Source organism: Lysobacter panacisoli (genome assembly GCF_009765165.1).
Lineage (GTDB): Bacteria > Pseudomonadota > Gammaproteobacteria > Xanthomonadales > Xanthomonadaceae > Lysobacter_J > Lysobacter_J panacisoli.
Window position 1 is genome coordinate 3174251 of the sequence record NZ_VLNU01000001.1, and the last position, 228243, is coordinate 3402493.

Annotated in this window: 209 protein-coding genes, 1 pseudogene and 1 riboswitch (2 of these 211 only partly in view); of the genes and pseudogenes, 131 read left to right on the forward strand and 79 right to left on the reverse strand. The window is 66.1% G+C overall.

What is annotated here, in order from left to right; translation table 11 throughout:
* Both FOF45_RS14890 and trxB read right to left on the reverse strand, forming a co-directional pair.
* A protein-coding gene (locus tag FOF45_RS14890) for a GNAT family N-acetyltransferase (RefSeq protein ID WP_425481961.1) crosses the window boundary here: on the reverse strand, positions 1–172 show its beginning. 266 nt of this gene lie to the left of the window's left edge; 172 of the gene's 438 nt are visible here — the first part of the coding sequence; it begins with the start codon at positions 170–172; its stop codon lies off the left edge, out of view.
* A gap of 23 nt (positions 173–195) precedes the next feature.
* Entirely contained in the window at positions 196–1149 is a 954-nt protein-coding gene (gene trxB / locus FOF45_RS14895) for a thioredoxin-disulfide reductase (protein WP_158986206.1), read from the reverse strand.
* 300 nt (positions 1150–1449) lie between these two features.
* Between trxB and FOF45_RS14900 the strand changes: the two genes are divergently transcribed.
* The 11 genes from FOF45_RS14900 to FOF45_RS14950 all read left to right on the forward strand — a co-directional run bounded on the left by FOF45_RS14900 (position 1450) and on the right by FOF45_RS14950 (position 13844).
* Complete coding sequence (locus FOF45_RS14900) at positions 1450–2520, forward strand: alanine dehydrogenase (RefSeq protein WP_158986208.1); 1071 nt, start codon at positions 1450–1452, stop codon at positions 2518–2520.
* 223 nt (positions 2521–2743) lie between these two features.
* On the forward strand, positions 2744–5101 hold the full coding sequence (locus FOF45_RS14905; RefSeq protein ID WP_233264153.1) for a DNA translocase FtsK: 2358 nt from the start codon (positions 2744–2746) through the stop codon (positions 5099–5101).
* A gap of 78 nt (positions 5102–5179) precedes the next feature.
* A complete protein-coding gene (gene lolA, locus FOF45_RS14910) occupies positions 5180–5806 on the forward strand; it encodes an outer membrane lipoprotein periplasmic chaperone LolA (RefSeq protein ID WP_158986210.1) in 627 nt (208 codons plus the stop codon).
* Positions 5807–5901: 95 nt separating this feature from the next.
* Positions 5902–6597 carry a hypothetical protein gene (locus tag FOF45_RS14915; protein ID WP_158986212.1) on the forward strand — a complete coding sequence of 232 codons (696 nt, stop codon included), beginning with the start codon at positions 5902–5904 and terminating at the stop codon, positions 6595–6597.
* A gap of 141 nt (positions 6598–6738) precedes the next feature.
* Positions 6739–8058: a replication-associated recombination protein A gene (locus FOF45_RS14920; protein WP_158987551.1), complete on the forward strand. Its 1320-nt coding sequence runs from the start codon at positions 6739–6741 to the stop codon at positions 8056–8058.
* A 431-nt stretch (positions 8059–8489) separates the two neighbouring features.
* Positions 8490–9788, forward strand: a complete 1299-nt coding sequence (locus FOF45_RS14925) for a hypothetical protein (protein WP_199244494.1) — start codon at positions 8490–8492, stop codon at positions 9786–9788.
* 143 nt (positions 9789–9931) lie between these two features.
* Positions 9932–10354, forward strand: coding sequence for a hypothetical protein (locus FOF45_RS18380; protein ID WP_158986214.1), 423 nt, complete (start codon positions 9932–9934; stop codon positions 10352–10354).
* A gap of 86 nt (positions 10355–10440) precedes the next feature.
* Positions 10441–11052, forward strand: a complete 612-nt coding sequence (locus FOF45_RS14935) for a C39 family peptidase (protein ID WP_233264154.1) — start codon at positions 10441–10443, stop codon at positions 11050–11052.
* 11 nt (positions 11053–11063) lie between these two features.
* The gene (locus tag FOF45_RS14940; RefSeq protein ID WP_158986218.1) at positions 11064–11552 is read left to right on the forward strand and encodes a hypothetical protein; all 489 of its coding nucleotides are present in this window, start codon (positions 11064–11066) and stop codon (positions 11550–11552) included.
* Between the two features lie 288 nt (positions 11553–11840).
* Positions 11841–13133 carry an acetate kinase gene (locus tag FOF45_RS14945; RefSeq protein ID WP_158986220.1) on the forward strand — a complete coding sequence of 431 codons (1293 nt, stop codon included), beginning with the start codon at positions 11841–11843 and terminating at the stop codon, positions 13131–13133.
* A gap of 159 nt (positions 13134–13292) precedes the next feature.
* Complete coding sequence (locus tag FOF45_RS14950) at positions 13293–13844, forward strand: DUF4136 domain-containing protein (protein WP_158986222.1); 552 nt, start codon at positions 13293–13295, stop codon at positions 13842–13844.
* Positions 13845–13887: 43 nt separating this feature from the next.
* Here FOF45_RS14950 and FOF45_RS14955 read toward each other — a convergent pair whose 3' ends face one another.
* Both FOF45_RS14955 and FOF45_RS14960 read right to left on the reverse strand, forming a co-directional pair.
* Positions 13888–14700: a methyltransferase, TIGR04325 family gene (locus tag FOF45_RS14955; protein WP_158986224.1), complete on the reverse strand. Its 813-nt coding sequence runs from the start codon at positions 14698–14700 to the stop codon at positions 13888–13890.
* A gap of 85 nt (positions 14701–14785) precedes the next feature.
* The gene (locus tag FOF45_RS14960) at positions 14786–15850 is read right to left on the reverse strand and encodes a tetratricopeptide repeat protein (RefSeq protein WP_158986226.1); all 1065 of its coding nucleotides are present in this window, start codon (positions 15848–15850) and stop codon (positions 14786–14788) included.
* A gap of 168 nt (positions 15851–16018) precedes the next feature.
* On the opposite strand from FOF45_RS14960, the gene FOF45_RS14965 reads away from it, so the two are divergent.
* Complete coding sequence (locus tag FOF45_RS14965) at positions 16019–16285, forward strand: DksA/TraR family C4-type zinc finger protein (protein ID WP_158986228.1); 267 nt, start codon at positions 16019–16021, stop codon at positions 16283–16285.
* A gap of 30 nt (positions 16286–16315) precedes the next feature.
* Here FOF45_RS14965 and FOF45_RS14970 read toward each other — a convergent pair whose 3' ends face one another.
* The 4 genes from FOF45_RS14970 to FOF45_RS14985 all read right to left on the reverse strand — a co-directional run bounded on the left by FOF45_RS14970 (position 16316) and on the right by FOF45_RS14985 (position 20832).
* The gene (locus FOF45_RS14970; RefSeq protein WP_158986230.1) at positions 16316–16705 is read right to left on the reverse strand and encodes a VOC family protein; all 390 of its coding nucleotides are present in this window, start codon (positions 16703–16705) and stop codon (positions 16316–16318) included.
* Positions 16702–18369: a GMC oxidoreductase gene (locus tag FOF45_RS14975; RefSeq protein ID WP_158986232.1), complete on the reverse strand. Its 1668-nt coding sequence runs from the start codon at positions 18367–18369 to the stop codon at positions 16702–16704. Before FOF45_RS14975 ends, FOF45_RS14970 begins: the two co-directional genes overlap by 4 nt.
* 173 nt (positions 18370–18542) lie before the next feature.
* Positions 18543–20450, reverse strand: coding sequence for a M56 family metallopeptidase (locus FOF45_RS14980; protein ID WP_158986234.1), 1908 nt, complete (start codon positions 20448–20450; stop codon positions 18543–18545).
* Positions 20443–20832 carry a BlaI/MecI/CopY family transcriptional regulator gene (locus FOF45_RS14985; RefSeq protein ID WP_158986236.1) on the reverse strand — a complete coding sequence of 130 codons (390 nt, stop codon included), beginning with the start codon at positions 20830–20832 and terminating at the stop codon, positions 20443–20445. Before FOF45_RS14985 ends, FOF45_RS14980 begins: the two co-directional genes overlap by 8 nt.
* A 153-nt stretch (positions 20833–20985) precedes the next feature.
* Here FOF45_RS14985 and FOF45_RS14990 point away from each other — a divergent pair, with 153 nt between their 5' ends.
* Positions 20986–21456 (forward strand): hypothetical protein, encoded by a 471-nt coding sequence (locus FOF45_RS14990; RefSeq protein ID WP_158986238.1) that lies wholly within the window; start codon positions 20986–20988, stop codon positions 21454–21456.
* Positions 21457–21465: 9 nt separating this feature from the next.
* Here FOF45_RS14990 and FOF45_RS14995 read toward each other — a convergent pair whose 3' ends face one another.
* Positions 21466–21963, reverse strand: coding sequence for a VOC family protein (locus tag FOF45_RS14995; protein ID WP_158986240.1), 498 nt, complete (start codon positions 21961–21963; stop codon positions 21466–21468).
* A 246-nt stretch (positions 21964–22209) separates the two neighbouring features.
* Here FOF45_RS14995 and FOF45_RS15000 point away from each other — a divergent pair, with 246 nt between their 5' ends.
* The 11 genes from FOF45_RS15000 (at position 22210) to FOF45_RS15050 (ending at position 30275) form a co-directional block, all read left to right on the forward strand.
* Positions 22210–22581, forward strand: a complete 372-nt coding sequence (locus tag FOF45_RS15000; protein WP_158986242.1) for a VOC family protein — start codon at positions 22210–22212, stop codon at positions 22579–22581.
* 17 nt (positions 22582–22598) lie between these two features.
* Positions 22599–23363, forward strand: coding sequence for a DNA alkylation repair protein (locus FOF45_RS15005; protein WP_158986244.1), 765 nt, complete (start codon positions 22599–22601; stop codon positions 23361–23363).
* A 317-nt stretch (positions 23364–23680) separates the two neighbouring features.
* Complete coding sequence (locus FOF45_RS15010) at positions 23681–24025, forward strand: hypothetical protein (protein ID WP_233264155.1); 345 nt, start codon at positions 23681–23683, stop codon at positions 24023–24025.
* 17 nt (positions 24026–24042) lie between these two features.
* Positions 24043–24696 carry a YidH family protein gene (locus FOF45_RS18385; RefSeq protein WP_158986246.1) on the forward strand — a complete coding sequence of 218 codons (654 nt, stop codon included), beginning with the start codon at positions 24043–24045 and terminating at the stop codon, positions 24694–24696.
* A gap of 52 nt (positions 24697–24748) precedes the next feature.
* A complete protein-coding gene (locus FOF45_RS15020) occupies positions 24749–26377 on the forward strand; it encodes an arylsulfatase (protein WP_158986248.1) in 1629 nt (542 codons plus the stop codon).
* Between the two features lie 19 nt (positions 26378–26396).
* Positions 26397–27329 (forward strand): HAD family hydrolase, encoded by a 933-nt coding sequence (locus FOF45_RS15025; RefSeq protein ID WP_158986250.1) that lies wholly within the window; start codon positions 26397–26399, stop codon positions 27327–27329.
* Positions 27316–28272: a formylglycine-generating enzyme family protein gene (locus FOF45_RS15030; RefSeq protein ID WP_158986252.1), complete on the forward strand. Its 957-nt coding sequence runs from the start codon at positions 27316–27318 to the stop codon at positions 28270–28272. Before FOF45_RS15025 ends, FOF45_RS15030 begins: the two co-directional genes overlap by 14 nt.
* A 27-nt stretch (positions 28273–28299) precedes the next feature.
* Entirely contained in the window at positions 28300–28647 is a 348-nt protein-coding gene (locus tag FOF45_RS15035) for a DUF1622 domain-containing protein (protein ID WP_158986254.1), read from the forward strand.
* Between the two features lie 61 nt (positions 28648–28708).
* A complete protein-coding gene (locus FOF45_RS15040; protein WP_158986256.1) occupies positions 28709–29050 on the forward strand; it encodes a zinc ribbon domain-containing protein YjdM in 342 nt (113 codons plus the stop codon).
* A gap of 69 nt (positions 29051–29119) precedes the next feature.
* Positions 29120–29731, forward strand: coding sequence for an HD domain-containing protein (locus FOF45_RS15045; RefSeq protein WP_158987557.1), 612 nt, complete (start codon positions 29120–29122; stop codon positions 29729–29731).
* A 64-nt stretch (positions 29732–29795) separates the two neighbouring features.
* Entirely contained in the window at positions 29796–30275 is a 480-nt protein-coding gene (locus FOF45_RS15050) for a YbhB/YbcL family Raf kinase inhibitor-like protein (RefSeq protein WP_158986258.1), read from the forward strand.
* 7 nt (positions 30276–30282) lie between these two features.
* On the opposite strand, the gene FOF45_RS15055 is transcribed toward FOF45_RS15050, so the two are convergent.
* The 3 genes from FOF45_RS15055 to FOF45_RS15065 form a co-directional block, all read right to left on the reverse strand.
* Entirely contained in the window at positions 30283–31146 is an 864-nt protein-coding gene (locus FOF45_RS15055; RefSeq protein ID WP_199244497.1) for an AraC family transcriptional regulator, read from the reverse strand.
* Positions 31147–31307: 161 nt separating this feature from the next.
* A complete protein-coding gene (locus FOF45_RS15060; RefSeq protein WP_158986260.1) occupies positions 31308–32066 on the reverse strand; it encodes an SDR family oxidoreductase in 759 nt (252 codons plus the stop codon).
* 115 nt (positions 32067–32181) lie between these two features.
* Positions 32182–33180 (reverse strand): aldo/keto reductase, encoded by a 999-nt coding sequence (locus tag FOF45_RS15065; protein ID WP_158986262.1) that lies wholly within the window; start codon positions 33178–33180, stop codon positions 32182–32184.
* Between the two features lie 172 nt (positions 33181–33352).
* Between FOF45_RS15065 and FOF45_RS15070 the strand changes: the two genes are divergently transcribed.
* Positions 33353–34282 (forward strand): AraC family transcriptional regulator, encoded by a 930-nt coding sequence (locus tag FOF45_RS15070; protein WP_158986264.1) that lies wholly within the window; start codon positions 33353–33355, stop codon positions 34280–34282.
* Between the two features lie 4 nt (positions 34283–34286).
* Here the strand turns inward: FOF45_RS15070 and FOF45_RS15075 are convergent, their stop codons facing one another.
* The gene (locus tag FOF45_RS15075; protein ID WP_158987561.1) at positions 34287–35672 is read right to left on the reverse strand and encodes an MFS transporter; all 1386 of its coding nucleotides are present in this window, start codon (positions 35670–35672) and stop codon (positions 34287–34289) included.
* Positions 35673–35719: 47 nt separating this feature from the next.
* On the reverse strand, positions 35720–36712 hold the full coding sequence (locus tag FOF45_RS15080) for an NADP-dependent oxidoreductase (RefSeq protein ID WP_199244498.1): 993 nt from the start codon (positions 36710–36712) through the stop codon (positions 35720–35722).
* A 71-nt stretch (positions 36713–36783) separates the two neighbouring features.
* Here FOF45_RS15080 and soxR point away from each other — a divergent pair, with 71 nt between their 5' ends.
* From soxR to FOF45_RS15110, 6 genes are all read left to right on the forward strand, one after another.
* Complete coding sequence (gene soxR / locus FOF45_RS15085) at positions 36784–37239, forward strand: redox-sensitive transcriptional activator SoxR (RefSeq protein WP_158986266.1); 456 nt, start codon at positions 36784–36786, stop codon at positions 37237–37239.
* A 70-nt stretch (positions 37240–37309) separates the two neighbouring features.
* On the forward strand, positions 37310–38497 hold the full coding sequence (locus FOF45_RS15090) for a glycosyltransferase (RefSeq protein ID WP_158986268.1): 1188 nt from the start codon (positions 37310–37312) through the stop codon (positions 38495–38497).
* 70 nt (positions 38498–38567) lie between these two features.
* A complete protein-coding gene (locus FOF45_RS15095) occupies positions 38568–39077 on the forward strand; it encodes a DUF1993 domain-containing protein (RefSeq protein WP_158986270.1) in 510 nt (169 codons plus the stop codon).
* Complete coding sequence (locus tag FOF45_RS15100; RefSeq protein WP_233264157.1) at positions 39077–39739, forward strand: DUF998 domain-containing protein; 663 nt, start codon at positions 39077–39079, stop codon at positions 39737–39739. The genes FOF45_RS15095 and FOF45_RS15100 overlap by 1 nt, the downstream gene beginning before the upstream one ends.
* Before the next feature lie 44 nt (positions 39740–39783).
* Positions 39784–40527 carry a sulfurtransferase gene (locus FOF45_RS15105; RefSeq protein ID WP_158986272.1) on the forward strand — a complete coding sequence of 248 codons (744 nt, stop codon included), beginning with the start codon at positions 39784–39786 and terminating at the stop codon, positions 40525–40527.
* 85 nt (positions 40528–40612) lie between these two features.
* Positions 40613–41263 carry a hypothetical protein gene (locus FOF45_RS15110; protein WP_158986274.1) on the forward strand — a complete coding sequence of 217 codons (651 nt, stop codon included), beginning with the start codon at positions 40613–40615 and terminating at the stop codon, positions 41261–41263.
* Positions 41264–41269: 6 nt separating this feature from the next.
* Here the strand turns inward: FOF45_RS15110 and FOF45_RS15115 are convergent, their stop codons facing one another.
* On the reverse strand, positions 41270–42526 hold the full coding sequence (locus tag FOF45_RS15115; RefSeq protein ID WP_158986276.1) for a TIGR03862 family flavoprotein: 1257 nt from the start codon (positions 42524–42526) through the stop codon (positions 41270–41272).
* A gap of 116 nt (positions 42527–42642) precedes the next feature.
* Between FOF45_RS15115 and FOF45_RS15120 the strand changes: the two genes are divergently transcribed.
* Positions 42643–44295, forward strand: coding sequence for a serine hydrolase (locus tag FOF45_RS15120; RefSeq protein WP_158986278.1), 1653 nt, complete (start codon positions 42643–42645; stop codon positions 44293–44295).
* A gap of 1 nt (position 44296) precedes the next feature.
* Here the strand turns inward: FOF45_RS15120 and chrA are convergent, their stop codons facing one another.
* Positions 44297–45490: a chromate efflux transporter gene (chrA, locus tag FOF45_RS15125; protein WP_158986280.1), complete on the reverse strand. Its 1194-nt coding sequence runs from the start codon at positions 45488–45490 to the stop codon at positions 44297–44299.
* A gap of 83 nt (positions 45491–45573) precedes the next feature.
* Here chrA and FOF45_RS15130 point away from each other — a divergent pair, with 83 nt between their 5' ends.
* A complete protein-coding gene (locus FOF45_RS15130; protein WP_158986282.1) occupies positions 45574–46020 on the forward strand; it encodes a hypothetical protein in 447 nt (148 codons plus the stop codon).
* Between the two features lie 125 nt (positions 46021–46145).
* Complete coding sequence (locus FOF45_RS15135) at positions 46146–47135, forward strand: LLM class flavin-dependent oxidoreductase (RefSeq protein ID WP_158986284.1); 990 nt, start codon at positions 46146–46148, stop codon at positions 47133–47135.
* 7 nt (positions 47136–47142) lie between these two features.
* Here the strand turns inward: FOF45_RS15135 and FOF45_RS15140 are convergent, their stop codons facing one another.
* From FOF45_RS15140 to FOF45_RS15150, 3 genes are all read right to left on the reverse strand, one after another.
* Positions 47143–47598: an FKBP-type peptidyl-prolyl cis-trans isomerase gene (locus FOF45_RS15140; RefSeq protein ID WP_158986286.1), complete on the reverse strand. Its 456-nt coding sequence runs from the start codon at positions 47596–47598 to the stop codon at positions 47143–47145.
* Between the two features lie 135 nt (positions 47599–47733).
* Positions 47734–48270 carry an SRPBCC family protein gene (locus FOF45_RS15145; protein ID WP_158986288.1) on the reverse strand — a complete coding sequence of 179 codons (537 nt, stop codon included), beginning with the start codon at positions 48268–48270 and terminating at the stop codon, positions 47734–47736.
* Between the two features lie 33 nt (positions 48271–48303).
* The gene (locus FOF45_RS15150) at positions 48304–48702 is read right to left on the reverse strand and encodes an ArsR/SmtB family transcription factor (protein WP_158986290.1); all 399 of its coding nucleotides are present in this window, start codon (positions 48700–48702) and stop codon (positions 48304–48306) included.
* Positions 48703–48839: 137 nt separating this feature from the next.
* On the opposite strand from FOF45_RS15150, the gene FOF45_RS15155 reads away from it, so the two are divergent.
* From FOF45_RS15155 to FOF45_RS15165, 3 genes are all read left to right on the forward strand, one after another.
* A complete protein-coding gene (locus tag FOF45_RS15155) occupies positions 48840–49367 on the forward strand; it encodes a phage baseplate assembly protein V (RefSeq protein ID WP_158986292.1) in 528 nt (175 codons plus the stop codon).
* Between the two features lie 2 nt (positions 49368–49369).
* Positions 49370–49690: a hypothetical protein gene (locus FOF45_RS15160; protein WP_158986294.1), complete on the forward strand. Its 321-nt coding sequence runs from the start codon at positions 49370–49372 to the stop codon at positions 49688–49690.
* Between the two features lie 135 nt (positions 49691–49825).
* A complete protein-coding gene (locus FOF45_RS15165; RefSeq protein ID WP_158986296.1) occupies positions 49826–50230 on the forward strand; it encodes a DUF4124 domain-containing protein in 405 nt (134 codons plus the stop codon).
* 1 nt (position 50231) lies between these two features.
* On the opposite strand, the gene FOF45_RS15170 is transcribed toward FOF45_RS15165, so the two are convergent.
* The 6 genes from FOF45_RS15170 to FOF45_RS15195 form a co-directional block, all read right to left on the reverse strand.
* Complete coding sequence (locus FOF45_RS15170; RefSeq protein ID WP_158986298.1) at positions 50232–51308, reverse strand: OprO/OprP family phosphate-selective porin; 1077 nt, start codon at positions 51306–51308, stop codon at positions 50232–50234.
* 105 nt (positions 51309–51413) lie between these two features.
* Positions 51414–53666, reverse strand: coding sequence for a methyl-accepting chemotaxis protein (locus FOF45_RS18490; protein ID WP_158986300.1), 2253 nt, complete (start codon positions 53664–53666; stop codon positions 51414–51416).
* Between the two features lie 163 nt (positions 53667–53829).
* Positions 53830–57264, reverse strand: coding sequence for an SbcC/MukB-like Walker B domain-containing protein (locus tag FOF45_RS15180; protein WP_158986302.1), 3435 nt, complete (start codon positions 57262–57264; stop codon positions 53830–53832).
* On the reverse strand, positions 57251–57877 hold the full coding sequence (locus FOF45_RS15185) for a DUF4194 domain-containing protein (protein WP_158986304.1): 627 nt from the start codon (positions 57875–57877) through the stop codon (positions 57251–57253). The genes FOF45_RS15180 and FOF45_RS15185 overlap by 14 nt, the downstream gene beginning before the upstream one ends.
* Complete coding sequence (locus tag FOF45_RS15190) at positions 57874–59310, reverse strand: Wadjet anti-phage system protein JetA family protein (protein WP_158986306.1); 1437 nt, start codon at positions 59308–59310, stop codon at positions 57874–57876. The genes FOF45_RS15185 and FOF45_RS15190 overlap by 4 nt, the downstream gene beginning before the upstream one ends.
* A gap of 127 nt (positions 59311–59437) precedes the next feature.
* A complete protein-coding gene (locus FOF45_RS15195; RefSeq protein ID WP_158987567.1) occupies positions 59438–59728 on the reverse strand; it encodes an autotransporter outer membrane beta-barrel domain-containing protein in 291 nt (96 codons plus the stop codon).
* Between the two features lie 333 nt (positions 59729–60061).
* On the opposite strand from FOF45_RS15195, the gene FOF45_RS15200 reads away from it, so the two are divergent.
* The 15 genes from FOF45_RS15200 to azu all read left to right on the forward strand — a co-directional run bounded on the left by FOF45_RS15200 (position 60062) and on the right by azu (position 75372).
* The gene (locus FOF45_RS15200) at positions 60062–60502 is read left to right on the forward strand and encodes a pre-peptidase C-terminal domain-containing protein (protein WP_199244499.1); all 441 of its coding nucleotides are present in this window, start codon (positions 60062–60064) and stop codon (positions 60500–60502) included.
* Positions 60503–60594: 92 nt separating this feature from the next.
* Positions 60595–63066, forward strand: a complete 2472-nt coding sequence (locus tag FOF45_RS15205) for a mechanosensitive ion channel domain-containing protein (protein ID WP_158986308.1) — start codon at positions 60595–60597, stop codon at positions 63064–63066.
* A gap of 99 nt (positions 63067–63165) precedes the next feature.
* Positions 63166–63397: riboswitch (cobalamin riboswitch) on the forward strand.
* 116 nt (positions 63398–63513) lie between these two features.
* Positions 63514–65376 (forward strand): TonB-dependent vitamin B12 receptor, encoded by a 1863-nt coding sequence (gene btuB, locus FOF45_RS15210; RefSeq protein WP_158986310.1) that lies wholly within the window; start codon positions 63514–63516, stop codon positions 65374–65376.
* A 31-nt stretch (positions 65377–65407) separates the two neighbouring features.
* Positions 65408–65989, forward strand: a complete 582-nt coding sequence (locus FOF45_RS15215) for a hypothetical protein (protein ID WP_158986312.1) — start codon at positions 65408–65410, stop codon at positions 65987–65989.
* A gap of 12 nt (positions 65990–66001) precedes the next feature.
* Positions 66002–66610 (forward strand): hypothetical protein, encoded by a 609-nt coding sequence (locus FOF45_RS15220; protein WP_425481939.1) that lies wholly within the window; start codon positions 66002–66004, stop codon positions 66608–66610.
* On the forward strand, positions 66607–67233 hold the full coding sequence (gene cobO / locus FOF45_RS15225; protein ID WP_158986313.1) for a cob(I)yrinic acid a,c-diamide adenosyltransferase: 627 nt from the start codon (positions 66607–66609) through the stop codon (positions 67231–67233). Before FOF45_RS15220 ends, cobO begins: the two co-directional genes overlap by 4 nt.
* A 2-nt stretch (positions 67234–67235) precedes the next feature.
* The gene (locus FOF45_RS15230) at positions 67236–68531 is read left to right on the forward strand and encodes a cobyrinic acid a,c-diamide synthase CobB (protein WP_158986315.1); all 1296 of its coding nucleotides are present in this window, start codon (positions 67236–67238) and stop codon (positions 68529–68531) included.
* Positions 68531–69451: an adenosylcobinamide-phosphate synthase CbiB gene (gene cbiB, locus FOF45_RS15235; RefSeq protein ID WP_425481962.1), complete on the forward strand. Its 921-nt coding sequence runs from the start codon at positions 68531–68533 to the stop codon at positions 69449–69451. The genes FOF45_RS15230 and cbiB overlap by 1 nt, the downstream gene beginning before the upstream one ends.
* Positions 69444–70427, forward strand: coding sequence for a threonine-phosphate decarboxylase CobD (gene cobD / locus FOF45_RS15240; protein ID WP_158986319.1), 984 nt, complete (start codon positions 69444–69446; stop codon positions 70425–70427). Before cbiB ends, cobD begins: the two co-directional genes overlap by 8 nt.
* Entirely contained in the window at positions 70424–71902 is a 1479-nt protein-coding gene (locus FOF45_RS15245) for a cobyric acid synthase (protein WP_158986321.1), read from the forward strand. The genes cobD and FOF45_RS15245 overlap by 4 nt, the downstream gene beginning before the upstream one ends.
* Positions 71890–72408, forward strand: coding sequence for a bifunctional adenosylcobinamide kinase/adenosylcobinamide-phosphate guanylyltransferase (gene cobU, locus FOF45_RS15250; protein WP_158986323.1), 519 nt, complete (start codon positions 71890–71892; stop codon positions 72406–72408). The genes FOF45_RS15245 and cobU overlap by 13 nt, the downstream gene beginning before the upstream one ends.
* Positions 72405–73451: a nicotinate-nucleotide--dimethylbenzimidazole phosphoribosyltransferase gene (gene cobT / locus FOF45_RS15255; RefSeq protein ID WP_158986325.1), complete on the forward strand. Its 1047-nt coding sequence runs from the start codon at positions 72405–72407 to the stop codon at positions 73449–73451. Before cobU ends, cobT begins: the two co-directional genes overlap by 4 nt.
* Positions 73448–74023, forward strand: a complete 576-nt coding sequence (locus FOF45_RS15260) for a histidine phosphatase family protein (RefSeq protein WP_158986327.1) — start codon at positions 73448–73450, stop codon at positions 74021–74023. The genes cobT and FOF45_RS15260 overlap by 4 nt, the downstream gene beginning before the upstream one ends.
* A complete protein-coding gene (locus FOF45_RS15265) occupies positions 74020–74739 on the forward strand; it encodes an adenosylcobinamide-GDP ribazoletransferase (protein WP_158986329.1) in 720 nt (239 codons plus the stop codon). Before FOF45_RS15260 ends, FOF45_RS15265 begins: the two co-directional genes overlap by 4 nt.
* 156 nt (positions 74740–74895) lie before the next feature.
* Positions 74896–75372, forward strand: a complete 477-nt coding sequence (gene azu, locus FOF45_RS15270; RefSeq protein ID WP_158987573.1) for an azurin — start codon at positions 74896–74898, stop codon at positions 75370–75372.
* A 5-nt stretch (positions 75373–75377) separates the two neighbouring features.
* On the opposite strand, the gene FOF45_RS15275 is transcribed toward azu, so the two are convergent.
* Entirely contained in the window at positions 75378–76211 is an 834-nt protein-coding gene (locus FOF45_RS15275) for an adenine nucleotide alpha hydrolase family protein (protein ID WP_158986331.1), read from the reverse strand.
* A gap of 325 nt (positions 76212–76536) precedes the next feature.
* Here FOF45_RS15275 and FOF45_RS15280 point away from each other — a divergent pair, with 325 nt between their 5' ends.
* The 3 genes from FOF45_RS15280 to FOF45_RS15290 are packed head-to-tail and all read left to right on the forward strand — an operon-like array spanning position 76537 to position 79136.
* Positions 76537–77319 carry an iron-containing redox enzyme family protein gene (locus FOF45_RS15280; protein ID WP_158986333.1) on the forward strand — a complete coding sequence of 261 codons (783 nt, stop codon included), beginning with the start codon at positions 76537–76539 and terminating at the stop codon, positions 77317–77319.
* Positions 77316–77735, forward strand: a complete 420-nt coding sequence (locus FOF45_RS15285) for a VOC family protein (RefSeq protein ID WP_158986335.1) — start codon at positions 77316–77318, stop codon at positions 77733–77735. The genes FOF45_RS15280 and FOF45_RS15285 overlap by 4 nt, the downstream gene beginning before the upstream one ends.
* A 12-nt stretch (positions 77736–77747) precedes the next feature.
* Positions 77748–79136 (forward strand): aspartate aminotransferase family protein, encoded by a 1389-nt coding sequence (locus FOF45_RS15290; protein WP_158986337.1) that lies wholly within the window; start codon positions 77748–77750, stop codon positions 79134–79136.
* A 55-nt stretch (positions 79137–79191) separates the two neighbouring features.
* Here the strand turns inward: FOF45_RS15290 and FOF45_RS15295 are convergent, their stop codons facing one another.
* From FOF45_RS15295 to FOF45_RS15315, 5 genes are all read right to left on the reverse strand, one after another.
* Positions 79192–79425 carry a tautomerase family protein gene (locus tag FOF45_RS15295; RefSeq protein WP_158986339.1) on the reverse strand — a complete coding sequence of 78 codons (234 nt, stop codon included), beginning with the start codon at positions 79423–79425 and terminating at the stop codon, positions 79192–79194.
* Between the two features lie 32 nt (positions 79426–79457).
* Positions 79458–80168, reverse strand: coding sequence for an SDR family NAD(P)-dependent oxidoreductase (locus tag FOF45_RS15300; protein WP_158986341.1), 711 nt, complete (start codon positions 80166–80168; stop codon positions 79458–79460).
* A 144-nt stretch (positions 80169–80312) separates the two neighbouring features.
* Positions 80313–81230, reverse strand: a complete 918-nt coding sequence (locus FOF45_RS15305; protein ID WP_158986343.1) for a LysR family transcriptional regulator — start codon at positions 81228–81230, stop codon at positions 80313–80315.
* Between the two features lie 81 nt (positions 81231–81311).
* On the reverse strand, positions 81312–82235 hold the full coding sequence (locus FOF45_RS15310; RefSeq protein ID WP_158986345.1) for an NmrA family NAD(P)-binding protein: 924 nt from the start codon (positions 82233–82235) through the stop codon (positions 81312–81314).
* Between the two features lie 44 nt (positions 82236–82279).
* Positions 82280–83470: a Bcr/CflA family efflux MFS transporter gene (locus tag FOF45_RS15315; protein ID WP_158986347.1), complete on the reverse strand. Its 1191-nt coding sequence runs from the start codon at positions 83468–83470 to the stop codon at positions 82280–82282.
* A 111-nt stretch (positions 83471–83581) separates the two neighbouring features.
* Between FOF45_RS15315 and FOF45_RS15320 the strand changes: the two genes are divergently transcribed.
* Positions 83582–84484: a LysR family transcriptional regulator gene (locus FOF45_RS15320; protein WP_158986349.1), complete on the forward strand. Its 903-nt coding sequence runs from the start codon at positions 83582–83584 to the stop codon at positions 84482–84484.
* 16 nt (positions 84485–84500) lie between these two features.
* On the opposite strand, the gene FOF45_RS15325 is transcribed toward FOF45_RS15320, so the two are convergent.
* From FOF45_RS15325 to FOF45_RS15360, 8 genes are all read right to left on the reverse strand, one after another.
* A complete protein-coding gene (locus FOF45_RS15325) occupies positions 84501–86162 on the reverse strand; it encodes a mechanosensitive ion channel family protein (protein ID WP_158986351.1) in 1662 nt (553 codons plus the stop codon).
* Positions 86162–86980, reverse strand: a complete 819-nt coding sequence (locus FOF45_RS15330) for a hypothetical protein (protein ID WP_158986353.1) — start codon at positions 86978–86980, stop codon at positions 86162–86164. Before FOF45_RS15330 ends, FOF45_RS15325 begins: the two co-directional genes overlap by 1 nt.
* Before the next feature lie 72 nt (positions 86981–87052).
* The gene (locus FOF45_RS15335) at positions 87053–87724 is read right to left on the reverse strand and encodes a potassium channel family protein (RefSeq protein ID WP_158986355.1); all 672 of its coding nucleotides are present in this window, start codon (positions 87722–87724) and stop codon (positions 87053–87055) included.
* Between the two features lie 3 nt (positions 87725–87727).
* Positions 87728–88795 carry a calcium/proton exchanger gene (gene cax / locus FOF45_RS15340; RefSeq protein WP_158986357.1) on the reverse strand — a complete coding sequence of 356 codons (1068 nt, stop codon included), beginning with the start codon at positions 88793–88795 and terminating at the stop codon, positions 87728–87730.
* A gap of 13 nt (positions 88796–88808) precedes the next feature.
* A complete protein-coding gene (locus FOF45_RS15345) occupies positions 88809–90275 on the reverse strand; it encodes an efflux transporter outer membrane subunit (protein WP_158986359.1) in 1467 nt (488 codons plus the stop codon).
* A gap of 7 nt (positions 90276–90282) precedes the next feature.
* The gene (locus tag FOF45_RS15350) at positions 90283–91464 is read right to left on the reverse strand and encodes an HlyD family secretion protein (RefSeq protein WP_158986361.1); all 1182 of its coding nucleotides are present in this window, start codon (positions 91462–91464) and stop codon (positions 90283–90285) included.
* A gap of 3 nt (positions 91465–91467) precedes the next feature.
* Positions 91468–92007: a DUF3302 domain-containing protein gene (locus FOF45_RS15355; RefSeq protein WP_199244500.1), complete on the reverse strand. Its 540-nt coding sequence runs from the start codon at positions 92005–92007 to the stop codon at positions 91468–91470.
* An 86-nt stretch (positions 92008–92093) separates the two neighbouring features.
* Positions 92094–92507 (reverse strand): response regulator transcription factor, encoded by a 414-nt coding sequence (locus FOF45_RS15360; protein ID WP_158986363.1) that lies wholly within the window; start codon positions 92505–92507, stop codon positions 92094–92096.
* A gap of 106 nt (positions 92508–92613) precedes the next feature.
* On the opposite strand from FOF45_RS15360, the gene FOF45_RS15365 reads away from it, so the two are divergent.
* Positions 92614–94803, forward strand: a complete 2190-nt coding sequence (locus FOF45_RS15365) for a two-component system sensor histidine kinase NtrB (protein ID WP_158986365.1) — start codon at positions 92614–92616, stop codon at positions 94801–94803.
* 5 nt (positions 94804–94808) lie between these two features.
* Complete coding sequence (locus tag FOF45_RS15370) at positions 94809–95450, forward strand: response regulator transcription factor (RefSeq protein WP_199244501.1); 642 nt, start codon at positions 94809–94811, stop codon at positions 95448–95450.
* 6 nt (positions 95451–95456) lie between these two features.
* Here FOF45_RS15370 and FOF45_RS15375 read toward each other — a convergent pair whose 3' ends face one another.
* The 4 genes from FOF45_RS15375 to FOF45_RS15390 form a co-directional block, all read right to left on the reverse strand.
* Positions 95457–96164 carry an MOSC domain-containing protein gene (locus tag FOF45_RS15375; protein ID WP_158986369.1) on the reverse strand — a complete coding sequence of 236 codons (708 nt, stop codon included), beginning with the start codon at positions 96162–96164 and terminating at the stop codon, positions 95457–95459.
* A gap of 13 nt (positions 96165–96177) precedes the next feature.
* Positions 96178–96720 carry a redoxin domain-containing protein gene (locus tag FOF45_RS15380; protein ID WP_158986371.1) on the reverse strand — a complete coding sequence of 181 codons (543 nt, stop codon included), beginning with the start codon at positions 96718–96720 and terminating at the stop codon, positions 96178–96180.
* A gap of 53 nt (positions 96721–96773) precedes the next feature.
* A complete protein-coding gene (locus FOF45_RS15385) occupies positions 96774–97010 on the reverse strand; it encodes a thioredoxin domain-containing protein (protein ID WP_158986373.1) in 237 nt (78 codons plus the stop codon).
* A 90-nt stretch (positions 97011–97100) separates the two neighbouring features.
* Positions 97101–97745, reverse strand: a complete 645-nt coding sequence (locus FOF45_RS15390) for a MarR family winged helix-turn-helix transcriptional regulator (RefSeq protein ID WP_158986375.1) — start codon at positions 97743–97745, stop codon at positions 97101–97103.
* 100 nt (positions 97746–97845) lie between these two features.
* Here FOF45_RS15390 and FOF45_RS15395 point away from each other — a divergent pair, with 100 nt between their 5' ends.
* A complete protein-coding gene (locus FOF45_RS15395) occupies positions 97846–98187 on the forward strand; it encodes a hypothetical protein (protein WP_158986377.1) in 342 nt (113 codons plus the stop codon).
* 96 nt (positions 98188–98283) lie between these two features.
* Here FOF45_RS15395 and pdxR read toward each other — a convergent pair whose 3' ends face one another.
* Together pdxR and FOF45_RS15405 are read right to left on the reverse strand one after the other, a co-directional pair.
* Positions 98284–99720, reverse strand: coding sequence for a MocR-like pyridoxine biosynthesis transcription factor PdxR (gene pdxR, locus FOF45_RS15400; RefSeq protein WP_158986379.1), 1437 nt, complete (start codon positions 99718–99720; stop codon positions 98284–98286).
* 86 nt (positions 99721–99806) lie between these two features.
* Positions 99807–100280, reverse strand: coding sequence for an HvfA family oxazolone/thioamide-modified RiPP metallophore (locus tag FOF45_RS15405; protein ID WP_158986381.1), 474 nt, complete (start codon positions 100278–100280; stop codon positions 99807–99809).
* A gap of 114 nt (positions 100281–100394) precedes the next feature.
* Here FOF45_RS15405 and FOF45_RS15410 point away from each other — a divergent pair, with 114 nt between their 5' ends.
* The 7 genes from FOF45_RS15410 to FOF45_RS15440 all read left to right on the forward strand — a co-directional run bounded on the left by FOF45_RS15410 (position 100395) and on the right by FOF45_RS15440 (position 106516).
* Complete coding sequence (locus FOF45_RS15410) at positions 100395–101012, forward strand: carboxymuconolactone decarboxylase family protein (RefSeq protein WP_325063861.1); 618 nt, start codon at positions 100395–100397, stop codon at positions 101010–101012.
* An 8-nt stretch (positions 101013–101020) separates the two neighbouring features.
* Entirely contained in the window at positions 101021–101464 is a 444-nt protein-coding gene (locus FOF45_RS15415; protein ID WP_158986383.1) for a cupin domain-containing protein, read from the forward strand.
* Positions 101465–101570: 106 nt separating this feature from the next.
* Positions 101571–102020, forward strand: coding sequence for a peptide-methionine (R)-S-oxide reductase MsrB (gene msrB, locus FOF45_RS15420; protein WP_158986385.1), 450 nt, complete (start codon positions 101571–101573; stop codon positions 102018–102020).
* A 229-nt stretch (positions 102021–102249) separates the two neighbouring features.
* Positions 102250–103104, forward strand: a complete 855-nt coding sequence (locus FOF45_RS15425) for a VOC family protein (protein ID WP_158986387.1) — start codon at positions 102250–102252, stop codon at positions 103102–103104.
* Between the two features lie 94 nt (positions 103105–103198).
* Positions 103199–103678 carry a (2Fe-2S)-binding protein gene (locus tag FOF45_RS15430; RefSeq protein WP_158986389.1) on the forward strand — a complete coding sequence of 160 codons (480 nt, stop codon included), beginning with the start codon at positions 103199–103201 and terminating at the stop codon, positions 103676–103678.
* Entirely contained in the window at positions 103675–105876 is a 2202-nt protein-coding gene (locus tag FOF45_RS15435; protein WP_199244502.1) for a xanthine dehydrogenase family protein molybdopterin-binding subunit, read from the forward strand. Before FOF45_RS15430 ends, FOF45_RS15435 begins: the two co-directional genes overlap by 4 nt.
* Positions 105866–106516, forward strand: a complete 651-nt coding sequence (locus FOF45_RS15440; RefSeq protein ID WP_158986391.1) for an Isoquinoline 1-oxidoreductase subunit — start codon at positions 105866–105868, stop codon at positions 106514–106516. Before FOF45_RS15435 ends, FOF45_RS15440 begins: the two co-directional genes overlap by 11 nt.
* A 12-nt stretch (positions 106517–106528) precedes the next feature.
* Here FOF45_RS15440 and FOF45_RS15445 read toward each other — a convergent pair whose 3' ends face one another.
* On the reverse strand, positions 106529–108520 hold the full coding sequence (locus FOF45_RS15445) for a ferritin-like domain-containing protein (protein WP_158986393.1): 1992 nt from the start codon (positions 108518–108520) through the stop codon (positions 106529–106531).
* A 230-nt stretch (positions 108521–108750) separates the two neighbouring features.
* On the opposite strand from FOF45_RS15445, the gene FOF45_RS15450 reads away from it, so the two are divergent.
* Positions 108751–108987, forward strand: a complete 237-nt coding sequence (locus FOF45_RS15450; protein ID WP_158986395.1) for a hypothetical protein — start codon at positions 108751–108753, stop codon at positions 108985–108987.
* 7 nt (positions 108988–108994) lie between these two features.
* Here the strand turns inward: FOF45_RS15450 and FOF45_RS15455 are convergent, their stop codons facing one another.
* Complete coding sequence (locus FOF45_RS15455; protein ID WP_158986397.1) at positions 108995–109639, reverse strand: TetR/AcrR family transcriptional regulator; 645 nt, start codon at positions 109637–109639, stop codon at positions 108995–108997.
* A 104-nt stretch (positions 109640–109743) separates the two neighbouring features.
* On the opposite strand from FOF45_RS15455, the gene FOF45_RS15460 reads away from it, so the two are divergent.
* Together FOF45_RS15460 and FOF45_RS15465 are read left to right on the forward strand one after the other, a co-directional pair.
* Positions 109744–110832 carry an HlyD family secretion protein gene (locus FOF45_RS15460; protein WP_158986399.1) on the forward strand — a complete coding sequence of 363 codons (1089 nt, stop codon included), beginning with the start codon at positions 109744–109746 and terminating at the stop codon, positions 110830–110832.
* 11 nt (positions 110833–110843) lie between these two features.
* Positions 110844–112400 (forward strand): MFS transporter, encoded by a 1557-nt coding sequence (locus FOF45_RS15465; protein WP_158986401.1) that lies wholly within the window; start codon positions 110844–110846, stop codon positions 112398–112400.
* Positions 112401–112404: 4 nt separating this feature from the next.
* On the opposite strand, the gene FOF45_RS15470 is transcribed toward FOF45_RS15465, so the two are convergent.
* From FOF45_RS15470 to FOF45_RS15480, 3 genes are all read right to left on the reverse strand, one after another.
* On the reverse strand, positions 112405–113361 hold the full coding sequence (locus FOF45_RS15470; RefSeq protein WP_158986403.1) for a LysR family transcriptional regulator: 957 nt from the start codon (positions 113359–113361) through the stop codon (positions 112405–112407).
* 151 nt (positions 113362–113512) lie between these two features.
* On the reverse strand, positions 113513–114604 hold the full coding sequence (locus tag FOF45_RS15475; protein WP_158986405.1) for a DUF2955 domain-containing protein: 1092 nt from the start codon (positions 114602–114604) through the stop codon (positions 113513–113515).
* The gene (locus FOF45_RS15480; protein WP_158986407.1) at positions 114594–115655 is read right to left on the reverse strand and encodes an HlyD family secretion protein; all 1062 of its coding nucleotides are present in this window, start codon (positions 115653–115655) and stop codon (positions 114594–114596) included. Before FOF45_RS15480 ends, FOF45_RS15475 begins: the two co-directional genes overlap by 11 nt.
* A 265-nt stretch (positions 115656–115920) precedes the next feature.
* Between FOF45_RS15480 and FOF45_RS15485 the strand changes: the two genes are divergently transcribed.
* Entirely contained in the window at positions 115921–116544 is a 624-nt protein-coding gene (locus tag FOF45_RS15485; protein ID WP_158986409.1) for a TetR/AcrR family transcriptional regulator C-terminal domain-containing protein, read from the forward strand.
* Between the two features lie 100 nt (positions 116545–116644).
* Complete coding sequence (locus FOF45_RS15490; protein WP_158986411.1) at positions 116645–117757, forward strand: TetR/AcrR family transcriptional regulator C-terminal domain-containing protein; 1113 nt, start codon at positions 116645–116647, stop codon at positions 117755–117757.
* Positions 117758–117790: 33 nt separating this feature from the next.
* On the opposite strand, the gene FOF45_RS15495 is transcribed toward FOF45_RS15490, so the two are convergent.
* Positions 117791–118417 carry an alternative oxidase gene (locus FOF45_RS15495; RefSeq protein ID WP_158986412.1) on the reverse strand — a complete coding sequence of 209 codons (627 nt, stop codon included), beginning with the start codon at positions 118415–118417 and terminating at the stop codon, positions 117791–117793.
* 354 nt (positions 118418–118771) lie between these two features.
* Here FOF45_RS15495 and FOF45_RS15500 point away from each other — a divergent pair, with 354 nt between their 5' ends.
* From FOF45_RS15500 to FOF45_RS15520, 5 genes are all read left to right on the forward strand, one after another.
* On the forward strand, positions 118772–119986 hold the full coding sequence (locus tag FOF45_RS15500) for an acyl-CoA dehydrogenase family protein (protein WP_158986414.1): 1215 nt from the start codon (positions 118772–118774) through the stop codon (positions 119984–119986).
* A 58-nt stretch (positions 119987–120044) separates the two neighbouring features.
* Entirely contained in the window at positions 120045–121592 is a 1548-nt protein-coding gene (locus FOF45_RS15505; protein WP_233264159.1) for a phospholipase D family protein, read from the forward strand.
* 114 nt (positions 121593–121706) lie between these two features.
* Complete coding sequence (locus FOF45_RS15510; RefSeq protein WP_158986418.1) at positions 121707–123248, forward strand: alpha/beta fold hydrolase; 1542 nt, start codon at positions 121707–121709, stop codon at positions 123246–123248.
* A 417-nt stretch (positions 123249–123665) separates the two neighbouring features.
* On the forward strand, positions 123666–126770 hold the full coding sequence (locus FOF45_RS15515) for a trypsin-like peptidase domain-containing protein (RefSeq protein ID WP_158986420.1): 3105 nt from the start codon (positions 123666–123668) through the stop codon (positions 126768–126770).
* A gap of 121 nt (positions 126771–126891) precedes the next feature.
* Positions 126892–127323 (forward strand): nuclear transport factor 2 family protein, encoded by a 432-nt coding sequence (locus FOF45_RS15520; RefSeq protein ID WP_199244581.1) that lies wholly within the window; start codon positions 126892–126894, stop codon positions 127321–127323.
* Positions 127324–127334: 11 nt separating this feature from the next.
* Here the strand turns inward: FOF45_RS15520 and FOF45_RS15525 are convergent, their stop codons facing one another.
* Both FOF45_RS15525 and FOF45_RS15530 read right to left on the reverse strand, forming a co-directional pair.
* Positions 127335–128519, reverse strand: a complete 1185-nt coding sequence (locus FOF45_RS15525; protein ID WP_158986424.1) for a low temperature requirement protein A — start codon at positions 128517–128519, stop codon at positions 127335–127337.
* Between the two features lie 86 nt (positions 128520–128605).
* Positions 128606–130192 carry an FMN-binding glutamate synthase family protein gene (locus FOF45_RS15530; RefSeq protein WP_158986426.1) on the reverse strand — a complete coding sequence of 529 codons (1587 nt, stop codon included), beginning with the start codon at positions 130190–130192 and terminating at the stop codon, positions 128606–128608.
* Positions 130193–131218: 1026 nt separating this feature from the next.
* Between FOF45_RS15530 and FOF45_RS18535 the strand changes: the two genes are divergently transcribed.
* Positions 131219–131500 carry an HNH endonuclease gene (locus tag FOF45_RS18535; RefSeq protein ID WP_425481963.1) on the forward strand — a complete coding sequence of 94 codons (282 nt, stop codon included), beginning with the start codon at positions 131219–131221 and terminating at the stop codon, positions 131498–131500.
* Here the strand turns inward: FOF45_RS18535 and FOF45_RS15540 are convergent.
* Positions 131497–131676 (reverse strand): DUF3653 domain-containing protein, encoded by a 180-nt coding sequence (locus tag FOF45_RS15540; RefSeq protein ID WP_158986429.1) that lies wholly within the window; start codon positions 131674–131676, stop codon positions 131497–131499. The two genes, FOF45_RS18535 and FOF45_RS15540, sit on opposite strands and share 4 nt — an antisense overlap.
* A gap of 1160 nt (positions 131677–132836) precedes the next feature.
* Between FOF45_RS15540 and FOF45_RS15545 the strand changes: the two genes are divergently transcribed.
* Positions 132837–133190: a helix-turn-helix domain-containing protein gene (locus tag FOF45_RS15545; RefSeq protein ID WP_158986431.1), complete on the forward strand. Its 354-nt coding sequence runs from the start codon at positions 132837–132839 to the stop codon at positions 133188–133190.
* On the opposite strand, the gene FOF45_RS15550 is transcribed toward FOF45_RS15545, so the two are convergent.
* A complete protein-coding gene (locus FOF45_RS15550) occupies positions 133187–133708 on the reverse strand; it encodes a 3'-5' exoribonuclease (RefSeq protein ID WP_158986433.1) in 522 nt (173 codons plus the stop codon). The genes FOF45_RS15545 and FOF45_RS15550 overlap by 4 nt on opposite strands.
* Before the next feature lie 108 nt (positions 133709–133816).
* On the opposite strand from FOF45_RS15550, the gene FOF45_RS15555 reads away from it, so the two are divergent.
* The 4 genes from FOF45_RS15555 to FOF45_RS15570 all read left to right on the forward strand — a co-directional run bounded on the left by FOF45_RS15555 (position 133817) and on the right by FOF45_RS15570 (position 138198).
* Complete coding sequence (locus FOF45_RS15555; protein WP_158986435.1) at positions 133817–134074, forward strand: hypothetical protein; 258 nt, start codon at positions 133817–133819, stop codon at positions 134072–134074.
* A gap of 571 nt (positions 134075–134645) precedes the next feature.
* Positions 134646–136454 (forward strand): Mu transposase C-terminal domain-containing protein, encoded by a 1809-nt coding sequence (locus FOF45_RS15560; protein WP_158986437.1) that lies wholly within the window; start codon positions 134646–134648, stop codon positions 136452–136454.
* Entirely contained in the window at positions 136451–137308 is an 858-nt protein-coding gene (locus FOF45_RS15565) for a TniB family NTP-binding protein (RefSeq protein ID WP_158986440.1), read from the forward strand. Before FOF45_RS15560 ends, FOF45_RS15565 begins: the two co-directional genes overlap by 4 nt.
* Positions 137305–138198, forward strand: a complete 894-nt coding sequence (locus FOF45_RS15570) for a hypothetical protein (RefSeq protein WP_158986442.1) — start codon at positions 137305–137307, stop codon at positions 138196–138198. The genes FOF45_RS15565 and FOF45_RS15570 overlap by 4 nt, the downstream gene beginning before the upstream one ends.
* A gap of 191 nt (positions 138199–138389) precedes the next feature.
* On the opposite strand, the gene FOF45_RS15575 is transcribed toward FOF45_RS15570, so the two are convergent.
* Complete coding sequence (locus FOF45_RS15575; RefSeq protein ID WP_158986444.1) at positions 138390–142049, reverse strand: PAS domain-containing protein; 3660 nt, start codon at positions 142047–142049, stop codon at positions 138390–138392.
* A gap of 450 nt (positions 142050–142499) precedes the next feature.
* Between FOF45_RS15575 and FOF45_RS15580 the strand changes: the two genes are divergently transcribed.
* Together FOF45_RS15580 and FOF45_RS15585 are read left to right on the forward strand one after the other, a co-directional pair.
* The gene (locus FOF45_RS15580; protein WP_233264160.1) at positions 142500–143342 is read left to right on the forward strand and encodes an oxidoreductase; all 843 of its coding nucleotides are present in this window, start codon (positions 142500–142502) and stop codon (positions 143340–143342) included.
* Positions 143343–143369: 27 nt separating this feature from the next.
* Positions 143370–144146: an alpha/beta fold hydrolase gene (locus FOF45_RS15585; RefSeq protein WP_158986446.1), complete on the forward strand. Its 777-nt coding sequence runs from the start codon at positions 143370–143372 to the stop codon at positions 144144–144146.
* A 159-nt stretch (positions 144147–144305) separates the two neighbouring features.
* Here the strand turns inward: FOF45_RS15585 and FOF45_RS15590 are convergent, their stop codons facing one another.
* On the reverse strand, positions 144306–145142 hold the full coding sequence (locus FOF45_RS15590) for an enoyl-CoA hydratase/isomerase family protein (RefSeq protein ID WP_158986448.1): 837 nt from the start codon (positions 145140–145142) through the stop codon (positions 144306–144308).
* 207 nt (positions 145143–145349) lie between these two features.
* Between FOF45_RS15590 and FOF45_RS15595 the strand changes: the two genes are divergently transcribed.
* Genes FOF45_RS15595 through FOF45_RS15605 form a run of 3 tightly spaced genes read left to right on the forward strand, consistent with a single transcriptional unit; the run spans position 145350 to position 147435 of the window.
* A complete protein-coding gene (locus FOF45_RS15595) occupies positions 145350–145775 on the forward strand; it encodes a DUF6130 family protein (RefSeq protein ID WP_158986450.1) in 426 nt (141 codons plus the stop codon).
* A 53-nt stretch (positions 145776–145828) separates the two neighbouring features.
* The gene (locus FOF45_RS15600) at positions 145829–146332 is read left to right on the forward strand and encodes a cytochrome P460 family protein (RefSeq protein ID WP_199244503.1); all 504 of its coding nucleotides are present in this window, start codon (positions 145829–145831) and stop codon (positions 146330–146332) included.
* 11 nt (positions 146333–146343) lie between these two features.
* Entirely contained in the window at positions 146344–147435 is a 1092-nt protein-coding gene (locus tag FOF45_RS15605) for an MBL fold metallo-hydrolase (RefSeq protein WP_199244504.1), read from the forward strand.
* A 96-nt stretch (positions 147436–147531) separates the two neighbouring features.
* Here FOF45_RS15605 and FOF45_RS15610 read toward each other — a convergent pair whose 3' ends face one another.
* Together FOF45_RS15610 and FOF45_RS15615 are read right to left on the reverse strand one after the other, a co-directional pair.
* Positions 147532–148248, reverse strand: coding sequence for a response regulator transcription factor (locus FOF45_RS15610; protein ID WP_158986454.1), 717 nt, complete (start codon positions 148246–148248; stop codon positions 147532–147534).
* Positions 148245–148589 carry a response regulator transcription factor gene (locus FOF45_RS15615; RefSeq protein WP_199244505.1) on the reverse strand — a complete coding sequence of 115 codons (345 nt, stop codon included), beginning with the start codon at positions 148587–148589 and terminating at the stop codon, positions 148245–148247. Before FOF45_RS15615 ends, FOF45_RS15610 begins: the two co-directional genes overlap by 4 nt.
* Positions 148590–148855: 266 nt before the next feature.
* Here FOF45_RS15615 and FOF45_RS15620 point away from each other — a divergent pair, with 266 nt between their 5' ends.
* Positions 148856–149287, forward strand: a complete 432-nt coding sequence (locus tag FOF45_RS15620; RefSeq protein ID WP_325063862.1) for an organic hydroperoxide resistance protein — start codon at positions 148856–148858, stop codon at positions 149285–149287.
* Positions 149288–149464: 177 nt separating this feature from the next.
* A complete protein-coding gene (locus tag FOF45_RS15625) occupies positions 149465–155014 on the forward strand; it encodes a trifunctional serine/threonine-protein kinase/ATP-binding protein/sensor histidine kinase (RefSeq protein ID WP_158986458.1) in 5550 nt (1849 codons plus the stop codon).
* A gap of 3 nt (positions 155015–155017) precedes the next feature.
* On the opposite strand, the gene FOF45_RS15630 is transcribed toward FOF45_RS15625, so the two are convergent.
* The 4 genes from FOF45_RS15630 to FOF45_RS15645 form a co-directional block, all read right to left on the reverse strand.
* Positions 155018–155641, reverse strand: a complete 624-nt coding sequence (locus tag FOF45_RS15630; RefSeq protein WP_158986460.1) for a cysteine hydrolase family protein — start codon at positions 155639–155641, stop codon at positions 155018–155020.
* A gap of 28 nt (positions 155642–155669) precedes the next feature.
* Positions 155670–156206, reverse strand: a complete 537-nt coding sequence (locus tag FOF45_RS15635) for a hypothetical protein (protein WP_158986462.1) — start codon at positions 156204–156206, stop codon at positions 155670–155672.
* 105 nt (positions 156207–156311) lie between these two features.
* Positions 156312–157316 carry a DUF2955 domain-containing protein gene (locus FOF45_RS15640; RefSeq protein ID WP_158986464.1) on the reverse strand — a complete coding sequence of 335 codons (1005 nt, stop codon included), beginning with the start codon at positions 157314–157316 and terminating at the stop codon, positions 156312–156314.
* A 40-nt stretch (positions 157317–157356) separates the two neighbouring features.
* On the reverse strand, positions 157357–158418 hold the full coding sequence (locus FOF45_RS15645) for an HlyD family secretion protein (RefSeq protein WP_158986466.1): 1062 nt from the start codon (positions 158416–158418) through the stop codon (positions 157357–157359).
* A gap of 175 nt (positions 158419–158593) precedes the next feature.
* Here FOF45_RS15645 and FOF45_RS15650 point away from each other — a divergent pair, with 175 nt between their 5' ends.
* The 18 genes from FOF45_RS15650 (at position 158594) to FOF45_RS15735 (ending at position 178679) form a co-directional block, all read left to right on the forward strand.
* Positions 158594–160879 (forward strand): FdhF/YdeP family oxidoreductase, encoded by a 2286-nt coding sequence (locus FOF45_RS15650; protein WP_158987587.1) that lies wholly within the window; start codon positions 158594–158596, stop codon positions 160877–160879.
* A 402-nt stretch (positions 160880–161281) separates the two neighbouring features.
* The gene (locus tag FOF45_RS15655; protein ID WP_199244506.1) at positions 161282–162517 is read left to right on the forward strand and encodes an epoxide hydrolase family protein; all 1236 of its coding nucleotides are present in this window, start codon (positions 161282–161284) and stop codon (positions 162515–162517) included.
* A 30-nt stretch (positions 162518–162547) separates the two neighbouring features.
* Positions 162548–163495 (forward strand): enoyl-CoA hydratase/isomerase family protein, encoded by a 948-nt coding sequence (locus FOF45_RS15660; protein ID WP_158986468.1) that lies wholly within the window; start codon positions 162548–162550, stop codon positions 163493–163495.
* Positions 163496–163677: 182 nt separating this feature from the next.
* A complete protein-coding gene (locus FOF45_RS15665; protein WP_158986470.1) occupies positions 163678–164814 on the forward strand; it encodes a carbohydrate porin in 1137 nt (378 codons plus the stop codon).
* 53 nt (positions 164815–164867) lie between these two features.
* Complete coding sequence (locus FOF45_RS15670; protein ID WP_199244507.1) at positions 164868–165950, forward strand: alpha/beta fold hydrolase; 1083 nt, start codon at positions 164868–164870, stop codon at positions 165948–165950.
* A 276-nt stretch (positions 165951–166226) separates the two neighbouring features.
* Positions 166227–166931 (forward strand): cytochrome c biogenesis CcdA family protein, encoded by a 705-nt coding sequence (locus tag FOF45_RS15675; RefSeq protein ID WP_158986472.1) that lies wholly within the window; start codon positions 166227–166229, stop codon positions 166929–166931.
* A gap of 3 nt (positions 166932–166934) precedes the next feature.
* Complete coding sequence (locus FOF45_RS15680) at positions 166935–167492, forward strand: thioredoxin family protein (RefSeq protein WP_158986474.1); 558 nt, start codon at positions 166935–166937, stop codon at positions 167490–167492.
* A 19-nt stretch (positions 167493–167511) separates the two neighbouring features.
* A complete protein-coding gene (locus tag FOF45_RS15685) occupies positions 167512–168315 on the forward strand; it encodes an SDR family NAD(P)-dependent oxidoreductase (RefSeq protein ID WP_158986476.1) in 804 nt (267 codons plus the stop codon).
* A gap of 60 nt (positions 168316–168375) precedes the next feature.
* Entirely contained in the window at positions 168376–169293 is a 918-nt protein-coding gene (locus FOF45_RS15690) for a LysR family transcriptional regulator (RefSeq protein ID WP_158986478.1), read from the forward strand.
* A gap of 143 nt (positions 169294–169436) precedes the next feature.
* Positions 169437–170147: an SDR family NAD(P)-dependent oxidoreductase gene (locus FOF45_RS15695; protein ID WP_158986480.1), complete on the forward strand. Its 711-nt coding sequence runs from the start codon at positions 169437–169439 to the stop codon at positions 170145–170147.
* A 51-nt stretch (positions 170148–170198) separates the two neighbouring features.
* Positions 170199–170432, forward strand: coding sequence for a tautomerase family protein (locus FOF45_RS15700; protein ID WP_158986482.1), 234 nt, complete (start codon positions 170199–170201; stop codon positions 170430–170432).
* A 75-nt stretch (positions 170433–170507) separates the two neighbouring features.
* Complete coding sequence (gene msrA, locus FOF45_RS15705; protein ID WP_233264161.1) at positions 170508–171098, forward strand: peptide-methionine (S)-S-oxide reductase MsrA; 591 nt, start codon at positions 170508–170510, stop codon at positions 171096–171098.
* A 324-nt stretch (positions 171099–171422) separates the two neighbouring features.
* Positions 171423–172097 carry a type 1 glutamine amidotransferase domain-containing protein gene (locus FOF45_RS15710; RefSeq protein ID WP_158986484.1) on the forward strand — a complete coding sequence of 225 codons (675 nt, stop codon included), beginning with the start codon at positions 171423–171425 and terminating at the stop codon, positions 172095–172097.
* Between the two features lie 64 nt (positions 172098–172161).
* Positions 172162–172554: a GlcG/HbpS family heme-binding protein gene (locus FOF45_RS15715; protein WP_199244508.1), complete on the forward strand. Its 393-nt coding sequence runs from the start codon at positions 172162–172164 to the stop codon at positions 172552–172554.
* Between the two features lie 30 nt (positions 172555–172584).
* Positions 172585–173067 (forward strand): cupin domain-containing protein, encoded by a 483-nt coding sequence (locus tag FOF45_RS15720; RefSeq protein ID WP_199244509.1) that lies wholly within the window; start codon positions 172585–172587, stop codon positions 173065–173067.
* A 90-nt stretch (positions 173068–173157) separates the two neighbouring features.
* A complete protein-coding gene (locus tag FOF45_RS15725) occupies positions 173158–174036 on the forward strand; it encodes an alpha/beta fold hydrolase (protein ID WP_199244510.1) in 879 nt (292 codons plus the stop codon).
* A 379-nt stretch (positions 174037–174415) separates the two neighbouring features.
* Complete coding sequence (locus FOF45_RS15730) at positions 174416–177955, forward strand: sensor histidine kinase (protein ID WP_158986490.1); 3540 nt, start codon at positions 174416–174418, stop codon at positions 177953–177955.
* Between the two features lie 142 nt (positions 177956–178097).
* Positions 178098–178679 (forward strand): NADPH-dependent FMN reductase, encoded by a 582-nt coding sequence (locus FOF45_RS15735; protein WP_267902670.1) that lies wholly within the window; start codon positions 178098–178100, stop codon positions 178677–178679.
* Positions 178680–178704: 25 nt separating this feature from the next.
* Here the strand turns inward: FOF45_RS15735 and FOF45_RS15740 are convergent, their stop codons facing one another.
* On the reverse strand, positions 178705–179424 hold the full coding sequence (locus tag FOF45_RS15740; RefSeq protein ID WP_158986494.1) for a hypothetical protein: 720 nt from the start codon (positions 179422–179424) through the stop codon (positions 178705–178707).
* Between the two features lie 425 nt (positions 179425–179849).
* Here FOF45_RS15740 and FOF45_RS15745 point away from each other — a divergent pair, with 425 nt between their 5' ends.
* Together FOF45_RS15745 and FOF45_RS15750 are read left to right on the forward strand one after the other, a co-directional pair.
* On the forward strand, positions 179850–180911 hold the full coding sequence (locus FOF45_RS15745) for an NAD(P)H-dependent flavin oxidoreductase (RefSeq protein WP_158986496.1): 1062 nt from the start codon (positions 179850–179852) through the stop codon (positions 180909–180911).
* Positions 180908–181375: a DUF3237 domain-containing protein gene (locus tag FOF45_RS15750; protein WP_199244512.1), complete on the forward strand. Its 468-nt coding sequence runs from the start codon at positions 180908–180910 to the stop codon at positions 181373–181375. Before FOF45_RS15745 ends, FOF45_RS15750 begins: the two co-directional genes overlap by 4 nt.
* On the opposite strand, the gene FOF45_RS15755 is transcribed toward FOF45_RS15750, so the two are convergent.
* Positions 181372–182286, reverse strand: coding sequence for a LysR family transcriptional regulator (locus FOF45_RS15755; RefSeq protein WP_158986498.1), 915 nt, complete (start codon positions 182284–182286; stop codon positions 181372–181374). The two genes, FOF45_RS15750 and FOF45_RS15755, sit on opposite strands and share 4 nt — an antisense overlap.
* Before the next feature lie 118 nt (positions 182287–182404).
* Here FOF45_RS15755 and FOF45_RS15760 point away from each other — a divergent pair, with 118 nt between their 5' ends.
* Complete coding sequence (locus FOF45_RS15760; RefSeq protein ID WP_158986500.1) at positions 182405–183268, forward strand: pirin family protein; 864 nt, start codon at positions 182405–182407, stop codon at positions 183266–183268.
* A gap of 347 nt (positions 183269–183615) precedes the next feature.
* Positions 183616–184275, forward strand: coding sequence for a DsbA family oxidoreductase (locus FOF45_RS15765; RefSeq protein ID WP_158986502.1), 660 nt, complete (start codon positions 183616–183618; stop codon positions 184273–184275).
* 225 nt (positions 184276–184500) lie between these two features.
* Here FOF45_RS15765 and FOF45_RS15770 read toward each other — a convergent pair whose 3' ends face one another.
* Positions 184501–185388 (reverse strand): MerR family transcriptional regulator, encoded by an 888-nt coding sequence (locus FOF45_RS15770; RefSeq protein WP_158986504.1) that lies wholly within the window; start codon positions 185386–185388, stop codon positions 184501–184503.
* A 138-nt stretch (positions 185389–185526) separates the two neighbouring features.
* Here FOF45_RS15770 and FOF45_RS15775 point away from each other — a divergent pair, with 138 nt between their 5' ends.
* The 4 genes from FOF45_RS15775 (at position 185527) to FOF45_RS15790 (ending at position 192111) form a co-directional block, all read left to right on the forward strand.
* Entirely contained in the window at positions 185527–186054 is a 528-nt protein-coding gene (locus FOF45_RS15775) for a fasciclin domain-containing protein (RefSeq protein WP_425481964.1), read from the forward strand.
* A 32-nt stretch (positions 186055–186086) separates the two neighbouring features.
* Entirely contained in the window at positions 186087–186308 is a 222-nt protein-coding gene (locus tag FOF45_RS15780; protein ID WP_158986508.1) for a DUF378 domain-containing protein, read from the forward strand.
* A 494-nt stretch (positions 186309–186802) separates the two neighbouring features.
* Positions 186803–189157 carry a hybrid sensor histidine kinase/response regulator gene (locus FOF45_RS15785; protein WP_158986510.1) on the forward strand — a complete coding sequence of 785 codons (2355 nt, stop codon included), beginning with the start codon at positions 186803–186805 and terminating at the stop codon, positions 189155–189157.
* A 188-nt stretch (positions 189158–189345) separates the two neighbouring features.
* Complete coding sequence (locus FOF45_RS15790; protein ID WP_158986511.1) at positions 189346–192111, forward strand: PAS domain-containing protein; 2766 nt, start codon at positions 189346–189348, stop codon at positions 192109–192111.
* Between the two features lie 168 nt (positions 192112–192279).
* On the opposite strand, the gene FOF45_RS15795 is transcribed toward FOF45_RS15790, so the two are convergent.
* Together FOF45_RS15795 and FOF45_RS15800 are read right to left on the reverse strand one after the other, a co-directional pair.
* Positions 192280–194064 (reverse strand): hypothetical protein, encoded by a 1785-nt coding sequence (locus FOF45_RS15795; protein ID WP_233264162.1) that lies wholly within the window; start codon positions 194062–194064, stop codon positions 192280–192282.
* Complete coding sequence (locus FOF45_RS15800) at positions 194061–194660, reverse strand: hypothetical protein (RefSeq protein WP_158986515.1); 600 nt, start codon at positions 194658–194660, stop codon at positions 194061–194063. Before FOF45_RS15800 ends, FOF45_RS15795 begins: the two co-directional genes overlap by 4 nt.
* Before the next feature lie 432 nt (positions 194661–195092).
* Between FOF45_RS15800 and qatA the strand changes: the two genes are divergently transcribed.
* From qatA to qatD, 4 genes are all read left to right on the forward strand, one after another.
* Positions 195093–197033 (forward strand): Qat anti-phage system ATPase QatA, encoded by a 1941-nt coding sequence (gene qatA, locus FOF45_RS15805; RefSeq protein WP_158986517.1) that lies wholly within the window; start codon positions 195093–195095, stop codon positions 197031–197033.
* Positions 197034–197320: 287 nt separating this feature from the next.
* Positions 197321–197908 (forward strand): Qat anti-phage system associated protein QatB, encoded by a 588-nt coding sequence (gene qatB / locus FOF45_RS15810; protein WP_158986519.1) that lies wholly within the window; start codon positions 197321–197323, stop codon positions 197906–197908.
* The gene (qatC, locus tag FOF45_RS15815) at positions 197905–199284 is read left to right on the forward strand and encodes a Qat anti-phage system QueC-like protein QatC (RefSeq protein ID WP_158986521.1); all 1380 of its coding nucleotides are present in this window, start codon (positions 197905–197907) and stop codon (positions 199282–199284) included. Before qatB ends, qatC begins: the two co-directional genes overlap by 4 nt.
* Positions 199277–200092 carry a Qat anti-phage system TatD family nuclease QatD gene (gene qatD / locus FOF45_RS15820; RefSeq protein ID WP_233264164.1) on the forward strand — a complete coding sequence of 272 codons (816 nt, stop codon included), beginning with the start codon at positions 199277–199279 and terminating at the stop codon, positions 200090–200092. Before qatC ends, qatD begins: the two co-directional genes overlap by 8 nt.
* 72 nt (positions 200093–200164) lie before the next feature.
* On the opposite strand, the gene FOF45_RS15825 is transcribed toward qatD, so the two are convergent.
* Positions 200165–201241 carry a site-specific integrase gene (locus FOF45_RS15825; protein WP_158986525.1) on the reverse strand — a complete coding sequence of 359 codons (1077 nt, stop codon included), beginning with the start codon at positions 201239–201241 and terminating at the stop codon, positions 200165–200167.
* Between the two features lie 101 nt (positions 201242–201342).
* Here FOF45_RS15825 and FOF45_RS15830 point away from each other — a divergent pair, with 101 nt between their 5' ends.
* The gene (locus FOF45_RS15830; protein WP_158986527.1) at positions 201343–202269 is read left to right on the forward strand and encodes a DNA-binding protein; all 927 of its coding nucleotides are present in this window, start codon (positions 201343–201345) and stop codon (positions 202267–202269) included.
* Positions 202270–203122: 853 nt separating this feature from the next.
* Here the strand turns inward: FOF45_RS15830 and FOF45_RS15835 are convergent.
* Positions 203123–203488: a ribonuclease E inhibitor RraB gene (locus FOF45_RS15835; RefSeq protein ID WP_158986529.1), complete on the reverse strand. Its 366-nt coding sequence runs from the start codon at positions 203486–203488 to the stop codon at positions 203123–203125.
* Between the two features lie 374 nt (positions 203489–203862).
* Between FOF45_RS15835 and FOF45_RS15840 the strand changes: the two genes are divergently transcribed.
* The 3 genes from FOF45_RS15840 to FOF45_RS15850 all read left to right on the forward strand — a co-directional run bounded on the left by FOF45_RS15840 (position 203863) and on the right by FOF45_RS15850 (position 205352).
* Positions 203863–204513 carry an RNA polymerase sigma factor gene (locus FOF45_RS15840; protein ID WP_233264239.1) on the forward strand — a complete coding sequence of 217 codons (651 nt, stop codon included), beginning with the start codon at positions 203863–203865 and terminating at the stop codon, positions 204511–204513.
* 69 nt (positions 204514–204582) lie between these two features.
* Positions 204583–204927, forward strand: a complete 345-nt coding sequence (locus FOF45_RS15845) for a hypothetical protein (protein ID WP_158986533.1) — start codon at positions 204583–204585, stop codon at positions 204925–204927.
* A complete protein-coding gene (locus tag FOF45_RS15850) occupies positions 204924–205352 on the forward strand; it encodes a DUF2231 domain-containing protein (protein WP_158986535.1) in 429 nt (142 codons plus the stop codon). The genes FOF45_RS15845 and FOF45_RS15850 overlap by 4 nt, the downstream gene beginning before the upstream one ends.
* 22 nt (positions 205353–205374) lie before the next feature.
* Here FOF45_RS15850 and FOF45_RS15855 read toward each other — a convergent pair whose 3' ends face one another.
* The 4 genes from FOF45_RS15855 to FOF45_RS15870 form a co-directional block, all read right to left on the reverse strand.
* Complete coding sequence (locus FOF45_RS15855; protein WP_158986537.1) at positions 205375–205872, reverse strand: Ohr family peroxiredoxin; 498 nt, start codon at positions 205870–205872, stop codon at positions 205375–205377.
* A 503-nt stretch (positions 205873–206375) separates the two neighbouring features.
* On the reverse strand, positions 206376–208523 hold the full coding sequence (locus tag FOF45_RS15860; RefSeq protein ID WP_158986539.1) for a DNA/RNA non-specific endonuclease: 2148 nt from the start codon (positions 208521–208523) through the stop codon (positions 206376–206378).
* A 96-nt stretch (positions 208524–208619) separates the two neighbouring features.
* Entirely contained in the window at positions 208620–210344 is a 1725-nt protein-coding gene (locus tag FOF45_RS15865) for a gluzincin family metallopeptidase (protein WP_158986541.1), read from the reverse strand.
* A gap of 89 nt (positions 210345–210433) precedes the next feature.
* Positions 210434–213313 (reverse strand): caspase family protein, encoded by a 2880-nt coding sequence (locus FOF45_RS15870; protein WP_158986543.1) that lies wholly within the window; start codon positions 213311–213313, stop codon positions 210434–210436.
* Positions 213314–213890: 577 nt separating this feature from the next.
* Here FOF45_RS15870 and FOF45_RS15875 point away from each other — a divergent pair.
* Entirely contained in the window at positions 213891–214499 is a 609-nt protein-coding gene (locus tag FOF45_RS15875) for an outer membrane beta-barrel protein (RefSeq protein ID WP_158986545.1), read from the forward strand.
* A gap of 66 nt (positions 214500–214565) precedes the next feature.
* Here the strand turns inward: FOF45_RS15875 and FOF45_RS15880 are convergent, their stop codons facing one another.
* Positions 214566–218693: a response regulator gene (locus FOF45_RS15880; protein WP_158986547.1), complete on the reverse strand. Its 4128-nt coding sequence runs from the start codon at positions 218691–218693 to the stop codon at positions 214566–214568.
* Positions 218694–218722: 29 nt separating this feature from the next.
* A complete protein-coding gene (locus FOF45_RS15885; protein WP_158986549.1) occupies positions 218723–219847 on the reverse strand; it encodes an HD domain-containing phosphohydrolase in 1125 nt (374 codons plus the stop codon).
* A gap of 382 nt (positions 219848–220229) precedes the next feature.
* Between FOF45_RS15885 and FOF45_RS15890 the strand changes: the two are divergent.
* Positions 220230–221332 (forward strand): annotated as a pseudogene (locus FOF45_RS15890) (alkene reductase).
* Between the two features lie 52 nt (positions 221333–221384).
* Here FOF45_RS15890 and FOF45_RS15895 read toward each other — a convergent pair.
* From FOF45_RS15895 to FOF45_RS15905, 3 genes are all read right to left on the reverse strand, one after another.
* Positions 221385–222293 (reverse strand): LysR family transcriptional regulator, encoded by a 909-nt coding sequence (locus FOF45_RS15895; protein WP_158986551.1) that lies wholly within the window; start codon positions 222291–222293, stop codon positions 221385–221387.
* Between the two features lie 88 nt (positions 222294–222381).
* Positions 222382–222888 carry a peptide-methionine (S)-S-oxide reductase MsrA gene (gene msrA, locus FOF45_RS15900; protein ID WP_158986553.1) on the reverse strand — a complete coding sequence of 169 codons (507 nt, stop codon included), beginning with the start codon at positions 222886–222888 and terminating at the stop codon, positions 222382–222384.
* Between the two features lie 51 nt (positions 222889–222939).
* Positions 222940–223893, reverse strand: coding sequence for a GlxA family transcriptional regulator (locus tag FOF45_RS15905; protein WP_158986556.1), 954 nt, complete (start codon positions 223891–223893; stop codon positions 222940–222942).
* Between the two features lie 132 nt (positions 223894–224025).
* Here FOF45_RS15905 and FOF45_RS15910 point away from each other — a divergent pair, with 132 nt between their 5' ends.
* The 6 genes from FOF45_RS15910 to FOF45_RS15935 all read left to right on the forward strand — a co-directional run.
* Positions 224026–224835 (forward strand): SDR family NAD(P)-dependent oxidoreductase, encoded by an 810-nt coding sequence (locus tag FOF45_RS15910; protein WP_158986558.1) that lies wholly within the window; start codon positions 224026–224028, stop codon positions 224833–224835.
* A 136-nt stretch (positions 224836–224971) separates the two neighbouring features.
* Positions 224972–225649 carry a type 1 glutamine amidotransferase domain-containing protein gene (locus FOF45_RS15915; RefSeq protein WP_158986560.1) on the forward strand — a complete coding sequence of 226 codons (678 nt, stop codon included), beginning with the start codon at positions 224972–224974 and terminating at the stop codon, positions 225647–225649.
* A 201-nt stretch (positions 225650–225850) separates the two neighbouring features.
* On the forward strand, positions 225851–226474 hold the full coding sequence (locus FOF45_RS15920) for an HvfX family Cu-binding RiPP maturation protein (protein WP_158986562.1): 624 nt from the start codon (positions 225851–225853) through the stop codon (positions 226472–226474).
* Between the two features lie 89 nt (positions 226475–226563).
* Complete coding sequence (locus tag FOF45_RS15925; protein WP_158986564.1) at positions 226564–227022, forward strand: HvfA family oxazolone/thioamide-modified RiPP metallophore; 459 nt, start codon at positions 226564–226566, stop codon at positions 227020–227022.
* 77 nt (positions 227023–227099) lie between these two features.
* Positions 227100–227957, forward strand: a complete 858-nt coding sequence (locus FOF45_RS15930; protein WP_158986566.1) for an HvfB family MNIO-type RiPP peptide maturase — start codon at positions 227100–227102, stop codon at positions 227955–227957.
* Positions 227950–228243: the 5' portion of an HvfC family RiPP maturation protein gene (locus tag FOF45_RS15935; protein WP_158986568.1), read on the forward strand. It continues 462 nt past the right edge of the window; 294 of the gene's 756 nt are visible here — the first part of the coding sequence; the start codon lies at positions 227950–227952; its stop codon lies off the right edge, out of view. The genes FOF45_RS15930 and FOF45_RS15935 overlap by 8 nt, the downstream gene beginning before the upstream one ends.

Genomic DNA, 228243 nt, shown 5'->3' on the forward strand with positions numbered 1-228243 from the left:
AGGCGATGAGCTCGCCGTCGACGTATCCGCCGTAGCAGATCGAATGGGCGAGGGCGCGTTCCTGCGTTTCGCGCGGAATGCCCTGCGCCCAGTACGTCTGCGAAAGGAAGCCGTGGATCCGCGCGACGTCGTCCGGATCGAGCCGTTCCTGCAGGTTCGGCCGGATCTCCAGTGCGTTCGCCATCGCTTCTCCCATCAGCCTTCTTTATCCAGGAACTTCTCGGCGTCCAGCGCGGCCATGCAGCCGAAGCCCGCCGACGTTATCGCCTGGCGATACACCTGGTCGGCAACGTCACCCGCGGCGAACACGCCCGGCACCGAAGTCTGCGTGGCATTGCCATCCAGACCGGTGCGGATCGTCAGGTAGCCGTTCTTCATCGCCAGCTGGCCTTCGAACAGCGAGGTGTTCGGCGTGTGGCCGATCGCGACGAACAGGCCGTGGATGGCGACCTCGCGGGTGGATTCGTCCTGCACCGACTTCACGCGCAGGCCGGTCACTCCGGCATCGTTGCCGAGCACTTCATCGACCTGGTGGTGCCAGATCGGCTCGATCTTGCCGGACTGGATCTTGGCGAACAGCTTGTCCTGCATGATCTTCTCCGCGCGCAGCGTGTCGCGGCGATGCACGAGATAGACCTTGCGCGCGATGTTCGACAGATACAGCGCTTCCTCGACCGCGGTATTGCCGCCGCCGATCACCGCCACGTCCTGGTCCTTGTAGAAGAAACCATCGCAGGTCGCGCACGCGGACACGCCACGGCCCTTGAACAGTTCTTCCGACGGCAGGCCGAGGTACTTCGCGGTCGCGCCGGTGGCGATGATCAGCGCGTCGGCGGTGTATTCGCCGCTGTCGCCGACGAGGCGGAACGGACGCGACGATAGATCGGCGGTATGGATGTGATCGAACACGACTTCGGTGTCGAAGCGTTCGGCATGCGCCTGCATGCGCGCCATCAGATCGGGGCCGAGCAGGCCGTGCGCATCGCCGGGCCAGTTGTCGACTTCGGTCGTCGTCATCAGCTGGCCGCCCATCTGCAGGCCCGTGATCACCAGCGGCTTCAGGTTCGCGCGCGCCGCGTAGACGGCGGCGGTCCAGCCTGCGGGGCCGGAGCCGAGGATGATGACTTTGGAGTGCTTCGATGGGGTCATGGGTATAATCGCGGGCTTTGGGATGCGCACAGGCGCGAAGTGTTCCGCCATACGCAGGCGTGCTGAGGATGAATCCGTACGCAGGCGTGTCGATGGAACGTCGGAGCCATAGCTTGGAGGCGTCACCCCGGCAAAACAAGGCACGTCCCGCGACGCAATGTTGCACTGCGCCGTGAGGCCGCCGGACCACTGGACGACAATGGCAGGACGCGCCGCCGATGCGGCGTTTTTTTCGTCACCACTTCCCCCCCATGAGCCGCGCGCATCCGCGTCGGCTTTCCAACGATCGAAGGTAGAGACATGCGGATCGGCGTTCCCAAGGAAACCAAGACCCTCGAAGGGCGCGTCGCGCTCGTTCCGGCCGCCGCCGGCGACCTGGTCAAGCGCGGCCATGAGGTCTGGATCGAAAAGGATGCCGGCATCAAGTCGGGCTTCAAGGACGAGCAGTACACCCAGCTCGGCGTGAAGATCGCGCCCGACGCGGCCGCGCTGTACGAGAAGGGCGAGCTGATCGTGAAGGTGAAGGAGCCGATCGCCGGCGACCTGGCGCACCTGCGCAAGGACCACCTGCTGTTCTGCTACCTGCACCTGGCCGCCGAGCCGGAGCTGACCAGGAAGCTGCTCGGCATCGGCCTGACCGGCGTCGCGTTCGAGACCGTCGAGCTGCCCAACGGCGACCTGCCGCTGCTGGCGCCGATGTCGGTCATCGCCGGCAAGATCGCGGTGCAGGTCGGTACGCACCTGCTGCACCAGCCGCAGGGCGGCAAGGGCAAGCTGCTGGGCGGCCTGCCGTCCACCGAGCGCGGCAAGGTCGTCGTGTTCGGCGCCGGCAAGGCCGGCAGCGCGTCGGCGCAGCTCGCCGCGGCGGGCGGCTCGAACGTGGTCGTGTTCGAAATGCGCCAGGACCGCATGGACGAGATGATGCGCCTGGGCAACAACGTCACCGCGCTGTACCCGTACGCCGATGTCGTCGCGCGCGAAGTGGCCTCGGCCGACCTCGTCGTCGGCGCGGTGCTGGTCACCGGCGCCAAGGCGCCGCACGTGATGAACCGCGAGATGCTCAAGGGCATGGAAGCGGGCAGCGTGCTGGTCGACATCTCCATCGACCAGGGCGGCTGCTTCGAGACCTCGCGTCCGACCACCTGGAAGGAGCCGACCTACGTGGAAGAGGGCGTGACCCACTTCTGCGTGACCAACATGCCGGGTGCCGTGCCGCAGACCAGCTCGCAGGCGATCTGCGCGGCGATCCTGCCGTGGGTCAACAAGCTCGCCTCGGGCGATTCGTGGCGCCAGAACCAGGCGCTGGTGCGCGGCATCAACGTCGAGGGCGGCAAGATCGTCCACCCGGCGTTGCAGGACATGAAGCTGTAAGGTCGGCATTCCGGCGGGCTCCGGCCTCGCCCCGACTACAATCCGGTAGCCCGGGTCGACCGACCCGGGCTACTGTCGTTTTACAACCCGGGATCCCGGGGGGCGGGCGGTCGATCACGGTACGGACCGCTTTTTCGACGAAAGCCCGCCTTACAGGACCGAACTTGCCGCATCTGTCGTATATTCAACGACTAACGGTACCTAGCTGAGGCAGAACATCACGGTGGCGCAGGCGTCCGCGGCAAGCCGCAAGAAACTCAAGGCCGAAAAGCAGCCGCCGTCGCCGCGTCGACAGCGCCTGATGCGCGACATCGCGCTGATCCTGATCGCGCCGCTGCTGCTGTACCTGCTGGCCAGCCTGGTGACCTTCTCGCCGCAGGACCCGGGCTGGTCGCAGTCCGGCAGCGTCACCGCGCCGCTGCACAACGTCGGCGGGCGCGTCGGTGCGTGGACCGCGGATGTGTTGCTGCTGCTCACCGGTTACGTCGCGTTCCTGTTGCCGATCATGCTCGGTGCGATCGCATGGATCGCGCTGTTCGGCATGGACAGCGACGGCGATGGCGACGCCGACCTCGGTCCGGCACTGCGCCTGGTCGGCATCGTCGGATTCCTGGTTTCCGCCACCGGCCTGCTGTACTTGCGCGTCGGCTCCGCGCCGGATTTCGCCGCCGGTGCGGGCGGCATCCTCGGACGACTCGTCGGCAAATCGCTGTACGCCGGCTTTGGTCCGGTCGGCGGCAATCTCTTCCTGCTCGCGCTGTTGCTGGTGTCGGTGACGCTGGCGACCGGGCTGTCGTGGTTCTCGGTGATGGACAAGCTCGGGCAGTGGGTGCTCGCGCTCGGCCCGACGCTGTCCAAGCTGTTCCGCCAAGGCGAAAAGCAGGCGACCGAATGGCAGCAGACGCGCGCTTTCCGCGAGGAACGCGAGGAAGCGCGCAAGGTCGATACCGAACTGCGCGCCAAGCGCGCGCCGGTGAAGATCGAACCGCCTCCGCCGGCCGCGGTGGTGGAGAAGAGCGATCGCGCCAAGCGTGAGCAGCAGATCCCGCTGTTCCACGTAGGCGATGGCACCGGCATTCCGCCGCTGGCGCTGCTCGACGATCCCAAGCCGCAGCCCAAGGGCTACAGCGAGGAAACGCTGGAGACCCTCTCGCGCCAGATCGAATTCAAGCTCAAGGACTTCCGCATCGATGCGCAGGTGGTCGGCGCCTATCCGGGCCCGGTCATCACGCGCTTCGAACTGGAGCCCGCACCGGGCGTGAAGGTCAGCCAGATCAGCTCGCTCGACAAGGACATCGCGCGCGGCCTGTCGGTGAAGTCGGTGCGCGTGGTCGACGTGATCCCCGGCAAGTCGGTGGTCGGCCTGGAAACGCCGAACACCTCGCGCGAGATGATCTTCCTGTCCGAGCTGCTGCGCTCGAAGGAATACGACAAGTCGACCAGTCCGCTGACGCTGGCGCTGGGCAAGGACATCGCCGGCCGCCCGACCGTGGCCGACCTGGCGCGCATGCCGCACCTGCTGGTCGCGGGTACCACCGGTTCGGGCAAGTCCGTCGCGGTCAACGCGATGGTGCTGTCGCTGCTGTACAAGGCGTCCGCCAAGGATCTGCGGATGCTGATGATCGATCCGAAGATGCTCGAGCTCTCGGTCTACCAGGGCATCCCGCACCTGCTGGCGCCGGTCGTCACCGACATGAAGGAAGCCGCCAACGGCCTGCGCTGGTGCGTGGCCGAGATGGAGCGGCGCTACAAGCTGATGTCGGCCGTGGGCGTGCGCAACCTGGCCGGCTTCAACAAGAAGGTGAAGGATGCGGAGGAAGCGGGCCAGCCGATGATGGACCCGCTGTTCAAGCCGAACCCGGAACTGGGCGAGGCGCCGCGTCCGCTGGAGACGCTGCCGTTCATCGTCATCTTCATCGACGAATTCGCCGACATGATGATGATCGTCGGCAAGAAGGTCGAAGAGCTGATCGCGCGACTGGCGCAGAAGGCGCGCGCCGCCGGCATCCACCTGATCCTGGCCACGCAGCGTCCGTCGGTGGACGTCATCACCGGCCTGATCAAGGCCAACATCCCCACGCGCATCGCGTTCCAGGTATCGAGCAAGATCGACTCACGCACCATCCTCGACCAGTCAGGCGCGGAGACGCTGCTTGGCCACGGCGACATGCTGTACCTGCCGCCGGGCACGGCGATGCCCGAGCGCGTGCACGGCGCGTTCGTGTCGGACGAGGAAGTGCATCGCGTCGTCGAGCACCTCAAGCAGGTCGGCGGTGGCCCGGACTACATCGAGGGCGTGCTCGACGAAGTGCAGACGATGGGCGACGGCATCGTGGTCGGTGCGACCGGCCTGCCGGAGAGCGGCGGCGGTGGCGGCGACGAGTCCGACCCGCTCTACGACGAGGCGGTGCGCATCGTCACCGAAACGCGTCGCGCGTCGATCTCCGGCGTGCAGCGTCGCCTGAAGATCGGCTACAACCGGGCCGCACGCCTGATCGAAGCGATGGAAGCCGCCGGCGTCGTCACTCCGCCGGAACACAACGGCGACCGCAGCGTGCTGGCTCCGCCACCGCCGAAGTAAACGCCTCCCTCGAGGCGTTCATCCCCATTCAGAAATTCCCCGGCACACTCGCCGGCAATCGTTCTCCGGAGCTTCCAGATGCGTGCAGTCCGTTTCCTCGGCGCGATCACCGCGTTGCTGCTGGCGTCCGCGCCAGCGTTCGCGGGCGCGCGCGACGACCTCAATGCGTTCACCAAGGGACTGAAGGGCCTCAGCGGCCAATTCACCCAGCGCGTGTTCGATCCGCAGGGCAAGCTCAAGGAAACCTCGAGCGGGCAGATGGCCCTTTCGGCGCCGCGCCTGTTCCGCTGGGAATACATCAAGCCGTACCCGCAGCTGATCGTCGCCGACGGCAAGAAGGTCTGGGTGCACGATCCCGACCTGCAGCAGGTGACGGTGCGCCCGCAGGGCGCGGAAGAACAGAACAGCCCGCTGTCGGCGCTGATCGATCCGTCCCGTCTGGATGCACAGTTCAGCGTGCAGGAACTCGGCCAGAAGGACGGCCTGGAGTGGCTGTCGCTGACGCCGAAGAACGAATCGGAAGCCAGCTTCCGCAGCGCCCGCCTTGGGTTCGCCCCGGGCGGACTGGTGAAGATGCAGGTGGTCGACACGCTCGGCCAGCGCACCGAGATCGACTTCACCGGCTGGAAGAAGAACCCGTCGTTCCCGCGCGACACCTTCCGCTACACGCCGCCCAAGGGCGTGGATGTGATCGGCGGCGGCTGACCGGTCGCCATCGATCGACGAACGAAGGCCTGCTCCGGCAGGCCTTTTCGTTTTCAGGGAAGTAGGCCCGGATGCACCGGGCCGGAGTCGCGCGCGTGCGCCCCTGCCTGCGTTGGATTTTGCCCGGCCTGCTGCTGCCGTTCGTGGCGATCGCCGCGCCGCCGGATCGTCCGTCGGTGCAGCCGCGCGCGACGGTTGCGGCGCCGGGACCGCAATCGGCCGAGAAGCTCATCGCCGGCGCTGTGGTCGGCGCACTGGCCGAGCGCTTCGGCGGGCGCGGCGTGGAAGTGCGCTTCGGTCCGATCGAGCAGCGGCCCATCGACGAGCGCAGGCAGTCGATCGAAGGCGAGGGCAGCCTGCGCTTCGTCGGCGATCCGGGCTGGATCGGCTTCCGCTTTCGCAGCGTCTACGACACCTTCTTCGACCAGCCAGGTCCGCCCGTGCTGGACGTCGGCGTGGGCGGTGATGCGCGGCCGATCCCCAACGACAGCCTCGCGCTGCGCCAGCTCGAAGACCACGTGGCGAGCACGCTGCAGGCCGAAACCGGCCTGCATGACGTGCGCATGCAGCTCGATCGAGTGGAGACGGTCGAGACCGGGCAGCATTACCTGGGCATCGAAGCGCGCGGGCTCGCCGATTTCGGCCGCGACGGCAGTCGCGACCTGCGCATCAGCGCGCTGTACGACCGCCGTAGCGCGCAATGGCTGGAACTGGACTACGAATTGGCCGCCGATGCGCCCATGCCGGAACCGCCGTCCACGACCGCGCAGTCGGTCGTCGCCGGCCGCTGAAGCACTTCCGCCACGTCCTGCGCACCCCGTCGCGCGGCGGGTTGGTATCGTGTGCGTCGTTGTCGATGAGACCGGCCCGTGGCCCGCCGCCCTTCCTCCCCCCAATCGTCCGAAGACCTGCTGCACGTGGATCGTTCCGCGATGCAGCCGCTCGCCGAGCGCATGCGGCCGCGCACGCTGGACGAAATGGTCGGACAGAAGCGCCTGCTCGCGCCGCGCTCAGCGCTGCGCCGCGCGATCGAATCCGGGCGCGTGCATTCGATGATCCTGTGGGGGCCGCCGGGTTGCGGCAAGACCACGCTCGCATTGCTCCTCGCGCGCTACGCCGACGCCGAGTTCCGCGCGATCTCCGCCGTGCTGTCGGGCCTGCCCGAAGTGCGGCAGGTGCTGGCCGAAGCCGCGCAGCGTTTCGCCGAAGGCCATCGCACGGTGTTGTTCGTCGACGAGGTGCATCGCTTCAACAAGGCCCAGCAGGACGCATTCCTGCCGCACATCGAACGCGGCACGATCCTGTTCGTCGGCGCGACCACCGAGAACCCTTCGTTCGAACTCAACTCCGCATTGCTCTCGCGTTGCCGTGTGCACGTGATGGAAGCGGTGTCGGTCGACGATATCGCGCTGGCCTTGCGGCAGGCGCTGGACGACGACGAACGGGGCCTCGGCGGTCGTGGCCTGCGCGTGAGCGAAGAGGCGTTGCGCGAAATCGCGCGTGCCGCGGACGGCGACGTGCGTCGTGCGCTCACGCTGCTTGAAATCGCCGCCGAACTGGCCGAAGGCGAGGACGGCGAGATCACGCCGACCACACTCGCGCAGGTGCTGGCCGATCGCACGCGCCGCTTCGACAAGGGCGGCGAACAGTTCTACGACCAGATATCCGCGCTGCACAAGTCGGTGCGAAGTTCCAATCCCGATGCTGCGTTGTACTGGTTCGCGCGCATGCTCGACGGCGGTTGCGATCGCGCCTACCTCGCGCGCCGGCTCACGCGCATGGCGGTCGAGGATGTCGGCCTAGCCGATCCGCGCGCGATGCCGATGGCGCTGGAAGCGTGGGACACGTTCGAACGTCTGGGCAGCCCGGAAGGCGAACTCGCGCTCGCGCAGGTCGTCGTCTACCTGGCGACGACGGCGAAATCGAACGCGGTGTACGCCGCGTACAACGCCGCGCGCAGCGATGTGCAGGAATACGGCACGCAGGACGTACCGCTGCACCTGCGCAATGCACCGACCCGCCTGATGAAGCAGCTCGGCTATTCGCAGGGCTACCGCTACGACCACGACGTCGAAGGCGGCATCGCGCTGGAGCAGACCGGCTTCCCCGACGCGATGGGCGAGCGGGTGTATTACGAGCCGGTCGAGCGCGGTCTAGAGATCCGGCTGAAGGAGAAACTCGATCGCCTGCGCGCGGAACGCGAAACCGCCCGTCGTGAGCGTGGCGTGAGCAAATCGCGGGACGGAACCTGAGCAATTCCGGGCGTTGCCACGCCGCAACGTCAGTTCGTCCTGACGTTTCCTTCGCAAGCGATTGATAAGGCGGGCGAAGAGTACGGCTGAAAGATGGCGGTAATGCCCGGCGTTTCACGGCTGCAATGCTTTGCTGAATCGCCGGCCGTTCACGCGCGCATCGATGCATCAAGGGCTTGGCGTGAACATCGCGGCTGGGTGGCATCAATGTGCGGACAGTGCCCTTTCAGTTTTGCAACGCGCAGGCGCCATTGCGCCGTCCATCGCCCGCGTTGCGCCGTCCATGCGCCGGTGTTCAGTCCTTTTTACCTTCCGGATCAGTGCCTTCGGTTGCCTGAACGACAGTTGGCACCGGTCATGCGTGTAGTTCTTTGCGTCGTTTACCGGTGCCTCCCCCGGGTGCCAGCCGACGTACCGAAAGGAGAACAACAATGCGCATTCGTACCAGCTTGATGGCAACGGCAGTGCTCGTTGGCCTTGGTCTGGCAGGCCAAGCCGCGGCACAACAGACGATCGGTGACGGCAATGGCGGGGACGACATCCTCGCCAACATCAGCGTCCCGATCGATGCTTCCAACAGCAGTACTGGCGACAACCGCAACAACGACGGCTCCGCAGGTGCGGACGATGGTGCCGCAGCGGCGAACAACGGCGGTACCGCCACCAGCAGCTATACCGACTCCAGCTCCTTCAGCAAGACCTCCAGCACGATCGTCGCTTCGACCAAGCTCGAAGGCGCGGTCTACGACGTCTACACCTATGACATCGGCAACGTCGCAAAGAACAACGGCGACGCCAACGGCGGTCACGGTGGCAAGGGCGGCGCAGGCTACGGCGGCGCAGGCTATGGCGGTGAAGGCGCCGGTGGCGACGGCGGCAATGGCGGCAACGGCGGCAACGGCGGCAGCGGCGGCAGCGGTGGCAGCGCGGTGAATGGCAGCGCGACCTCCGGCGACGCCAGCATCGGCGATGCGACGGCCGGTCGCGGCGGTCGCGGCGGCGACGTCTATGACGTCTACAGCGGCCGTGGCGGCGATGCCGACAACGACAGCGGCAATGCCGGTGGCGCAAGCCTGGCTGGTGCCGGCTCCGGTTCCGGCTCCCTGGCCGGTGGCGGCGCGGGCGGCGGCGGCGGTGGCGGCGGCGGCAACGACGGCGGCAACGGCGGCGGTGCGGGCGGTGATGGCGACGACAACGGCGGCGCGGGCGGTGCTGGCGGTACGGGCACTGGCGGCGCAGGCGGTGCCGGCGGCTCGCCGAGCTCGACCTCCAGCTCGACTGCTTCCGCAACGTCCGGCGCAGGCACTGGCACGTCCGGTGCGACCGCTGGCGACGGCGGCGCGAGCGGCGCGGTCACCGCGAATGCGGGCGGCGGCGGTGCGGGCGGCGCAGCGACCAACGGCGATGCCGATGCCAGTGCGAGCAATGGCTCGGCCACGGCCGGCAACGGCGCGTCTGGCGCAGTCGGCGCAGCCGGCGGTGCGGGCGGCGCAGGCGGCACCGGCAACGGTGGCGTCGGCAACGGCGGCGTGGGCAACGGCGCGACCGGCGGTGCCGGTGGAGCCGGTGGCACCAACACCGTCGATGCAGGCACGTTCAACATGTCCAGCAACATGAGCAGCGTTGGACAGTCGGCGGCCGGCATCATGGTGGCGGCGCAGAACAGCGGCTTCGCCTCGCTGATCCAGCAGGGTGTGACCGTCCAGGCCAACCTGACCGTAGGCCCGTAAGCGCTCCCCCGACGTACCGGAGACTCTCGGGCCTCCGGTACGTCTTCGCGCGTGTGGCGACGTCCTGCCGGTGAACCCGGCAGGCGTCTCCGATCCGGCGATGGCCGGCGCGCAGGGAGGAACGCGTGGCAAGGAGCATGACGATGCAACTCAAACGCTTCATTGCATGCCGCGGTCCAATCATCCTGGGGGCGTTGCTGGTGGCCGGCGCGGTGAACGCGCAGGACGCCGTGGCGCCAGAGGACGTACTGATAGATGCCAAGGTCGAAGCGCAGGCGACGACGGATCCGCAACCGCAATCGCAGGGTGCGATGGGCTCGGCGATCGGGCTGCAGACGCTCGGCGACATGCGCGGCGGCACCGAAGTCGTCGACAACGACATCTGGGTCAACGGCCGCGTCGAGGACGCGATCGCCGAAGACGTGCTGACGGGCAACAACTCGCTCAGTTCCGGATCGTTCGCCAACGCCAGCGGCATCTCCACGGTCATCCAGAACACCGGAGCGAACGTCCTGATCCAGAACGCGATGATCGTGAACGTGAAGTTCGCGGACCCCAGCCCATGAGGCTGAGGCAATTCCGACGCCGTGCTTGGCTGGCGGCATCGGCGTGGATCCTCTTCTCCGGCCCTTTGCTGGCTGGACCGGTCGACGTGCGCGCGCCGCCGGGCGGCGCCTATACGCTGCGCGTCACCAGCCTCAAGGAAGCGCGCTTCAAGACCACCGTGCGGCAGCAGTACGACTTCAGCTGCGGCTCGGCGGCGACGGCGACGCTGCTGACCTATCAGTACGGCGTACCCGTCACCGAGGCCGAAGTGTTCATGCGCATGTACGAGACCGGCGATCAGGCGAAGATCCGCCAGCGCGGTTTCTCGATGTTGGACATGCGCCGTTATCTCGCTTCACGTGGCTTCGAGGCCGACGGCTTCGAACAGCCGTTGGACAAGCTGGCCGCTGAAGGACTGCCCGCGATCGTGCTGCTGAACGATCGCGGTTACCGGCATTTCGTGGTCGTGAAAGGACTCAAGAACGGGCGCGTTCTGCTCGGCGATCCCGCGCGCGGAACGCGCGCGATGCCGCGCTCGCGCTTCGAACAACTGTGGGACAACCGGATCCTGTTCGTCGTTCACAACCGCCGCGACATCGCGCAGTTCAACGTCGCACGCGACTGGAGTACGGCACCCCCGGCGCCGCTGGATGCGGGCATCGCCCGCGACAGCCTCTACAACATCGTGACGCCACGACGGCGTCCCGGCGACATCTGAGGAGGTACCTCATGCGCTCGCCCGGTCTGACGATACTGCTGGCGGCCCAGTTGGCCGTCGTCCCGGCCGTCGTGTGTGCGGCCGAACCGCTGGGAACGGAGTGGGTCGCGGTCGATCTGGCGCTGCTGGACGAGCTGCGTGGCGGCTTCACCACCTCCGACGGAATGGCGCTGTCGTTCGGCATCGAGCGTGCGGTGTTCGTCAATGGCGCTCTGCTGGCGACCACGCGCGTGCAGATTCCCGACGTCGCCCGCATGACCGCCGAACAGGCGCAGGAGCTGGCGCGCTTCAACGAAGGCGTCGTGGTCCAGGTCGGGCCTGGCAACACCTTCGAGCGCAACGGCAACCTCAACGGAGTGCTGATCCAGAACACCCTGGACGGGCAGGACATCCGGGCGCTGACCACGGTGAACGTCGGCGTGGACACGCTGGGCGCGTTCCAGGACCTGAACACCCAGCAGGCATTGAGCAACGCCCTGGTGACGGCCGCCACGCCCTGATCCGCCGTCGCAATGCGTTGTATCCCCAGGACAGCTTCGACAGGACGACGAATGAGTATGACGCCGCAGATGCCCCGCCGCCTGTTGCTCGCTCCGTGCCTGTGGCTTGCGGCAACCTCGGCCGCACAGGCGCAGGACCAGTGGCAGGGACTGGAGCCGGCCCGTCCGGCTGCGCCGCCGCAGACGAGCGGGGCATCTGTTTCTCCGTCATCCAGCGTTCCTGCGCCCGCACCGGTTGTCGTGGCGCCCGCGACACCGGCTCCGCCGGCACCGGCTCCGGTCACGCACGTGCGCACGTCGTCGACCGATCCGGAGGAAATCGCGCGTCTGGACAACCTGCAGCGCGAGATCAACACGCAGACGCAACGGCTGGAGGAACTGCGCAACTCGCTGGTGCAGCAGCAACGCGCGGTCGCCGATCTGCAGCAGGCGCTGGACGAGGAACGCCTCTCGGCCGAACGCGGCGCCGGCGCGGCGCCCGGCACTGTGCTGCCTTCGCTCGCACAACAGGCGCAGGCGCCCGTCGCGCAGCAGGTGCAACCGCAACAGGCGCAGGCGCAACAGCCGCAACAGAACGCGCAACAGAAGCAGCAGCCCGTGGGGCAGGCGCCGGAATCCTCGACGCGTCCGCCCGAAGTGGCGCAGATCTTCGACCAGCCCGGCGTGCTCACGCCGGCGGGCCAGTTCGTGCTCGAACCTTCGCTGCAATACGGCTATTCCGCCACCGACCGTGTCGCGCTGGTCGGCTTCACCATCATCCCGGCGATCCTGATCGGCCTGATCGACGTCCGCCAGGTGAAGACGACTTCCGGCGTGGGCACGATCACCGGCCGCATGGGCATCGGCGGGCGCTTCGAGCTGGAGGCGAAGGTGCCGTACGTGTATCTCAACGCCGACACCGTGAGTCGCGAGATCTTCACCGGCAGCGCGCAGGACCGAGTGTTCAACGCCAACGGCGACGGCATGGGCGACGTGGAAATGACCGCGCGTTACCAGCTCAATCGCGGCGGTCCCGACAAGGCCTTCTACATCGGCTGGCTGCGCTACAAGAGCCGTACCGGCAAGGATCTGTTCGAAGTCGTCACCGACTGCGTGACGCGTTGCGTGCAGAACACCACCGGTACCGGCCTGCCGCTGGAGCTGCCGACCGGTACCGGCTTCGAGGCGATCCAACCCGGCGTGACCTGGCTGTACCCGTCCGATCCGGTCGTGTTCTTCGGCACCTTCAGCTACCTCTACAACTTCGAGCGCAAGAACGTCTCGCGCACCGTGCTCGGCGGCCTGACGGAAGAGCTTGGCGACGTGAAGCTGGGCGACATCTGGGGCTTCAACCTCGGCATGGGCCTGGCGCTCAACGAGAAGGCGTCCATCAGCCTGGGCTACGACACCAGCTTCATCGGCAAGACCGAGCAGAACGGCGAGACAGCGCCGGGCTCGGTGCGGATCACGCTGGGTACGATGCTGCTGGGCGGCACCTACCGCTTCAACGAGCGCGTGTCGCTCAACGTCGCGCTGGGCGTGGGCGTGACCCGCGACACGCCGGACATGACGCTCACCGCGCGCGTGCCGATCAACTTCTGAGGCACGCACCTTCGACGACATTCCGGCGCGAGCGCGTCGCCGATCCTTCACGGCCGTTTCACGCGCGCGGGGGCTATGTCGCGGCATCCGCGGCGGCGTGTGGGGCCCACTGGCCGGCGACGCGGTGGCATCGGATTCCCCACCTGACGGAGAACGCACATGAGAACTCTCGCACTGGGCGCGGTATTGCTCACCGCGCTGGCAGGGTGTGCCAGCACGCCGACCGTGCACACGGACTTCGATCCGTCCGCGCAGTTCGCCAGCTACCGCACCTACACCTGGCTGAAGAAGCCGGAAGGACGCTCGCCGCTGGTCGACCAGCGCGTCGTCGGCGCGATCGACGCGCAGCTGGCCGCCAAGGGCTGGCGCCAGGCCGCTTCGAACGAAGCCGATATCGGACTCGCCGGCAACGTCGCGACACAGCAGCGGCAGACGGCGGACACGTTCTACAGCGGTCCGGCGTGGGGCGGCTACGGCTGGGGCCGCTGGGGCGGCGGCATGGGCATGGGTACGGCGACGACGACCGTGCGCACCTACGACGTCGGTACGCTCGTGCTCGACATGTTCGACATGAAGACCAAACAGGCGGTGTGGCGCGGCACGGCAACGGGCACGGTTCCGGATTCGCCCGAAGCGGTGAACACCAAGGTGCAGGCCGGCATCGACAAAATGTTCGCGACGTTCCCGCCGGGCAGCGCGCCGGCGAAGTGACGGATGCGATGGAGGAGACCGCGCATTGCGGTCTCCTTCGCGATCAGGCCCGCTTGAAGTAGAAGCCGGCGTAATGGTCGAGCGTGCAGTCGGGTTCGAACGGCACGCGCAGGTGACGCTCCTTCGATTGCCAGTGGTCGACCAGCGTGTAGCCCAGCGACTGCATCTGCGAAAGGAACTGCGGTTTCGCCATCACGCGATACGGCAGCACCGCCTTGCCCATGTTCTGCAGCGTCACGTAGCCGCGCGCCGGATGCACGGGCGTGAGGTTCACCAGTACGTGCGGCGGCGGGTTCTCGAGCCGGTGCAGGAGTTCCGGCAAGGTGTAGTCCAGGTACTGCAACGCGCCGCAGGTGATCAGCACATCGTGCGAGTTGGCCGCTTCGGGGGTCTCGGCGAAATGCAGCAGGCCATCGGGATCGTACTGGCGCGCCCAGTCGCGGCCGGCATCGATGACCGAAGGCACGTCGTGCACGCGCCACTCCATCGTCGTGGGATACGAAAGGTAACGACGGAAACCGTAATAGGTCACGCCGATGTGGCCGCCCAGGTCGAAGATGCGATGGCGGCCGTCGGCGAGCAGGCGCGAGAGCCAGTGCACCATCGGATAGTCGCTCACGCGGATGCTGCGATGCCGGTCCATGTACATGCCCGTGGTCGAGGGCTGGTCGTACGAGGTCGGCAGCGAAGGCGCGTCGGCGAGGGCCTGCGCGTGGGTTTCGTAGGCGCCGTAGTAGGCATTTCCGCCGTGGTAGGGGCGGCTGAACATGCGCCGGTACAGCGGTCGTGCGATGAGCCGGATCCCCGGAAGCTCCGCGCTTTCCAGCGCGATACGGACCAGCTTCTTCCTGGTCATCAGGATTTCGTGTCGCACGGTTGTCCCCTTGCGGTTCGTCTCGCACTAGGCAAACGCGAACGGTGGCCGGAAGGGGACGCGGAACTCAGCGGGTGGCTTTCAGGCGGTCCAGCTGGATCCGGTAGGCGGCGCGGACGTCGCCGTCGCTGAGCGCCTGGGCACGGGTCAGGGCGCGCACGGCGCGGCGCAGGTCGCCGGACTTCACGTAGACGTTGGCCAGCGCGGAATAGAAGCGGTGTTCGTCCGGATGCAGCTGGATCGCGCGCCGGTAGGCGCGGATCGCGCGGGGGTAATCGCCGGCGCGCTCGTAGTTGGTGGCGAGCAGGAAATGATGGAACGGGTCGTTGCGCTGCACGTCGGCTAGGCGCTTGCGCAGTTCCAGTTCACGCACGCGATCGCCGGTGCGCTGGGCGAAGCTGGACAAGTTGAACAGCGCACTGGCGTTGCGCGGATCCAGCGAGAGCGCGCGCCGGTAGGCCCGCTCAGCCTCGCGCGGCTCGCCATTGCGCATGTGCAGCACGCCGGCATTGCTCCAGTGGCTGGCGTAGGACGAATCGAGTTCCAGCGAACGGTCGATCAGCGCCAATGCGGCGACGTAATCGGCCCGTTCCAGGCTCGCGACCGCAAGGTTGTTGTAGTAGTGCGCGATCAGCCGTCGCTGGGTGATCTGTTCGGGCGGATCACGCGCGATCACGTTGTCGCCGGCGACGTCGACGATGAAGACACGGCCGCCAATGCGAACGCCCGCGTTGACGTGGTTGCTGAGGTAGAGCGTGTTGTCGTCGCGTCGCCACGACAGGGTCTGTTCGATTTCCTGCGGGAACGCTTCCAGCTGCGCTTCGCGCGCAAGCGCGAGGAACAGCATGGTGAAGGACAGGCAGTTCGCGGTGCGGGTTTCGTAGGTTTCCGCGACGGTGTTGGTGGCGCTCTCGCGGTACGAGATCGCCAGGCCTTCGTCGCTGAACATGAAGGCGACCAGCTTCTCCAGCCGGCGCTGGCTGCCGCTGCGTTCGCTGAGCACTTCGTCGTGGACGCGCGCGCGCAGTTCGGCGGGCAACGCCAATACCTGTTCCGGCGTCGCGGTCTGGGCGCGCACGCTGGTCGCGGGCAGCAGAGCCGCCATCGCCAGTGCGATCAGCCATCTGCTCATGTCGGCGCCTTCGCGGCTGGGCCGCCAGACGGACTGAGCTCATTCTAGACCCGATGCAGCCGCCAGGTGGCCTCATCGGCAGGCCCGCGGGCCAGGGCCATTCGGGTCCGAGTTCAGCCGCCTGGCGCTATGCTTGTCGTCTTACGTGAGGCATCCAGGAGAGCGTTCATGGCCACCGGTTGGGCAGGCGACGGCGCCGTTCAGGACCAGATCGACGCCACCATCAAGGACGCCATCCAGCGTGCGCGCAGCCAGCTTCCCACGGGTCCGGGACTGACGCATTGCGAGGAGTGCGACAAGGAAATCCCCGAGGCGCGGCGCAAGGCCGTGCCCGGCGTGCGTCTATGCATTAGGTGCCAGGAAGCGCACGACGAGGAGCAGGGCAACTTCAGCGGCTACAACCGTCGCGGCAGCAAGGACAGCCAGCTGCGCTGAGCGCGGCATCGGTTCGCCGCGGCGCGCAGTTCAGCGGCGTTCTTCCATCAGCCCGACCGGGTTGCCGTCGGGATCGCGAACGAAAGCGATCCACAGTTCGTGGTCCGGCAGTTTCGCGGTGAGCTGCGGGCCATGTTCGTCCGCGGCGCCGCGCGCGACCAGCGCGGCATGCGCGCGCTCGATGTCGTCGACGCGGAAATACAGGATCGAATTCTCTCCGGCCGTGCCCGCGCCATGCGGCGTGGTCAGCATCACCCGCACGCCGCCTGCATCGAGGAACGCGAGCTGCGGGCCGGCGCTGAACAGATGAGGCAGTCCGAGAACATCGCGGTAGAACACCAGCGCCTGTTCGACGTCGCCGACGGTGATCGCGATCTGCCCGATCGTGGACAGCCGCATCGTCGGCGCGTCTTCGCTCATGCCAGCAGCGGTGCAGCCTGTTCCAGTCGCATGCGCAACTGCTCAGCCAGGCGCAGGCTCAGCGCGATGATGGTGAAGGTCGGGAATGCCCAGCTTCCGGTCGGGAACACCGAACTGCCCGCGATGTGCAGGTTGTCAACGCCGTGCACCTTGCAATGGCGATCGACCACGCCGTCGTGCGGATCGTCGGCCATGCGCGTGGTGCCCATGTGGTGCGAGGTGCCGAACACCTGCGGCGTGGCGTCCTTGTCGGCCAGCCATTCCTCGGTCTGGAAACGGCCGCGACAGGCGCGTGCGAGTTCGGCGCCGAACAAGCGCGCCGCGGTGCGATAGGTGTGCCGGTCCAGTTCGGTCAGGCGCCAGTCGATGCTGATCTGGCGCAGACCCAGCGCGTCGCGTTCTTCGCCGAGGATGACGCGGCTGTCGTGGTTCGGTACCTGTTCGAAATAACCGATCAGGTCCACGCGTTCGGTACGCACTGCCGGCTGGCGGGTGAGCTTGCGTCCCATTGCCTTGGCGATGTCGCCCGCGTTGAGCCCGGCGCGCAGCGTGAGCGCGCGCAGGTCCTCGGCCGGCGGCATCGCCTTGGCGATGTAGTCCGGTTCGCCGTTCTTGCGACCGCACACGCGCGCCTTGATCGCCCAGTTCTCGTGGCGGCGGCGCGCGCGCATCGCCGCACGCAGGTCGCGCAGCGCCTGCAGTCCTTCCGGCACGGGCTCCTCGAATGCGAACGGGCGCACGCGCCCGCTGAGGATGCGGTGGCGCCGCTGCGCTTCGTCCGACAGGCAGATCTCCGGATGCACCTGCGGACGGCCCTTGGGCACGTTGCGATCGTATGGACGGGTGACGACGTGCGGTTCTTCGGTGAACAGCGTGCCGAGTTTCCCGCTTGGATGATCCATGAAATAGCGGCCGACCAGATCGTGCTGGTTGCCCAGACCTTCAGCAGCGACCGAGTTGGACGAGAGCAGAAGGCGCGCGTTCTCGATGCCGCCGCAGGCGAGCACGTAGTGCGCCGCGCTCACCGTGCCGCGTCGCCCGTCGAGCGTGCCGATGCGCGCATGGCGCACGGCCGCCGCCGACGGCGCGGCTTCCAGTTCGATCAGGTTGGCGTGCAGCAGAACGGTGATGTTGTCGGCGCGCTCGAACGTGTCGTGGTACGCGTGGCCGAAGATCATCGGGCTGGTGGCGAAGGTCTTGTGCACCAGCGTGTCGGTTTCGAACGACAGCGGGCGCCGCGACGACGGCGTCAGGAACGTGTCCTCGGCCAGTTCATGCGGATCGAGCCCGCAGAAGGTGCGCGCTCGATGGTAATGCGGTTCCAGATCGACGAAACCGATCGGCCAGCCGCTGTGCGGCACCCAGTCGCGCGGCGCCAGATTCGCCAGCGGAATGCAGCCGCGCCCCCAGTAGTTGCATGTGCCACCGAACGCGCGCAGCCGCGAAGCGCCCGGATCGAACGGCGGATCACCGACCGACGAGCCTTCGAACAGCGCCTGGTTGCGCTCGTCGGCGATGAGCCCACCGCCTTCGACCACGCACACCCGCACCTTGGTCCCGAGGAATGCCCAGGCGATCGCCAGGCCCGCCGCACCGGCACCGACGATGCAGATGTCGGCCTCGATGTCGGCCGGCGACGAAGCCTTCCTGTAATCGAAGATCAATGAAGTTGCCCCTTGAACATGCGCACGGTGCGTCGTGACGCGCACCCGTTCCGATATGGACAACGCAACGGGGCAGCCGGAAGGGACAGCGTGGGAAGGTTGGGGCGACGGCCGGCATCCGTCGTCGATGCAGCGGTGCCCGGACGCGAACCGTCCGGGCACCGTGGAGGCGTTTACAGCGTGCCGTAATCCGCCAGCTTGACGGCCAGGCCCTTGGCCACGGCGTCGTCGATCAGGGTGCGGGTCTTGCGTTCGGCTTCAGCGGCGTACTTCGACTGCTCCTTGCCGAGGGCGTCCATGCGCTTGCCAAGCGCGTCCATCGGCTTGCCGGCTTCTTCCATCTGGCGGCCGAGCGCCTCCATCGGCGCGCTGTTCGCCTCGATGTGACGCGAATGCGCTTCGATGACCTTCGACTGTTCCTCCATCTTGCGGCCCAGCGTCTCCTGCTGCTCGCCGAGCGCGTCGATCTTCGCCGACAGCTTGCGCTGCTCGGCCTCGTCGCCGCGCCACATGTCGGCGGCGGCCTCCGCCTGGCGCGCGGCGAGTTCGGCCTGCTGCTGGCTGAGTTCTTCCATGCGCTGCGACGCGGCCTCGATCGCGTCGGTGTTGGCCGGCGGCGGGGCGAGCTGCTCCATCTGCCGGCCCAGCGCCTCCATCTTCTTGCCGTGCACTTCCATTTCCGAGCCGAGCGTTTCCATCTGCGCGCCGATGCGATCGCTGTCGCGCCATGCCTCGCGGATCTGCGCGACCGTGCCGGCGTCGGCGATCACGTAGGACTGTCCATCGCGACGGAACCAGACGAAATCGCGACCCTTCGACTGGCTGCGCGCGCGCTCGATGTCCGGGAAGTCGTCGCTGGAGCCGTCCATCGTCATGCGACCGCGCTCGCCGCTCACTACGGCGTAGCCGTCGTAGTCGTAGTCGCCCTTGTGCGTGCTGATGCGCACCTTGGATGCGGGCGCTGCGGCAGGTGCTGGCTTCGCGGCCGGCGTCGCGGCGGTGGCCGGCGTGGCCTTCACCGCCGGTGTCGCGGCGGTGGCCGGCTGCGCCTTCGTGGCGGCGGTGGCCTGCGTCGCGCCGTCCTGACGGATCTGCGCATGCGCATAGAAGGCTAGGCACGCCGCCGCGAGGCCGACGAGGGGCAGGGCGACGCCGCCGCGTGCCATGCGCTGGCCGGGGCGGACGAGTTGTTCGATGCGGGACATCAGGTGGCCTCCGTGGGCGGCTTGGGCAAGGTGGAGCGTCGCGCCGCAGCGTGTGTGCGCGAAGCCGGTGAGTTCGGAAAGCGCCACCGCGAGGCGGCGCGGTTCGCCGGTGACGTCGGCAGCGAGACGGTCGGCGATGTGTTCGCGTTCGATGCGGATGCGACGCGACAGCCACCATGTCACCGGGTGGTAGAACAGCAGCGCTTCGGCCGCGTTCTGCAGCAGGTTGACGAGGTAGTCGTGACGGCGGATGTGGGCGAGTTCGTGTGCGATCAGCGCTTCGACCAGCTCGACCGGCATGCGCGACAGCAACCCGGCCGGCAGGAACACCACCGGTCGCCACCAGCCCGCCGAGATCGGCGAATCCAGTGCATCGACCACGCGCAGCGCGACACGGCGGCTCAGTCCGAAACGTGCGGCGAGGGCATCCACACGCGCCTGCCAGCGTGGATGTTCCGCGCCCTGTGGCGTGGCGCGCAGGCGCTGGACCCACAGCAGGCCCACGCCCATGCGCAGCGACAGCGCGCACGCACCGGCCGACCAGGCCAGCACGATCCACGGCAGCGCCAGTTCGAGCTGCGAACGCAGCGGCGCGACCTCCGTGAACCGCATGCGCAGCGCGGTCGATGGCGCGCCGCCGGGTGCGAGCGTCGCGGCGGACGCATCGCCCGCCCACAACTGCATCGCCAGGCTGATCGCGGGAACGACGACGCAGGTGAGCATCGCGACGCATGCGACCGCATAACGCATCTGCGGACGTGCATGGCGCAACGCGTGCAGCGCGACGGCGGCGATGAGGCCTATCAGCACGCCCTGCCAGAGGAAGTGCAACAGCACGCGGCCGAGCGCCGGAACCAGCAGGTCGAGCTCACTCATCGGAGTGCTCCTTGAGGAAGCGCTGGATCTCGGCGCGTTCCTTGTCGGTGACGTGGTCGTTCAGTGCGGCCAGCACCAGTGCCTTGCCGGAACCGGCGAACGCCTTCTGGATCAGGTCCTTCAGCAGGTTGGTCTGCAGCGCGTCCTGTGCGTGCGCGGCCGCGTAGACATGCGAACGCTGGCTCTCGTCGCGCGTGACCAGTCCCTTGCCGTGCATCACCTGCAACAGACGCAGCACGTTCGCGTAGGTCGCGTCGGGGCGTTCGGCGATGCGGGCCTGGTGGAGGTCTTTCACCGTGGACGGCCCGAGTCGCCAGATCACGCGGAGCAGGTCGAGCTCCGCGGTGGTGGGCTTGGGGGGCTTCGCGTTTTTGCGGGTCATGGCGGGCCGTCGTTGGGGACGGGCCTACGCTATGCCAACTAGAACGACTTGTCTAGACAACTTTGTCTATGACGAAAGTCATGGGTATGGCGCGCCGACTGGCCCTAGGATGGGCGCGCCCCGGGCCGACGGTCGGCCCTTCGGAGGTCCGCGATGTTCCGACGTACGGTCGACTGGTCGCAGGTGATGTTGGGAGGATTGCTCGTCGCCATCGGCGACATCGTGTTCGCCACCACGCTGTGGTTCTCGTGGGATGCGGCGGGATTGCAGCGCGTATTCCAGACCATCGCGGTCGGCGTGCTCGGGCAGGCGAGTTACGACGGCGGCACCGGCAGCGCGGTACTCGGCGCGGTGCTGCACGTGTTCATGGCGATCATGTTCGTGGTGATCTATACGGTCGTCGCGCGGCGCAGGCCGGCGCTGCTGCTGCACCCGGTGACGCTGGGAATGGCGTACGGCGTGGTGCTGTACGTGGTGATGAACTTCGTGGTGATGCCGCTCTCGCGCGTGGGGCGATCGCCGTCGTTCGCGCACCCGGACTGGATCTCCTACAGCGTGCTCGCGCACATGCTGTTCGGTGTCGTGTGCGTGCTGTTCGCGCGACGCGCGCTCGGGACGAAGTAGGGCGCGCGCCTACTTCATCGCCGCGCGCATCGCCGCCACGTCCGGCTTCTTCTGCCGGAGCATCTCAGCCGTGGCCTTGCGAGCCTTGACCGGATCGGGATCGTTGAGCAGCGCGAACATCTCCACCGGCACGACCTGCCACGACACGCCGAAGCGGTCCTTCAGCCAGCCACACTGCTGCGCCTTCGGATCGCCGCCTGCGCTGAGGCGATCCCAGTAGTGGTCCACTTCGGCCTGGTCGTGGCAGTTCACCACCAGCGAGACCGCTTCGTTGAACGTGAAATGCGGACCGCCGTTGAGTGCGGTCATGCGCTGGCCATCGAGCTCGAACTCGATGGTCATCACCGAGCCTTCCGGCTGGCCCGACACGCGCGCGCCCTCGGCGTCGTAACGCATCGATTCGAGCACGCGCGAGTTGGGGAAGATCGACGCATAGAGCTTCGCTGCCTCTTCGGCCTGCGTGTTGAACCACAGGAACGGAGTGATGCGCTGGAAAGTACGGGTCATGGTGGATTCTCCTCTGGCAGGGTGGACCGGTCGCGAAGCGGCCGCCGGGCCGTTCCACGCCAGTACGCAAGGTCGACGATGCAGCAGCAGTGAAATCGACAACCTCCGGTCGGAATGCGTGTTCCGGGCACTTGACGCGACAGTGCCCGCGCTGGATATACCCCTTTGCCACGCCGGGCCGCTCGCCGTCGCGGCCTGCGTTGACCGCAATGCGCGATGTCGCCGCCCACACATGGAGAACGATCGATGATCAGGAAAGTCGCCTTCACGATGTATCCGGTCAAGGACGTCGCGCGGGCGCGCGGCTTCTACGAGGACACGCTCGGCCTGAAACCCGGTTCGGTAGGCAATCAGGGCGAACAGTACTGGGTCGAGTACGACCTTCCCGAAGGCGGCTGCCTGGCGCTGACCAACTTCATTCCCGACCAGCCCAGTGAAGCCGCAGGCGGTACCGTGGCGCTGGAAGTCGAAGACCTCGGCCGGCTCATCGCGGACCTGAAGTCGAAGGGCGTCGTGTTCCGCAGTGATGTCATCGACAGCCCGGTGTGCCACATGGCGGTGTGCCTGGACACGGAAGGCAATTCGCTGCTGTTGCACCAGCTCAAGCCCAAGGCCTGATCGTCGCGGAGACCGCCATGCCGACCGGCACCACCACGTCGCACCGCACCGCGCGTCCCACACCGCCGCCAAAGGCGAAGGGAAAGCCGCTGGCGCAGGAACCGTCCAGCGTCGAAACGCGCTGTGCCGACGCCGTGCGCGAGCTCGAACGACGCGCCACGCGCGCCACGCTGGAGGGCATGTCGCGTTACGCGATCCCGTCCGACCACGCGCTCGGCGTGGCGATGAAGGACATCCAGTCGCTGGCGAAGCAGCTCGGCCACGACCACGCGCTCGCCGCCGCGCTGTGGGACACGGGCATTTACGAAGCGCGCACGCTCGCCGCGTACGTCGCCGATCCCGCGCGCGTGACCGCGGCGCAGATGGACCGATGGTGCCGCGATCTCGATAACTGGGCGATCTGCGACACCGTGTGTTTCGTGCTGTTCGACCGGGCGCCGAAAGCGTTCGCGAAAGTCGAGTCGTGGGCGGGCAAGCGCGACGAGATCCAGAAGCGTGCGGCGTTCGCGCTGCTGGCGAGCATCGCACTGCACGGTCGCGCCGAACGCGAGTCCGACTACCTGCGCGGACTGGCGCTGATCGAGCGCGAGGCGGCCGACGAACGCAACTTCGTGCGCAAGGGAATGAGCTGGGCGTTGCGTTCGATCGGGCGGCGCGGCGCCTGCCGCAAGCAGGCCATTGCGTTGGCCGAGCGCCTCGCTGCGTCGGACATCGCCACCGAGCGCTGGCTCGGCAAGGATGCGTTGCGCGATCTGCGCAAGCTGTCGGCCAAGACGAAGTAGTCGATCCCGACCCGCATCGAAGCATTCGCGCGTGCTGCAAGGTCAGATGCATCCAGACCTTGCCCGTCGTTGAATCTTAATGGTGCCATCACGGCTCATTCACTCCGCAGACACGACGATGCAGGCCCGGCCCTGCTGAAGCGCCGCACGCACGGCACTCACGGGCGATCGCGTGAAGACCGACGACGGACGTGCTCCGACGCGGGCAGTTTTTTCGCGCGGTTTCACGCCAGCGATCGCCAAGGGATGCGATGGAAGGATTCGTCCATGACGCCGTTCGATTCTGGACCGACCTGACCGGACGGGCGGAAGGCCCGATGACGTTCCGCTTCGTGCTGCAACCGACGATGGCGCTGTTGATGGCGATCCGCGATGGCTTCAAGGACGCGAAGATCGGGCGCGCCCCGTACTTCTGGACCATCGTCAACGACGCGCATCGTCGTCGCGCCTCGCTCGACGAGGGCATCGAGGCCACGGCCCGCATCCTCGCGCTCGGCCTGGTCATGGAGATCATCTACCAGTACCGCGTGTTCGGCACGTTCCACGTGCTGGAGGCGGTCAACTTCATCCTCCTGTTGTGCTTCATCCCCTACCTGGTCATGCGCGGTCCGATCAACCGGCTGGCGCACTGGTGGATGCAGCGCAGGCACACCAACGCGTGATATCGGTGGAGTGACGCATGGCGACCGGAAAGCAGCCCGATTCCACGAATTCCGACGACTCGCGCGAGCTGGTCCGCCCGCGTCATCTGGAAGAAACAGAGCCGCCGCCGATCCCGGACGTCGACCTCTCCAACACGGACCTTGCGTCGGTCGAGTACTCGCAGCATCGCACCAAGCTGTCGACGCATCGCACCGCGCTGTCCGAGCACCGCACCTCGCTGTCCGAATACCGCACCGACCTTTCGACGAATCGCACCGAGATGTCGATGCGGCGCACCGGTATGTCGTTCCAGCGCACGCGCATGAGCGCGGAGCGGACGCTGATGTCGGTGATCCGCACGGCGCTGTCGCTGATCGGCTTCGGCTTCACGATCTTCCAGGTCTTCAGCAAAGGCCGTGAAGCCGGCTTGCTGAAGATAAGTACCGCCGCACCGAGCAATTTCGGCATGGCGCTGGTCGCGCTGGGCGTGGTCCTGCTGATCGTGGGCATCGTCTACCACGTGAACTTCATGCGCGAACTGCGCGCCGAGCGCGTCCGCATGATGGGGCACGGACTCGTCCACGGCGAGAGCGCCTATCCGATTTCCTACACCCTGCTGACGGCCCTGGCCCTGCTGGCGATCGGTTTGTACGCGATCGTCACGATGGTCTTCGACGTGGCCGCAGGCTAGGGCATCACCACGCAAGAGGTTGTCATCCCCCGAAGCGCAACAGGAGAGCGTCATGGCACAGGCGAAAAAGGCATCCCGTCCGGCCAAAGCGGCGGCCAAGCCGGCGAAACCGTCGGCAAAAGCGGGCGCAGGCGCGTCCAAGGGCGGAGGTGGCGGCAGGAAGCCGAACATCCTGGTGATCTGGGGCGACGACATCGGCATCGCCAACCTCAGCTGTTACACGCACGGTTTGATGGGCTACCACACGCCCAACATCGACCGCATCGCCAACGAGGGCATGCGCTTCACCGACTCGTACGGCGAACAGAGCTGCACCGCCGGCCGTTCGTCGTTCATCACGGGGCAGAGCGTGCATCGCACCGGCTTGTCGAAGGTCGGCATCCCGGGCGCGCCGCAGGGCATGGTCGATTCGGTGGTCACGATCGCATCGCTGCTGAAGGATCGCGGCTATGCGACGGGGCAGTTCGGTAAAAATCATCTTGGCGATCTGAACCGGTTCCTGCCTACGCTGCACGGCTTCGACGAGTTCTTCGGCAACCTCTACCACCTCAATGCCGAGGAAGAGCCGGAGATGTACGGCTATCCTAAGGATCCGCGCTATCGCGAACAGTTCGGGCCGCGTGGCGTGATCCACAGCTGGGCGACCGACAAGGACGATGCGACCGTGCACCCGCGCTGGGGCAAGGTCGGCAAGCAGAAGATCAAGGACACCGGCCCGCTGACGCGCAAGCGCATGGAAACCTGCGACGACGAGTTCGTCGAGGCCGCCAGCGACTTCATCAAGCGCCAGAACAAGGCCGACAAGCCGTTCTTCGTCTGGCTCAACACGACCCACATGCACTTCATCACGCACACCAAGCCTGAGAGCATGGGGCAGGCGGGCGAACACCAGTCGCCGTACCACGACACGATGGTCGACCACGACAGGAATGTGGGCCAGATGCTGGACCTGCTCGACGAACTGGGTCTGGCTGAAGACACCATCGTCATCTATTCCACCGACAACGGTCCGCACATGAACAGCTGGCCGGACGCCGGCATGACGCCGTTCCGCAGCGAGAAGAACACCAACTGGGAAGGCGCGTTCCGCATTCCCGAACTGATCCGCTGGCCCGGACGCATTCCTGCCGGCGCGGTGAGCAACGAGATCGTCCAACACCACGACTGGCTGCCGACCCTGCTCGCCGCCGCTGGCGACACCGACTGCATGGATCGGCTGAAGAAGGGCACGACCGTCAACGGACGCAAGTACAAGAACCACATCGACGGCTACAACCTGTTGCCGTACCTGACCGGCCAGGTCGACCAGTCCCCGCGCAAATGGTTCTTCTACTTCAGCGACGACGGCGACATCCTGGGTATTCGCTGGCAAAACTGGAAGATCGTGTTCATGGAACAGCGCTGCCGGGGCACCATGCAGGTCTGGGCCGAGCCGTTCACGCCACTGCGCATGCCCAAGATATTCAACCTGCGCATGGATCCCTATGAACGTGCCGACGTGACGTCGAACGTGTACTGGGACTGGATGATCCACAACGCATTCTGGATCTACGGTGCGATGGCTGCCGCCACCAAGTACATGGAGACGTTCGTGGAGTTCCCGCCGGCGCAGACACCGGGCAGCTTCAACCTGGACCAGGCAAAGGAAAAGATGAGCGAGATCAGCAGCAAGTCCAGCTGATCGACGGGAGCTGCGCGCGATGGAGCCATTGCCTTCCTGGAACGACAGCGCGGCGAAGTCGGCGATCCTCGACTTCGTCGCGCGCACCACGGCGAACGGCGGAGCGGAATTCGTTCCGCCCGCCGAGCGCATCGCCGTGTTCGACAACGACGGCACGCTGTGGTGCGAGTACCCGCTGCAGGTGCAGGTGTTCTTCGCGCTGGCCGAGGTCAAGCGGCTCGCACAGCAGGATCCTTCGCTGCTGAAGAAGCCGGCGTTCAAGGCATTCCTGGCAGGCGACCTGAAGACGCTGACCTCGTTGCCGAAGCAGGAGGTGTTCGAGCCGGCGTTCGCGACGCATGCGGGGATGACAGTGGAGGAATTCCACGCGAATGCCTCGCGCTGGCTGCGCAACGCCGAACATCCCAAGCTCGGGCGCCGGTTCGTCGCCAACACCTACGCACCGCAGCGCGAGCTCCTCGACCACCTGCGCGCGAACGGCTTCAAGACGTACATCGTCACCGGCGGCGGACTGGAGTTCGTCCGCGTGATCGCCGAGTCGCACTACGGCATCCCGCCAGAACAGGTGATCGGTTCCAGCACGCGCATGAAGCTGGAGACGGGCGAGGGCGGCATGGTGCTGCGCAAGTTGCCGGCGCTTGGAAGCTTCGACGACCGCGACGAGAAGGTGGTCAACATCGCGCTGCACATCGGGCGACGGCCGGTGTTCGCGTTCGGCAACTCCGACGGGGACCTGGCGATGTTGCGCTATACCCTTGGCGGAGCGGGTCCGAGGATGGCCTGGTACCTGCACCATGACGACGCGGAGCGCGAGTTCGCCTACGATCGGGACTTCAGGCTGAGCGTGTTCAAGGACGGGCTGGATCATGCCGCCGAGTACGGCATCGGCCTGGTCAGTATGAAGAACGACTGGAAGCGCGTGTTCGCGGAGGACGGCAATGGGCGTGCATGAAGATGTGGGAAGCGCGGTGCGCGCATCGCTGGATGGCATGGTGCGCATCGAAGGAGGGGCCTTCACGATGGGCTCCGACGAGCACTATCCGGAAGAACGTCCCGCCCATCGCGTGTCGGTGGACGGCTTCTGGATCGACCGCCACGCGGTGACCAATCGCGAGTTCGCGCGCTTCGTCGAGGCCACCGGGCACGTGACGCTCGCGGAGAAGCCCGCCGATCCGGCCGACTATCCCGATGCGGATCCCGCGATGCTGGCGCCGGCGTCGGTGGTGTTCGTGCCGCCGCCGGGACGCGTGGACCTGCGCAACCATTTCAACTGGTGGCAGTACATTCCCGGCGCCGACTGGCGTCATCCACGCGGGCCCGAGAGCAGCCTTGAAGGTCTCGAGGATCATCCCGTCGTGCACGTCGCCTACGAGGATGCGCTGGCCTATGCGCAGTGGGCCGGCAAGGATCTGCCGACCGAGGCGGAGTGGGAATTCGCGGCGAAGGGCGGCGCGGACGGAACCGAATTCGCGTGGGGCGACGAACTCGTGCCCGGCGGACGCCACATGGCCAACACGTGGCAGGGCGAGTTCCCGTGGCAGGCACAGCCGGAAGACGGCTTCCTGTGGACCGCGCCGGTCGGTTCGTTCGATCCGAACGGCTACGGTCTGTACGACATGATCGGCAATGTGTGGGAATGGACCAGCGACTGGTACCAGGAGCACGGACAGATCCAGCAACATGCCTGCTGCACCTTGCAGAATCCGCGCGGCGGCGAGCGCGAGGCGAGCATCGACGCGAACAACGCCGCGCGAATTCCGCGGCGCGTGATGAAGGGAGGCTCGCATCTGTGCGCGCCGAACTACTGCCGGCGTTACCGTCCCGCCGCGCGCATGGCGCAGCCGGTGGACACCTCGACGTGCCACGTGGGCTTCCGCTGCGTGGTGCGCGGCTGATCCTTCTCCCGACGAGCGGAGGGCATCATGGACCACCTGCTGATCGCGCTCACCGAGCCCGTCATCGTCGCGCTCGACCTGATCGCGCTGGGCGTGATCGTCGCAGGCACGCTGAAGGCGATCGTCGATGCGCTGCGATTCCTGTTCCGCCACGGCGATGGCCATGAGCGGCGCAAGATCTGGATCGACTACTCGCACTGGCTGGTCGGCGCACTGACCTTCCAGCTGGCGGCCGACATCGTCGAATCGGCGATCGCGCCCGACTGGGACAGCATCGGGCGCCTGGGCGCGGTGGCCGTGATCCGTACGTTCCTCAACTACTTCCTGGAGCGCGACGCGCAGGAAGTACGCGAGCGCCAGCGCGAAACTTCCTGAGCGCGAGGCCGCGAACGCCGTGCGGGCGTAGAATGCAGGCCCCCTCACGCACGAACGCATCATGGCCACCGCACCCGCCTGCCCGCAATGCACGCTCCAGAACACCTACGTCGACGGGGCGAACTTCGTCTGCGCCGATTGCGGCTTCGAATGGCCTGTGGCCGGCGAGGCGCAGGCCGAGGCGGGCCAGGTCGTGCGCGACAGCAACGGCAATGCACTGGCCGACGGCGACACCGTGGTCGTGATCAAGGACCTGAAAGTGAAGGGCTCGTCGATCCCGCTCAAGCAGGGCACGGTGATCAAGAACATCCGCCTGGTCGAGGACGATGCCGAGCACATCGAAGGCAACTCCGACAAGATCAAGGGGCTTGTGCTCAAGACCTGCTTCCTGCGCAAGGCGTGAGGCGGGCGGCTGGCTGACGCCGAGCCCCGCACGCGCGACAATCGGCGCATGACGACCGACGCCTCGCCCCTGGACCTGCTGCCGTTCGAACTCGTGCCCGCGCAGCGCGAGGCGATCGAAGCCGCCTACGCGACGCCGCCGCGCGCGTACCACAACATCGGCCACGTGCTCGAAGTGCTGCGTCACTACCGCAGCGTCGCCGAGCATGGGCCGGGTTGGCGCCAGCCGGTCGAAACCGCACTGGCGGTGCTGTACCACGACGCGATCTACGAAGCCGGGCGCAAGGACAACGAAACGCGTTCGGCGGAAATGGCGGTTGCGCAGGTCGGTCGCTGGATGCCCGAAGCCGGTGTCGACGTACGCCGGGTGATGGACCTGATCGAACTGACTGCGCGTCACGGTTCGTTCTCGCCCGGCAATGTCGATAGCGAAACCGCACTGTTCCTCGACTGCGACATGGCGATCCTTGGCGCGGAACCGGTCGTGTTCGACGCCTATGACCGCGGCATCGCGGCGGAGTATCGCGGCCACGTGCCCGGCTGGCTGTTCAAGCTCAATCGCCGCCGCTTCCTGAAGGCGCTGCTCGGTCGCGAGCGCATCTATCTCAGCGATTTCTTCCACGAGCGTTTCGACGCGCAGGCTCGGCGCAACCTGCGTCGCGCGGTCACCGAGAAACGTTAGCGTGTCGTGAGGAGCGCACGCGATACGCCCGTACAATCGGTGCAGTCGCGGAGAGGAGGCAGGCATGTCGCTCCGACTGGAATCACCTTCGTTCACGCACAACGGCGCGATTCCGTCGAGGTACACCTGCGATGGCGAGGACGTCTCGCCCGCGTTGCAGTGGTACGGCGTGCCGGCGGAAACGCGCAGTCTGGTGTTGATCGTCGACGATCCCGATGCACCCGATCCGGCCGCACCCAGGCGGGTGTGGGTGCACTGGGTGCTGTACAACCTGGCGGCCGACGCCGGCGGATTACCCGAAGGCGTGGTCGAGGCGCAGTTACCCAAGGGTACGGCGCTGGGCCTAAACGACTGGAAGCGCACCGGCTACGGTGGGCCGTGTCCACCGATCGGCCGGCATCGCTATTTCCACAAGCTCTACGCGCTAGACACCGTGCTGTCCGACCTCGGTACGCCCGACAAGGCGGCGTTGCTCAAGGCGATGGAAGGCCATGTGATCGGCGAAGCGGTGTTGATCGGCACCTACCAGCATCCGGCGAAATAGCGTCGCCTCACTTCAGCGGCAGGCAGATCGCGGTCTGCCATTGCGCCGGTGGCAGCGTGGACGGGTCGTTGAGGTACTCCTCGAAGACCGGCGCGTCGCCGGCTTCCTCGAAACTGTTCGGCAGCCAGTGGCTGAAAAGCCAGTCGTAGGCGCGTTCGAGTTCCGCGTAAGGGCCGGTGTGCACGACCACCGCATGGCGTCCGCCGGCGATCTCGATCCAGCGCATGCCCTCGTCGAGCGGCGCGTCCGCGGGAACCAGCAGGCAAGCGTCGGAGCGAAGCTGTTCGGCCGGCACTTCCGAGGGCGCGTCGTAATACACGCCGAAGCTGCGCGCCTGCGGGCCGAGCAGGCCGTTGCGGCCGGCCCACGCCATGAGCCGGTCGAAGGTGCCGCCGATGGCCTTGTAGTCGCCGCGATGCGCGAGTGCGGCCACGCGGACCGGGGGCAGGGTGGTGATGCGGGCGGTGTACATGCGGATCTCGTCCTCGGTCAGGGGAATGGCGCCGTCATGGCGCGTCGATGGCGATGCGCGGCGCTGACGGAACGCGGCCGGCGTGCAGCGGTAGGTGCTGCCGAACGCGCGCGTGAACGCCGCGGCGCTGCCGTAACCGGCGCGACGCGCGATCTCGGCGATGCTGCGCGTGCCGGTGAGCAGTTCGTTCGCAGCGCGGTGCAGGCGCAGCCGCCGCAGCGTACCGGTCACGGTCTCGCCCATCTGGCCACGGTAGATGCGGTGGAAATGCCAGGGCGAGAAATGGCCGACCTGCGCCAGTTGCGCCAGCGTCAGTGGCTGGTCCAGGCGCGTGGACATGAACGCCACGACCTTGCCGATGCGGGTGCTGTAGCTGTCGAAGGTCTGGCTGCGGTTCACGGCGTCCGTCCGTCTGCGTCGCGGCCATCCTGGCGGCCACGGCTTGATCGAGGTTGCGCAATTGCGTCCCGCCACTGTAACGCGGCACCGCCGATGCCACCTCGACGCGCGGTACTGCTCCGCGCGACAGGGCCCGCACGAAGCGGGCCCTGTGCTTTTGCTCAGTACGCCTGCGCGGTGGGACGCACCACCAGTTCGTTGACGTCCACGTCCGCGGGTTGGCCGATCGCGTAGGCGATCGCGCGCGCGATGGCGTCGGCGGGCAGCATGTCCTTGCGGAACACCTCGTCCACCTCGCGCTTCATCGCCGGATCGGAGATGGTGCTGGTGAGTTCCGATTCCACCGCGCCCGGCGCGATGGTGGTCACGCGCAGGAACGGCGATTCCTGGCGCAGTCCTTCCGAGAGCGCATGCACCGCGAACTTCGTGGCGCAGTAGACGGCCGCAGTCGGGAATACCTGGCGACCCGCCACCGAGGACACGTTGACGATCTGGCCCGCGCTCTGCGCATGCATGACCGGCAACGCGGCGCCGATGCCGAACAGCACGCCCTTCACGTTGACGTCGACCATGCGCTCCCACTCGTCGACCTTGAGGTCGGCCATGCGCGAGAGCGGCATCACGCCGGCGTTGTTCACCAGCACGTCGAGGCGGCCGTACTGCTTCACGGTGGCCTGGACGAACGCGTCGACGGAATCGCGACGGGTGACGTCGAGCGCCTGTACGAGCACCTCGCCGCCGGCCTCGCGGATCTTCGTCGCGATGGCTTCGAGGCGATCGGTGCGGCGTGCACCGAGCGCGAGACGCGCGCCGTGGCCGGCCAGGCGCAGCGCCGCTGCCTCGCCGATGCCGCTGCTGGCGCCGGTGATGGCGACGACCTTGCCGCGGATGTCGAGGGCGAATTCGTTGGAACTGGACATGGGGGTTCTCCGTTTGCGTAGCGAATGAAATCCCGTCGCGACCGGCGTTCGCCGACCGCGTTGTGAGGGATGGAAGCCACCGGCGCGCGTGGCGCCGGTGTGGATCAGGCGTCGGTCAGGCGTTGACGGTCGCCATGCCGGCGGCGGGATAACGCGTGCCGGCGATCTGGTGCGAGGCGAGGATGTCGTCGAGCAGGCGCTGCTCGGCGAGCGTCAGGTCGATGCGCGTGGCCGCGGCGTTCTCGTCAAGTCGGGCGACGCGACGGGTGCCGGGGATCGGCACGATGTCCGGGCCGCGATACAGCAGCCACGCGAGCGCCAGCTGCGCGGGCGTGCAGTCGTGCTGCTTCGCGATCTGCGATACCGCGATGACCAGCAACTGGTTGCGGTCGATGTTGCCGTCCTGGAAGCGCGGGTTATGCCGGCGCCAGTCGTTGTCGGCCAGCTCGCCGGTGTTGTGGATCGCGCCGGTGAGGAAGCCGCGCCCGAGCGGGCTGTAGGCGACGAAGCCGATGCCGAGCTCGCGGCAAGCGACCAGCGCGTCGTCTTCGACCTCGCGCGTCCACAACGAATACTCGCTCTGCAGCGCGGCGATCGGGTGCACGCTCGCGGCGCGGCGCACGGTCGCGCCCGAAGCCTCGGACAGACCCAGATGACGCACCTTGCCGGCTTCTACCAGACGCGCCATCGCGCCGACGGTGTCCTCGATCGGCACGCGCGGATCGACGCGGTGCTGGTAGTACAGGTCGATGTGGTCCACGCCCAGGCGCTTGAGGCTGGCGTCGCAGGCGGCGGCGACGTACTCGGGGCGGCCATCGATGCCGAGGAAGTCGCCGTTGGGCGCGCGCACGTTGCCGAACTTCGTCGCCAGCACGACCTCGTCGCGGCGCGTCTTCAGTACCTGCGAGAGCAGCGCTTCGTTGCGGCCGACGCCGTACATGTCGGCGGTGTCCAGGAAGTTCACGCCGATGTCGAGGGCGTGGTGGAGGACGGCGAGGTTCTCGGCCTCATCGCTGGGGCCGTAGAAATCCGACATGCCCATGCAACCCAGGCCGATGGCGGAAACGGTCAGTCCCTGGCGGCCGAGCGTGCGACGGGGGAAGGGGATGTTCATGCGAGCTCCTGCGGGGGAGAGGGGGTGGACATAGCCTCCTCCTCGCGGGCTCCGATGCGTTAGCCCATTGCTCGTCGATCCTTGCCCGATCCTCCGGCGGTGGGTTCCGGACACGCGCCACCCGCGCACGCGCGCGCATAATCGCCCCAGCCCTCCCCACGGCCGCAAATCCATGAACGACAACGCTTCGAACGTGATCGCCGCGCCCCACGGAATGGAGGCCCAGCAGGCCGAACTGGCCGCCCGGGTTGCCCGAAACGTCCCCGGTGACGGCCTCCACGAGACCGCCGTGCGCGGCTTCTGGCTGATCCAGGCGTCCGAACCCTCGCTGCCGCTGCCGACCGTCTACCACCCCAGCGTGTGCGTGGTGGTGCAGGGCCGCAAGCGCGCGTTGCTCGGCGAGGACGTGTTCCATTACGACCCGCTCAACTACCTCGTCGTGTCGATGTCGCTGCCGATCAGCGGGCAGATCCTCGACGCGTCGCCGGAACGTCCCTACCTGTGCCTGCGCATCGACATCGATCCGGCGCTCGTCAGCGAGCTGGTGCAGCGTTTGCCCGCCGACAAATCCCCCGCGAATCCGGGCCGCGCGGTGTACCTCGGCCGGACCAGCCCGTCTCTGCTGGATGCGGTGCTGCGGCTGGCGCGGCTGCTCGACATGCCCGACGAAGCGGAGGTGCTCGCGCCGTTGGCGATGCGCGAGATCCACTACCGCGTGCTGACCGGCGAACTCGGTCAGCGCCTGCGCGAACTGTGCGACGCCGACGGCCCCGCGCAGCGCGTCGCGCGCGCGATCGACCTGATCCGGCAGCGCTACGCCGAGCCGCTGCGCATCGAACAGCTGGCCTCGGCCGCGCACATGAGCGCCTCGTCGCTGCACGAGCGCTTCAAGGCGGCGACCGCGATGACGCCGCTGCAGTTCCAGAAGCAGCTGCGCCTGCAGGAAGCGCGTCGGCTGATGCTGGTGGACGGCATGGAGGCCGCGACCGCGTGCCACCGCGTCGGTTACGAAAGCCCGTCGCAGTTCAGTCGTGAGTACCGCCGCCTGTTCGGCGCACCGCCGCGCCGCGAGGTGATGTCGATGCGTGGCGCGACCGCCTGACGCATCACCCCGTGCGCACGCGCGACGCGAGCACCGCGCCCAGCAGCGCCAGTGCGGCGGAGATCGCGAAACCGACCAGATAGGCCAGCGACGGCGCGCGCGTGAACAGCGCCGCGAACAGCGAGCCGCCCACCGCCAACACCGTTGCCGTGGTCAGCGCGTCGCACAGCTGCAGCGCGGAGGCGTTCACACCCTGGCGGTTCAACGGCGACAGTTGCAGCGTGAGCACCGACAGCGTCGGGAACAGCAGGCCCATGCCCAGGCCCGCCGCGATCCAGCCGACGATGCCGACCGCGACCGGAACCGACGGCGAGATCGCCCCGGCGACACCGGACACGCCGACGACGATCATCGACATGCCGATGCGCAGCAACTGCGGTGGCGTGAACGGCTGCGTTGGTCGGCTGCGGTACCACGCGCCCAACGACCAGCCGAGCGCGCCGACGGTGAGCACGACGCCGGCCATCGTCGGCGACAGTCCGCGTTCGCGCGATAGCAGCAACGGGATGAACACTTCGGTCCCGAAGAATGCGCCGCAGGCGATGCCGCGCAGCGCGATCACGGTCGGCAATCCGCGTGCGGCGCGCAACGTGCCGCGTGGCAGCAGGCGCCATGCGCAGAACAACAGGCCGGCGATGGCGAAGGCGAGCAGCGCCGCGCCAAACGCGTCGCGCAGCTGCCCGGCGTAATGCAGCAGCAGAGCGCTCATCGCGGCGCCGATGGCCCATGCGATGCGGTGCGGCGTGTCCTGATCGTCGCCGCCGGGGGGCGGGCCGACGTTCCGCACGGCCGGCAGCACGCAGGCGGCCGCGGCGATCGCCAGCAGCGGCACCGACAGGAACACCCAACGCCATCCCGCGTGCTGCACCAGCAGGCCGCTGATGGTCGGACCGACGATCGCCGGCAACACCCATGCCGCGGCGAACGAGGCGAAGATGCGTGGATGCAGCGACGGCGGGTACACGCGGCCGACCGCGACGTACAGCGCGACCGACATCATGCCGCCGCTGAATCCCTGCACGAGCCGGCCGAGCAGAAGCACCTGCATCGACGGCGCGAAACCCGCGACGAGCAGGCCCACGCAGAACCAGCCGATGCCGTGCCTGAGCGCGGGCGCCGGTCCGCGCAGGTCGGCCCAGCGTCCGGCCAGCACCATGCCCACCACCGATGCGGCCAGCGTCGCGCCGAAGGCCAGCGCATACAGCGGCAGTCCGTCGAGCGCCTGCGCGATGGTCGGCATCGCGGTCGCGACGGCCAGCGCTTCGAACGCGCCCAGTCCGACCAGCGCGATCGCGCCAATGGTCACGCCGCGATAGTGGCGCGCGAAGATGCCCGCCTGACCGGTCGGAATGCCGTCGGCGGGATCGCGTTCCCACGCGACGCTCGCCATCGCTTCGATGTCGCCCGCGTCGCGCGATGTGTCGTTGCGTGCTTCGTTCACAGGGCGTGCCCGAAGGTGCTGTAGACCATCAGCACGACCTTGCCGCGACCGTGTCCGTTCTCGACATCGCGATGCGCGACCGCGGCATGCGCGAGCGGATAGATGTCGCGCACGTGCACGCGCAGGCGGCCGGCGTCGTGCAGCTCGACCAGTTCCTGCAGGCGCTCGCGGCTGCGCTGGCTGCGGATCGCCTGCACGCCCAGGCGCTGCACGTCCTCGAAGTCCACCAGCGTGCCGATGCGTGAAGGTTCGATGCCCAGCGCGATGGAGGCGTCGAGCGCACCCCGACCGCTGCCGTCGAGGGCGGCGTGCACGCGCGGCGCGATCTGGCGCACGCGTTCGGCCAGGCCGGAGCCATAGAGCACCGGTTCGACGCCGAGCGAACGCAGGTAGTCGTGGTTCTCGCGGCTGGCGGTGCCGATCACGCGCGCGCCGCGCAGTCGCGCCAGTTGCACCGCGATGGTGCCGACACCGCCGGCCGCGCCGTGCACGAGCACCGTGTCGCCGGCGGCGATGTCCAGCGCCTGCACCGCCGTGAGCGCGGTCTGTCCGGAGGCCGACAGCGATCCGGCCACGGCCCACGACATCATCGGCGGCTTCGACACAAGCTGCTGCGCGGGCACGACGACGGCTTCGGCGTAGGCATTCGCGTTGCACCAGCCGAGCACCTCGTCGCCCTTCGCCAGCCCGTTCACGCCGTCGCCGATCGCGTCGATCACGCCCGCGAATTCGTTGCCCAGTTGCCGCGGAAACGGTGTCTGGCCGATGCCGCGTTGCGCGAACCAGCCGCTTCGCGTGGCGCAGTCCGCGGGCTGCACGCCGGCGGCGCGGATGCGCACGCGCACTTCGCCGGACCCGGGCGAGGGCAGCGGCAGCTCGGCGAGCCGCAGCACGTCGGCGTCGCCGTAGCGGTCGAACACGACAGCCTGCATCGTCGCGGTGGGTGCTGTTCGTGCGACGTATCCGTCGCGCGCATTGCGGGTATCCATGCCTGTCCCGGTTGACTCGAACCAATACGCGGCCGAGGATAGAACCTCAAGCTAAGTTGAGGTCAAGCGCCGTGGGCCAGGAACCGCTCAGCGTCGGCGAGGTCGCCAAGCGCAGTGGCGTCGCCGTGTCGACGCTGCATTTCTACGAATCCAAGGGGCTGATCCAGAGCGAGCGCACCGCAGGCAACCAGCGCCGCTATCCGCGCGACATGCTCCGGCGCATCGCGATCATCCGCGCCGCGCAGCGGGTGGGCATGCCGCTGTCCACGATCCGCGAGGCGCTGGCGAGCCTGCCCGAGGCGCGCACACCGACGCGGCGCGACTGGGCGCGGCTGTCGAGCGCATGGCGCGAGGAACTGGACGCGCGGATCGAGCAGCTGGTGCAGATGCGCGACACCCTCGACGACTGCATCGGCTGCGGCTGCTTGTCGCTGGACCGTTGCCGCCTGGCCAATCCGGGCGACCGGCTCGGCGAACACGGGTCCGGCGCGCTGCGCTGGGTCGAAGGGGAGGGCGACGACGATTGAATGGCGATCGTGTGACACGTTTGTCACATTCGCCGGGTGCAATCGTGCGGATTCCTTCCGGACGGTCGCGATGAAGATCCTGATGCTGTCGGACGTGTACTTCCCGCGGGTCAATGGTGTGTCGACGTCGATCCGCACCTTCGCCCGCTCGCTGGTGCGCCGCGGCCACGACGTCACGCTGGTCGCGCCCGACTACGGTCACGGCAGCGGGCAGGCCGCGCACGACGAGGAATTCGAAGTCCTGCGCCTGCCGTCGCGGGTGATCTTCTTCGATCCCGAAGACCGGTTGATCCGCGCCGGCGCCGCACGCCGCCTGCGCGAGCAACTGGCCCGGCGCGAGTGGGACGTCATCCACATCCACACGCCGTTCCGCGCACACACGATGGGCGTGCAGCTCGCGCGCCAGGGCGCTTGGCCGACGGTGGAGACCTACCATACCTATTTCGAGGAATACGTCGGCCATTACCTGCCTTGGTTCCCGACGGTGCTGACGCGCTGGATCGCACGCGCCGCGTCGCGCCGGCTTGGCAATGGCGTGGACCATCTGATCGTGCCGAGCGGGCAGATGGTCGAGGTGCTCGAGCGCTACGGCATGGACACGCCGTACACGGTGTTGCCGACGGGCATCGAGCTGGCCGAATTCGCCGGCGGCGACGGCGCGGCGTTCCGCGCTGCGAACGCCATCGCCCCGGACCGCCCGACCCTTGTGACGGTCAGCCGGCTGTCGCTGGAGAAGAACATCGACTTCCTCCTGCAGGTCGTGCAGCGGCTGGTGGCGGAGTTCCCGACGCTGCTGTTCCTGATCGCCGGCGAGGGGCCGGACGCCCCGCGCCTGCGCCGGCGCGTGCAGGAACTGGGCGTGCAGGATCACGTGCGCTTCTTCGGGAACCTCGACCGGGGCACGACGCTGCTGGACTTCTACCGCGCCGGCGACGCGTTCGTGTTCGCCTCGCCGACCGAGACGCAGGGGCTGGTGCTGATCGAGGCGATGGCGCTGGGCGTGCCGATCGTTTCGACCGCGGTAATGGGCACGGCGACGGTGCTGCGCGAGGCGCGCGGGGCACTGATTGCTGACGAGGAGGTGGCCGCCTTCGCCGCGCAGACCGCTTTGCTGCTGCGCTCGCCCTCGCTGCGCGCGTCACTGGCGGCGGCGGGACCGGGCGACGCCCGGCATTGGAGCACCGATGCGCTGACTTCACGCATCGAGGCGCTTTATTCCTCCCTGGCGGGAACGCGTGCGGTGCCGGCACCGGCGTGAGACCCCTGCGATGAAAGATCGACGCTGCGTGTACCATCCGCGCACCGTCATCCGCCATTGAGGTCGCAACATGTCCCTTTCGATGCATGAGGCCAGCGTGCCCGTGTTCCGCCACATGCTCGGCGCGCTGTCGGGCGTGCTGTCCAAGGGTGAGGCCCACGCCGTCGAGCAGGGATTCGATCCGGACGTGCTGCTGCAGACGCGCCTGTTCCCGGACATGTTCCCGCTGCTGCGCCAGGTGCAGATCGCGTGCGATTTCGCCAAGAGCATCAGCGCGCGCCTGGCCGACGTCGAAGTGCCCGCCATTCCCGACGAGGAGCGCAGCTTCGCCGACCTGCGCGAGCGCATCGTCGCTACGCTCGCTTTCATCGAAGGCCTGGATCCGCTGCTGTTCGAAGGCAGCGAAGAGCGCGAGATCGTACTGCGCCCGGGCACGCCGAAGGAACGCCGCTTCAGCGGGCAGGACTACCTGTTGCGCTACGGCATCCCGCAGTTCTTCTTCCACGTGACCACGGCTTATGCGCTGCTGCGCCACAACGGCGTGCCGGTGGGCAAGCTGGATTACATGGGCGCCCGCTGATGGTCGAGGTGCCCACGCCGCTGGAACGACGCCCGATGGCGACGGCCCGCGGCATGGGCACTCTGGCGTTCGTGTGCGTGCTGCTGTTCACCGCGATCGGTGGGTTGCTGCAGGGTCTGCGCATGGACCTGGACTGGGTGCGAGCGCCGCTCAGTTTCTATCTGGTCGGACCGTACGGCCTGTGGCTGCAGGCGGCCTACGTCGCACTCGCGGTGGCGCTGGCGACGCTGGGCGCAGGCTTCTACGGCGCTGCGTCGCCGACGCGGCGCAGCGTCGTCTCGCTGCTGCTGTTCGTGATCGGTGCGCTCGCGCTCGCCGTGACCGCGCTGGCGGAAACGGACAAGGGCGGTGGCGTCGAGCTCACCACGGCCGCGAAGGTGCATGCGATCAGCGCGCCGCTCGCGTTCCTCGGCACGACGCTGGGCATGCTGGCGCAGTCGTGGAGTTTCCGCGCCGACCCGCGCTGGCACCGGCACTTCGCGCTGGCGTTCGGGCTGGCGGTGTTCTGCTTCGCCGCGCTGTGGATCCACGCCCTGTGGCGCGAGCTGCCGCGCGGGCTCAGCCAGAAGGCGGTGATCGCGGGAATCCTGCTGTGGTTGGGGCTCGCGGCCACCTGGCTGCGGCGCACGCCGGATGGCGGCCTAGATAAATCAATCACTTGAATCTAACAATTCAAGGGTTTTCGCGCGTCTAGAATATGCGCGCCATGCTGCTCAACGTCGCCGCCTACCATTTCGCCCCCATCGACCGCCCCCGGGACCTGGCCGATCGCCTGCGCGAACGCCTCGAATCCCTCGACCTGCGCGGTACCGTGCTGGTCGCCGCGGAAGGGATCAACCTGTTCCTCGCCGGCGACGAAGCCGCCGTCCGTACCGTCGTGGATGAGCTGCGCGCGCAGCCGGACTTCGCCGCGATGACGGTCAAGTACAGCCGCAGCCATCGCCAGCCGTTCGCGCGGCTCAAGGTGAAGGTGAAGGCGGAGATCATCAGCTTCCGCCGCGACAACGCCTCGCCGCTGGACGGTCCGCGCGCCCCGGCGGTCGAGCCGCACACGCTGGCACGCTGGCTCGACCAGGGTCATGACGATGCAGGCAAGCCGGTGGTGATGCTCGATACGCGCAACCGCGAGGAGTTCGGCTACGGCACCTTCGCCAACGCGCTGACCCTGCAGATCGACAACTTCACCGACCTGCCGCAGGCGCTGGAACCGCACCGCGATGCCCTGAGCGACGCCACCGTGGTGAGCTTCTGCACCGGCGGCATCCGCTGCGAGAAGGCCGCGCTGTGGATGCACGCCGAGGGAATGAGCAACGTGTTGCAGCTGGACGGCGGCATTCTGGGTTACTTTGAGCAGGTCGGCGGCCGCCATTACGATGGTCGCTGCTTCGTGTTCGACGAGCGCGTCGCGCTCGATGCCGAACTGCAACCCCTGGTGGACGACGCTGCTTGAGGCAGCCCGCCGCGCGGCCGGTGCCGCGTCGCGTCCGCAGTCAGCGAGGAACGCGTCCGTGAGAAGTGCGCCTGTGAGGAATGCGATGCCAAGATCCGCCGTGCCCCTGATGCTGGTCCTCGCCGCGGCTGCGCTTGGCCTGTCCGCCTGCGAACAGAAGCCGGTCAACAGCGCGCCGCCGGAGGAGATCACGGCACCGGCGCCGGCGGCCAATCCGCAACCCGACGTCACCGCCGAACCGGTCGAGCGCGCCGCGCCGCCCGTGATCAAGCCGGTCGCACTGGGCGAGTTCGAACCGGGCAACCCGGTGGCGATCGCCGTGACCGGCAAGCTCACGATCGAGGACGCCACGCTCAAGGGGGAGAACGGCGCCAGCTTCACCACCGAGAGCGTCGCCCTGGTCAGCGGCGGCGATCCGTACATGGAAGGCCAGACCTACGCGCAGGTCATGCAGATCGCGGCCGACCAGCCGGTCGAACTGCGCCGCGTGCTCGAGGAGACCCCGCCTACGCAGGCGCCGGCCAACGCGTTGTGCGGCGGCAGCCGCACCGGCTACATCGCGCTGGCGAAGGTCGAAGAAGGCGACGACGGAATCGTGAAGCTGATCGGCCTGAAGGGCACCGACCTGCCGGCCGCCAACGCGAGCGGCATCGAGCTGTGCGCGAGCACGTTCTACATCGCATCGAAGGCCGCCGAAGCGGACAAGGATGCAGGCAAGGACGACGGCAAGAAGTGAGCCGGCTCAGCGCGCCGTGTCGGCGCGCTGCAGCCACGCCACCGCGCCGCGTCCGGCGCGCAGGCCGCTCGCGTAGCACGCGGTGAGCAGGTAGCCGCCAGTCGGCGCTTCCCAGTCGAGCATCTCGCCCGCGCAGAACACGCCGGGCCATTCGCGCAGCATCAGCGCGTCGTCGAGCGCTTCCAGGCGCACACCACCAGCGCTGCTGATCGCCTCGGCGATGGGGCGCGCGCGCAGCAGGCGCAAGGGCAGCCGCTTGATCGTGCGCGACAGCGCCTGCACGTCGTTCATCGCATCGCGGTCGAGCACTTCGTACAGCAGCGCGGCCTTGACCCCGGTGATGCCGGCCTGCCGGCGCAGGTGCTCGCTCAGGCTGCGTCCGCCGCGCGGTCGCGACAGGTCCTCGCGCAGACGGTGCAGTTCGCGTCCGGGCGCAAGGTCGAGCTCCAGATGTGCCTCGCCGTGCGTGGCAATGGCATCGCGCAGCATCGCCGACAGTGCGTAGACCAGGCTGCCTTCGATGCCCGTCGCGGTGATCACGCACTCGCCCTGCAATTCGCGCGGCGTGCCGTCGGGGTCGTGCCAGTGCGCGACCACGGGCTTCAGCGGCGCACCGGCCTGGCGCGATGCGAAGTGCTCGCTCCAGCCGATGTCGAAGCCGCAATTGGACGGTTGCAGCGGCGCGACATCGACGCCGCGAGCGCGCAGCGCATCCATCCAAGCGCCATCCGATCCCAGCTCCGGCCAGCTGCCGCCGCCGAGCGCGAGCACGCAGGCGTCGGCCTGCACGCTTTGTTCGCCGTCGGGTGTCTCGAAACGCAATGCGCCGTCGTCGTGCCAACCGAGCCAGCGGTGTTGCACGTGGAAGCGCACGCCATCCTCGCGCAGGCGGCGAACCCAGCCGCGCAGCAGCGGCGCGGCCTTGCGGTCCATCGGAAACACGCGGCCCGATGTGCCGACGTAGGTCTCCACACCGAAACCGCGCGCCCATTCCCGCAGCGTGTCGGCGTCGAAATCGTCGAGCCACGCGGCGATCTCGCGCTGTCGTGCGCCGTAACGCGCATCGAACGCGGGACGCGGTTCGCCGTGGGTGAGGTTGAGTCCGCCCTTGCCGGCGATCAGGAACTTGCGGCCGACCGAGCCCTTCGCTTCGTACAGATCGACCTCCACGCCCGCGGCGCGCGCGACCTCGGCCGCCATGAGCCCGGCGGGGCCGCCACCGACGATGGCGAGGCGAGGAGGTGAGGAGACGGGGGCGGGCATGCGGAAAGTGGGCAGGTTCGGCACGCCATTATGCCGTCGTCCACCTGTGGGCCCGCCCCCAAAGCGGTTATCGTTTCTGCCGGAAACCGCCGAGACGGCGTGGGGAGCAGATCCGGATGCAATGGGGAACGAAAGCAGGGCGCCCTTCCTGGCGCGTGCGATCGGCGCGTACGGTCGCCGTACTCGCGCTGCTGGCGAACGGCGTCGCGCAGGCGCAGGCGCCGAATGATCTGCCGCCGCAACTGCAGGACTTCGACGCCTACGTCGAAGGCGTGCGCAAGCAGTTCGACGTGCCGGGCATCGCGGTCGCCGTGGTCAAGGACGGCGAGGTCGTGCTCGAACGCGGCTTCGGCCAGCGCGAGATGGGCAAGCCCGCAGCCGTCGATGCGCGCACGCTGTTCGCCATCGCCTCCAACACCAAGGCCTTCACCGCGGCCTCGCTGTCGATCCTCGCCGACGAGGGCAAGCTGAGCCTGGACGATCGCGTCGTCGACCACTTGCCTTGGTTCCGCATGTCCGATCCGTACGTCACCCGCGAGATGCGCCTGCGCGACCTGCTCGCGCACCGCAGCGGGCTCGGCCTCGGCGCGGGCGACCTGCTGTACTGGCCGACCACGACCTACAACACCGAGGAAGTCTCGCGCCGGTTGAAGGACGTCCCGCTGACCGGCAGCTTCCGCGGCCAGTACGCGTACGACAACATCCTCTATGGCGTCGCACAGCTGGTGATCGAGAAGGTCAGCGGCCAGAGCTACGCGCAGTTCCTGCAGCAGCGCATCTTCGATCCGCTCGGCATGCGCGACACGCGCTTCAACAGCGACGCGCTGCGTCCACGCGACAACATCGCCACCGGCCACGCCAAGGCCGACTTCAAGGATCTGCAACCGGCGCCACGCATGGCGTGGGCCAATGTGTCCGGCGCAGGCGGCATCTATTCCAGCGTGCACGACATGAGCCGCTGGATGCGCATGCAACTCGCCGGTGGTACCTATGTCGATGCGCGTGGCAACACCCAGCGCCTTTTCAGCGAGGAACGCCAGCAGGCGATGTGGTCGGTGGTGACGCCGATTCCCGTGCCGAAGGCGGCGGTGCCGGAACTCGAAGCCACGCGTCCCAACTTCCTCGGCTACGGCGAAGGCTGGAGCCTGTCCGATTACCGCGGCCACAAGCTGGCCTGGCACACGGGCGGCTGGCCGGGCATGGTCTCGCGCGTGACGCTGCTGCCTGAGCAGAAGCTCGGCGTGATCGTGCTGACCAATGCCGAGATCGGCGGCGCCTTCAACGCGGTGACGCTGCGCGTGCTCGACGCCTACCTCGACACGCCGAAGACCGACTGGACCGCCGCTTACGCCGCGGCGCTGGCCAAGAGCAAGGGCAAGGCCGACGAGGACTGGCAGAAGCACCTCAAAGCGCGTGTCGCCGATGCGGGCCCGTCGCTGCCGCTGGCGAAGTACGCGCGCACGTACCGCGATCCGTGGTACGGCGACATCGTGGTCGAAGAGAAGGACGGCGCGCTGCGCATGCGCTTCACCCGCACGCCGCAGCTGGCCGGCACGCTGACGCCTTGGCAGCACGATACCTTCATGGTGCGCTGGGACGAACGCTGGCTCAACGCCGATGCCTTCGTCAGCTTCGCGCTCGACGCCGACGGCGGCATCCGCGAAGCGCGGATGGAAGCGATCTCGCCTATGACCGACTTCAGCTTCGACTTCCAGGACCTGCGCCTGGCGCCGGTCACGGACGACGACAAGAAGGAAAGCAAGGGCTGAGTCAGCGCAGTGCGTGCGCGGCCAGCGCGGCCGCCACGCACCATGCCACCACCCAAAGCGCGCCGACGCGCAGGCGCGCGAGCAGTGCGAACCCGATCGCGACGATCAGCACGTCGCTCCAGTGCGCCACGCCCTGTGTCCACAGCGGATCGTAGAGCGCCGCCGCCAGCAGTCCGACCACCGCCGCGTTGACGCCGGCCAGCATCGGCGCAGCGCTGCGCATCGACGCCAGTCGCTGCCACCACGGCAGCGTTGCCAGCAGCAACAGGAAGCCGGGCAGGAACAGCGCCAACAGCGCGACCAGTGCGGACGCCACAGGCGGCCACCCGGTCGGGATTTCCCCGCCGAGGTAGGCCGCGATCGAGAACATCGGTCCGGGCATCGCCTGTGCCGCGCCGTATCCGGCGAGGAAGGTATCGGCCGACATCCAGCCGCTGTCGACCAGCGAGGACTGCAGCAGCGGCAACACCACGTGGCCGCCGCCGAACACCAGGGCGCCGGCGCGATAGAACGCCGCCGCCATCGCGCCGATCGATGCGTGCTGCGCGGGCCACGCGAGCGCGACCGCAAGCCCAGACGCGAACAGCATCAGCAACGCGATCGCCGCGCGCCGGCCGTAGGCGACGCGGATCGATGCGCCATCGCGGCGCGGAACGTCGCGGCAGACCAGCGCGCCCAGCACCGCGCCGAGCGCGATGGCGACCAGCTGCGACCACGCATTGCCACTCCACAGCACCAGCGCGCAGGCGAGCGCGGCGACGCCAATTCGCCGCAGGTCCGGCGTCATCTGCCTCGCCATGCCTAATAGCCCGTGCGCGACGACCGTCACCGCGACCAGTTTCAGCCCGTGCAGTGCCGCGGCGCCGATGCCGCTCTCCAGCCACGAAGCCATGCCCACGAAGGCGAACATCAGCAGGGCCGAGGGCAGGGTGAAGCCGACGAACGCCGCGAACGCACCGCGCCATCCCGCGCGCAGCAGGCCGATGGCGAACCCCATCTGGCTGCTCGCCGGACCCGGCAGGAACTGGCAGATCGCGAGCAGCTGCGCGTAGCGCGCCTCGTCCAGCCAGCCGCGCCGCACGACGAATTCCTCGCGGAAGTAACCCAGATGCGCAATAGGCCCGCCGAAGGAGGTGAGGCCCAGGCCCAGGAAAACGCGAAATACGTCCAAGGGCGAGGAGGAGGTCGCGGTCATGGCCTCCGAGTATGCCGTCACGCACTTTCACATCGATGTCGGCGGTACGATCAGGGACCGGAACCCGTGAGCAGGAGCACGCCATGAACCCGGACTGGTGGCAGGACACGCAGGACATCCCGCGCCTGGTGCGCGCAATCTACGAGTGCATTTCCGGCCCGGCAGGGGCGCCGCGCGACTGGGATCGCTTCCGCTTCCTGCAGCATCCGAACGCGCGCAGCCTGCGCACCGTCGTCAACGACGATGGAAGCACCACCGCGAAGGTGTTCGACGTCGACAGCTACATCGCCGACACCACGCCGTTCTTCGCCGTCAACGATTTCTTCGAGATGGAGACGGAGCATCGCGTGCAGCGCTTCGGTCAGGTCGCGCACGTGTGGAGCCGGTACGAAGCGCGCACCGCGCCGGATTCACCGGTGCTGATGCGCGGTGCCAACAGCATCCAGCTGTGCCACGAACACGACCGCTGGTGGGTTTTCAGCACGATCTGGGACAACGAGCGCGACGGCGTCGTGTTCGATCTGTGGTGAATGCGCCTCACATGCCGCTACGCCCACGCGTGCAATGCTGCAGCGATGCGGATGGAACGCTGCACCGCTGGCATTGAGCCGATCCGGCCCCAGATCGGGGGATCGATGCCAAGGAGCGTGCCTGCATGATTCCGTTTTCCGTCCTCGATCTTGCGCCCATCACCGAAGGCAGCAACGCGTCGCAGGCGTTCGCGCACATGCTCGACCTCGCGCAGCATGCCGAGCGCCTGGGTTTCCATCGCTACTGGCTCGCCGAGCACCACAACATGCCCGGCATCGGCAGTGCGGCGACATCGGTCCTGATCGGCCATGTCGCGGGCGGGACGAAGACGATCCGCGTCGGTGCCGGTGGCATCATGCTGCCCAACCACGCACCGCTACAGGTGGCCGAACAGTTCGGCACGCTGGCTTCACTGTATCCCGGCCGTATCGACCTCGGCCTCGGACGCGCGCCGGGCACCGACCACGCGACCGCGCACGCGCTGCGTCGCTATTTCGAAGCGGCGGACATGTTCGCGCAGGACGTCGTCGAACTGCTGCATTACTTCGAACCCGTGCAGCCCGGACAGGCGGTGCGCGCCGTGCCGGGCGCGGGCGTCGAGATGCCGGTGTGGCTGCTCGGTTCCAGCCTGTTCTCGGCACGACTGGCAGCGCAGCTCGGATTGCCGTTCGCGTTCGCATCGCACTTCGCGCCCGATGCGATGGACCATGCGCTGACCATGTACCGGCGCGAGTTCAAGCCGTCCAAGCGCCTGCAGGAACCTTACGCGATACTCGCGCTGAACGTGGTCGCGGCGGACAGCACGGCGCAGGCTCGACGCTTGTTCACCACGTTGCAGCAGGCCTTCGTCAACCTGCGTCGCGGTCGTCCGGGGCTGATTCCGCCGCCGATCGACGACATCGAAGGCTACTGGACGCCGCTGGAGAAAAGCGGCGTCGAGCAGGCGCTGGCGTGTTCGGTCGTCGGTGATGCTGCGACGGTGCGCGAGGGCATCGCGGCGTTCATCGAACGCCATCGCCCGGACGAGATCATGCTGACCGCGAACGTGTTCGAGCACGTCGCGCGCGTGCGCTCGTTCGAGATCGCCGCGCAGGTGTGCCGCACGCTGGGATGACGCCCGCTCAGTGCGGGCGGACTTCGAGCAGTTCCACTTCGAACACCAGCGAGCCGTTCGGCGGAATCACGCCGCCGGCGCCTTCGCGACCATAACCGTACTCCGGCGGAATCATCAGGATGCGCTTGCCACCCACGCGCATGCCGGCGACGCCTTCGTCCCAGCCGCGGATCACGCGGCCCGCGCCGAGCAGGAAGCTGAAGGGCTCCTTGCGATCCAGCGAACTGTCGAACTTGTCGCCGCGTCCGCCTGGAATGCGGCTGTCGTAATTCCAGCCGGTGTAATGCACGACCACGTCCTGGCCCGAGATTGCCACCGCGCCGGTACCGACGCGCTCGTCGATGGATTCGAACTTCGCGATCGTGCCGCCCGGCGGCGGCCCCGGATCGGCGCAGGCCGTGAGCAGGGCGAGGAGGGCGGCGATCGACGCGGTGCGCAGCATGCGCGGCAGGGAAATGTTCATGCGCACAGCGTAATGCAACGGCGAACCGGGCGCGTTGCCGCATTCGCGTAGTTCATTCCTGCACGTGTTCCCTCGTTGCTGCGACATGGCGCCCAGATGCGGGCGCCACGAGTCGCTAACGTCCCATCGAGACGATCACGCGGCCGGAATGCGCCGTTCGTACTCTGCCTCGAGCGGGCCGTGCGTGGCCCAGAAGCCCGGCGGTGTACGGCCGGAGAGACGGTCCGCGAGGATGCCCAGGTGCGTGTGCCAGCCACCCGACACGCTGACCATGCCGTCGCGGCTTCCGAGTCGGCTGTGGGTGAGGACCAGGTGCACTTCGTCGCCGCGCGGCGTGAGTTCGAAGCGCACTTCCGATTCGCCGCTGCCCTCGGCCCAGGTGTAAGCGAGCACGCGCGGCGGATCGCATTCGAGGATATGACCGCCGAAGGACATGCGACCGCCGTACTTCTCGTACTTCGGCGGCGGCGCGACGTCGTTGTCGGTCAGCGCGTTGTTGTGGAAGACCAGCTCGACCTGGCCACCGATGCGCAGGTCCATGTCGCCGGACGCGAGCCAGCTTCCGCGCTTTTCGGATTCGGTGAGGTAGGCCCAGACGCGCTCGATCGGTCCGGGCAGGAGGCGCTCGATGCGCACGGTGTTGGGAGCGATGACAGTGCCGAAGTCGTTCATGGGATGGCTTCCTGGTGGGGGCGGCAGGCGCGCTCAGCGCCTGTTGCGGGGCGGGCGTGGCGTGCGGGACGGGGGCTTGCGCGGCGAGGGGGGCTTGCTGGCGCGGTCTTCCGCACGCAGCAGCGCTTCGAGTACGTCGAGCTTCTGGTTCCAGAACTTCTCGTAATGGCGGATCCACTCCATGCCGGCGTGCAACGGTCCGGCGTCCAGGCGGCACATGTGGATGCGACCCTGGACCTCGCGCTGGACCAGGCCGGCGTGCTCGAGCGCCTTGATGTGCTTGGACGCGGCGGCGAGCGAGATCTCGAACGGCTGGGCCAGTTCGCCCACGCTGCGCGGCTGGCGGGCGAGGTCGCGCAGCATCGCGCGACGGGTGGGATCGGCCAGTGCGCGGAACACGGCGTCGAGGCGTTGGGAGTGATCTTCAACCATGAGGTTGAATATCTTCGTGCGAGTGGAAACTGTCAACCATGTGGTTGAACGTTCCGACGAACGGCATGCTCTGGCCTGCGGCCGCGGCCGTTCACGTTTCGATGATCGGGGGATCGCGCGCTCCAGGAACCGACTCAATGCCGCATCCGAACAAGACCGCGCCGCAACGCCACTTCGGCAAGCATCGCGGCGTGGTGGTGGACAACATCGATCCTCTGCAACTGGGGCGCGTGCTGGTGCAGGTGCCCAAGGTGTTCAATGGCGATGCGCGCTGGGCGATGCCGTGCGTTCCGGTGGCGGGACATCAGAGCGGCATGTTCCTGTTGCCGCCCGTGGGTGCGCCGGTGTGGGTGGAGTTCGAGCAGGGCGATGCCGAGCTGCCGATCTGGGTCGGCGGCTACTGGGTCGATGCCTCGGAACTGCCGTCGCTGGCGCAGGCCGGGCATTCGGTCGCGCCGGCACTGGTGCTGCAGACGCCCGGACAGAACGCGCTGACCGTGTCGGACCTTCCCGGCCCGGACGGCGGCGTCGTGCTGCGCACGCAGGCGGGCGCATCGATCTCGGTCAACGAAGCCGGCATCACCATCAGCAACGGTCGCGGCGCGAGCATCGTCCTGGCCGGCTCGATGGTCACCATCAACGACGGCGCGCTGACGGTGGTCTGACGATGGCCGGCGCGATCGTGCACCTAGGCGCAAGCGTGACCTGCGCGCACGGCGGGCCGGCCGTGCCGACGGTGCCATACTCGCGCGTGACGCTGTCCGGCCATCCGGTCGTCACCGTCGCCGCGCCGTACGAGATCGCGCACTGCAACCTGCAGGCACCCGCCGACGCGCTGCGCTGCACCGGCGGGCAATGGCTGCAGGGCAGCACGCGCGTGTTCGCGGGCGGCCGCGCACTGGTGCTCGACAACAGTCCGTCGATCTGCGTGCCCAACGGTGCGGCGATGCTGGTGCTGGAGTGCCAGACGCGGGTCAACGCAATCTAGCGCTTTTCCTGCATCGCGAACCTGCAATTCCCTACCTGCCGATGGCGCGCTGGCGCAGGCGTGACGTTCGGTCGCCTCGCTACTGTGTCCGCGACTTCGGGAGCGGGGCGAGCGATGCATTGGAGATGGGTTTGGATGCTGGCCGTGCTGTGCGCATCGGCGCAGGCACACGTGGTGCACAAGTGCGTGGCCCCGGGCGCGACGGTGAGCTACCAGGACACACCGTGCCCCGAAGGCGAGCGCGAACACGGCAGCTGGGATGCGATGCCCGAACCGCCACCCAGCGCGGAAGAGCTGCGCGCGCAGGAGGAACGGCGCCGCAGCGGACGCGAGGAGTCGGAGTTCTTCTCGCGCCGTGCGGGCACCAGCGGCACCGGAGTGGCCCGTTTCGCGCCTCAGCGTGCGCCGCGCACGAGCGGCGCCTCATCGTGCGATGCCGCGAAGGCGAAGCGGCAACGCAGGCTCGATGCGGTGGGCCTCAAGCGCACTTACGAGCTGCTGCAGAAGCTCGACGAAGAGGTGCGCGCGGCTTGTGGCTGACTCAGAACGCCAGCTGCAAGCGCACCTGCAACAGGCGCGGATCGTCGTCCACGCCGCGACGACGGCTGTCGGCGATCACGTAGTTGGCCATGACGCGCACGTGCGGGTCGAGGTACCAGGTCGCGCCGAGGTTCCAGTCCGACTGGTATCCGCCTCGCGACGCGGCCGAATCGAGATCCAGCGTGCTGTAGCGAACGAACAGTTCCCACGCCATACCATCGCCGATCGTCGGCGAGGACACCGTGCCGGCCTTGTAGTTGCGGCGATGACCGCTGGGGGACCAGCTCGCCAGCGCGTAACCGCCGCTGCCGCGAAGGTCGGGCAGGTCGGCGCGGGTGGAGCGCACCGCGACCGCTTCGCCCTGCAACGACCATGCGCCGTGGATCCACAGCGCTTCCAGTCCGGCGCGAAGGTTGCGGTCCACATCGGCGATGGTGCCGGTGTCGACCAGGCTGGAAGTCGCGAGCGCACTCTCGGGCTTGCTGGAGAAACGCGCGGTCGCGCTGTCGGGCGAATCGACGCCGGCGCCGATGCCGAGATGGATCAGGTCGTCGCCACGGTGGAACACCCGCGAGGCGCGCGCGGATGCCGCGATGCCTTCGTTCTTTCCGTCGAGACGCTTGCCGAACACGGCCGTGTTCAATGCGTAGTCTCCGGATACATAACCGTAGCCCACGCCGATGCGACGCCCGTACGCGAACGCGCCTGCCAGCGAGGCTTCCATCATGGGCGTCTGTCGCGCACTCGTGGCGTCTTCCATCAGGAACGGCTGCTTGAACTGGCCAAGGCGCAAGGTATGGCCTTTGGCCGGATTCAACTGCAGGACGACGTCGGGTGTCGAGCGATCGGTGAACTCGTGTTCGACATTGAACTGCCATGCATCGCCCTTGAGCACGAAGCCCAGGCGTGCGGAACGGACCTTGTCGACGTCCTCGAACTGTTTGATGTCGGGATCGGCTTCGACCGCATCGTAGTAGACGACGCCGGTCGGCTTGAACGAGATGCCTTCGGCATGGACATGGTTGGAGACGGCCAGGGCGAGCAGGGCGAGGGTGCAGCTGGAACGAAGGGACGGCATGCAATACATCCGGTGATCGTGATCGCGCATCGGCGCGTGGCCGATGCGTTCGTAAGGGAAAGTGGAGCGTGCGTGGCGCACGGTGCGTGCGCCACGCGGCAGACGTCAGAATTCCTGCCAGTCAGTGTCGCCGCCGCTCGCGGCGGCCTTGACGCGGAGCTTCGGCGCAGGCGTCACGCGGCGCGCCGGTGGCACGGCGGTGCGCTTGTTCGGGCGGGGAAGGTCGATGACGTCGGCGGGTGCGGCCTGCGCTGCCTGTGCCGTGCGGGTCGCGCGGAACACCGCCACCGTCTGCACCAGCTGCTCGGCCTGCTGCTCCAGACTGCGCGCAGCGGCGGATGCTTCTTCCACCAGCGCGGCGTTCTGCTGCGTACCCTCGTCCATCGAGGTGATGGCGTGGTTGATCTGGTCGATGCCCGAGCTCTGCTCCTGCGATGCCGCCGAGATGTCCGCGATGATATCGGTCACCTTCCGCACGCTGGTCACGATCTCTTCCATCGTGCGACCGGCGTGACCGACCAGAACGCTGCCTTCCTCGACCTTGGTCATCGAGTCGGTGATCAGCTGCTTGATCTCCTTGGCGGCATTGGCCGAACGTTGTGCGAGCGAGCGCACTTCCGCGGCGACCACCGCGAAGCCGCGGCCCTGCTCGCCGGCCCGCGCGGCTTCGACCGCGGCGTTCAGCGCCAGGATGTTGGTCTGGAAGGCGATGCCGTCGATCACGCCGATGATGTCGCCGATCTTCTTCGACGAGGTGGTGATGTCGTTCATCGTCTGCACGACTTCGCCCACCACCGTACCGCCCTGGCCGGCGACTTCGGCCGCGGTCTGCGCGAGCTGGTTGGCCTGACGCGCGTTGTCGGCGTTCTGGCGCACGGTCGAAGTGAGTTCTTCCATCGACGATGCGGTTTCTTCCAGCGACGCGGCCTGCTGCTCGGTGCGCTGCGACAGGTCGTTGTTGCCGGCGGCGATCTCGGCGGCAGCGCTGCTGATCGCGTCAGAACCCTGTCGGATCTGGCCGACGATCTGCGCGAGCTGCTCGACGGTGCGGTTGGCGTCGTGCGAGAGACGCCCGAACTGGCCGGGCAGTTCGACTTCGACGCGACGATCGAGATCGCCAGCGGTTACCGCGGAGAGCAGAGAACCGACTTCATCCAGCCCGTGGTCGGCGGTAGCCATCAGTTCGTTCAATGCCTGCACCACGTCGCGATAGACGAATTCGAAATGCTGCGCATCGCCACGTACGGAGAAATCGCCCGCGACCGCGGCGTCGACCAGCGTCTTTATCTCGGCGTTGATTGCCTGCATGCCCTGCTTGACCGAGTCGACGGCGGCGGTGATGCGCGCCTTCTGGCCCGGCAGGCGGTCCATGTCCACCGACAGGTCGCCGCGCGCATAGGCCGCGACGACCTCGATCGCACGGGCGTTCATCTGGATGTGCGACTGCACCAGTGCGTTGATCTGCTGCGCCATGCGACCGTACGCGCCGGGCAGGGCAGAGCTGTCGACGCGGAAGTCGATCTCGCCTTCGTCGTGGCGGCGCGCGATCTCGCCCTGCGCCTGTTCGAAGCGCTGCAGCGTGGCCTGCATCTGCTGCATGCTGCGCAGCAGGCGGCCGGCCTCGTCCTCGCTTTCCACGACGATGCGGTCGTCGATGCGGCCCGCCGCGATGCCCTCGGCAACCTGCGTCGCGCGCAGCAGCGGACGGGAGATGGCGCGCGCGAGCAGCACGCCGAGCGCCGTCGCGAGCAGCACCAGCACGCCGATGCCGATGGCCATGCTGAGCTGGGTGCGGTGGTAGTCGGCCTCGGACTGCGCGACCAGCGCGTCCAGCCCCTTGGCGTTGTGCTCGGTCAGCACGTCCAGGGCCTCGAACAGCTTCCGGCGCGACGGACGCGATTCCTCGCCGGATACACGCCTGGCCTCGTCGAAATCGTCGGCGGCGATCGCGGCCATCATCCGACCGTGCGCGGCGAAGTAATTGTCCAGCCCGGCGCGTACCGTGCCGAACAGCCTGCGCTCCTCGTCGCCGTTGATGAGCTTCTCGTATGCCGACAGGGTCTCCTTCAGATCGGTCTCCACGCCGTTCATGCGCTTGCTGTAGTCGGCCAGTTCCTCGGCCTTGCCCTGGAACTGCAGCTGCGAGATCTCGTAGGTCCGGTACTCGCCCAGTTGTCCGCGCATGCCGAGCAGATGGCGGACCGACGGCACCCAGTTGCGGTTGATGTCGGTGATCTGCGTGTTGCGCGTGCTCAGCTGGACCATTGCGTAACCGCCAAGCGTGGCGGCCAGTGCGATGACGACGACGAAAGCCACTGCCAGTTTCCGGGCAATGGAGAGATTCCTGAAGGTATTCATGGGGGGTGTTTATCCGTAAGCGGACAAGGCCGCGGATTGTTTCAATCCGGTTAACGGCGGCCCCCATGAGGGCTGAAGACGCAAAGCTGAACGCCCGGTCAGGTAAATCCCGACCGGGTATGTGGGGAGAATCGGACGCGTCGTCGATACGCGTCGGTATGCGTTACGCGGTTTCCTGTTCCGCCGCGATGCGCGCGATCTCCGCTTCGAGCAGTTGCGGATGCACGAGGAACTGGTCGCTGGCGAGCAGTTCGCGTCCGCGCTCGTGCACGGCCACGCGCTCGAGCTGGATGTTGGGGCCGTCGCGGAACAACTCGATGTAGCTGTCAAGCACGCCCGACAGGGTGCCCTGAGCGGTGTCGGGTGCGGCGAGGATCAACTGCAGGCCGAGTGAGCGCAGGTAATTTGTGGTGGCGCGCGCGTTCTGCGCGTCGATCTTGTCGCCGAACTCGTCGAGCATGATCACGCCGATGCCGCCCTGCTGGCCTTCGCCCTTGCCGTAGGCGGCGGCGAGTGCGGCGCCGGCGATCACGTACAGCGGCGCGCGGTGCTCGCCGCCGGAGCCCGAACGCATGCGCTCGCTGAGCGTGCCGATCACCGTGTCCTCCTGCTTGATCACCACCTCGAACGTGAAGAAGCGGCGGTAATCGTCGAGCGGCGAGGGCGTGCCCGCGGCCTTGCCGCCCCGGTCCTCGATGATGTCGCGGAACGCGGCAGGCACTTCGCCGGCAGTGCCAAACAGCGTGTCGCTCTCGCCGACTTCGGCGGCCTTGCCGATGAAGCGGTGCAGCTCGCGGAACTCCGGTGCGACGTCGTAACGGAACTCGTAGCGCTCGTTGTTCGAGAACGCCGGGCTGCGTCGCAGCGTGCGGTTGAGCGTGCCGATCTGATGGCGCAGGCGGGTGAAGTTGTCGTACAGCGCCGAGGCCACATTGGCGCGGAAGGTCTCGACCGCGGTGGTGTAGGCCTCGTCGGCGGCGGACTGGTGCTGCACCAGCTCGGTGCCCTGCAGGTAGGCGATGTCCTTGCCGAGCAGTGCGCTGGCACGGCGCCACTCGTGCGCTTCCATCTCTAGCGTGACGACGTGGTCCTTCGCGTATTGCTGGAAGCGGCTCCACGCCTCGGGATTGAGGCGATCGAGCAGCTTGTCGCTCTCGTCCGCGCGCGCCTGGCAACGCTGCATGCGCTCGGCGAGCTCCGGGTGCTTCGCATCGAGATCGTCGCGATGCTGTTCGACCAGATTCGCATCGACGTCGGCATGCGCGAACGCCTCGCTCGCGGCGCGCGCGATGGCGTCGCTGCCTTCTCGCAACGCAGTCAGGGCGGTTTCGGCTTCGCCACGCTTGCCCTCGGACAGCGCTTCTTCGCGCAGCAGGCGTTCGACCAGTTCTTCCAGTTCGCGGCGATGCTGTTCGGCTTCGCGCGCGTGTTCGCTCAAGCGCAGAAGGTCAGGGCTCTCGAGCGCGTCGCGGCTCTCGACCAGCGAGCGGTAGCGCGACGCGGCCTCGCGGTGCTGCAACAGCAGCGCGTGCGCGGCGCCAGCGAGCTCCTCGGCGTCGCCGATGCGCGACAGGCCAGTGGCGCTGGCCTGAAGCGGGCGCCAGCGTGCTTCGAGCTCGCGAATGCGACGCTCCTCGCTGTCCAGTTCCTCACGCAGCAGGCGTGCGCGTTCGCGGTTGCCGCTGGCGCCGATCTTGAGTTCGCCCGCGGCTGGGAGGCGCTGGCGTTCCACGCCGCCGCCCTTCGCGACCAGTCCGTCCTTGCTGAGCCCGTGGCGCGTGCGCACGACCTCGGCGTCGGTCTCGACGCAGCGCAGGTCGCCGAGCTGGCGGCGAAGGTAGGCGAGGGCGTCGGTGTTGTCGCTGGCGAGCAGCGCAGCGACCTGGTTGGACGAGGGTTCGTTGTCGTTGCGTGCGTTGCGTGCCTGGCTGGTCAATGCGAGCTTCACGCCGTACACCGAACGCGGACCCTGCAGGTCGCGGTACAGGCGCACCGCGCGTTCCTCATGCTCCGGGGGAATCAGCAGCGCTTCGACGTGGCTGCGCAGGTAGGCTTCGATCGCGCGTTGCCAGCTCGCATCGGTGACCTGCACCAGGTCGCACACCGGGCGCGCGACGATGCCCTCGTCGGCGAGGTAGCCCATCAGGCGCACCACGTCCGGGCGCAGCTCGGCCTTGCCCGCGTGCAGGCGCGCGAGGTTCTCGCGTGCGGCGGCGGCGCGCTGCTTCGACTGCTCCAACGCATTGTGCTGCTCGCGTTCGTGCGCGCGCACGGCCGCGATCAGCGGCGCGGCTTCGACGATGGCCGCATGCAGCTGCGCGTGCAGCGCGTCGGGCACCACGTCGATGTCCGCATCGCCGGCGAGCGAGGCGATCTGCTGGTACAGCGCACGCCAAGGCGCGGTCGCGCGCTCGGTGGATGCGGCGTCGACGGCTGGAATGTCGAGCTTCGCCGCCGCCTGCAGCTGGTCGCGCACGTAGCCGGCGCTGACCATCAGTTCCTTTTTCAGTCGCGCCAGTTCAGCCTGGTAGGGGCGCAGCAGTTCGGCGAACGAGCTCTGTTCGCCATAGCCCTGCGTGCCCTGCAGGCGACGGTTCGCTTCCTCGGCGGACTGGCGGGCGCTCTCGCGGTCGCTGCGCGCCTGCGCGAGCGCACGTTGCTTCTGGCGCAGAGTGGTCTCGGCGGCCTCGAGCGCCTGTTCGGCGGTATCGACCTGTTCCCAGTGCAGGTCGCGGCGGTACTCCGCACCGAGCGCACGGTACGAAGCGGCGCGCGTGGCCTGCTGGGCGATCCTGCGGTAGTGCTGTTCGACGTCCTGCGCCTGTTCGATCCGGCGCGCGACCTGTTCGATCTTCTCCTTGATCTGGCGGAAGCCTTCGAGCAGGGCGCGGAAACGGGAGATCTCGGTCGGGCGCTCTTCGGCGACGAGCGTGCGCACGAACAGGTCGACATCGTTGACGCGCTGCAGGTTCAGCGCGTTCTGGAATGCCTTGCGGTAGGCGGTTGCGTCCAGGAACGACGTCGGGCCCGGGCGCAGGCGGTGCAGCAGGTCCTTCACGAACCGGTCGCTGCCCGTGTGCAGTTCGGCCTTGGTGCCGGCGGTCTTGCAGCGCTGTGCGATGCGTTCGCGGAACGTCGCCCACTCCAGCGGAAGCTGCTTGTCCTTCACGACCTCCAGGTGATCGTCCAGCGTCAGCGCCACGCGCGGCAGCAGGTAGAGGCCGTGCAGGCGATGGTCGGGCTCGTTGACCGAGGCGCCCAGCGCGATGCCCGCGCTCAAGGTCTCCCCGCTGGCCTGGTCTTCGAACACCAGGCTGATGTAGGTGGTCGCGGTGCGTCGCGCATGGCCATCCTCGCCACTGCGGTACACGCCGAGGCAATAGTCGCGGATGCTGCGAGCGCGATGACTGCCGCCGGCCTGCGCGTTGAAGCGGATCTGGTTGCGGTCGCCACCCAGCATCACCACCTGCAGCGCATCGAGCAGCGCGCTCTTGCCCGCGCCGTTGGGCGCGATCACGGCGGTGGTGAGGTCGAGTTCGAGGGTCTCGGCCTGGAACAGGAAGAACTGGATCAGGTGGACGCGCTTAAGCTGGAACATCGGAGGTCTCCTCTTCGACGCTCTCGTCTTCGTCGCGGTTGTGCTGGTCCAGGCGCTGCAGCCATTGCGCGCCGACGATCTCGACGATGGCCGGGCGCACCAGCACGCGGAACGGCTGCGCGTCGTCCGCTTCGCAATCCTCGATTCGGCACACCGACCAGCGTCGCAGCGTGCGCAGCAATGCGCGCAGCAGGCCGACTTCCGGCATCTGCCGTCCAGTCAGCGCGGGATAGGCTTCCTGCAGATCGGGCAGCTCGACGACGGCGTCGCCGTGTTCCTCGACCTGTCCCATCCGCATCGCCGCGTCGTAGCGCTGGCGCAGCACCAGCACCAGCAGGGTCTCGTCGAGCGTCACCGCAACGCCTTCGCCGTGCGAGGGCAGGGCGACCACGTAACGGTAGTGCGCGTTGCGTTCGAGGCGGATGCCGAGCGGTTCCAGCGCGGAAACGAAATCGTCGAACCAGCTCTCGACGAGGTGGTAGGCGTTCTTCGAGCGGCGATCGGCGCTGTAGAGCACCTGTTCGGTCACCAGCCGGTACGCGGCGCGCTCGAAATCCTGGGGCGCGTACACGCCGTTGGTGAGCTGGCTCAATGTGGTCCAGGAACGTTTCATGCGGTCTTCCGGGTGCGGCGCAGCACGAAACGTGGCGCCTGCAGGTAATCGTTGCCGGCACGCTGGCCTTCGACGGGTTCGATGCGGAACCCGCGCAGCATCCGGTTGAGGGGGTCGTCGCGGCGCAGGCCACCGCCGCGACGACTACGCAGCGCGAGCGTGAGCAGGGTCTGGTACGCGCGGAAATCGGCGATGGTGTCGATCTGCAGCGATTGCGAGTCGAGCGTGTCGGCGTCGTGCCACTGGCGATCGACGTAGCGCGCGAGATCCTCGGGCATCACCAGCCGCACGCGCTTCATCTGGCGCAGCAGGTTGAGGCGCGCGAGCTGCTCGGGCGTCGGTTCGGCGAGGCTGTTGGCGGTGCGCGGGATCGGGCGCGGCCGTGCCTGCGGCGCGCGCAGGCGTTCCTCGTCCATCAGCGCGCCGGGCGCGACCGGCAGGCGCAGTTCGTCCTCGGGCGCGTTGAGTGCACCACGGCAAGCGCGTTGCAGCAGGGTGTCGAGGCGGTCTGGCGCGCGCAGCCGGTAGTCGAGGAAGGCGAGCGCGCGGCGGTTGGCCTGGCGGATGTCTTCGTCGAGCCGCTGCAGGTATTCGTCGATGCGGTCGAGTTCGTGCAGGCGACGCACGCTGCGTTGCAGGCGCTGCTGCGCGCGTTCGCGGTCGCCCTGCGTGGCGCGGTCGGCGTACCACTGCACCATCGTCTCGCGCAGCTCGGAGTGTTCGATCTGCCGAACCATCCCGAGGATGGACGTGCGCCGCGCGAGCGGATGGTCTTCCCGGTGGAGTTCGGCGTAGTCGCCGACGAACAGCTCGCGCACGTAGCGTTCGAACAGCGTGCGCGCGAACTGCGCGGTGCTCTCGGCGCGACTCAGCTCGGGCATCAGGTCGCGGATCTGCACGCCGATCGCGCTGACGTGCGACAGCAGCTGGCGGGCCTGGTCGGCGGCTTCGTCCAGGGTGTCGGCGCCGGCGTGGCCCTCGACCACCTGGCGCAGCTGCAGTTCGATCGAGCGGACCTTGGCGCCGATGAAGGCCGGGCCACGTTCGGCGAAGTCGATCAGTGCCGTCAGCAGCTGGGCCACGGCCGGGGTCATCGACACCATCTCGCGCGCGCCCACGCGTTCCTGGCGCAGCCAGCCGGCGGCGCGGAAACGTTCGTAGATGCCGGCTGCACGGGCGGCCAGCGGCGCGTCGGGGGCTTCGCCCTCGTCCTCCCACGGGTCGTCTGTCAGCAGGCAGCGTTCGATCGCCGCGGTGATCTCGCGACGCGGGAAGCCGTGACTGGGCGGGACCGGTGCGTCCGGACCGAAGAACTCGCCGAACAGGCGGCACAGCAGTTGCCAGTAACGCAGGCGGTTGGTCGACGCCAGGGGGCCGAAGAGTCCATCCGGTACGACCGAGAACAGCGGCGGCACCGAGGTGAATGCGGTCAAACGATGGCCCCCGTTCCTGCGCTGCGTGTCCCCGGTTATCCCGAGCCCGGGGGACTTTAGCGTGGATCGGCCGGTTCTTCGATGGGCGCGGCTGGCCACGTCGCCGCGCCCCCCGGTCCGTCGTTGGTCACCAGTTCGCCCGGAGTCCCAGATTGGCCTCCCAGGAGCGCCGATCGTCGTCGAAGCCGACCTGATAGCCGACGTTGGCGTAGATGAAGCGGTTTCGGTCGATGTCTCCGGTGAAGCCGGCCTCCACTTCCCACCAGCCGCCGCCCATGTCGCTGTGGAAGGGCGCGAAGCCGTTGCGCGAGGAGAACTCCGTGACCGCGTCGCCCCAGCCGGTGCGGTCGAGCACGCGCGCGGGGTCGTCGTCGTCCGACCAGTCGCGGGAGAGCCGGGCGCTTAGCCGGCCGGCGATCCGGTGGACATGTTCGACCTGCGTCTTTGGCCGAGTCCATGCGGCCGCGCAGCTGGTCCTGTTCGTCGACGCAGTCGTGCAGCTGTCGAGTCATGGCAAAGGCATCGGCTCGACGTTCGACACAGTGCAGAAGACGCGAAGGCGAATGAAGCCGCCGCCGAAGTGAGCGCGTCGTGAAATCCGCGCCGCATGAACATCGAACTCCATCACCTGCGAACCCAGCTCGCGTGTTCGCCGTGGCATGCTTGCCACGCGCGTGCGAAGCGATCACAGTCGCCGCGAGCGGCCGGTGCGCGGCTCGCCACTCGCACCCCCCATATGGAGCAGGGAACGATGAGCGCGATGATGAAGCAGACGGCCACGCGGAGTGCGATCGCGAAGTTCGTCTTCGCATTCGCGATGATGACGGCATCGGCGACGGCCATCTCGGCCGACAAGGTCACCACCGTGCCCGTGAAGTTCGCCAAGGGCGCGAGCAGCGCGACGATCAAAGGCGACTTCGCCGGTTACGACAGCGTGCAGTACACGCTCGCGGCAAAGGCCGGGCAGTCGATGACGGTGAAGGTCGCCGGCAGCACCAACGCGAACTTCAACGTGTTCGCGCCCGGTGCCACGCCCGGACAGGCGCAGGCGCTGGGGCAGGGCGGCGTCGGCAGCGACTGGTCGGGCGCGTTGCCCGCGACCGGCACGTACACCGTGCAGGTCTACCAGATGCGCGCTTCGGCACGGCGCGGCGAGAAGGTCGCGTACACGATCACGGTCGGCATCCGCTGACGCGCGACTCGTCGGATCGGGTCGTCGCGCGGTACGCTAGCGCCGCGATGCGTCGACGCGCGACGCGACCGTCATCCATTCCCGGAGGATCGATGCTGCGCCGGCTCGGACGACTTGCCTGCATGTTCGTGCTGTTCGTCGCGCTGGCGCCCATCGCGCACGCGCAGACGGTGGTCGCGCCCGAAAGCGCACCTGCCACGCCGGCCAAGCCGAACTCGATCCCGGTCGCCGACATCGCCACGCGTGCCGATACCGACGAGCGTTTCGCCGAAAGCGTGATCCTGCGCGCGATGTCGCCCGATCCGGCCGAACAGCTCGCTCCCGCGCTGCAGGCCATCTCGAAATCGGTCGAAGAGAAGCTTCGCGAGTTCAAGCCAGAAGAGCTGCGCAACCTGCCGGTCATGCGCCTGGAAAGCCTGGAGCGGCACTGGAAGTTCGATGCGCGCCGTTTCGCGCGTTGGCAGTCGGACATGCGCCAGGCAGCCACCCCGTACGCACAGGACGCGGCGGAACTCGCGCGCCGTCGAGCCGACTGGGAGGCCACGCAGGAGGCGGCGAAGAGTGGCGACTTCGCACCCGCGCTGGCCGCGCGCGTGGACACGCTGGTAAGCGGACTGCGCAAGGCGGAGCAGTCGCTATCGACGCCGCTCGTGCGCCAGATCGATCTGGGGCGTCGCGCCAACGCGGTCGATGCGCGGATACAGGCCGGTCTGAAGTCCGTCGCCGCTGCGATCGACTACATCGACAGTCGTCTGATTCGACTCGACGCACCGCCACTGTGGCAGGCGCGTCCGACCGGCGCCGGTAAGAGCGCCACCGACAGCATCGTCGCCGGGCTCTCGATCGAAGCGCATTTCGCCCGGGAATACACCGCAGCCGACACCGGAAACCAGCGGGCGCTGCACGTCTTCCAGCTGTTGCTGCTGCCGCTGCTGATATGGCTGTCGATCCGCAGTCGTCGTTCGGCGGAGGAGGGCGACGCCGACGAGTCGTCGACGCGCGTGCTGCGACGTCCGGTCTCGTCGTGGCTGTTGCTGTCGATGATGGCGGTGCTGGCGTTCGAGCCCGACGCACCGCTGATGGTGCATCAGGTCGCCATGCTCATCGCGCTGGTCCCGGTGCTGCGCCTGCTGCCGCGCGAAAGCCGGCGCCTGCTTGGCCCGTGGCCCTACGTCGCGACCGGCCTGTACCTGCTCGAACGCCTGGCTTTCCTGATCCTCGCCAATTCTTTCCTGTACCGCCTGTACTACCTCGGGCTTACCACGCTGGCGTTGCTGCTGATGCTGTGGCTGCTGTGGCGTTCGCGCCATGCGCCGCAGGCGGGCTTCACGGGAAAGATGGGCAAGGCGGTACATGTCGCGGCGTGGGTCAGTGTGATTCTGCTCGCCACATCGCTGGTATCGAACGTGATCGGCAACGTGTCGCTGGCCGAGATGCTCACCGCCGGCGTGATCGACAGCGGCTACCTCGCGCTGGTGCTGTACGCGGGCGTCACCGTCTTCGTTGCGCTGCTGCGCTTGATGCTCGCAGGCCGCGGCGTGGCACGCTTCCGTTTGGCACGCGAGCACGCGCCGCCGGTGGCACTGCTGGTGATCCGCCTGCTCACGCTGGTGGCGATGGCGGGCTGGGTCGTGTTCGCGGCCAACCGCTTCCGCATCTTCCGGCCGCTGTACGCGTTCTTCTCGTCGATCCTCACGCATACGTTCCAGTTCGGCGAGATCACCATCAGCCTTGGCCACGTACTGGTGTTCGCGGTCTCGGTTCTGATCGCATTCTGGGCGGCGAAGACGGTGCGCTTCCTGCTGCAGGAGGAGGTGCTCACGCGGATGTCGCTGCCGCGCGGCGTTGGCAACAGCGTGGCCTCTTTGACGTACTACGCGCTGTTGCTGCTGGGCGTGGTGGTGGCCTTGTCGGCGGCGGGCTTCAAGATCAGCCAGCTCGCCTTCGTGTTCGGCGCGCTCGGCGTGGGCATCGGCTTCGGCCTGCAGACCGTGGTCAACAATTTCGTCTCCGGCCTCATCCTGATGTTCGAGCGACCGATCCAGCCCGGCGACGTGGTCGAGATCACCGGTACCTCCGGGCGCGTGCGCGAGATCGGTATGCGCGCCACGACGATCAAGACCTTCGACGGCGCCGACGTGGTCGTGCCGAATGGCACCCTGCTGTCGGAAAAGCTCATCAACTGGACGCTGCTCGACCGCAATCGCCGCCTCGACATCAACCTGGGAGTGGCCTATGGCAGCGATCCGCTCAAGGTGATCGAACTGCTCAAGGTCGCGATCAAGCAGACGCCGGGCGTTTCGTCCGATCCGGCGCCGGCCGTGCTGTTCATGGGGCTGGGCGCGAGTTCGCTGGACTTCGGTCTGCGCGTGTGGACGTACGACTACGACAACAGCGTCAACGTGCGCAGCGACCTGGTCACGCGCATCTATACCGCACTGGTCGAGGCGGGCGTGGAGATCCCGTATCCGCAGCAGGACCTGCACCTGCGCAGCGTCTCGCAGGACGTCGCCGCGATGTTCGCGCGGTCGCCTTCGATCCGGCCCGGCGACGAGCCGGCCTGACGCATCGTCGATCGCCCTGATCCCGGTCAAGCCGGGCGCGATCGTGCATATGACGCATCGCCATGTCGGCGTGCGGTGCGCATTCCTTCGTTCAGCTGCTAGACTGCGCCCGCCCAAGGTGACCGCCGGCTTGTCCGGTGGTTGAAACGGGAATCCGGTGCGCCGCCGTGACTCACGGCCGGCAATTCCGGAGCTGCCCCCGCAACGGTAGGCGAGACAAGGTTCCGCACACGGCCACTGTGCTTCATGCATGGGAAGGCGCGGACCCGAAGACGGTCGATCGACCGCTTCTCTCGCGAGCCCGGAGACCGGCCTCGGTGCGACGTGACATGCGGTGGGCGATGTCATGCGGCCGGAATTCCGTTGTCCCGCGCCGTCATCACGCCTCCTTCCGCCTGTCCTTTTCCATCGAACCCGCGCGGGCAGGCGCGGCCAAGGAGTGTGTCAGTGCATCCGCAGTTTCCGTATTTCAGCCGCCGTGTGCTGGCGGTCGCTTTGCTGTCTTCGATTTCCGCCCTCGCTCCCGCGTTCGCCGAAGGCGGCGCCACCGATCTCGACGAAGTCGTCGTCACCGCCACGCGCACCGCGCAGACGCAGGACCAGACGCTTGCCGCGATCACGGTCATCGACCGCGCCGAGATCGAACGCCTGCAACCGGCCTCCGTGCCGGATCTCTTGACCGGGCGCGCCGGCATCTCGCTCGCCAACAACGGCGGCGTGGGCAAGTCCACGTCGGTGTTCCTGCGCGGCACCGAGTCCGACCACGTGCTGGTGCTGATCGACGGCGTCAAGATCGGTTCGGCCACCAGCGGCGGTGCGTCGCTGCAGGACATTCCGGTCGAACAGGTCGAACGCATCGAAATCGTGCGCGGTCCGTTCTCCAGCCTGTACGGTTCGGAAGCGCTGGGCGGTGTGATCCAGATCTTCACCCGCCGACCGCAGGGTGCGTTCGCTCCGAGCCTCAGCGCCGCCGTCGGCAGCGAGGCGACGCAGCGTTACTCCGCCGGTGTCGCCGGTCGCACGCAGGATGCGGAACAGCGCGGCTGGTACTCGATCAACGCCGCATACCAGTCGACCGACGGCATCAACGCCTACCGCGGCACGCGCAACTTCGATCCGGACAAGGATGGCTATCGCAACAGCTCGCTGACGCTGCAGGGCGGATGGCGCTTCGACGAGCAGTGGGACGCCGACGCGCGCGTGTTCCGTGCCGAGGGCCACAACGAGTACGACGGCAGCGCCAACAACGAGGCCGACACCGTGCAGCAGGCGATCGGCACGCGCGTGCGCTACACCCCGAGTGAGCGGTTGAAGATCACCGCAGGCCTCGGCACCAGCGCTGACCTGAGCGACAACTTCCTCAACGGCGTCTACTCGTCCACCTTCGACACCCGACGCGAACTGGGATCGCTGCAGGCCGATATCGGCATCGCCGATGCGCTGCTGACGCTGGGCTTCGACTGGCTCGGCGACAAGATCGACAGCAACACGGACTATGCGCGTGATCGCCGCATCAATCGTGGCGCGTTCGCGCAGTGGCAGCAGGCGTTCGGAACGCACTCCCTGCAGGCCAGTGCGCGTCGCGACGACGACAGCCAGTTCGGTGGCGAGACCACCGGCAGCGTGCTGTGGGGCTGGGATTTCACGCAGGCGCTTCGCCTGAGCGCGAGCTATGGCACCGCATTCAAGGCGCCCACGTTCAACGAACTGTACTTCCCGGGCTACGGCAATCCGGACCTGGGGCCGGAAACCTCGCGCAGCGTCGAACTCGGCCTGCGCGGCGAACACGGCTGGGGCACGTGGTCGCTCAATGCCTTCGACACGAAGATCGACGACATGATCGCGTTCGACTCGTCGCTGGGTGCGACCGGCGCGCCGAACAACATCGACCGCGCGCGGATCCAGGGCGTCGAAGGCGTGATCGGCACGCAGCTCGCTGGCTGGGACCTGCGCAGCAGCCTGACCTGGCTCGATCCGCGCAACGACGGCGACAACCCGAACCACGACAACCTGCTGCCGCGTCGTGCGAAGCAGAGCGGGCGTATCGACGCGGATCGCCGCTTCGGTGATTTCAGCGTAGGCGCCAGCGTCACCGGTGCGGGTGAGCGTTACGACAACCTGACCAACACCACGCGTCTGGCCGGTTATGGACTGGCCGACCTGCGCGCGGGCTTTGCCTTCGACGAGGCATGGAGTGTGCAGGCGTCCGTCGCGAACGTGTTCGACAAGCGCTACGAAACCGCCGCGCTCTACAACCAGCCCGGACGCACCTGGTTGCTGACCCTGCGCTACCAGCCCGTCGTCCGCTGAGCGGACGTCCACCGCCACCACGAGGTCGCCGATGAAAGCCTTGCCACGTCAAGCCAACCTGGGTCTGTTTACCGCCTTCGCTGCATTGATGGTCGCCACACGCTTCCATCACTTCGGCGACGCGCTGCACTTGCCCGACGCCTCGATGGCGTTGTTCTTCCTCGGCGGCCTCTACCTGCGGAAGCACTGGCAGTTCGCGGTGTTCATCGCGTTGGCGGTTGCGATCGACTGGATCGCGATCGAGCATGCCGGTGTCAGCGACTTCTGCGTCACGCCGGCGTACTCGTTCCTGCTGCCGGCGTACGCCGTGCTGTGGTACGGCGGGCGCTGGTACGCGGACCGCCTGCAGGATGGCTGGGCGTCGCTGCTCGGCGCCGTCGGTGTCGCGCTGGCGTGCGCATCGCTGTCGTTCGCCATCTCCAATGGCGCGTTCTACTGGCTCGGCGGGCGCTACGAGAACCCGCATTTCGCCGAGTACGTCGCACGCGCCTGGCAATGGGGTCCGCTGTTCGTGCGCACGACGATGGCCTATATCGCCGTCGCGCTCGTCGTCCACGCGGTGGCCATGCGGGCGCTGCGCGCTCGTGCCGTCCGCCAGCACAACGTCGCCTGAGGAGGATCCGAGATGACCGCAATCGAACGCAGCACCGTCCTGCCGATTTCGTCGACCCGCAGCCAGATCCTGGTCGCGGCCGCGCTCGCCGCATTGATGATCTGCACGCGCGGACAGCACTTCGCCAGTGTCGACGCATTGCCCAGCGCCTCGTGGGCCGTGTTCTTCCTCGTCGGCGCACTGCTGCGGCCGATGTGGGCGTTGCCGGCGTTCTTCGTGCTCTCATCGGCACTCGACATCGCCAGTCTCGCCAGCGGCACGATCACCGACTGGTGCCTGTCGCCGGCGTACTGGGCGCTTGCGCTGGCCTACGCCACCCTGTGGCTCGGTGGGCACGCCTATTCGCGCCGGCATCGTGACGAATGGCGCACTGTGCCGCGACTCGTCGTCGTCCTGATCGTCGCCGCCAGCATCGCCTATCTGTTCTCGAAGGGCGGGTTCTGGTTCTTCTCCGGCCGCTACGCGGAGCCGACGCTGGCCGGCTTCGTCGCACGTATCCCGCAATACTACCCGCGAGCGCTCGGCACGATGGCCGGCTATGTCGGTGCGGCCTTCGCCTTGCGCGCGCTCTGGATCGGCGTGGCGACCCGCGTGGCCGCACGCCGGGCTGCGCACGCATGAGCCGCGGCTCGGAGCGCCTTGGCGTCAGCGAGGACGAGCACTATCGCGAACGCGCGCAACGCAAGAAGGAACTGGTGGATCGTCGTATCGCGCGCGCGACCATCGATCGTGGCGTGATCGTGGTCAACACCGGCAATGGCAAGGGCAAGAGTTCCTCCGGCTTCGGCATGCTGGCGCGCTCGCTCGGCCACGGCTTCCGCTGCGGCGTGGTCCAGTTCATCAAGGGCAGCTTCTCGACCGGCGAAGAGGCGTTCTTTCGTCGCTTCGACGACCTCGTCGAGTACCACGTCATGGGCGAGGGCTACACTTGGGAAACGCAGGACCGTGGCCGCGACATCGTCACCGCTGGCGCGGCCTGGGACATCGCCGCGCGCATGATGTCCGACGAGCAGTTCGATTTCGTGTTGCTGGATGAGCTCAACATCGCGCTGGCGAAGGAGTACGTGTCGCTGGACGCGTTGCTGGCTTCGCTGGCCGCCCGACCGCCACGGCAACACGTCGTGATCACGGGTCGCGGCGCGCCGGATGCGCTGGTCGAAGCGGCCGACACGGTTACCGAGATGCGCGTGGTGAAGCACGCGTTCAAGGCTGGAATCAAGGCTCAGCACGGCATCGAGCTCTGACCATGCACGAGGTCCGCCACTGTCCCGCACTGCTTGTCTCGGCGCCCGCGTCGGGGCAGGGCAAGACCAGCGTGACCGCCGCGCTGGCTCGCTGGCATGCGCGCCAAGGCAAGCGCGTTCGCGTGTTCAAGACCGGGCCGGACTTCCTCGATCCGATGGTGCTCGGACGCGCGAGTGGCGCGCCGGTCTACCAGCTCGACCTGTGGATGACCGGCGAGAGCGACGTGCGCGCGCGTCTGTTCGATGCGGCGGGCGAAGCGGACCTGATCCTCATCGAAGGCGTGATGGGGCTGTTCGATGGTTCACCATCGAGCGCGGATCTCGCACAGGCGCTGGGTGTGCCGGTGATGGCGGTGATCGACGGATCGGCGATGGCGCAGACGTTTGGCGCGCTCGCGACCGGTCTTGCACGTTACCGCGATGGACTCGCGATGCATGGCGTGGCGGCGAACCGCATCGGCAGCGCGCACCATGCGACCCTGCTGCGCGAAAGCCTTCCTCCCGATCTCCACTGGATGGGAGCGCTGCCGCGCGATGCGCAGCTGGCGCTGCCGGAGCGTCACCTCGGACTGGTTTCAGCCGCCGAGTTGCCCGATATCGACGCGCGACTGGATGCGTTGGCCGATGCATGGGCGCAACACGCGTCCACGGCGTTGCCACCTGCGGTCGCGTTTGAGCGAAGCAACGTCGTTCAAGTCCCGGCGCACCTCGCCGGGCGACGCATCGCGATTGCCCGTGACGCTGCCTTCTGTTTCATCTACCAGGCCAATCTCGACCTGTTGCACGCAGCCGGCGCGGAGCTGTCGTTCTTCTCGCCGCTCGCGGGCGATGCCTTCCCGGATTGCGACGCCGCCTGGCTTCCAGGCGGATATCCGGAACTCCACCTGGACGCTCTCTCGCAACGGCACGACCTGCATCGTGATCTGCATGCGCACTGCGATGCTGGCAAACCGCTGCTGGCCGAATGCGGCGGCATGCTGTTCGCGCTGGATGCACTGAGCGACCGTGACGGAGCCCGTTCGCCGATGGCGGGCCTGCTGCACGGCGAAGCGCGGATGCAGACTCGGCTCGCCGCGCTGGGCCTGCAGTCGGTGCAACTCCCGGAAGGCGAGCTTCGCGGTCATACCTTCCATTACGCGAACGCGCACGTCGAGATGCCAGCGCTGGCCTCGTCGCACAACCCGAACGGCGGTCCGAGCCGCGAGGCCGTGTATCGGCAGCGACGCCTGACCGCCAGCTTCGTGCACTTCTACTTCCCGTCCAACCCGCAGGCCGCGATGCGGTTGTTCCTGCCGTGATCACCGCACTGGCGATGCTCGCGGGAATGGTGCTCGACGCCTTGCTCGGCGAGCCGCGACGCGTGCATCCGCTGGTGGGCTTCGGACGCATGACAGGCGCGATCGAACAACGGCTTCATCGCGACGCACGCATCGCGGGTGTCGTGGCGTGGTGCCTCGCCGTGTTGCCTTGCGTCCTCGTGGTGGCATTCGTTTCACGGTCTTTGAACGACTGCTCGCCTTGGGCAGACGCATTGTTCTCGGCGGTGATCCTCTATCTCGCGGTCGGTCATCGCAGCCTGCGCGAACACGCGATGGCGGTCGTGCTGCCATTGCGAGCCGGCGACCTGGATGCCGCGCGAGCGGCCGTCGCGCGCATGGTGAGTCGTGACACGGCCGAGCTCGACACCACGCAGGTCGCGTCGGCGACGACGGAATCGGTGTTGGAAAACGGCGCGGACGCCGTGTTCGGCGCACTGTTCTGGTTCGCGTTGCTTGGTGCGCCCGGTGTCGTGCTGAATCGGCTGGCGAACACGCTCGACGCGATGTGGGGTTATCGCACGCCGCGATACGAGCGTTTCGGCTGGGCCGCCGCGCGCATCGACGACGTGCTCAACTTCGTCCCCGCGCAACTGACCGCGCTCACATACGCGGGCCTTGGCAAGACGCGAACGGCGCTGCGCTGCTGGCGTGGACAGGCACCGCAATGGGACAGTCCCAACGCCGGCCCGGTGATGGCTGCCGGCGCGGGCGCGCTGGAGGTAAGGCTCGGTGGGCCGGCGCCGTACCACGGCACCTGGGAAGATCGTCCCGCGCTGGGCGAAGGCCGGACCGCGGATGTCGACACCATCGCCGACGCGCTGCGCCTCGTCCGCCGTGGTGTGTTGCTGTGGTTGCTGGTGGCTGCTCTCGTCGCGCTCGGAGGGGAGCTGCATGCTTGAGCACGGCGGTCGTCTGCTGCAAGCCTCGCGTCGATACGACATTCCCGTGTCCGAGTGGCTGGACCTTTCCACTGGCATCAGCCCATTCGCATGGTCGGTGCCGGAGATTCCTGCGGCCGCGTGGCATCGATTGCCGGAAGACGATGATGGCCTCGTCGACATCGCGCGTGAGTTCTACGCCGCGCCGCATGTCCTGCCGGTGGCGGGCTCGCAAGCAGCTATCCAGGCGTTGCCGTGGCTGCGGTCGCGGTCGCGAGTGGGCGTGATCGATCCCGGTTATGCCGAGCACGCCGAAGCGTGGCGGCGGGCAGGGCACGAGGTGATGTCGTGCAGCGCGCAGGACTTGCTCGCGTCGGTGGAGCGATTCGACGTGATGGTGCTGGTCCATCCGAACAACCCGAGCGCTGAATATTTCGACCGCGGGCTTCTGCTTGCTGTGCACGAATCGCTGGCGTGTCGCGGTGGATGGCTGGTGGTCGATGAAGCATTCATCGATGCCGATCCGACCGAGAGCCTGTCCGGCGATTCCCGGCGGGAGGGCCTGATCGTGTTGCGTTCGGCAGGCAAGTTCTTCGGCCTGGCCGGTGCGCGTGCGGGCTTCGTCTGCGCAGCGCCTTCGGTGCTTCAGGATCTGCAGGAGCGGTTGGGGCCGTGGACGGTAAACGGCCCGGCGCGCCATGTCCTCAGGCTCGCGTTGGCGGACCGCGAATGGCACGCGCAGGCGCGTTCGCGACTGTTCGCAGTATCGCGACGCCTGCGTGACCTGTTATGCGCGCGCGACTTGATACCGACGGCCGGGTGCGCCTACTTCCAGTGGCGTCGCGATTCTCGCGCGTTGGAGGTGCACGAAGCGCTCGCATCTCGCGGCATCCTGGTCCGCTTGTTCGAGCAACCGGCCAGCCTTCGCTTCGGACTGCCGCCCGACGACACAGGTTTCGCCCGACTCGACCTCGCGCTTGCGCAGGCGCTGGCATGAGCGCGCGCGTGCTGATGGTGCAGGGATGTACCTCCGACGCAGGCAAGAGCGCGCTGGTGACGGCGCTGTGCCGCTGGCTCCGCCGCCGCGGCGTTCGTGTCGCGCCATTCAAGCCGCAGAACATGGCGCTCAACTCGGCGGTGACCGTGGACGGTGGAGAGATCGGTCGCGCACAGGCGGTGCAGGCACAGGCCTGCGGCCTACCGGCACATACCGACTTCAATCCCGTACTGCTCAAGCCGAGCAGCGACACGGGCGCGCAGGTCATCGTCCACGGTCGCGCGGTCGCGCAGCTCGATGCGCGTGCATACCACGACTACAAGCGCATCGCGCGTGAGGCCGTGCTCGCGTCGCATGCGCGCCTGTGTGAATCGTTTGATGCGGTGATCGTGGAAGGCGCGGGCAGCCCTGCCGAAATCAACCTGCGCGCGAACGACATCGCCAACATGGGCTATGCCGAGGCGGTGGACTGTCCGGTGATCCTGGTGGCCGACATCGACCGCGGCGGTGTGTTCGCGCATCTGATCGGCACGCTGGCGTTGCTGTCGGACAGCGAGCGAGCGCGCGTGCGTGGCTTCGTGATCAACCGCTTCCGTGGCGACCTGGCGCTGTTGCAGCCGGGACTGGACTGGCTGGAGCGCGAAACCGGCAAGTCGGTTATCGGTGTCCTTCCGTATCTGCATGGCCTGCATCTGGAGGCCGAGGACGCATTGCCAAGTCAGCGCGAAGCGAAGAGCGGCGCCATGCTGCGCGTGGTCGTCCCGGTGCTGCCGCGCATCAGCAACCACACCGACCTCGACGCGCTGCGTGCGCATCCGCAGGTGGAGTGCAGCTTCATTGGGCCGGGCGAGACGCCGTCGGCGTGCGACCTGATAGTGCTCCCGGGCAGCAAGGCGACGCGCGCGGACCTCGCATGGCTGCGTTCGAACGGATGGGATCGCGCGATTGAGCGCCACCTGCGCTACGGCGGCAAGGTCATCGGCATCTGCGGCGGCCTTCAGATGCTGGGTCGCGCGGTGCACGATCCGCACGGCATCGAGGGAGAGGCGGGATCGAGCGAGGGGCTCGGCTGGCTCGACATCGAGACCACGCTCGAACCCGATAAGAAGCTGCGCAACGTCCACGGAACGCTGCTGCTCGACGGACAACCCGACGTTAGCGGTTACGAGATCCATTGCGGAGTGAGTGACGGTGCGGCGCTTGCCTCGCCAATAGTGCGACTAGACGACGGACGTTGCGACGGTGCGCGCTCGCCGGACGGGCAGGTGATGGGAACGTACCTGCATGGGGTATTCGACCATCCACAGGCGCAGGCCGCGCTGCTACGGTGGGCGGGTCTTCGCGACGCAGCGCCCATCGATGTGCGCGCACTGCGGGAAGCGTCGATCGAGCGCCTCGCCGATGCGGTCGAGTCGCATCTGGATGGCGCCGCGCTGCTGCGCATCCTCGGGTTGGAGGCGCCATGCGCAGCCTGATCCTCGGCGGTGCACGTTCGGGCAAGAGCGCTCTGGCGGAACGCCTGGCCCTGCAATCCGGCCGCGAGGTGGTGTACATCGCCACCGCACGGGCAGGTGACGCCGAGATGGCGGAGCGCATCGCACACCATCGTGCGCGCCGGCCATCGCACTGGACGAGTGTCGAGGAACCATCGGCGCTCGCGCGGGCGATGGCGGCGCACGCGCGCGACGAGCGCCTGTTGCTGGTCGATTGCCTGACGCTGTGGCTATCGAACCTGCTGATCGATGACGACGCGCGATCCGACGCAGAACGCGATGCCCTGCTATCCGCATTGCCGCAGCTGCCGGGCGAGATCGTGCTGGTCAGCAACGAAGTGGGGCTCGGCGTCGTACCGATGGGCGAATTGAGCCGTCGCTTCGTCGATGAAGCGGGACGGCTGCACCAGGCGCTCGCCGCGCAATGCGAACGTGTGATCTTCGTCGCGGCAGGACTGCCGCTTGCTCTCAAGGGAACTCTTGCATGACACCAGCCTGGTGGTCGCGCCCGTGCGCGTCCTTCGATACCGCAGCGGCGGGAGCCGCACGCATCCGCCAGCAATCGCTGACCAAGCCGCCGGGTTCTCTCGGTGCGCTGGAGGACATCGCGATCCGGCTGGCTGCGATGCAAGCCGTGGAACGACCGGCGATGAAGCGCGTATGGATCAGCGTGTTCGCCGCCGATCATGGCGTGGCGGCCGAAGGTGTGTCGGCGTTTCCGCAGGTGGTGACGGGTGAGATGGTGCGAAATTTCTCCAGCGGCGGCGCGGCCATCAGCGTGCTGGCGCGTTCGCTCGGCGCGCGGCTGGATGTGGTGAACCTCGGTACGGTGAACGATCCGGGTGAGATCCGCGGCGTGACGCGTGCGGTGATCGCGCCACAGACGGCGAACTTCTGCGAGGCGCCGGCGATGACCGTGGAGCAACTGGATACGGCCTTGCGCGTCGGCGCCGAACGCGTGGCGCAGGCGCTCGAGGATGGCGCCGACCTGTTCATCGGTGGTGAGATGGGCATAGCGAACACGACATCCGCCGCCGCACTGGCCTGCGCATTGCTCGGTGAATCCCCGGCGATGCTCGCTGGCGCCGGAACGGGGCTGGATGGCGATGGCATCGCGCGCAAGATCGCGGCGATCGAACGTGCGCTGCAGCGTCACGAGGCAGCACGCGATCCGCTGGAACAGCTGCGCTGCGTTGGCGGTTTCGAGATCGCCGCACTGACCGGCGCATTCGTCGCGGCGGCGCAGGCGCGCATGCCGGTGCTGGTCGATGGCTTCATCACCACGGCTGCTGCATTGACCGCAGTGCGCCTGAATCCCGAGGTTCGCGACTGGCTGCTGTTCGCGCATCGCTCGCACGAACGCGGGCATGCGCGCCTGCTCGACGCACTGCAGGCGCAGCCACTGCTCGACCTCGGCCTTCGCCTGGGCGAGGCAAGCGGGGCGGCGATCGCGGTTCCCCTGCTGCGGCTGGCGTGCGAGCTGCATTCAGGCATGGCGACCTTCGCGCAGGCCGGCGTGTCGCAGGGATGAGTCACGGTTCGACCACGCGCATCGATCTGCTACGCCACGGCGATACCGGCGAGTACGGCTATCGCGGCCAGCTCGACGATCCGCTTTCGATGCTGGGCTGGTCGCAGTTGCGCGGGTCTGTCATCGATGGAGCGTGGGACGTCGTGGTGTCGTCTCCCTTGCAGCGTTGCGCGGCGTTCGGTGAGGAACTTGCCAGATTGCGCGGACTTCCGATGCAACTGGACCGGCGCCTGGCCGAGTACCACTTCGGTCAATGGCAAGGCGTTTCGATGGAAACCCTGGCGAACGGGCAGGGCGATGCGCTTGCTCGGTTCTGGGCCGATCCGGTCGCGTACCCACCGCCCGGTGCGGAGAGCTTCGCGTCGTTCCGCGCACGCCTGGTTGCGGCGCTCGACGATGTCGTCGCCCGTCATGCCGGTCTGCGCGTGCTCGTTGTCGCCCACGGCGGCGCGATCCGTCTGCTACGTTGCATCGCCGAAGGTCGTTCGTTCGGCGAGATGGCGAATCTTGAAGTGGTGCATGCATCGCTGCATCCACTTGCGTGGCGCGTGGCTCAGGACTTGCGAGCATGATTGGCGGCCTGCTGCATGCGATCGGATTCCTGACCCGCATTCCCGTGCCCGCGCGTGTGTTCGATGATGGCCGCGCGCGGCGACAGTCGCTGGCGTGGTATCCCGTGGTCGGACTCGTCGTCGGCGTGATCCTCTGCGCATTGGCATGGGCATGGCCGCCTTCGCTGCTGTCGGCAGCTGTGATGCTGGTCGTGTGGGTGGCGTCGACCGGCGCGTTGCATCTCGACGGACTGGCCGACAGTGCCGATGCGTGGATCGGCGGAATGGGCGACCGGGCCCGCACGCTGGAGATCATGAAGGACCCGCGCAGTGGCCCGGCCGGTGTCACAGCGGTCGTGCTGGTGTTGCTACTCAAGTTCGCGGCGCTGGCGAGTCTGCCCGCCCACGCGTGGCAGCTGTTGTGGCTCGCGCCCATGCTCGCGCGAGCGGCGCTGACCGCCGCGTTCCTCACGACGCCTTACGTGCGCAGCGGCGGCCTTGGCTCGGGCCTCACCGATGCGCCGCGCACCGCCTGCATGACTGCGGTATCGATGGCCGTGGCGTTGTGTGCGGTGGCCGGCGGGCGGGGGATTGCCGCATTCGCGGTGGCCACGCTCGTGTTCCTGGTCTGGCGACGGGCATGCCTACGCCGACTCGGCGGCATCACCGGCGACACGGCCGGGGCACTCACCGAGGTCCTCGAGGCCGTCGTCCTCGTGACACTCGCCGCGCCCTGATCCCGCCCGGAGCCGACGCACCTCCCGCGGTCAACCGCAGCTTGACCTGAATCAAGATGCGGGGGCGAACCTGTCCCTACTGTTCGCGCAGCGGTGATCGACCCGGAAACGACGGCCAGCCAGGCCACCCGACGCGTCGCGCCGCGTCCCGTGTCCATGAAGCATCCAGGAGCCGTCGTGAAGAAGTATCCCGTCCCGTTCGTGTTCATCGCCCTGTTCGGCGCTGCCGGCCTCGCGCATGCGAACGGGTGCACCGTCCCGCTCAAGAGCAACGACGCCATGAACTACGATCGCACCGAAGCGACCGTGTCGGCTTCGTGCGCGACGATCACGCTCGAACTGGTGCACGCCGGCAAGATGCCGGCCGCTGCGATGGGGCATAACGTGGTGATCACCGCTGCCGCGGATCGAGAGGGCGTCGCTCGCGATGCGATCAAGGCAGGCGCCGCGAACCATTACGCGCCAAAGAACGACGCACGCGTGATTGCCGCCACCACGGTCATCGGCGGTGGTGGGAAAACCAGCGTCACATTCCCCGGAAACAAGCTCACCCCGGGCGCCGATTACACGTTCTTCTGCAGCTTTCCTGGCCACGCGATGCTGATGAAGGGCAAGCTCGTCGTTACGAAATAGATCGTTCACGAACCGCCGATGCCGGGCGCAGCGGGGCCGCGCCCGGATCGAACAGAGCGCAGGGACGTTCGCAGGTGCCGCAACGGCGCCTTCAGGGGCAGGGCGAATCGCCGGTAGAAGAACGAAATCATGCGTCGCGACGCCGGTACGCGTCGCGCCAGTCCTTCCTCGATCGTGTAGACGCATGGCGCGCAGACGCCGCACGGCTGGCCGCGCACCGGCGTATGGCAGAACCAGGTCATCTCCATGATCTCGCTCCAGCCTGCGCGGTCGGACTCTTCGCCGATGCCGACCTTGTCGATGTGGAAGAGCGGGAAGCTGAAGTAGCGGAACAGGCGGTACTCGGCCGTTTCCGCATGGCGAGGGTCCGCGCGCACGCTGCGGAATCCAGCGGGATGCTCGAAATCCCTCGCGAACGGTCGCATCAACGCCTGCACCTTGTCGTCGATATGCACGCCAAGTTCCATGCCGGTGATTCCGTGCTGCTCGCAGAACGCGGGCAGCCATTCGTACTGGCTGCCGATGTAGCTGCGTCGGCGGATCTCGCGCAGGGCGTCGGTAAGTGAGGCATCAGGAACGACATCGGTCACCGCGGAGACACGCAACGGCAACAACAGCTCGCACGTGTGCGGGTAGTTCTCACGAAGGTGCGCGGCGATCCGGGCCATCGTGGCCAGCTCGGTCGTCGTCGAAGCGCGCGTCGGATCTTCCAGGTAGTACGGGATCACCGGCACGCGATGCCGCAGCAGCAGCTGCAACAGGCGGAACGTCGAATCCCAGCCGCCGGTCCAGAGCAGTTTGACGGCGGTCGCGTACATCGTGTGGCGCGGTGCGTTCATCGATCAGAGCGTCTCGTGAAGCCTTCTGCACGGTGCCATCGCCAGATGAAGCGGCATCCGCGTGAATATCGATAACGGCAGATGAACCGGAAACGCCGCTATCGCGCAATGAATGCGTCCAGATTCGTTGAAGAACCGTTCGAAACGAGACGGCGATCAGAATTGGATGCAGTGGGCATCGACATTAGGACATGTTGGTCAACGCGAAGTGAACTGATGCATCGAATCCGTTGGGTATGCTCGCGACGACGTTGGACGCTTCGTCCCTCCACGCTGCATCGCGACGTCGTCGGTCGCGGTGCAGCCTCCTCCTCGGACTGGACGCATGTCATTGCAGAAGAACCTGAACGCCCCGGCTGCATTCACCACCGTTCCAAACTTTCCGAAACCGTCGGACGCATGGGATCGCGAGAGCTTCTGGCAATTCGCGGAACAGGCGAAAGAGGCGACTGAAGCGCTCGCCGACCAGAAGATGAAAGCGCTCGCACATCTGCCCGTCGATGCGCTGCGTCAGTTCTGCACGCAGTATCGATTCTTCACCATCGACTACATCAGCGATCTCGCCCTGTTGTTGGCGAAACTGCCGTTTGGCGGCCTGCGCAGCCTGCTGAGCCAGATCCTCTCCGAGGAGCTGGGCGAGGGCGATGCAAACCGCGCGCATCCGGCGCTGTACGACCGTTTCCTTGCCAGCATCGACGTCGCGCCCGAGCGACTTGAACAACGATTGCCCGCCAACCACGCGATCCTCAGTGGGCTATCGGATGAGCTTGCGCAGCGCGATCCTGCGTTCGGCGTCGGACTGCGCGGCATGGGTGGCGAGTGTTTGTGCCAGACCTATCTGTCCGTGATGTTCGAACACCTGCGCGTGCATCCGTTCATCCGCGACCACGAGGGCAGCATCGACTGGGAGTTCTGGACGATCCATACCGGCGAGGAAGACATCGTCCACGGCGAGCTCACCCGCGCCGCCATCGACCAGTACATCCGCGAGGAGCCTGCGGTGCTGCCGGAGCTCGCACGGGGTTACGAACGCAGCATCACCGCTTGGAACCAGTTCTGGGAGAACATCTTCGACGCCTGCGTGCAGCGTCCGAGAACGGTGTCATGACGCAGATCACCCAGTTCCACCTCGCGTTCCCGGTGCGCGACCTCGACGAGGCGCGCCGGTTCTACGGCGGCGTGATGGGCTGTCCGATGGGGCGCAGCGACGTGTCGTACCAGGACTTCGATTTCTTCGGCCATCACCTCGTCGCGCACATTTCCGGCGAAGGCAAGCCGCTGCAGGGCGGCCGCTTCGACGGAGAGGATGTGCCGATCCCGCATTTCGGCATGAACCTCGATCGCGAGGCCTGGGAGGCGTTGGCACGGCGATTGCGCGATGCCGGGATCGCCTTCCACGAAGAGCCGCACTTGCGCCTGAAGGGCAAGCCGGGCCAGCATGTGACGATGTTCCTGTTCGATCCGTCGGGCAACGCGCTGGAATTCAAGTCGTTCGACGATCCGGAGCAGACCTTCATTCCCTGAGCGGAGCGGTCCATGCGCGAGGTCGTCGACAGCGTGCGCGAATCCACAGTGGACGTGGAGCGCGCGGTGCCCTCACAGGCGCGGCGCGACGATCGCCGCCATATCCTGCATTCGTGGTCGTCGCACGCGAAGCTCGAACCGACGGTCGTCGTCGGCGCGCAGGGTGTGCATTTCGTGGACGAGGAAGGACGTCGCTGGCTCGACTTTTCCAGCCAGCTCGTCAACGTCAACGTGGGCCACCAGCATCCCCGGCTGGTTGAAGCGATCCGGGCACAGGCGGACAAGCTCTGCACGATCGCGCCGTATCACGCCAACGAAGCGACAAGCGAGGCCGCGCGATTGATCGCCGAGGTCGCGCCGGACGGGCTCGACCGCGTGTTCTTCACCAACGGCGGGGCGGAGGCGGTCGAGAACGCGATCCGCATGGCGCGCCTGCACACGGGGCGCCATAAGATTCTCACCGCGTATCGCAGCTACCACGGCGCGACCGCCGGCGCGATCGCGGCGAGCGGCGATCCACGACGCTGGCCGTCGGAGCCGGGCGCGCCGGGCATCGCGCGTTTCTGGGGTCCCTATCCATACCGATCGTCGTTCCATGCGGCGAACGAGCGCGAGGAATGCGAACGCGCGCTCGCTCACTTGGCCGACACGATCATGGTCGAAGGACCGAAGACCATCGCGGCGATCCTCATCGAGTCCGTCGTCGGTGCGAACGGCGTGCTCGTTCCGCCGGATGGCTACCTGCGCGGCGTGCGCGAACTGTGCGATGCGCACGGGATCGTGATGATCGCCGACGAGGTGATGGTCGGGTTCGGTCGTTGCGGCGAGTGGTTCGCGGTCGACCACTGGAACGTGGTGCCGGACCTGATCACCTTCGCCAAAGGCGTCAACTCGGGCTATGTGCCGTTGGGCGGCGTGATCATGAACGAGGCGATCTCAGCGACATTCGCCGAGCGCGCCTATCCGGGCGGACTCACCTATGCCGGCCATCCGTTGGCCTGTGCCGCGGCGGTCGCCTGCATCGGGATCTATCGCGACGAAGACCTCGTGACGCATGCGCGCAGGCTGGGCAAGGAAGTGATCGCGCCGGCGTTGCTGGCGATGCTTGAGCGGCATCCCAGTGTCGGCGATGTGCGTGGGCTGGGCGCGTTCTGGGCGATTGAGCTGGTACGCGACACGACGACGCGCGAGCCGATGGTTCCGTTCAACGCGGCCGGTGCCGACAACGCGCCGATGATCGAGTTCGCGAACGCCTGCAAGCAGTATGGACTATGGCCGTTCGTCGCATCCAACCGCCTGCACCTCGCGCCGCCTCTGGTCATTGACGAAGCGACGTTGCGCGACGGACTGGCGATCATCGACGAAGCGTTGTCGGTGGCGGATCGACACTGCTCGTCGTAGCGATGCCAGGACATCGCCATCCGATGATCGGATGGCGATGGTTCGGCGAAGGGCGCTACTTCTTTGCAGCCAGTCTCCGGCGGAGTTCGGGAACGGGCAGGCCGCCCCAGCCCCAGTTCTCCAGTGGCACTTCCTCGATCACGACGAAGGTCGAGTCGAGCGGCTTGTTCAGCACGTTCAGCAGTACCTCGCTGACGCCCTTGATCAGCGCCGCCTTCTCTTCGTCCGTGGGTGCGTCGCGTCCCGGGGCGGTGCCTTCGCGGGTGATCTGGATGTTGACGATGGGCATGGCGTTCTCCTGATGGGAGGTGGACGGGCGCGTCAGTGTCCGGCGCTCTGGCCACCATCGACGTGAAGGATCTCGCCTGTCACGAACCCCGCGGACTCGAGGTACAGCACGGCCTGCACGACTTCGTCGATCTCGCCGAGGCGACCGGTCGGATGCAGGGCGGCGAGCCACTCGTGCGTCTCCGGCGCATGCATCGGCGTGCGGATCACGCCCGGCGAGACGGCGTTCACGCGGATGCCGCGCTTGGCGTACTCGATGGCGAGTGAACGCGTGGCCGCGTTGAGGCCGCCCTTGGTGAGCGAGGCGAGGACCGACGGCACACCATCGATGGCGTGGTCGACGAGGCTGGTCGTGATGCTGACTACGTGGCCACTGCCTTGTTTCTCCATCTGCGAAAGGGCCGCCTGAGTGACGTGGAAGAAGCCGTCGACGTTCACCGCCAGCGTGCTCGCATAATCCTGCGGTGTGTACTGGGTGAACGGCTTGGCGAGGAACACGCCGGCATTGTTGACCAGTGTGTCGATCCGGCCGAAGCGCGTCAGGCCTTCGCTCACGATGCGCTCGGCGACGGCGCGATCGCCGATGTCGCCGGCGACGGTGAGGATGTCGGGATCGTTCGACGGCTTGATGTTGCGCGAGTTGGCGACGACGAAGTAGTCGCGATCGCGGAATGCCTGTACGAGGCCGGCGCCGATGCCTTGCGATGCGCCGGTGACGATGGCGACCTTGCGGGAAGTGCTCATGGTTGACTCCAGTGTGAGGGGAGCCGGAATGCCGTCGGCACAGGCCGGCGGCTCCGACGCGACTCAATCTGGGATCACGGCACCCACGACGGAATCCACGTCGCGCGGCAGACATTCTTCCGCGCGGCGGTGCAATCGGGTCGGTCAGCGCGGCGTATCGAGGCCCGCGTAAGCCGCGCGCAGGCGGGGCAGGGCGAAGTCGACGAACGCACGGACCTTCGGCACCGCAAGGCGTCCGTGCGGCGACACCAGGCTCACCGGGATCGGTGGCGGTTCGGCATCGGCAAGGATGATGCGCAGTGCGTCGTCGGCGACTTCCGGGGCGACGTGGTACGAGAACAGGCGCGCGACGCCGTGGCCGGCAACGGCCGAGGCGATCGCGGCACGCACGTTGTTCACCACCAGTCGCGGCGTGAACGATACCGAACGCGCCACGGCCGATCCTTCGAGCGGCGGGAAACTCCACGAATCCTGGCCCATGTGCGCCATCGCGATGATCGGGTGCTTCGCCAGGTCAGACGGGTCGTCGATGCGCGGGTGCGAGTCGAGATAGCGCGGCGCGGCGACCACGACGCGCCGTACTTCGCCTATCCGCTGCGCCACCAGCGTGGAATCGGCGAGGTGAGTGATGCGCAGCGCGAGGTCCATCCCTTCGTCGATCAGGTTGACCGGGCGCTCCAACAGATGCATCCGCACGTTGACGGTCGGATGTTCGTCCATGAACGCGTCGACGATGGGACGCAGGATCTCCACACCGGAGAACACGGTCGAGGTGATGGTCAGCGTGCCGCGCGGGACCGAGCGTTCACCGGCGGCCTGCCGGTCGGCTTCGTCGAGGTCGGCCAGCACCTTGCGGCAGGCGGCGGCGTAGCGTTCACCGGCCTCGCTGAGCTTGATCGAGCGCGTGGTCCGGTGCAGCAGCGGAACGCCGACGTGCGCTTCGAGGAACGCGACGGCGCGACTCACCGCGGCTGCCGAGCGTCCGGTGCGACGACTCGCACCGGCGAGGCTGCCTTCGTCCAGCGCGGCGATGAACACCTTCATCGCATCGATGCGGTCCACGTTCGCTCCCGGTCCTTGCCATCGTGCCTGCGTGGATTTGACCACCTTGTACGTGTTGCCGTCATCCGGACGCGGGCGCGTTCATGCGACCGGTCGGGCGAATTGCGCGGCGTTGCGGCGGACGAATTCGCTCACGCTCATCGGTCCCTGGCCGGTCAGGCGCAGCAGGTCGTCGGTCATGCGGTCGTAACGCCCCTGCTGGTGCAGGTCGGCCATCGCGGTGAGGTGGTCGAGCAGGTGCGCAGGGACGCCGATCTGGCGCAGCGTGTCGCCCCACGCGGCGACCGGCACGTCGCGGTAGCGGATCGTGCGTCCAAGCGCTTCGGAGAACGCCTTGGCGTGGTGTTCGACATTCGCCGACTCGAAGCCGGTGAGGTTGTAGACGTGGCCGATGTGCGGCGCCGGATCGTCGAGGATCGCGGCGACCGCGCGAGCGACGTCGATGGCGGAAATCGGCGAGGTGCGCGCATCGCCGAGCGGCAGCACCAGCTCGTCGCGTTCGCGCACGCCGGCGGCGACCAGGCGCAGGAAGAAGCCTTCCAGGAACACGGTCGGACGAACGGTGATCACCGGCAGACCCGACCACGCCAGCGCCTGTTCGGCGAGCCAGTGCAGCTTGTGCTGCGGGCTCGGCGTCGTCTCGCTGATGCTCATCTGGGTGACGGTCATCTGCGACATGTTCACGAACGCTTCGACGCCGTGGTGGCGTGCGACGGCGGCGACGTTGATCGTCGCTTCGAGGTAGGCCGGCGAGACCGACATGCCGAAGTACAGGCGCGACACGCCTTCGATCGCGCGGTGCATCGAGGCGAGGTCGGTCAGGTCGCCCTGCACGACTTCGGCGCCGAGGTCGCGCAGTTGCTGGGCGCGTTCGTCTTCGCGGCGGACCAGTGCGCGGACGCGATGGCCCTTCTCGATCAGCATCGTCGTGATGTTGCGGCCGACCGCGCCGATGTCGCCGGCGGCGCCGGTCACGAGGATGGGACGTTGCTCATGGATGTTCATGGGAGTTCACTTACGTATCGGTGAGGAAGGGAGATGTCGGGCTTTCAGGCTGCCGCGGGAAGCGGCTCGCGGCCGGGACGCAGTGCGATGCGCGCCAACAGCGCGCTGGCTGCGATGATCGTCGCCAGCGTCGCGGCCGGCGGCAGCGCGATGGACGGGAGCACAAGCAGTGCGACGGTCGCGGACGCCATCTGCAGGAAGCCCAGCAGCGCCGATGCCTGGCCGGCCTGCGCGGCGAACGGGCCCAGCGTCAGCGCGGTCGAGGCGGGGATGATCAGGCCGACGCCGAACAGGAACACCGCGGCTGCGACGACGTAGACGATGAGGCCATGCGCATCCGACAGCGTGCTCGCCACGGCGATGCCGGCAGCCACGGCGGCGATCGACAGCCCGAGCGCGATCACGCGTGCCGGACCGACGCGCGCGGCCAGGCGCGGTGCGCGGAAGGATGCGGCGAATACCGCGAACACCGCCACACCGAAGAACAAGCCGATGCCGACCGTGCCGATGCCGAAGCCACGCAACACGACGGGCGTCGCCGCGAAGTAGGCGAACAGCGCGCCCATCGTCAGCGCGTTCGCCAGCGCGGGGCGCGTGAATCGCGGATTCGCCAGCAGCGCGGCGTAGCCGCGCGCGAGCGCGCGAGCGCCGAGGCGGCTGCGCTGCGTCGCGGGCAGGGTTTCGCCAGCGATGCGCTGGTGCGCGATGGCGATGACGACGGCGACCGCGATCAGCGCGACGAGGGTGGCACGCCAGCCCCAGGCTTCGCCGATCAGGGCGCCGAGCAGCGGCGCGAAGCCGGGCGCGGCGGCCATGATCGACATGACCCAGCCCAGCGCACGCGCCAGCGCCGCGCCTTCGAACAGGTCGCGCAGCACCGCGCGCGACAGCACCGATGCCGCCGCCGCGCCCAGGCCCTGCAGGGCGCGTCCGGCCAGCAGCGCGGTGAGTCCGTCCGCGCTCGCGGCGATCGCGCTGCCGGCCACGAAGATCGCCAGTCCGCTGAACAGGATCGGACGACGGCCGAAGCGATCCGACAGCGGGCCGGCGAAGAGCTGGCCGACCGCGAACACGGCGAGGAACGACCACAGCACCGGCGCGGCGGCGGATGCGGACGCGCCGAGGTCGGCGATCATGGCAGGCATCACCGGCAGGACGATATTGGTCGCGAGCATCGCCAGCGCGGTGAGCGCGGCGAGCAGGAGGATCACGGCGGGGCTGGATTCGGTACGCATCTTCGTTGGCTCTGGAACAGCGGGCTGGCTGCAGGAGCGAACGTAGACCCTTCCGATCCGGGCCAGTAGCCGGTAATTTTGGAAACAGGTCTTCCGCAAGGTGGAAGGATGATGGACCGACTCGAAGCAATGACCGTGCTCGCGGCCGTGGTGGAGGCGGGCAGCCTGTCGGCCGCGGCGCGCGCGCTCGGCATTCCCCTGACGAACGTCAGCCGCAGAGTGTCCGAACTGGAGAAGCACCTCGGCACGCAACTGCTGGTGCGCGGCGCGCGGCGGTTGAACCTGACCGAAGCGGGAGCGCGCTACGTCGCCGCATGCAGACGCATCCTCGAACAGGTCGCCGAGGCCGAGCGCATGGCGTCGGGGGAGCACGTGGCGCTCACCGGCGAACTGGTGGTCAGCGCGACGCACGTGTTCGGTCGCACGCACGTGCTGCCGATCGTGTGCGATTTCCTGCGCGAGTACCCCGACATCCGGGTTCGCCTGCAACAGACCGACTTCAGCGTGAACCTCGTCGAGGACCATGTGGATGTCGCGGTGAGGATGGGCACGCCACGCGACGGCAACCTCGTCGCGGTGCCGGTCGGCCAGGCTCGACGGATGATGTGCGCGAGCCGCGAGTACCTGGCGCGTCGAGGCACGCCGCGCAGCGTGGCCGATCTCGCCGGCCACGACTGCATCGTGCTGGAGACGCTGGGTTCGTCCGGTCGCTGGGACTTCGCGCACGGCTGGCTCGACTACGACGGCCCGGTGCGCAGCCGCATCGCGGTGAGCACGGCGGAAGCCTCGCTGGAAGCCGTGATACAGGGACTGGGCATCGGCCACCTGCTGTCGTACCAGGCCGTGGACGCGATCGCGTCGGAACGGATCGCATACGTGCTGGAAGACCAGCAACCCGCGCCGGATCCGGTGAACCTGTTGTACGCACCGCGCCGACCCTTGCCGATGAAGATCCGCGCGTTCATCGATTTCGCGTCGCCACGTTTGCGCACGCTGCTGGGCGCGGCCGCCTGAGCAGGGTGGTGCGGACTCAGCGCGACGCCGGATCGTGCGCGTTCGGGCGGCCTTCCCAGTACTCGCGGGGAACGATCTTGGCTCCCTCGGGATCGGCCTCGTAGTTGGGCGACATGATCTGCACGCCGGCCTCGTTGAAGGCGTCCTGGATGTTCGCGTGCAGGTCGCTGCGGATCAGCCAGCGTCGCGGCAGGTCGACGATGTGCGAGCGCAGGACGTACTTGACGTAGAAGTCCTCCAGCTCGGCCTGTGCGACGAAAGGCGCGGGCGTCGTCTGCACGCCGTCGGTGCGCCGGGCCGCGTCGAGCAGGAGTCGATGTATCTGCCGCCAGGGCGAGTCGTAACCGATGGTCACGGTCGATTCGATCCACATGCCCGGGCTGTCGGGGTTGCGCGAATAGTTGTGGAGCTGTCCGCCGAGCACGACGTTGTTGGGGAAACTTACCTCCACGCCGAGCGGCGTGCGCAGGCGCGTCGTGAACAGGCCGATCTGCTGGACCACGCCTTCGGTCTCGCCGATCCGCACCACGTCGCCGGGGATCATGGTGCGCGAATACAGCAGCGTGAAGCCGCCCGCGGCTTGGCCGACGATGCTCGATGCGCCCAGCGACACCATCAGGCCGACGAACACGCTCAATCCCTTGAACGCGTCCGTTTCGGCGCCGGGCAGGTACGGATAGGCCATCGCGATCGCGAACAGCCACACGATCCCGGTGACGATCTTGCGCGTCGGCTCGGCCAGCTGCTGGTCGATGCCGACGAACTGGAATCGCCCGCTCTGCACGCCGGCGAAAGTGACCCGGATCGCCTGCGCGACCACTCGCGCCAGAAGCAGGATGACGAAGACCGTGAACAGCCCCGGCAGCGCGCCGACGATCGAGCGGCCGAAGTCGCTCAGGCGACCGCCGATCCAGCCCGTCATCGCCTCCGCCCACGGTTGCGTGTACGGGAATCGGCCAAACGCGAAACGCAGCCATTCCTCGAACACCAGCGCGACGAGCAGCCACATCGACACGCGCGCGAAGCTGCGTGCGCTGATGATCAGGCCGTTGAGCAAGTGGCGGGCCGATTCGCTGCGCAGCTGCGAGAGTCGTACCTGGAGCCAGGCATCGACGCGATGGCGCACGCGGCGTACGAACCAGCGCAGCAGATAGAGCAGGGTGAAGGCGATGGCGGTGCCCACCAGCACCCAGCCGATCCCTTGCAGGATGCGCTGTGGGCGACGCGCCTGTTCGGCGGCACCGACCGCAGCCTGCAGTCGCGTCATGGTGCGCGCACGCATCTGATCGAGCGTCTCGTTGCGAAGCAGGTCGCGATCGGCCGGTGTGAGCACGGTGACCAGTTGCTTCTCCAGCAGGATCACCACGCCCTGCGGCACGTTCTCGTAGCTGACCTGCGCCTCACCGGGCACATCGACGATGCGCGCGATGTTGGCCTCGGCGGCGCGCGCGCGCATTTGTGGCGTATTGCCGAGGAACGTCGAGCGGAATGTCGCGATGTCGCGGTTGAAGTAGCGCGCGGTCGCCGTGTGTGCAGGCGGCGCTGCCGTCGCCGTGGTGGGCGGCGACGTGGCGGGCTGCGCGACCGCGAGGGTGCAGGCGAATGCCAGCAGCACGGACAGCCCGCGCCGCAGCACGCGACGCAGGACGTGGGCGGAGCGGGGCGACGCGCCGTTCATCAGAAGCGATAGGTGACGCCCAGGCGGATGCCGCTGTCGACGAAGTCGAGGTTGCCGAGGAAGCTGGAGCGTTCGGCGTCGGCTTCGATCTTGCGCACCGTGTAGTCCAGCGAAATGCCGGTGCTTTCCCACGGGAACCACTCCACACCGGCGCGGCCGAAGGTGATGTCGGCATCGATGTTGTCCACGTCGGCGGAGAAGTAGCCCACGTCGGCGGAGAAGCGCCAGTCGTCCACCGGCGCCCAGCGCCAGCTGCCGCCGATCGTCGGTGCGGGCAGGTCGGCATCGATCTTCTCGCTGACCTGGCCACCGATCTGGTTACCGTTGGCATCCACTTCCAGAGACAGCTCCAGGCTCATGCTGTACCACAGCAGGCCGAAGCGCGGGCCCAGCGCCCAGTTCTCCTTGGACGCGGCCCACCAGACGTAATAGGCCTCGTAGGCGTCGAGATCGAGCGCGGCACGAACGGTGCTGGAGGTTTCGTACAGCGTGTCGTTGAACTCGATGTCGCGGTTGATCCGCCGCGTCGCGTCGGCGTCGTCCTGGTAGTACGAGAAGCCGAACTCATGGTGGTCGAACGGCCGCCAGGTCAGGCCGACGAACGCGATGTTGTTGCTGCTGTCCAGGCCGAGGTCGCGTTCCAGGTCCACGCGCGTGCCGGCACTGGTTTCGCCGTCGGCGCGCACCTCGGTATCGAAGTCGGTGACGTACAGGCCGACGCGTGCGCTGAACGTATCCAGCGGCTCCACCGCGAAGCAGGGCAGGGAGAACGCGGCCAGCAGGGGCATGGCGACGAATGCGGTGCGGTGCGTTTTCATGTGTCCTCCCATCGTGATTGCAAGCGGAGTGATTCGAGGCGGGGCGATTTCAAGCGAGGTGTTGCAGGCAGTTCATCGGGTGTGTTCGGCGGTGTGCAGGCCGACCAGCCTCGCGACGAGGATGGCCAGGTAGAGCTGACCGAAGATGGCTTCGAACACCGCCAACCCGCGCAGAGGTGCGGTGCCGGGCGTAATGTCGCCGTAGCCGAGCGTTGCCAGCGTGACGAAGCTGAAGTAGATCGCCTCGGCCATGCTGATGGCGTGCTCGGCCGGTGCGCCGAAGACGTAGAAGGCACCCGGTACCGCCCGCGCCAGCGCTGCGTACAGAACGCCCCAGCACACGCCGACCAGCAGGTAGGCGCTCAGCGCGGCGTACATCCGCTCCGAGCTGACTTTCACCGAGCTCATCGAATGCCGGACCGCGCGGAATGCCGCCCATGCCGCGACCAGGCACCAGATCAGCGCGCCGGCGACGATGAAGGCGGGTGCATCGATCTGCGAAGACCAGGCGCGCATCAGCACGGCGACCACGACCAGCGCGTAGAGCATGCGACGCTGCATCGTCGCCACTATGGGGAATACCGCGGCCAACAGGCTGACCACCACCAGCGCTTCCATCGTCGCGCGGCCGAGCGGCATCGCCTGCAGCAACGGGCCGATCGCGATGGTCGCCAGCAGCGCGAAGAACAGGATCATGTAGCGGCGCTGCTGGAACACGCTGGCGGGTGTCGTGGTGGCCGTCATGGATCACCCCGACGCGTTCGGCACGTAGAAGAACACCGCGCCCAGGATCAGGTACACCGCGAGCAGCTGCACGCCACGCAGCCAGTCGGTGCGACCATCGCTGGCGACCTGTCCGGTGATCATCACCGAAAGCAGGATGGTGACGACCAGCCCGGGCCCGAACACCAATCCCATCGGATGCGGTCCGATGACGTAGCTCAGCAGCACCAGCAACGGCGCCACCAGCAGCGCCAGCTGCACGCTCGCACCGAGCGCGATCGACATCGCCAGGTCCATCCGGTTCTGGCGCGCGGCCACGATCGCGGTGGCCTGTTCCGCCGCACCGCCGATCACGGCAAGCACGAACACGCCGGTGAACGCGTCCGACAACCCAAGGGACTTGCTCGCCGGTTCCACCGCGCCGACCAGGATCTCGCTGAGCCAGATGATGCCCAGACTCACGGCACCCAGCACCAGCGAGGCGCGGGCTGGGCTCCACAGCGGACCGTGGTGCAGGGTGTCGGCGTGCGCGTCGTTGCCATTGTTCTTCGGCACCTTGCTGTGCATCAGCGTGAAGGCGACGTTGGCCACGTACACGAGCAGCAGCACGATCGCGAGGAACGTGCTCATCGAATTCAGCGCAGCTTCCTCCGTCGGCACGATGGCGCGGTAAACCGCCGGCAGGACCAGGGCGATCACCGCGAGCGTGAGCATCGTCGCCTGCGTGCGGGCGGCGCGCGATTCGTAGCGCTGCTCGCCATGCCGAGACCCGCCCAGAACCATCGCAACACCGAGGACGAACAGGATGTTGCCGATGATGGTGCCGGCGATCGAGGCCTTGACCATGTCGTGCAGGCCGTTGCGCAGTGCGGCAAGGGCGATGATGAGTTCGGCCGCGTTTCCGAACGTCGCGTTGAGCAGGCCACCGATGCCGGGGCCCAGGCGCGCCGCCAGCGATCCGGTTGCCTGCGCCATCAACGACGCGAGCGGCACGATCGCAAGACCGGCGACGACGAATACCAGCAACGGCCGATCCGGTGCGAAGTGCTCCAGGGCGATGGCCAGCGGCATCAGGACGAGGAGCCATTTCATCGTCCGCTCCGTCTCAGTTGGTTCCGGCGCGATCGCGCGCGGGTTCGATCGGCGTGGCGCTTGCCACTTCCTCGGCGGTGCCGAAATTCCCGCCGAGTGCGAGGTGGAGATCGATGCGCCGGCTGAGCCGTTCGCGCTGCACGCTCAGCAGTGCGATCTCGGCCGCCCATGTCGCGAGCTGGCGCTGGTTGACCGCGCGCAGGTCCGACTTGCCGATCCGGTACGAGGTTTCCTCCAGCGTCGTCGCGCGTCGGCTCGCGCTGGCGGCGTCGCGAAGGATGCGTTCGCGCTCGGTGAGGACGCGCTCGGCATCCAGCGCATCCTCGACTTCGCCCAGCGCGATGAGCGCGCGGCGCGCGTAGTCGGCCACTGCTTCCTTCTGTTCGGCGGTGCGCAGGCGCACCTGGCCGGTGAGCAGACCGCCGGTGTAGATCGGCATGACGCCCGTTGCGGCAACGGACGATGTGGTCTGCTCGAGATCCTCGCGCGTTTCCACCACCTCGTTGCTGATGCGGCCGTAGCCGGCCGACAGCGTCAACGTGGGCAGCATCGCCGCCTTCGCCTCGCCGACCTTGTCGAACGCCGCAGCAACACGCCGCTCGGCCGCGACCATGTCCGGCCGTCGGTTCAACGCATCCATCGGAATGCCTGCGGGGACGGGGCCCGGGAACGGCGTGAGCGTGTCGCGTGCACCCAGCGTCGCGCCGGGATAACGTCCCAGCAGGGTCTCCAGTGCGCGCAGTGCCTGCCGGTTTGCGAGCTGCATCTGCTGGCGCGCGTCGTCGTAAGTGGACAGGTTGCTGCGCGCGATCAGTGTTTCGCTTTCGCTTCCGGCGCCGACGCGTTCACGATGTTCGGTCAGGTCCACCAGTCGTCCGGCCGAGGTCGCCATCTCGTCGGCGAGTTGCATCTGCAGTCGCGTCTCGCTGGCGACGAACCAAGCGCGCGCGACGCTGGCCGCCAGCGACTGCTGCGCGTAGCGGTAGTCGGCACTGCTCGCGTCGCGAGCGGCGCGAGCGGCATTGCGCGCGTAGCGCATGCGCCCCCACAGATCGATTTCCCAGCTCAGGCGCAGCATCACGCCGCTGAGCAGCGGCACCAGGTCGGCGACAGGCTTGGAGCCGGCGCGCCCGAGCAGTCCGATCGCCGGTTTCAATTGCGCTTCGGCCATGTCGACCTGCGCATTCGCCTGTTCGACGCGCGCGGCGGCCATCAGCAGGTCGGGGTTGTTCGCCAGCGCTTCGTGCACCAGCTGCACCAGCGTCGGGTCGTCGAACGTGGACAGCCAGCCGTCGTCGACCTGAGCGGCACTGGCTTCGGCGGACCAGTTCGGCGGAATCGCGGTGCGACCCAGCGCCTGCGACTGGACTTCGGCGCCGGTGGGTTCGCGCAGCACCGCACAACCCGTGAACGCCACGAGCGCGCACGCGATCGCGGCGTGGAGGGCGTGGATGCGGCGGGCGTGCGTGGCTGCGCGCATGGCCGCCTCAGTGCAGCTTCAGCACGAGCAGGTCGAGCTTGGTGCTGACCCGGATGATCACCTTGCGCACGATGTGGATCAGCTTGCCGTGCTCGGTGTAGATCGCCCCCTGGCCCTGCGCGCCCATCGCGATGAACGCGTGCTCGTCCTTGCCGGTTGGACGCAGACGCACTGCGATCCGTCCCGGCGGCAGCGGTGTGGTTCCGCTCTGCGGGATCATGCCGCTGATCGGCAACTGGCCGGTGCTCGATGCCCAGACCACCGAATCTACCACGCACTTGATGATCTGGTTGGGCGCGGTCTTCAGCGCGATCTCGGCCTCGTTGCCGGGCTTCACGTTGCGCAGTTCGTTCTGCGAGTACATCGCCAGGATCCACTGTTCCTTCTCGACGAAGCTCATCACCGGCGTCAGCGGCAGGCTGGCGGCGTAGGAGCCTTCACGCAGTTGCAGGTTGATCACGCTGCCGTCGGCGGGCGCGTAGACCGTGGTCTGGTCGAGCTGCCAGCGCGCTTCGATGACCTGCGCCTTCAGCTGTTCGAGCGCCGCGCGTGCCTGCGCGACTTCGGAGAGCTGGCCTTCGCGCGTCTGTGCGGAGAGTTTCTGCTGCACCTGCGCCATCTGCGCGGTCGTCGACAGCAGTTCCGCGCGCAGGCTCGCCGCTTCGGTCTGCGCCTGTTCGTGGTCGAACTTGGAACCCGCACCGGTCTGCGCAAGCTCGTTGGTCTGGCGTTCGCGCCGTTCCGCCAGCTGCAGGCGCGATGACAACGCATCGCGTGTGGAGCGCGCCGACTTGAGTTCCTCGCCCAACTCGCGCTGGTACGCCTGCGCACTGTCGAGTTTGGCCGACATTTCCGGCACCTTGGCTTCGAGCGCGGCGAGCTGCTGCTGGAAAGGCACCGGATCGATGCGGAACAGCACGTCGCCCTTTTTCACTGGCCGGTTGGCTTCCACCGGCACTTCGATCACGCGCCCGGTGACGCGCGGCACTATCTGCACCACGTAGTTGATCGCGCGCACGTCGGACGACGACGGGGCGACCACGTTGAGGATCAGGATCAGCGCGGTCAGCGCGAAGATCGGCAGTGAGATCACGATGACCTGCGAGACGAAGTTCCACGGCAGCCACTTGAACTTGAAGAAGATCAGCCAGACGAAGAACGAATAGATCAGGAGAAGGATGATCTCCACGGCTCACTCCTCGTCGTCGCCGGTGCGCGCGCGTCCGCCGCGCGACGGGTCGTTGGCCATCGCCAGCGCCATCTCGAGCGAGCGGATGCGGCGCTTGAGCTCGTCCACTTCCGGCTGGCGGTCGCGCGCGTTCGCTTCGCTCGCCTCCAACGCCGGTCCGCTCTCCACTTCGGCATCGTGCAGTGGCGAAATCGCCTCGCCGTGGCTCTGGTGGCTTGCGACATCGGTGCCGTAGGCCATCTTGTGCAGTACCGGCCGCGTATAGGCCCACAGCCAGGCGAGCGGCCACAGCATGCCGCCGAACACCAGCGAGAGCAGGCACAGAATCTTGATCGCATCGAGCTGCGGATGCCTGCGCTTCTCCGCGATCTTCTCCGGCAGGATGTGCACGATCCAGAACGCGGAGATCAGTGCGACCGGCACGATGATCAGTGCAAGCCAGGCGACAACGTTGGCCGCGGTGTCGAGTGCTTCGCCGCTGAGCAGGGACGCGTGCGAGGTCGCCGGCAGACTGGCGGCTGCGAACAGCATCACGATCGACACGTCGTGGCGTCGTCGACGGGAACCGGATTGGAAACACGCTGCGTTCATGACCGGGCACCAGGGCGGGGGAAGGGAGCGCCGCCGGTTCATGCGGGTGGTCCGCGTTGCCGGATCGCGTCGAGGATCGCCCCGATCAGCAGCTCATCGTCCACCGGCTTGCACAGATACGCGTCGGCGCCGTTGGCCATCGCGCGCATGCGTCCGTCCGGAGTGTCGTTGCCGGTGAGGACCACGACGCCGATCGGCAGGCCGCGTTCGCTCAGCGAGCGCTGCACATCGAAGCCGCTCTGGCCGGGCATGTGAAGATCGAGCACGACGCAATCGGGCGCGCTATCCTGCACATGGCGCAGGAATTCCGTGCCCGATCCGTAGACCAGGACGTCGAAACCTGCGGATCGAAGAAGACGGAGCAGGGCGTGTCGCACGTCCTCTTCGTCATCCACCACCGCGACGAGGGGCGATTTTCCGGTCATCGGGGCTACCGTGGCGTTTGCCGCCACAACGGGCAATTGGCCCTTGGGCCCATGACCGGTGCCAGGCTCGGATCGCGTTGTCGCTAGTCGGCGCCGGCGAGGCGCCCGTAGTTCAATCGTCGAGGACGCGATGATGAACTGGGTCGACCTGACATGGCCGATGTTGGCCTCAACCAGCCTGGTGCTTGCGCTCGTCCACGGACTGGTGTGGCTGGGTCAACGCCGCGCGCATCTTCACATGGCCTTCGCAGTCGCGGCACTCGCAGTCGCAGCACTCACACTGCTGGAACTTGCCGCGCTGCACACGGCGTCGCCCGAGCGCATGGCCGTATTGTTCCGCTGGATGCACGTGCCCGTGGCGGTGATGGTGACGGCGCTGGTGTTCGTCGTGCACCGCTCGTTCCCGGGCTACGGATCGACCACGCTCGCGCTCGCGGCGGTGGGTCTGCGCTGGTTGAGCGTGGTGCTGGACTTCACCACCGGCGTCAATCTCAACTTCCGTTCGATCGAGGGGGTCGCCATCACCCACTGGTGGGGCGTGCCGATCCATTATCCCGTCGGCGCGCTCAATCCGTGGCTGGCGGTCTCGCAGGCCAGCAATCTGCTGTTGTTGGCCTACCTGGCGCAGAACCTGTTCCGCGGCATGAAGGGCGCGGAGGACAAGCGCCACGCGGTGCTGGTGGTGTGCGGCGGCTGGTTCCTGCTGGTCGTGCTGATGATGGCCTCGGCGCTGCTGATGGCGATGGGCATGCCGAAGGTGCCGCTGACCGCGACGCCGAGCTTCATCGTGCTGATGATCGTCGTCAGCTGGCAGCTCGGTGGCGATCTGTTCCGCTCCCGCCAGTTGAGCACGATGTTGCACGACAGCGAACTGCGCCGTCTGCGTATCCAGGGCGATCTGGACATGGCAGCGGCCACGTCGGGCCTGGGGCTGTGGTACTGGGACGTGGCGCGTGACGAGTTCGTGGAGAACGGCAACAACCGTGAGCTCCTCGGCACGGACGGGGCGGATGGCCGTGTCGAGGGCGCATTGTTCGCACATGTCGACACGGACGAGTCGGACTTCGTGCGCAAGGCGTTCCACAAGGCGATCCGCGAGCCGAACTACGAGCTGGACTACCGCATCGCCGGTCCGGACGGCGAACGGCGCTGGATCAGCCTGCACGGCAGTGTCGAGTTCGACGATCGCGGCGGTCCGCTGATGGTGCGCGGCGTCACCCAGGACGTGACGCGCCGCCGCAGCGAGGAAGAGCAGCTTCGTTCGCTGCTGGAGGCGGCACCGAGCGCGCTGTTGCTGGTCGATGCGAAGGGCCGGATCCGCTTCGCCAACGAACAGGCCGCGCGCATGTTCGAGTACGACTCGATGGCGGGCGTGCACATCGATGCGTTGCTTCCGGACCGCCTGCGAACGCGCCACGCGGAGCACAGGCAGAGTTTCGCCGCCCATCCGAGCGCACGTACGATGGGGCAGGCGATGGAGTTGTTCGGCGTGACCCGCGAAGGCCGCGAATTCCCGCTCGAGGTCGGCCTCGGGCCCATGCACCTGGACAACCAGTTGCACGTGGTAGCCGCGGTGGTGGATCTTACCGAGCGCAAGCGCATGGAGCAGGAGGTGGCGATGGAACGCGAAGGACTGGCGCACTTGTCGCGCGTGACGATGCTGGGCGAACTGTCGGGCTCGCTCGCGCACGAACTCAACCAGCCGTTGGCGGCAATCCTCAGCAACGCACAGGCGGCGCAACGCATGCTGCGGCGCGATCCGTCGGACATCGGCGAGGTGCAGGAGATCCTTGCCGACATCGTCGACAACGACCGCCGTGCAGGGCAGGTGATCAGCCGCATGCGCGGCCTGCTCAAGAAGGAACACCGCGAACATCGCCCGCTCAGCCTGAACGAAGTGGTTCAGGATTCGCTGCGCTTGATGCGCAATGACCTGCTCAATCGTGGCGTCGGTTGCAGGTTCGACCTCAATCCGGCCGTGCCGCGTGTGTTTGGAGACCGCGTGCAGTTGCAGCAGGTGATCCTGAACCTGATCGTGAATGCGTGCGACGCGATGGCCGAGCAGGGCGAACGCGTGGTGACCGTGCGCACCTTCCACTCCGACACGGGCGTGTGTACGGAAGTGGTCGATACCGGGCACGGCATCGCCGAACACATGCTGGAGAACATCTTCACGCCGTTCGAGACGACCAAGCCCAGCGGCATGGGAATGGGGCTGGCCGTGTGTCGTACAATCGTGCGCGCCCACGGCGGTCGGATCTGGGCGGAGAACGCGCAATCCGGTGGCGCTCGAGTGTGTTTTGACCTTCCAGGCCTGGAGTGATGCCCGTGGCAGCGGTCGTGCACATCGTGGATGACGATCCCAGCGTGCTCACGGCACTGGGACGCGTGCTGGCGAGCGACGGCATGGACGTCGCACTGAGCGCGTCCACGCAGGAATTCCTGGGCAGTTTCGATGCCGCGACCACGGGTTGCATCGTCCTAGATCTTTCGATGCCGGGAATGGACGGTCTGGAGTTGCAGACGCGCCTGGCCGAACTCGGCGCCACCCAACCGGTCATCTTCCTCACCGGTTGCGGCGATATCGCCAGCAGCGTGCGTGCGATGAAGGCCGGCGCGATCGATTTCCTGACCAAGCCGGTGGATGTCGATGCATTGCTGGAAGCCGTGCGGCGTGGTCTCGACATGGACGCGAAGGCGCGCGAACAACTGCTCGAGGAACGTCGTGCGCAGGCGCTGCTGACGACGCTATCGCCGCGCGAGTACGAGGTCCTGCCGCACGTCCTTGCCGGGCGGCTCAACAAGCAGATCGCCTCCGACCTGGGCATCGCCGAGAAGACGGTGAAGGCGCATCGCGCGCGCATCATGCAGAAGCTGGGGATGCACTCCGTCGCCGAGCTCGTGCGCTTCTCCGAACACGCGCACGTGCCCGTGGCGGCCTGCGGACGCGGTCGCGAGCCGGTGCGCTGAGCCCGATCAGTCGTCGATTCGTTCGGGGCCGTGCAGCCGGCGTTCCCACGACTCCACTGCCGCGTGTGCGAGGCGATGCTCGATCAGCTTCCTCCACGATGGCGGCAATGGAAGCTGTGCCGCGTCCTGCAGCCAGTCACGATCGAGCGTGCGGTTGAACAGCAGGTCGGAGAGCCGCCTGATCGACCAGTCCGGATGGCGACGTTCGACCAGCTCCATCGTGTCGCCCGCCACGATGTCGCCTTCCTCGAGCACGCGGTAATACCAGCCGGTTCGGCCGCTGTGCTGCATGCGTCGCGCCACGCGCGGATCGCCGAAGCGGTCGTTGAGCTTCCAGCACGGTTGCCGGCCTTGCGAGACTTCCAGCAACGCGGTGCCGATGCGTACGACGTCGGCAAGACAGATGTCGTCCTCGGTCCAGCCGATAGTGGAGAGGTTCTCGCCGAACGCGCCGGGTGAGTTCAGCAGGACCGCGTCGTCGAGTTCACCGCGCCACCAGGTGTAGTGGTCGAAGGGATAGTGATGCACGGCCTTGTCCGGGCCACCGTGCACGCGCCGGTCGCCCTGCTCGTCGCCGACAAGACCTTCGACCGTCACACGCACCGGTCCCGAAAACGGTCGCTTGGCGATGGCGCTCGACGTGCCGGGCCGTGTGTACGGAACGGCTCGGCCGGACAGCACGGCGAGCAGGGGAACGGACCTGGCCGGTTTCATGTGCGCGGTGGTATCACGCGATGGCGCAGCCGTCGGCGCTGCAGCCGGCTTGTTCCGTGATTTCGTCCTTCGCATCGACGACGGGTTCACCGAGCAGCGAGGCGATCTGTGCGCCGAGCACCAGATCACCAACCTGCCCGAAGTGCTGGTGGCGAATGCGGCCGTTGCGGTCGATCAGCGTCAGCGTGGGCGTGCCGCGCATCGCATAGGCCTGCATGGTCTGCGGAATCGGACCGTCGATGCCGGCGCGGTCGACGCCGACGGGGAAGGGAATGCGGTATTCGTGCAGGAAGGCCTGCAGCGCGACTGGTGTCATCGCTTCGTGGTGTTCGAAGACGGTGTGCAGCCCGATCACCGCGACCTGTTCGCGGGCGAAGGTCGAATGCACGCGCTGGGCCTGGGGAAGTCCGTGCGAGACGCAGCCGGGGCAGAGCATCTGGAAGGCTTCGAGCATGACGACCTTGCCGCGCAGCGAATCCAGTGTGATCGGTGAGGAGGTGTTGAACCAGCGTTCCACCTGCAAGGCGGGCGCGAGGGAAGGGGAAGAAGTGTCCATGATCGTGTCCGGAGAAACGCCCGCATCACGACGATGCGGGCGATGCGATGTTCTCAGCGCAGGTCGGCGATGTCGGCACCGAAGTTGATGTGCAGCGGCAGTCCGCCCAGCACCAGCGCGGGAACGGACTTCACGCCGTCGGCTTCGGCTTCGGCGACGCGCGACTTCTGATCGCCGAGATGGACGATCTCGACGTCGAAACGGGCCGGGTCGAGCGACGCGGCGAGCTGGCGCTCGGCATCGACGCAGACCGGGCAACCGGCATGATAGAAAACGGCCTTCTGGCGCATAATGATGACTCCTCTTGCTTGCTCTACAGGGTGGGTGGAGGAAACCGGGCGGCGATCGATGACAGTCGGTCGTCGCCCACTTTTTTCCGCCTAGGGCGGAAGTCGGAGCCGGAACCGTTCGCGGTTCGCGGCGAGAAGTTCGTCGTCGGCCGGCGACTGGTCGGCACAATCGGTGCGCAGTTCGGCGTCGCCGAATGCGGCTCGGATGAAGCCGCAGTAGTGCGGCCGTGCGGCATCGCCCGAGCCGAAGGGTTTGAAGAACTCGCAGCCCATGCAGGTGCGCAGGCCGGTGGCCAGGCCTTGCTGTTGCGCCTGTCCGACGAGCAGCTGCGTGACCCGCAGCAGCGCGCCGACATCGTCGGTATCGAGCCCCTGCAGCAACGACACCATGCCGCGCGCGGGGTGGTTCAGCCTTGTGGCGAGTGCGCGTCCGCTACGTTTCAGCCGGATCACCGAAGCGCGCTTGTCGTCCGGATCGGGCGAGCGGGCGATCCACTCCTTGGCCTCCATCGCCTTGAGCGAATCGCTCAGGCTGGCCGCCGACACGCCGAGGCGATCGGCGATCTGACGAGCACGGAGGCCTTCGTCCGAGCCAGCCAGCATCCGCAGCACCGCGGCCTGGGTCGGGGGCAGCGAGGGGGTGCCCTCGTTGCGCCAGGACTGCGCCCGGACCAGCGATGACAGCTGCTCCAGCCCTGCGGCGGCCTGTTCGCGTTGGCGGGCGTCTTCACTCATGGCGTGTAAGATAGGAGTCCTAACTAATAGGATCAACTACCGTTCGTCGGGTCAGCCCCCTTATGATCGGGCGGGAAGGGGCTGGTTCTGGGAGTGGAAAATGACGCTGACCACGAGGCTCTGGTGCCTGGCGGCCTCCGTAGTTGTGTTCTGGAAGAGCTATCGGCTCTTCACCAATCCGTTCGTCGCATGCGCGGAGAAGAACGGTTACAGCGTTGCGAGTGACATCTGCGCGTCGAATGGCAGCACCACGGCGGCGGTCTACTTCGGCCTGCTCGGCGCGGCACTTGTGGGGGCGGCGCTATGGCCCGGTAAGCGTCAGGATCCGATGGGCAGCCCGACCGTCCGAAAGAAGTCGAAGGCCCGCAAGCGTCACAAGCGCCAGCGAGCCGCCGCGCGGGAGAGGCGAGAGGCTCGCAAGGGACGACCAGAAGGGATGTGAGCCCGCCCGCGAGGTTGTTCCCTCACCGATACGAACGCAGTCGTATCCTGAAAGCCATCGAGTGGCCATATCCGCGAACTGGCGGAAGTCATTTACTCAGGCATCCAGTTGCTCGAGGATCGTGCGCACTCGATCCAGTGCGGGATTGATGTCTTCCGCTTCGATGGCACCGAAGCCGAGCAGCAGACCCGGGTTAGGCGAAGGCAGGCGATAGCACTCGTCGAGCGGATACAGGCCAACCTCGACGCGCCGCGCGAGCTGGCACAGCTGTGTGGTCGGAATGGGGCGGCGGAACCGTACGGCCAGGTGGAAGCCGGCCACGGTCGGCAGCGCTTCCAGCCACGGTGAAAGATCGCCAGAGAGCCGCGCGAGCAGGCATTCGCGACGTTCGCCGTAGACGTCGTGGCAACGTCGGATGTGCTTGAGCAGATGCCCTTGCGTCATGAAACGCGCCAGCGTCCATTGCAGCATCGTCGTGCTGTGCCAGTCGGACAGGTGCTTGGCATTGACGAGGGCGGCGCGCAGCGCCGGCGGCGCGATGGCGTAGCCCAGTCGAAGCTCGGGCGACAGCGATTTCGAGAACGTCCCGATGTAAGCGACCAGTCCCCATCGGTCCAGCGTCTGCAGCGGTTCGAAGGCCTGTGCCGTGTAGCGGAATTCGCTGTCGTAGTCGTCCTCGACCACGATCGCGCCAAGCTCGCGCGCACGGTCCAGAAGAGCATGGCGTCGTGCCATGCTCATCGGCATGCCGAGCGGGAACTGGTGCGTCGGCGTCGTGTAGATGAGGCGCGTGCCGCCGGGAATCAGGTCGACGCGAATGCCTTCGTCGTCCACCGGAACCGGCACTACCTGCGCCCGCTGCGCCTCCAGCAACATCCGCGCCAACGGATACCCGGGTTCTTCCATCGCCACGATGGAACCGGGCTCTATCAGCACGCGCGCGATCAGATCGAGCGCCTGCTGCGCGCCGTTGGTGATGACCAGGTCGTCGGCGCGGCAATCGACGCCGCGACTGAACCCGACGTGGCGGCTCACTGCATCGCGTAGTTCGAGCAGGCCCTCGGGCTCGGCATAGAAGCCGCGCAGCGTCGAGGTGCGACGCAAGGCATGCAGCGCGCACTGGCGCCACTCCTCTTCGGGGAAGAGGCGCCGCGACGACGCACCGGCGATGAACTCATAACGGAGGCGTGCGTCGGGCAGGGGATGGCGCAGCGGCGTCTCCACGCCTTGCCACTGGCGCGCGACCGCACGGCCGGCAAGATCCTCCTGCGCCAGCGGTCGCGACGACTGCGGCAGGCGCGATGCGACGAACGTGCCGGCACCGACCTGGGTGACGATCAGTCGATCGAGCGTGAGTTTCGAATACGCCTGCGCCACGGTCTTGCGCGACACGCCGAGCTGTTCCGCAAGCAGGCGCGACGGTGGCAGCCGCTGGCCTGCCGCGAGCCGGCCCGCGCGGATCGCATCACGGAGTTGCCGATAGACCTGGTCGGCGAGCCCGCGCGTGCCTTCGATGACGACGTGCAGTTCCATGTGAGGCGATTATCGGGGATCGTGGACGTGACGGAATCGGTGACGGGAGGACGGCGGCCCGGCAAATTCCGGGCCGCCGCCGCGCATCATTCCGGAAGGTTCGCGAACAGGCCGCGCGGCATGGGCTTGCCGTTGGCGTCGTACGCCTTCTTCACGTTCTGGTAGGCCTCCTTTTCGGAGATGAAGCCGTCGCCGTTCGGATCCTTCGAGGCGAAGATGGCTTCGCCACCCGGCACGACGGCGACGAATTCGGCGCGCGAAACGAGGTGGTCCTTGTCGGTGTCGGCGGACGCGAAGCGGGCATCGCCGCACTGGCCCTCGCCGCACTTGCCTTCGACGGTCTTCATGGCGGCGTTCGCCTTGGCAGCCTTCGGCGCACCGCCGCATTTGCCTTCGCCGCACTTTCCTTCACCGCACTTGCCCTCGGCGGCGGCATGGGCGGCGCCGAGCAGGTAGCCCTGTGCGAGTGGTTCGACGGCGAAGGCGGAGCCGCTCAGGACGAGGCCAGCGAGGGCGATGCCGAACATGCCGGCGGGTTTGCGTGTGTTGATCGTGGACATCTGGTTGCTCCAATGAGGGGGATGCGACGCGCCCGCAACGTTGACGGTGCGGCGCGCAGCGGTTGCCAGTTCGCGGCCGCGGCGTGTCGTGCATGTGTCGCTAGTCGCGTTCCCATGTATCAGGACGTGGCCGACGGCGGGCCTGTGACATTGCGATACAAACCGGAAATGGCTGCGTTCACCCATCATTCGGCAGCACATTTCGTGGCCTCCGGAAATTCCCGGAATTGGCGCCTTCCGGCGGTGCAGAGCGGTCCTACGATGACGTCACTCCCCAACGGAATCCCCACCATGCAACCCCGTCTCGACTTCTACAAAGCTTCTCCCGACGCCGCCAAGGCGATGCTTGCGCTTGAAGGCGCCGTCGGAAAACTCGGCCTGGAGCCATCGCTGGTCGAGCTCGTGAAAGTGCGCGCTTCGCAGATCAATGGCTGTGCGTACTGCGTCGACCTCCACACCAGCGATGCGCGCAAGAAGGGCGAGAGCGAGCGTCGCCTGTACGCGGTCGCGGTGTGGCGCGAGGCGCCGTTCTTCACCGAAGGCGAGCGCGCTGCGCTGGCATGGACCGAATCGCTGACCCGCATCGCGGACACCCGCGCGCCGGACGCGGACTACGAATGGTTGAGCCGCGAGTTCGACGAGAAGGAGCGCGTGAACCTGACGCTCGCGATCAACGCCATCAACAGCTGGAACCGCCTTGCCGTCGGTTTTCGCTCGGTTTCCGCGACGTGAGGGGCGCCATGAACATCCGCATTGCACCCGTCGTGCTGCTGGCCACGGCTTTCGGTATCGCTGCGCCGGTGTTCGCCCACGGTCCGGGCGAAGGCGATGGAGAAGAGAAGATCACCATGCTGCAGGAGCGTGTGCTAGCGGACGCGCCGGGAAAGAAGGCGCTCGCCTTCACGGTCGAGTACGCACCGGGCCAGCGATCGATCCCGCACGTGCACGCCGGTTCCGCGATCGCCTATGTGCTGGAAGGCTCGGTGATCTCGCAGCTCGAAGGCGAAGCGCCGGTCACCTATCGCGCCGGTGAATCGTGGTACGAGACGCCGCGAACGAACCACCTCGTGTCGCAGAATGCCAGCACCACGAAGCCGGCAAAACTGCTGGTGTGGATCCTCAATGATGGCGACAGCCCGCTGTTGACGCCGCTCGCGCCGAAGGACAAGCCGGCGTCCCGCTGACACCTTGCCGCCGTGGCCCGCGATGCGGGCCGCGGAGCAGGGGACCTTTGGAGCCGGCCCCACCGCCCCCATCTGCAGGGGAGCCCTCTCCCCCAGGAGTTCCGCCATGAACGACTATCGCAAGACCCCGGAAGCCGTCGCCCAGCTCACGACCGAGCAGTACCGCGTCACCCAGGAAGGCGCGACCGAACGTCCCGGTACCGGCGAATACCTGCACAACGAGAAGCCGGGCATTTACGTCGACATCGTTTCCGGCGAGCCGCTGTTCGCGTCGTCGTCGAAGTACGAATCCGGCTGCGGCTGGCCGAGTTTCACCAAGCCGATCGAGTCCGCCCACGTCAAGGAGCTGCGCGATACGTCGCACGGCATGATTCGCACGGAAGTACGTTCCGCGCACGGCGACAGCCATCTTGGGCATGTATTCGAGGACGGTCCGCGCGATCGCGGCGGCCTGCGCTACTGCATCAACTCGGCAGCTCTGCGATTCATCCCGCGCGAGGAGATGGAAGCGGCCGGTTACGGCGCGTGGGTCGACCAGGTCGAAGACGTGCGCTGATGCGGGTCGTCTGTCTGGAAGCGGGGAAGCGATGTTACGGAGCTGCGCGTGCGGCTTCGAGTGCAGTCTCCACGATGCGCGTCACATCCTTGATCCGGAACGATTTCAGCACCCAATGAAAGGTAGCCGCGCGGCCGTTCGGGCCGCCGGTTTTCCGCATTTTTGTACTTTCCGAGCGTGCGATGGCCCGCATAGGCTGACTGCAGTCGGCAATGCAGGGGACCATTCCATGAAGGCAGCTCCCGACGCCCGCGAGATCGACGCCGCCCGGCGCGACATGTTGCTCACGACGGGCTCGGCGGTGCTGGCTGGCCTGGCCGCCTCGACGTTGCCGGGCGTCTCCCCGGCGCAGGCGAGTCGTGCAGCCGCACGGCTCGCACCCGGCTCGCTGGGCGCGCGACTGCAGGGGGTGCAGCATTTCGGCCTGACCGTGCAGAACATGGACCGTGCATTCGAGTTCTATACCGAGGTGCTCGGCGGAACGGAGGTGATGCGCGACGGCGACTTCCACGGCGATCGCATCCATAACACCCTGCTGGCGGATGAGGACATCGTCGCGCGCGAGCGCAAGGTCAATCCGCGCACGCTCGGAATCCCCGATCTGCGCGGCGGCGCGCAACGGCTCGACGTGCGCTTCATCCAGTTCGACAACGTCGTGATCGAGCTGCTGCAGTACCGCGATGCCGGGGAGCCGATGGGGCGCGGCAACAGCTTCGCCGAGCCGCGGGACCACATGAGTCCGGCCTTCCCGCGCTCGATGCATATCTGCTTCTACCTGCGCGACGACGTCGACTTCAATACTTTCATCCGCGACCTGGAGGCCGAATCCGCGCGCCGTGGCATGACGCAGGTGAAGGCGAATCGCGTGATCAACGTCGCCACCGAACAGCAGCGCCTCGCCGCGCCGATCGAAGCGAACTCCAACCGGATCACGGAAGGCCAGTCCGACGGCTGGTCGCTGATCTACTGCAAAGGGCCGGAAGGCGAACAGCTCGAGTTCGTGCAGGCGCTCGGTCCCGTCAAGCGGAAATTCCAGGACGCGTTCCAGGCACGCCAGCGGATGCTTCCGGCCACATCGGGCTGATCGCTCGCACTGGCGTTTCCAACCCCATCCACGGAAGGTCACCAGGCTGTTGCCGTGACTCTTCGCGGCAGCGGCGTTGCCAGCGGAGATTCACATGCCAGCGACGATCACGGTCAACGGAGTCCGGCACACGGTGGAAGTCGACGACGACACGCCGTTGCTGTGGGTTCTGCGCGATGTGCTGCATCTCACCGGAACCAAGTTCGGTTGCGGCGTCGCCCTGTGCGGTGCATGCACCGTGCACATCGACGGCGTGCCGAGGCGGTCGTGCATCACGCCGATCGCGGCGGTCGGCGATGCGCAGATACGCACCATCGAAGCGCTGCATGAGCTCGCGGTGGGCCGCACACTGCAGCAGGCCTGGCTCGATCACGAAGTCGTGCAGTGCGGCTACTGCCAGTCCGGACAGCTCATGTCCGCGGCGGCGCTGCTTGCCGGCAATCCCGCGCCGGGCGATGGCGACATCGACAGCATCATGAGCGGCAACATCTGCCGTTGCGGCACCTACGAACGCATTCGCGGCGCGATCAAGCTCGCCTCGCAGCGGATCGGCGGGAAGGAGAACGCGTCATGAGCGCCGAACTTCACGAAGGCGGTCTGGCGAGCGTGATCGGCGGAATGCGCCAGTCGCGTCGCGCATTCCTGCAGACCGTCGCTGCTGTCGGCGGAAGCCTGGTCGTCGGGTTCAGCCTCGATCCGCCCGCGCATGCCGCGCGTCAGGCGAAAGGCGCACCGTGGTCAGCGAACGCCTTCATCCGTATCGCGCCGAGCGGCGCGGTGACGTTGATCGTGCCGTACGTGGAGATGGGGCAGGGCGCCTACACCTCGCAGGCGCAGTTGCTCGCCGAGGAACTCGATGTCGGCCTGGATCAGGTGAAGGTCGAACACGCACCGCCGGACACGACGCGCTACAGCCATCCGGTGTTCCGCGACCAGGTGACCGGCGGATCGGCGTCGCTGCCGGGCAGCTGGGCGACGATGCGCCAGGCCGGCGCCGATACGCGCGCATTGCTGGTCGCGGCCGCGTGCAAGCGCTGGAACGCACAGCCAAGCGAATGCCGCACCGAGCATGGCGAAGTGATCCATGCCGGCACCGGCAAGCGGTTGGGCTATGGCGAACTGGTGGCGCTGGCCGCCACGCTGCCGGCGCCGGCAGCAAAGGCACCGCTGAAAGCACCCGCCGACTACAAACTCGTCGGGCATTCGGTGAAGCGCGTGGACACGCCGGCCAAGGTCAATGGCACGGCGAAGTTCGGCATCGATGCATTGCCCGAAGGCGTGCGCTTCGCTGCCGTCCGCGCCACGCCGGTCTTCGGCGGTCGCGTCGCCGGCGTCGATCAGGCGCCCGCGCTGGCCGTGCGCGGCGTGCGCCAGTTAGTGGTGCTGGACGATCTCGTCGCGGTGATCGCCGACCACAGCTGGGCCGCGCGCAAGGGTCTGGCCGCGCTCGACATCCGCTGGAACGAAGGCGCGAACGCGAAGGTCGACACCGCGATGCTGGTGGCGCAATGCGACGCCGCATTGGAGCGCGACGGTGCGGTCGCGGTGAAAGTCGGCGACGCCGTCGGCGCGCGCGCCGCGAAGACCTACGAGGCCACGTTCCGGCAGCCGATGCTCGCGCACGCGACGATGGAACCGATGAACTGCACCGCGCACGTGACGCGCGAGCGCTGCGAAGTCTGGGTCGGCTGCCAGGTGCTCGCGCGCGCGCAGAAGCTGGCGGCGGAAGCATCGGGACTGCCGCTGGAGAAAGTGATCGTTCACAACCATCTGCTCGGTGGCGGTTTCGGCCGTCGGCTCGAAGCGGACTACGTGCACCAGGCCGTGCGCATCGCCAAGAACGTGGATGCGCCCGTCAAGGTGATCTGGAGCCGCGAGGAAGACATCCAGCAGGACTACTTCCGTTATCACAACCACAGCCGTGTATGGGTCGGCACCGATCGGACCGGCATGCCGGTCAGCTTCCGGCACCGTGTGGTGGGTCCAGCGATCATGGCGACGTTCCTGCCGATCTTCTTCAAGGACGGCGTCGATTTCGATGCGGTCAACGGCGCAGCGGGTCCTTACGATTTCCCCAACGCGCTGGTCGATTTCGTGCGCCAGGAACCGCCGGAAGGTCTGCACGTGGGCAACTGGCGTGGCGTGGGCCATACGCGCAACGTATTCGTGGTGGAATCGGTGATCGACGATCTCGCGCAACGGGCGAAGATCGATCCGGTCGAGTACCGACGACGCCTGCTGGGCAAGAGTCCGCGCTCGCTCGCGGTGCTGGAACTGGCCGCCGAGAAGGCCGGCTGGGGTCGCAGGCTCGAACGTGGGCAGGGGCTGGGCATGTCGCTGCAGGACGGTTTCGGCAGCTTCCTCGCCACCGTCGCGCAGGTACGCGTGGCGCCCGACGGCGCGGTGAAGGTGGAGCGTGTGGTGTGCGCGGTCGATTGCGGCGTCGCGGTGAATCCCGACATCGTCAAGGCGCAGCTGATGAGCGGTGTCGTGTACGGTCTTTCCGCGGTGCTGTACGGCAAGGTCACCGTCGCCAACGGACGCGTCGTCGAAAGCAACTTCGACACCTATCCCGTGCTGCGCATGCGCGAGACGCCACCGGTCGAGGTGTTCATCGTGCCGAGCACTGCCGATCCGGGCGGTATCGGCGAGCCGGGCACGTCAGGGATCTTCCCGGCCGTCACCAACGCGATCTTCCACGCCACGGGCAAGCGCATCTTCGACCTGCCGATCGACACCGCGCTGCTGAAGGGAGGCCGTCATGAAAGCTGATGCGATAGTCGTTGCGGTCGTCGCGACGCTGGCGGTGTACGCGACCGTTACCTGGGCGCAGAACGCCGATCAACGTGCTGGAAACACGGCCCCGCCCGCAGCAACGCTGAAGGCAGCGTCGGACTTCGACACCATCACCGACCAGCGCAACCGTTCCGTCGCGTTGTTCGAGGAAGCGGGCAAGGTGCTGCAACATCCGCGGTGCCTCAACTGCCATCCGGTCGAGCGCGCGCCTACGCAGGGCGACGACATGCATCCGCACGTGCCCGAAGTCGCCGGCGGACCGGACAACCACGGCATGCCCGGCATGCCGTGCAACAGCTGCCACGGCAAGGCCAATTCGATGACTCTGGGCGACACCGTGCGTTCGATCCCGGGCGATGGACATTGGGCGCTGGCGCCGGCGTCGATGGCCTGGCAGGGCAAATCGCTGGGTCAGATCTGCGAGCAGCTCAAGGACCTCCAGCGCAACGGCAACCGCGACCTCGCCAAGATCAGTCGCCACATGGCCGATGACACACTGGTCGGGTGGGCCTGGCATCCAGGTGCGGGAAGGCAGCCCGCGCCAGGCACACAGGAGCAGTTCGGCGCGCTGATCAATGCGTGGATCGCGACAGGCGCGGCCTGCCCGAAGGGATAGGCCGCGAAACCGTCAGCTGCGGAACCCGATGCGCCGATGCGTTTCGTCGCAGAACGGCTTGTTCGACGATCCGCCGCATCGGCACAGGCGCGCCGAGGTCATCCGGTTGATCGTCCTGCCGGTGCCGCAGCAGATCTCGACGTTGCCGCTGACCACCAGCGGCCCGTTGATCTCGGGATCGATGTTCAGCGGACCGTCGCGGGCGGTCAGGGGAGACGACTTGACGCTGTCGGGTTCGCCCGAGGCGTTGAAGTGGATCTCGTTGTGGGTGCCGTCGCAGAAGGGTTTGTGCTTGGACGCACCGCAACGGCACAGCACCGCGCGCATGCCGATGGGCACACCGTCGAGCACGATGTTGGCGCGCACGCCGAGCGGACCGTTCTCGCGCAGCTGGATCAGGTTGATCGGTGGCGCGGCTTCCTCGTCGCCGCCGTCGTGTCGACGATAGCCGATGGCGCCGGACGGACACATGTGCGCCACGGTCACCAGCGCCTCGGTCGTGGCGGCGTCGGGGAAGATCCACGCGCCCGGCGTATTGGCCCGGAACACGTTGGGCAGTCCAAGCACGCAATGCCGCGAATGGATGCATCGCTGTCCGTTGTAGACGATGTCGATGGCGCCACCCGGGATCAACTCCGCGCCGTTCTCCAGTCGCTGCGGTTCGGGCGCCGCGCTCGCGCTGGCGACACTGCGCTGGGGTAGGGCCGCGCTTTCGTCCGACGACGATGGCACCGCTTCGAGCTGCCTGCAGTGTTCGGCCTGCGCGGCCAGACGGTTGGCGAGGCGCTCGACGCCGGCGCGGGTGGTTTCGAGCAACGAAGCGAGATCGGGATAGGTGTGCGCAAGCAACGCGCAACGCGTCTCCATCTCGCGCAGCCGCTCGACCAGGATCTCGACACTGCCGGCTTCGCCCATCAACGCGGCGGAGGAACGGATGGTGGCGAAACTCAGGCCGGCGGTGGCGTCCGGCATGTCGGGATTGGCGGGCAGGGTGCCCAATCGCGTCGCGATGGGCGTGAGGAGGTGCATCAGGTTGATGCCTGCGGAAACCAGCACCGCCTGCGCCGGGCGACCGACGTCACCGTACGCCAGCGACACACAGCGCAGGCAGTGGTTGTAGAGCGCATTGCCGAGGTCGAGCAGTGCTGCGGCCGGTTCTTCGCTGATCCACAGCCGCCCCTGCGGCGTCGGCGGCGGGCGCATCACCGGGTTGTGCGCGCTCATGCGGGCGGGGCGGAACGCGGGGCGTGCTTGCAGCAGCGCGTCGTACTCGCGGCCGATGCGCAGGAAGCGCTGGTAGTGCGAATCGCCACAACACGAATCCGCGCCTTCACCCTGGCGGACGATCGCATCGACGGCTTCAAGCGAGGTGCGAAGGCAGCGCACGATCTTGAGGCCCGGCAGCCGCGACACCTCCGTATCGAGCTGGTGTTCCGGATTGCCGACGAACAGCGCCCGCTCGCCCATCGATGCGCTCAGGCGACGCAGGCCTTCGGCCACTGAGTGGTACAGCTCGCCGACCGTCTCGTAGTCCGTGCACACGGTCATCAGGCGGTTCATGTCGAGCGCGCGCCGGTAGGCCTGCGTCGGCTCGAACCCTTCACCGTCCGCGATATCGACGTCCCCGGGGCGCTCCAGGTACACGAAATGCGTGAGCGTCTGGCGATTGAACGGTGCCAGCTTCACCACCAGGCCCGCCGGATGGTAGCCCGCGGGAATCGGGAAGTTCTGGTGCACCAGATGTGCGGGCGCGCCAAGGGCGGACAGGATGTTGCAGACGATCGCCAGGTGGCCCATCTCCTCGACCGACACGGCGAGGATCTCGCGGCGCCAGCGCTCGACTGCCTGCAGCTCGGCTTCGGACAGGTCCTCGTCCGTGCTCTCCTTCAGGCTGAAGGCCGCGTACAGGTAGCAGCACATCAGGTGGTGCTCGATCTCGGCCGCTTCGGCGAGCAGCGCCCACAGCTGTTCACGGGATGTCGGTACGGCGATCTCGGCTTCCAAGATCCCACCTCCGGTACGCAACCAGTCCGGTCGATTCGATGCCGGGCACGGGCAGAAAAACCGCGTGCTCGTCGGTCTTCGCGCGCAAATGCGACAGGGGCAGTTTGCACCTATCCGCAGTGGTTCTCCAGAGTCCCGGAGCCCGTCAACCGTGCATCCGGGCGGTGCTACGATCCCGGTCGACTTCGCGGCAAATCATGGTCGTCGGGGCCACACCTTCAGGGGCGGGCATGAGCATCGAACTACTGCTGGCGTTCCTGTGCGCGGTGACCTACTACCGCGCCGGCCGCATGGAATCGCGCGACCAGGCCGTAGACCTGAGCTTCCCGTGGGCGCTGATGTCGGCACTGCTGTCCGCGCTCGTCCTCGTCGGATTCGATGCGTCCTGGTTCATGCTCCTGCTGTCCCAGATCGGCCTGTTCTTCGGCATCGGGTTCTACCGGGCCCTTCGCGATCCGGCCACGTAGGCTAGCCTCAGCGCGGCCCCACGCCGTGCAGGAAGATGTCCACCACCTGCTCCACGCGCGTGCGCTGAGCGCGTTCGCCCAGCGGCTTCCTCACGCCCAGCACGACCTCCAGATGCGAGTCGTCGCGCAACATGCCGATGAAATGTTCCGCGGCATCGCGCGGATGCGGCACCGCCAGCGCGCCTGAACGGGCGTGGGTTTCCAGCAGTCGGGCGAGGGCCAGCGTCGCGCGGCCGGGCCCGTTCTGCAGGAAGGCTTCGGCCAGGCCCGGGATGCGACCGCATTCGGACACCACCAGCCGGTAGAGCGCGATCGTCCGCGCATCCATCAGGATGCGCATGATGGCGCGGCCGAAATGGACGAGGCTGGATCGCACGTCTTCGCCCGCGCGCTCGTCCGCCCGCTGGATGGCCTGCAGGGCCTGCTCGGAAAGGCCGGTCACCATCGCCGCGAAAAGGTCGTCCTTGCCGCCGAAGTGGCTGTAAATGGCGCGTTTTGAACCGCCCACCTTCTCGATCACCGCGTCGATGCTCGTGTTGGCGTAGCCGTCGCGCAGGAACAGTTCGCTGGCGGCGTCGAGGATCTCGCTGCGCAACGCGTCGGGACTGCGTCGGCTCCGCCGCGCGGGGGTGGTGTCGCTGGGGACGTTCATGGCGCGCTCCTTGGCACTTGACACTTAAGGTACCGGCAATTACCGTTCACCTCAACGGTACCGGCTGGTACCCATTAATCCGCGACCGCCGCACGGGCACCACGATGCAAACGACCCTCCCCAAGAACGAGCGCCGCCGACGCCGCTCGCGTTTCGTCGTCGCCGGCTGTGCGGCGGTCGCGGCCCTCGCATGGGCCGCCCACGGCTGGCTGTGGTCGGGATCGTCCGTGTCCACGGACAACGCCTACACGCGCGGCGAGATCACGGTCATCGCCCCGCGCGTCCCGGGCTACGTGTCCGAGGTACTGGTGAACGACAACGAGCCGGTGAAGCGCGGCCAGGTGCTGTTCCGCATCGAGGACGCCGACTATCAGGCGCAACTGGACCAGGCGCTCGCCAATGTCCTGCGCCAGCAGGCAACGCTGGGCAGCCTCGAAAAGCAGATCGGACTGCAGGGCGCGATGATCGAGCAGACATCCGCCGACGTGCGCGCGATCGAGGTCGAAGCGCATCGTGCGTCGCTGGATTCGCGTCGCTACCGCACGCTCGTGGAGCAGAGCGCGGTCAGCCGGCAGATGCACGAAGCGGCCGACGCGACGCATCGTCGCGCGCTCGCGGCGACCGACTCGGCGCGCGCGCGCAGGAAGGCTGAAGCGGAGAAGCTCGAGGTGCTGCGCGCCCAGCAGCGCGAAGCCGAGGCGGTGCTGCAGCAGGCGCAGGCCGCACGCAGGCTCGCCGCCATTTCGCTCAAGCACACCGTGGTGCGTGCGCCAGTCGATGGCGTCGTCGCGAATCGCCAGGTGCGGCTGGGACGCTACGTCGCGCCCGGAACGCCGGCGATGTCGCTGGTTCCGCTGCAGGGCGTGTGGGTGGTGGCGAACTACAAGGAAACGCAGCTGACCGACGTGAAGGTCGGCGACCGAGCCAACATCAAGCTGGACATGTACCCGGATGTCGAGCTGAGCGGCCGGGTGGAGAGCATCGCGCCCGGAAGCGGCGCGCAGTTCGCGCTGCTGCCGCCCGACAACGCAACGGGCAACTTCACCAGGATCGTCCAGCGCGTGCCGGTGAAGATCGTGCTGGATCCCGAGCACGCGCTTTCCGGCAGGCTCTATGCCGGCCTGTCGGCGGAGGTGGACATCCGTGTCGGCCGCGGCGCACACGCCGCCGAACGCGCGGTCACGCAGCGGTAATTCCGGCCGACATGGCCAAGATCCTGCGCGCGACGTCGTGCCTGCTCTGCATCGTCGTGCTGATGGCGGTGGATGGCGTCAACGGCACGTTGCTCTCGGTCAACCGCGGGCAGGTGATGGGCGGATATGCCGCGACGCCCGACGAAGCCGCGTGGCTGAACATCGCGTACGTGGCTGCGAAGCTCGTCGCCTTCCTGTCGATGTCGTGGCTCGTGGACCGGCATGGTGCGGCGAAGATCACGCTGCGCGGCGGCATCCTGCTCGCGCTGTTCACCGGTGCGCTGGCACTCGCGCCCGACCTGGGGACGGCGATCGCGGTCCGCATCGCGCAAGGTGCGTGCGGTGCGCTGGTGCTGGTGGCAGGGCAGACGCTCGTGTTCCGTGCCTATCCAGCCGGACGGCAGCCTTTGCTGCAAAGCATGCTCGCGCTCGCGATCGTCGTGGTTCCGGTGATGGTCGGTCCTGCATTGCATGGCTGGGCAACGGATGCGTTCGACTGGCGGACGCTCTTCGTCGTCTCGTCGGCACTGGCCGGCGCTGCCTGCCTCACGTTCCACTTCGTGCGGCCCGTGGATCCGCCGGGCACCCGAGTGCTGGCGCCCAGCAGCGCGGGATTGTTGCTGCTGATTCCCGCAGTCGTCGGCTGCGTCTACGCGTTGCAACAGGGCGCGCGCTTCGACTGGTTCGATGACGGGCACATCCGCATGGTGGTGGTCGCATCGGTCATCGCGCTCATCGCCGCGCTGTTCGCCTGGAGCCGTGGAGCGGCCAAACGCGCCTTCCTGCGTGACGCCAGCGTAAGCCCAGATTTCCTCTTCGGCCTGTGCGCGAGCTTCTTCGCCGGCTTCGCCCTGTTCGGAAGCGGCGCGGCGATTCCGCTCTTCGGCAACGTGGTGCTGGCATTGGCGCCGGAGCACATCGGTGAACTGGCCCTGTCGAGTGCATTCGCCGCCGCTGCGGGGCTGGTTTTGGCGGGCATCGCCCTGCAATCCAGGCGGGTTCCGGTTGCGGCGCCGATCCCCGTCGGCATCGCGCTGTTCATGGCTGGCATGTGGCTGCTCTCGCTGTCCAGCGCGCAGACCGGCGCACCGCAGATGACGCTGGCCACGTGGCTTCGCGGCTTCGGGATGGGCCTGCTGTTCGTGTCCTTGACGATGATGACGCTGGGCGGGCTCGCGCGCGGACTCATGGCGGAAGGCGTCGCGCTGTTCAACGTTGGGCGGCAGGCGGGTGGTTTGGCGGGGATGGCGTTCGTGTCGACCCTGCTCGAATGGCGGCTGCCTGCGCACGCCACTGTGCTCGCTCCGTATCTGCAAGCCGGAAACGCCGAAGTGGATGCGGCGCAGACGGGTCTATCGAACCTGCTGGTCGACAACGGCTACGCCACGAGCGATGCGGCGACGGCCAGTGCCGCGCTGATGGCACGAATGCTCCAGCAGCAGTCGGGGGCGCGCGCCTTCGATGAGATCTTCCTCTCCATCTCGATGTTCTTCCTCGTCGCGATTCCGCTACTGGTCGGGACGAAGCTGTTCCTCGCGCGGCGGAATGCGCGAGCGCTGTCGCATTAGGCGATCAAGCAACGACGCGGACGCGCTCGATCACGAAGTCCACGAACGCGCGTACGCGCTTGGGCTGATGCTTGCGTCCGAGGTAGCACAGGTAATGGCTGGAGTCCTCGGCCGCTGCGTCGGACAGGCACGCGACGAGACGGCCGGCGCGCAGCTCATCGTCTGCCTCGCAGGCCACAAGTTGCGCCAGGCCCTGTCCGGCGAGCACGGATTGCAGCACCAGGCTGGCGTCGTTGAATACGAGGCGCGGCATCGGTGTGAAGCTGCGCGCGCGTCCGTCGACCCTGAAGCGCCACGGCTGCAGTCGCCCCGATGGCAATCGCAGGTTGATGCAGGAATGCCCGGCCAGGTGATCCACCGACGTCGGCAAGCCGTGGCGTCGTGCATAGTCGGGCGACGCGAAAACCTGTGTCCGCAGGTTCGCCAGGCGCCTTGCGATGACGTCGCTGTCTTCGAGTGGGCCTTCTCGGAACGCGATGTCGATGCGGTTCGCAGCGAGATCGGTGGGTGCCTCGTCGAGCAGCAGTTCAAGCGAGATTCCCGGGAACCGCGCCTGGAACTCCAGCAGCAGCGGCGCGACAACCTGCCTTCCGAAACCCTGGCCCGCGCTGATCCTCAAGTGTCCCTGCGGCGGACCGTCGCGCAGGTCGCGAACTTCGTCCATCGCCCGCGTGATGCCGTCGACACCCGGAAGGCATGCGTCGTAGAACATCTCGCCTTCGCTGGTGAGCGTGATGTTGCGCGTATTGCGCTGCAGGAGCCGGGTGCCGAGCTGGCCCTCCAGCTTCTGCACACTGCGGCTGACCGCGGAGCGGCCAATGCCCAGGCGATCGGCGGCGCGGGCGAAGCTGCCCGCATTGACCACCGAGACGAATGCCAGGACCCCGGCATAACTGGTGGCGAAGGAGGCGGCCAGCGTGTCTGGCCTGATGGGCGAACGTGCAGCGTGGCGATTCGGCATGGCCCGACGAAGGACCGTGGCGATCCCGGTAACGAACGAGGGGGCAGGGCGTCACTGCGATCCGCGATGCGTGCCCGTTCGCACGAGCTGCCTGACACGCGGAACATGATTGGCCCAGGAGCCATTAGGGTACTAATTAGTACCTTACTCGTCAAGGCGTGGACGCGGACCGCTCGCTGCCGGGAGCCGGGCCCGGCACGGCCGGCGTGATGCGTGTGGCCTCGAACCGGTTGAGGATCGCCTCCACGGCGAACATGCACAGCAGCATCGCGAAGATCGCGATCGCGACCGAGGTGAAGCGATAGAGCGACGCGCGATACAAGTCCGCGGCCGGAGCCAGTTGCCCGATCAGCACAGCGATCGCGGTCGCAGCGCTCAGCCCGACGGCCGGCCCGGCGTTCTCGCGCACGTGCATGGTCGCGAATAGCAGTGCGCCGACACCGTAGAGCGCGACCAGGAATCCTCCCTGCGACACGTGCGCGAACAGCACCAGTTGCAGGACGAGCGCGTAGACCGTTCCGAGCAGTGTTCCCGAGACGCGCGTCCATGCCGCCTGCTTTCCGCCGGACAGGGTCATCGGGAACAGCACCAGCACGGTCGCGGCCTGCGCGGATGGCGAATCGCTCAGGTCGAGGAACTGGAATGCCGCGAAGGACACGGTCGCGCATGCCGCACCGAGAAGCATCTGATGACGGACGAGCGTCATGGGCTTGACCACCGTGGGCGGACGTATCGCCCGGCGTTCGGGAATCAACGCATGCACGACGCCGGCGAGGAACGCAGCCAGCAGGGTCGCGACGAACTGGGACGTGAACAGGTCGCCTTTGGGCACCTGCGGATAGCTCGCCAGATGCACGAGTACCGACGACGCCACCATCGTCAACGCGCCGAACAGGAACCACGGCCCGTTGGCCATCAGTCGGAAGCAGAACAGCGAGAACGTGAAGTAGGCTGCGATCGCGAGCACGGGAGAGACGTTGCCCAGTATCGCCAGCACGTTGGCGGCGGCGATGCTGACCACGCTGCTGGCAATGAACTGAGCCGCGATCCGCAGGTTGTAGATGGGTACCAGTCCAAGCAGCAACACAGGTAACAGTGCGAAGAACGCGCCGAACGGCCAATCCATCAGTTTGACGACGGCGAGTGCGACCGTGGTGCCGAGTGCGATCCGGCACGCCTGTCGCCACGCGTCCTCGCTGAAGGTGCCCTGTGCGGCGGAGCGCGATGGTGCGTCAGTAGACATAGTGGAGCAGCGTGATCAGGCGGATCTGCACGTTGCCCAGCCAACGCCGGAAGCCCTGGGCCTGCGGATGCAGCTGCACCGTGGCGCGCGCACCCGTCATCAGTGGACGCGGTGGCGGGTCGAGCAGATGCAGGTTCACGCGGACGCGCTCCGCGTCGCGAACCCACCGATCGTTCTGGTCCGGCGCGGCCAAGCGGCCATCCGGATCGATCTGTCCATGCACCACGCCTGCGTCGAGCGACGTCACTTCTGCTTCGAACAGGCGGCCGGGCAGGGCGTCGAAGGCCACCTGCGCGCGCGTGCCGCGCACCACGTGGAGCAAGGCCTTCTCGCGGAAATCCGCCTGAAGGTTCGGCGCGGTGCTGATCAGCGCCAGCTTCGGCGCTCCGGCCTGCGCGTAGGCGCCCACCACCAGGCGCATGTTGCTGACGATGCCAGGGGCCGCCGCAACCACGTCGGAACGGTGCAGGTTGAGCTGTGCGTTGGCGAGTGTATTGCGCGCGCGACGAAGCCGCAGGCTGCTGTCCCCGTCGCTGCCGCGCTGCACACGTACCGCGTTGAGCGCGGCCCGCGCGGATTGCAGGGCCGCCTGCGCGACGTCATGGCGCGCCTGCGCCTGATCGAGCGCCGAACGCGACACGTACTTCTCGCCGACCAGGCCCTGCAGTCGGCGCAGTTCGCGCTCGGCATCCGCCACTTGCGCCCGCATGCGGGCGACCTCGGCCGTGGCCGCAGCGATGGACGCGTCGAGCTGTGCGTTGTCCTGGATGGCCTGTTCGACCAGCAGCTCTGCATCGCGCACGGCGGTCTGATACGTGTCCGGGTCGATCCGGAACAGCAGCTGTCCCTTCTCGACCTGCTGGTTGTTGCGCACGAAGACGTCGACGACGCGACCGCTCACGTCCGGGGCGACCTGCGTGACGTGGTAGGTCAATCGCGCTTCGGGCGACACCGGCATGTGGATGTCGGCGACGAGGTAATACACGAAGCACAGGCCGATCAAGCCCAGCGACCCGAACATCCAGGCGCGGAAACGGGCGTCGGTGCTCATCGAACACTCCTCGGATGCCGGCGGCATCCCGATCGTTCAACCCTGTCTCGACGCTATTCCGATCCGCCGCGGCCCGGAAGCCGATCCGGCGTGGACACGATGTTGCCCGGACGGCACCAATGCACGCGCGCCGGGCGTCGCCGCCCGGGGTCGTCCGCATGGCGTCGGGTCCTGGCGATCAACACTGCGCTTACTACCGCGTGGCTACAGCGGCGGGCGCCTGGCTCCTACCATCCCGGCCTCCAGGCAGAGACTGAACAGAGCAATGGACTTCGAACAGACCCGGATCGCCGCGGGGCCCGACGCATGCGCACGCAGCGTCATCGTGGCGCAGGTGACGCAGGCGCTTCATGCCTACGAAGACGCGGCGGACATCGCCGCGATCCTCTCAAACAGCGAGGTCTCGCCTGCGGATGTCGTGCGCGAGTTCGGGACGACGCAGGCGCTCGCGGGTTCGGTCGTGGGCATGATCGCGGACTGGATGCTGGCTCCGCTTGGATGGCCGTGCGAGGAATCATTCAGAGGGCAGCTTATCGAGTTCGCCCATCGCGCCACGAGTGAATACGTCGGTCTGCGGCTGCGGAACCTCTACCGCATCGCGGTGGACGAGGGCGCACGCGATTCGGGTATCCGCAACGAGCTCTATCGCAACGGTCCCCAGCGGATGCTGCAAGAGTTGACGCGCTTCTTCGACTCGGCGCGTACTGCAGGCGTAGGCCTGCACGCCGACAGTCAGCGTCTTGCGGTCTGCTTCATCGCGCTGTTGAGGACGCGCTGGGATCCGCTAAGCGTGTCGGATGCCACGGACACGACTCCCACGGAACGCGAGATTGCCGACCTTGTCGACACCTTCCTCACGGGTATCGGCGCGGAGGACGCCGATGCATAGGTCGCTCGCCAGCATGTTTGTTCGCCGGTCAGAGCCCGCGACCGTGGTCGATCGTGCAGTCGACGACGCAGTCATCGGGATCGATGCCAATGGGTCTCCGGTGACGATCGACGCTGCGGCGTGGCTGATCTGTTTCGTGCCCGGATTGCGCCGACAGTGGTGGCACCGCTACGCCCATGCCAGGCACAAGCATGTGTTCGCGCTGCGGCCACTCGGCGACGGCACCTGGCTGCTGGTCGAGCCGTGGTGGACGCGCATGATGGTGAACGTGCTGACGCTGGACGAGGCCATCCGCTTCCTGCGCTGGGGGGCGATGGGCGACATCCTCAAGGTGCGCGAGTCGATCCCGGGGCGCGGCTCGCAGATGCGCGGCTGGGCCAACTGCAGCGTGCTCGTATCGTTCCTGCTGGGTCGTTCGTACTGGACCTGGACGCCGAACGGCCTCTACCGGAAGCTGCGCGCCGAGACGGACGTCGAAGCGGTGGACCTGACGCGCTTCCTGCGCCTGCACGTCATGGCGGAAGCGGACAGGCAGTCGGCGAAGATGCTGAAGTGCGTTCCCTCGCGCCACGACGAACGCCTCGAAGACGCACTGTTCGAGCTGGGAACCGCCATCGTGACGGCGATGACGTCGGCCCCGGTCATCGACCTGCACAAGGTAGCGGTGTCGGAGTCGCGCCGATATCACGATGCCGCGATCGCCTACTGGACCTCCGGGCCTGAGCGCGCAATCAGGCGGATTCGCAAGGTGCTGATCGACGCGAAGAGGCGAGGGGAGATCGGATTCGACGACTGCGAAGCGGCTGCGCGCCGGTTCCTCGCGATGCTGCGCGGCAACCTGCAACTGGAGGTCGTGCTCGGCCACCATCCGTCGCCCAGCCACAAGGAAGTCCGCGAGCATGTCGAGTTCGTCGTCGCGATCTTCCTGCGCGGTGCCTGGCGCGTGGCGGAATCGCGCAGGGGCGGTTCCGGTGACCGCAAGTCCCGAGGCCATTCACCCGTCGCGACGGCCGCGCAGTTGCTGATCAGGGAGGTGGGCGAATCCATCCGCGACATCGTGCGCGGCGACGACTGGGCGTCGGTCGCCGGCTGCGCCGAAGCGCTGTGGAGCGAGTACGCGAGCTGCACGGGGCTGGCGTGGGAGGACGCGTCGCATCGCGTTCGCCACGCGTGGGAATCCTACGGCAAACGTAGTGCGGTGAGCCCCCCGTGACGAAGCGGAGGCCACGATCGCGTTGTGCCGCCTTTACGGGAACGCCTGCTGTCCGGCGATGGCGTGGTTCACATCGCGATGGCCGGCTTCGTCGTCACGCACGGCGATGACGACATCGCGCAGGCGTGCATCGTCCGCGAGCTTCCAGTACCCGATCGCGATCGGCGGCGCCGGAACGTTGTCGATGCGGCCGGCGTCGATCTCCTCGAGATAGCGTGTGTAGCTCACCACCGCCTCTTCCTCGAAGTAGCCGACCAGCCGGTGCGCCGTGCGTCGCGAGGCCAGGTAGAGCGTCAGGAAGAAGGTGAAGAACAGCGCCTGCGCGACCAGCACCATCATGCGTTCGAACCAGCTCGGCCGCGCGATCTCCATGAAGGTCATCAGGTGCATGCGCTCGTTGTCGGCTTCCTCCAGCAAGGCGCGGATCCAGCCCTCGTCGTCGCGCATCCAGCGCAGGCAATGCAGATGCAGCAGCGCGCCGCCGACCATGCCCGGCACCGCCGCGACCGTCTCCAGCACGATCGCGCGATTGCCGTAGCGCTTGGCGAACAGCGTGTCGGCGAAGAAGCGCAGGGCCCGCGTGGTGCCATAGGCCACCCGATCAGAAAGGTTGCGCACCGGGTGGTGGACGTCGACCGGAATCGGGTCGCCAGCGTTCATTCGTGTCTCCAGTCGGAAAGGCCGCCAACGGCGGATGCGCAATCTTTGGGGGCGCCGGCGCGTGCCGGAAGACGGTGCGCAGGACATGCATTGTTGACCGCCGCGCACCGTACGGCGCCGACAAGGCCGCCCGGAGCCGCGCAGAGAGCGTATTCAGTTCCCAATGGGAAACACGTTGTTGATCCGGGCACGACTTCTTGCCGCGAGCCCGTCTTCCTACCATCGGGGTCATGCAATGCGGTCCGCAGTCGAAATCCGGATGCCGACCGCCATTCCCACGACGGCGAGCCCGCTGACGCGGCCGCTGCGGGCACCCACGAGCCGATCCCGGTCGGCGGATAGAGGAATGCAGTCATGAGTCCAGCCGACACGCCCGCCCACAAGGTTCCCGCCCAGCTTCCGGAAGTCGACGGCGACTTCTACCTCTTCGCCAGAACGCTGTCCGAGGAGGAGAACGAGATCCGCCTGAAGGTCCGCGCCTTCATGGAGCAGGACGTCCAGCCGATCATTTCCGATTACTGGGAGCGCGACGAGTTCCCGTTCGAGATCCTGCCCGGGTTCAAGCAGCTGGGTATCAGCGGACTTTCCTACGAGGGATACGGCTGCACGCCGTGCAGCTCGGCCCTCCTGGGCTTCGTGATGATGGAAATGGCGCGGGTGGATTCGTCGATCTCCACCTTCTTCGGCGTGCACACCGGGCTGGCGATGGGCTCGATCTACCTGTGCGGATCCGAGGAGCAGAAGCAGAAGTGGCTGCCTCAGATGGCGAGGCTGGAGAAGGTCGGATCGTTCGGCTTGACCGAGCCGGAAGTCGGCTCCGGTACCGCCGGAGGCCTCACCACCACGGCCAAGCGCGATGGCGACAGCTGGATCCTCAATGGCCAGAAGAAGTGGATCGGCAACGCCACGTGGGGTGATCTCACCATCATCTGGGCGCGCGACCTCGACGACGGCCAGGTCAAGGGGTTCATCGTCGAGAACGCCACTCCGGGCTTCCACGTCGAGAAGATCCTGCACAAGATGGCGCTGCGGGTCGTGCAGAACGGCCTGATCACGCTCGAGAACTGCCGCGTCAGCGAGTCCGATCGCCTGCAGAACGCGAACTCGTTCAAGGACACGGCGCGTGTGCTGGCGACGACGCGCGCGGGCGTCGCATGGGAATCCGTCGGTTGTGCACGCGGCGCGTACGAGCACGCGCTCAGGTACGCACAACGCCGGGTGCAGTTCGGAAGGCCGATCGGCAGCTTCCAGCTGGTGCAGGACCTGCTGTTCCGCATGCTGTGCAACATCACGTCCACGCAGGCGCTGTGCCTGCGCCTGTCGCAGTTGCAGGACCAGGGCCTGATGCGCGACGAGCACGCCTCGCTCGCCAAGGGCGTGTGCACGGTGCGCATGCGCGAAACGGTGGGCTGGGCGCGTGAACTGCTCGGTGGCAACGGCATCCTGCTGGACCACCAGGTGGGACGTTTCGTCGCGGATGCCGAAGCGCTCTACTCGTACGAAGGAACCCGCGAGATGAACGCGCTGATCGTGGGCAGGGCCATCACGGGATTCAGCGCGTTCGTCTGACCTACTTTGAGGGCATCGCCTCGAGGAGAGGCCGGACAGGGATGGAACGGTGCGACGCGTGTTGAGCTGGTTCGCCATTGCCTCGCTGGTAATCCTGGCGGTGCTCGTCGGCGGCGTGCTGGTCGCGAACCGTCTCGCGCCACCGGCCACGGGCGAGCCGAGCCATGCGTTGCCGTTGCAGTCGGCGCAGACGGAACTCGATCGCGAGCTGTCGCCGCTGCTCGCGGCCCATCCCGGCAGGACCGGCGTGATCTTCCTCGTCGATGGCGTGGACGCGTTCGCCGCGCGGGCGATCGCGGCGCGCAAGGCCGGTCGCACGCTCGACCTCCAATACTTCATCTGGCACAACGACCTCACCGGTCGCCTGTTGGCGAGCGAAGCCCACGATGCCGCCGAGCGCGGCGTGCGCGTGCGGATCCTGCTCGACGACATGAACGCCCGCGGCCTCGATCCACACCTGCTCGCGCTGGACGCGCATCCGAACATCGAACTGCGCCTGTACAACCCGTTCCGCAATCGCGAGAACATCGGGCGCGCGTTCGAGCTGGCCCGGCGCATGGTCAGCATGAATCATCGCATGCACAACAAGGCGTGGATCGCCGACGGTCGGGTCGCGGTCATCGGTGGACGCAACATCGGCGAGCAGTATTTCAGCGCCGACGCCGAAGTGAACTTCCGCGACCTCGACCTGCTCTTGCTCGGGCCGGCGGTGGAGCAGGCGAGTGCCATCTTCGACCGCTACTGGAACAGCACCGCCGCGGTGCCGATGGCGACGCTGGGGGCGCGGGAACCGAAAGCGCTGCGCGACCTTCTTGCGGCCGTGGTTCGCGATGCCCGCGGCGAGCGCGCCCGACAATACCTGGATCGCGTGGAAGAGTCGCAACTGGTTCGCGAGCACTACCGCAGCGCCCTGCATCCGCATTGGAGCGCGGGCATCGAAGTCGTCGCCGATCCGCCCGTGAAATCGACGGACGACGATCGCGCGCAATGGATGGTCGCGCGGCTGACCTCGATGATCTCCGCCACACAACGCGAAGCGCTGGTGATCTCGCCCTATTTCGTGCCGGGCGAAGACGGGACGGCGAGGCTCGCGGCGCTGACCGGTCGCGGTATCCAGGTTGGCGTCGTCACCAACTCCCTTGCAGCAAACGACGTCTACGCCGTGCACAGCGGATACGCGGGATACCGGGAACGCCTGCTGCGGCAAGGCGTGGAGTTGTACGAGCTGCGCACGAACGAGCACGTTCATGCCGCGACGACGTTCGTCGGAACGCGCGCGGCGCTGCACACCAAGGCGTTCGTGCTGGACCGCTCGCGCGGGTTCGTCGGTTCCTTCAACGTCGATCCGCGTTCGAAGAACCTCAATACCGAGATGGGCGTTCTGTTCGACGATCCGGTGATGGCAGGGCACCTTCGCGAGGAGTATTTGCGGCTTGCAGGACCCGCGCTGAGCTACCGCGTGCAGATGGAGAAGGACGGTGCCTTGCGATGGATCGACGGTTCGCAATCTCCTCCGGTCGTCCTTGATTCCGAGCCGGACGCTGGCTTCGTGCGTCGCGTTCTCGCGCGCGCATCGGGCTGGCTGCCCATCGAGTCGCAACTGTAGCGCCGCGCCAGTCGTCCCTCCCATCGACGCAACCATCCGCGACACTTCATGACTTCATCACCGTCGAATACCGGATCATCGGGCGATCTCACCACGGCGTCCGCGCCGACGTCCATGTCCGCCGCCGAATCCCTGGAATCCGCGCGCTCGTGGGCCCTGCGAGCCGAGCAGGGCGACGGAAGTGCATCGAAGGCGTGGTTGAACTGTGCGATCGATGCCTGGCGCGCGATGGACACGGCCGACGACGCGCTGGCCGATGCGGCCACGGCCATTGCGACGCATGCGATCGACGAAGTGCTCTCACGAGCGATTCCTCGCATGGACGGTTGGGCGCCGGGACCGGTCGAGGTTGGGGAGGTGCGTCTTCAGGTCGAGTTCCGCGGCATTCCATCGCACCTGCGCGCGCCGTTTCGGATCCGACGCGCACGCGACGTGCCGATGGACGCGTTCGGTGGCCAGCGTTTCGGATGTGGTGGCTTCGGCGTGCCGCTGGCGGCGCTTTCCTCGGGCTGGCAGGAGGAGCCGATGAAGCGGCTCACGCCGCATTCGGGTGTGTTCCGCAATCTCACCGCCTGGATCGAGCCCGATCCCGAGCAAGTGCATGCGCCACCGCGTCTCGTATTGGCCGATCCGCAGGGTATCGACGGCGTCATGGTCGGTTCACGTCGGGTCGAACTCGCCCGCGATACGTCCGCAGCGTACGCGTGGGCGATGGATATCTCCAAGTTCGAGCGTTTGGGCCTGTGGGGATTGATCGGCGGCAAGCAGATCGGGCGCCGCGCCGGCGCGTACCTGCTCGAGGACTTCGATCCAAACAAGCGCCCGCTGGTGATGATCCACGGCCTGGGCAGCAATCCACTGATCTGGTCGCACCTGTCCAATGCGGTGTGGGGTGCGGAGGATCTTCGTGCCCGGTTCCAGATTTGGCAGATCGTCTACCAGACGGATGCACCGTTGCTGGCGGCGCGGTTGCGCGTGCAGGAGTACCTCGACGAGGCGTGGCGCACGCTCGATCCGCACGGCGAGGGCAGGGCGCGCGCGAACGCGGTGCTGGTCGGACACAGCATGGGCGGTGTGGTCGCGCGGCTGCTGTGCGCGCAGAGTGGCGATGCGTTGTGGAACGCGGCTTTCGTGGTACCGCCCGAGTCGCTCGACGCCAGCGCGGAAGACGTTGCGATGGTCACGCGGATCTTCCGCTTCCATCCCTATCCGGGAGTCGCGCGCGCGATATTCCTAGCCGCGCCACATCGCGGAAGTCCCAGTGCCGGCACGGTGCTGGGGCGCCTCACGGGCGATATCGTCGGTCGTCGCGCGGCCGAGGTGCATGCGCTGCGCCGCATCGCCACCGCGAACCCGTCCGCCATCCGCCCGGAAGTGCGCGAACTGTTCCAGGAAGGCTGGATCAACAGCATCACCACCCTGCGTTCGGAGCAGCCCGTGCGCCGCGCGGCCGAAGCGTTGTTGCCGTCGCCCGGATTCCCTTATCACACCATTGCCGGAGTACGGCCGGGCGATGGGGAAAGGACGGACGGCGTCGTGCCGCTCGACAGCGCGCTGATTCCCGGCGCTGCGTCGTCGCTCGTGGTCGAGTCTGGCCATCGAGTCCACGAGAACGCGCAGGCCATCGCGGAAGTGCTGCGGATCCTGCGCGAGTGAATGAGTGCGACACGGAATCCATCGCGCGATGATGGTCCGCGCAGCGCGTGCTCAGGTACCCGGGGTAACCTGGTGACCCCGATTCACCGCGATGTGTGCCCTGGCGGTACCGCACCGCGGCGCGAGCCGCGCACAAGCGTCTCACGAGCGAGCAACCCGTCCATCGCGCGACCGATGTTCACCTAGACGTCCGAGCTGCGTTGGCCGCGAGCGGTTCGACGTGACGTGGCTATCAATGGATTCGAACAGACCGCTCGCGCGTTTGACGGCGCGACACATGCCACGGACGAGCTACGGCGAATAGACGCCCAACCATCGAATACCTCTGACTGGTGCCCGCGCAGCCGCACGTCGGCTCGCCTGCGTGCGGACGCCGCGCATCGCGATCCCCCGCATGACGCATGAGGAGACATCGCCATGACCCACGCGCTAGGACGCGTCGTCGCCGACGGCCGCACGTTCACACACGCCGCACCGCTCAGTCTCAATCCCGGCCCCGGTCCGCTCGGCGGTCCGCGCTTCGTGTTCCTGCACTTCGATTCGGTGGTGCTCAATGGCGGCGCCCGGCTCGAAGTGGACCTCGGCTACGACACGGATGTGTTCACTGCCGCATCCGGCAGCGACTTCTGGTCGCGACCGATCAGCGGCGCGACCAGTCCGATCACGATGCGCATCGTCGGCGGTACGGGCAGCGCGAGGTTGCTGGAGTTCGGCAGCGGCGAGCCGACCCAGACCGCCAATCCACCGGGAACATCGATCGGCAGCCGGTCGAATCCAGATCCGTTCCTGATCACCAATCCGTACCAGGAGCCGATCTACGAAACCCGTCTGGAATGCCATCCTGGCTTCACATGGCGCAATGCACGCTGTTCGTTGCCGACCATTCCCGACGCCGTACGCGACCGCGTGCGCGCGGCGACGGGCATCATCGTCGAAGGGCACGATTTCACGCCGGGTGGCGGCGGCCACGTCAGCAGTTGCAGCGGAACGCTGATCGCGGGCGACCTGTTCCTCACCGCGCGCCATTGCATCACCGATCCATCGGGACGCGACGTGCGCAGCGCGTCGGTGACGTTCGACTACGAGACCGCATGCGATGGTAGTCGTCCCGCAGGACACAACCCGCGTTTCTTCAAGGTGGTGGAGGAGGTCGCATCGGGCACGTCCGCGACCGGCGGCACCAACACCAGCAACGACTGGGTGGTCGTGCGACTGGATGGCGCGCCAGGCGAACTGCCGGCGCCGCTGGAAATGCGCGATGCGGCGCTGATGGCGGGCGAAACCGTGTTCACCATGCACCATCCCAACGGTTCGGTGAAGAAGACCCAGGAGGGCGTGCACGGCGGCGGTACCAACATCATCGGCTTCGATTACTGCGGCGGCAGTTCGGGTTCGGCATTGTTCGACAGCAGCGGACGACTGGTGCGTGGACCGCTCAGCGTCGGGCCCCTCGGCAGCGCGTGCACGGTTGCTTACACCCAGCTCGCCGGCATCAAGTCGGCGCTGACCAGTCCGCCGCCACCGCCGGCGCCGCTGGACGTGATGATCGTGTTCGACCGTTCCGGCAGCATGGCCGGGCCCGCGCCGCCGATCGGACGCAGCAAGCTGGAGGAAGCGCAGGATGCATCCTCGCTGTTCGTCCAGCTCGTGCGGGAAGGGGTGGGCGATCGCCTCGGACTGGTGACTTTCAGTTCCGGCGCCGGCCTCGATCGTCCGCCCGGCGCCGCGGCCACGGTAAAACCGCTGCTGGTCGGACCGCCGCCGTTCACGAGTGGACAGATCGGTGCGATCAGCGCGGGCGGAGCGACGAGCATCGGTGCGGGCCTGGGCATGGCGCAGCTCGGCTTCGGCGCGAGTGTGGGCAATGGCCGCGCCATGTTGCTGCTCACCGACGGACTGCAGAACACCGCGCCGATGATCGAGGAGGTCGAATCGTTCCTCGGCACCACCAAGCTCAACGTGATCGGTTTCGGCTCGGATGCCGACATCGACGGTCCGCTGTTGACGCGCGTGGCGCATCAGCACGGCGGGCATTTCACGCGTGCGCTCGACGGCCTGGGGCTGCGCAAGTTCTTCGGCCTGAGTTTCGGCAACATCTTCGAAAGCGGTGCGCTGGCCGATCCGGAATTCGTGCTGCGCAAGGACCAGGCCGAGGCGACCCATCTGTTCCGCGTCTGCGGTGAGGAACACATCACCGTGATCCTTGGCTGGGACGATCCCGACACACGTCTGCGCGCACGGATCTACACGCCGAGCGGCAAGCTGGTGGCAGCGGACCGGCGCGTGCGCACCGTCTCCGGCCGCAGCTGGCTGTTCTGGAAGATCCCGCTTCCGTATGCGACCGAACGCGACGGCCAGTGGAAACTGATCGTCGATCGCGAACCGCAGATCCCGGTCATCCTGCGCAAGGTCCGCAAGTCCGCGAAGAGCGCCAAGGCCACGAAGAGCGTCAAGGCGAGCGTCGCCACGCACGCCGATACGACGCAGTTCCCGAGCGAGGTGCGCTACTTCTACCTCGTCACCGCGATCGGTGGACCGAAGCTCACCTATCTGGGGGCGCCTCGCCACGTCTACACCGGCGACGTGCTGCATCCGCGCGTGGCACTGCAGTACGGCAATGGCACGGTGCCGCACGATGCCGACGTGGAGCTGATCACCGAAACGCCGACCGTCGCGCTTGGAAGGCTGGCGATGGACGCCGGCCTGCGTGCACCGACGACATCGGGCGACGCGGTCGATGCGTTCCACGCCACGCTTCAGGCTGTCGCGCGTGGTCACGGCGGCAACTTGCCGGTCGGCACGACGCGAACCACGCTGTCGCTGTTCGATGATGGCGCGCACGAGGACGGCGCGATGGAGCCGGACGGCATCTACAACCATCCGTTGCATGACTTCACCCGCGCGGAAGGCACTTACACATTCCGTGCGGTCGCGACCTACGGCGAGAACTGTCGAGCGACGCGGGAAGTGCACTGGTCGGTGCATGTCGAACCGGGCATCGATCCGACGCGCACGCAGGTCACGCTGGTCGACGTACACGACGTCGGCGGCGGACGGCGCGGCACGCTGGTGCTGGTTCCGCACGATCGCTACGGCAATCCACTGGGTCCGGGACGAGGCGGCGTCTTCACCGTCGACCCGATCCCTGGCGTGGAGGTCATCGGCCCGGTGAAGGATCGCGGCGACGGCAGCTACGGCGTGGACGTGAGCTGGGATCCGGACGACACCAGCACGCCGGGCGTGATCGTGCAGCAGCCCGATCGTCCGCCGGTACCGGTCAGGCCGGGCAAGGACGGCAAGCCCGATTGCCCGCCTGATTGCAGCGACGCCGCGGGCAAACTGCTCGATTGCCTCGGCCTGCACGATCCGTCGGTCGAACGGGTGCGCGTCACGCGCGTCAACGTCGAGATCGACCTCAAGGACGATCCGTGCGACCCGTGCCGCGATCGCGACGACGACGGGCCGCACGATCCGAAGAAGCCGTCGAAGCCACGAAAGCCCGAGGGCGATTGCGGATGCTGAGCGCTCGTCGGAGAGGGCGGGGTAGCCATCGCAACCCGCCACGGCACTATGCTTGGAGCGGAGCAGGGCGGTCTATCGACCGCCTGCTTCCCATCCCGCCTCCAAGGAGCAGACCGTGTCCATGATGAGCCTCGTGCTGGCCGCTGCATCGGTAACGGCCGCCGTTCCTGCCGACACGATCGACCCGGCCACCCGCGCCGCGGTCGAAGCGACGTGCTTCGACTATGTCGACGGACAACTGGAGGGCGACCCCGCGCGTGTCGCCCGCTCGCTGCATCCGGACCTCGCCAAGCGTCGCGTGCTCGGCGACACCCCCGACGAACGCCTGGGCCTGCGCCGCATGAGCAAGGAGGAACTGGTCGAGCTGACGAAGGAAGGCGCGTTGAAGACACCGAAGGCGCAGTGGGACCGCTCGTGCCGGGTGCTCGACGTCGCCGGAAATACCGCGTCAGTCCGCGCGGAAACGCCCTGGTTCGTCGATTTCTTCCACATGGGCAAGTTCGGCGATCGCTGGATCATCGTCAACGCGCTGTGGTACTCGAAACCCAGGTAGCGCGTCGGCCGTCACGCGCGACGCAGCGCGATGGTCTCCCATGCGGCCACGATCACCAGGATCAGCGTCGTCGCCGTCCCCAGCGCGAGCGGGGACAGCAGGTGCGCCAGCGCGGCCGGCGCCAGCGCAGCGAGCAGGACGATGCCCGCGCAGTGCGACAGCGGCGGCCCGCGGCGTTCGTTGCAGACCCACTTGAACAGTGCGACGCCGAGCAGATAGAGCATCGGTCCGCCGATCATCGCCGCCATCGCGGCACGCCCATCGCCCTCGAAATGACCCGGATGCGCGAGCACCAGCTCGTCTGCCACGGCGCAGACGATGACGCCTGCGATGATCAGCAAGTGCAGGTAGGTGTAGGCCAGTCGCGCCTGGCGTCCGGGATCGCTCGAGTGCGCGATGCGATGGCTGGCCCGCTCGGCGCCGGTGTCGAAGTAGATCCACCACATCGCGACGCTGCCGAGGAAGGCCACGACGAACGCGGCGACGGTCGGCGTGGTCCATATCTGACCGGCGAACGTCGCGCCCGTCACCAGGATCGACTCGCCCAGCGCGATGATGACGAACAGTGCGCATCGCTCCGCCAGATGGTGGCCGTCGACGTCCCAGTCGACGGTGCTCGAACGCCCCATGCCGGGAACGTAGAAGTACAGCGCGGGCCCGAAGTACTCGATGGCGACCGCCGCGACCCACAAGGTCACGCGTGTCGTCTCTTCGGCCAGACCACCCGCCACCCAGAACGCACCCGAGATCATCAGCCACAGGGCGATGCGCACGAAGTTCTCGTGCAGCACGCGATGGTGGCCCCGCATCGCCACGGCGAAGAAGACGGTTCGGCCCACCTGCATCGCGGCGAACACTGCGCCGAACATCAGCCCACGTTCCTCGAAGGCCTGCGGAATCGAGGAAGACAACAACAGGCCGCCGAGCATCAATGCAAAGAGCATCACCCGCACCGGCGTGCGATCGGGGTCCAGCCAGTTGGTCACCCACGAGGTGAAGATCCACAGCCACCACACCGCCAGGAACAGCAGCAGCGTCCGCAGTGCGCCCTGCAGGGTCAGGTGTTCGAGGAGCGTGTGCGAGAGCTGGGTGACAGCGAACACGAACACCAGGTCGAAGAACAGCTCGACCATCGCGACACGATTGCCGTCCGCGGTACCGCGTTGGCGCAGGAGGGGAGAGGAGGGCGGTGTCATGTGGGCTTCGGTCCCCGGCACGGTTTGGAAGTCTGGACTGCCGGTGTCTACGCTCGTCGATAAAGGATTCGACCTGACTCCAGTGTTCACTTCAATGCAAATGAATCGATCCGCGAGCGATCCCAGAAGCTCTTGAAGACCGCGTGGTCCGGAATTCCGGTGACCAGCTCGCCCGGTTGCAGGAAACGGTAGAGCGCGCCGAGCGAACGGACTTCCACCTGCGACACACGGCGCAGCACGTGTTCGGGCCCGATCTGCTCCGGATGCTCCAGACCCGCCGCGCACAGAAGGTCGCGCAGGCCGCGCAGGGTGTTCTGGTGGAACTGGAACACGCGCGTGGCCTTGTCGGGAATGTCGAGCGAACGCCAGCGCGTCGGATCCTGCGTGGCGATGCCGGTTGGGCATCGGTCGGTGTGACAGCTCTGCGACTGGATGCATCCCAGCGCGAACATGAAGCCGCGCGCGGCGTTGCACCAGTCCGCGCCCATCGCCATCGTGCGTGCGATGTCGAACGCACTGACGACCTTGCCGGCCGCACCGATGCGGATGCTGCCGCGCAGGTCCAGCCCGACCAGTGTGTTGTGTACCAGCATCAGCGATTCGTGCATCGGCACGCCGACGTGGTCCATGAATTCCGCCGGGGCCGCGCCGGTACCGCCTTCGGCGCCATCCACGACGATGAAGTCCGGCAGCAGGCCGGTGTGGCGCATTGCCTTGGCGATGCCGAACCATTCCCACGGATGCCCGATCGCCAGCTTGAATCCCACCGGCTTGCCGCCCGACATGGACCGCAACCGTTCGACGAACTCCAGCAGTTCGATCGGCGTTGAGAACTCCGTGTGTCGCGACGGCGACACGCAGTCCACACCCTCGGGAACGCCGCGCGTGGCGGCGATCTCCGCCGTGACCTTCGCACCCGGCAGCACGCCACCGTGCCCGGGCTTGGCGCCCTGCGACAGCTTGATCTCGATCATTCGCACTTGTGGCAGGCACGCGTTTTCGGCGAAACGCGACGGATCGAACCGGCCTTCCGCGTCGCGGCAACCGAAGTAGCCCGAGCCGATCTCCCACACCAGATCGCCGCCCGGTCCGCGATGGTAGGGCGAGATCGAGCCTTCGCCGGTGTCGTGGTAGAAGTTGCCCCGTTTCGCACCTTCATTGAGCGCGTGGATCGCCGCAGCGGAGAGCGAACCGAAACTCATCGCCGAGATGTTCAGCACGCTGGCCGAGTAGGGCTGCTGCGCCTGGTTGCCGATGGTGAGGCGGAAGTCGTGCGACTCGATCTCGGCGGGCACCAACGAATGGTTGATCCATTCGTAATCCAGGCCGTACACGTCCTGCTGCGTGCCGAACGGACGCGTGTCGTTGACCGACTTCGAGCGCTGGTAGACCAGGGCGCGCTGCTGTCGCGAGAAAGGAACTTCGGCCGTGTCGGACTCGATGAAGTACTGCCGCATCTCCGGCCCGATCGACTCCAGCCCATAGCGGAAGTAGGCCAGGATCGGGTAATTGCGCCGCAGCGTGCTCCTGCGTTGCAGGACGTCCCACGTGCCCAGCACCGCCAGCACACCGAACACCACCGCGACCCACCACCAGTCCGGATCGATGAAGGCGACGACGGCGAAGAACACCGTGAGAACGATGCTCGCGATATAGGCGGAATACCGGGACATCCGGCCTCTCCTGGAAATGCGGGGCTGCACGACAGGGTAGCCCAGCGCTTCGGGATCCGCCTGGCCGGCGACTTAAGGGTAGTGCGCTCGCGCGGCTTGCGGATTGGCACGCGAAGCGATTGATTCGGGGAGGGAGCTCAAGGGCTCTGTTGATCGACGGCGGTCCTTCCTTGATGAAGTGCGTGGCGCCCGTCACCGCCTCGACGAATCGACGCAACGGCTGCGGCTGATGGAGCAGGAAGCGAGGGGAGGGGGTGTAGGCGCGAGCCCCCTTCCTTTAGTGAATGCATCGAGGAAGTGAGGTGGGCAAAACTGGCGCTTGTACCTGCGCCAGTTGGCCCTGCCCGCGCGGAATAGCGCATGGCATTAGCTCGCAGGTTGTAGATCACCCTCGGAACGGAAAAGTTGGACAACAGACTATGGCTTCCAGCAGGCCATGTTTGTAACGTATCCATTCGGTGAGGGGCCGTTGCCCGTAACGGTGATAGCGCATTGCGCAGCGCCGCACTGACAGCCGAGGATCGTCAGGTGAGAGATGCTTGTGTTGCCTCTTGCACAAGTGCAGGCAGGGGGCGCCGTCGCAGATTGGGCTGACGCACTGGGTGAAATCCAGGTGCTACCAAAGTAACCGATGATTGCTACACCCAAGGCCGCAGCAATGAGCGTCAACTTCGCTCTGTATGTCATGTCCATTCTCCTGTGCTCTTGGCGATCCGCGGAAGCGACTGGGACAGCGGGTGAGAGGCGCACGGCCTCGTCGATGGCAACGGCACTTGGACGCAAGACCGGCCGTTGGTCGCGCTTGACGAGTCATCTCTGGCGTGCACAATCGGGTTGTTGCCCGTAAGGCAAGCCCGTTCTCTATAGAGGCGCGGCCCAGTCGATTCTCATCGCTGGCTCCCGAACCCAAGCCGCTTTTAAGCGCTTGAGGTTCATCACTTGGAGCTGATGATGAATCGATCTGCCAAGCAGCGTTCTGCTGCTTTCCATTCCCAGAATGGTCTTTGCTACTACTGTGACCAGCCGATGTGGCTCCGTGATTGCGCTGCATTTGCCAGGGTGCACGGACTATCCAGGAAGCAAGCGCGGCAGTTTGAATGTACTGCCGAGCACTTGCTGCCTCGCTCTGCGGGCGGAACGCTGCGCTTGGACAACGTTGCGGCAGCATGTCGGTGCTGCAACTGGCGACGGGGACGCTTGCCCGTACTGATAGCGCCGGAGGCGTTTCGACGACACGTCCAAGAACGCTGCAAGGTCGGCAAGTGGCACAGCACGCTTCCTGCACGGCCGCATAAGGACCACCGTTAAGACGCAGCGATTCCTCGGTACCGATAGTCGGCCAGGCCTGCGAGCCGGAGTTCCATCTGATCCCGCCACATCAGTCCGCGTAGACGCTCGATGGTCATCCGCTGGCCGTCAGCCGAAACGAGATGGCGGCCTCGCAGCCGCCATCCGTACCATTCGTTCTCGAAGTCGAAGTTCATGCGGGCGCTCCTGGGGTAATGAGGGGGCGTGATGTCGACCGGAAGCAGGACAGTTCTGCACAGAACAGCCGCGCCAACGCCTCAGAAATGTCGGTGTGCCGTAGTTAATGTCTTCTTGGTTTGCCTTGCGGATCAATCGCTTGCGACGCTGATGGGGCGCGTCGCGTCCAAATCAGCGCCGCCGAGACGCGATCTAAGGTCAAGAATAGGGCGGAGGACGCGAATTAGCGTCTACCAACTTACCAGCTGTTGGACGGCGACGGAGAGTGCCCCGCGCGCTCATCGGGGCGCGCTGAGCGCCGCCCCGGGAATCAAGCCGGCGGAGCTGCAAGGCCGTCTATCGCTTGGCGATTACCTCCGCTGTCGCTGACGTCGTCCAGTAGAGCTCGGCTGACCCAAGCAACAAGAAGGCAGTCAGTTGCCCAAGGGCGCTCCGGGGTGTGAGGTCGAAGGGCGGGAGCGCACACGTACTCCATTGCCCTTGAGAGAGTTGGGTCGCCCTTCGACGTAGCTCGGCATATATCGACTCCCGAATCAGTTCGTCATCGCGAACGGCCTGCCGCATAGCTAATGCGGCGCCTTGCCTAACGGCGGCCCAGCAACAGTATCGCCATTGAGCGATCGACAGCGCAGGGTGAGTGTCACGATGTGCGAAAGCTACGTCCTTACACCAGGCTCGATCAAGCCGATGGCGTAGCAGTTGTCGCTCTAGGAAATGTTCTGCTTCGGCGAGAGCAAGTTCGTCCCATACCTGCAAGCGTACAAGCGCGCCGCCATCATCGAATGGGAGGCGCCTAAGCCTATGGCCGAGCGCGACCATGAGGGTTACGTGCGGCGGCTCGTGCCAGTTGCAGGACCCTCGAATACCTTCAAGCGGGGTCTCCTGAGAGGGATGCGAGGGCGTTTCCGCACCTGGTGACTCAATGACGCCCTGAGCTGAGAGCTGTGAGATCAACTGCTCCGTCAACCGACGCATCGGAGTAACGGCGAGGCGGCATTCCTGCGCACCAAGGAGCGCAGCAAAGTAGATGCACTGCCGGGGGCTTAGATCGTCAAGCATGGGCATGGAGCCGGTGGCGAGGCGCGCTCGCTACGCGCTTGTGTCGAATCTAAGAATAACTTAGTATCCGACTGAGGCGAACTTCCACACCCTATGGGCGATGCTCATTGGGGTAGTGGATGTGGTCGCGCCTGACAAAGAACGCTCGGTTTTTGCGCTGCGCCTTCGTGAGGCGCGCGAGCGGCTGGGCATCTCCCAAGTAGAACTCGGACGCCGAGCTGGGCTGGATCCTTCAGTGGCAAGTCCCAGGATCAACCAATACGAACAGGGACAGCACGTCCCGCACCATGCCACCGCTCGGCGGTTAGCCGAGGTGCTCGGTGTTCCGACGGCGTTCCTGTTCGCGGAGGACGACCAACTGGCGAGGCTCCTGGTTCTGTGGAGTGAAATGAACCCGTCAGAACGCAAGAAGCTTCTCAAACTTGTGGAGATTGAGCGCGGCGCCAACGCTTAATCCGGCGTGTCCGGGGAGTGACCGGCTACTAGCCACGCTGCGTAGAGGGCGCGCGCATCGACTAGTGCATGGTGCCGGCGAGCGCGTTCCGACGCTCGCTCCGTGAAGTAGTCCTCGATGGCTTGCGACACGCGTTCGTCCTGCAGGAGGGTGGACCGCAGATTAGCTGGCGGCGCCGTGCACTCACTGAGCTCGGACGGAAGCAGATCGAAGCCCGATATGGCCGCCAGCAGCAGCTGGCCATCGGTTGGATAGTCGTAGAGCACCACCGGCTCAGCTACATCGGCCAGGAATGTGCGTAGCGCATGGGTGAACTGGAGGTCGTTGAGCGCGACCTCACCGCCGTCGAGCAACGGGTACACGACTTCGCGGACAAAATCGGTGGGGTTGCCCGGCAGGGGATTGCGCTCAGCGTAGAAGGACGCGCCCGTCCGGCTATTCACCAAGGCGAGGCTTACCAGCTCACGTCCCTCCCAGTCCGCCCATTCGGTGTCCAAAAATAGGTAGGTATGTGGCATCAATGCTCCGAATCATGTGGGCCACCACTCGTTCGGCGCCATGAGCCCCTCACTCGTCTTCGATAACGTATCAGCAGAAGGCGTGCGAGCTCACGTTTGGAGGCCAGCATGACCAGTAAGAGACCGCCAACCGAATACGATCCGGCCACGTTGCACCTGCTCGACGGCTTATCGCCTGTTCGCGAGCGTGGTCCGACGATCTTGAATGGCGCGGACCTTTCCGCTGACGAACTACATCGGCTTTGCGAGATCCTGGCGGCAAACAAACACGTGTGGCAGGTCGAAGTGCTGGACGTGCAGTTGCGGAAGACCACGATATTTCGTGGGCAGATGCCGCCTGACAAGTGGCTTCGCGATCACAGTTAGAGGTGGACGCAAGGCAACTGGCTGACAGAGCTAATAGATACGGCGACAAGCCTGCTTGGCGCGCAACGCCCTTAGTGTGATCGCTTGGATCACGGCGGGGGGATAGAACCCATTCGCGAACCTGCCCGGCAGCACTCGCAAAAGCCGGGTGCATAGTCGCGAGCACTTCTGGCGTTAGCGGAGCCATATGTGTGGAGGCGCACGCGTTATCGCACTGGCGCGATTGCATGCTGCGAGGATGCTTGGAGAAGCGTGACAACGGATCGACCGCAAGTCCGATATAAATATATCAAACTGCATAAAAATCATGGACTTGCTAGCTATTTTGTATATCTAGCTCTAAGGCCAAAAAAGGCGTATGAGTAGGCTCTAACTTTCTCGCAGAGCCTTGATGACGCCTATCCGCTAGCCCGCCGTTGCCCTCCACACTGGGAAAAGACGAAAGCCCGGGCGCTGGCACGCCCGGGCTTTCATTGGTAACCGGTTTCGCTCCGATTGCCCCCAGCCTGCTCCCCTGAATCCTCGTCGTCAAGAGGAGGGCACCGTGCGGCCTGCATTTTCAGGAGGCCCGATGAAGCAGGTCAAACGAGTAGCGCGCCCTCTCGCCCCGCTCAATTTGCACGTGGGTGCTCAGGCCGTGTGGGAGAAGCGTCTGGTGCGCATAGAGGCGCTAAGCAGTGCCTCGCAGATCTATGTGCGCTGTATCGGCACTGGTGACACCGCGTGCGTGTCGTTGCAGGACTTGTCCGTACCGCGTCCGCTCAACTCGCGCGGGCCCATCCGGGCCGCCACGGAACCTGAGGCCGATGCCAAGGCTGTGGAGTGGTGCACGCAGCTCAAGCAGCTGGAGGCTAAGCAGTGCGCAGCGGAGGACGTCGCCCGACAGATGCACGTGTCGGTCAAGACCGTCATGCGGCGCCTGTCCAACTTTCGCGACAATCCGTTGCCTGGCGCGCAGGTGAAGGGGGTGCCCGGTCCGCCCCGCGGTTCCAAGCGCCTGACTCCGGCGCAGGAAGCGATCGTCGCGCACGTGATCGATCAGGACTACTTGCGTCCGGAGCGCCGCACGATCAGGGCCGTGGTCCGACGAATTGAGCAGGAATGCCGCGCAGCCAAGGTTAAGCCGCCGGAAATGAGGGCGGTGCGCGCCCGCATTCGCGCGCGTGAGCCGCTGCAGGTGGCGAAGGCCCGTCTGGGACCACACGAAGCGGAAGCAAAGCAGGCTCCTTCGATTCGCGGGGTTGAGACCTCCCGCGCGTTAGAGCTGGTGCAAATTGACCATGCCCTGATTGATCTGATCCTGGTCACGCCCGGCGAGGGGCGTCAGGTGATAGGTCGCCCATGGATCACGTTGGCAATCGACGTACATACCCGCTGCATCCTCGGCTACTACTTGGGCTTCGAATATCCAAACCAAACTGCGGTAGGCCTTTGCTTGGAACATGCCTGCTTGCCCAAGGGTTCTTGGCTGAAGCGCCTCGAGGTTGATGTCGACTACCCGATGTGCGGCCGCATGGAATGCGTTGCCTGGGACAACGGCAAGACGTTCCAGGCGCTCGGCGTACAGGCGCAATGCGAACGCTACGGCATCGCCCGGCGCACACGGCCGCCGTACAAGCCGCATTTCGGCGCCTACATCGAACGTTACATCGGTACCCTCATGGGCAAGGTGCATATGTTGCCCGGCACGACGTTCTCCAACAGCAAGCAGCGCGGTGATTACCCATCCGAGCGCCGGGCCGTGATGACGTTGCGGGAGTTTGAGCGTTGGGTCGCCTACGCAATTGCGGGCGAATACCACCACAGTCCGCATCGTGGTTTGAACGGGCTGACGCCGATGCAGGCCTGGACCAAAGCGTGGGCCGGTCCACGCGGCGAATGCCAGCTGCCGCCCCTAATCTCCGACCCCCGCGAGTTTATGCTGGGCTTCCTGCCGGCGAAAATGCGCAAGGTCACGCGCGAGGGGCTGGCTTTGCACGGGCTGCGGTACTGGGATCCCGCGCTGGCGCCGTTGATCAACAGCCAGCAGCTGTACCGCGTGCATTACCACCAAGGAGACCTGTCCAGGGTGTACCTGTACGTGGATGGCCATCATGTGGACATTCCACTGCTGGATCGCACACAGCCGCCTTTTTCCTTCTACGAGTTACAGGAAGCGCGCCGCGCGATGCGTGCCGAGGGCCGCCGCGCCCAGGATGAGACTGCGCTGTTCTCGGCACTGGACAAGCAACGTCAGATCGAAGACATCGCCGCGGCAACCAGCAAGAAGGCGCGGCGCAAGCAAGCGCTACGGCCGCAAGCTTCTCTTCCCGCGAAGACAGCCGTCGACTTCAGCCGGCCCGTCACCCCGATCGACACCAATTGGGAGGACGAGCTGTGAATGACAACCATCGTCCGCAGCCCTCGACGCCAACTGACGCCGGCGAGAGCAAGGAGCTTCGCTTTATCCCGGTCAGCAGTCACCTTGCCGCACTCAAATGGTTGCGACACCTGTACTGCCACGAGTACGGGCGCACGCGTCCGCTTAGTCTGCACCTGATGGGCGAGGCCGGCATGGGGAAATCGCGCATCCTTAAGCACTATCACGCCTTGCACCAGGGACGGCTGCGCGACCCGTCCGGCTTTCATCCCCTCCATGTGATTCTCGTGGAAGCGCCTGACGACGGAGACTGCCGGCGCTTGTGCGAAGGCTTGATCCGCGAGTGCCTGCCTAGCTTCGAACCAGGTCGACGGTTCCGCCACGTCGAGATGTGTGTCGAGGTGCTGATTCGTTCCGGTGTGCGCCAGGTTCTGATCGACGAGGCCGGGAACCTGCTGCATGCCGGACGTGTTCGCCAACAGCAAACGCTGGCCGTTCTCAAACGGCTTACCAACTGTGGCCTGACGTTGTGCATTGCCACTACCGAGAATATGCGCAATGTGCTCGCCGCGGACGAGCAACTGCATTCGCGCTTTCGCCCACTGCTCTTGCCGCGTTTTCAGGAGTCGGAGGAGTTCCGTGTGCTGCTGGCCGGCATTGACGCGCAGCAGCTAGGACCGTCGCACTTGGACAGCCAGCGCTTTGTGCGCTGGTTTCTCGCCAATGGCTATTGCACGACAGGCGCCATCGAGAAACTGATCTACAACGCAAGCCTGCGGGCGACGGGGCAGGGCAACACGGCATTGACGTTGGAACTGCTGCAGGAGGCCATGGCCGATCCGCTGCCGCCAGCGACACGTGGAGAAAGACGATGAATTTCGCCACGCTTCCACGCTGGGCAATGCCGGAGCCCGGTGAATCGCGGGCGTCATGGCTGGCGGCCACTGGGCGCCTGCAGCCGATGGGCCTCTCCGAATGGGAAGGCTGGATACGAGCGTCACCTGACGAGCCTGAACGCCCGCAGGCCGGTACTTGCTGGGAGCACCTGCCGAGTGTGCTGGGCGACCTCGGCGCGGTCGCGCCGACCTGGCGCCTGCACCCCGGCCAGCGCTCGGTGTACTGCGCACGCTGTTACGTCGACGACGGGCCGCAGCGGCGCTGGGTGATCCGGACCGAGTGGCTGGATGCGCGCCGGCTGACGTGCCGTTTGCATGCGCTGCCACTCTCGCCGACGCTCCCGGCGCTAGGCGAGGAGCCGGGCTGGACCCGCTGCATGACGCAACCTGAGCTGAGGGGCCTGGCCAACTGGTTGCACGGTTGGTGCCGTTGGGACGGCCGCGTGCCCGACTGGCAGCGGGAGTCGCTGTGGTGTCGCGACCTCGTGCGGTTGGCGGTGCGCAACTGGAGCCCCTTCAACGATCACCCGCCAGCAGTATTGGCGGCGTGGGAGCTGTACCTGTGGGGCTGGCAGTATCAGACGCGATCGCCGGTGTTCCGGCCTGGCGAACCGGGCCGGCTAGGGAGCCTGTCGGCGGCGGAGCGGGTGGGAGCGCTGCTAGTCATGCACCGCTGCTGGGCGGCGCTGCGTGGCATCGAGGCCGACACCCCGCTGCCGCGTTTACCTGCGGCCGCCTGGGAGTGGTTCCTGCGCCGCTGGTGGCCACGCTTGCGCGCCGCCGATCGCGCGCGGGTGGCGCAGGTGGCGGCGCAGTGCACCGACTCCGCGCGGCGTCCGTTGCCCAGGCGCGCCGCCGACTCGAGCTAGCTCTTCGAACAAGGCGAAGGGCGTCAGTATCGCGATCGACGAGCCGCGCCGCGGGACTAGTGGGCGGTTCGCCGGCGTGCTGCCGACGGCGAGTGGTGCAACGCCTATGAGCAGGGATGATGCGGAAGATCAGAGTGGGGATAAGGCCAGGTTATCGGGGTAGGGCGGCCGACTCGCGGTACCCATTGCCCTCACTTCTCTGCCTGATCCCTTGCGTCGAGGTCTGCGGCATTGGGAATCGGTGTGGTAGGAATCGAAAAGGCGAAGGTTGCGCCCGGCCCGTCGTTGGCGCTCGCCCAGAGCTTGCCCCCGTGGCGGTCCACGATCGTCTTGCTTACCGACAGCCCCATGCCCATGCCGTGCGGCTTGGTCGTGAAGAATGCTTCGAAGATCCTGTCTAGGTCTTCAGCTGCCACGCCGGAACCCGTGTCGCGTACTGTGAATTGCACGATGCCGGGCTCTGCTCCAGACGATTCGACGGTGATCGTGCGTGAGCCCTTGCTGGTGCTCGAAAGGGCGTCCGCAGCGTTCAGCAAGAGGTTGAGGATGACCTGCTGCAGCTGGATGCGGTCGCCCATGAGCGGCGGCACGCGCTCGTCGAAGCTGGACTTCAACGCAATACCGCGCCGTTGCATGTCGTGGGCGCAGATTGACAGGACTTCCTGCGCGGCTTCGTTGAAGTTGAACAGCTCGGAAGCGAAGTCCTGTTTCCGGTAAAGCCCGCGAAGACGCTTGATGACCTCGGAAGCCCGGTTCGCGTCGCGGATACTGCGCTGGGCCGTTCGGGTCGCACCCTCGATGTCCGGTTCATCGGCCGCCAGCATGCGCAGGCATGTGCTGGCGTTGGCCAGGATCCCGGAGAGAGGTTGGTTGACCTCGTGCGCGATCGAGGCAGTCAGTTCGCCAAGGGTCATTACCCGAGTCGCATGGGTCAGCTCGGAACGTAGTTTCTCGACCGCGTCCTCTGCTCGGCGGCGGCGCGTGATGTCTTGCGAAACGCCAATGCACTCCCGACGTCCGTCGTCGTAGTTGAACAGCACCGTGGATTGGCTCAGATACTTGATCCGGCCGTCCGGCATGATGATCCGCTCGATGTTCTCGACGCTCTCCTCACCCCTGAAGATGCGTGCGATCTTTTCCTCGACGATGGCGCGATCGTCGGGGTGGACGATAGGCAGGAGCGCCGGTGGGCCGAGATCCGTAGTGGGTTCCACTTCCCAGATCCGAAACATCTGCTCGGACCAGACGAGCTTGTTGTTGACAAGGTCCCACGAAAAGGAGCCCGTTTCGCTGATTCGTTCGGCGGTGCGCAGGAGATACTCGCGTCGCCTGAGTTCGTCCTCGGCCCGAGATCGTTCGATGGCGATGCTCGCGATGTGGACAGCGCGTTGGATGATGTCCTGCTCATGCGCTTGCATCGCAGTAGAGCGGCGATGGTAGATGCACAGCGTCCCCAGGATGCCGCCCGCCCTTGAACGGATCGGCGTGCTCCACACGGCTCGCAAGCCGTGTTCAAGCAGCTGCGTGCGGTGCGGTGACTCCAACCAGCGTGGGTCGGTTTCCAGGTCGTCTACGATCACCTGGACGCTGTCGGCCACAGCCAATGCGCAGGGTGCCAATCCGACTTCGACCGCCTGCCCGGTAATCAGGTCCTCAAGCGAGGAGGGGCGCGATGGAGATACGCTGAACTCGAAAACCGTGCCTGTCCCTTCTAGCAGGTGCGCCTCGCATACACAGCCGGGTAGGACGCTTTCGGTCACGCTGCACAGCGTTGCGAGTATGTCGTGCAGGAATCTGCCCGAAGCGATCAGCTCAAGCAGTTGTCTTTCGCCCGCCAGCATCAGAGTGGCGCGCTTCTGTTCGTCGATATCGACGTTCGCGCCGTACCACTTAACGACCTCACCCCTATCATTGCGCAACGGATGGGCGCGGAAGCTGAACCAGCGATACGCACCATCGTGTCTTCGCACACGTGCCTGCGCCTCGCCCCCTGTCCCGCTTGCGCCCAGTTGCTGCCAGGTCGCGATGATCGCAGCCAGATCGTCGGGGTGGATCACGCGCGTCCATTGCCAGTCGCGTAACTCCTCCTCCGGAAGCCCGACGTAGTCCAGGTAATGCCTGTTAAAGAAGTCCGCACCGCCGTCCGCTCGCGCCGACCAGGCCAGCGTGGGGATCGTGTCGATGGTCAACCTCAGATTGCGTTCGCTTTCCAGCAGTGCTTCTTCAGCCAGAGTGCGGTCGTGGACGTCGTTGACCACGCCGTGCCAGGCGATGATCGCTCCCTGTGCGTCGCGAAGTGGGTGGGCCTGGTTGTCGCACCAGCGGTACTCGCCGCTGTTGTGCAGGAAGCGGACCTTGCGACGATAAGGCGTTTCCGCGGCCACCGCGCCCAGCCACGCCTCGACTGTCCCGTCACGGTCTTCGGGATGGGTCAGGTGCACCCATTCCGACGCCATGATCTTCTCGTCGGCACGTCCGAACCACTCCCGCATGCGCGCGTTGAGGTAATTGACAGAGCCGTCCGTGCCCGCCGAGAACACGTTCGCGGGGATGGTGTCGATCGTCTGGGCGAGGCGACGTTCGCTCGCCCGGAGTGCTTCCTCGGCGAGCTTGCGATCGTGGATGTCGACGCATGAGCCGTACCATTTGACGATCCTCCCCTCGCCGTCGCGCAGGGGGAGTGCCAACGTCAGGATCCAACGATACGTTTGGTCGGCGACATGGAAGTGGCGTACTTCGACGGAATAAGGTGCGCCGGTTGCGATGCAGCCGCGCCAGATTTCGGCAGTGGGCGCGCGATCGTCCGGATGGAGCAGGTTCACCCACTTATCGTTCATCACCGTCTCGGCGGTGAGGCCGCTATAGGCCAGCAGGCGTTCGTTGCAATAGTCGATGTCGCCTTCGGCCGTGGCGCTCCACAGCATCTGCGGGAACGTTTCGGCCTGATGGTGCAGATTCCTCTCGTTCGTGCGGATGGCCTGCTCAGCGCGCTTGCGATCGTCGATATCAAAGAGCAGTACGTACCAGGCGACGATCGTGCCCCTCGCATCGCGTAGCGGTTGACCGCGATTGTCGAACCAGCGGTACTCCCCGTCGAAGCGCCGCAACCGTTGCTCGATCACATACGGCATGCCAGACGCAATCGAGCCTCCGAATGCCTCGGCGACATGAGGCATGTCCTCGGGGTGGACCGTGCCGTTGGTGCCCCAGTCACGCAGCTCCTCGATTGTCTGTCCGCAGTACTCCTTGATCTTCGTGTTGACCTGTTCGACGCGGCCGTCGGGACCGAGGATCGCGACGAGCCCGGGTAGCCCTTCGATCAGCGACGCCGCGCCGAGCTGCATCGGCTGACGGCGCTCCTCGCTCCGCAGTTTGGTCTCTTGCAGGGCGCGCTGCGCCTGGTCGCGGGCAACGGAGAGAACCAGCAGCTCGGAATCGGATGGAAAATCGCGGCGCGCGGCGGCCGCTACGAGCATTCCAGAGCCGTGAGGAGGGTCGATGGAAAGGGTGGCTATCGACGTCGGGTGGCCGAAGAGGGTGGCAAGCGCGGTAGCGGGCCATTGATGCGGATCGGCGCCGAGTGATCGCCGCAGTTCCTCGTTGACCACCTTCGTGTCGGAGAGGCCGGCCCCGTGCGCGCCGGCCGCGTGGAGTTCGTCGTCGAGCATGACCAGCACGAAGTCGACACGGAGCAACGAGAGGAGCGCTTCGGCCACTGAGCTGCCGATCTCCGGTACCTGGCGCTCAGGCCATGAAGCCGAGCGTGCAAGCAGATCCAGCAGGTCGTCGAGGCAGCCGCGTAGCCCTGCTATCTCCAGGTCCCGCTTGTCGCGCCTGACGGTATCGCTCACAACGCACCGCCGGTACTGCGCTGCCGTACGGCGTAGAGATCGAGTTGCTCCAGCAGGGCATCAAGGAATGCAGGCACATTCCGTGCCGTTTTGGGAGGCCGGCGGTCGTACCGAATTGAATCCAACTGACTCATACAGTGACTCCCATCGCCCATCCGGCCAGAGACGTTGGCGCCCGTCAGGATGCATCCTGACGGCCTGACGCGGCACAAATATCACAGTATGGTTCCGCAGGACACGCGGTTTGCTTCTCCGGCTCATGCGCGGACGAATCCATACCTAGGTGCCATCGCGCTTCGCGTCCTCGGCTGATTACATGGCGATGACCGCGCTCCATTGACCCGGCGGCCTGCCGTTCGAACATTCGGATACGAAAGTTGGCGTGTCCGGACACATCACCGATACACGGGCGCCGCAGTCTGTTGGTCGCCATGAATCCCGCATCGACTGATGGAGCGCAGTGACATGACACAACGATGGTTGATCACCGGCAGTTCCCGTGGCATGGGGCGGGCCCTCGCGCAGGCCGTGCTGCAGCAGGGGCACCGCCTGGTGGCCACGGCGCGAGATCCGTCCCAGTTGCACGATCTGGTTGACCATGGCGACGCCGTGCGCGTGGTGGCGCTGGATGTCACCGATCCGGTTGCTGCCGAAGCGGCAATCCAGGCGGCCGTCGAGGCGTTCGGTGGTCTCGACGTACTCGTGAACAACGCCGGCTACGGGAACGTCAACTCCGTCGAGGACAGCTCACTCGAGGATTTCCGCCGTCAGATCGAAACGAATCTGTTTGGCACCATCATCATGACCAAGGCGGCGATCCCGCTGATGCGGCAACAACGCAGTGGCCACATCATCCAGTTTTCCTCCGTCGGCGGCCGCGTCGGCGCACCTGGGCGCGCACCGTACTCTGCCGCGAAGTGGGGTGTCGAAGGGTTCTCTGAAGTACTCGCGCAGGAGATGGCCCTCGTCGGCGTCCGCGTGACGATCATGGAGCCGGGCGGGTTCCGCACCGACTTCGCGGGCGCATCGACCTCGCTCGCGGAAGGTCGCCCGGAGTACGACGCCGTGGTCGGCAATGCTGCGCGCATGCAGCGCGAGTACGACGGTCGTCAGCCAGGCGATCCGGCACGAGCCGCGCGGGCCATCCTCGCCGTCGCCGCAATGGAATCACCTCCGTTGCGGCTTGCCCTAGGCAGCGATGCAGTGACCGCGATCGAACGCGTCGAGCATGCGCGCCTGGACGAACTTGCACGATGGCGAGAACTCAGCATTTCCACCGACTTCCCCCGCTGAACCACCACCCCACGAAAGGAGATCGACATGAAATACCTGCTTGCCGCACTGGCCCTGGGCGCCGCCTCGCTGGCAGCGTCGGCCGCTTCCGCACAAACCGCCAAGCCCACGGTCGTACTGGTGCACGGTGCGTTCGCCGAGGCCTCCAGCTGGGACGGCGTCATCCGCATCCTGCAGAAGGACGGCTATCCGGTCATCGCCGTCGCCAATCCACTGCGCGGTGTCGCGAGCGATGGCGCGTACGTGGGAGATGTCGTGACCAGCATCGGCAAGCCGGTGGTGCTGGTCGGCCACTCGTATGGCGGAAGCGTGATCACCGAGGCCGCTCGCGGCAAGGCCAACGTGAAAGCGCTGGTATACGTGGCTGCGTTCGCGCCCGATGCAGGTGAGACCGCGGCTGGGCTGTCGGGCAAGTTTCCGGGTAGCACGCTTGGTCCTGCCGTCGCGCCGCCAGTGAAGTTGGCGACGGGGGGCAACGACCTGTACATTCGGCAGGACAAATTCCACCAGCAGTTCGCGGCGGATGTGCCGAAGACGGACGCCGCGCTGATGGCCGCCACGCAGCGTCCCATCACCGAAGCCGCGCTCAACGAGAAGTCGGGCGAGCCCACGTGGACGGGCATTCCTTCGTGGTTCGTCTATGGCGACAAGGACCTCAACATCCCACCGAAAGCCCTGGCGTTCATGGCCGAGCGTGCGAAGTCGCGGAAGACCGAAGTGGTCGCGGGCGCATCGCACGTCGTCATGATCTCGCACCCTGACGTCGTTGCACGCCAGATTGAGCGCGCTGCGGAAGCGAAGTAACCCCCCTCACGCTTTGCTTCCCGCGTAGCCCCGGATCTTGTGTCCGGGGCTTTTTTTCCTGGCCGGTTCGCGAGAGAAGGATGCAGGCGGAGCGGCGGCGGGTACAACCCTCGTCACGGGGGGCCCCCTGGACGGACACGAACGCAGGTGCAGGGCAGCTCAATCCGTACGCGCTTCCGTGGGCTGCGCAACGTGCCTGCCCAGATCGAGTTCCACCTCAGACCGCGTCTGGAGCCCGGCCGCCAACAGCCTCGACATTCGCGCCTTCGTTTCCGGCCGGGCCACGGAGCGGAAGAACTCATCCAGGGCAGGGGGAAACAATGCGTCGTCGGGAAGCGAGGTTTCATCGACGAGTCGCTTCGCGGCAACCAGCGCTTCCTTCTCGAATCCTGCGATGCGCCGTGCGAACGCGTCGACGAACGCGTCAAGCTCGTCGTCGGGCAGCGCCCGGTTGACATAGCCGTAGCGCTCGGCGAGGTCACCGCGGAAATCGTCCGCGCCAAGAATCACCTCGAGCGCTCGTCCGCGCCCGGCGAGACCGGCGAGCCGGACCATCGGATTGCCGCCAGGCACCGCACCGACGCCTACTTCGAACTGGCCAAGGAACGCCTTCTCCGCGCTAGCGAACCGCATGTCGCAAGCGAGCACGAACTCGCTTCCCGCGCCGCGGGCGCGGCCGCGTATCGCAGCAATCGTGACGACCGGTACGCGGCTGATACGCACCAGCACGTCGAGCCATGGGTGCATGCCGGTCGGGCCCAGCGGCATCGCGGCCGTGCGCGCCTTGTCGATGAGCACGTCGTAGTGGGCCATGAAGAAGTCGGGATCCGCGCTCGCGAATACGACCACCTTGACCGAAGGATCCTGCTCCAGCGACGAGATGAGGTCGGACAGCTGCGTGATGGTGTCCAGGTCGATCAGGTTGATCGGCGGGTTGGAGAACTCCGCACGCCAGTAGCCCGGTGCAGGTTGCGTGACACGAATCTGCTCGCGCATGGGACGCCTCGCTTCGCCGACGTGGAGCGGCGGATGCAGGCAGGTTAAGGAGCCAGGCGCGCTCGACGGAAGAGCACGAAGGTATCGGTTCGCACGCATGAATGCGGCGCATTGCACGAAGGTATCGGTCGACACCTTGGTGCAATCGACGATCGCGCGCCTCACTGTTGAGATGGCTCGTACACACCGTACACGGGAAACCGGGTCATGAAGAATCGTGCAAGAGCGCATGCGGTCGCCGTGGTTGCGTTGATGTTCGCCATGGACGCGCTCGCGCAGCCCGCGCGATCGCTGGTCGTGCCGTACGAGAACGAACCGCCGCCGAAGCTCACCATCGACCCGCCGCTTCCCGGCCCGCTTGCGAAGGGCGTCGCGTTCATTCCGTATCGCGTGGAGAACCTTCGCATCCTCCCCGTGGGTGGCGAGCCCGCACGCCGGTTGTCGCCGCGCGTCGGGCATCTCCACATCACGCTCGACGATCTCCCGTGGCAATGGGCCGATTACGGCGGCAGCAGCACGATCATCCTGGTCAACCTACCCAAAGGCCGGCACAAGGTCCTGATCGAAGCGGTGGACCCGGAAGGCGGACTGCTCACGTCGCAAAGCATCACCTTCGACGCTCCCGGCAAGTAGCCGAACTCATTAGAGGATCAGCCATGAAACGCACGACGAGGATTTCCATCGCAGTGGCCACGGCCGTGCTCGCGATCGTGGGCGGCGCGGCTTTCTCCGCACAGGACAAGTACACGCTGAAGTCGCCTGGCGGGATCGCCTTCGCCGATTTCAAGGGGTACGAGGACTGGGCCGTCGTCTCTTCTGCCCGTACCGACGAAGTGCTGAAGGTGATTGTCGCCAACCCGACCATGATCAAGGCTTACAAGGCCGGCGTGCCGAAGAACGGTCAGCATTTTCCAGAAGGCTCGAGAATCGTGAAGCTTCAGTGGAAGCCGAAGAAGAGCACCGACGCTCCGTTCGTCGTGGACGTGCCGGATGTCTTCACCCAGGCGTTCGTGATGGAGAAGGACAGCAAGCGCTTCCCGAAGACCGGTGGCTGGGGATACGCGCTGTTCAACTACGACGCGCCGTCGGACACGTTCGTCGCCGATCCGGCCCCGGCCGATTGCGGCCAGGCCTGTCACGTGAAGGTGAAGACGAAGGACTACATCTTCCACCCCTACCAGAAGCGTTGAGGAGCATCGCCATGTTCACCGTTCGCGTGTTGCCGCTTGTGCTGGTTTCGATGCTCGCCGCGTGCGGGCGCCAGGAATCCGTCCCGCCTGCCGTCCAGTCCGTTTCTGCATCCCAGACACCGGCGACGGAGGCGTCCGAGCCCGGCACGCCTGCCGTCGTTCCTTACGCCAACATGCCGAAGATCGCCCCCATCGGCGTGCGCATCGACAAGCATCTGGACGTGCCCGAATCCGCACGCGGCCCAGCGATCGATCCGGCAAAGGGTTATCGGTTGCAGGACCTAGGCGATGGCCTCTATATGGTCACTGAAGGCGCCTACCAGTCGATGTTCCTGGTCTACGACAAGGGCGTGGTCGTCGTCGACGCACCGCCGACCTACGCCGCGAAGCTGCCCGCGGCGATCGCGGAAGTCACGAAGAATCCGATTACCCATGTCGTATACAGCCATTCGCACAAGGATCACATCGGCGGAATGCCGACCCTTGGTGGCAAGCCGATCATCATTGCGCAGGAGGAAACCCTGCGGCTGCTCAAGCGCGACAACGATCCGGATCGACCGTTGCCGACGGTGACGTTCAAGGACGCCTACACACTTAACGTGGGTGGGAAGAAGCTGGAGCTGTCCTATCACGGCAACGGACACGAGCCCGGCAACATCTTCATCAGCGCGCCGAAGCAGAAAGTGCTGATGGTCGTGGACGTCGTGTTTCCCGGCTGGATGCCGTGGCGCAGGTTCGCCGTCGCGCAGGACGTGTTCGGATCGATCGCGCAGGTCGACAAGATCGGCTCGATGGAATGGGACACGTTCGTAGGCGGGCACGTCACGCGCACGGGCACGCACGCAGACGTGGCCGTGCAGGCCGAGTTCTATCGGGACCTGAAGGCGGCCGCCGGCAAGGCGCTGTCCACGACGAAGCCGGGCGAGGGAGTGAATCCGCAGGATCTGAACAACCCCTGGGCCGTGTTCGACGACTACATCGACCGCGTCGTCGTGCAGTGTGTCGACACGCTGACGCCGAAATGGCAGTCGCGCCTCGGCGGTTACGACGTCTATATCTGGGACCAGTGCTACTCGATGGAGCAGGCGCTGCGCATCGATTGAGGCCTCATACGTCCGCGCGTGGCGAAGGCTGCCGGCAGACCCGTGCAGTCCGGCAGTGCGCCACGCCGGACGTTCCTCGAGACGGCGCGGTCGCGGTCAACGGCCGGGCGGTTCGCCGCCTGGTTCCAGTACGGCCGCCATCTTCACCAGGTCCGGCACCGATCGCGCATGCATCTTCTGCATCACCCGGCCGCGATGTGCCTTCACCGTGATCTCACTGATGCCCAGGTGTCCGCCGATCTGCTTGTTGAGCAGGCCCGTCACCACCAGCGCCATGACCTCCCGCTCGCGTCGCGTAAGCGATGCATGGGCCTGCTGCAGCGAATGGACCCGTTTCACATCGTCCAGTGACGCAGCGCTTCGCTCGAGCGCTCCGCGGATGCAGTCGAGAAGCTTGTCGTCGTCGATGGGCTTGGTCAGGAATTCGATGGCACCGGCGCGCATGGCGCGCACGGTCATGGGGATGTCGCCATAGCCGGAGATGAAGATGATCGGCATGTCGGCACGGTCGGCGGCGATGAGTGCCTGCAGGTCGAGGCCGTTAATGTCGGGCAGGGTCACGTCCAGCACGAGGCACGACGGGAGAAGCTCCCTCGGGTGCGCGAGGAATTCCCCTGCGCTGGCAAATGTCCTGGGTACCCAGCCGGCGAACCTCACCAGCGATTCGAGCGCCTCCCGAACCGAGATGTCGTCGTCCACGATGAACACGATGGGGGGAGCATCGTTCACGAAAGCCACCTCGTCAGAGTCATGCGCCTCGTACCCGGTTGAATAATCCTTCCTGCGAACCGATGCAACAGCTTTGCTGTTCATCGCCCCTGAATCGCCACTCCCACCGCCTCCAGCAGAACCTCGCCGCCGAATGGCTTGAACAGGCAGTCGACGGCGCCGCGCGCGATGAGCTCACGGCGGATGTCGGCGTCGATCTGCGCGCTCATGAACACGATGGGGATGCGGATGCGGCGGCGGGACAGCTCTTCCTGCAGCGCCGGTCCCGACATGCCGGGCATGTAGACGTCCAGCACGAGGCAGTCCACGCGGCTGGACGCGGCGCTCGCGAGGAAGGCCTCGGCGCTCTCGAACACGTCGGTGTCGTACCCGCCGGTTCGGAGCAGATCAGGGAGGGATTCGCGGACGGACTGGTCATCGTCCACGACCGACACAAGTGGCCGAACGGTCATCAAAGTCCATCCGCGTCGTGCACAAGGCCCCCGCGGGTCTGACCGATCTTCATGCCGGATCCTCCGGAATGCGCTCCTGCGACGAGGATGCACCACTCCGGAGTCGGATTCACATGGTACTTAGGTGTCGGTTTCCGTGGCGGGACGGGCTATTGCGGCTCCCGACCGGCGGTCGATACCTAGGTGTAATCGCCCGAGCCGCCCCTCTGCTGTTAGATCGAAGCTCCCCACGAACCCAGGTGAACGACGTGAACGATCAGGAGAGGAAGCTTCTCTACACCGGCCGTACCCACACGGTAGGCGGCCGCGACGGCGGACACGCGAAGAGTTCCGATGGCGTCCTGGAGGTCGGCTTCTCAACGCCGGGCACCCACGGCACGGGCACCAACCCCGAGCAGCTGCTCGCGGCCGGCTGGTCCGCATGCTTCATCGGAGCGATGGGCATCGCCGCTCGAAAGATGCGGGTCACCTTGCCCCCCGACACGGCGATCGATGCCGAAGTGGACCTCCGGCTGGGCGACGACGGCTATTCGCTGGCCGCGCGGCTCAACATCACGCTGCCCGGGCTGGAGCGCGACGTCGCGCAGGCGCTCGCCGACGCGGGACACGAGACGTGCCCATACTCCAAGGCACTCAAGGACAGCATCGACGTCACCATTCACGTCGTGTGATCGCCACTGCGCGCGGCCACGCCGCGGTGGCATGACTATTGCGTGCTGGCGCAAACGCATAGCACGCGAATGATCGGGGCGATGCACGGATTGCCATCGTCGTGACGCGACGGGTAAGGTCCAGTGGCACGTCGCCCACTCCCGTGGAGGCGGCGATCCGGTGGCCGGAGGTCCTTGATGACCCAGACGACCCTGCTCGACGCCGACCGCGAGGGCGCCGATGGCGACCTGCTGTGGGACGACGGCGAGCGGGGCTTCCATCGTCGCCGTCACGAGGCCGAGGACGGCAGCGTACTGGATTGCATTGCGGTGGTTCCGCTCGATGAGCGGCCCTCTGCCTCGGTCATCGCGCGGCTCAACCACGAACATGCGTTGAAGGCGCAGCTCGATGGCGAGTGGGCGCTGCGTCCGCTCGACCTGGTGCGGGAAGGTGGGCGCATGCTGCTCCTGCTGGAGCACCAGGAAGGCATTCCGCTGGAGCGGCTGCTGGACGGTCGACCGATGCCGCCGCCGCGCTTGCTCGCGATCGCGGTGTGGCTGGCCGACGCCATCGGTCGCCTGCACGCGACCGGCCTGGTCCATCGCGACATCAAGCCTGCAAATGTCCTGGTATCCGAGCGGGAAGGGCGAGTGTGGCTGATCGGGTTCGGCGTCGCCTCGCGCCTACCGCGCGAACGCCAGTCGCCGGATCCGCCGGAACTGATCGCGGGAACGCTGGCCTACATGGCGCCCGAACAGACCGGCCGCATGAACCGGTCGGTCGACTCGCGCAGCGACCTGTACTCGCTTGGGGTTGTCCTCTACCGGATGGCGACGGGCGTGCTCCCATTCACTGCGTCGGACCCGATGGAATGGGTGCACAGCCACATCGCACGCGCGCCCGTTCCTCCGCGCGATCGCGTGGCTGACGTGCCAACGGCGATCTCCGACATCGTGATGCGATTGCTGGCCAAGACACCGGAAGGCCGCTACCGCACGGCGAAGGGCGTCGCACACGATCTGCGCCACTGCCTCGCCATGCTCGAACGCGGCGAAGAGGCAGACGCGTTCTCCTTGGGCGAACGCGATCATCCCGACCGGCTGCTCATCCCGGAAAAGCTCTACGGCCGCGAGATAGAGATCAACCGGCTGATCCATGCATTCAACGATGTCGTGACCGGCGGGGCGCCGGCGCTGGTGCTGGTCGCGGGCTACTCCGGCATCGGCAAGTCGTCGGTCGTCAACGAATTGCACAAGGTGCTGGTGCCGCCGCGCGGACTGTTCGCTTCGGGCAAGTTCGACCAGTACAAGGCGGACATTCCGTATGCGACATTCGCACAGGCATTCCAGCAACTGGTCAGGCCGCTGCTCGGCAAGCCTGAGGAGGAACTGGGCCACTGGCGCGAGGCATTCGCCAAGGCACTGGGCGACAACGGTGCGCTCGTGCTCGAGCTGGTGCCCGAGCTCGCGCCGATCATCGGGGAGCAGCCGCCCGTTGCCGAACTGCCGGCGCAGGAGGCACAGAGGCGGTTCCAGACGATGGTGCGACGGTTCATCTCGGTATTCGCGCGTCCCGAGCATCCGCTGGCGCTGTTCCTCGACGACCTGCAGTGGCTCGATTCGGCGACGCTCGATCTGCTAGGCGACCTGCTCACCGCGGATGACCTGCGCCATGTGCTGCTGATCGGCGCCTATCGCGACAATGAAGTGACCGCGTTGCATCCATTGGCGCGCAAGCTGGAAGCGCTCGCGCACGTAGGCGCCAATGTCACCACGGTGACGCTGCCGCCTCTGGCGCGTCACCACCTGCAGCAACTGGTCGCAGAATCGCTGCACGAAGATGCGGCTCACGCGGGGCCGCTGGCCGCACTGGTTCATGCGAAGACGGCGGGCAACCCGTTTTTCGCGATCCAGTTCCTCCATGCGCTGGCGGAGGAAGACCTGCTCGCGTTCGATCATGCGACGAGCCACTGGTCGTGGAACCGCGAACTCACACTCGCCAAGGGTTCTTCGGACAACATTGTCGATCTGATGGTGCGCAAGCTGTCCCGGCTTCCGCCGCGAACGAGGAAGGCGCTGCAGACCTTCGCCTGCCTCGGTAATGCCACGACCATCGAAACGCTCTGCGTGATCAACGCGGCCTCCGCACAGGAGGTCGAAGCGGACCTCTGGGAGGCGCTGCGACAGGAGCTGGTCTTCCGCCACAACGGGACGTACCGCTTCGCCCATGACCGGGTACAGGAAGCGGCGTACTCGCAGGTGCCGACGGGCGAGCGCGCAGCGGCGCACCTGCGCATAGGGCGGCTGCTGGCGGCACACACGCCACCGGAGCGCCTGGAGGAAGTGATCTTCGAGATCGTGAACCAGCTCAATCGCGCGACGCACCTGCTCGACTCGCACGACGAACGCGTGCAGCTGGCCCGCTTTAACCTCATCGCGGCGCAGCGTGCGCGCGCCGCGAGCGCGTACGTGTCCGCGCTGAACCATCTGCGCGCTGGTCGCACGTTGCTTGAGGAACAAGACTGGCAGCAAGAGTACTCGCTGGTCTTCTCGCTCGAATCGCTGATGGCCGAATGCGAGCTGATGACGGCCGAGCTCGCTGCGGCAGAGGGCCGCCTGGAGATGCTTGCAGGCCACGCACGGACGCGCCACGACTTCGCGGTCGTGACCCGGCTGCGCCTGACGCTGTTCACCACGCGCTCGCGCGGCGACCTGTGCGTGGAGGTGTTTCTCGACTACCTGCGTCGCAACGGTACGGATTGGCCCGCGCGACCCTCGCACGAAGACGTGACGCGCGAGTACGACCGCATCTGGACGCTGCTCGGCGACCGGTCCATCGAAGAGCTCGTGGATTCACCACTGGCGACTGACCAGGACGTGCTGGACATGCTGGACGTGTTCACCGAGATCGTGACGCCAGCTTTCTTCTTCGACGAGAACCTGTCGTCGCTGGTGCTGTGCCGCATGGTCAATCTCAGCCTGGAGCACGGGCCCTGCGATGGCTCCTGCTTTGGATTCGTGTTCTTCGCCACGTTCGCCGGGCCGAGGTTCGGCAACTACCGCGACGGCTACCGTTTCGGCCGCCTCGGGTACGACCTGGTGGAGAAGCGCGGGCTGAAGCGTTACCAGGCGCGCACCTACATCGTGTTCGGCAACATGGTCGTGCCGTGGTTCAAGCCGTTCTCCAGCGGCCGCGACCTCATCCGCCGCGCGTTCGACACGGCATTCAACATGGGCGACCTGACGTTCGCCGCCTACAGCTGGGATGCGCTGATCACCAACTGCCTCTCGGCAGGTGATGAACTCGCAGGCATCCAGACCGACGCCGAGAACGGCCTGGCCTTCGCGCACAAGGCCGGCTTCGGCATGGTGGTCGACCTGTGCGCGGCGCAGGTGGGTTTGATCCGCATGCTCCGCGGCCTCACCCCGACATTCGGCACTTTCGACGATGCGGACTACAACGAGGCACAGGCCGAAGCGCACCTCACTGGCAGTCCCGTGCTGGCCCTGGCGACGTTCTTCTACTGGACGCGGAAACTGCAGGGCCGCTGGTTCGGCGGTGATATCGATGAAGCGGTCCGGGCGGCCGAGAACGCCGACCGCCTGCTGTGGACATCGCCCTCGCAGCTGGAAACCGCGGATTTCTTCTTCTACGGCGCGCTCGCGCACGCCGCGCAGTGGCATCGCGTTCCGGTCGAACAGCGGCAGGGCCATCTGGACATCGTCATCGCCTATCACCGGCAACTGGAGATCTGGCGCGACGACTGTTCGGTGGAGAACTTCGAGAACCGCGCTGCGTTGGTGGCCGCGGAAATCGCACGGATCGAGGGGAGGTGGCCGCTGGCACAGGAGCTGTACGAACTTGCCGTCCGCTCGGCAAGCGTGAACGGCTACGTACACAACGAAGCGGTTGCCTGCGAATGCGCGGGCCACGCGTTCCTCGCACGAGGGCAGGAGCGAGCCGCACGCGGCTGGCTGCGCGATGCGCAGGAGTGCTACCGCCGCTGGGGCGCGGGCGGCAAGGTGCGGCAGCTGGGGCGATTGCACCCGTGGTTGGAGGCGGCCGGCAGCAGTACGGATGCGACGAACACGCTGCTGGCTCCCGTGGACCAGCTGGATCTGGCAACGGTCATGCGCATCTCGCAGGCCGTGTCATCCGAGATCGCACTCGACCGACTCATCGACATGGTCATGCGCGTGGCAATCGAGCATGCGGGCGCTGAGCGTGGCGTGCTGATCCTCCCGGCAGGCGGGGGCTTTCGCATCGAGGCCGAAGTGGTCACCCGTAGCGACGCGGTCGATGTTTCGTTGCAGCGGGCCGAGCTGTCGCCACAGCGGCTTCCAATGTCGGTGTTCCAGTACGTCGTGCGGACGAAGGAAGCGTTGCTGCTGAACGATGCCGGCAACCAGGGCGGGCCAGATGCCGAACCTTACTTCGCCGATAACGCCAGCCGATCGATTCTTTGCCTTCCGCTGCTGAAGCAGGCGCGCATGACCGGCGTGCTGTACCTGGAGAACCACCTTGCCGCCGATGTCTTCACGCCATCGCGCCTGGCCGTTCTGAAGCTGCTGGCGTCGGAAGCCGCCATCTCACTGGAGAACGCGCGCCTCTATGAGGAGCTCCAGGAGCGCGAGGCGAGGGTGCGGCGGCTGTTCAACTCGAACATCATCGGCATCTTCATCTGGAACCTCGACGGCCGGATCCTGGACGGCAACGAAGCGTTCCTGCGGATCGTCGGTTACGACGCGGCGGATTTGGCAGAGGGGCGCATGGGCTGGAAGCAGCTGCTTCCGCCGGAATGGGATCCTGACGACGACAGCATCATGGAGGCCATGCTGGCCACCGGCGTCGCGCCGCCGTTCGAAGGCGCATACATGCGCAAGGACGGCAATCGCGTGCCGGTGCTGATCGGCGCCGCGCTGTTCGAAGGCGCGCCGACGGAGGGCGTTTCCTTCGTGCTGGACCTGTCCGACCGCGTCGCTGCCGAAGCCGCCGCCAAGGACAGTCTGCGTCGCTACCACGACGCGCAGCTGCGCCTGGCCGATGCCAACCGCGTTGCGAGTATCGGCCAGCTGTCGGCGTCGATCGCGCACGAGTTGAACCAGCCACTGTCCGGGATCATGACCAACGCCTCGACGTGCCTGCGCATGCTGGCCGTCGATCCTCCAGCGGTGGACGGTGCCGTCGAGACGGCGCGCCGCACCATACGCGATGCCAACCGCGCCTCGGAAGTCATCAAACGCCTGCGTTCGCTGTTCAGCCGCAAGGAGACCAGCAACGAACGCGTCGATCTGAACGAAGCGGCGGGCGAGGTCGTGGCGCTGGCCACCAACGCGCTCGTGCGTAACCGCGTGACGCTCAAGTGCGAATTCGCGGCCGACCTGCCGCAAGTGACGGGTGACCGCGTGCAGTTGCAGCAGGTCATCCTCAACCTGCTGACCAATGCATCCGACGCTATGGGCGGACTCGAACCCGGGCGGCCGAGGCAGCTTCTGATCCGCACGTGGCATGAAGGCGACAACGCGTGCCTGAGCGTGCGCGACACCGGCATCGGCCTGGACCCGGAACTGCTCGAGCGCTACTTCGAGGCGTTCTACACCACGAAGGCCGAGGGGATGGGAGTCGGGTTGTCCGTCAGCCGCTCCATCATCGAACGCCACCACGGCCACCTTCGTGCGCTTGCGAACGAGGACGGCGGCGCCACGTTCGCCTTCGTGATCCCGCTCGACATCCCGGAAGCGACCTGACCGTCAGCGGGGCAGGGCGTCCAGAAGCGCCGCCGTATCGAGGATCGCATGCGCGTAGGTCGGCCCGTTGAGCTCATGGGCCGCGTGCATCAGCTCGTGCGAGTACGCGGCAGTCGCGTCCCGCACGAGCGTCACGTGATAGCCCAGCTCCATCGCGAAGCGCCCTGTGGATTCAATGCAAGAGTTGGCCAGCAGGCCGATGATGACCACGTGGCTGATTCCGTGCTGCTTGAGGCGCATGTCGAGGTCGGTGTTCGCGAAGCCGCTCTGTCCCCAGTGCTGCTGGACGACGACATCGCCCTCGCGCGGCACGAAGTCCGGATGGAACTCTCCACCCCATGTTCCCTTGGCAAAGCTGTGGCGCTTCATGATCGCCTGCTGCGTCGGGTTGATGTGGCGCCAGCCCTCGTAATCGCTCGGCTCCCATTGGTGGTGGGGCACGATGAAGATGCGGATCCCCGCCGCGCGAGCGGCGGCGTGGATCGCACGCAGGTTGTCCAGCAAGCCCACTTCCTCGGCGACATCCTTCAATCGCGGCCAGGCAATGCCGCCGTCGGAAAGGAAGTCGTTGTAGGGATCCACAAGCAGAAGCGCCGTGGTGGCATGTTCGTATCGGGTCTGGGACATGGTCCTGCTCCGGGCATGGGCATGCGGTTCAGCCGTTCTTCTTCTTGCGCAACGCGAAGCGTTCGATGCTGGCGGCGAAGAACGGGGTTTCCTGCTTGTTGTGCGCCGTGCTCACTGGCTTGCGCTGTTCGCGGAACAGCTCGAACGGAATGCCCTGCCGCGCGAGGTAGTCGGTGAACGCCTCGGTGGGGCGGGTACGCACGTGGTTGGTGAACGTGCAGCGGCCCTCATCCAGCGGCTCCACCTTCAGCTCCCACATGACCTTCATGCTCGTGCGGCCCGACGTCGTGAACAGGTCGGACACGGAGTCGAGGACGAGGTGATGGGGTTCGGCGACCTGCTCGACATAGTGCTGCACCATGGGCACGCCACCGATCACTTCCACGTTGATCGACATGCGGCGGCCGTCCTCGGACGTGGTCGCGCCCGCGGCGAAGTGGCACGGCGAGCAACCCTGGTACTCCTTGTCGGGCAGGCTGAAGGCCCACGCGGGAATGTCGATGGCATCGATCGGCGCGTTGATGATCGCCGAGAAACTCGAGTCGACGATGATTTGCTCGTCCATCTGGGTCACCTCGTTGTGGGGAGTGGCGGTATGGTCACGCTACGCCCGCAGTTGCGCGGTGGAAATCGTACGATGGTGTCGATTCGTCGCGCCCGCATCGTCGAATCACGTCGTCGGGATGCGCGTGGCCTCGAAGCGGTTCAACACCGCGTGCGTGAGGTAGATGCACAGCAGCATCGTGCAGACGGCCACTAAGACCGACACGAACCGGTAGAGGGAGATTCCGTACAGATCCGCCGACGGCCTGAGCTGACCGACCAGCACCGCGACGGCGGTGGCGGCGCTGAGACCGACGGCCGATCCCGAGTTCTCCCGCACGTGCAGGGTCGCGAACAGCGTCACGCCCGCGGCGTAGAGCGGCAGCAGGAGCAACACGCGCGTGACATGCGTGTAGAGCAGCAGCTGCATCGCCAGTACGTACGCAGAACCCAGCAACGTACCAGCCACGCGCGTGCATGCGGCCCAGCGTCCACCGGCAAGCGTCATCGGGAACAGCACCAGCACGGAGGCCGCCTGGGCCGACAATGAGTCGCTCAGGTCCACCACCTGGAAGGCAACGTAGGACGCGGTGGCGCAGATCGCGCCGAGCAGCATTCGGTGGCGGATCAATGCCGGCGTCTGGTCGACGATCCGCGCCGGCAGCACGCGTCGTTCGGGCAGCCAGATGTACACGATGGTCGAGAAGAGGACCGATAGCAGCGTCGCAAGGACGTGCGCCGTGTACAGCTCGCGCGGGACGATCTGCGAGTACGTCGCCAAATGCACCAGCAGTGACGTGGACAGGATCGTCAGTGCATGGAAGAGGAAGCCGCGATCCAGCGCCATCATGCGGAAACATCGGGCCGCCACCGCGAAGAACAGCAGGGTTGCGAGCACGGGCGACAGCTGCGCCAGCAGGACCAGCACGTTGGCGATCGCGATTCCCGCCGCGCTGCTGGCGACGAACTGCAGCACCGCGCGCACGTTCAATGCCGGTACCAGCCCTACCAGCACGATGGGGTAGAACGCGAAGAACGCACCATATGGCCAGCCGAGGAGCTTCGCCGTCGCCAGCCCTGCGACGCTGGCGAGTGCGATGCGGCGCGCATGCCGCCAACCGTCTTCGGTCAATGCCGCAAGGCCTGGACGCGGGGTGCTTTCGGCGGCCGCATCAGTAGACATAGTGGAGCGCGCTGATGAGGCGGATCTGCACGTGGCCCAGCCAGCGCGACAGCCCGTGATCGCGTGGGTGCAGCTGCACGGTGGCCCGTGCGCCGGTTATGAGCGTTGCCGGCGGTGCGTCGATCAGGCGCAGGTTCACCCGGACGCGCTCGGCGTCGCGGACCCACCGGTCGTTTTCCTCCGGCGCCGCGAGGCCGCCGTCCGGATCGATCTGCCCATGCGCGACGCCCGCATCCAGCGAAGTGACTTCCGCCAGGAACAGGCGACCGGGCAGCGCATCGAACGCGACCTCGGCCGGTGTGCCGGGACGCACGCGCAACAGCGACTTCTCCCGGAAGTCGGCGAACAGGTTCGGTGCCGTGCTCACCAGTGCGAGTTTCGGCTCGCCGGCCTGGGCATACGCGCCGGCTTCCAGCCGCATGTTGCTGACGATACCGGGCTCGTGCGCGACCACCTGTGCCCGATCGAGGTCCAGCTCCGCCCGCGTCAACGTATTGCGCGCGCGACGAAGGCGGAGGCTGCGATCGCCCTGGTCACCCCGCTGCACCTGCGCGGCATTCAGCGTGGCGTGCGCGACGCGAACCTGCGCGGAAGCGACGTCCCGACGCGCGAGGGCCGCATCTACGCTCGCGCGCGAGACGTAACGATCGCGCTCGAGATCGCGGAACCGATGGAGTTGGCGTTCCGCGTCTTCCAGCTCGCTGCGCGCGCGGGCCACATCGGCGCGCGCCGCAACGATGCCGGCGTCCAGTTGCGCGTTGTCCTGCGAGGCCTGCTCGACCTCAAGCCGCGCTTCGTCGACGTTCGCGACGTAACGGTCGGGGTCGATGCGAAACAGCAGCTGGCCGCGCTCGACGCGCTGGTTGTTCGCCACGCGCACGTCCACCACGCGTCCGCTTACTTCCGGCGCCACGCGGGTCACGCGATACGTCAGTCGTGCGTCCGGCGACACCGGCATGTGGATGTCGGCCGCGACGTAGTAGGCGAAGATCGCCGACGCGAGCACCAGCGAGACCAGCATCCACACGCGGAAACGGACGTCGGGACTCATGATGACTGCGGGTGCCGGTACGCCCGGCGACATGACCTGTGCGCACGTTACGTGCGCGCGTCAACGCGGGCCATCATACGAAGGTGTCGGGACGTGGCGGCTGCGTCGGGCGTACGCTCGCCGTGTGCCCGTGCAGATGTGCCGGGCTACGCCGTCCTCCTTAAAGAGGTGCGCCATGGCCGAGAGCGAACCGCGTGGCATTCGCCGCTATTCATATCCCGCCGGCGGCTGGGGCGCGTTGCGCGCGACGGCCCGGACGATACGCGAGCAGATGGACGCGCCAGACGCCGCTGCGACGTTGCTGCGCACGAACAAGCCTGACGGTTTCGATTGCCCCGGCTGCGCCTGGCCCGACAGCCGACACGGTTCGAGCTTCCAGTTCTGCGAGAACGGCGCGAAGGCGGTCACGTGGGAGGCGACGAAGAAGCGCGTGCCGGCTTCCTTCTTCACCGGGCATACCGTGGCGTCGCTGCTGGAGTGGAACGACCACGCGTTGGAGGATCTGGGCCGACTTACCGAGCCGATGGCCTACAACGCGGACAAGGACATCTACGAAGCCATCGGTTGGGACGCGGCCTTCGCGCGCATAGGCGCATTGCTGCGTACGTTCGATCCCGATGCGGTCGAGTTCTACACCTCCGGCCGCACTTCGAACGAAGCGGCCTTCCTCTACCAGATATTCGCGCGCGAGTTCGGGACCAACAATTTCCCCGACTGTTCGAACATGTGTCACGAAGCGACCAGCGTAGGCCTGCCGACGTCCATCGGCATAGGGAAGGGCACCGTGTCGCTGGAAGATTTCGACCACTGCGAGCTGATCATCGCGATGGGCCACAACCCCGGCACGAACCATCCGCGCATGATGGGAACACTGCATGAAGTGGCACGCCGGGGCGCACCGATCATCGCAATCAACCCGTTGCGGGAGCTGGCGCTGGAGCGCTTTGCCGACCCACAGGATCCACTGGAAATGGCGACGCTCGGTGCGACGGATATCGCGTCGAACTACCTGCAGCCGAGGGTTGGTGGCGACGCGGCCGCGCTTCAGGGGATCATGAAGGCGTTGATCGAGATGGACGACGAGGCAGGCCCGCAGGCAGGCGTACTCGACCATGCGTTCATCGCTGCGCATACCAACGGTTTCGAAGGGCTGGCGGTGGATCTTCGCGCGAAGCGCTGGATCGATATCGAAGCCGTATCGGGCCTCCCGCAGGCGCGCTTGCGCGACGTCGCGCGGGCGTACGCCGCATCCAGCGCGACGATCGTGACCTACGGCATGGGGTTGACCCAGCACAGCACCGGGACGCACAACGTCCAGCAGGTCGCGAACCTGCTGCTCCTGCGCGGGAACTTCGGCAAGCCCGGCGCCGGGATCTGCCCGCTACGGGGTCATTCGAACGTGCAGGGCGATCGCACTGTCGGGATCACGGAGAAGCCAGGCGCGCAGATGCTTGCGCGGATCGAGCAGCGATTCGGTTTCGTTCCGCCGGCCTCGCATGGACATGATGCGGTCGCGGCGATGAAAGCCATTGTTGACGGGCGATCGAAAGCGCTGGTGTGCATGGGCGGCAATCTCGCGGTCGCATTGCCCGATCCCGAAGTCTGCCTGCCGGCGATGCGTCGCCTCGAGCTCGCCGTTCATGTCGCCACGAAGCTCAATCGCACGCACCTGCTCGTGGGTCGCCACGCGTTCCTGCTGCCGTGCCTGGGGCGTACGGAACTGGACGAGCAGTCGAGCGGGCCGCAGGCCGTCACCGTGGAGGATTCGATGTCGATGGTGCACGCCTCGCGCGGCCGCCTGCCGCCTGCGTCCGGCCTGCTGAAGTCCGAGCCTGCAATTGTGGCCGGCATCGCGTCGGCGACGCTGCCGGAGAGCAAGGTGTCCTGGACCGAGCTGGTGGCCGATTACGACCGTATCCGCGACGCAATCGAAGCGGTGATCCCGAGTTTCGAGGCCTACAACGCGCGGATCCGCGAGCCTGGCGGATTCAGGCTTCCGTTGCCGCCGACGGAGCGGGTCTGGAAGACGCCTTCCGGGCGCGCGGAGTTCCTGGTTTTCGATGGCCTGGTGGAAGACGCTGCCGCTGGCGATCCCTCCGTGCTCACGCTGACGACCGTCCGCAGCCACGACCAGTACAACACCACGATCTACGGCTTCGACGACCGTTATCGCGGCGTCTTCGGGCGACGCGACGTGGTGTTCATGAACGAGGACGACATGGCATCGCGTGGCATCGCGCATGGCGATGCCATCGTCGTGGAGACGGCGTTCGGCGGGGCAGGCGAGCGCGTACTGCGTGACGTGATCGCGGTGGCGTACCCGATTGCGCGCGGGTCGGTGGCCACCTATTACCCAGAAGGCAATTGCCTCGTCCCGCTGGACCATGTCGACCGGGCGAGTGGCACACCGTCGTACAAGTCGGTTCCTGTGCGCATCCGCCGCGATTCGAACGTCGGCTGACGACTTCGGCATCCTTCGCGTTCACTCCATCGTTGCGCACCATGCGATGCGTGTGATCGCGCGTGTCGCAATGATCGTTTGCGCATCGCATACGAAGGTATCGGACGACACCTTCGTGTAATCGACCTTGCGCTGCGTCCTTGGTGTGATCTTCCACGCGCATTGTGCATGGAAGACCTTGGCGCCGGCTCCGGCCGGCGCACCTCTCCCCACCGAGGAATCGCCATGATCGCCAGACCCTCCACGCACGCGTTGCGACGCGGCGCGATGTCCGCACCGCGGATGCAGAGCTCCGCGACCACCGTTCGGGCCTTGTCGACCCGCCTTTGCCTGCTCGCGCTTCCGATGGCGGCGTTGCTCGCCTGCCGCGTTGCAGTCGCCTCTCCCTACGAAGAGTCCGCCATGAACACCACGACCGCAGCAACCGCGAGCGCATCGGCCGCCACGAGCGCCGCCGCCCAGGATCAGTCGATCCGCCCGTTCAAGTTCCATGCGACGCAGGAACAGCTCGACGACCTTCGCCGGCGCGTCAAGGCAACGAAGTGGCCGGACAAGGAAACCGTCGGCGACCAGTCGCAGGGTGTGCAGCTGGCAACCCTGCGCAAGCTCGCCGAGTACTGGGGCAGCGAGTACGACTGGCGTCCGTTCGAAGCTAGGCTGCAGGCGCTGCCCCAGTTCGTCACCAACATCGACGGCGTCGACATCCACTTCATCCATGTGCGTTCCAAGCATGCGGGCGCGCTGCCGGTGATCGTCACGCACGGCTGGCCGGGTTCGATCGCCGAGCAGATGAAGATCATCGGACCGCTGACCGACCCGACCGCGCATGGCGGCAAGGCGAGTGATGCGTTCGACGTAGTGATTCCCTCGCTTCCCGGCTACGGATTTTCTGGAAAGCCGACTGAAACCGGATGGGATCCGATCCGCATCGCCCGCGCCTGGGTCGTGCTGATGAAGCGCCTGGGCTACAACCGGTTCGTGGCGCAAGGCGGTGACTGGGGCAATGCCGTCACCGAACAGATGGCTCTGCTGAAGGCGCCGGAACTGATCGGCATCCACACGAACATGCCTGCAACCGTGCCGGCGGACATCGAGGCGGCGCTACAGGCGCGCCAGCCGGCGCCGGCGGGATTGTCCGCTGACGAGAAGCGCGCGTATGAGCAACTCGACTACTTCTATCGCCACGGCCTGGGCTACGCGCAGGAAATGGCGGGGCGCCCGCAGACCCTGTACGCCATCGCCGACTCCCCGGTCGGCCTGGCGGCGTGGATGCTCGACCACGACGCGACCAGCCTGGCGCTCATCACGCGCGTGTTCGATGGACAGCCCGAAGGGTTGTCGCGCGACGACGTGCTCGACAACGTGACGCTGTACTGGCTCAGCAATACCGCGGTGTCGTCCGCACGGCTGTACTGGGAAAGCAAGCTCGCATTCTTCGCGCCGAAGGGCGTGCCGATCCCGGTGGGCGTGAGCGCCTTCCCCGACGAGCTGTACCAGGCACCCAAGAGCTGGACCGAGCGCGCCTATCCGAAGCTCATCCACTACAACCGGCTCCCGAAGGGCGGCCACTTCGCTGCGTGGGAGCAGCCGGCCGACTTCGTGGACGAGCTTCGGGCGACCTTCCGTCCGCTGCGCTGATGCCGGGTCCGTCCCAACAGGAGCCATGACATGAAACTGCACACGCTCGTCGCAGCGATCCTTGCCGGAAGCCTCGTGTTCGCCGCGCCCGCCCGGGCACAGAAGGCGTCCGGGTCCAGCGTCGCCCTGAAGTCCGCCACCGACGCGGAGGACCAGGTCCGTCTTACGCGCGTCACGCCCGAGTACTGGCGCGTCACGTTCCACAACCCGCCTTACAACATCTACGGCCCGAAGACGATGCCGCAGTTGAACGAGGTCGTCACGGCACTGGAAACCGATCCGCGCGTGCGCGTGGTGGTGTTCGAGAGCGACGTGCCCGACTTCTTCCTCACGCATTACGACTTCGTGCCGCCCCTGACCGACACCACCGGTTTGCCTGATGGCGCCACCGGACTGCCCCCCCTCCCCGACATGCTGGTGCGTATCAGCAAGGCGCCGGTGGTGTCGATCGCTTCCATCCGCGGCCGCGCGACGGGCGTCGGCAGCGAGCTCGCGCTGGCCAGCGACATGCGCTTCGCCAGCCGCGAGAAGGCAGTGCTGTCGCAATGGGAGATCGCAGCCGGCCTGGTGCCGGGCGGCGGCCCCATGTCGCGGCTGCCACGCCTGGTGGGGCGTGGACGTGCGCTCGAGGTCCTGCTGACCGGCAATGACATCGACGGCCCGACCGCCGAGCGTTATGGCTACGTCAACCGCGCATTGCCCGACGCCGAACTCGATGCGTTCGTCGAGACGATGGCGCGCCGCATCTCCCGCTTCGACAAGCAGGCCATCGCGGACATAAAGCGGATCGTGGACGACAGCAGCCTGCCGTCGAACGAGCAGATCGGCGCCGAATGGGCCGGCTTCATCAACTCGGTGCAGCGGCCCGCTGCGCAGCAACGCGTGAAGCAGTTGATGGAACTGGGCCTGCAGCAGAAGCCGGACGTCGAGAAGCGCCTGCCCGAGTACACGGGCAAGCTCGGCGGCACCGCGGATTGAGTCGGGCGGGCAGGGCGGACATGGACACCCGGACGAAACCGCTCCTGCCGATGGTGCTCGCAGCGGCGCTGTCATGGACGAACAGTGCCGCCGCGCAAAACGTCACGGATGGCAGATTCGACGATCGCATCACCGGAGACTGGGGTGGCGCCCGGACGCAGCTCTCGCAACGAGGACTCGACATGTCGCTGGCGTACATCAACGAGTGGTTGCACAACACGTCGGGCGGCGAACGTGACGCGACCGCGTGTGCGGACCAGTTCGCGCTGGCCTTCGATGCGGACCTGGACACCATGCTCGGATGGCGCGGCGCGTCCTTCCACGTCCTGGTCACCAACCGCAACGGCCCGCAGCTGGACGCCAGGGCCGGCCTTGGCACGCTGCTGGAGACGCATGAGATCTACGGCCGCGGCCACTACACGCGACTGACGCGGTTCTACCTGCAGCAGGCGTTGTTCGACGACCGCCTTGTGTTGAAGCTCGGCCGCAGCGACGTCGATTTCTTCCCGCTGTCGTGCGAGTTCATCAACATCAGCTTCTGCGGCGCGTTGCCGGGCTACCACAGCAACGGCTGGTACACGTGGCCGATCGGCCAGTACTTCGCCAACGCAACCTTCCGGCCGACGGCGCGGACCTATGTGAAAGTCGGCGCCAACGATGTCAATCCGCGCAACCTCGAGGGCGACCAGAGCCTGCGACTACGTACGCCGCACGACGACAACGACGGCGTGCTGGCCAACCTCGAGGCGGGCTGGCTACCGGTGCTGGCGGGCCGTCTGGACGGCGCGTATCGCGTCGGCGCATGGCGCAACAGCGTGGACCAGCCGGACCTGTTGCTCGACACACAGCGGCAACCGGTGCCGGTGACGGGCGGCGATCCTCTGATGCGCACACGTTCCGACGGCTGGTACGCCATGGCGCAGCAGGCGCTATGGACGAACGGCACCGGACGCTCGCTGACGATGTTCGCCAACCTCTCCAAGTCCGACCCCGACGTGGATCGCGTGGATCAGGTCGCGTCGATTGGTCTGTGGCTGCACGCGCCGTTCGCCAGACGACCCCATGATCGCCTCGGCTTCGCTGTCGGCCAGAACCGCGTGAGCGCGCAGGCGCGGGAGTCGGAACGGCTGTCGAATACCGCGACCGGCACAGACGGCGCGCTGCCGCACAAGGAAACACCTGTGGAAGTGAACTACCAGTTCGCCATCGCGCGCGGGCTCTGGCTGATGCCGAGCGTGCAGCACGTACGCAACCCAGGCGGGCGCGACGAAAACAACGATGCGCTCGTCTGGGGCCTGAAGTTGAGCGCGATGTTCTAGACAGCGACACAGTGCGTCACATGTCGCCATTCGAACCTGCCACGGAGATCGTCATGGACAGTTACAGAAACAGCAGTGCCGACAACATCGATGAGGACCGCCGCCTGATCGTGGGCGTTGCAGCCCTCGGCGCGATCACCGCTCCCTTCGTCATGGTGTCGAGCGCTAGCGCGCGTGCACGTGCCCAGGCGGCGTCGCCAAAAGTCGGCAGCTCCAGCGTGGCCTCCGATTTGTTGGGCCCGCTCAAGCACGTGCGTGCCGGCGTTCTGGACGTGGCGTACATCGACCGCGGTCCGGCCGACGGCCCGCCGGTACTGCTGCTGCATGGATGGCCTTACGACATCCACAGCTACGAAGAAGTGGTTCCGCTGCTGGTGGCAGCGGGGCATCGCGTGATCGTTCCGTATCTGCGCGGTTACGGAGAAACGCGGTTCACCTCCGCCGATGCGACGCGCAATGGACAGCCGGCGGCGCTCGCCGACGACGTCGTCCAGCTGATGGACGCATTGCATATCGGCAAGGCGCTTCTGGCCGGTTTCGACTGGGGCGCGCGCTCGGCGGCGATCGTCGCGGCGCTGTGGCCCGATCGCGTGAGCGCGCTGGTCTCCGTCAGCGGATATCTGATCGGAAGCCAGCAGGCGGCATTAACCCCGTTACCGCCCGCCGCGGAGCTGCAGTGGTGGTACCAGTTCTACTTCGCGACGGAGCGCGGCCGTGTGGGTTACGAGCAGAACCGTCGGGACTTCGCGCGCCTCATCTGGAAGCTCGCCTCGCCGCAGTGGGCGTTCGACGACTCGACCTTCGAGCGCACCGCGGCGTCGCTGGAGAATCCCGACCACGTCGCGATCGTCATCCACAACTACCGCTGGCGACTCGCATTGGCGCAGGGCGAGGCGCGGTACGACGACATCGAGCGGCAGCTGGCGGCCGCGCCGTCGATCTCCGTACCGACGATCACCATCGAGGGCGATGCCAACGGCGCGCCGCATCCGGCGCCTGAAAGCTACGCCAAACGCTTCACGGGACCGTACGAGCATCGCCTGTTCACCGGTGGCATAGGCCACAACCCGCCGCAGGAGTCCCCGAAGGACTTCGCGAAGGCGGTGATTGACGCGGCGCGCATCGGGCCGGCGTAACGGTGGTGTGTGTCGAAACGTATCCGCCGCGCGGACGGATACATCCGCGACACGAAACCGGCGATACGCGAAACAGATGGGATACACGCGGGGCGTGAACTGCGCGCACGCCGAAGCCGCAACCGGTTCCGGCGTCGAGCGATGCCACCCGGTGTCGCGACAACGGCAGGAGCGTGCCATGACCATCGCGCAACGCAATCAGCGGAGCCGCTTCCGCGGCCCGCATCGCATCCGTCGAAGGGCGGACGTCGTGGTATCGGAACCGGAGGGCGAAGGATGATCGAGTACCTACTCGCAGCCGCTGCAGGCGTTGCGACCGTGCTGTCGCCCTGCATCCTGCCGATCCTCCCGATCGTGCTCGCGACGACCGCCGGGCAATCGCGCAGCCAGCCGTTGCTGATCGTCATCGGATTCACGGCGACGTTCGCGGCGGGCGGCATCGCGCTCGGCACGCTGGCCGGATCGTCCGGACAGGCCCAGGACGCGATCCGCACGGGCGCGATCCTGCTCCTGCTGCTCGCCGGCATTGTTTGCGTCTGGAGCCGGCCATTCGACTGGCTCACGGCACGCGTGCAGGGTCTGCTCGCGCCGTTCTCGAACGGCGCGCCTGGCGCGCTGCAAGGCGTCGGTCCAACCGGTCCGTTGCTCATCGGCGCGTCGCTCGGCGTGGCGTGGACGCCCTGTGCCGGGCCCGTGCTCGCATCGGTCCTTGCACTCGCTGCGAGTGCACAGGCTCCGGGCAAATCCACCGCGTTGCTCGGGCTCTACGCGATCGGCGCGGGCGTGCCGATGCTCGCCATCGCCTACGGCGGGAACTGGGTCTCCTCGCGGTTGACCTCGTTGACGCGTCGCGCCGATCTGCTTCGCAAGGGCTTCGGAGTAATCGCGATCGCGGTCGCCGTGCTCCAGCTTCTTCATTACGACATCGCATTCACCGCATGGGCCACGCAGTGGCTGCCTGCGGTCTCCACCGGACTTTGAATCATGATCAAGCAAACCATCAGCGTTCTCGCCGCCTGCCTGCTCGCCGTCGCGTGCAGTAGCGGGGCACAGGAAGATCCGCGCGAGCCGTCGAGCGAAACGCCGGAGCTCGCCACCGGCGCGCCGGAGTTCACGGGTATCTCCCATTGGCTCAACAGCGATCCACTGACCATGCAGCAGCTGCGCGGCAAGGTGGTGCTGGTCGAGTTCTGGACCTACGACTGCATCAACTGCATCCACGTGATGCCTCATGTGAAGCAGTGGCACCAGCGGTACAAGGACCAGGGACTGGTGGTCGTCGGCGTGCACACGCCCGAGTACGGCCACGAACGCATCCTCGACAACCTGCAATCGGCCGTGAAGCGTTTCGGCATCGAGTATCCGGTCGCGCAGGACAACGGCTACCACACCTGGAACGCGTTCGGGAACCGCTACTGGCCGGCGCTCTATCTGATCGACCAGCAGGGACAGATCGTCTACCGCCATGCGGGCGAGGGCGATTACGACACCACCGAGGCACAGATCCAGCGCCTCCTGCGCAAGAACGCGACAGGCGCGTGAGAACACAGGAGACCACCCCATGACCACGCAAGACAAAGGCACGGCACTGATTACCGGCGCATCCGCCGGCATCGGCGCCATCTACGCCGACCGGCTGGCCCGCGAAGGCTACGACCTCGTCCTGGTTGCACGCAGTGCAGACAGGCTCGAGCAACTGGCGAAACGAATTTCCGAGACGACCGGGCGCACGGTCCGGACCATCGCGGCCGACCTCACCCACACGCAGGACCTGGAGTGGGTGGAGGAGGCGCTGACCACCGACGCGAGGATCTCGATGCTGGTGAACAACGCGGGCGCGGGATCCACAGCACACCTCCAGGACCTCGATAACGCCAGCATCGAACGGATGATCGCCCTCAACGTCACCGCGCTGACACGCCTCGCGCGCGCAGCCGCGACCGCGTTCGTCGCGAGGGGAGGGGGCACCATCGTCAACATGGGCTCCATTCTCGCCGTGGCACCGGAAGTGCTGAGCGGCGGCGTCTACGGGGGCACCAAGGCGTATGTGCTGGCGTTCTCGCAGTCGCTCCTGCACGAGTTCGGCGACAAGGGCGTCCGCGTCCAGGTCGTCCTTCCGGGCGCGACGGCCACCGATTTCTGGGAGCTATCCGGAACGCCGGTCGAAGCATTGCCGTCGAACATCGTCATGAGCGCCGACGACGCGGTCGACGCTGCGCTGGCTGGGCTCAAGCTCGGCGAGTTCGCCACGTTCCCGTCGCTCCCGGACATCAACGACTGGAATGCGTTCGACAGTTCGCGTCGCGCGTTGCTGCCGGGGCTTTCACGCACAACGCCGGCGCCACGCTACGGCACCGGCGGATGAACGCGCGCGACGCCCTGCGCTCTGGCAGGCTGGGCGTCTCCCCACACGAAGCAGGCGCCCATGGACCGCATCGAAGCGATGAAGATCTTCATTGCCGCGCTGGACGAGGGCAGCCTTGCCGGCGCGAGCCGCAAGACCGGCAGATCCGCGGCGGCGGTGAGTCGCGCCGTCGCGTACCTGGAAGCGCACGTTGGCGTGCCGTTGTTGCACCGGACGACCCGTTCGATCCGCCTGAGCGAAGCAGGCGAACGGTACTCGGCGGCGTGTCGGAAGATCCTCGCCGATCTGGATGAGGCCGACCGCCAGGCCGCGGGCGAACGCTCGGTGCCGCGAGGAACGCTGACCATCAGTTCCACCGTGTTCGTGGGAGTGGAAGTCCTTCGTCCGATCGTCGACGCGTTCATGAGCGAATTCCCGACGGTGAACGTGCGCATGTACCTGCTGGAGCGTCCCGTGAACCTGGTGGACGAAGGCATCGATGTGGCGCTTCGCATCACGCACCTGTCGGATTCCACGCTGGTGGCGCAGCACATCGGCGAAGCGCGGCGCGTTGTCGTGGCGTCGCCGCGCTATCTCGCTACGCACCCGCGCATCGACGAACCGGGCGACCTGGCGCGCCACTCGATCGTCACGATGCAGCACATGGGCCTGGATTCATGGAGCTTTCCTGCCCCGGAAGGCTCGACCGTCCCGCGCTCGGTGGCGTTCGTGCCGCGGTTGGTGGTCAACAACGTGCAGGCGGCGGTGGGATCTGCCGTGGACGGCAACGGCGTGACGCGGCTGCTTTCTTACCACGTAGCAGGCCAGGTGGAGCGCGATGAACTGCGGGTGATCCTGCCTGAGTTTGAACCGGCGCCGCTTCCCATCAGCCTTGTGTCGCCGTATGGACGCCTGTCCGTGCCGAAGGTGCGGGCGTTCGTCGATTTTGCTTTGCCGAGGCTCAGGGCGCAGTTCGCCCGCTCGACGCTGGCATCGTAGGAGACGATTCCACCGTTTCGCGGAAGAATGTCTGCCGGAATGCATGGATTCGCAGAACCGGGTTGCGTCCCTAGATTGAGCTTCGTCGGAAACACGCCGCATCAAGTGGCGAAACCGATCCCCCATCAATCCGGAGCAACACCATGAGCAGTTCCCGCAAAGTAGTCATCATTACCGGCGCCTCGCAGGGCATCGGTGCCGGCCTGGTCCAGGCCTTCCGCGATCGTGACTTCCGCGTCATCGCCAACTCGCGGTCGATCAAGCCGTCGACCGATCCCGACGTTCTCGCCGTCGCCGGCGACATCTCCGACCGCGCCGTCGCACAGCGCATCGTCGAAGAAGGCCTCGCGCGTTTCGGCCGCATCGATACGCTAGTGAACAACGCCGGCATCTTCACCGCCAAGCCTTTCACCCAGTTCGACGCCGACGATTACGCGAACAACGTCGCGATCAACCTGACGGGCTTCTTCCACATCACGCAGCTCGCCATCGAGCAGATGGAGAAGCAGGGCGCGGGCCACGTGGTCACCATCACCACGAGTCTGACCGATCACGCGATCGACGGCGTTCCGTCCGTCCTCGCATCGCTGACCAAGGGTGGCCTCAATGCGGCGACGAAGTCGCTGGCCATCGAGTACGCGAAGCGCGGCATTCGCGTGAACGCCGTATCGCCGGGCGTGATCCGCACGCCGATGCACGCGCCGGAAACGCATGAATGGCTGGCCGCGCTGCACCCGGTCGGCCGCCTGGGCGAGATCTCCGACGTCACGCAGGCCGTGCTTTTCCTCGAGTCGGCCGGCTTCGTCACCGGCGAGATCCTGCACGTCGACGGCGGCCAGAGCGCCGGCCACTGACCTCCAACCCGGGGCGGGGGAGACCTCGCCCCATTCGACAGGAGCAAGGCAATGCCAATCGTCAACATACAGATCACCCGCGAGGGATCGGGCCCGGGGCGCGACGCCGCAACGGCCGAAGAGAAGGCCGCGTTGATACGCGGCGTAAGCCAGCTGCTGCTGGACGTACTCAACAAGCCGCTGGATTCGACTTTCGTCGTAATCGAGGAAGTGCCGCTGGAGAACTGGGGCTGGTACGGAATGCCGGTGCCCGAGCTGCGTAGGCGTCGCGCCGAAGAGACATGACGGCCCGAAGCGGGCGCGACGCCGGCCGCGTCCGCGAGGGCAGCGCGTAGCACGCATCGGCACAAGAGAGTGCTAATGTCCCACCCGGTTGTCGTCGGTTGGGGATGCGTGGTGATGATCGTCAAAACCGAAGCCGCGATCCTAGCCGGCGGCTGTTTCTGGGGAATGCAGGAGCTGCTGCGCCGCATACCGACGGTCGTGTCCACGCGCGTGGGATACACGGGCGGCGACATTTCGCATCCCACCTACCACGATCACGGCACGCATGCGGAGGCGATCGAGATCGTCTTCGATCCGGAACTGCTCTCCTACAGGCAGATCCTGGAGTTCTTCTTCCGCATCCACGATCCGACCACCCTCAATCGTCAGGGCGCCGACATCGGCACGCGCTACAGGTCCGCGATCTTCTATGCGAGCCAGGCGCAGCGGAGTATCGCGGAAGCCACCATTCGCGAGCTGGACTCTTCCGGACTGCTGCCCAGCCCGATTGTCACCTCGGTCGAGCCTGCGCGTACATTCTGGGAAGCCGAAGCGGAGCATCAGGCCTACTTTGAACGCCACCCCGAACAGCGCGCATGCAATCACATCCGTCCATCGACGATGCCCGCGTGTGATCGTGCATTAACGGTTGAACCCGACTCACTGGGGTTCTCCGCACGAACCTGAGTTCGACTTCATGCGTGCAGGCTCCGTCGCCGCACGTCGCGAAGCTGCAGTGACATGCGTTCGATCGAAACCGATACCAAAGCGGGATAGACGCTGATCCATCGACAGCGCACGCTGCAGTTGTCGATCCAAGCCATGGCAAGTCCTGCTCGAATGCGAAGCGGCTACTGCACTGAGCGCAGTGGGTAGTCCTCGCCGAGCACCGCCATCGCCGATGGCGTCGACCAAAAGAACGCAGCGCGGATGTACCGCCCAAATCCGGCCACATCCTGCCCCTGCCCAGCGAGATTCCACCTACGGCGTCCAGCCGGCGGAGAGAGAGACATGCGCATCCTCATGGTGCTGACATCACACGACACCCTCGGAGACACCGGACGAAAGACCGGCTTCTGGCTGGAAGAGTTCGCGTCCCCGTACTACGTTTTCACCGACGCAGGCGTGTCGGTAACGGTGGTATCGCCGAAGGGAGGACAGCCTCCAATCGATCCGAAAAGCGACGATCCCGATAACCAGACGGAAGCGCAAACGCGCTTCAAGGCCGACCGCAATGCCATGGGTGTTCTGGCGAACACGCTGCGCCTGGACTCCGTGTCGGCAGACGACTTCGACACCGTGTTCTATCCGGGTGGTCACGGCCCGATGTGGGACCTCGCAGAGGATCCGCACTCCATCAAGCTCATCGAGTCGTTCTACGACAGCGGAAAGCCGGTCGCGGCGGTGTGTCATGCGCCCGGCGTACTACGTCACGTCAAGCACAAGGGCGAGCCGATCGTGAAAGGCAAGCGAGTTTCCGGATTCACCAACACCGAAGAAGCCGAAGTGCAGCTCACGGACGTGGTGCCCTTCCTCGTGGAAGACGAGCTGAAGCGCCTCGGCGGCTTGTACCAGAAGACCGACAACTGGTACGCGTTCTGCGTCGTGGATGGACGCCTGATCACGGGACAGAATCCGTCGTCCTCGACGATCACCGCGGAAACGCTGCTGCGGTTGATGAAGTAGGTAGGCCAACCGCAGCCAGAAGTTTCACGCCCCCTCCAGGGAGGACGCATTCATGGATCTACTCATGGCAGCCAAGTCGCTCGCCGACCGTGTTGAAGCTGAGGCGGCAAGGGCGCATGTCCCAGTCTCCGTCTCGATCGTGGACATTCACGGAAATATCGTGCTGCAGCATCGGATGAACGACGCGCCTGCCTTCTCGATGGAGATCTCGGAGCGCAAGGCATACACCTCGGCGCTCGTCGGCCGGCGTACCGCTGAACTGGATCCGCTAGTGCAGCCGGGCCAGCCATTGTATGCGCTGCTGGCCATGGCGGGTGGCCGGTTCACGGCCATGGCGGGAGGCGTCCCGTTGAAACACGAGGGCAGGGTATTCGCCGGTGTAGGAGTGAGTGGCGGCACGACCGATCAGGACGTCGCCATCGTCGATGCCGCGGTTGAATTGAATAACGTCGGTTGATCTGCAGCACGCGAGACAGGAGTCCTTGCCATGATCTCATCCATGACTTTGCTACGCACCACTATGGGGCTGATCGCCTGCACGGCGTGCGTGGCGCAGGGCGCGGGATTGCCAACCAAGGCGTTCGGATCCATCCTGCAGGAAGACATCCAGTGGGCGCCGTTTCCCGCATTTCCCGAGCAGGCACGCCTCGCGGTGCTTGTGGGCGAACCCGCGAAGGCCGGCCCTTACCTGGTGCGGGTGAAGGTTCCCGCCGGTGTGACGTTGATGCCGCACACCCATCCGGAGGACCGGATCTATACGGTCATCTCCGGAGTGTTCTATATCGGGCTGGGCACGAAGTTCGACGAATCGAAACTCGTGGCCTACGCCCCCGGAAGCGTTGTGGTGCTACCCGCCAGAACACCGCACTTCCATCGAGCACGATCGGGCGAGTACGTCACGCAGGTGACCGGCACCGGTCCGCTTGGTATCGATTATGTGGACCCCCACGACGATCCACGCACGCATTAGCCTGGCGCCCATGACGATGCGTGCTGCATCGACCGTCGGTGCTTGACAGCGGTGCAACGGACCCGGCCCCAACAGAGGGAGGGCGCGCCGGTGCTCCCCGTTTCGAATTCCGGAACCACGACGTACAAACGCGTCAACGTGGAAGGTGTTGGCATCTTCTACCGCGAGGCGGGCCCCCCCGATGCGCCGACATTAGTGCTCCTGCACGGATTTCCGTCATCATCGCGTCAGTTCGACGCGTTGATCCCGCTGTTGGCGCCCTATTACCACGTGCTGGCACCGGACTATCCAGGCTTCGGCCAGAGCGATGTCCCATCGCCGTCCTCCTACGAGTACACGTTCGACAGACTCGCGCAGACGATGCATCGCTTCCTGGCCGAGATCGGAGTCGAACGATGCAGCTTCTATCTGCATGACTATGGCGGCCCGATTGGCTTTCGCGTGATCCTGACTCAACCGGAACGACTGCAGGCATTGGTCGTCCAGAACGCCAACGCCTACAAAGAAGGGCTTGGAGAAAAGTGGACGGACATTGCCAGGTTCTGGAAGGACCCTGCGTTGCATCAGCGGGTCGTCGACATATTTCTCTCTCGTGAGAGCACGGAGCAACGCCACACGCTTGGCACCACACATCCAGAACGTTACAACCCGGACAGCTGGACAGATGAGTACACGCACTTGTCGAAGCCCGGCCAACGGGAGATTCAAGGCCAGCTGCTCTACGACTACCGGACAAACGTTGCTTCCTATCCGGCGTGGCAGGCGTGGCTACGCAAACAGCAACCACCTGCCTTGGTGATGTGGGGGAAGAACGACCCGTCGTTCATTGCCGCGGGCGCGCTGGCGTACAGACGCGACCTGCCAGCTGGGGAGTTCCATTTGCTGGACGCCGGGCACTTCGTGCTCGACGAGAAAGTGGACGAGGTCGCCATGCTGATGCTGTCTTTCCTGCGCAGGCACGTGGGGTAGCCGATACGTGTAGCGCTGATGTTGCGTTGCGATGTCACGTCTTGCCGATGCGCAACCACCGTCCTGGAGGGCGGGTCCCAAGGGATGCGCTCGTCATGGCGCTGGAAGCCAGGCCCGGTGGAGCATGTGGTCGCTGCGCCTTCTAGTGCGTCGGGCGCCACCAAGGGCACCGGGCCGCCATGCTTCCGCTCAATGGTGGACTGAGGCAGAGTAGTCAAGAGCGCGCTAGCCGGAGGCGGACTTGCGATTGCGACGCTCTTCCTGATGCCATGGAACCGGGCATGCGGCCATGCCACACCAGCGGGCTCGAAGGGCTCACTGATGCGGCAACGGCGTGGTTTCCGTCCAGCGAGGTGGTCCTGTGCGTGCACGCGTATTCGTGGCCCTGTTGCACGTCCTCGTCGGATTGTTTGCTACGGCAGGAGCGCCGGCTTGGGCACTTGATCCCGAGCTCACGATCTCCAACTACGGACATCGCTCGTGGCGCGGCTTCGAGGGTCTGGGCGCCGGCCCCATCACCGCCATCGCGCAGACCGCGGACGGCTATCTGTGGCTGGCCACACCCAATGGCCTGCAACGCTTCGATGGAGTCAGCAGCGTTCCTTGGCCCCCACAGGCCAAAACCGTTCTCGCGGCCGACAGCATCCGTGCCCTGCTTGGATCCCGGGACCGGACGTTGTGGATCGGCACGACGAAAGGACTCGTAAGCCTCGCGAACGACAAACTCATCGTCCATCCGGCCTTTACGGGCCGGACCATCAATGACATCGAAGAGAACGTGGATGGAACCATCTGGGTGGGGGGATCGGAGGGAAAGCACGCCTTGCTCTGCTCGATCCGTGGCGCGGACATCGAATGTCACGGTCGTGACGGATCGCTCGGAGAGGAGATCAGCGCGCTTCATCGCGACAGCTTGAACGCGCTGTGGGTCAACGGTGGCAATCGCGTTTGGAACTGGATGAGCGCACCAACGAAACCTTTTACGGTCAGCCCTCCGTCCGTCTCGCAAGCGCGTCGTGCCATGACCGAGATAACACCCGGCACTGTGGTCGTGGGGAGGGGCTACATGCGCGGGGTGGCTAAGGTCGGCCAAGGCAAGGTGGAAGCGCTGGAGCTGCCGGCCTGGGCGAAAGACTTTGTTTACATCAAGGCGATGCAGGATCGCGATGGCGCTGTCTGGCTGGGCGCGGCCGACGCGGGGCTGATTCGAATCTTCAAAGGGCGCGTAGATGCGTTCACCGCGTCGGATGGACTTTCCGGCAACCACATCCTCGATTTGTTCGAGGATCGCGAGGGAAACTTCTGGGTCGCGACGTCCCGTGGCTTGGATCAGTTCCGGGCGGTGGCGGTAGCACGCCATGAAAACGCGGAAGGCCTGACAGGACGCGGCCGCTCCCTGCTCGCGGCGCATGACGGCTCGCTTTGGGCGGGCACAACCACAGGCGTGTTTCAGCTGGACGCGACACGGCAACGATGGGAACTTCGCTGGCCGCGCATGGGGGGGCTGTTCGAGGACAGCCGCGGCACGATGTGGTCGGCGTCGCCCAGTGCCGCAGGGCTGCAGTCGTACTCCAACGGGCGCATCGGAACGGCGCCGGGCGTGCCGCCGGGCCCGGTCGAAGCGGTCACCGAAGATACTTCGGGCAACCTGTGGATTGCACATCGTTCGGCCGGGCTGATGCGCCTGCGTCCAGGCGGGCGTGCCGAGGTAGTGACGGACCGGTACAGGTTCGCGACTGATCGAATCTCAATCATGACCGCCGACCCCGTCGATGGTTCGCTGTGGCTGGGGCTGTGGACAGGCGAAGTCGAGAATGTTCTCAACGGCCAGCGCCGCGCGCGCTTCGATCTCATTGCGCCTCGGCAACCGCGTGCACGGATCAACCATGTCCGCGTTGAAGCGGACGGGTCGGTCTGGGCATCCACGCGGCAAGCACTCAGCCGCATCAAGGACGGCCACGTCGTCCATCTGGTTACAGGACTCGGGCCTCCGTGTGACGGGCCGTTGTGGTCGGTCGCCGATGCGCGGCGCGTCTGGATCTCGACACGCTGTGGCGTGGCCTGGAGCGACCGTGCAGACCTCGATGCGCGAGTTTCCGCGGCATCGCAAGGCGGCTCGCGAAAGGCGCACTTTCGCTTGCTCGAACCGTGGGATGGCGTCTCCCGAGAACTTGGCCCCGGGATGATCGGCTACACGACCATTCCGTATGTATTCGCACCCAAGATGGCGCAGACGCCGGATGGCCGGGTATGGGCAGCGAGCGGCGACGATATCGTCACCATCGATCCACAGCGCATTCCGGTCAACCTGTTGCCTCCGCCCGTCGACATCCAGAAAGTAATCAGCGACGGCCGCATCTTCGCCCCGACAGCTGACATGCGCATTCCACCACGGCCGCGGAATCTCAGAATCGAGTACACCGGCCTGAGCTTCAGGGCATTGGATAGGACCCAGTTCCGCTACAAGCTGGATGGCTGGGACGCCGATTGGCAGGATGTTGGGAACCGGCGTCAGGCCTTCTACACGGATCTTTCGCCTGGGCGGTACCGCTTCCATGTCACAGCAGCCAACGATAGCGGCGTATGGAACCCGGTGGGTGACGCGCTGGAGTTCACGATCGAACCCGCCTGGTGGCAAAGGACCGACCTTCGAATCGCTGCCGCGGTAATGGTCGCACTGGCATTGTTCGCCTTCTACCGGCGTCGCGTGGATCACCTCTCCCGGATGCTTGCATCCGAAACGGCTTCCCGCCGCGAGATCGGTCGCCTTTACAGCGACCTGCAGGAGCGTGAGTCGAGAGTGCGCCGATTGTTCAATGCGAACATCATCGGGATCTTCACCTGGAACCTGGACGGCCGCATTCTCGAAGCGAATGAGGCCTTTGCAACGATCGTCGGCTACGACAGCGCCGAACTCGTTTCCGGACTGCGGAAGTGGAAAGACCTCATGCCGCCGGAGTGGGACCCTTCGGACGATAGGATCATGACCGACATGCTGGCTACGGGAGTTGCGACCCCATTCGAGGCGGAGTACATCCGGAAAGACGGCTCTCGCGTACCGGTTCTCGTCGGCGCGGCGCTGTTTGATGTCAGACCGGGGGAGGGCGTGGCGTTTGTCCTAGACCTGACCGATCGCAGGAGGGCGGAGCAGGCGGCGCGGGACAGTGATCGCCGATACCACGACATGGAAAGGCGACTGGCCGAGGCAAACCGTGTTGCGAGTGTCGGCTACCTGTCCGCTATGATCGCTCACGAGGTCAATCAACCGTTGTCAGGTGTCATCACCAACGCCACTACTGCTCTGCGCATGCTCGATGTCGATCCGCCGAACATCGACGGTGTCTATGATGCGGCGCAACGCATCATCCGGGATGGCCACCGGGCTGCCGAGGTGATCAGGCGTTTGCGATCCATGTTCAGCAGGAAGGATCACGTGCTGGAGGTGATCGATCTGAACGACGCTGCGCGCGAGGTCGTTGCCATGGCGCGCAACGACCTGGAAAAGCACGGCATCGAGATTCACCAGCAATTCGCCGATGGCCTTCCACGCATCAAGGGGGATCGCATCCAGTTGCAGCAGGTGATCCTCAATCTGCTGCGCAATGCGTCTGACGCGATGGCGGGCGTCCAGGGCCGGCCTCGTAGCCTCCGGATCCGAACCGAGCGCGAGGCAAGCGGAGGCGTCCGTCTGGCGGTTCGAGATGCAGGCATCGGGCTGCCTGCGGAGGATCTCGAACGGCTCTTCGATGCGTTCTACTCAACCAAGGGCAGCGGGATGGGTATTGGCCTGTTCATCAGTCGGTCGGTCGTCGAGCGGCACCAGGGCCGCCTCTGGGCGGAACCGAACGACGATCATGGCCTCACTTTCTCGTTCTCCCTTCCGCTGGAGCCGAGCATCGTCCACACCGCGATCCGGTAGTGGTCGGAAGATCGTCGGGGAAGCAGGCGTGATGGCATGTGGTGCCTTTTGAATACCTAGGTCCAATCGACGGGACGACGCCCCGGATAGATCATCGTTCGCCAACGGGTTTGGTAATCCCGAAGGAGTTCGAGCCATGTCCATGCCTAGAATTGCCGTCATCATGAGCACGACGCGCGCAGGACGGTTCGCCGATATACCTGCTGCCTGGATCTCCGACCTTGCTCTAGCCCGCGGCGACATGGAGGTGGAGCTGATCGATCTGCGAGATTACCCGATGCCGTTCTTTGACGAGCCGGCATCCAATGCATGGGTTCCGTCCAGCAGCAACATTGCGCGGACCTGGCAGGGCAGGGTGGCCAGCTTCGACGGCTACGTCTTCGTCACCGCCGAGTACAACCGCGGTGTCCCGGCCGTTCTGAAGAATGCACTCGACTATGCCTATCCCGAGTGGAACCGGAAGCCGTGTGCGTGTGTCGGCTATGGGAGCGTGGGCGGCGCCCGCGCGATTGAGCAGCTGCGGCTGAACTGCATTGAGTTGCAGATGGCGCCGACGCGGAGCGGGGTGCACATCCAGGGGCGCGATTTCTTCGATGCGCTTCGCGAAGGCAAGCCGTTGTCCGACATTCCCTACATTGCAGAGAACGCGGTGACGATGCTGGACGAGCTGCTCTGGTGGACGCTCGCTCTCAAGGACGCCCGCACGACGCGGAGCGGAACATAGCCGCATTCGTCACTTGGTAGGAACTTTACGAGTAGCTGATGTCGCTCAAGTCAATCCACACCATCAGCATGTCAAGGTTTGGACGCCCGTCCGGGCCGCGTGTGTAGGCGCGACGTCGTGTCGGCAGGGCGATTCCGCCGCTGCGTACGTGTTCCGAGGTCAGCTGCGAGGCGGCAAAGCCGCCGGCGATGTTCACCTGGTAGTCGTGGCGACGCAGCATGAACGACTCATCGAAGAAGAAGTCCTGAACCAAGCTGTGTGTTTCGATCGAACCAGGGAAACGCGCACGCAGTACGCGCCAGCGCTCCTCGCCCTCTTGCCACGGTTCGATCTCTTCGACCGCCACTTCTTGCATGGCAAGTAGGAACGGCGTCGCCAGATATGTCCATAGCGCCTCGCCATTGAAGTAGGCGCGGTGCAGTGGGTCCCAGGGCGTATTCATCTGGTGTCCGGCAAAGGAATCCTTGGGCGCGAGTCGCTCTGTAAGGACGCTGCCGTCCAGCCTTTCGACTGCCACGCGGTTTGCTGTGAATGCCGAACGCTGGTCCGGCGCGCCGTACGGCTGCAGTGTCATGCGCTCCTCGTGAAGCCAGGACGTCACTCGCCTCGGATCGGCGTCCTGGATGATTCCCTTCAGAGCAAAGAAGCCGCCGCCACTAATGATCGTGGCATCAACGCGCTTCAGGCTACGCCAGCGGTCGATCCCACCATGTGCGTGTAGAACGTTCTGGAGCAGTATGTCCACTTCGGCCTCCCAGGATCGTGCGCCGCGATAAAGCAGCCACAATTCTCGGTTCGTCCCAGGCGCCACGCCATTGACCATTGGTGTTGGTAATCGGAGGCGCGCCGGGACGATGGGGTAGACACCATCGTCTGATTTCGCCGGGACGGTTCCGTATCGCATCCTGCGAAGGTGCCGGGACCCCGTGTGGTAGCCGGCATCCGAACCGCAGGAGAAGCGCCTTGTCTCGCATCAATGTTCAGCTCATCAGCGGGGGCGCCGGGTGGAGCGCTGACCACAGCATGTCCCGATCACGAGATCGTTTCGTTTCGGACTTAGGTTGTGATTTGGCAGATTGCGCGGGAAGAGAGCAATGCGGCGGGCGGTGCGTCGCGGATCTCGTCCGCGAAACCGTGCGTTCCGGACTGGAACGGTAGCTCCGTACGAACATGCAGCACACCAAGCCACTCGACTTGCTCGGCATCGACCTGCCAATCGTGCAGGCACCGATGGCCGGCGTCTCATCGCCCGCGATGGCTGCGGCGACAAGCAACGCTGGCGCGCTGGGTTCCATCGGTGTCGGTGCGCTCGACGCACAGGCTGCGCGCACCATGATCGAAGCGGTGCGTACGGCGACCTCGGCTTCGTTCAACGTCAACCTGTTCTGCCATGCGCCGGCCCGGTCCCGGCCGGACGCAGAGCGCGAGTGGATCGATCGACTGCAGCCGGAGTTTGCTGCACTTGACGCGAAGGCGCCCGAGCGCCTGACCGAGATCTACCGCAGCTTCGTCATCGACGAAGACATGCTTGCCATGTTGCTTGAAGAACGGCCGCCCGTCGTGAGTTTCCATTTTGGGTTGCCCACGCCTGGAGCCATCCGCGCGCTGCGGGACGCTGGTATCACTCTGATTGCCACGGCAACCAATCTGGCCGAGGCTCGCGCAATTGAGGCGGCTGAGCTCGACGCAATCGTGGCCCAGGGATGGGAGGCGGGCGGGCATCGCGGCTGCTTCGATCCGGATGCTTCCGACGAGGCACTTGGGACCATGGCGCTGACCCGACTGCTCGTGCAGAGGACGCGCTTACCGGTCATAGCCGCCGGCGGCATCATGGACGGCGCCGGAATCGCCGCGGCGCTCAAACTGGGCGCCGTCGCTACGCAACTTGGCACGGCCTTCGTTGGCTGCGACGAGGGTCTCGCCGACGACGGGTATCGGGAAGCGCTCACCGCGGCCGCCGGCACGGTGATGACGCGGGTCATCTCAGGACGACCCGCGCGGTGCCTGGCCAATCGCTTCACGGCGATGGGCTCGAACATCCCCGACGCAGCGGTGCCCGATTACCCGGTCGCATATGACGTGGGGAAGGCGCTCAACGCTGCCGCCAAGGCGCGGGGCATCTACGGATTCGGCGCGCAATGGGCGGGGCAGGGCGCGCCACTCGCACGATCGCTCCCCGTCACGGGACTTGTGCAGACCCTGGCACAGGAACTTGCGGAGGCACAGACATGACCGGCGCGATGCCCCTATGCTCGCGACTGCTGTTCACCATGGAACTGTCGGTCGGCGCTTTCCTGACTGTCGGTGGCCCGGAGGGAAGCGCCCGGCGGATCGCCAACGTTTCAGGGGGCACTTTCGACGGCGAACGGATGCGCGGAATCGTGCTTCCCGACGGCACCGATTGGCAGACACTTCGTGGTGATGGGGCCGTGATGCTTGACGCGCGGGTGGTGCTGAAGGCCCAAGATGGCGCGCTGATCGCGATGACTTATGCCGGCATCCGCCATGGACCACCCGACGTGATGGCGCGGCTTACGCGCGGCGAGCATGTCGATGCTGGAAGCTACTACTTCCGCATCGCGCCCACCTTCGCGACCTCGGACCCGCATTACGAATGGCTCAACCGTATTGTCGCCGTGGGAACCGGGCAGCGACTTCCGGGTGGACCGCGCTATGACGTCCACGAGATTCTCTAAGCGTTGTGCGGCGGATCCAGCAGCCTTGCCTCGATCATCCGGGTCATCACGAAATCGATGAAGGCTGTCACCGCCTTCGGGGATTGGCGGCGACTGGCATAGACCAGGTAGACCCCGACGCCGGGAGTACCGTGGTCCGGCAATACTTCGAGCAATTGCCCTGCACGCAAATGCTCGGCGGTGACAAGGGTCGGGAGCAGGGCAATGCCGAGCCCTGCAAGTGCCGCGTCCAACTGCACACGAAGCGCGTTGGCGTGGAACCGTCCAGTCACTGCGACGGTCGTAGCGCCGGCGGGACCGATAATACGCCACTCGGTCAGGCCGGACGGGGTGGGCGCGGCAATGCATTCGTGCTGCGCCAACGCCTGCAGTGACTCAGGTCGGCCGTGTGATGCGACATACGCGGGACTTGCGACCAGGGTCGCGCGGGTGGTGCCGACCTGCCTGGCGACCAGGTTCGAGTCGGGATCGACGCCGCTGCGGATCGCCACATCGATTCCCTGTTCGATGAGGTCCACCTTGTCGTCGCCGAGCACGAATTCCAGCCGCACCCTGGGGTGTGCGGCCAGGAAGTCGCCAACCCAGGTCACGTCGAACCAGCGGAAGAAATCCGCAGCAGCGGCGACCCGCACCTTGCCGACAGCGTGTTCGCCTCCGTCCGCGGTTTCGCGCGCGACCGCTTCGACAGCGTCGATCTGTTCGGCACTCCCCTGAAAGAGCGTTGTGCCGGCCGGCGTCAACGTGAGCTGGCGAGTACTCCGCTGCAGCAAGCGCACGCCGATTTGCGTCTCGAGCGCTTGGATCCGACGACTAAGGGTGTTCGGCGGGATCCCCAGCCGGCGGCCGGCTGCAGCGAAGCTGCCAGCGCGCACCACCTGCACGAACAGGGATATGTCGTTCAAGTCGGTCATGACTGGGTAATTGCTTCGAATTCTGGACGAATGAAATCTAGCAGGCCCGACTAATCGTTGTGCCTTCTTGCCCCTAGATTCGGTGTCGATCACTCGTTGACCGAATCGGAGGATGCCCATGAATGCTCAGACTGTACCTGTCCGCGCCACGGAGGACGTGCTCACGCGTCGCGTGATTCACGTGACTCGCGGTCGGGGCCACGGGCCGATCGCGCGGCTGATGAGTCCCGGCGACCTGGGCGAACTATTGAAACCATTTGTATTCCTGGACTTCATCGACACCCGGGACCAGCCCAAGCCACGCGTCAGCGATTACGGCTTGCATCCGCACTCCGGTATCGCGACGCTGACATGGCTCTACGAAGGCGACGTGAACTACCAGGACACGACGGGTCGGCGCGGGCAGATCTCGGGCGGGCACGTCGAATGGATGCGGGCCGGCGGCGGCGCGTGGCATGGGGGCAACTTCGGCGACGGTGATGGCCGGGTCCGTGGCTTCCAGCTGTGGATCGCGCTGCCACCGGAACTGGAACTGTCGGAGGCGATCAGCACCTACCTGGCGCCGCATGAAATTCCGACGTCGGGACCGGTGACCCTCCTGCTGGGCCAGCAAGGAGCTTGCTCTAGCGCGATCACTCCGCCGTCGCGCATCAATTACCTCTCAGTCCGTCTGCGCGCGGGCGAGCGCTGGACGTACACGCCTCCCGCAGGCCACACCGTCGCATGGGCTGCCGTCAGCGCAGGAGAACTCGAGCTGCCCGTGACGGCGCGGGCAGGCGAGATGATCGTGTTTGCGCCTGGAGAGGCGGACATCGAGTTCGTCGCCCAATCCGACGTCGAGTTTGTTCTCGGGTCGGCCGTGCCACACCCGCATCGACTGGTGATGGGTGACTATTCGGTGCACACCACGGACGCAGCATTGCGCGAAGGTGAGGCACGCATCGAAAAGATTGGTCGGGCATTGCCGCGGCGCAACGGTTAGGCCAGACCGCTGCGATTCGAGTTGCTGTGAGGATGGCCTGGTGAACGTGCTGCCGCAGGACAGACTTGGTGTGCTCAACGATGAGCACGACAAAGCAGGCTCCGGGCAGCAGTGTTGCGCTGGACGGAAGAGTGTCTGCCGGACCGTAGGGATTCGCAAAGCGGCCTTGCGCTCCTAGATTGAGGCCACCTGCGAATCACCAACCAGATCCGACACGTCGGCGGCGAAGCGAATACCGGTAACTGACCGAACTCGCCGCCGGCTCTTTGCGTCGAGCGCATGTGCGTCGTCAGCACAGCTCTTGGGAATGGGCGTTTCGCAGAACGACACACACTCAAAGGTTTCCAATGAACACGCAACAAGATAAAAGCCTGCACCTGCAGGTCGTCGCTGACCTGATCTGCCCGTGGTGCTTCATCGGCAAGCGCGGTCTGGATCGCGCACTGGTGGTCCTCGCGAGGGACGGTATCGCGGTCGATGTCGAGTGGCTGCCTTACCAGCTCAATCCAACCATGCCGGCGAGCGGGATGGACCGTAAGCAGTTCCGCACCCAGCGCTTCGGCTGGGAGAACGCCTTGGCGATGGACGCGCGCGCCGTCGATGCCGGGCGTCGAGTCGGCGCGGACTTCCGTTATGACCGCCAATCGCGTACCCCAAATACGCTGGCGGCACACCGGCTATCCAGGCTGGCGTGGAACGAAGGAGGTGCTTCGCTCCAGGATCGCCTTGTCGACCTGCTGTTCGTGGCGTACTTCACCCTAGGTGAAGACATCGGCAACACCGATGTGCTCGAGCTCGTCGCCCTTGAGGCCGGGATGTCGCCTGACGCCGTCGCACGGTCCCGATCTTACGCGGAAGAAGTGACTCGACTGGAGAGCAACTCGCATGCCCTGGGCATCAACGGTGTACCGAGCTACCTCGTGGATGGGCATCTCGTGCTCAACGGTTCGACATCGATCGATGGCTATGTCCGTGCAATCACCGATGCCGCGACGCGTGTGACCTAGCTCGCGTTGCGTGGAGGGTGTGCGCTCTTGCGCGACAATCGATAGGCCTGTTTATCGGAGGTAGGGAAGGGCAAGGGCGGCACTGGCTCCGCCAACTGCGCCGGCGGTGCTGACGTCCACTTTCGACCCGAAGCGGACACGTACAGAAGAAGGGGCTTGAAGATCGCTGTGCTGGTCCTTGCGCTGGTCATTCCTGCTCACCCTGCATGACGCATCCGGCGCCAATTACCCGCGCCCCGCGTGCGAAGCCATGCCCCGCGTCATTGACTGGGCATCGCCCACGGCGTGTATCCGCGCCGACGCTAGTTCTTCCGCCAGGTAGCGCGCATTCGTGCCGCCGAGCCACACGGGCACGCCGGGCGTCAGCCCGGCATCGAGCCGGCGCAGTTCCTCCAGCGCCGGGCGGGCCTGCTGCGGGTCCACCGAACTCAGCGCTACGCCGGCCGCGCCGAGCTTGACCGCGACGCGCACAATTTCAAGGGCCGGCAGTTCGGTGCCGAGGTAAAGCACCGGCATGCCCGCTTCGAGTGTCTGCAGCGCCGCGCCGATCAGGCCCAGTTCGTGGCGTTCGTCGGGAAGTGTCGCGAACAGCATGCGGGGCCGTTGTTCGCGCGGAGGGGGGCTGAGGATCGCGAGCAGGCGCATGCGCAGCAGGCTGCTGACGAGTCGTTCCTGCGCGACCGCGAGCCGGCCGTCGGCCCAGCGCAGCCCCACCTCCCGCAACAGCGGCATGACGACACGCGTCATCAGCACCGTCATCGGCAGCGTGGCGATCGCCACCGAAAGGTCGCGGTCGAACACGTCGACGCGGTAGTCGGCGATCGCATCGAGCATGCGTGACGGAAGCCCCTCCACGCCGCCGTAGGCTGCCCGTCGACCGTCTTCGAGCAAGCGGTCGAGGGCATCGTCGTCCAACGCCGCGAGGTCGCGGATCGGGTGGCCGCGGTCGGTCAGGCGGTGCAATCGCGAGAGCCGCTCGATCGTTTCCGGGTTGTACAGGCGCCGGCCCTGGGCATCGCGGACGGGGCGGATCGCGCCATGCCGGCGCTCCCAGGCACGCAGAGTCTCGGTGCTCAGTCCAACGAGTTCGGCGGCCGCCTTGATGGGGTACATGGGCCGAAGGTACATGGCGAAACGTACATGCTCTGTACATGGCTGGCTTGTACAGGTGTCTAACAGCACGGGGGTGAGACTCCGCCCCACGCCATCCCTTCCTTCTGGAGAACCGCCATGTCATTCCGCCTCCTGCCGATCCGCCACCGCGTCCTTGCCGTGGCCTTGGCCCTAGCCGTCGCGACGCCGGCCGCATTCGCGGCCCCCGCCGGCGGCAACGGTGCCGCCAATGGCGGCGCTCCGGCGCAGTCACGCACCGACATCGTCGATACCGCCATCGGCGCCGGACAGTTCAAGACCCTCACTGCTGCGATCGAGGCAGCCGGCTTGGTCGACACGCTCAAGGGCGCCGGCCCGTTCACCGTATTTGCGCCAACCGATGCAGCCTTCGCCGCGCTGCCGAAAGGCACCGTCGAAAGCCTGCTGAAGCCGGAAAACCACGACAAGCTGGTCGCAATCCTCACCTACCACGTGGTGCCGGGCCGCGTGACAGCGAGCCAGGTTGCGGGGATGGATGCCGCCACCACGGTGCAGGGCGGCGAGCTCGCTATCCGTGCGTCCGGCGGCGCAGTGAGCGTCAACGGTGCCCGCGTGCTCAAAGCCGACGTGGCCGCCAGCAATGGCGTGATCCACGTGATCGATAAGGTGCTCATGCCGCAGGGCTGACTGTCCAATCCGCGCACACGGAGAGATGAACAATGAAAGGTCTCAATCTTCTAACGCTGGTACTGCTGATCGTGGGTGGTCTGAACTGGGGGCTGGTCGGCGCATTCCAGTTCGATCTCGTCGCCGCGTTGTTCGGAGGTCAGGACGCGCTACTCGCACGCGTGGTGTACGTCCTGGTCGGCCTGTCGGCGCTGTGGCAGATCGTCTCGCTGATGCGCCCCACATCGCACGCGGCCGCAGTACGTAGCCCGTAGCACACCTGAAGTTTCCGTCGGCGCCAGACGCACGTTCCGGCTGGCGCCGACGCGTTCTACGCGGGGCGTTGTACTCCGAAGCATCTCCAGCACGACTGTCGTGAGGTTCGCAGAGGCCAATTACCGCTCATGGAGAAAGTCGCTGGCTCTTTTGACCAACTCATGGTCAGGCCGGCTTGCGGACTCCCTCGACCGGCACGGCGGCATTAACTTCGTCGTCTCATCGCGCGCCACTCGCGCCAGGATGGCATCGAATCAGCCCTGATCGCCAAACCGTTCCGTCTGTCGAAGCTACCCTGTCTTGTTCGCGGAAGATTCGGCAGTGAATGACGGTCGGGGCGGAAACGCGTGAGATCGCTATCCACCTCCCGGCCGACGCTGACGCGATACCTGCAGACCTTCTGCGATACTCGCCGCCTTCCCTCGAGCCGTGCCCGATCATGCCAGCGAGCGCCAACCTTGAGTTCCTTGATGCGCCGGGCAAGGTGGCTACGATGATGCGCAGCCACGACTGGAGCGGCTCGCCTCTCGGCCCGCCGGCGCAGTGGCCGCAATCGCTGCGCAGCGTTGTCAGCCTCCTGCTGTGGTCCAAGTTCCCCATGTTCGTCGCCTGGGGACCGCAGCTGGGCTTCGTGTACAACGATCCTTACGCGGAGATCCTCGGCGCGAAGCATCCGTCCTCACTGGGGCGGCCGTTCGAGGAGATCTGGTCCGAGATCTGGAGCGAGGTGGGGCCGTTGGCGCACCGTGCGCTGCAGGGCGAGGCCAGCTACGTCGAGAACATGCCGTTGCTGATGAGCCGCAAGGGCTACGACGAGCAGACCTGGTTCACGTTCTCCTACTCGCCGGTCACCGGCGACGACGGCCGAATCGCCGGCATGTATTGCGTGTGCACCGAGACCACGCACGGTGTTCTGCTGGAAGCCGCGCGCGAAGCGCAGACGCAGCGGCTCGCGTCCCTGGCGGAGCAGCGCCAGCTAGCGCTCGACGCCGCCCAGCTGGGATGGTGGCAGTACGACACCGAGACCGGCGCTGTCACCCACGACGAGCGTTATGGGCAGATCTATGGACTGGACGCATCGTCGCCGCGTCACGTCGATGAGATCCGTCGACTCGTGTATGAGGAAGACGCCCCACGACTGCGGGCCGCAGCCGAGGCCGCGATCAGGTCGTCCGAGCCGGAACCTTACGCGATCGAGTACCGCATCCTTCGTCCCGATGGTGCCACCCGCTGGCTGGAGGCACGCGGCATTCCCAGCTTCGAGGGCCGCGGCGCGTCGCGCGTGTTGACGAGCTATGCAGGTACCGTCGCCGACATTACCGAGCGACGCATAGCGGAGGAAGTTCTGCGCGAGGACGAAGCGCGCTTCCGGCTGATGGCGAACGCATCGCCGGCCGCGCTCTGGCTGACCGATCCGAACGGCCACTGCACGTTCCTGTCCAGCCAGTGGTACGAGCTGACCGGCCAGACGGAAGCCCAGGCGCTGGGCTTGGGGTGGACCACCGCAACGCATCCGGACGACCAGGAACATGCGCGCAACGCGTTCCTTGAGGCAAACGAAAAGCGCCAGCAGTTCCAGACCGAGTACCGCCTCCGCACCGCTGACGGCTCCTACCGATGGGCGGTAGACCTGGGCCGTCCGTGGTACTCGGAAACCGGTGAGTACGCGGGCATGGTGGGCGTGGTGTTCGACGTCGATGCGCGCCGTCGCGCGGAAGAGGCTGTCGAGGAAGCCAGCCGTCGCAAGGACCAATTCCTCGCGACGCTCGCGCATGAACTGCGCAATCCGCTGACGCCGATCTCCAACGCGCTGCAAGTCTGGCCGCATGTCGACGGCAAAGCCGAGGAAGCCAGCCGGCTACGCGGGATGATGGAGCGACAGGTCCGGCAGATGGCGCGGCTCATCGACGACCTGCTTGATGTATCGCGAATCACGCGCGGGCGCATCGACTTGCGGCGGGAGCGGCTTGACTTGTCGCTTGCGGTCCACGAGGCCGTTGAGGCACTCAAACCGTTCATCGATTCCAACGCACACCGACTCGTTGTCGACCTGCCCGTGGAGTCGGTGTACGTGGAGGCGGACCTCGGCCGGCTCGTACAGGTCTTCGGAAACCTGCTGCACAACGCGGCCAAATACACCGCGCCGGGCGGCGAGATCCACATTGTCGCGAGGCAGGAACGCGATGCGGCGATCGTGACGATCCGCGATAGCGGATTGGGAATCCCAACCGACATGCTCACGGAGGTATTCGAGATGTTCGCGCAGGTGGATCAGTCGCTTGGGCGTGCGCATGGTGGGCTGGGCATCGGCCTGACGCTGGTCAAGAGCCTCGTCGAACTGCACGGCGGCAGCATAGAGGTGCGCAGCGAAGGCCTGGGCCTCGGCAGCGAGTTCCAGGTGCGCCTGCCCGCGATTTCCGACGCCACCTCGCATGCCGCAATGGCGCAGCCGCTCGAAGGAGCACTCCCGCTCCCGTCGCATCGCGTCCTGGTCGTCGACGATTTGACATCGTCGGCCGACACTCTGGCGATGATGCTGGAATTGCTTGGACAGCACCTGCATATCGCGTATGACGGCGCGGCAGCGTTGGAAGCGTACGATGCCTTCGGGCCAGAGATCGCCTTCATCGACATCGCGATGCCTGGCATGGATGGTTACGAAGTCGCGCGTCGTCTCCGCACCTGCGCAAGTCGCAGGCCACTGCTGGTCGCCTTGACTGGATTCGGCCAGGAAGAGGATCGCAATCGCGCACTGGAGGCAGGGTTCGACCATCACCTGGTCAAACCTACAACGATTCAAGCGTTGCGGGAGATCCTCGCCGCCGTGCCGTTGCGCATCATGGGATGAACGCCCAGCAAGTTTCCAGGCCGTAGGAGCGAGGTGACTAGTTTCCCTGTGCCCATCTTCAACCTCCTTCAAAGGATCTATTCGTCGCGTTACAGCGCGATACAGCAACGTGGACGCGGTGTCGAACCTGCTGCGCCCATGGCCGCGGGCGCCCCTGAGTGCGCTTGCGGCGCCACCAGATTCGTACCATGGACACGACGGCCGCCGGCGCGAGGAGAGTTGCAGAGATGACCCATACGGGACGGGACGTTCTTGCCGGCGGCGGTCAGATGGGCGAGCGCCTCCGCGACATGGACTGGAGCAACACGGCGCTCGGGCCCGTCGAGACGTGGCCAGAGGCACTACGCACGTTGGTTCAGTTGCTGCTCGCTTCCAACCAGCCGACCTACATCATTTGGGGGCAGGCAAGATCGTTCCTCTACAACGACCACTACATGCCTTTTCTCGGCGCCAAGCATCCGGCGGCGATCGGGCGCGACATCCTCGAAGAGGTATGGCCCGAGATACGTAGTGAACTCGAACCTTTGATTGATACCGTGGCGAGCGGTGACCCGGTCCACGTCCCGAGCATGCGACTCATGCTTGAGCGAAATGGCTATCCAGAAGAAACCTATTTCTCGTTCTTTTTCGCGCCCGTGCGAGATGCATCCGGTAGCGTCGCCGGAATGTTCGGGGCCTGCAGCGACATCACCGCGAAGGTGAAGCTGGAGCGGGATCTGACCACAAGTGACGCCCGGCATCGCCAAGTGCTCACCAATATGGATGAGGCGTTCGTGCTGCTTGATCGCGACTTCCATGTGGTTGAGGTCAACCCGGTAGCGGAACGGCTGACGCAGCTTGGTCGCGACCAACTGGTTGGGCGGCTGCACTGGGACCTGTTTCCCGGCACACTCGAATCGCCGATTGGCGAGATGTACCTGCGAGCCCAAGCCACGAGTCGGCCTGAGAGCATCGAGTATCGCTACACGTTCGGCGACGGACGGGACTGCTGGTTCGACGTCCGTGCATTTCCTGTCGAGGAAGGGTTGGCGGTGTTCTTCCACGACATCACGCAGCGGCGCGAACAGGAGAAGGCCGCCTCGCTCGCGGCCGAGCGTGTTCAGTTGGCCCTGGATGCCGGCGCAATTCTCGGAACGTGGGTGTGGTTGATCCCGGAGGACCGCATAAGCGGCGACGAGAGGTTCGCGCATCTTTTTGGCCTCGACGAGGCAGCCTGCCGTGAAGGCATCCCGCTAGGGGCGGCGTTCGATGCCATTCACCCCGCCGATCGTGAGCGCGTGTCTGCGGCGATAGACGAGGTGCTGGCGCGGGGCGGGGCATACCGCTGCGAGTACCGCGTACTGACTCGTGACGGTACGTGGACGTGGGTAGAAGCGAACGGACGTGTAGAGACTGACGAAGGAGGCAGGCCGGTACGCTTCCCGGGCGTGCTGCTGGGCCATGATGAGCGTCATCGAGTCGAGGCCGAGCGCGACCGCGCACTGACGCTCCTGAAAACCTTCACCGAGACCGTGCCCGGTGTGGTGTACGCGAAGGACCGCGAGGGGCGGTTGGTCGTGGGCAATCGCGGTGTCGCCGACCTGCTCGGCGTACCGGAATCGCAATTCCTGGGCCGTACCGACATCGAACTATTGGCCGACAGATCGCAGGCCGAAGCCGTCATGGCCAACGATCGCCGGATCATGGCTCGCGGTGTCCCCGAACAGATCGAGGAAGAGGTCCGGCTGGCGGATGGCGCACCTGCGACGTGGCTGTCCACCAAAGCGCCCTGGTTTGACGACGCGGGCAACGTGATAGGCGTGATCGGGGCCTCCATCGATATCACCGAGCGGCGCCAGATGATGCAGGAGCTAGAGCAGTCGGATCGACGCAAGGACGAGTTTCTTGCAATGCTCGCGCACGAACTGCGAAATCCGCTGGCGCCGATCCGCACGGCTGCCGAGCTGCTGCGTCTCGCGCCCGGAGACCAGGTAACGGTCGGCAAGGCGGCCCAGATCATCTCGCGGCAGGTTGCGCATATGACGGAGCTTGTCGACGACCTGCTTGACGTCTCACGCGTGACGCGCGGGCTTGTGGAATTCGAACGCAAGCCCGTGGAGATGCGCACGGTGGTTTCCGCGGCCGTCGAGCAAACCGAGCCGGTTATGCAATTGCGGCGGCACACACTCTCGGTCGAGACCAACGGCGGGCCCGCGTTTGTGCTTGGCGACCGTCACCGCCTGGTACAGGTGGTTTCAAACCTGCTGAACAACGCCGCCAAGTACACGTCGCCGACAGGTTCAATCCGATTGGCGTTGACGGTGGCGGCAGACGAGGTGTCCCTCGAGGTCATTGACAACGGCAGCGGTATGGAAGCGTCCCTCCTGCCACATGTGTTCGAACTTTTCACGCAAGCCGCACGGACCCCGGACCGTGCCCAAGGCGGCCTCGGCATCGGCTTGGCGCTTGTGCGTAGCATCGTGCGCGCGCATGGCGGAAGCATCACGGCAACGAGCGATGGCTCGGGCTGCGGAAGCACCTTCCGCCTCGTGCTTCCGCGAGCCATTGTCGAGCAGGACCCGGCCATCGACCTCCCGCCGTCGCGCATTTCCGTGTCGAAGCGCACCATCATGGTGGTGGACGACAATCGCGATGCCGCGGACACGCTTGCGAGCGTACTGAGAGTGCTTGGACACGATGTCAGCGTCGCGACGAGCGGCTTTGAAGCGCTTGCGGTGCTGGCGCAGCGCGAGCGCTGGGACGCCTTCATCCGAGATGTCGGGATGCCTGACATGACCGGCCACGAGTTGGTTGGGCGACTGCGCGAGTGCTTGCAAGACGGTGGCCCGCGATTCATCGCGCTCAGCGGTTATGGGCAGCGAAGTGACGAGGCCGCGTCGCGTGCCGCTGGTTTCGACCACCATGTGGTGAAACCGGTTGATCTCGATCGACTCACGGCTTTGATTTCCAATTGAAGGCCGCTGTTGTTACGAACGCCATGAGCCGCCGTCCGCTTCTGCCGGAGCGGACACCGTAGCAACGCCGGGATTAGGCCGATTTATCGGGGGTAGGGAGGCAGGGTGTCTTCAAGTCATCCGTTCAATTCGCCAGGAATTGAATTTTGCGGCGCCCGCGTCTAGCGATCATGACGGCGGGCGACCATCCGGGTCGGGCTCGGCGGCTTGGATCGACGCCACTATGGCCTCAAGGCAACGCGCCAAGCCTGTGAGCAGGTGTAATGCCTGCGCGTAGAAGGAGGCGGCGGGGTCGATGCCGACCAGCGCAAAGGCAGATTCAATCTCCGAACTTGGCAAGTGCGCCGCACCTACGCGCATGTCATAGAGGCCGATCAGCGGTCCCATCAATACTCGAGCCTGTGAGGGGCCTTCGCGACGAGCCAAGGCCCGCTCCAGTGATTTCAATGAGCCTGTACCCGGCATTTCGCGGGTGACTGGCGCGAATCGCTGCAGCGATTCGGCATCGATGCGGTCAGCCGTCAGGCGAGCGACGTCCTTGGCAAGCTCCAGTAGGGAGTTTCGGTCGACCACGCGAAAGCGATAGAGCGAGGAGAGCAACTGCTCCTCGATCCCATGCTGCCTGAAGATCGGAAAGCCCCACTGCCCATGGGCAGCCTCGTCCATTTTTGCCAGTGACGTAGCGATGCGCTTCTCCGGTGCGGTGGTTTCCGCAACCCTGGCTTCGATGTGGGACATCGCCAACTCGGTGCTGAGCAAGCCCTGCGGATAGACATTGCGGCCGGCCCAGATTCGACGATGCCACTCAGACAAGCGTGCGACGTCACGAGCATACACGTTGATCATGCCCGCCTCGTTGATGCCGAAATGAATCGAATAACCCGGCTCGCCCTCAAGGCCGCCGGTATCATGCGTGTACCACTCGAGCTTTCCAGCACGTAGGGCGAGCAGATCGCGCACGATGGCTGGGTCGAACCAGAGCCAAAGGCCGATGTCTTCGTCGTTGAGTTCGTCAGCGTTGCGGCGATCCCCTGCAGCATTAACGATGAAGGTCGTCGAGGAGGGTGCATGATCGCCACGGACGCGGGGGCTCTGGGCGGCAGGTTCGATCCACACGTTGCGCCATACTTCCCCACTGATGCGATGAAGAACGGGGCCGGTTCGGGCGAACCGGCGCTGCGTATGATCGGTTCCCTCATCAGTCTCCGGGCACATGACAGGAACATCGGCATCCATGTCGATATCCGTACGCCAGGCATGGAAAACCGCCACCGTGGCGCCTTCTGGATCGCCGCCAGGGTGAATTCTCATCACGTGTCCTTCGAAGCGTCCATCCGCTAATGCATCACGCTGGCGGCCTTCTGGCCACTGGATGTGGTCGGCATCGGCCTGAATCGATACGCGCTCACGGTAGCTCAGCAAACGTAGCGCTAGTCCTCTTGCGCAGAGATAGTCACGAAGAAAATCTGTGCGAATCAAGATGGCGCCCACAGATCCATCCCTGCGCCTGACTCGCTTTGCAGCGATGGTGAAGTTCTCATCCGGTTGCACCCACGCGTCGTTCTCTTCGATCAGGCCCAGCGCGAGAACGAGATCCTGATGAAGGTGCCAGACCTGGTCCCCTATTGGATTGCGCTGCGCCAGTACCAGATTCACTCCAGCGTCCACTCCGTCGTCGAATTGGAAGGAATCGGCCGTCTTGTAGCGGCCATCGTCAAAGGCATAAGCGCCGTGCGTGTGGGTCATTCCGGAATTGCCCCATTCCAGTTCTTCCGCGGCGGCTCGGAACGCTGGTGGCACCGCTACAGAAACCGCGCAAGTGACGTCCTCCTGGAAGCCAAGATGGCCGATCTCACCCTGGCACTGCCCTAGGAAAGCGCGCAGCGGAATCCAGGTCTGGTCCGCATAGGCACGACGCCGCTCGGCCTGCATTTCGAACCACTCCTGCCTCATTCATTCCCCCGGTCATCGTCTATCAGCCGTCCCCTGAGGAACTTGCCGGTCGTACCCTGCAACTCGCTCCGATCAAAGAGCTTGCCCTTGAACTGGAAGTTATGATCAATGCGCACGATCAACAGTTGCTCGAAATCGCCTTGACTCTTGACCAATACGCGATCGGATGACTTCTCCGGTGAGATGGTCTTCACTTCGATGCGCTTGCCTGCGATGATGCCGTCAGAGCCGGCCTGATGGGTGCCGTGACGACGCAAGCCGAATTTGATCTCTGCATAGATCTCTCCCAATTCGCCCCAGACCTGCAGATAGCGACCCGTGTTTTCGAAGTGGCGCTGGGCACAGTCCACTAGGTCCAGGAAGATCTCGGTCTGCCTAACGACGCTGTAGGGAAATCCTTCCCGGCTTTGGAACGGGAGGTAGGAGCGAAGGTCGTCCCTTTCGGCGTCGGGGTGCTCGCCCAACTCGGAGGCTAGCCACTCCTGATCGATGTACTTCCACTCCCAGGGGGCGACGCCGCAGCTGGCAGCATCGGCGATGTCCTGCGGGCTACACCCGCGCTCCCGCATCTCGTAAAGAAAGTCCCAGTCCCCCACTGCCGCTCCTTGCCTGATTGCTGCGTAATCAAAGCACCGGCTTTATACGGCCTCTTTGCCAGACGCGCCACGGTCCTTCAGGCGCCCTGAGATCCCGACCCGGGCGCGTACTCCCGGTAGACCACCTGATGCGGTGGTGGTTCGATGCCGCATCCAGCGTTCCGGGGCTATCGGTCAGGGGGCTGTTCTGCTGGAAGGTAGGTAGCCGGTGTGCGGCGGGGCGCCCTGCTAGCGGGAGGAGAGTGTGGCTGCTGGACGATTGCACACGGTGCTGGGCGATGTTCAGATGGGCACGGGGTGGGGCAGGCGTAGACCGAGCGCGGGCTATTGAATAGCGAATGGGCAACGATCGCCTATGAGGTTATACCGCTCCCTCAAGTTTTCTGCCGGACCCTGGGAGGGCGCCGGACATTTGGGCAAAGGAGGCTACAAATGTTTTTGAACGATCAGGAGACGGCGACCGATCTTCTGCACTACGAGGCGATCGCTAAGACGGTGGTCAGGCTGATCAGGGACACACCCAAGACACCGCTGACGGTCGGCGTGCACGGTGACTGGGGGGCGGGCAAGTCCAGTGTCCTCAAAATGACGGAGGACGCGCTTTCAAAGGAACCCAAGGTGCAATGCCTGTGGTTCAACGGCTGGGCATTCGAGGGCTTCGAGGACGCCAAGACCGTCATCATAGAGACCATCATCGAGGAGCTTCTGCGCAGGCGCCCGAACTCCACGAAGGTCAAAGATGCAGCCAAAAAACTGCTCAAGCGGGTTGACTGGCTCAAGGCGGCGAAGAAGGCGGGCGGCTTGGCCTTCAATGTGGCTACGGGGCTTCCTACCTTCAATCAGATCGGCGATCTGATTGGCGCGGCGAAGCAGTACCTCGGCAAGCAGGCAGAGGGATTGACGCGGGAGGACCTTGAGGGTTTCGTCGATGAGACGGCGGGTCTTCTCAAGCCTGCAGAGGAAGAAAGTATCCCTGCCCACATCCATGCCTTCCGGAAGGAGTTCGTGGAGCTGCTCGATGCGGCAGAGATCGATCAGCTCGTTGTCATCGTCGATGACCTGGATCGCTGTCTGCCCGAAACCTCGATTGCCACGCTCGAAGCCATCCGGCTGTTCCTGTTTGTGGAGCGCACGGCATTTGTCATCGGTGCGGACGAAGCGATGATCGAGTATGCGGTCAGGGAACACTTCCCCGATCTCCCCCCGAACTCTGGGCCTGTGAGCTACGCCAGGAACTATCTGGAGAAGCTGATCCAAGTGCCGTTTCGCATACCCGCATTGGGTCCGGCTGAGACCCGCACCTACATCACGCTGCTGATGGTGGAGGCGGCCTTGGGCGCGCAGGATGAGAGGTTCCAGAAGCTGCTGGCTGCCGCGCGCGAGGATATGAAGCGGCCTTGGCTCAGCAAGGGGCTCGATCGGGCAGCGCTAGTGGCCGCCATGGGTAAAGACGAACTGCCCAAGGGCGTCGATCGCGCATTGGTGTTGGGGAGCCAGCTCACGGACATGCTCACGGATGGAACGCGCGGCAACCCTAGGCAGGTCAAGCGTTTCCTCAACTCGATGCTACTGCGGCATGCAATCGGAGAGGAGCGCGGCTTCAGCGCCGATATCTCCGTTCCCATCCTCGCAAAGCTGATCCTCGCCGAGCGATTCCAGAACGACTTCTTCGAGTATCTCGTGAGGCTCGTGGTCGCCGCGCATGAGGGAAAGCCCCAACAGATCATCGATTTCGAGAACAGCGTGCGCAGCGCGTCGCACCCGGCCACCCCAATACCGGCTGGAACGCTGCTCAGAAAAGTCGGCAAGGCAGATGACGCATCCGAGATGGAAGGGTGGGCGAACAACGAATGGGTGCGCAATTGGATCGCATTGGATCCGCCGCTGTCGGGCAAGGATCTGAGGCCCTACATCTTCGTCACACGCGACAAGCGGATTGCGCTCGGCGGTGCGAGTGCGTCCGGTCACCTCACTGCGCTGGCCGATCAGCTTATGGGCTCCGAACTCGAAGTGCGTGGGGCGGCCGCCGAGGTTCGCAGGCTCCCTGGCCCTGCGGCGGAGGAAGTCTTCGACATCGTACGCCTGCGGATTCTGGGAACCGACAACTTCGCGGCCAAGCCAAAGGGTATTGGTGGACTGATCTCGCTCGCCGCAGAACATCCGACACTCCAGCGACGGTTGCTGGGCTTCGCAAAGGAAGTGGACCTAAAGAAGGCGGGTCCTTGGCTCGCTGCGGCTTTTGATGCCAGCTTCACGAATGTGGATGTGAAGAAGGACTACGACGATCTGTTGAATAGCTGGGCGTCGCAGACCGTCAACAAGAAACTGCAAGCTGCGACCACTGCGGCCCTTACGATGAAGGAGGGTCGCTGATGGGGACGTCGAAGAGTTATGGCGGCCCACCCAATGGCCTGCTGCCGGACTGGATCGATCAGGTCGCGCCCGGTGCAGCGGCTCCGCCAGCTCCGGCTCCAGCGCCAGCCCCAGTCCCCGGCGCTCCACCGGAAACTCCACCGCCTGCTGCGACACCGCCCGCTGCGCCCACCGGGCCGCTTACCGGCGCAGCTTCTGCGGGTGGCTTGGGTACGGCGCGCGGTAATTTCACCCGGTTCGCTGGGAGCCGCGAACGTGACTCCCTCCGAAGGGCGGTATCGCAGTATGTGAGGCAGGGAACGGGTGGTGCGGCCGGAGCGGCCAAAAGGATGGGGTCATCGCGCGTCACCGGGGCTCAGCTGCTCGGACTGATTGGCGATGTGCAACGCAACGGACCGGTCGCAGCCCTCCAGCGTCTCAATTTGGGTGGCCTTGCGGGGCGTCCGGCGGTTGAGGTGTTCCTCGCACTCACCGAGGTGATGTGTCCGCCCGGCGGGCGTGTCGATGAGGCCATCGCCAGACAGGCCATGCTCGATACGATCTGCGACATGGCGGACCAGGGTGTCGGCGACTTCGGTTCCCTGACTGCCGATCAGCTTACTGAGTTCTTCTTGGGATTTGTCATCCATACGATCGAAGGACGTGTCGTGGCCGATCTGGGGCACCGGGCCATTGAAAGGCCCATGAGCGCAGAGGAAGCGAAATTGGTACAGGAAGATCTGCACCAGTTCGTCGATGGGCACGTCCGCGGACATCTAGGGACACTTCTGGACCGTGTGCGGGATCTGCCCGAGTCAGAGATCTCGGGGATGGTCGATCGCATCTATCGGGCGTCGTTCGAGCTTGTCTCGGCGACTGCAGGAGACGTCGAATGAGCAGGCATACACTTGTTATGCGTATCGGCGCGGACGACGTGGCCGATCCGGGGCAGCGTCTGACGGGTGGATTCGTCACCGAACTTCCGCGCTATGGCAGCTTCGCATCGATCGACCATCAGATCGGCGACACCATCACCCAACTGCAGTCGATGGGTCTGCGTCCCTCAGAGCGGGCGCTGGACCTGGCTGTTCTGGCGGCGGCCATTACGGCTGCAGATACACGAATCAGTCGCGATTCGGATGCGCAGGATGGTTGGACTCGCCAGATCGAACTGTGCGTCCCGGTGTCCGACAGTCGCGTGTGGACGGATGCTGGATTACTGATTGAGCGCACACTCAACTTCCTGACAGGGGACATTTGGTTCATCACATTTCGGGAGCGGGCAGTCTCCGTGCAGACCCTCATTCCCGCGTCCACCGGAACGCTGACTGAGAAGCCCCAGTCGGTCTGCCTGTTCTCTGGCGGCCTGGACAGCTTCATCGGTGCCATCGATCTGCTGAGCGGGGGCGAGCGGATCCTCCTCGTAAGCCATTACTGGGACCGTGTTGCCAGCAAGCATCAGAAACTTTGTCTCGATGCACTCAAAGAACACTTCGGCGAAGGGACCTTCGAGTCGGTGCGCGCGTATGTGGGCTTCCCAAAGGGTGCCGTAGCCGATTCGCACGACGAGGACACATTGCGTGGCAGGTCATTCCTCTTCTTCTCGCTCGCGGCGCTGGCGGCCGATGCGATCGGCGAAGGCACGGTCATCCATGTGCCCGAGAATGGTCTGATCTCACTCAATGTACCGTTGGATCCTCTGCGTCTTGGCGCATTGAGCACCCGGACGACCCATCCCTATTACATGGCACGTTTCAATGAGCTGCTGCGGAGCGTCGGGCTCACATCCAGGCTGGAGAATCGCTACAGGCACCGAACGAAGGGCCAGATGGTGGCAGAATGCGCGGACGCAGCATTCCTCCGGGCCGCGGCCGCCAATACCATGTCCTGTTCATCACCAGCGAAGATGCGATTCGATCAGGACGAGCAACGGCGCCAGGCGAAGAACTGTGGTCATTGTGTGCCCTGTCTGATCCGACGCGCCGCACTGCTCCACGGATTCGGTGCCGACGACACCGAGTATCAGCTCGAATATCTAGGGGCGAAGGCACTTGATTCGACCCGGGCCACGGGGGAGCACGTCAGGTCATTCCAGTTTGCCATCGCGCAGTTGGCTGCCAGACCGCAGCGCGCACGATTCGACATCCATAAGCCCGGACCGCTGACCGACCATCCCGGCGACTGGGGTGCCTATGAGCAGGTCTACCGCGATGGGATAGGCGAGGTCGCTGCGCTATTGAATGGCGTAGTCTCGAGGCCGGGTGGTGGCTGATCGCCGCATCGAGCGCAGGTGGGTCGATCTGCATTGCCATGTGGATCTGTACCCCGACCACCCCGGCGTAATCGCAGACTGCGATCGGCTCGGGATAGCGACACTTGCCATCACGACCACGCCCCGGGCGTTCGAACGGAACGTGCAGCTCGCGGCGGGATCGCCCTTCGTTAAGGTCGCGCTGGGCTTGCATCCACAGCTGGTCGCGAGCCGCTCCAATGAAATCGGATTGTTCGAAGGCCTGTTGGCGCAGGCGAGGTTCGTTGGTGAGATCGGCCTGGATGCCGGCTCACAGTTCTACGCCAGCTTCCCCGAGCAGCAGCGGGTCTTCGAGCGTATCCTCCGGGCCTGCGACGAGCAGGGTGGGAAGGTGCTGAGCATCCACAGTGTGCGATCCGTCTCCAAGGTCTTAGGGCATCTTGAGCGATCCCTGCGCTCGGGCTCGTGTGTCCCGGTCCTCCATTGGTTCACTGGCACCCCCTCTGAGGCCCGCAGGGCTCTTGCTATGGGCTGTTACTTTTCGATCAACTCGGAGATGGTTTCGTCACCGAAGAGTGCGACGCTGATCCGCTCGCTGCCGCTCGATCGCGTCCTGACCGAGACTGATGGTCCGTTCGTGCAGATCGGAGGCCGTCCATCCCGTCCCACCGACATTCCCTCGACGGTTGTGGGGCTGTCGGAGCTGATCGGAGCCGACAGTCAGATGCTTGAGCGCCGGATCCTGGAGAATTACGGATCGCTCACCGCGCCAGCGGCGGGTCACCGGTCACGCAACCCACGAACCATGGAGGGAGACCTGTTCGGTTGATGGGATTGCGATGGGGGATACTTTGGAGGTGCAAAGAGAGCAGCGCACCTCGCACAGAGGTCTGGTCCTTCACTACTTCAAGAGACGCGCCGCTGGATTATCTTCCGCTGCACCTGCCTGGAAGTAGCCAATCACGCTAGCCACGGAGCGGTGTTCCGTCATAGCCATGACCGCTGGGAGTGGTACGCCTTGCTTGCCAGCCTCTGTGACAAACCCCGACCGCAGGCTGTGGGCACCAAAGTCGCCTTCTAAGCCCGCCAACCGTGCCCGGCGCTTCACGATGGTAGCCACTGAACCAGGAAGTAGGGCAGGGCCCACCCGATCCTTCCAGACTCGACGGAAGATCGCTCCCTGGCAGATTCCCGCGGCCTCAAGCCAGTCCGAAAGCGCTTCAGCACTTCGCCCCAGGATCGGCTTGTCCGGCGTGGAATCCGCCTTCACTCCGGCCTGCTGGGTCTTTGAGTACTCCAGCCGGTAGATGTAGCCGTCGTCGCCGACCTTGCGCAGATCGCGCATGTCCGCGGCAGCGATTTCGCTGCGCCGGCGCCCACCGCTGGCGAACCCAAAGCAGAGCAGGGCACGGTCGCGCAGGCCTTCGAGGCTGTCGTCGCAGGTGGCCAGCATGGCCTCGAGCTCGGCCCGCGTAATCGCAGTCTTCTTGGTCGGTCGCTCGCCACGTTTGACCGCCGCACGGCGGGCCCGACTCAGGAGCGTGCGGACACTGGGTAGCTCGCACGGGTTGGCCAAGCGTTTGAGCTTGTGCGCCGTAGATAGAACCGCCACCCGCTGGACGACGGTTGAGAGCTTCAACGGCCCGACTTTGGCTTTGAGACCAGCGGCGACCAGCGCCCGGTCCATCACCAGCGGCAGCTCGCTGACCAGGCCGGTCTTGCTCTTGCGCTGGATGTGGTCGATCAGGAACTGAATTACTACGGTCTCACTGACCGGCAAGCTCAGGTCGACGCCGTAGCGGGCGTGGTGCCAGCCGGCCCAGTAGCGCAGGGCGGTGGCATAGCTCCGGGTGGTGTTGGCGGCTGCTGCTTCGGCAAGCAGTTCGCGCACCGCGTCGGCGGCCTGCTGGGCCAGTTGGTCCGGCAGGATCAGGGCGGCCGTCGCTGGCATCGCGGGCAATGTGCTATTTCGTTTCATACTATGTAATGTACGTTATGAAATCTTGCGCGTACTAACGATAATTATCTCTTATCGCGAATAGACGTCAGCTGCCACTCATCGCGCAGTAGGAGGACCGGATGGCCAAGGGTGTTACCGAGAATGACGTTCACGCCGCCGCTTATGCGGTGCTCGCAAGCGGCGAGCGACCGACGGTCGAACGCATTCGCGGCCACTTAGGCACCGGTTCGCCAAACACCGTCACGCGCTGGCTCGAGACATGGTGGCGTGCTGCCGGCGCGCGTCTAGCGTCACAGGAGTCGAGACTGGCGTTGCCGGAAGCGCCGAACGAGGTCGCCGCCGTCGCCAGCAAGCTGTGGGAACTGGCGTTGCAGCACGCCAGGGCCGAGGCCGAGGCAGGCCTGGCAGACGAACATGCCGTACTTGCAGAGGCTCGCGAGGCGCTCGCTAAGCGCGAGTTTGCGGCTGACGCCCAGCTTCAGGCCGCAGAAGACCAGGCCAACGAGGCTCGTGCTGCATTGCAGGTGTCCGAGACGCGACTTGGGGACTTACAACGCCTGCTCGAAACGCAAGCTGCGCAGCTGCAACAGCTTCAACGCGAACTACGCAACGCTGAAATCGGGCAGGCGGAACTGGCCGCTGAACTGACGCAGATGCGCGCCCGGTCGGAGGCCACGGCTCTGGCTGCTGCTGTCGAGCGCGACACTCTGCTGCAGCAACTACGCGGCACCGAAGAGCGGGCAGCGACGGAGATAGATCGTGCGAGGCAGGATGCCAATCGACTGCAGGCTGAGGCGAAGATCCAGGCGCGGCAACAGAATCAGGAACGCGCCATCGAGCGGCAGACCAGAGAGGCGCTCCAACGCCAGTTACAAGAGTCCCTGCGCGAGGGCGATATGCAAAGGGCCCGTGCCGACACGCTCGAGCAGCAGTTGGCACGGTTGGCGGACCTTCCAGCGAATGTGGAGGCCGCGCTACGCCGGAACCACTCGGCGGTCAAAGCGACACGGTCGGCAGCAGCTAGCAAGCGCCCTAAACAACGTTGACCCTGATTGGTGTCAGCAGAGTCAGCAGGTGCGAAATTGGCCCTAATTAATGTCCACATTCGCGACCAAAAACCCCTTACAAATCAATGTGGGACAGGAACTAAGGTCAAGAGGACAGCAACTAGGGAAGCCCGACAACCGCCGCGCCGACTGCTGCAGCAACTTCGACGTTTACATAATATGCATTATGCGAAGCTTCGTAGATGGCTCAGGGCCACGGCACGTGGCTTGCAACGGTTCCTATCCCGCTTCCCGTCGGATGGATTCGATGCGACGCCCACCCTGTTGGCCTGAGGGCCAGCCTTGCCCCAATGACTCGGCCAGAAGCGGTCGTTCGATGATCATGGCGAGTCCGGGCTAGCCGGCGCACGCAATGCTTCGTGGGCATCGGCCATGCAGCGACTCATGTCTTCGTTCGATTCGGCGGACTTTACGCACTCGTAATCCGCGCTCCGATACTGCGTTCCGGAAAGACAGGCACGTAGTGATTTCTTCGCCGATTCCTCGACCCACTTCGGGTCCAAGGGGGGCTCGCTGATTGCCCGCAGATACTCCATCTCCCGGGCTCGGATAGCGCGGCACTGCGACTCCGACAACCGGTCGGGTGAGCAGCCGATTGCCAAGACGAACAGAAGGCCAATCGAAAGGCCGCGTGCGGCCACCGCCAATCCAACGCCAACCAAGCATCGGTGCATTCTCATAAGCTGATGGTTCCCAATGACCGCTTTGGGTCGGAAGCGGGCATTAGCACCTACCCCACCTTCCGCCGTGTCGCCTCCTCTGAACGGCTACGGCAGCTATGACGCCTCTTGATGTCCGATACTGGCCCAGAAGCGGACACTTGCTCTCGACCTCACTGGTTTGAGTGCGCATTCACGCCCTGCGTCTGGACGAGGCATCCCCACCCGTCGTAATCCAGCTCGAACAACTCACAGACGCAGGCCATGAATCCGGAAACGGACTGGATCGCGTGCTGCTCAATGGGCATATGGACAACCACCAAGATGCTGGGCGAATCGTCCAAGCCTTGGGCTGTCGCGACCCCGTACTGATAGTCGTTGATGAAACTGGCGACGGTGGTTGCCTTCTCAGCGGAGGGGGCGCGAAGCAGGAACTCAACGTTGCGCGCGATGCCGAACTGGTCTCCCTGAGCATCGAGCTTATGGAGGAGGTCCGAGTCCGCTACGGCAGTTGCCATCAATGTGTCGATTATGGCCATACCTGTCCTGCTCCGACCCGCTGGTCTGGTTGATTGGATTGGCTGCTCCGATACCAGGGTGAAGAATCCCGGTGCTCGATGAGCATGTCCTTGCGCTGGCAATTGGAACACGCATTCCATCGCGAGTGAGCGAGAGAGGGGCATAGCCGTAGGGGGCTCGCGTTCTACCCCCTGCCCTGGCTTCCTGCTCATCAGCCGCCGACGCAGGCAACGGAAGCAGACGTTGCGGGTCACCGCGAGACCGCGTCTGGTGGTGCCGACGAGCTGATCGATGCCAGGCCGGGAACCTTCTTCCCGTTGCTGCATCCCATGTGTTGAGCGAGGAGAACATCATGGTCAGGCCAGGCAATACGCTGCGCGTCAACTACGCTTCGATGGATGACACTGCACTGGTGGATGCGGTGCAGCATGGCGATCGCGACGCCTTCCGCGAGATCATGCGGCGCTGCAACCAGCGCCTTTTCCGCGTGGCGCGTGGCGTGGTCAATGACGATGCCGAGGCCGAAGACGTAGTCCAGGAGGCGTACGCGCACGCATTCGAGAAGCTTTCCACGTTTCGCGGCGATGCAGCCCTGCTGACCTGGCTGACGCGAATCGTGCTGAACGAAGCGCACGGGCGACAGCGCCAGCGTCGATGGGTAGTGGACGTCGAACAGATCGAGGTGTCGCAGATGGACAACGCAAGCATCGTTCCCTTTCCCGCGAAGTTCGGCTACGAGGACCCCGCGGTCGCGGCGGCGCGGGAGCAGGCGCGCATGCTGCTGGAAGAGGCCATCGACCGCCTGCCAGAAGCGTTCCGGATCGTGTTCGTCATGCGCGAGATCGAAGGCTGCACGGTCGAGGAAACCGCCGCGAGCCTGGATCTGCGCACCGAAACGGTGAAGACGCGCCTGCATCGCGCGCGACGCCTGTTGCGTACGGCCTTGCATGACACCCTGTCGGGAACCTTGACCGATGTGTTCCCGTTCCTGGGTTCCCGCTGCGATCGCATGACCGACGCGGTGATGCGACGACTTGGCGCGTAAGAGCTTTACCCGCGCGGCGAGTGACATCCCATCGCCGCACTTCGCATCCTGACCTGACGGAGAATCGACATGTTGATCTATGCGTTATGCATCTTCGCTGTCGCCGCACTTGGCGGACTCGTGCTGGCCTCAAGCGTGCTCAGGGGGCGATTGGCGCCCTGGGCCATTTCGCTCCTCCACGCCTTGCTGGGCGCTACTGGCCTGGCGCTCCTGGTCGTCGTCGTGTTGCAGGGCGAGGCAGCAGGACGCGTCACAGCAGCCTTGGGGTTGCTGGTGCTCGCTGCACTCGGAGGCTTCTATCTCGCGTCGATCCACCTGCAGAAGAAGGTCGCTCCGAAGGGTGTGGTCCTGATCCACGCCGGCGTCGCCGTGACGGGCTTCCTCACGCTGTTGAGCGCGGTTCTCGGTATATGAGACACCCGCTGCACCCTGCCCTGGTGCACTTTCCGATCGCCACGTGGTCGCTGGCCACTGCGGGCGACCTTGCCAGTTTGCTGTGGGGAGAACCCGCATGGCGATTTGCGGGCATATCGATCGTGGTGGGCACACTCACCGCCCTGGCCGCAATGGCAGCGGGTTTCATCGAGCTTCTGAAAGTAGGCGCCAACAGTCCAGCAAGCCGTGACGTCAATCGCCACATGCTGCTCATGATGGCCACCTGGTGCTGCTACGCCGCGAGCCTGTTCGCGCGACTGGATGGAACGACGCTGACTCGGCCCGATGCGCTCGGCATAGCGCTGAGCGCGACGGGCTTCGTTGTCATGTGCTTTGCAGGAAGGATCGGTGGGAAGCTCGTGTACGAGCATGGGATCGGAGTACGGGAACGCCACGGGGCCTGACCATCGGAAGCGGACGTTGTCCTTAGACCGTGACGTTCACCGCGATGTCGATGTTGCCCCGGGTCGCTTTCGAATACGGGCAGGTCTGGTGGGCCCTGTGGGCGAGTTCCTCTGCGACTTCGCGAGCAACCCCAGGCACGATCACGTTGAATCGCGCCTGCAGGAAGTAGTCGCTCCCAGCTTGACCCAGGTCCACTTCGATCTCCACGGCCAGATCGGCAGGTACCTTGATCTTCATCTCCTGTGCGGCCAGCACGAGCGCGCCGCTGTAACAGGCCGACCAGGCGCCTGCGAACAGCTGCTCCGCCGTAGGATGCGGCAGCGCGGACGCGAAGACCTGTTCCTGTTGTGTGCCGGAGCCGGATGCCGATGTCTGGATGTCCAGCCGGTCATGAATGGCGCGCGCCGAGCCTTCGCGTGGACTGGCGGCGGTGTGGGTCCTGCCGGTGAACAGTACCTTCTCTATCTGACGCGCTTGGATTGAACTGCCACTAGTCTGCTTGTCGATTACCGCGTTCATTGAATCTTCCTTTCTTTGAGTTCTAGAGCGCAGGACGACGGGCCGGTGCGAGCGACACGCGGCAGCGTCGAACTGCGAGTGCATATCGGGGCGCGGATGGTTGCGTCCGAGCGAATGCGCACGCCCACCGTGCAGGGCCGCCCCTGCGCGGAGATCTCCTTGGCGACGTCAGGACACGATAGGCGCGGAGTGGCCAAACGGATTGGTGTGAGCCGATGCAGGCTCGCGGCATCGTGGAGCCGTTGTTGCCGGGTTCGGTTCGTCGAGTCGCGCCTGATCCGTGAGCGACACTCTGACGGGAACAGCACGAGGACCCGCACGGCCCTGCGCTACTGCCTTGAGATGACAGCCATCGCAATTATGCGGCGACAATTCGCCATCTGCATAAGATGTTCTACGCTCAAACGCACTCGTCTAACGACCGTTGGTCGGTGACACGATTGCGAGAGATCATGTCACCAGGCCGCGCTGATGCTGCAGACCTCAATGAGAGTCGCGCTCGCTCAGCGAAGTACCAGCTGGTCCATGTTGATCAGCACCCGGCGTCCTTCGTCGGTAGTACCGGCCAGCGGGTCAGCCTTGTGCAACGCTTCGACGAACTCCACCCGACTGCGTTCCGTAATCTCCGACAGCGGCACCTGGTGGGCGACGAACTTGCCCGCGCGGAAGCGGCGCTCAAGGCCGTGTTCCTCGATCATGTCTGACTGATCCAGAATGAAGCCGTACGCGCGCAGCCGCGATGCATCGCCCTCCCCTTCGACCACCACCACGATCTTCCAGAACGCCATCGGCATCTGGACCTTGATGCCCGAACCGAAATCGTGCGACGGATCGTTGGTCGCCAACACGGGGCCGGCGAACACGATCAGTTTGTTGTCGACGTATTGCGCCTGCTTGGCGATGTGGTTCTCCAACCCGCCCCACAGGCCGTGGTACTGGAACATGTCGCGATTGAACTCCTCGTGCTGCGGCGAGCAGTTGGTCCAGTGGAAGGTGTCGGCATTGGCGAACTCCTCCTCCTCCGGCGTCTCGCCCCAGGCCGAATCGTCACGGCGCACAAGATGGCCGCGATCGAACTTCTTGGCGGGCTCGTAGAATTCGAGGTCCTCGATCTGCTGCTCGATCGGAATGCGCGGATCGGCCTTCCATTCGTCTTCGCCGAACTCGTCGCGGGAACCGCGACGCTTCTCCGGGTCGTAGTCCACGTTCGACGCCGTCCACAGCGCGAGGCGCCGATCCTTGTGCATTGCGACGGTGTAATGGTGATACTTCAGGTACTTCAGATTGCGCGGACCGACGTAGATTTCATCGTCCGGCGCATCCGGTGCCGGCACCCGGAAGCCCGTCAGGAACCTCTCGTTGTAGCCCTTGCGCTCACGGTAGTTGGGATCGAAGCGCAGCTTCTTCTCAAGCGCCGCCGGAGCGACGGCAATGGCCGATCGAGTCACTGCCACCGAGGGTGTCGCCGGGGCCGTCGGCGCGCCTCCCATGTAGAAGTGGGCCGTACCGTGGACGGTGATGTTGTTCATCGCGAGCTCTCCAGAGGGCGGCGTGTCGATCGGCGATGTCACGGCCAGCGAAGGCACAGGAACTGTCGCCGGGCCTTCGGATTCATTGACGACCTCGTGTGCCGCCCCAAGCACCTGGGCCAGGATCGCCTGATGTGCGGCATTGCCGAGCGATGCATCGTGCAGATGCGCCAGGATCTTGCTGACGCGAGCGCCTTCGTTGGCGACCCAGTCGATGTCGGTTTCCGGCATGCCCTTGCGCCACTCGGTGCGGCGCAGCGTCATGATCCGGTTGTTCTCCACCCGCGGCACCCCGCCGTGGTGGACGGCGACGAGTTCCCAGTCCTTGTTGAAAGCCGGCGATCCGGACGATCCTTCGAGCGTGTCGGTGGTGTACATCAGGAACAGGTCGTCCGGCGTTGGTTCCACGTACACCGTGTTCTTCTGCAGCGCGTAGTGCTTCATCCTGCCGTCTGGGTGCTGGATGATGTTGACGGCCTGCCCCACCAGGATCTTGCCGAGCGTGGGAATAAGCGGCACTGCGCCGAAATCGCGCAGCGCGCCGGCGCCGATGTGCGGCCGATCGGCCAGCGCGACGATTGCGATGTCCAGTGCTTCATTGCTGTAGAAGAATCGCGCCGGATCGAACTCGAAGACGGCGGTGGCCCGCGAGTTTCCGACTTCGTCGAGCTCGAAGTCGAACTGCGCGCCGGACGAGTCCGTGTCTTCGGGGCTGTCGAAGACATGCCAGTTCGTCATCAGGAGGCCGGGAGCGATCACGAAGCCGGTCGCGTAACCATCGACGATGCGGCCGTTGTCGAGGCCAACGATGCGCGCGACCGGTCGACCGGCACGGCGTGCCTCCGTCGTCGGCGCGGTCAGGTCCCAGTCCAGGGCTGGGCCGATGCGCCGTTCCAGGAACGGTCCCGGGCTTCCGGGTGTCCGGATGATCGCCCTCATCGCCTTGGTGGATTCGCGCGCCAGGTACTTGTCCCGCAATGCGGGACTGGCGGCTGCGAGCGGCCCGCCTGCCGCGAGCCTGGCGGCAGTGCGCGCCCGCTCCTCTCCTTTTCCCGCAAACCGCTCTCCAGCCTTGAGCATGACGCTGCGTTTGCGGTCCGCCGTGGCATTCCGATCACGCATGGCGGGTCTCCGAGAGTGACCTCGATATCGCGCGACGAATCGCGAACGTCGATGCATGTGGACATGCGCCATTCCTCCTGGAACGGACTCAAAACTCTATCGACGCCTGTGGACGTTCCTCTGCAGGCGGGCCGAGACGACCGACTGCTCCGCCCACGCTGCGTCGCGCACGTCCTGCTTCTGCGTCCGCAGGAAATCGCGCTGCGCCTTGAGCCGGCGCTTGCTGTCGAGGTGCTTTGAGACGGCGTAGCGAACCACGCCATCGGACGACACGACGACAGTCGAACCACCGAGGAACCAGCCTTCGCGCACGCGGCGTTTCTGTACGACTTCGGCGACCAGATCGAAGCGGACATCGCCGCTGATGGCGACGCGTCGCAATGTGCGCAGTGAGACGATCTTGGGCGGCAGTACGCTGCGGCTCGGTGCCACCAGGCCGAAGTCGCGGGCGCGATCGGACCTGCACACGGCCTTTCCGAATGCGTTGGCGGCGCGTTGCACGGCACGCCCGCCGTCATCGACCGGCCAATCGCAAAGCCCGTCGGCGAATACCAGTCCGAGATGACGGAAATCCAGTTCCGGCACGGCGATTCGTCCCGACTCCGGCGGACACCACAACAGGCTCTCCTCGCCAAGATCCGGCACATCCGGCACGGTCACGCGGTACCTGCGGAAGGACGTGACGAACGCTTCGCGATAGCCGATCGGATCGTCCGGCACCAGTTCGGTGTCCGCGGTGATGATCGCGCGCAGGTACTCACCGAAGCTGCAGTGCATCGGCGGGCAGTAGTCGATCGCACGGATGACGATGTTGAGGAAGCGCCGCGCGATCTGCGTGGCCTCCTCGGCCAGCAGGTAGATCGCCTCCGACGGCAGGCGCTGCCGATAGAGTTCGAGCGCGCCACGCAGCTTCTCGGTCTTGCGCTGGTAGATACGCCGGAACGCCTCGAACACCGCCGATACGAGCACGGCGCCGAGGTCGTGTTCTTCCTTCTTCGGATCGTCGTAGCCGTACTTGCGGTCGACGACCGTATCGCTCAGCCCCGGCGACAGGATCGCGGTTCGCAACGGGTTGTGCCCGTCGATCAGGTCGAAGCCGAACTGATGGCCGATTTCCACCAGCAGGCTGGAATCGAGATCCTTGCCCTGCGAAGCCTCGATCGCCTGCCGCACCAGTTCGGGCTGTGCGAAGCGCAGGAAGATCGCTACCAGGTCCGAGAAACCTTCGTGCAGCGCCGAGACATCGCGGTGCGTCGGCCGCAGGAAGTTCGGGCGCAATCCATCGAGCAGCGCGTGGCTCGTTTCGTGCGCGATGATGTCGCGGGACAGCACGATGTAGACATTGCTGCCGGGTTGGTTGCGGAGCTGCGCAAACTCGGCCGCGCGCTCGTATCCGAAACACAGGGCGCCAAGCTCGCGGTCGTAGTACGCATTGTCTTCGCGCATGAAGCGAGGATGGATGCGCATCTTGCCGTCGTTCTCGCCTTCCACACCCAACGGCCCGAAGCCGGGGTCGCGCCCGAGCGCGAAGCGGAAACGCTCGTAGGTTTCCATGCCGACCGCGTACGCCATCTGCTGCATGAACTGCGGGTGGCTGCTGCTCGGGGGCAGGCCGTCTTCCATCAACAGCTTGTGCTGCTCCAGATCGACCGGCGTCGTCACCTGGCCGGTCTTCTCGTCAATGTCCTCGACGATGAACACCGCTCCGGCCGGTCCTGGCTTCAGCGGTTCGTACGGGATCGACAAGGTGATGTGCGCGCCCTCATAGCGACTGCGGCTGGGGTCGTGCGAGAACGCGCGCAGCCGCCGCCGTGTCGGCATGTTGGGATCCGGAGATGGCAGACGCGCGCGCCGGATCCCCGCAAGATCGTCGCGGAGTTCGAACTCCCAGACTTCCGGCGCCTTCGGGCTCATCGACCGCCCAGCAGCTTGCGCTTTCCAAGACCGGGCTCAGGGTTCCAGAGCCGTGGATGCTGGCGAGCCGGCGTGCCGAGTTCGCGGATCACCGCGTCGATGAACTTCTGGTTGCTCCAGCCTTCGCGTACGGCCGTCTCGAACACCACCATCGCCGCACGGGTGAAGTCGCCCTCGCCGCCACTCTCCCAGGCGTACTCGCTGTCCAGACACGCCGCGAAATGCGCGACGCCGCGTCCCGGGCTCGTCGAGCCAGCTCCATTGCCCTTCGTACCGCGTGTTGCCGAACTTCGTACGTCGAGGTAGCGCTTGACCGTCTCATCGTCGAAGCGCATGAGCCGTGGCCTCGACCCGTTGCTCGCGGCGCGCGCACGCGCGCGGCTGATGGTGCCGGAATGGCAGCAGTCCATGAACAACGTCAACGTGGCGCCGTCGGGCAACCCGCGCGTGATCTCGCGCACGTCGTCATCGATCAGCATCTGGCCCTTGCGGTAGTCGAACGGGACGAATGCCTCGTCGAAGCGTTCGTCTTCGTCGCCGCTCACGTCGGGGAGTTGTGCGCCATGCCCGGAGTACTGGAAGACCAGTTCGTCACCGCTGCGCGCATCGTCGACCAGTCGCTTCAATGCGCCCTGCATGGCATCGCGAGTCGCCTGTTTGTCGCGCAGGGGGCGAATCTCGAATCCGCTGCGTCCGAGCGCCTCGGCCCAGCGATTGCTGTCGTTGACGCAGCCCTGGAGCGGCTGGTCGGCATAGGCGTCGATGCCGATGCAGACAGCAATGCGACGACCACCACCGCCTGACGGCCGTGGCGGCGTCCTGCCGGAGGCGTCTTCTTCGGGCTCGGTATCGCCGCCGGCTTCGTCGTCGTCGCCGAAGCCGTCGCGGCCGTCGTCGGTGAACCTGTCGCCGCTTTCGCGGCCCGACATCCGTCGACAGCAGGGGCAGCCTCCGTCGTAGTCGTCATCGCCTGGCGGGATGATCGGTGCCGCGCGCGTCGCGTCCGTCAGGCCGCACGTGGCGAACGCCGAGGCCGGCGGGAACTGCATCGAAGCATTGGTGACCGTGCGCGGCACGCCGAGCACGCGCGCCAGCACCGAGACCATCGTTGCGGCATCGTTGTCGAAGCCGCCGTGCTGGAGCGCCTCCGTCTTCGGGTTCATCTGTGGCGAACCGCGCGGGGGCGAGAACTCGACCGCGATGGTTCCTGCGCTGGCACTGATCCGGTCGTCGTTCTTGCTCTTCAGCCCAAACAACGTTCGCAGCGTGGAGTCGTCGAGCAGGTCCTTCTGCAATCCGAGAATGCGACCCTTGTTGCGGTCGTCGCACGCCTCGCGGACGAAGTACAGCAGCGACTTGCGATAGATCTTCGCGCAGTTGTCGTCGCGTTCGGCGTCGTCGTTCATCGTGTACATGCACAGCTCGCGGATGGGCTTGTTCGCCCCGAGCAGCGGCTTGACGTCCTGGAGGAAGCGATCGGTTCGGATCGCGGGTGCGAGGTAGCTGAGCGTGCTGATCACGCGGCCTTGCGCGGTCAGCAGCGGGAGGAACTTCGACAGGAAGATCGGTCCGGTGCTGTGTCCGACGGCATGGAGCTGCGTGTTGGGGTACTTCGCAAGTACGGGCCCCAGCAGCTGCGCGAGTTGCCATGCTCCACCGGAACGCCCCTGGAACTGGGGCGGCAGTACGGGCTCGGACGCGTTGCCGGCGTCCAGTTTCATTTCGGCCCAGACACGCCGTGCGACAACCTGGGTGATGCCTTCCAGCAGCCAGTCGGTGATGTCGCTCAATCCCCGGGCACCACGAGGCGCCTTGCGCAGCGTTTCGAACAGCCCCGATTCCCAGATGAAGAAGATCGGGAATACGCCATTCCTGAGCCACCACGGCAGCACGGTCCTGGCGTAACAGATGGCACTGGCCTCATCGACGAGTCCGCCATGTGCGTAGAACAGCAGATGCGCGGGACGCTTCAGCTGTCCACAGGTCTCGAGGTAATCGACCAGGTGTCTCTCGACGATCGTTCGCGGCGTCACCGTGACGCTGTCGATGTCGCCGCTCTGGGACAACGCGCCCTTCGACAGGTTGATCGCGTGGCGGCGAAGCAGCGCATCGGCCGGCAGCGGCGCGCGGCGCGCGCCCTCGACACCCGGTCCGAGGTCGAGCCGCGCTGCGAGCGCCTCCTGCTCCTCGAGCATCCACTCCGCTTCGGGCACTTCGGCGGTATCGGGATCCTCGATGACATTGGGATCATCGGCCAGGCCATTGATCCCGCGAGTAGCCTGCGCATCGAACCAGCCGCGTACTTCGCCGGCGTCCAGCACCGCGTCGGACGCGTCCGATCGCTCCACGCCAGCGGTGCCTTTCAGCAATGCCGCGATTTCGCGCTGCATCACCGCCTTGTCCAGCGACGTGCCGGGACATGTCTTCGCATTGGTGAAGTCGCGATGGAAGCGCAGCGCCTTCTCGTCGAGTCCGGCGCTGCGCAGCACCGCAGCGATCACGCCGAGCACCGCTTGCCGCTGTGGACCGTCGAACGGATCGAGCCCTTTGTCGAAGTTGCCGATCACTTCGATCATGAACGGGCCCGCTGCCGCGGTGCCGTTGTGGCCCACCGCGCTGGCGGGCGGGGAATCCCACGATCGGCCGGTCCACAGCCCTCCGGCCGGATCGACCGTCAGGTGCTGGGCGATGTCGCTCCAGCCCTTGCTCATGTGGAAGGCGCGCATCGCCTCGATCGTCGCCTGACCGCGAAAATCCGCGCGCCGGGGGCGATCGGTGCAATGCAGGTGGAATTCCGTGATCTTCCGGTGGGGCTGCCGCCATTGCGCGAGCAGTCGCTCGAAATCAGCCAGCCCGATGCGACGTATCGTGGACATCCGTGTTCTCCCCTGGGGGTGGGGGGTGGACCCTGCCCTACCCTCAACGCCGGCCCCTGCGAACAACGGCCACGTGCGCGCCCGCCCTCTTCACATCCCCTTGCGCGCCGATCCGGATACTGCGCGCCGTTGTCCCACCCAGTGCGCTTCGTCGCAAGGCAGTTTCCGAGTGTTGCAGTCCCAGATGTCCTCCTCCGTCGCCGCGGTCGTTCCGCCCCGACCGGTCCGTTTTGCCGGCATTCTTGCCGAGCCACTAAGCACGGACACCATGCGCCAGCATCGCTCCTCGCCGCGACTCGCATGCGAGAGCGAGACGGATGCGTTTGACGACTTGCCGTACCGCCGCTGGCTGCAGTGGTCGGGCAACCTCTGAGCGCCTGCAGCGCCTCCATCTGATCTGACCGCTTGCATCCCACTGCGACTGGCGCATGCCGGTCGCCTGCGTGGATGCGTCCAAGTTTCCTGAATCCTTCCGCCGACCGTCGCGGTCGTCGTCCACCAGCGTGGACGTCGCGACGGCGTCATGTCGCTCGGCGACTCCTGTTCCTTCCGGTTTCCCACTCGAGGTTTTACCCCCATGAAGCGTTTCGTCCCTCTCCTCGCCCTGTTCGCGGCGCCCTTCTCTGCGCTTGCGGCCGATGGCATCAGCTACACGTACGTCGAAGGCGGCTATGCGGCCAGCAGCATCGACAACGGCGGCCCCGATGCCGATGGCTGGGCCGTCCGCGGTTCGGTCGCCGTCACCGACGACTTCCACGTGTACGGTGGTTACAGCGGGCAGAAGACCGACGATTTCGACAGCCCGGTCGGGCGCGTGAATGGCGTGGACGTGGACCAGTGGAATCTGGGCGCGGGCTATAACCACCAGATCAGCCCGCAACTCGACCTGCTCGCGCGCGCCGGCTACCAGAAGGCAGACACCGACGACGTGCGAATCGGCAGTGCCGACGTACTCGGCGTGGACCGCGACGGCTGGAACGTCGAGGCCGGCGTGCGCGGCGCGATGACGTCGTACCTGGAAGGCTACGCCCTGGCCGGTTACGAGGATTACGACAAGGCCGACGGTGAGTTCTATGCGCGACTGGGCGCGCAGGTCAAGTTCAACCAGACCTGGGGCATCAACGGTGAAGTGAAGTACGTGGACGACTACGTCGCCTACTTCGTGGGCCCGCGCATGAGCTTCTGACACAGCGCATCCACGATGTAATCCCACGCGGCCCGGCCCACATGGCCGGGTCGTGCGTATCCGGGTTCACGCCGCCGATTGCAGCTCCGAAACGGTCAAGTCCTCCAGCACCGGGCGCAGCGCTTCCAGCGTCCGGTCGAGGAGTTCGGCGACCTGCGCCTGCGGTGCGCCTGCCTCGCAGGCTTCTTCCAGCTCCTTCGCCCGTTCCGCCACTCCGCGCGCGCCGATGCATGCGGAGGTTCCGCGCAGGTCGTGCGCGAGTCGTCGCGGCGCTGTCGGATCGTCGGATCCGCACGCAGCTTCGAATGACGCGGCGAAGTCGCCGTAGTCCTTCAGGTATCCCAGCAGCAAGCGGTGATAAAGCGCGCTGTTGTGCCCGCAGGTCGCCAGGCCGACGTTGCGGTCGACGGTCGGCAGCGGCGCCGATGCCTCACCCTCTGCGCCAGGCTCGTCCAGAACGCCGCGGCGGTCGCAGGTTTCCATCCAGCGCGACATCGTCGCGAGCATTGCGTCCACGTCGATGGGCTTGGGGATGTGGTCGTTCATGCCCGCCGCAATCGCTTCATCGCGGTCATCCGCCATCGCACTGGCCGTCATCGCGATGATGGGAAGGTCGACGAGGCCCAGCCGACCACGGATCGCGCGAGCGGCGTCATAACCGTCCATCACGGGCATCTGGCAATCCATCAGCACGCCGTCGAAGAACGGATCGACTTCGAGCACGTCCAGCGCTTCCTGTCCGTTGCCGGCCCACACCACCTCCACACCCGCGCGGCGCAGCAGGTCCTGCGCGAGTTCGCGATTTATCTCGTTGTCCTCGACCAGCAACACGCGACTGCCGACCAGCGAGGTCGCCACGTTGCGTCGCCCTTTGGTCGCGGCCTCGCGTGGCGCGTCCACGGTGGGCTTGCCGAGCGCGGCCATGATGGTCTCCTGCAGCAACCACGGCATCACGGGCTTGCCGAGTGCGCGACCGATGGACACGCCACGTCGTTCGGCCTCCTCGCGCGCTTCCTCGGGATCGAACGCCGTCACCATGACCGTCGCGGGCATGTCATTCGCGATCGAGGCGATGCGACGGAGCGTCTCGATGCCGTCCATGCCGGGCATCTTCCAGTCCATCAGCACCACCTGGTACGGACGCCGCGTTGCGACGCTGCGCAGTGCCTCGTCACCGCTGGCCGCATCATCGACCTCCATCCCGAGCCCGTGCGCCATCGCGACCAGGGCCGCGCGCGTGGCCGGGTTGTCGTCGACGACGAGCGCCCGCAGCCCATGCAACGCACGCTGCTCGACGCGCTGCGGGGCTGCGCCCGTTTCCGTCGACAGCCGCACGTGCGCGTGGAACGTCGAGCCAACGCCCGGCGCGCTCTCGACCTCTATCCGCCCATCCATCAGTTCGGCCAAGCGCCTCGTGATCACCAGTCCGAGACCCGTGCCGCCGAAGCGGCGCGTGGTGGAGGCATCGCCCTGCATGAACGACTGGAACAGGCGACTCACCTGCTCTTCACTCATGCCGATGCCTTCGTCCTTCACCCACAGATGCAGCTCGATCCCGTCGTCGTCGAGCATGCGCGGCGGCTCGATTCCCATGACCACCGCACCACGCTCGCTGAACTTGATCGCGTTGTTGGTGAGGTTGAGAAGGATCTGGCCGAGTCGCAGGGGATCGCCGACGAATGCAACCGGCAGCTCTGCCGGCAGCTGGTACACCAGTTCCAGCCCCTTCTGCTCGGCGTTGAGCCCGGCCACGCTGCTCACGTGGTCGAGTACGTCGCGCAGGTCGAACGCAACCTGCTCCATCGCCATCTGGCCGGCCTCGATCTTCGAAAAGTCGAGGATGTCGTTGATGATGCCCAGCAGGTTTCCGCCCGAGCGGTGGATCTTCTCGACGTAGCCACGCTGCCGCGGATCCAGTTCCAACTGCAGGAGCAGGTAGCTCAGGCCGATGATCGCGTTCATCGGCGTGCGGATCTCGTGGCTCATGTTGGCGAGGAAATCGCTCTTCGCCCGCGTTGCGTCCTCAGCGAGGTCCTTGGCGCGCATCGTGGCTGCCTGCGCGGCCTTCTGTTCGGTGACGTCGATGAACCACGCGAGCACGCCAGGATCGCCGTCGGAGCCGATCGGCACGTACGAGGCGAGGATGTCGCGTTCGCGGCGATCGCGATCGTAGAGCTTCAATTCCACCGCCGATAGCGTGGAGTTCGTCGCCAGGTGCTCGCGGATGCGATCGCGATCGCTCGGATCGACGTATATCCGGGTCGGGTCGTCGCCCACGTTCAGGCCGAACGTATCGACGAACTTGGGATTGGCGAAGCGGAGTTCGTCCGCGTTGGCCACGCCCACGCACACCGGACTGCGATCGAGGATGTAGCGCAGGCGTTCCTCGCTGCGCTGCACTGCGCTTTCCATCGCGCGGCGTTCGCTGACATCGCGGACCGAAGCGCAGACGCAGGTGCCCTGCCCCTCCATCTCCGGCAGGAACGACAGCCCGATCTCCACCGAAAACTCGCTTCCATCCTTGCGCACACCGCGCAGGTCGAGGATGTCGCGCCCCATCTGGCGACTGACTCCCTGCGCCATGAACGCACGGCGAAGCTCGACATGCCGCGCGGCAATGTCGGCCGGGACGAGGCGCTCGACGCTGGCACCGACGAGTTCGTCCCGTTCGTAGCCGAAGATCGTTTCGAGCTTCGGATTTCCCATCAGGATGCGACCATCCGGATCGACGATCATCATGCCGTCGGGCGCCGATTCGATGATGCCGCGATACCACGCCTTCGTCGCGTTGATCGTCTTCTGCTGGGCTTCGAGCGCGACGGTCTGTTCCTTCAGGCTCGCCGCCTGCCGTGCCGTGAGCTCCTGCTGCTCGCGACTTTCGTCGAGCAGTTGTCGCGTGCGCATCGTGCGGTCGAGGATTTCCAGGTTGACCGCGAGGATCGGCAGGATCTCGTCGACGAGTTCGCGCTGTGCCGGGCCCAGTGGTGAGACGGTGGCGAGTTCGATCACGCCGAGCAGCCGCTTGCGCAGCACCAGGGGCAGCACGAGCAGCTGCGCAGCGGCGGTCGATCCGAGCGCGGATGACACACGCAGGTAATCCGGCGGCGGTGGCGTCAGTTCGACGGCTTTGCGGTCGATTCCGCACTGCCCTGCCAATCCCTCCCCGAACGTCAGGCGCTGCGGCGCGCCGGCATCCGCATGGCCGCCCAGCCGCGTCAGCACGCCCTCGGGCTGGTGCGCGTAGAGCACGCCACGGCCGACGCCGATCAGCGGCGAGACGACGGAGAAGAACCGGCTCGCCAGCTCCGTCGCGTCGGAGGCGGACTGCAGTTCCCTCAGGATCGCGGCCACCTGCGTCTTCACCCATCGCTGCGACGCGGTCTGGCGTGCCTGCGCCTGCATGGTGCGGATGGCGCGGGCCAGGTCACCGGTTTCGTTCGGGTACTCCGTGTACGGAATGGTGGACCCCAGGTCACCGTTGCTGAGAGAGTCCAGCGCCTGACGCAGACCATCGGCGGGCCGGCGTATCGAGCGGCTGATCAACGCGCCGAACAACAGGCCCGCGACGAGCCCGGCGGCGAGCAACGCGATGGTCATGCGCACGCCGTCGTGGTAGCCGGCATCGGCGAGCGCGACTTCGCGGTCGGCACCCTCGCGCTTGCCGGACGCCACGCGCGCCAGCGCCTCGCGCGACTGCGTCGCGCTGCGCTGGAATCCCGGTGCGGCCAAGCGCGCAACCGCGCCCGTCCTGTCGCCACGCACGGGCTCGCGCACGAGCAGGGCGATCGATATGGCCTGACTGCGGTAATCGGCGAAGGCAAGATCGAATTCGCGCAGGCTCCCGCGCGTGTCGTCGCGGTAGATCAGCGGGCGCGCGAGTTCGATCTCCCTGCGCAGAACCGTGTCGGATTCCGCGAACAACCGCAGTGCCTCTTCGCGCGGCGCCGCCTCGTCCGCCATCACCGCCTGCCGCAGGTACTGGCCCATGTCGGCCAGCGCGGCGCGCGCGGATTCGACGTGCAGCAACCCGACCAGGTCTTTGTCGTACAAGCGGCCGATCCGGTCCATCTGCTGCCGGTTCATCGCCAGGTTGTAGAGGCCCAGCAGCACGACCAGCAGCAGGATCCCGCCGAAACCGAGTTGCAGTCTCCGCGCCAGCGGCAGTCTTTCAAGTCGTTCGCGTAGCCCGGGCATGCGGATTTCCTCCCATCCGTGCCGGCCTGTCAGGCGAGTGCGCCCGGTGCCGTGCGGGACGCTTCGCCGGCGAAGTGCTGGGTGATCGCCTCGAACTTGTCTCCGAGCGCCACGAATGCGTCGACCACGTCCGGGTCGAAGTCGATCCCGCTGCGCTCGTGGATGAACGCAGCGGCCTGTTCGTGCGGCATCCCGGCCTTGTATGCGCGCCGGCTCGTCAACGCGTCGTACACATCGGCGATGGCCATCAACCGCGCCGACACCGGAATCTCGTCGCCGCTGGTTCCCTGCGGATAGCCGCTGCCATTCCAGCGCTCGTGATGTCCGTAGGCGAGTTCCTTGGCGATGCGCAGGAATGGCACGTCTATGCCGAGTTCGTCTTCGGCGCGCTGCAGGGCATCGCGACCTTTCGCCGGATGCGCCTTCATCACCTCATACTCCTCGGCGGTGAGGCGTCCCGGCTTGCGCAGGATCTGGTCGGGAATGCCGATCTTGCCGATATCGTGCAGCGGCGCCGAACGTACCAGCAGCTCCACGGTGGCGTCGTCGAGGTGGCGGACGAACCGCGGATGCATCTTCAGCTGCTGCGCCAGTGCGCGCATGAAATGCTGCGTGCGGCGGCTATGGCTGCCGGTCTCGTCGTCGCGCGTGTCGGCCAGCGAGGTGAGTGCGAGGATCGCGACATCCTGCGCGCGGACCATGTCCTGTGTTCGACGCGACACTTCGCGTTCGAGGAATGTTTCGCGATCGCGCTGCAGATCGATCGCTTCCTTGGCGCGCAGGTGCGATGCGACGCGCGTACCCAGGACCAGTGGATGCACCGGCTTGGTGATGTAGTCAACGGCGCCCAGTTCGAGACCATGCGCCTGGTCCTCGACGCGTTCGAGCGTGGTGAGGAAGATCACCGGTACCTCACGCGTGGCCGGCTTCTCCTTCAGCCAGCGGCACACTTCGAAACCGCTGTGGCCGGGCATCACCACGTCGAGCAGGATGAGGTCAGGCGTCTCCTCCCGCAGCAGTTCCATCGCCGCACTCCCATCGGCGGCGGTGAGCACGCGATAGGTCGGCTCGAGCATGTCCTGGAGGATGATGCGGATGGCCGGGGTGTCGTCCACGACCAGTACCGTCGGTTTTCCGAACCGGATGCCACCCATTTCGCTCTCCGTGGAGAACCGGGGGCGCAAGGCGAGCCCCATGTCGAACGGATGCTGCTCCCGCCCCGTCAAGGAGGCGTGAAACCGACCGAAACGCAATGGTCGCCGCGGCGGTTCGTCGCATTCAGATATTCCAGCATCGGATAACTGGAATCAGGCGAATAAATTGGATCAATGGTTATCGCCGGCGCATTCTTCACGCACACCCACCGAGGAGCCGGACATGCCGAAGGCCTCTCCACCGTGACGACCAGAACCTGATGCGCGATTTCAGCTGAGCGTGACTGCCAGCACCGCACCCGATTCCCCTTCCCTTCTCAATACCTCGATCTGCCGCGGCAACCGCGGCTGGACAAGGTCATCTCATCCCGAGGAAACCGCAATGACTACCGAAACACTCTTCTCCCCCGCCCGTCTGGGCGCGATCGACGTCGCGAACCGCATCGTCATGGCGCCGCTGACGCGTTCGCGCGCCGGCGCCGACGGTGTGCACACGCCACTGGGCATCGAGTACTACCGCCAGCGCGCTTCGGCGGGTCTCATCATCACCGAAGCCACCAACATTTCGCGCCAGGGTCGCGGTTACGCGTACACGCCCGGCATCTACACCGATGCACAGGCCGAGGCATGGTCGCGGGTCACCGACGCCGTCCACGCCGAGGGCGGCAGGATCGTCATGCAGCTCTGGCACGTGGGCCGCATGTCGCACGTGAGCCTGCAGGAAGACGGCATCGCGCCGGTGCGCCGTCGGCGATCCGTGCAGGCGGCAACGTCTTCACCGAGAACGGATTCGAAGCGCCGTCCATGCCGCGTGCGCTTGAACTGGACGAAATCGCCGCTGTTCTCGAGGACTATCGCCATGCGGCGCGTCTTGCGAAGCAGGCGGGTTTCGACGGCGTCGAAGTGCACGCAGCCAACGGCTACCTGCTGGAACAGTTCCTGCGCGACAGCACCAACCACCGCGACGATCGCTACGGCGGGTCGATCGAGAACCGCGCGCGATTCCCCATCGAAGTGGTCGAAGCCGTCGCCGGCGTGTGGGGCGCGGACCGCGTGGGCCTGCGTCTTTCGCCGCTGTCAACGGCCGTCGGCGATACCCCGCTCGACAGCACGACGCCTGAGACGTACGGATATCTGGCGCGCCGGCTCGGCGAGATGAACCTCGCGTACCTCCACAACGTGGAAGGGCAGCTGCACAGCGACAACTCCACCGAAGCCTACGACGTGCGGGCGCTGCGCGCTGCGTTCGGCGGGACGTACATCGCCAACAACGGTTACGACCGGCGATCGGCCATCGATGCGGTGGATTCGGGCCGCGCCGACATGATCGCCTTCGGCAAGCCCTTCATCGGCAATCCTGACCTGGTCGAACGACTGCGCACGAATGCACCGTTGTTCGAAGCGCCCGCCTCGGCCTTCTTCGGTGGCGGCGCCGAAGGTTATACGTACTTCGCGAACGCGCCCGCGCTCGCCAGCGCCGCCTGACCCCGTTCCGCGCCGCGCCATCGTGCGCGGCGCGGTCATGCCGGGAACAGGATCAGCGTCCGCGCTGGATCTCGCGCGCGACTTCGCCGATCAGGGTGCGAAGCCACTGGTGTGCGGGGTCATGTCGATACCGCACATGCCACGCCATTTCCACCGGGAACGTGCCCAGGTCCACGGGCGCGGGCATGACCTTCAGGCGCGGATCGTCCGCGAGGCGACGACAGATCAGGCTGGGCAGCGTCGCGCAGTAGTCGGTCACGGCGATCATCTCGGGGATCGCGAGGAAATGCGTCACCGAGACCGCGACCTCACGCCGCACGCCCTGCCGTTCCAGCGCCTGGAACAGGCCGACGCGCAGCCGCCCCGGCGGCAGCACGTTCACGTGCTTGAGCTGTTCGTACTGCTGCTTCGACATCCGCTTGTTCACTCGCGGATGATCGGCGCGGACGACGCAGGCCAGGCCATCGTCCATCAGGTGCTGCACGACGAGGTTGTCCGGTGGATCGACCACGCGGCCGATCACCATCGCCGTCGCACCTGAGATGACGCCGGTCTCGGCCAGGTCCGTGCCGAACGGCGTGAGGCGAAGGCGGATGCCAGGCGCGTGCTCGCGCAGCCGCGCGACGATGGCCGGTACGAGGACGAATTCGACGTAGCTGTTCGGTGCGATCGTGAACAGCCGTTCCGCCTTGGCGGGGTCGAAGCCCTGCTGCCCCAATATCAACGCATCCAGGCTCGCCAACGCCGACGCGATCGTCGGCGCAAGTTCCTCCGCCTTTTGCGTCGGCTGCATGCCGTAGCGTTCGCGGATGAACAGCGGGTCCTGCAGCATGTCGCGCAGGCGTGCAAGCGCGTTCGAAAGCGCAGGTTGCGTGATGCCAAGTCGTTCGGCCGCGCGCGTCACGCTGCGCTCTTCCATCAGCGCGAGGAACACCGGCAGCAGGTTGAGGTCATAACGCATCCAGTCATGTTGGCACGGAATGACTGATCAGCCGTGCATCAACACGATGAATGGAGCTGGCCGGCAGGCGGCCGGCGTTTCCTTCGGGTCACGCCCGTTGCGGAAGCGTCCAGTCGGGGCGGATGAAGTGGCAGGTGTAGCCTTCCGGATAGCGCTCCAGATAGTCCTGGTGCTCAGGTTCGGCTTCCCAGAACGGACCCACGGGCGCGATCTCGGTGACCACCTTGCCCGGCCACAGACCCGACGCGTCGACATCCTTCACAGTCTCTTCGGCCGTGTGCTTCTGCACCTCGTCGGCGTAGTAGATGGCCGAGCGATAGCTGGTACCGAGGTCGTTGCCCTGGCGGTTCTTCGTGGTCGGATCGTGGATCTGGAAGAAGAACTCGAGCACGCGTCGATACGACAGCACCGCCGGATCGAACACGATCTCGATCGCTTCGGCGTGCGTGCCGTGGTTGCGGTATGTCGCGTTGGCCACGTCGCCGCCCGAGTAGCCCACGCGCGTGGACACGACGCCGGGAATGCGGCGGATCAGGTCCTGCATGCCCCAGAAGCAGCCGCCGGCGAGGATGGCGGTTTCGGTGTTCGCAGTCATGTGGTGTGTCTCCGATGGTGTCGGATGAGGTGGCGACGGAGCGTGCCGGGTTCAAGTGGCCTCGGCCGCGCCCGCCGTTCGCGCGTTGCGCCGCAGCGCCTGCGGCGGCTGGCCGAACGCACGCAGGAACGCACGGCGCATGCGTTCGGGATCGTTGAAACCGGTTTCGGTGGCGACTTCATCGATGGAGTGACGGCTTTGCTCGATCATCACGCGCGCGGCCTCGATGCGCAGGTGCTCAACGGCCTTCGCCGGCGACTGCCCCGTCTCGGCACGAAACGCGCGGCTGAACTGGCGTGGGCTCAGGTGCGCGGCGTCGGCGAGTTCCTCGACCGTCAGCGGCGCCTGCAGGTTGCGCCGTGCGTAGGCAAGCGCGCTCTGGATGCGGTCGGACTTCGGATCGAGTTCCAGCAGCGCGGAATGCTGCGACTGCCCGCCCGCGCGACGGTGATAGACGACCAGCTTCTGCGCGACGTTGCGCGCCAGCTCCGCGCCGAAATCCTTCTCGATCATGCCCAGCGCCAGGTCGATGCCCGCACTCATGCCGGCCGACGTCCAGATCGGGCCGTCGATGATGAAGATGCGGTCGTCCTCGACGTGGGCTTCGGGAAACTGCTGCTTGAGGGCGCGCGAGTGGAACCAGTGCGTGGTCACGCGCCGGCCTTCGAGCAGCCCGGCTTCACCGAGCAGGAAAGCGCCGGTGCATACCGCCGCGGTGCGGCGCGTGGAGCTCGCGGCCTTGCGGATCGCACGGATCAGTGCGGGACTCGTCGGTTCCGGATACAGCAGGCCGGTGACGATCAGCGTGTCGAGCTTCTGCCGCGCCAGCGGGCGCGTTTCGATCGACACGCCGAACGAACTGGCGACGGGACCGCCCTGCTCCGACAACAGGCGGATGTCGTACAGGCGTTCGCTGGTGGCGGTGTTGGCCAGTTCGAACGCGGACGCGGCGGCGATGCCCATGATCTGGAAGCCGGGAGGTGCGACGAAGCCGATGGTGAGCATGACGCGATCTCCTCGTTTCCGGCCTGTCAGGCTATGGCTTGAAAGGAGGTATATACGACATTTACGCCATTCGCCAGTGCGCCTAGATTCTGCTCCAGCCCGGCGTCCCCACCGGGTTTTCGGAGCCCTCACATGAACACCCGCATTCACAAAGGCACCGCGCTGGTCACTGGCGCCTCCTCCGGCATCGGTGCGATCTACGCCGATCGCCTCGCCCGTTCAGGCTATGACTTGATTCTGGTCGCCCGTCGCGCCGACAAACTGCGTTCGCTGGCCGAGGAACTCACCACGCGCACCGGCCGCTCGGTCGAAACGGTGTCGGCCGATCTCACTCGCGCGGACGATCTCGCCCGGGTCGAGAACCTCCTGCGCACCGACGCCAGCATCACCCTGCTGGTCAACAACGCCGGTGTCGGCGCGACCGCACCGCTGTTGCAGTCCGACGTGGCCGAGATGGAACGCATGATCACGCTGAACGTGAACGTGCTCACGCGTCTGGCGTATGCCGTCGCGCCCGCGTTCGTCGCGCGCGGTGCGGGCACCATCGTCAACATCGCCTCGATCGTCGCGCTGCAGCCCGAGCTGCTCAACGGCGTGTACGGCGGAAGCAAGGCGTACGTGCTCGCGTTCTCGCAGTCGCTGCAGCACGAACTGGCCGACAAGGGCGTGCGCGTGCAGGCCGTGCTGCCGGGCGCGACCGCGACCGCGTTCTGGGACGTTGCGGGCCTGCCGGTGGAACATCTGCCGGGTGAGATCGTGATGTCCGCCGAAGACATGGTCGATGCCGCGCTCGCCGGGCTCGAACAGGGCGAACAGGTGACCATCCCCGCCCTGCCCGACATCGCCGACTGGAACGCGTTCGAGGACGCACGCAAGGCGCTGCAGCCGGGCCTGTCTCGCGCGAACCCCGCTTCGCGTTACGCGGTGTCGCAGGACGCCTGATCGCCACACTCCGCGCCGGCGTCGAACCACGACGCCGGCGCGCCTTCATGCACCACTGCGCGCGCCGCATCACCCGGCTCTAACCGCCGCGGCGCGACCATCGTCCGCCCGTCATCGGCATCGGTGGAGCATCGGCATGAAGAAGATCCTCATGGTTCTCACGTCGCACGACCGGCTCGGCGACACCGGCGAGAAGACCGGGTTCTGGCTCGAGGAATTCGCCGCGCCGTACTACGTATTCACCGACGCCGGCGCCGACATCACCGTGGCCTCGCCCAAGGGCGGGCAGCCGCCGATCGATCCCAAGAGCGACGATCCCGCCAACCAGACGCCCGCACAGGACCGCTTCAAGGCGGACGCCGCCGCACAGAAGGTGCTGGCCAACACGCGACGCCTCGATTCGGTGTCCGCGAAGGATTACGACGCAGTGTTCTATCCGGGCGGGCATGGCCCCCTGTGGGACCTGGCCGAGGATCCCGCGTCGATCCGGCTCATCGAGGACGTGTACGACGCAGGCAAACCGGTGGCTGCCGTGTGCCATGCGCCGGGTGTGCTGCGCCATGTGAAGCACCAGGGACAGCCGCTGGTGAAGGGCAAGCGTGTCACCGGCTTCACCAACAGCGAGGAAGAGGCGGTGAAACTGACCAAGGTCGTGCCGTTCCTGGTCGAGGACGAACTCAAGCGCCTGGGCGGATCGTACGAGAAGGCCGCCGACTGGCAGAGCTTCGCGATCACCGACGGCCGCCTGGTCACCGGGCAGAACCCGGCATCGTCGGAGGCGACGGCGAAGGCGTTACTCGCTCTGCTGGGCTGACCGCGTGCCACCGTCCCGGCGCGGACCGGTTTGTATCGGAATGTACCAACCGGTCCCGGCGCCACGTTTCCCGACAAAAGCACCCGAAACCCGACACCTGCGCGATACCTGCGAAGCCTGGAATGGCGGCACCGGAAATCACCGCCGCACTGAGGTTTCGCCATGTCGCTCGTTCCTTCCCGGACCCCGCCCGCCCGATTGATGTCGCGCGTCGATGGCGTGGGCCACTGGCTCTCGCCGCTCGGCCTGCGCGCCCTGCTGGCCTGGGAGTTCTTCGAAGCCGGTCGCGAGAAGCTGCACGGCGACAACTGGTTCGCCGACCTCGGCGACAAGTTCCCACTGCCGTTCTCGCTGCTGAGCCCCGGCGTCAATTGGACGCTCGCCACCTGGCTTGAACTGATCGGCGCGCTCGCGCTGCTGCTCGGCCTGGGCACGCGTTACGCCGCGGCTGCGCTGTGGGTACTGACGGTGGTCGCGATCTACGCCGTCCACTGGCCGTCCGACTGGTCGAGCCTGTCCGAGCTGTGGCAGGGCTATGCGATCACCAACGACGGGTTCGGCAACTACAAGCTTCCGCTGATCTACCTGCTGATGCTGCTGCCGCTGATGCTCAACGGCGCGGGTCGCTTCAGCCTCGATCACCTGATCGTGTCGACCCGTCGCGCGCAGACCACCACGTCCGCCGACGGCACTGCGTGGGGCGTGGTGCTGGCCGCGATCGGCGTGACCGTCTCGCTGCTGCTGCCGTGGGCCGGCGCCGTGCTGGCGATGGCCGGCATCGCACTGCTGACCTGGCCGCGTCGCCCCATCCTCGCGACGTCTTGATCCGCGACACCTCGAATCCCGACCTAATCGCGCCGCGTGCGCGGCGCTTCAACCCGCACGGACGAACCGTGCACCACTGGAGAAATGCAATGACCCGCAACAACACCCGCAACACCGCTGGCATGCTCGGCCTCGCGCTCGCTGGCCTCGTCCTGAGCGGCTCCGCTTTCGCCATGCAGCCGCTCGCACAGGGTTACATGCTCGCCGCGAGCCACTCCGCCGGCGAAGGCAAGTGCGGTGAAGGCAAGTGCGGCGCGAGCGAAGGCAAGGTCGCGAAGGCGACGGCTTCGTCGAAGACCGCCGAAGGCAAGTGCGGCGAAGGCAACTGCGGCGACGCGCGCTTCAGCAAGACCGACAGCAACGACGACGGCAAGGTCTCGAAGGCCGAGTACCTGGCGGTCGTGCCGGATGGCCGCGGCTGGACCGACAAGGACGCGAACGGCGATGGCTTCATCTCCGAGCGCGAGGCCTACGAATACACCAAGGCGCGCTACGAAGCCAACGGCAAGAAGCTGCCGAAGGACACCTTCGCCGCTTTCCCCGAGTAATCCGCACCGTTCCCTTGCGCCCCCCTTTGCTCCCTCTCCCCCGAAAGGGGGGCGCCCTTTTCTTCCGAGGATTCCGCATGCGCTCCATCGATTCCCCCACCTCCGCCGGGCTCGGCCTGCGTCGCGGGCTGCTGCCGGAGCTGCTGTCGATGGACGACGGCGCGGTGGATTTCCTCGAACTCGCGCCGGACAACTGGATCGGCGTCGGTGGCAAGTTCGGCGAAGCGCTGGCGCAGTTGTCGTCGCGTTTCCCGATCAGCGCGCACGGCCTGTCGCTGTCGCTGGGCGGGACCGAACCGCTCGACATGGACCTGCTGCGGCGCACGCGCGAGTTCAACGAACGTTATGAGGTGGTGCTCTACAGCGAGCACCTGAGCTACACCTCCGACGACGGCCAGCTGTACGACCTGATGCCGATCCCGTTCACCGACGAGGCCGTGCGCCACGTCGCCGCGCGTATCCGCCAGGTGCAGGACGTGCTCGGTCGCCGCATCGCGGTGGAGAACGTCTCGTACTACGCCGCGCCGTACCAGGCGCTGGCGGAGATCGATTTCATCAATGCGGTGCTCGCCGAAGCCGACACCGACCTGCTGCTGGACGTGAACAACCTGTACGTCAACGCGATCAACCACGGCTACGACGCGCATGCGTTCCTCGCGCGACTGCCGGCGGAGCGGATCGCCTCGTACCACATCGCCGGACATTTCGACGAGGACATCGACCTGAAGGTCGACACCCACGGCGCGCCGGTGAAGGACGATGTGTGGTCGCTGCTGGCCGCGGCCTACCGCCGTTTCGGCGTGCGCCCGACGCTGCTGGAACGCGACTTCAATTTCCCGCCACTGCACGAGCTGCTGGCCGAGACCGGCCGCATCCGCTCGATGCAGGCCGCGTACACCGACCGTCAGCGGCTGCTGGAGATGATCGATGCTTGAGACCCTTCGCCAACAACAGTTCGCCCTCGCCCGCCACCTGCGCGATCCGTCCGTGAACGCGCCGCCACCGGGCATCGAGGAACGCCGCCTGCGCGTGTACCGCGAGTTGTTCTTCAACGCCATCGAAAGCCTGCTCTCGACCGGATTCCCGGTTGCGCGCGAGACGCTAGGCGATGCCGCGTGGAAGGCGCTCGTGCGTCGCTTCTACGCGCAGCACCGCAGCCGCACGCCGCTGTTCCCGCAGATCGCCGGCGAGTTCGTCGCGTGGCTGGACACGCAGCCCGAC

What these genes read in the sequence shown, in the direction of transcription:
- FOF45_RS15265 (WP_158986329.1), top strand. Translation starts at nt 74,020, where the DNA reads ATGATTGGCGGCCTGCTGCATGCGATCGGATTCCTGACCCGCATTCCC.
- FOF45_RS15100 (WP_233264157.1), top strand. Translation starts at nt 39,077, where the DNA reads ATGGTCGAGGTGCCCACGCCGCTGGAACGACGCCCGATGGCGACGGCC.
- FOF45_RS15110 (WP_158986274.1), top strand. Translation starts at nt 40,613, where the DNA reads ATGCCAAGATCCGCCGTGCCCCTGATGCTGGTCCTCGCCGCGGCTGCG.
- FOF45_RS15335 (WP_158986355.1), bottom strand. Translation starts at nt 87,724, where the DNA reads ATGACGGCCACCACGACACCCGCCAGCGTGTTCCAGCAGCGCCGCTAC.
- FOF45_RS15475 (WP_158986405.1), bottom strand. Translation starts at nt 114,604, where the DNA reads ATGTCTACTGACGCACCATCGCGCTCCGCCGCACAGGGCACCTTCAGC.
- FOF45_RS14990 (WP_158986238.1), top strand. Translation starts at nt 20,986, where the DNA reads ATGTTCCGACGTACGGTCGACTGGTCGCAGGTGATGTTGGGAGGATTG.
- FOF45_RS15010 (WP_233264155.1), top strand. Translation starts at nt 23,681, where the DNA reads ATGACGTTCCGCTTCGTGCTGCAACCGACGATGGCGCTGTTGATGGCG.
- FOF45_RS15345 (WP_158986359.1), bottom strand. Translation starts at nt 90,275, where the DNA reads ATGCGCGCAGCCACGCACGCCCGCCGCATCCACGCCCTCCACGCCGCG.
- FOF45_RS15205 (WP_158986308.1), top strand. Translation starts at nt 60,595, where the DNA reads ATGCTGCGCCGGCTCGGACGACTTGCCTGCATGTTCGTGCTGTTCGTC.
- FOF45_RS15925 (WP_158986564.1), top strand. Translation starts at nt 226,564, where the DNA reads ATGACCCGCAACAACACCCGCAACACCGCTGGCATGCTCGGCCTCGCG.
- FOF45_RS15870 (WP_158986543.1), bottom strand. Translation starts at nt 213,313, where the DNA reads ATGTCCACGATACGTCGCATCGGGCTGGCTGATTTCGAGCGACTGCTC.
- FOF45_RS15465 (WP_158986401.1), top strand. Translation starts at nt 110,844, where the DNA reads ATGGCCAAGATCCTGCGCGCGACGTCGTGCCTGCTCTGCATCGTCGTG.
- FOF45_RS15920 (WP_158986562.1), top strand. Translation starts at nt 225,851, where the DNA reads ATGTCGCGCGTCGATGGCGTGGGCCACTGGCTCTCGCCGCTCGGCCTG.
- FOF45_RS15295 (WP_158986339.1), bottom strand. Translation starts at nt 79,425, where the DNA reads ATGCCCATCGTCAACATCCAGATCACCCGCGAAGGCACCGCCCCGGGA.
- FOF45_RS15435 (WP_199244502.1), top strand. Translation starts at nt 103,675, where the DNA reads ATGAGCGCCGAACTTCACGAAGGCGGTCTGGCGAGCGTGATCGGCGGA.
- msrA (WP_158986553.1), bottom strand. Translation starts at nt 222,888, where the DNA reads ATGACTGCGAACACCGAAACCGCCATCCTCGCCGGCGGCTGCTTCTGG.
- FOF45_RS15695 (WP_158986480.1), top strand. Translation starts at nt 169,437, where the DNA reads ATGAGCAGTTCCCGCAAAGTAGTCATCATTACCGGCGCCTCGCAGGGC.
- FOF45_RS15315 (WP_158986347.1), bottom strand. Translation starts at nt 83,470, where the DNA reads ATGCGTACCGAATCCAGCCCCGCCGTGATCCTCCTGCTCGCCGCGCTC.
- FOF45_RS15540 (WP_158986429.1), bottom strand. Translation starts at nt 131,676, where the DNA reads ATGAACTTCGACTTCGAGAACGAATGGTACGGATGGCGGCTGCGAGGC.
- FOF45_RS15460 (WP_158986399.1), top strand. Translation starts at nt 109,744, where the DNA reads ATGCAAACGACCCTCCCCAAGAACGAGCGCCGCCGACGCCGCTCGCGT.
- FOF45_RS15390 (WP_158986375.1), bottom strand. Translation starts at nt 97,745, where the DNA reads ATGAGTGAAGACGCCCGCCAACGCGAACAGGCCGCCGCAGGGCTGGAG.
- FOF45_RS14925 (WP_199244494.1), top strand. Translation starts at nt 8,490, where the DNA reads ATGCGCATTCGTACCAGCTTGATGGCAACGGCAGTGCTCGTTGGCCTT.
- FOF45_RS15585 (WP_158986446.1), top strand. Translation starts at nt 143,370, where the DNA reads ATGAAATACCTGCTTGCCGCACTGGCCCTGGGCGCCGCCTCGCTGGCA.
- FOF45_RS15245 (WP_158986321.1), top strand. Translation starts at nt 70,424, where the DNA reads ATGAGCGCGCGCGTGCTGATGGTGCAGGGATGTACCTCCGACGCAGGC.
- FOF45_RS15860 (WP_158986539.1), bottom strand. Translation starts at nt 208,523, where the DNA reads ATGCGTGATCGGAATGCCACGGCGGACCGCAAACGCAGCGTCATGCTC.
- qatA (WP_158986517.1), top strand. Translation starts at nt 195,093, where the DNA reads ATGTTTTTGAACGATCAGGAGACGGCGACCGATCTTCTGCACTACGAG.
- FOF45_RS15075 (WP_158987561.1), bottom strand. Translation starts at nt 35,672, where the DNA reads ATGGCGAGCGTCGCGTGGGAACGCGATCCCGCCGACGGCATTCCGACC.
- FOF45_RS15550 (WP_158986433.1), bottom strand. Translation starts at nt 133,708, where the DNA reads ATGCCACATACCTACCTATTTTTGGACACCGAATGGGCGGACTGGGAG.
- FOF45_RS14920 (WP_158987551.1), top strand. Translation starts at nt 6,739, where the DNA reads ATGCAGCCGCTCGCCGAGCGCATGCGGCCGCGCACGCTGGACGAAATG.
- FOF45_RS14960 (WP_158986226.1), bottom strand. Translation starts at nt 15,850, where the DNA reads ATGAGCAGATGGCTGATCGCACTGGCGATGGCGGCTCTGCTGCCCGCG.
- FOF45_RS15880 (WP_158986547.1), bottom strand. Translation starts at nt 218,693, where the DNA reads ATGCCCGGGCTACGCGAACGACTTGAAAGACTGCCGCTGGCGCGGAGA.
- FOF45_RS15380 (WP_158986371.1), bottom strand. Translation starts at nt 96,720, where the DNA reads ATGGACACTTCTTCCCCTTCCCTCGCGCCCGCCTTGCAGGTGGAACGC.
- FOF45_RS15020 (WP_158986248.1), top strand. Translation starts at nt 24,749, where the DNA reads ATGGCACAGGCGAAAAAGGCATCCCGTCCGGCCAAAGCGGCGGCCAAG.
- FOF45_RS14950 (WP_158986222.1), top strand. Translation starts at nt 13,293, where the DNA reads ATGAGAACTCTCGCACTGGGCGCGGTATTGCTCACCGCGCTGGCAGGG.
- FOF45_RS15745 (WP_158986496.1), top strand. Translation starts at nt 179,850, where the DNA reads ATGCAGCACACCAAGCCACTCGACTTGCTCGGCATCGACCTGCCAATC.
- FOF45_RS15220 (WP_425481939.1), top strand. Translation starts at nt 66,002, where the DNA reads ATGACCGCAATCGAACGCAGCACCGTCCTGCCGATTTCGTCGACCCGC.
- FOF45_RS15525 (WP_158986424.1), bottom strand. Translation starts at nt 128,519, where the DNA reads ATGACACCGCCCTCCTCTCCCCTCCTGCGCCAACGCGGTACCGCGGAC.
- lolA (WP_158986210.1), top strand. Translation starts at nt 5,180, where the DNA reads ATGCGTGCAGTCCGTTTCCTCGGCGCGATCACCGCGTTGCTGCTGGCG.
- FOF45_RS15670 (WP_199244507.1), top strand. Translation starts at nt 164,868, where the DNA reads ATGGACAGTTACAGAAACAGCAGTGCCGACAACATCGATGAGGACCGC.
- FOF45_RS15755 (WP_158986498.1), bottom strand. Translation starts at nt 182,286, where the DNA reads ATGACCGACTTGAACGACATATCCCTGTTCGTGCAGGTGGTGCGCGCT.
- cobD (WP_158986319.1), top strand. Translation starts at nt 69,444, where the DNA reads ATGCTTGAGCACGGCGGTCGTCTGCTGCAAGCCTCGCGTCGATACGAC.
- FOF45_RS15710 (WP_158986484.1), top strand. Translation starts at nt 171,423, where the DNA reads ATGCGCATCCTCATGGTGCTGACATCACACGACACCCTCGGAGACACC.
- FOF45_RS15120 (WP_158986278.1), top strand. Translation starts at nt 42,643, where the DNA reads ATGCAATGGGGAACGAAAGCAGGGCGCCCTTCCTGGCGCGTGCGATCG.
- FOF45_RS15050 (WP_158986258.1), top strand. Translation starts at nt 29,796, where the DNA reads ATGTCGCTCCGACTGGAATCACCTTCGTTCACGCACAACGGCGCGATT.
- FOF45_RS15545 (WP_158986431.1), top strand. Translation starts at nt 132,837, where the DNA reads ATGCTCATTGGGGTAGTGGATGTGGTCGCGCCTGACAAAGAACGCTCG.
- FOF45_RS15520 (WP_199244581.1), top strand. Translation starts at nt 126,892, where the DNA reads ATGATGAGCCTCGTGCTGGCCGCTGCATCGGTAACGGCCGCCGTTCCT.
- FOF45_RS15485 (WP_158986409.1), top strand. Translation starts at nt 115,921, where the DNA reads ATGGACTTCGAACAGACCCGGATCGCCGCGGGGCCCGACGCATGCGCA.
- FOF45_RS15095 (WP_158986270.1), top strand. Translation starts at nt 38,568, where the DNA reads ATGTCCCTTTCGATGCATGAGGCCAGCGTGCCCGTGTTCCGCCACATG.
- msrB (WP_158986385.1), top strand. Translation starts at nt 101,571, where the DNA reads ATGAACGACTATCGCAAGACCCCGGAAGCCGTCGCCCAGCTCACGACC.
- FOF45_RS15290 (WP_158986337.1), top strand. Translation starts at nt 77,748, where the DNA reads ATGCGCGAGGTCGTCGACAGCGTGCGCGAATCCACAGTGGACGTGGAG.
- FOF45_RS15440 (WP_158986391.1), top strand. Translation starts at nt 105,866, where the DNA reads ATGAAAGCTGATGCGATAGTCGTTGCGGTCGTCGCGACGCTGGCGGTG.
- FOF45_RS15200 (WP_199244499.1), top strand. Translation starts at nt 60,062, where the DNA reads ATGAGCGCGATGATGAAGCAGACGGCCACGCGGAGTGCGATCGCGAAG.
- FOF45_RS15130 (WP_158986282.1), top strand. Translation starts at nt 45,574, where the DNA reads ATGAACCCGGACTGGTGGCAGGACACGCAGGACATCCCGCGCCTGGTG.
- FOF45_RS15840 (WP_233264239.1), top strand. Translation starts at nt 203,863, where the DNA reads ATGGATGACACTGCACTGGTGGATGCGGTGCAGCATGGCGATCGCGAC.
- FOF45_RS14970 (WP_158986230.1), bottom strand. Translation starts at nt 16,705, where the DNA reads ATGAGCGAAGACGCGCCGACGATGCGGCTGTCCACGATCGGGCAGATC.
- FOF45_RS15480 (WP_158986407.1), bottom strand. Translation starts at nt 115,655, where the DNA reads ATGAGCACCGACGCCCGTTTCCGCGCCTGGATGTTCGGGTCGCTGGGC.
- FOF45_RS15215 (WP_158986312.1), top strand. Translation starts at nt 65,408, where the DNA reads ATGAAAGCCTTGCCACGTCAAGCCAACCTGGGTCTGTTTACCGCCTTC.
- FOF45_RS15065 (WP_158986262.1), bottom strand. Translation starts at nt 33,180, where the DNA reads ATGAACATCCCCTTCCCCCGTCGCACGCTCGGCCGCCAGGGACTGACC.
- FOF45_RS15915 (WP_158986560.1), top strand. Translation starts at nt 224,972, where the DNA reads ATGAAGAAGATCCTCATGGTTCTCACGTCGCACGACCGGCTCGGCGAC.
- FOF45_RS15930 (WP_158986566.1), top strand. Translation starts at nt 227,100, where the DNA reads ATGCGCTCCATCGATTCCCCCACCTCCGCCGGGCTCGGCCTGCGTCGC.
- FOF45_RS15320 (WP_158986349.1), top strand. Translation starts at nt 83,582, where the DNA reads ATGGACCGACTCGAAGCAATGACCGTGCTCGCGGCCGTGGTGGAGGCG.
- FOF45_RS15865 (WP_158986541.1), bottom strand. Translation starts at nt 210,344, where the DNA reads ATGCCGACACGGCGGCGGCTGCGCGCGTTCTCGCACGACCCCAGCCGC.
- FOF45_RS15415 (WP_158986383.1), top strand. Translation starts at nt 101,021, where the DNA reads ATGAACATCCGCATTGCACCCGTCGTGCTGCTGGCCACGGCTTTCGGT.
- FOF45_RS15450 (WP_158986395.1), top strand. Translation starts at nt 108,751, where the DNA reads ATGAGCATCGAACTACTGCTGGCGTTCCTGTGCGCGGTGACCTACTAC.
- FOF45_RS15650 (WP_158987587.1), top strand. Translation starts at nt 158,594, where the DNA reads ATGGCCGAGAGCGAACCGCGTGGCATTCGCCGCTATTCATATCCCGCC.
- FOF45_RS15495 (WP_158986412.1), bottom strand. Translation starts at nt 118,417, where the DNA reads ATGAACGCTGGCGACCCGATTCCGGTCGACGTCCACCACCCGGTGCGC.
- FOF45_RS15895 (WP_158986551.1), bottom strand. Translation starts at nt 222,293, where the DNA reads ATGCGTTATGACCTCAACCTGCTGCCGGTGTTCCTCGCGCTGATGGAA.
- FOF45_RS15365 (WP_158986365.1), top strand. Translation starts at nt 92,614, where the DNA reads ATGAACTGGGTCGACCTGACATGGCCGATGTTGGCCTCAACCAGCCTG.
- FOF45_RS14980 (WP_158986234.1), bottom strand. Translation starts at nt 20,450, where the DNA reads ATGAGTGAGCTCGACCTGCTGGTTCCGGCGCTCGGCCGCGTGCTGTTG.
- FOF45_RS15720 (WP_199244509.1), top strand. Translation starts at nt 172,585, where the DNA reads ATGATCTCATCCATGACTTTGCTACGCACCACTATGGGGCTGATCGCC.
- FOF45_RS15455 (WP_158986397.1), bottom strand. Translation starts at nt 109,639, where the DNA reads ATGAACGTCCCCAGCGACACCACCCCCGCGCGGCGGAGCCGACGCAGT.
- FOF45_RS15310 (WP_158986345.1), bottom strand. Translation starts at nt 82,235, where the DNA reads ATGAACATCCATGAGCAACGTCCCATCCTCGTGACCGGCGCCGCCGGC.
- FOF45_RS15665 (WP_158986470.1), top strand. Translation starts at nt 163,678, where the DNA reads ATGTCGCTGGCGTACATCAACGAGTGGTTGCACAACACGTCGGGCGGC.
- FOF45_RS14985 (WP_158986236.1), bottom strand. Translation starts at nt 20,832, where the DNA reads ATGACCCGCAAAAACGCGAAGCCCCCCAAGCCCACCACCGCGGAGCTC.
- FOF45_RS15590 (WP_158986448.1), bottom strand. Translation starts at nt 145,142, where the DNA reads ATGCGCGAGCAGATTCGTGTCACGCAACCTGCACCGGGCTACTGGCGT.
- FOF45_RS15560 (WP_158986437.1), top strand. Translation starts at nt 134,646, where the DNA reads ATGAAGCAGGTCAAACGAGTAGCGCGCCCTCTCGCCCCGCTCAATTTG.
- FOF45_RS15580 (WP_233264160.1), top strand. Translation starts at nt 142,500, where the DNA reads ATGGAGCGCAGTGACATGACACAACGATGGTTGATCACCGGCAGTTCC.
- FOF45_RS15715 (WP_199244508.1), top strand. Translation starts at nt 172,162, where the DNA reads ATGGCAGCCAAGTCGCTCGCCGACCGTGTTGAAGCTGAGGCGGCAAGG.
- cobT (WP_158986325.1), top strand. Translation starts at nt 72,405, where the DNA reads ATGACACCAGCCTGGTGGTCGCGCCCGTGCGCGTCCTTCGATACCGCA.
- FOF45_RS15605 (WP_199244504.1), top strand. Translation starts at nt 146,344, where the DNA reads ATGTTCACCGTTCGCGTGTTGCCGCTTGTGCTGGTTTCGATGCTCGCC.
- FOF45_RS15875 (WP_158986545.1), top strand. Translation starts at nt 213,891, where the DNA reads ATGAAGCGTTTCGTCCCTCTCCTCGCCCTGTTCGCGGCGCCCTTCTCT.
- FOF45_RS15905 (WP_158986556.1), bottom strand. Translation starts at nt 223,893, where the DNA reads ATGCTCACCATCGGCTTCGTCGCACCTCCCGGCTTCCAGATCATGGGC.
- FOF45_RS15285 (WP_158986335.1), top strand. Translation starts at nt 77,316, where the DNA reads ATGACGCAGATCACCCAGTTCCACCTCGCGTTCCCGGTGCGCGACCTC.
- msrA (WP_233264161.1), top strand. Translation starts at nt 170,508, where the DNA reads ATGTCCCACCCGGTTGTCGTCGGTTGGGGATGCGTGGTGATGATCGTC.
- FOF45_RS14900 (WP_158986208.1), top strand. Translation starts at nt 1,450, where the DNA reads ATGCGGATCGGCGTTCCCAAGGAAACCAAGACCCTCGAAGGGCGCGTC.
- FOF45_RS15385 (WP_158986373.1), bottom strand. Translation starts at nt 97,010, where the DNA reads ATGCGCCAGAAGGCCGTTTTCTATCATGCCGGTTGCCCGGTCTGCGTC.
- FOF45_RS15750 (WP_199244512.1), top strand. Translation starts at nt 180,908, where the DNA reads ATGACCGGCGCGATGCCCCTATGCTCGCGACTGCTGTTCACCATGGAA.
- FOF45_RS14965 (WP_158986228.1), top strand. Translation starts at nt 16,019, where the DNA reads ATGGCCACCGGTTGGGCAGGCGACGGCGCCGTTCAGGACCAGATCGAC.
- FOF45_RS15005 (WP_158986244.1), top strand. Translation starts at nt 22,599, where the DNA reads ATGCCGACCGGCACCACCACGTCGCACCGCACCGCGCGTCCCACACCG.
- FOF45_RS15275 (WP_158986331.1), bottom strand. Translation starts at nt 76,211, where the DNA reads ATGAACGCACCGCGCCACACGATGTACGCGACCGCCGTCAAACTGCTC.
- FOF45_RS15030 (WP_158986252.1), top strand. Translation starts at nt 27,316, where the DNA reads ATGGGCGTGCATGAAGATGTGGGAAGCGCGGTGCGCGCATCGCTGGAT.
- FOF45_RS15150 (WP_158986290.1), bottom strand. Translation starts at nt 48,702, where the DNA reads ATGGTTGAAGATCACTCCCAACGCCTCGACGCCGTGTTCCGCGCACTG.
- FOF45_RS15680 (WP_158986474.1), top strand. Translation starts at nt 166,935, where the DNA reads ATGATCAAGCAAACCATCAGCGTTCTCGCCGCCTGCCTGCTCGCCGTC.
- FOF45_RS15515 (WP_158986420.1), top strand. Translation starts at nt 123,666, where the DNA reads ATGACCCACGCGCTAGGACGCGTCGTCGCCGACGGCCGCACGTTCACA.
- cobU (WP_158986323.1), top strand. Translation starts at nt 71,890, where the DNA reads ATGCGCAGCCTGATCCTCGGCGGTGCACGTTCGGGCAAGAGCGCTCTG.
- FOF45_RS15080 (WP_199244498.1), bottom strand. Translation starts at nt 36,712, where the DNA reads ATGGATACCCGCAATGCGCGCGACGGATACGTCGCACGAACAGCACCC.
- FOF45_RS15410 (WP_325063861.1), top strand. Translation starts at nt 100,395, where the DNA reads ATGTATCAGGACGTGGCCGACGGCGGGCCTGTGACATTGCGATACAAA.
- FOF45_RS15855 (WP_158986537.1), bottom strand. Translation starts at nt 205,872, where the DNA reads ATGAACGCGGTAATCGACAAGCAGACTAGTGGCAGTTCAATCCAAGCG.
- chrA (WP_158986280.1), bottom strand. Translation starts at nt 45,490, where the DNA reads ATGACCGCGACCTCCTCCTCGCCCTTGGACGTATTTCGCGTTTTCCTG.
- FOF45_RS15735 (WP_267902670.1), top strand. Translation starts at nt 178,098, where the DNA reads ATGCCTAGAATTGCCGTCATCATGAGCACGACGCGCGCAGGACGGTTC.
- FOF45_RS15040 (WP_158986256.1), top strand. Translation starts at nt 28,709, where the DNA reads ATGGCCACCGCACCCGCCTGCCCGCAATGCACGCTCCAGAACACCTAC.
- FOF45_RS15610 (WP_158986454.1), bottom strand. Translation starts at nt 148,248, where the DNA reads ATGAACAGCAAAGCTGTTGCATCGGTTCGCAGGAAGGATTATTCAACC.
- FOF45_RS15405 (WP_158986381.1), bottom strand. Translation starts at nt 100,280, where the DNA reads ATGTCCACGATCAACACACGCAAACCCGCCGGCATGTTCGGCATCGCC.
- trxB (WP_158986206.1), bottom strand. Translation starts at nt 1,149, where the DNA reads ATGACCCCATCGAAGCACTCCAAAGTCATCATCCTCGGCTCCGGCCCC.
- FOF45_RS15555 (WP_158986435.1), top strand. Translation starts at nt 133,817, where the DNA reads ATGACCAGTAAGAGACCGCCAACCGAATACGATCCGGCCACGTTGCAC.
- FOF45_RS15685 (WP_158986476.1), top strand. Translation starts at nt 167,512, where the DNA reads ATGACCACGCAAGACAAAGGCACGGCACTGATTACCGGCGCATCCGCC.
- FOF45_RS15675 (WP_158986472.1), top strand. Translation starts at nt 166,227, where the DNA reads ATGATCGAGTACCTACTCGCAGCCGCTGCAGGCGTTGCGACCGTGCTG.
- FOF45_RS15430 (WP_158986389.1), top strand. Translation starts at nt 103,199, where the DNA reads ATGCCAGCGACGATCACGGTCAACGGAGTCCGGCACACGGTGGAAGTC.
- FOF45_RS15160 (WP_158986294.1), top strand. Translation starts at nt 49,370, where the DNA reads ATGGCCGGCGCGATCGTGCACCTAGGCGCAAGCGTGACCTGCGCGCAC.
- FOF45_RS15645 (WP_158986466.1), bottom strand. Translation starts at nt 158,418, where the DNA reads ATGAGTCCCGACGTCCGTTTCCGCGTGTGGATGCTGGTCTCGCTGGTG.
- FOF45_RS15790 (WP_158986511.1), top strand. Translation starts at nt 189,346, where the DNA reads ATGGACACGACGGCCGCCGGCGCGAGGAGAGTTGCAGAGATGACCCAT.
- FOF45_RS15785 (WP_158986510.1), top strand. Translation starts at nt 186,803, where the DNA reads ATGATGCGCAGCCACGACTGGAGCGGCTCGCCTCTCGGCCCGCCGGCG.
- FOF45_RS15630 (WP_158986460.1), bottom strand. Translation starts at nt 155,641, where the DNA reads ATGTCCCAGACCCGATACGAACATGCCACCACGGCGCTTCTGCTTGTG.
- FOF45_RS15510 (WP_158986418.1), top strand. Translation starts at nt 121,707, where the DNA reads ATGTCCGCCGCCGAATCCCTGGAATCCGCGCGCTCGTGGGCCCTGCGA.
- FOF45_RS15635 (WP_158986462.1), bottom strand. Translation starts at nt 156,206, where the DNA reads ATGGACGAGCAAATCATCGTCGACTCGAGTTTCTCGGCGATCATCAAC.
- azu (WP_158987573.1), top strand. Translation starts at nt 74,896, where the DNA reads ATGAAGCATCCAGGAGCCGTCGTGAAGAAGTATCCCGTCCCGTTCGTG.
- FOF45_RS15035 (WP_158986254.1), top strand. Translation starts at nt 28,300, where the DNA reads ATGGACCACCTGCTGATCGCGCTCACCGAGCCCGTCATCGTCGCGCTC.
- FOF45_RS15655 (WP_199244506.1), top strand. Translation starts at nt 161,282, where the DNA reads ATGAACACCACGACCGCAGCAACCGCGAGCGCATCGGCCGCCACGAGC.
- FOF45_RS15845 (WP_158986533.1), top strand. Translation starts at nt 204,583, where the DNA reads ATGTTGATCTATGCGTTATGCATCTTCGCTGTCGCCGCACTTGGCGGA.
- FOF45_RS15300 (WP_158986341.1), bottom strand. Translation starts at nt 80,168, where the DNA reads ATGAGCACTTCCCGCAAGGTCGCCATCGTCACCGGCGCATCGCAAGGC.
- qatC (WP_158986521.1), top strand. Translation starts at nt 197,905, where the DNA reads ATGAGCAGGCATACACTTGTTATGCGTATCGGCGCGGACGACGTGGCC.
- FOF45_RS15330 (WP_158986353.1), bottom strand. Translation starts at nt 86,980, where the DNA reads ATGAAAACGCACCGCACCGCATTCGTCGCCATGCCCCTGCTGGCCGCG.
- FOF45_RS15090 (WP_158986268.1), top strand. Translation starts at nt 37,310, where the DNA reads ATGAAGATCCTGATGCTGTCGGACGTGTACTTCCCGCGGGTCAATGGT.
- FOF45_RS15885 (WP_158986549.1), bottom strand. Translation starts at nt 219,847, where the DNA reads ATGGGTGGCATCCGGTTCGGAAAACCGACGGTACTGGTCGTGGACGAC.
- FOF45_RS18385 (WP_158986246.1), top strand. Translation starts at nt 24,043, where the DNA reads ATGGCGACCGGAAAGCAGCCCGATTCCACGAATTCCGACGACTCGCGC.
- FOF45_RS15530 (WP_158986426.1), bottom strand. Translation starts at nt 130,192, where the DNA reads ATGTCCCGGTATTCCGCCTATATCGCGAGCATCGTTCTCACGGTGTTC.
- cobO (WP_158986313.1), top strand. Translation starts at nt 66,607, where the DNA reads ATGAGCCGCGGCTCGGAGCGCCTTGGCGTCAGCGAGGACGAGCACTAT.
- FOF45_RS15470 (WP_158986403.1), bottom strand. Translation starts at nt 113,361, where the DNA reads ATGCCGAATCGCCACGCTGCACGTTCGCCCATCAGGCCAGACACGCTG.
- FOF45_RS15760 (WP_158986500.1), top strand. Translation starts at nt 182,405, where the DNA reads ATGAATGCTCAGACTGTACCTGTCCGCGCCACGGAGGACGTGCTCACG.
- FOF45_RS14940 (WP_158986218.1), top strand. Translation starts at nt 11,064, where the DNA reads ATGCGCTCGCCCGGTCTGACGATACTGCTGGCGGCCCAGTTGGCCGTC.
- FOF45_RS15145 (WP_158986288.1), bottom strand. Translation starts at nt 48,270, where the DNA reads ATGAACGACTTCGGCACTGTCATCGCTCCCAACACCGTGCGCATCGAG.
- FOF45_RS15625 (WP_158986458.1), top strand. Translation starts at nt 149,465, where the DNA reads ATGACCCAGACGACCCTGCTCGACGCCGACCGCGAGGGCGCCGATGGC.
- FOF45_RS15910 (WP_158986558.1), top strand. Translation starts at nt 224,026, where the DNA reads ATGAACACCCGCATTCACAAAGGCACCGCGCTGGTCACTGGCGCCTCC.
- FOF45_RS15070 (WP_158986264.1), top strand. Translation starts at nt 33,353, where the DNA reads ATGAACGACAACGCTTCGAACGTGATCGCCGCGCCCCACGGAATGGAG.
- FOF45_RS15780 (WP_158986508.1), top strand. Translation starts at nt 186,087, where the DNA reads ATGAAAGGTCTCAATCTTCTAACGCTGGTACTGCTGATCGTGGGTGGT.
- FOF45_RS15830 (WP_158986527.1), top strand. Translation starts at nt 201,343, where the DNA reads ATGGCCAAGGGTGTTACCGAGAATGACGTTCACGCCGCCGCTTATGCG.
- FOF45_RS15170 (WP_158986298.1), bottom strand. Translation starts at nt 51,308, where the DNA reads ATGCCGTCCCTTCGTTCCAGCTGCACCCTCGCCCTGCTCGCCCTGGCC.
- FOF45_RS15165 (WP_158986296.1), top strand. Translation starts at nt 49,826, where the DNA reads ATGCTGGCCGTGCTGTGCGCATCGGCGCAGGCACACGTGGTGCACAAG.
- FOF45_RS15140 (WP_158986286.1), bottom strand. Translation starts at nt 47,598, where the DNA reads ATGAACATTTCCCTGCCGCGCATGCTGCGCACCGCGTCGATCGCCGCC.
- FOF45_RS18535 (WP_425481963.1), top strand. Translation starts at nt 131,219, where the DNA reads ATGTGGCTCCGTGATTGCGCTGCATTTGCCAGGGTGCACGGACTATCC.
- FOF45_RS15025 (WP_158986250.1), top strand. Translation starts at nt 26,397, where the DNA reads ATGGAGCCATTGCCTTCCTGGAACGACAGCGCGGCGAAGTCGGCGATC.
- FOF45_RS15500 (WP_158986414.1), top strand. Translation starts at nt 118,772, where the DNA reads ATGAGTCCAGCCGACACGCCCGCCCACAAGGTTCCCGCCCAGCTTCCG.
- FOF45_RS15795 (WP_233264162.1), bottom strand. Translation starts at nt 194,064, where the DNA reads ATGAGGCAGGAGTGGTTCGAAATGCAGGCCGAGCGGCGTCGTGCCTAT.
- FOF45_RS15660 (WP_158986468.1), top strand. Translation starts at nt 162,548, where the DNA reads ATGAAACTGCACACGCTCGTCGCAGCGATCCTTGCCGGAAGCCTCGTG.
- FOF45_RS15425 (WP_158986387.1), top strand. Translation starts at nt 102,250, where the DNA reads ATGAAGGCAGCTCCCGACGCCCGCGAGATCGACGCCGCCCGGCGCGAC.
- FOF45_RS15060 (WP_158986260.1), bottom strand. Translation starts at nt 32,066, where the DNA reads ATGTCCAGTTCCAACGAATTCGCCCTCGACATCCGCGGCAAGGTCGTC.
- FOF45_RS15155 (WP_158986292.1), top strand. Translation starts at nt 48,840, where the DNA reads ATGCCGCATCCGAACAAGACCGCGCCGCAACGCCACTTCGGCAAGCAT.
- FOF45_RS15180 (WP_158986302.1), bottom strand. Translation starts at nt 57,264, where the DNA reads ATGTTCCAGCTTAAGCGCGTCCACCTGATCCAGTTCTTCCTGTTCCAG.
- FOF45_RS15135 (WP_158986284.1), top strand. Translation starts at nt 46,146, where the DNA reads ATGATTCCGTTTTCCGTCCTCGATCTTGCGCCCATCACCGAAGGCAGC.
- FOF45_RS15280 (WP_158986333.1), top strand. Translation starts at nt 76,537, where the DNA reads ATGTCATTGCAGAAGAACCTGAACGCCCCGGCTGCATTCACCACCGTT.
- cax (WP_158986357.1), bottom strand. Translation starts at nt 88,795, where the DNA reads ATGAAATGGCTCCTCGTCCTGATGCCGCTGGCCATCGCCCTGGAGCAC.
- FOF45_RS15690 (WP_158986478.1), top strand. Translation starts at nt 168,376, where the DNA reads ATGGACCGCATCGAAGCGATGAAGATCTTCATTGCCGCGCTGGACGAG.
- FOF45_RS15375 (WP_158986369.1), bottom strand. Translation starts at nt 96,164, where the DNA reads ATGAAACCGGCCAGGTCCGTTCCCCTGCTCGCCGTGCTGTCCGGCCGA.
- FOF45_RS15835 (WP_158986529.1), bottom strand. Translation starts at nt 203,488, where the DNA reads ATGGCCATAATCGACACATTGATGGCAACTGCCGTAGCGGACTCGGAC.
- pdxR (WP_158986379.1), bottom strand. Translation starts at nt 99,720, where the DNA reads ATGGAACTGCACGTCGTCATCGAAGGCACGCGCGGGCTCGCCGACCAG.
- FOF45_RS18380 (WP_158986214.1), top strand. Translation starts at nt 9,932, where the DNA reads ATGCAACTCAAACGCTTCATTGCATGCCGCGGTCCAATCATCCTGGGG.
- FOF45_RS15230 (WP_158986315.1), top strand. Translation starts at nt 67,236, where the DNA reads ATGCACGAGGTCCGCCACTGTCCCGCACTGCTTGTCTCGGCGCCCGCG.
- FOF45_RS15765 (WP_158986502.1), top strand. Translation starts at nt 183,616, where the DNA reads ATGAACACGCAACAAGATAAAAGCCTGCACCTGCAGGTCGTCGCTGAC.
- FOF45_RS15825 (WP_158986525.1), bottom strand. Translation starts at nt 201,241, where the DNA reads ATGAAACGAAATAGCACATTGCCCGCGATGCCAGCGACGGCCGCCCTG.
- FOF45_RS15185 (WP_158986304.1), bottom strand. Translation starts at nt 57,877, where the DNA reads ATGAAACGTTCCTGGACCACATTGAGCCAGCTCACCAACGGCGTGTAC.
- FOF45_RS15115 (WP_158986276.1), bottom strand. Translation starts at nt 42,526, where the DNA reads ATGCCCGCCCCCGTCTCCTCACCTCCTCGCCTCGCCATCGTCGGTGGC.
- FOF45_RS15850 (WP_158986535.1), top strand. Translation starts at nt 204,924, where the DNA reads ATGAGACACCCGCTGCACCCTGCCCTGGTGCACTTTCCGATCGCCACG.
- FOF45_RS14995 (WP_158986240.1), bottom strand. Translation starts at nt 21,963, where the DNA reads ATGACCCGTACTTTCCAGCGCATCACTCCGTTCCTGTGGTTCAACACG.
- FOF45_RS15395 (WP_158986377.1), top strand. Translation starts at nt 97,846, where the DNA reads ATGACGCTGACCACGAGGCTCTGGTGCCTGGCGGCCTCCGTAGTTGTG.
- FOF45_RS15325 (WP_158986351.1), bottom strand. Translation starts at nt 86,162, where the DNA reads ATGAACGGCGCGTCGCCCCGCTCCGCCCACGTCCTGCGTCGCGTGCTG.
- FOF45_RS15700 (WP_158986482.1), top strand. Translation starts at nt 170,199, where the DNA reads ATGCCAATCGTCAACATACAGATCACCCGCGAGGGATCGGGCCCGGGG.
- FOF45_RS15595 (WP_158986450.1), top strand. Translation starts at nt 145,350, where the DNA reads ATGAAGAATCGTGCAAGAGCGCATGCGGTCGCCGTGGTTGCGTTGATG.
- FOF45_RS15260 (WP_158986327.1), top strand. Translation starts at nt 73,448, where the DNA reads ATGAGTCACGGTTCGACCACGCGCATCGATCTGCTACGCCACGGCGAT.
- FOF45_RS15570 (WP_158986442.1), top strand. Translation starts at nt 137,305, where the DNA reads ATGAATTTCGCCACGCTTCCACGCTGGGCAATGCCGGAGCCCGGTGAA.
- FOF45_RS15770 (WP_158986504.1), bottom strand. Translation starts at nt 185,388, where the DNA reads ATGTACCCCATCAAGGCGGCCGCCGAACTCGTTGGACTGAGCACCGAG.
- FOF45_RS18490 (WP_158986300.1), bottom strand. Translation starts at nt 53,666, where the DNA reads ATGAATACCTTCAGGAATCTCTCCATTGCCCGGAAACTGGCAGTGGCT.
- FOF45_RS15105 (WP_158986272.1), top strand. Translation starts at nt 39,784, where the DNA reads ATGCTGCTCAACGTCGCCGCCTACCATTTCGCCCCCATCGACCGCCCC.
- FOF45_RS14955 (WP_158986224.1), bottom strand. Translation starts at nt 14,700, where the DNA reads ATGACCAGGAAGAAGCTGGTCCGTATCGCGCTGGAAAGCGCGGAGCTT.
- FOF45_RS15000 (WP_158986242.1), top strand. Translation starts at nt 22,210, where the DNA reads ATGATCAGGAAAGTCGCCTTCACGATGTATCCGGTCAAGGACGTCGCG.